The 230,686-nt window shown below is 70.3% G+C and carries 188 protein-coding genes, 4 tRNA genes, 3 rRNA genes and 3 pseudogenes (2 of these 198 running past the window's edge); 62 read left to right on the top strand and 136 right to left on the bottom strand.

All coding sequences use genetic code 11. The features are described from left to right. The 7 genes and pseudogenes from OG589_RS02435 to OG589_RS02405 form a co-directional block, all read right to left on the bottom strand. Nucleotides 1–1,014, bottom strand: the 5' portion of a protein-coding gene (locus OG589_RS02435; RefSeq protein ID WP_405145736.1) for a beta galactosidase jelly roll domain-containing protein. 252 nt of this gene lie to the left of the window's left edge; 1,014 of the gene's 1,266 nt are visible here — the first part of the coding sequence; the start codon lies at nt 1,012–1,014; its stop codon lies off the left edge, out of view. Nucleotides 1,015–1,052: 38 nt separating this feature from the next. Then, nucleotides 1,053–1,319: pseudogene (locus OG589_RS02430) on the bottom strand (beta-galactosidase); the annotation flags it as partial. Between the two features lie 278 nt (nt 1,320–1,597). Continuing rightward, complete coding sequence (locus OG589_RS02425; RefSeq protein ID WP_405145735.1) at nt 1,598–4,558, bottom strand: glycoside hydrolase family 3 C-terminal domain-containing protein; 2,961 nt, start codon at nt 4,556–4,558, stop codon at nt 1,598–1,600. 56 nt (nt 4,559–4,614) lie between these two features. Next, nucleotides 4,615–5,520 carry a carbohydrate ABC transporter permease gene (locus OG589_RS02420; RefSeq protein WP_405145733.1) on the bottom strand — a complete coding sequence of 302 codons (906 nt, stop codon included), beginning with the start codon at nt 5,518–5,520 and terminating at the stop codon, nt 4,615–4,617. Further along, nucleotides 5,517–6,440: a carbohydrate ABC transporter permease gene (locus OG589_RS02415; RefSeq protein ID WP_405145732.1), complete on the bottom strand. Its 924-nt coding sequence runs from the start codon at nt 6,438–6,440 to the stop codon at nt 5,517–5,519. The genes OG589_RS02420 and OG589_RS02415 overlap by 4 nt, the downstream gene beginning before the upstream one ends. Continuing rightward, entirely contained in the window at nt 6,440–7,750 is a 1,311-nt protein-coding gene (locus OG589_RS02410; protein WP_405145730.1) for an ABC transporter substrate-binding protein, read from the bottom strand. The genes OG589_RS02415 and OG589_RS02410 overlap by 1 nt, the downstream gene beginning before the upstream one ends. Nucleotides 7,751–7,770: 20 nt before the next feature. Further along, nucleotides 7,771–10,056, bottom strand: a complete 2,286-nt coding sequence (locus OG589_RS02405) for a TIM-barrel domain-containing protein (RefSeq protein ID WP_405145728.1) — start codon at nt 10,054–10,056, stop codon at nt 7,771–7,773. 192 nt (nt 10,057–10,248) lie between these two features. Here OG589_RS02405 and OG589_RS02400 point away from each other — a divergent pair, with 192 nt between their 5' ends. Together OG589_RS02400 and OG589_RS02395 are read left to right on the top strand one after the other, a co-directional pair. Further along, the gene (locus tag OG589_RS02400; protein WP_405151939.1) at nt 10,249–12,225 is read left to right on the top strand and encodes a beta-galactosidase; all 1,977 of its coding nucleotides are present in this window, start codon (nt 10,249–10,251) and stop codon (nt 12,223–12,225) included. A gap of 407 nt (nt 12,226–12,632) precedes the next feature. Then, nucleotides 12,633–12,812, top strand: coding sequence for a hypothetical protein (locus OG589_RS02395; protein WP_405145726.1), 180 nt, complete (start codon nt 12,633–12,635; stop codon nt 12,810–12,812). Between the two features lie 16 nt (nt 12,813–12,828). Here OG589_RS02395 and OG589_RS02390 read toward each other — a convergent pair whose 3' ends face one another. Next, entirely contained in the window at nt 12,829–14,130 is a 1,302-nt protein-coding gene (locus OG589_RS02390) for an MFS transporter (protein WP_405145724.1), read from the bottom strand. 115 nt (nt 14,131–14,245) lie between these two features. On the opposite strand from OG589_RS02390, the gene OG589_RS02385 reads away from it, so the two are divergent. Beyond that, nucleotides 14,246–15,073, top strand: a complete 828-nt coding sequence (locus tag OG589_RS02385; RefSeq protein WP_405145722.1) for a LysR family transcriptional regulator — start codon at nt 14,246–14,248, stop codon at nt 15,071–15,073. Between the two features lie 4 nt (nt 15,074–15,077). On the opposite strand, the gene OG589_RS02380 is transcribed toward OG589_RS02385, so the two are convergent. The 3 genes from OG589_RS02380 to OG589_RS02370 form a co-directional block, all read right to left on the bottom strand. Continuing rightward, the gene (locus OG589_RS02380; RefSeq protein ID WP_405145720.1) at nt 15,078–15,884 is read right to left on the bottom strand and encodes an MBL fold metallo-hydrolase; all 807 of its coding nucleotides are present in this window, start codon (nt 15,882–15,884) and stop codon (nt 15,078–15,080) included. Nucleotides 15,885–16,335: 451 nt separating this feature from the next. Next, entirely contained in the window at nt 16,336–17,526 is a 1,191-nt protein-coding gene (locus tag OG589_RS02375) for a Cmx/CmrA family chloramphenicol efflux MFS transporter (RefSeq protein ID WP_405145718.1), read from the bottom strand. 49 nt (nt 17,527–17,575) lie between these two features. After that, nucleotides 17,576–18,148, bottom strand: a complete 573-nt coding sequence (locus OG589_RS02370; RefSeq protein ID WP_405145717.1) for a TetR/AcrR family transcriptional regulator — start codon at nt 18,146–18,148, stop codon at nt 17,576–17,578. Between the two features lie 84 nt (nt 18,149–18,232). On the opposite strand from OG589_RS02370, the gene OG589_RS02365 reads away from it, so the two are divergent. Next, nucleotides 18,233–19,189 (top strand): NAD-dependent epimerase/dehydratase family protein, encoded by a 957-nt coding sequence (locus OG589_RS02365; protein WP_405145715.1) that lies wholly within the window; start codon nt 18,233–18,235, stop codon nt 19,187–19,189. A 148-nt stretch (nt 19,190–19,337) separates the two neighbouring features. Here the strand turns inward: OG589_RS02365 and OG589_RS02360 are convergent, their stop codons facing one another. Together OG589_RS02360 and nrdR are read right to left on the bottom strand one after the other, a co-directional pair. Next, complete coding sequence (locus OG589_RS02360) at nt 19,338–23,495, bottom strand: vitamin B12-dependent ribonucleotide reductase (protein WP_405145713.1); 4,158 nt, start codon at nt 23,493–23,495, stop codon at nt 19,338–19,340. A gap of 149 nt (nt 23,496–23,644) precedes the next feature. Next, nucleotides 23,645–24,106 carry a transcriptional regulator NrdR gene (gene nrdR, locus OG589_RS02355; protein ID WP_405145711.1) on the bottom strand — a complete coding sequence of 154 codons (462 nt, stop codon included), beginning with the start codon at nt 24,104–24,106 and terminating at the stop codon, nt 23,645–23,647. A gap of 654 nt (nt 24,107–24,760) precedes the next feature. Between nrdR and lexA the strand changes: the two genes are divergently transcribed. Next, nucleotides 24,761–25,474: a transcriptional repressor LexA gene (gene lexA, locus OG589_RS02350; RefSeq protein WP_405145709.1), complete on the top strand. Its 714-nt coding sequence runs from the start codon at nt 24,761–24,763 to the stop codon at nt 25,472–25,474. Between the two features lie 181 nt (nt 25,475–25,655). On the opposite strand, the gene leuS is transcribed toward lexA, so the two are convergent. Beyond that, nucleotides 25,656–28,118: a leucine--tRNA ligase gene (leuS, locus tag OG589_RS02345; RefSeq protein ID WP_405145708.1), complete on the bottom strand. Its 2,463-nt coding sequence runs from the start codon at nt 28,116–28,118 to the stop codon at nt 25,656–25,658. A gap of 550 nt (nt 28,119–28,668) precedes the next feature. On the opposite strand from leuS, the gene OG589_RS02340 reads away from it, so the two are divergent. After that, entirely contained in the window at nt 28,669–30,207 is a 1,539-nt protein-coding gene (locus tag OG589_RS02340; protein ID WP_405145706.1) for a hypothetical protein, read from the top strand. 33 nt (nt 30,208–30,240) lie between these two features. Here OG589_RS02340 and OG589_RS02335 read toward each other — a convergent pair whose 3' ends face one another. Genes OG589_RS02335 through OG589_RS02325 form a run of 3 tightly spaced genes read right to left on the bottom strand, consistent with a single transcriptional unit; the run spans nt 30,241 to nt 34,424 of the window. Then, nucleotides 30,241–31,521: a cytochrome P450 gene (locus tag OG589_RS02335; protein ID WP_405145705.1), complete on the bottom strand. Its 1,281-nt coding sequence runs from the start codon at nt 31,519–31,521 to the stop codon at nt 30,241–30,243. Nucleotides 31,522–31,571: 50 nt separating this feature from the next. Next, complete coding sequence (locus OG589_RS02330) at nt 31,572–32,831, bottom strand: cytochrome P450 (RefSeq protein ID WP_405145703.1); 1,260 nt, start codon at nt 32,829–32,831, stop codon at nt 31,572–31,574. A gap of 48 nt (nt 32,832–32,879) precedes the next feature. Continuing rightward, complete coding sequence (locus tag OG589_RS02325) at nt 32,880–34,424, bottom strand: GMC family oxidoreductase (RefSeq protein ID WP_405145701.1); 1,545 nt, start codon at nt 34,422–34,424, stop codon at nt 32,880–32,882. 167 nt (nt 34,425–34,591) lie between these two features. Here OG589_RS02325 and OG589_RS02320 point away from each other — a divergent pair, with 167 nt between their 5' ends. Further along, nucleotides 34,592–36,145: a long-chain-fatty-acid--CoA ligase gene (locus tag OG589_RS02320; protein ID WP_405145699.1), complete on the top strand. Its 1,554-nt coding sequence runs from the start codon at nt 34,592–34,594 to the stop codon at nt 36,143–36,145. 118 nt (nt 36,146–36,263) lie between these two features. Further along, nucleotides 36,264–37,571, top strand: coding sequence for a M14 family zinc carboxypeptidase (locus OG589_RS02315; RefSeq protein WP_405145697.1), 1,308 nt, complete (start codon nt 36,264–36,266; stop codon nt 37,569–37,571). 108 nt (nt 37,572–37,679) lie between these two features. Here OG589_RS02315 and OG589_RS02310 read toward each other — a convergent pair whose 3' ends face one another. Both OG589_RS02310 and OG589_RS02305 read right to left on the bottom strand, forming a co-directional pair. Further along, complete coding sequence (locus OG589_RS02310; RefSeq protein ID WP_405145695.1) at nt 37,680–38,939, bottom strand: class I SAM-dependent methyltransferase; 1,260 nt, start codon at nt 38,937–38,939, stop codon at nt 37,680–37,682. Nucleotides 38,940–38,952: 13 nt separating this feature from the next. Continuing rightward, complete coding sequence (locus OG589_RS02305; protein WP_405145694.1) at nt 38,953–40,335, bottom strand: FAD-binding oxidoreductase; 1,383 nt, start codon at nt 40,333–40,335, stop codon at nt 38,953–38,955. 244 nt (nt 40,336–40,579) lie between these two features. On the opposite strand from OG589_RS02305, the gene OG589_RS02300 reads away from it, so the two are divergent. Further along, nucleotides 40,580–41,758 (top strand): CaiB/BaiF CoA transferase family protein, encoded by a 1,179-nt coding sequence (locus OG589_RS02300; protein WP_405145693.1) that lies wholly within the window; start codon nt 40,580–40,582, stop codon nt 41,756–41,758. Between the two features lie 73 nt (nt 41,759–41,831). On the opposite strand, the gene OG589_RS02295 is transcribed toward OG589_RS02300, so the two are convergent. Then, a complete protein-coding gene (locus OG589_RS02295) occupies nt 41,832–42,338 on the bottom strand; it encodes a GyrI-like domain-containing protein (RefSeq protein WP_405145692.1) in 507 nt (168 codons plus the stop codon). Between the two features lie 196 nt (nt 42,339–42,534). On the opposite strand from OG589_RS02295, the gene OG589_RS02290 reads away from it, so the two are divergent. The 5 genes from OG589_RS02290 (at nt 42,535) to OG589_RS02270 (ending at nt 50,162) form a co-directional block, all read left to right on the top strand. After that, complete coding sequence (locus tag OG589_RS02290; protein WP_405145691.1) at nt 42,535–43,974, top strand: GuaB1 family IMP dehydrogenase-related protein; 1,440 nt, start codon at nt 42,535–42,537, stop codon at nt 43,972–43,974. A 511-nt stretch (nt 43,975–44,485) separates the two neighbouring features. Beyond that, on the top strand, nt 44,486–46,396 hold the full coding sequence (locus OG589_RS02285) for a general stress protein (RefSeq protein WP_405145689.1): 1,911 nt from the start codon (nt 44,486–44,488) through the stop codon (nt 46,394–46,396). 336 nt (nt 46,397–46,732) lie between these two features. Beyond that, a complete protein-coding gene (locus OG589_RS02280) occupies nt 46,733–47,107 on the top strand; it encodes an FKBP-type peptidyl-prolyl cis-trans isomerase (RefSeq protein ID WP_358556935.1) in 375 nt (124 codons plus the stop codon). Nucleotides 47,108–47,305: 198 nt separating this feature from the next. Then, a complete protein-coding gene (locus tag OG589_RS02275; RefSeq protein WP_405145687.1) occupies nt 47,306–48,844 on the top strand; it encodes an ATP-dependent DNA ligase in 1,539 nt (512 codons plus the stop codon). Nucleotides 48,845–49,370: 526 nt separating this feature from the next. Next, nucleotides 49,371–50,162 carry a septal ring lytic transglycosylase RlpA family protein gene (locus OG589_RS02270; RefSeq protein ID WP_405145685.1) on the top strand — a complete coding sequence of 264 codons (792 nt, stop codon included), beginning with the start codon at nt 49,371–49,373 and terminating at the stop codon, nt 50,160–50,162. A 197-nt stretch (nt 50,163–50,359) separates the two neighbouring features. Here OG589_RS02270 and OG589_RS02265 read toward each other — a convergent pair whose 3' ends face one another. After that, nucleotides 50,360–50,893 (bottom strand): DUF1707 and DUF4870 domain-containing protein, encoded by a 534-nt coding sequence (locus OG589_RS02265; protein ID WP_405145684.1) that lies wholly within the window; start codon nt 50,891–50,893, stop codon nt 50,360–50,362. A gap of 220 nt (nt 50,894–51,113) precedes the next feature. Between OG589_RS02265 and OG589_RS02260 the strand changes: the two genes are divergently transcribed. Continuing rightward, a complete protein-coding gene (locus tag OG589_RS02260) occupies nt 51,114–51,458 on the top strand; it encodes a hypothetical protein (RefSeq protein ID WP_405145682.1) in 345 nt (114 codons plus the stop codon). 293 nt (nt 51,459–51,751) lie between these two features. Here OG589_RS02260 and OG589_RS02255 read toward each other — a convergent pair whose 3' ends face one another. From OG589_RS02255 to OG589_RS02225, 7 genes are all read right to left on the bottom strand, one after another. Then, nucleotides 51,752–52,834: a DUF4192 domain-containing protein gene (locus OG589_RS02255; RefSeq protein ID WP_405145680.1), complete on the bottom strand. Its 1,083-nt coding sequence runs from the start codon at nt 52,832–52,834 to the stop codon at nt 51,752–51,754. Nucleotides 52,835–53,062: 228 nt separating this feature from the next. Continuing rightward, complete coding sequence (locus OG589_RS02250) at nt 53,063–53,863, bottom strand: EI24 domain-containing protein (protein ID WP_405145678.1); 801 nt, start codon at nt 53,861–53,863, stop codon at nt 53,063–53,065. A 40-nt stretch (nt 53,864–53,903) separates the two neighbouring features. Beyond that, nucleotides 53,904–54,506 (bottom strand): Maf family protein, encoded by a 603-nt coding sequence (locus tag OG589_RS02245; protein WP_405145677.1) that lies wholly within the window; start codon nt 54,504–54,506, stop codon nt 53,904–53,906. Nucleotides 54,507–54,656: 150 nt separating this feature from the next. Continuing rightward, complete coding sequence (locus tag OG589_RS02240) at nt 54,657–55,301, bottom strand: hypothetical protein (protein ID WP_405145676.1); 645 nt, start codon at nt 55,299–55,301, stop codon at nt 54,657–54,659. A gap of 127 nt (nt 55,302–55,428) precedes the next feature. Then, complete coding sequence (locus OG589_RS02235) at nt 55,429–56,460, bottom strand: hypothetical protein (protein WP_405145674.1); 1,032 nt, start codon at nt 56,458–56,460, stop codon at nt 55,429–55,431. Between the two features lie 117 nt (nt 56,461–56,577). After that, nucleotides 56,578–57,300, bottom strand: a complete 723-nt coding sequence (locus OG589_RS02230; RefSeq protein ID WP_405145673.1) for a peptidyl-tRNA hydrolase — start codon at nt 57,298–57,300, stop codon at nt 56,578–56,580. Next, entirely contained in the window at nt 57,297–58,616 is a 1,320-nt protein-coding gene (locus tag OG589_RS02225) for an MFS transporter (RefSeq protein ID WP_405145671.1), read from the bottom strand. Before OG589_RS02225 ends, OG589_RS02230 begins: the two co-directional genes overlap by 4 nt. Nucleotides 58,617–58,688: 72 nt before the next feature. Between OG589_RS02225 and OG589_RS02220 the strand changes: the two genes are divergently transcribed. Next, on the top strand, nt 58,689–59,645 hold the full coding sequence (locus OG589_RS02220) for a GlxA family transcriptional regulator (protein WP_405145669.1): 957 nt from the start codon (nt 58,689–58,691) through the stop codon (nt 59,643–59,645). Here OG589_RS02220 and OG589_RS02215 read toward each other — a convergent pair. From OG589_RS02215 to OG589_RS02150, 14 genes are all read right to left on the bottom strand, one after another. Further along, nucleotides 59,642–60,832, bottom strand: a complete 1,191-nt coding sequence (locus tag OG589_RS02215) for an IS701 family transposase (RefSeq protein ID WP_405145667.1) — start codon at nt 60,830–60,832, stop codon at nt 59,642–59,644. The two genes, OG589_RS02220 and OG589_RS02215, sit on opposite strands and share 4 nt — an antisense overlap. A gap of 97 nt (nt 60,833–60,929) precedes the next feature. After that, entirely contained in the window at nt 60,930–62,783 is a 1,854-nt protein-coding gene (gene glgB, locus OG589_RS02210; protein ID WP_405145663.1) for a 1,4-alpha-glucan branching enzyme, read from the bottom strand. Nucleotides 62,784–62,902: 119 nt separating this feature from the next. Then, nucleotides 62,903–64,348, bottom strand: a complete 1,446-nt coding sequence (locus OG589_RS02205) for a sugar phosphate nucleotidyltransferase (RefSeq protein WP_405145661.1) — start codon at nt 64,346–64,348, stop codon at nt 62,903–62,905. Continuing rightward, the gene (locus tag OG589_RS02200) at nt 64,345–65,088 is read right to left on the bottom strand and encodes an AAA family ATPase (RefSeq protein WP_405145659.1); all 744 of its coding nucleotides are present in this window, start codon (nt 65,086–65,088) and stop codon (nt 64,345–64,347) included. Before OG589_RS02200 ends, OG589_RS02205 begins: the two co-directional genes overlap by 4 nt. Further along, nucleotides 65,088–66,302, bottom strand: coding sequence for a PP2C family protein-serine/threonine phosphatase (locus tag OG589_RS02195; RefSeq protein WP_405145657.1), 1,215 nt, complete (start codon nt 66,300–66,302; stop codon nt 65,088–65,090). Before OG589_RS02195 ends, OG589_RS02200 begins: the two co-directional genes overlap by 1 nt. After that, nucleotides 66,299–66,709, bottom strand: a complete 411-nt coding sequence (locus OG589_RS02190) for an ATP-binding protein (protein WP_405145655.1) — start codon at nt 66,707–66,709, stop codon at nt 66,299–66,301. The genes OG589_RS02195 and OG589_RS02190 overlap by 4 nt, the downstream gene beginning before the upstream one ends. 7 nt (nt 66,710–66,716) lie before the next feature. Then, entirely contained in the window at nt 66,717–67,028 is a 312-nt protein-coding gene (locus OG589_RS02185) for an STAS domain-containing protein (RefSeq protein ID WP_405145653.1), read from the bottom strand. A 91-nt stretch (nt 67,029–67,119) separates the two neighbouring features. Then, entirely contained in the window at nt 67,120–69,234 is a 2,115-nt protein-coding gene (gene glgX, locus OG589_RS02180; RefSeq protein WP_405145651.1) for a glycogen debranching protein GlgX, read from the bottom strand. Next, nucleotides 69,231–69,572 (bottom strand): STAS domain-containing protein, encoded by a 342-nt coding sequence (locus OG589_RS02175; RefSeq protein ID WP_405145649.1) that lies wholly within the window; start codon nt 69,570–69,572, stop codon nt 69,231–69,233. The genes glgX and OG589_RS02175 overlap by 4 nt, the downstream gene beginning before the upstream one ends. Next, a complete protein-coding gene (locus OG589_RS02170) occupies nt 69,569–71,377 on the bottom strand; it encodes an AGE family epimerase/isomerase (RefSeq protein ID WP_405145648.1) in 1,809 nt (602 codons plus the stop codon). The genes OG589_RS02175 and OG589_RS02170 overlap by 4 nt, the downstream gene beginning before the upstream one ends. After that, the gene (locus OG589_RS02165; protein WP_405145646.1) at nt 71,374–71,994 is read right to left on the bottom strand and encodes a DJ-1/PfpI family protein; all 621 of its coding nucleotides are present in this window, start codon (nt 71,992–71,994) and stop codon (nt 71,374–71,376) included. The genes OG589_RS02170 and OG589_RS02165 overlap by 4 nt, the downstream gene beginning before the upstream one ends. A gap of 2 nt (nt 71,995–71,996) precedes the next feature. Continuing rightward, complete coding sequence (locus OG589_RS02160) at nt 71,997–73,622, bottom strand: thiamine pyrophosphate-binding protein (RefSeq protein ID WP_405145644.1); 1,626 nt, start codon at nt 73,620–73,622, stop codon at nt 71,997–71,999. 7 nt (nt 73,623–73,629) lie between these two features. Then, nucleotides 73,630–74,454: a type 1 glutamine amidotransferase domain-containing protein gene (locus OG589_RS02155; protein WP_405145642.1), complete on the bottom strand. Its 825-nt coding sequence runs from the start codon at nt 74,452–74,454 to the stop codon at nt 73,630–73,632. Further along, a complete protein-coding gene (locus tag OG589_RS02150; RefSeq protein WP_405145640.1) occupies nt 74,451–75,161 on the bottom strand; it encodes an EthD domain-containing protein in 711 nt (236 codons plus the stop codon). The genes OG589_RS02155 and OG589_RS02150 overlap by 4 nt, the downstream gene beginning before the upstream one ends. A 276-nt stretch (nt 75,162–75,437) precedes the next feature. Here OG589_RS02150 and OG589_RS02145 point away from each other — a divergent pair, with 276 nt between their 5' ends. The 4 genes and pseudogenes from OG589_RS02145 to OG589_RS02130 all read left to right on the top strand — a co-directional run. Continuing rightward, nucleotides 75,438–76,478 (top strand): ankyrin repeat domain-containing protein, encoded by a 1,041-nt coding sequence (locus tag OG589_RS02145; protein WP_405145638.1) that lies wholly within the window; start codon nt 75,438–75,440, stop codon nt 76,476–76,478. After that, nucleotides 76,465–77,922 (top strand): GMC family oxidoreductase N-terminal domain-containing protein, encoded by a 1,458-nt coding sequence (locus OG589_RS02140; protein WP_405145636.1) that lies wholly within the window; start codon nt 76,465–76,467, stop codon nt 77,920–77,922. Before OG589_RS02145 ends, OG589_RS02140 begins: the two co-directional genes overlap by 14 nt. 6 nt (nt 77,923–77,928) lie before the next feature. After that, nucleotides 77,929–78,657 (top strand): SDR family oxidoreductase, encoded by a 729-nt coding sequence (locus OG589_RS02135; RefSeq protein ID WP_405145634.1) that lies wholly within the window; start codon nt 77,929–77,931, stop codon nt 78,655–78,657. 10 nt (nt 78,658–78,667) lie between these two features. Continuing rightward, a pseudogene (locus tag OG589_RS02130) lies at nt 78,668–79,930 on the top strand (low temperature requirement protein A); the annotation flags it as partial. Nucleotides 79,931–79,946: 16 nt separating this feature from the next. Here the strand turns inward: OG589_RS02130 and OG589_RS02125 are convergent. Beyond that, the gene (locus OG589_RS02125) at nt 79,947–81,446 is read right to left on the bottom strand and encodes a sensor histidine kinase (RefSeq protein WP_405145632.1); all 1,500 of its coding nucleotides are present in this window, start codon (nt 81,444–81,446) and stop codon (nt 79,947–79,949) included. A gap of 200 nt (nt 81,447–81,646) precedes the next feature. Here OG589_RS02125 and OG589_RS02120 point away from each other — a divergent pair, with 200 nt between their 5' ends. The 3 genes from OG589_RS02120 (at nt 81,647) to OG589_RS02110 (ending at nt 84,433) form a co-directional block, all read left to right on the top strand. After that, a complete protein-coding gene (locus OG589_RS02120) occupies nt 81,647–81,919 on the top strand; it encodes a UBP-type zinc finger domain-containing protein (RefSeq protein WP_405145630.1) in 273 nt (90 codons plus the stop codon). Beyond that, nucleotides 81,916–83,565, top strand: a complete 1,650-nt coding sequence (locus tag OG589_RS02115; RefSeq protein ID WP_405145628.1) for an FAD-dependent oxidoreductase — start codon at nt 81,916–81,918, stop codon at nt 83,563–83,565. Before OG589_RS02120 ends, OG589_RS02115 begins: the two co-directional genes overlap by 4 nt. 106 nt (nt 83,566–83,671) lie before the next feature. Further along, entirely contained in the window at nt 83,672–84,433 is a 762-nt protein-coding gene (locus OG589_RS02110; RefSeq protein ID WP_405145626.1) for a glucose 1-dehydrogenase, read from the top strand. Here the strand turns inward: OG589_RS02110 and OG589_RS02105 are convergent. Further along, nucleotides 84,418–85,038: a ScbR family autoregulator-binding transcription factor gene (locus OG589_RS02105; protein ID WP_405145624.1), complete on the bottom strand. Its 621-nt coding sequence runs from the start codon at nt 85,036–85,038 to the stop codon at nt 84,418–84,420. The two genes, OG589_RS02110 and OG589_RS02105, sit on opposite strands and share 16 nt — an antisense overlap. Nucleotides 85,039–85,131: 93 nt before the next feature. On the opposite strand from OG589_RS02105, the gene OG589_RS02100 reads away from it, so the two are divergent. From OG589_RS02100 to nhaA, 6 genes are all read left to right on the top strand, one after another. Continuing rightward, the gene (locus OG589_RS02100; RefSeq protein WP_405145622.1) at nt 85,132–86,061 is read left to right on the top strand and encodes a ScbA/BarX family gamma-butyrolactone biosynthesis protein; all 930 of its coding nucleotides are present in this window, start codon (nt 85,132–85,134) and stop codon (nt 86,059–86,061) included. An 81-nt stretch (nt 86,062–86,142) separates the two neighbouring features. Continuing rightward, the gene (locus OG589_RS02095) at nt 86,143–88,035 is read left to right on the top strand and encodes a propionyl-CoA synthetase (protein WP_405145620.1); all 1,893 of its coding nucleotides are present in this window, start codon (nt 86,143–86,145) and stop codon (nt 88,033–88,035) included. A 424-nt stretch (nt 88,036–88,459) separates the two neighbouring features. Then, nucleotides 88,460–89,203 (top strand): SDR family NAD(P)-dependent oxidoreductase, encoded by a 744-nt coding sequence (locus OG589_RS02090; protein ID WP_405145618.1) that lies wholly within the window; start codon nt 88,460–88,462, stop codon nt 89,201–89,203. Continuing rightward, nucleotides 89,200–90,030 carry an SDR family NAD(P)-dependent oxidoreductase gene (locus OG589_RS02085; RefSeq protein ID WP_405145617.1) on the top strand — a complete coding sequence of 277 codons (831 nt, stop codon included), beginning with the start codon at nt 89,200–89,202 and terminating at the stop codon, nt 90,028–90,030. The genes OG589_RS02090 and OG589_RS02085 overlap by 4 nt, the downstream gene beginning before the upstream one ends. Then, nucleotides 90,030–90,788, top strand: a complete 759-nt coding sequence (locus OG589_RS02080) for an SDR family oxidoreductase (RefSeq protein WP_405145615.1) — start codon at nt 90,030–90,032, stop codon at nt 90,786–90,788. Before OG589_RS02085 ends, OG589_RS02080 begins: the two co-directional genes overlap by 1 nt. A gap of 3 nt (nt 90,789–90,791) precedes the next feature. Then, nucleotides 90,792–92,651: a Na+/H+ antiporter NhaA gene (gene nhaA / locus OG589_RS02075; RefSeq protein WP_405145614.1), complete on the top strand. Its 1,860-nt coding sequence runs from the start codon at nt 90,792–90,794 to the stop codon at nt 92,649–92,651. Between the two features lie 200 nt (nt 92,652–92,851). On the opposite strand, the gene OG589_RS02070 is transcribed toward nhaA, so the two are convergent. After that, a tRNA-Ala gene (locus OG589_RS02070) sits at nt 92,852–92,924 on the bottom strand. Between the two features lie 164 nt (nt 92,925–93,088). Between OG589_RS02070 and OG589_RS02065 the strand changes: the two genes are divergently transcribed. Further along, nucleotides 93,089–93,637: an EF-hand domain-containing protein gene (locus tag OG589_RS02065; protein ID WP_405145612.1), complete on the top strand. Its 549-nt coding sequence runs from the start codon at nt 93,089–93,091 to the stop codon at nt 93,635–93,637. 25 nt (nt 93,638–93,662) lie between these two features. On the opposite strand, the gene OG589_RS02060 is transcribed toward OG589_RS02065, so the two are convergent. Next, the gene (locus OG589_RS02060) at nt 93,663–95,159 is read right to left on the bottom strand and encodes a von Willebrand factor type A domain-containing protein (protein WP_405145610.1); all 1,497 of its coding nucleotides are present in this window, start codon (nt 95,157–95,159) and stop codon (nt 93,663–93,665) included. A gap of 223 nt (nt 95,160–95,382) precedes the next feature. On the opposite strand from OG589_RS02060, the gene OG589_RS02055 reads away from it, so the two are divergent. From OG589_RS02055 to OG589_RS02045, 3 genes are all read left to right on the top strand, one after another. Then, on the top strand, nt 95,383–96,780 hold the full coding sequence (locus OG589_RS02055; RefSeq protein WP_405145608.1) for a selenium-binding protein SBP56-related protein: 1,398 nt from the start codon (nt 95,383–95,385) through the stop codon (nt 96,778–96,780). Continuing rightward, nucleotides 96,780–97,382 (top strand): hypothetical protein, encoded by a 603-nt coding sequence (locus OG589_RS02050; RefSeq protein WP_405145606.1) that lies wholly within the window; start codon nt 96,780–96,782, stop codon nt 97,380–97,382. Before OG589_RS02055 ends, OG589_RS02050 begins: the two co-directional genes overlap by 1 nt. 163 nt (nt 97,383–97,545) lie before the next feature. Further along, the gene (locus tag OG589_RS02045; RefSeq protein ID WP_405145604.1) at nt 97,546–98,607 is read left to right on the top strand and encodes a questin oxidase family protein; all 1,062 of its coding nucleotides are present in this window, start codon (nt 97,546–97,548) and stop codon (nt 98,605–98,607) included. 54 nt (nt 98,608–98,661) lie between these two features. Here OG589_RS02045 and OG589_RS02040 read toward each other — a convergent pair whose 3' ends face one another. The 3 genes from OG589_RS02040 to OG589_RS02030 all read right to left on the bottom strand — a co-directional run bounded on the left by OG589_RS02040 (nt 98,662) and on the right by OG589_RS02030 (nt 100,935). Beyond that, a complete protein-coding gene (locus OG589_RS02040; protein WP_405145602.1) occupies nt 98,662–99,453 on the bottom strand; it encodes an SDR family oxidoreductase in 792 nt (263 codons plus the stop codon). 126 nt (nt 99,454–99,579) lie between these two features. Continuing rightward, entirely contained in the window at nt 99,580–100,233 is a 654-nt protein-coding gene (locus tag OG589_RS02035; protein WP_405145600.1) for a class I SAM-dependent DNA methyltransferase, read from the bottom strand. 216 nt (nt 100,234–100,449) lie between these two features. Continuing rightward, nucleotides 100,450–100,935, bottom strand: coding sequence for a GNAT family N-acetyltransferase (locus OG589_RS02030; protein ID WP_405145599.1), 486 nt, complete (start codon nt 100,933–100,935; stop codon nt 100,450–100,452). A gap of 284 nt (nt 100,936–101,219) precedes the next feature. Between OG589_RS02030 and OG589_RS02025 the strand changes: the two genes are divergently transcribed. Further along, nucleotides 101,220–102,596 carry a cellulose binding domain-containing protein gene (locus OG589_RS02025; RefSeq protein WP_405145598.1) on the top strand — a complete coding sequence of 459 codons (1,377 nt, stop codon included), beginning with the start codon at nt 101,220–101,222 and terminating at the stop codon, nt 102,594–102,596. Nucleotides 102,597–102,612: 16 nt separating this feature from the next. Here OG589_RS02025 and OG589_RS02020 read toward each other — a convergent pair whose 3' ends face one another. The 3 genes from OG589_RS02020 to OG589_RS02010 all read right to left on the bottom strand — a co-directional run bounded on the left by OG589_RS02020 (nt 102,613) and on the right by OG589_RS02010 (nt 104,275). Next, nucleotides 102,613–103,434: a GNAT family N-acetyltransferase gene (locus OG589_RS02020; RefSeq protein ID WP_405145597.1), complete on the bottom strand. Its 822-nt coding sequence runs from the start codon at nt 103,432–103,434 to the stop codon at nt 102,613–102,615. 50 nt (nt 103,435–103,484) lie between these two features. Next, nucleotides 103,485–104,108 carry a GntR family transcriptional regulator gene (locus OG589_RS02015; protein ID WP_405145596.1) on the bottom strand — a complete coding sequence of 208 codons (624 nt, stop codon included), beginning with the start codon at nt 104,106–104,108 and terminating at the stop codon, nt 103,485–103,487. A 94-nt stretch (nt 104,109–104,202) separates the two neighbouring features. Beyond that, nucleotides 104,203–104,275, bottom strand: a tRNA-Ala gene (locus OG589_RS02010). A 132-nt stretch (nt 104,276–104,407) separates the two neighbouring features. Here OG589_RS02010 and sigJ point away from each other — a divergent pair. Continuing rightward, nucleotides 104,408–105,319, top strand: a complete 912-nt coding sequence (gene sigJ / locus OG589_RS02005; RefSeq protein WP_405145594.1) for an RNA polymerase sigma factor SigJ — start codon at nt 104,408–104,410, stop codon at nt 105,317–105,319. A gap of 1 nt (nt 105,320) precedes the next feature. Here sigJ and OG589_RS02000 read toward each other — a convergent pair whose 3' ends face one another. The 6 genes from OG589_RS02000 to OG589_RS01975 all read right to left on the bottom strand — a co-directional run bounded on the left by OG589_RS02000 (nt 105,321) and on the right by OG589_RS01975 (nt 110,309). Then, the gene (locus OG589_RS02000; RefSeq protein WP_405145592.1) at nt 105,321–106,556 is read right to left on the bottom strand and encodes a CynX/NimT family MFS transporter; all 1,236 of its coding nucleotides are present in this window, start codon (nt 106,554–106,556) and stop codon (nt 105,321–105,323) included. 176 nt (nt 106,557–106,732) lie between these two features. Beyond that, complete coding sequence (locus OG589_RS01995) at nt 106,733–107,482, bottom strand: SRPBCC family protein (protein WP_405145590.1); 750 nt, start codon at nt 107,480–107,482, stop codon at nt 106,733–106,735. A 56-nt stretch (nt 107,483–107,538) separates the two neighbouring features. Then, nucleotides 107,539–107,928 carry a hypothetical protein gene (locus OG589_RS01990; RefSeq protein ID WP_405145588.1) on the bottom strand — a complete coding sequence of 130 codons (390 nt, stop codon included), beginning with the start codon at nt 107,926–107,928 and terminating at the stop codon, nt 107,539–107,541. Continuing rightward, complete coding sequence (locus OG589_RS01985; RefSeq protein ID WP_405145586.1) at nt 107,925–108,287, bottom strand: hypothetical protein; 363 nt, start codon at nt 108,285–108,287, stop codon at nt 107,925–107,927. Before OG589_RS01985 ends, OG589_RS01990 begins: the two co-directional genes overlap by 4 nt. Nucleotides 108,288–108,462: 175 nt before the next feature. Beyond that, nucleotides 108,463–109,329 carry a hypothetical protein gene (locus OG589_RS01980; protein ID WP_405145584.1) on the bottom strand — a complete coding sequence of 289 codons (867 nt, stop codon included), beginning with the start codon at nt 109,327–109,329 and terminating at the stop codon, nt 108,463–108,465. Between the two features lie 266 nt (nt 109,330–109,595). Next, nucleotides 109,596–110,309 (bottom strand): TetR/AcrR family transcriptional regulator, encoded by a 714-nt coding sequence (locus OG589_RS01975; protein ID WP_405145582.1) that lies wholly within the window; start codon nt 110,307–110,309, stop codon nt 109,596–109,598. A gap of 115 nt (nt 110,310–110,424) precedes the next feature. Here OG589_RS01975 and OG589_RS01970 point away from each other — a divergent pair, with 115 nt between their 5' ends. The 3 genes from OG589_RS01970 (at nt 110,425) to OG589_RS01960 (ending at nt 112,949) form a co-directional block, all read left to right on the top strand. Continuing rightward, the gene (locus OG589_RS01970; RefSeq protein ID WP_405145580.1) at nt 110,425–111,879 is read left to right on the top strand and encodes an MDR family MFS transporter; all 1,455 of its coding nucleotides are present in this window, start codon (nt 110,425–110,427) and stop codon (nt 111,877–111,879) included. A gap of 90 nt (nt 111,880–111,969) precedes the next feature. Next, nucleotides 111,970–112,095, top strand: coding sequence for a hypothetical protein (locus OG589_RS01965; RefSeq protein WP_405145579.1), 126 nt, complete (start codon nt 111,970–111,972; stop codon nt 112,093–112,095). Between the two features lie 110 nt (nt 112,096–112,205). Next, on the top strand, nt 112,206–112,949 hold the full coding sequence (locus tag OG589_RS01960; protein ID WP_405145577.1) for a GntR family transcriptional regulator: 744 nt from the start codon (nt 112,206–112,208) through the stop codon (nt 112,947–112,949). A 286-nt stretch (nt 112,950–113,235) separates the two neighbouring features. On the opposite strand, the gene frc is transcribed toward OG589_RS01960, so the two are convergent. Continuing rightward, on the bottom strand, nt 113,236–114,462 hold the full coding sequence (gene frc / locus OG589_RS01955; RefSeq protein ID WP_405145575.1) for a formyl-CoA transferase: 1,227 nt from the start codon (nt 114,460–114,462) through the stop codon (nt 113,236–113,238). Nucleotides 114,463–114,473: 11 nt separating this feature from the next. Then, nucleotides 114,474–116,177 (bottom strand): thiamine pyrophosphate-binding protein, encoded by a 1,704-nt coding sequence (locus OG589_RS01950; protein ID WP_405145573.1) that lies wholly within the window; start codon nt 116,175–116,177, stop codon nt 114,474–114,476. A gap of 173 nt (nt 116,178–116,350) precedes the next feature. Between OG589_RS01950 and OG589_RS01945 the strand changes: the two are divergent. Further along, nucleotides 116,351–116,572, top strand: a pseudogene (locus tag OG589_RS01945) (oxidoreductase); the annotation flags it as partial. Between the two features lie 37 nt (nt 116,573–116,609). On the opposite strand, the gene OG589_RS01940 reads toward OG589_RS01945, so the two are convergent. Beyond that, nucleotides 116,610–117,926: an FAD-binding protein gene (locus tag OG589_RS01940; protein ID WP_405145571.1), complete on the bottom strand. Its 1,317-nt coding sequence runs from the start codon at nt 117,924–117,926 to the stop codon at nt 116,610–116,612. 22 nt (nt 117,927–117,948) lie between these two features. Then, on the bottom strand, nt 117,949–119,355 hold the full coding sequence (locus OG589_RS01935; protein WP_405145570.1) for an MFS transporter: 1,407 nt from the start codon (nt 119,353–119,355) through the stop codon (nt 117,949–117,951). 124 nt (nt 119,356–119,479) lie between these two features. Here OG589_RS01935 and OG589_RS01930 point away from each other — a divergent pair, with 124 nt between their 5' ends. Beyond that, entirely contained in the window at nt 119,480–119,947 is a 468-nt protein-coding gene (locus OG589_RS01930) for a MarR family winged helix-turn-helix transcriptional regulator (protein ID WP_405145568.1), read from the top strand. 83 nt (nt 119,948–120,030) lie between these two features. On the opposite strand, the gene OG589_RS01925 is transcribed toward OG589_RS01930, so the two are convergent. From OG589_RS01925 to nadD, 4 genes are all read right to left on the bottom strand, one after another. Then, nucleotides 120,031–120,103 (bottom strand) — tRNA-Ala (locus tag OG589_RS01925). 182 nt (nt 120,104–120,285) lie between these two features. Next, nucleotides 120,286–120,942, bottom strand: a complete 657-nt coding sequence (locus tag OG589_RS01920; RefSeq protein ID WP_405145566.1) for a histidine phosphatase family protein — start codon at nt 120,940–120,942, stop codon at nt 120,286–120,288. Then, entirely contained in the window at nt 120,935–121,342 is a 408-nt protein-coding gene (rsfS, locus tag OG589_RS01915) for a ribosome silencing factor (protein ID WP_405145564.1), read from the bottom strand. The genes OG589_RS01920 and rsfS overlap by 8 nt, the downstream gene beginning before the upstream one ends. Before the next feature lie 189 nt (nt 121,343–121,531). Continuing rightward, nucleotides 121,532–122,137 (bottom strand): nicotinate-nucleotide adenylyltransferase, encoded by a 606-nt coding sequence (gene nadD / locus OG589_RS01910; RefSeq protein ID WP_405145563.1) that lies wholly within the window; start codon nt 122,135–122,137, stop codon nt 121,532–121,534. Between the two features lie 122 nt (nt 122,138–122,259). Here nadD and OG589_RS01905 point away from each other — a divergent pair, with 122 nt between their 5' ends. Continuing rightward, nucleotides 122,260–123,273 (top strand): M48 family metallopeptidase, encoded by a 1,014-nt coding sequence (locus OG589_RS01905; RefSeq protein WP_405145562.1) that lies wholly within the window; start codon nt 122,260–122,262, stop codon nt 123,271–123,273. Between the two features lie 452 nt (nt 123,274–123,725). Here the strand turns inward: OG589_RS01905 and OG589_RS01900 are convergent, their stop codons facing one another. The 22 genes from OG589_RS01900 to OG589_RS01795 form a co-directional block, all read right to left on the bottom strand. Further along, nucleotides 123,726–125,516: a protein kinase domain-containing protein gene (locus OG589_RS01900; RefSeq protein WP_405145560.1), complete on the bottom strand. Its 1,791-nt coding sequence runs from the start codon at nt 125,514–125,516 to the stop codon at nt 123,726–123,728. Nucleotides 125,517–125,630: 114 nt separating this feature from the next. Beyond that, the gene (locus OG589_RS01895) at nt 125,631–125,810 is read right to left on the bottom strand and encodes a hypothetical protein (RefSeq protein WP_405145558.1); all 180 of its coding nucleotides are present in this window, start codon (nt 125,808–125,810) and stop codon (nt 125,631–125,633) included. 170 nt (nt 125,811–125,980) lie between these two features. Next, the gene (locus OG589_RS01890) at nt 125,981–127,279 is read right to left on the bottom strand and encodes a glutamate-5-semialdehyde dehydrogenase (protein WP_405145556.1); all 1,299 of its coding nucleotides are present in this window, start codon (nt 127,277–127,279) and stop codon (nt 125,981–125,983) included. Next, entirely contained in the window at nt 127,272–128,423 is a 1,152-nt protein-coding gene (gene proB / locus OG589_RS01885) for a glutamate 5-kinase (RefSeq protein ID WP_405145554.1), read from the bottom strand. Before proB ends, OG589_RS01890 begins: the two co-directional genes overlap by 8 nt. Before the next feature lie 100 nt (nt 128,424–128,523). Then, complete coding sequence (gene obgE / locus OG589_RS01880) at nt 128,524–129,873, bottom strand: GTPase ObgE (RefSeq protein ID WP_405145552.1); 1,350 nt, start codon at nt 129,871–129,873, stop codon at nt 128,524–128,526. A 189-nt stretch (nt 129,874–130,062) separates the two neighbouring features. After that, complete coding sequence (gene rpmA, locus OG589_RS01875) at nt 130,063–130,320, bottom strand: 50S ribosomal protein L27 (RefSeq protein ID WP_114032604.1); 258 nt, start codon at nt 130,318–130,320, stop codon at nt 130,063–130,065. A 12-nt stretch (nt 130,321–130,332) separates the two neighbouring features. Continuing rightward, nucleotides 130,333–130,647, bottom strand: a complete 315-nt coding sequence (rplU, locus tag OG589_RS01870; protein WP_344939118.1) for a 50S ribosomal protein L21 — start codon at nt 130,645–130,647, stop codon at nt 130,333–130,335. A gap of 188 nt (nt 130,648–130,835) precedes the next feature. Continuing rightward, the gene (locus OG589_RS01865) at nt 130,836–133,667 is read right to left on the bottom strand and encodes an Rne/Rng family ribonuclease (protein WP_405145550.1); all 2,832 of its coding nucleotides are present in this window, start codon (nt 133,665–133,667) and stop codon (nt 130,836–130,838) included. A gap of 104 nt (nt 133,668–133,771) precedes the next feature. After that, a complete protein-coding gene (locus OG589_RS01860) occupies nt 133,772–134,527 on the bottom strand; it encodes a TIGR03936 family radical SAM-associated protein (protein ID WP_405145548.1) in 756 nt (251 codons plus the stop codon). Nucleotides 134,528–134,743: 216 nt separating this feature from the next. After that, complete coding sequence (locus tag OG589_RS01855; RefSeq protein WP_405145546.1) at nt 134,744–136,666, bottom strand: TIGR03960 family B12-binding radical SAM protein; 1,923 nt, start codon at nt 136,664–136,666, stop codon at nt 134,744–134,746. 69 nt (nt 136,667–136,735) lie between these two features. Next, nucleotides 136,736–137,899, bottom strand: a complete 1,164-nt coding sequence (gene rodA, locus OG589_RS01850; protein ID WP_405145544.1) for a rod shape-determining protein RodA — start codon at nt 137,897–137,899, stop codon at nt 136,736–136,738. Next, the gene (gene mrdA, locus OG589_RS01845; protein ID WP_405145543.1) at nt 137,896–139,944 is read right to left on the bottom strand and encodes a penicillin-binding protein 2; all 2,049 of its coding nucleotides are present in this window, start codon (nt 139,942–139,944) and stop codon (nt 137,896–137,898) included. Before mrdA ends, rodA begins: the two co-directional genes overlap by 4 nt. After that, nucleotides 139,941–140,477: a rod shape-determining protein MreD gene (gene mreD / locus OG589_RS01840; RefSeq protein ID WP_405145541.1), complete on the bottom strand. Its 537-nt coding sequence runs from the start codon at nt 140,475–140,477 to the stop codon at nt 139,941–139,943. Before mreD ends, mrdA begins: the two co-directional genes overlap by 4 nt. 4 nt (nt 140,478–140,481) lie before the next feature. After that, nucleotides 140,482–141,738 carry a rod shape-determining protein MreC gene (gene mreC / locus OG589_RS01835; RefSeq protein WP_405145539.1) on the bottom strand — a complete coding sequence of 419 codons (1,257 nt, stop codon included), beginning with the start codon at nt 141,736–141,738 and terminating at the stop codon, nt 140,482–140,484. Nucleotides 141,739–141,754: 16 nt separating this feature from the next. After that, nucleotides 141,755–142,786: a rod shape-determining protein gene (locus OG589_RS01830; protein ID WP_405145537.1), complete on the bottom strand. Its 1,032-nt coding sequence runs from the start codon at nt 142,784–142,786 to the stop codon at nt 141,755–141,757. A gap of 347 nt (nt 142,787–143,133) precedes the next feature. Continuing rightward, nucleotides 143,134–143,559: a nucleoside-diphosphate kinase gene (ndk, locus tag OG589_RS01825; protein WP_405145536.1), complete on the bottom strand. Its 426-nt coding sequence runs from the start codon at nt 143,557–143,559 to the stop codon at nt 143,134–143,136. A 56-nt stretch (nt 143,560–143,615) separates the two neighbouring features. Then, nucleotides 143,616–145,235, bottom strand: coding sequence for a hypothetical protein (locus OG589_RS01820; RefSeq protein ID WP_405145534.1), 1,620 nt, complete (start codon nt 145,233–145,235; stop codon nt 143,616–143,618). 17 nt (nt 145,236–145,252) lie between these two features. Beyond that, nucleotides 145,253–145,588, bottom strand: a complete 336-nt coding sequence (locus OG589_RS01815) for a DUF4233 domain-containing protein (RefSeq protein WP_405145532.1) — start codon at nt 145,586–145,588, stop codon at nt 145,253–145,255. Nucleotides 145,589–145,622: 34 nt separating this feature from the next. Then, complete coding sequence (locus OG589_RS01810; RefSeq protein WP_405145530.1) at nt 145,623–146,942, bottom strand: bifunctional folylpolyglutamate synthase/dihydrofolate synthase; 1,320 nt, start codon at nt 146,940–146,942, stop codon at nt 145,623–145,625. Nucleotides 146,943–147,088: 146 nt separating this feature from the next. Then, nucleotides 147,089–147,205: ribosomal RNA gene (rrf, locus tag OG589_RS01805) — 5S ribosomal RNA — on the bottom strand. A gap of 77 nt (nt 147,206–147,282) precedes the next feature. Then, nucleotides 147,283–150,419, bottom strand: a 23S ribosomal RNA gene (locus OG589_RS01800). Nucleotides 150,420–150,921: 502 nt separating this feature from the next. Further along, nucleotides 150,922–152,443, bottom strand: a 16S ribosomal RNA gene (locus OG589_RS01795). Together the 16S, 23S and 5S rRNA genes form the textbook arrangement of a ribosomal RNA operon. A 605-nt stretch (nt 152,444–153,048) precedes the next feature. Between OG589_RS01795 and OG589_RS01790 the strand changes: the two genes are divergently transcribed. Then, the gene (locus tag OG589_RS01790; RefSeq protein ID WP_405145528.1) at nt 153,049–154,098 is read left to right on the top strand and encodes an AI-2E family transporter; all 1,050 of its coding nucleotides are present in this window, start codon (nt 153,049–153,051) and stop codon (nt 154,096–154,098) included. 9 nt (nt 154,099–154,107) lie between these two features. After that, nucleotides 154,108–154,806 carry a DUF6597 domain-containing transcriptional factor gene (locus OG589_RS01785; RefSeq protein ID WP_405145527.1) on the top strand — a complete coding sequence of 233 codons (699 nt, stop codon included), beginning with the start codon at nt 154,108–154,110 and terminating at the stop codon, nt 154,804–154,806. A gap of 22 nt (nt 154,807–154,828) precedes the next feature. Here OG589_RS01785 and OG589_RS01780 read toward each other — a convergent pair whose 3' ends face one another. From OG589_RS01780 to OG589_RS01760, 5 genes are all read right to left on the bottom strand, one after another. Then, a complete protein-coding gene (locus OG589_RS01780) occupies nt 154,829–156,448 on the bottom strand; it encodes an AMP-binding protein (RefSeq protein ID WP_405145525.1) in 1,620 nt (539 codons plus the stop codon). Between the two features lie 52 nt (nt 156,449–156,500). Beyond that, nucleotides 156,501–157,748, bottom strand: a complete 1,248-nt coding sequence (locus tag OG589_RS01775; protein ID WP_405145523.1) for a hypothetical protein — start codon at nt 157,746–157,748, stop codon at nt 156,501–156,503. Between the two features lie 133 nt (nt 157,749–157,881). Beyond that, on the bottom strand, nt 157,882–159,702 hold the full coding sequence (locus tag OG589_RS01770; protein WP_405145521.1) for a chitinase: 1,821 nt from the start codon (nt 159,700–159,702) through the stop codon (nt 157,882–157,884). 23 nt (nt 159,703–159,725) lie between these two features. After that, nucleotides 159,726–161,069, bottom strand: a complete 1,344-nt coding sequence (locus tag OG589_RS01765; RefSeq protein WP_405145520.1) for a cellulose binding domain-containing protein — start codon at nt 161,067–161,069, stop codon at nt 159,726–159,728. A gap of 138 nt (nt 161,070–161,207) precedes the next feature. Beyond that, complete coding sequence (locus tag OG589_RS01760) at nt 161,208–162,767, bottom strand: cellulose binding domain-containing protein (RefSeq protein ID WP_405145518.1); 1,560 nt, start codon at nt 162,765–162,767, stop codon at nt 161,208–161,210. 733 nt (nt 162,768–163,500) lie between these two features. On the opposite strand from OG589_RS01760, the gene leuE reads away from it, so the two are divergent. After that, the gene (gene leuE, locus OG589_RS01755; RefSeq protein WP_405145516.1) at nt 163,501–164,175 is read left to right on the top strand and encodes a leucine efflux protein LeuE; all 675 of its coding nucleotides are present in this window, start codon (nt 163,501–163,503) and stop codon (nt 164,173–164,175) included. 30 nt (nt 164,176–164,205) lie between these two features. On the opposite strand, the gene OG589_RS01750 is transcribed toward leuE, so the two are convergent. Continuing rightward, complete coding sequence (locus OG589_RS01750; RefSeq protein WP_405145514.1) at nt 164,206–164,544, bottom strand: luciferase family protein; 339 nt, start codon at nt 164,542–164,544, stop codon at nt 164,206–164,208. A gap of 278 nt (nt 164,545–164,822) precedes the next feature. Between OG589_RS01750 and OG589_RS01745 the strand changes: the two genes are divergently transcribed. The 3 genes from OG589_RS01745 (at nt 164,823) to OG589_RS01735 (ending at nt 169,088) form a co-directional block, all read left to right on the top strand. Then, nucleotides 164,823–165,479: a VC0807 family protein gene (locus OG589_RS01745; RefSeq protein WP_405145512.1), complete on the top strand. Its 657-nt coding sequence runs from the start codon at nt 164,823–164,825 to the stop codon at nt 165,477–165,479. Between the two features lie 86 nt (nt 165,480–165,565). Beyond that, entirely contained in the window at nt 165,566–166,270 is a 705-nt protein-coding gene (locus tag OG589_RS01740; protein ID WP_405145510.1) for an SDR family oxidoreductase, read from the top strand. Between the two features lie 139 nt (nt 166,271–166,409). Continuing rightward, nucleotides 166,410–169,088, top strand: coding sequence for a PEP/pyruvate-binding domain-containing protein (locus tag OG589_RS01735; RefSeq protein WP_405145508.1), 2,679 nt, complete (start codon nt 166,410–166,412; stop codon nt 169,086–169,088). On the opposite strand, the gene OG589_RS01730 is transcribed toward OG589_RS01735, so the two are convergent. The 3 genes from OG589_RS01730 to OG589_RS01720 form a co-directional block, all read right to left on the bottom strand. Next, nucleotides 169,048–170,274 (bottom strand): cation:proton antiporter, encoded by a 1,227-nt coding sequence (locus OG589_RS01730; protein WP_405145507.1) that lies wholly within the window; start codon nt 170,272–170,274, stop codon nt 169,048–169,050. The two genes, OG589_RS01735 and OG589_RS01730, sit on opposite strands and share 41 nt — an antisense overlap. A gap of 241 nt (nt 170,275–170,515) precedes the next feature. Next, nucleotides 170,516–170,881, bottom strand: a complete 366-nt coding sequence (locus tag OG589_RS01725) for a hypothetical protein (protein WP_405145505.1) — start codon at nt 170,879–170,881, stop codon at nt 170,516–170,518. A 112-nt stretch (nt 170,882–170,993) separates the two neighbouring features. Beyond that, nucleotides 170,994–171,902 (bottom strand): LLM class F420-dependent oxidoreductase, encoded by a 909-nt coding sequence (locus tag OG589_RS01720; RefSeq protein ID WP_405145503.1) that lies wholly within the window; start codon nt 171,900–171,902, stop codon nt 170,994–170,996. Between the two features lie 164 nt (nt 171,903–172,066). Here OG589_RS01720 and OG589_RS01715 point away from each other — a divergent pair, with 164 nt between their 5' ends. Continuing rightward, nucleotides 172,067–174,199, top strand: coding sequence for a hypothetical protein (locus tag OG589_RS01715; protein WP_405145501.1), 2,133 nt, complete (start codon nt 172,067–172,069; stop codon nt 174,197–174,199). 41 nt (nt 174,200–174,240) lie between these two features. After that, entirely contained in the window at nt 174,241–174,678 is a 438-nt protein-coding gene (locus tag OG589_RS01710; RefSeq protein WP_405145500.1) for a hypothetical protein, read from the top strand. 27 nt (nt 174,679–174,705) lie between these two features. Here the strand turns inward: OG589_RS01710 and OG589_RS01705 are convergent, their stop codons facing one another. Then, complete coding sequence (locus OG589_RS01705) at nt 174,706–174,897, bottom strand: hypothetical protein (protein ID WP_405145498.1); 192 nt, start codon at nt 174,895–174,897, stop codon at nt 174,706–174,708. Between OG589_RS01705 and OG589_RS01700 the strand changes: the two genes are divergently transcribed. Then, nucleotides 174,896–175,441 (top strand): GNAT family N-acetyltransferase, encoded by a 546-nt coding sequence (locus OG589_RS01700; RefSeq protein ID WP_405145496.1) that lies wholly within the window; start codon nt 174,896–174,898, stop codon nt 175,439–175,441. The genes OG589_RS01705 and OG589_RS01700 overlap by 2 nt on opposite strands. Nucleotides 175,442–175,460: 19 nt before the next feature. On the opposite strand, the gene OG589_RS01695 is transcribed toward OG589_RS01700, so the two are convergent. The 7 genes from OG589_RS01695 to OG589_RS01665 all read right to left on the bottom strand — a co-directional run bounded on the left by OG589_RS01695 (nt 175,461) and on the right by OG589_RS01665 (nt 181,846). Continuing rightward, on the bottom strand, nt 175,461–176,372 hold the full coding sequence (locus tag OG589_RS01695) for a sugar phosphate isomerase/epimerase family protein (protein ID WP_405145494.1): 912 nt from the start codon (nt 176,370–176,372) through the stop codon (nt 175,461–175,463). Next, complete coding sequence (locus OG589_RS01690) at nt 176,369–177,517, bottom strand: dihydrodipicolinate synthase family protein (protein ID WP_405145492.1); 1,149 nt, start codon at nt 177,515–177,517, stop codon at nt 176,369–176,371. The genes OG589_RS01695 and OG589_RS01690 overlap by 4 nt, the downstream gene beginning before the upstream one ends. A gap of 69 nt (nt 177,518–177,586) precedes the next feature. Beyond that, nucleotides 177,587–178,738, bottom strand: a complete 1,152-nt coding sequence (locus OG589_RS01685; protein ID WP_405145490.1) for a Gfo/Idh/MocA family protein — start codon at nt 178,736–178,738, stop codon at nt 177,587–177,589. A gap of 144 nt (nt 178,739–178,882) precedes the next feature. Next, nucleotides 178,883–179,083, bottom strand: a complete 201-nt coding sequence (locus tag OG589_RS01680; protein ID WP_405145489.1) for an FIMAH domain-containing protein — start codon at nt 179,081–179,083, stop codon at nt 178,883–178,885. Between the two features lie 12 nt (nt 179,084–179,095). Further along, complete coding sequence (locus tag OG589_RS01675; protein WP_405145487.1) at nt 179,096–179,932, bottom strand: ABC transporter ATP-binding protein; 837 nt, start codon at nt 179,930–179,932, stop codon at nt 179,096–179,098. A 62-nt stretch (nt 179,933–179,994) separates the two neighbouring features. Further along, entirely contained in the window at nt 179,995–181,011 is a 1,017-nt protein-coding gene (locus OG589_RS01670; protein WP_405145486.1) for an ABC transporter substrate-binding protein, read from the bottom strand. A 22-nt stretch (nt 181,012–181,033) separates the two neighbouring features. After that, a complete protein-coding gene (locus OG589_RS01665) occupies nt 181,034–181,846 on the bottom strand; it encodes an ABC transporter permease (RefSeq protein ID WP_405145484.1) in 813 nt (270 codons plus the stop codon). 142 nt (nt 181,847–181,988) lie between these two features. Between OG589_RS01665 and OG589_RS01660 the strand changes: the two genes are divergently transcribed. The 3 genes from OG589_RS01660 to OG589_RS01650 all read left to right on the top strand — a co-directional run bounded on the left by OG589_RS01660 (nt 181,989) and on the right by OG589_RS01650 (nt 184,473). Next, complete coding sequence (locus OG589_RS01660) at nt 181,989–183,137, top strand: LacI family DNA-binding transcriptional regulator (RefSeq protein WP_405145482.1); 1,149 nt, start codon at nt 181,989–181,991, stop codon at nt 183,135–183,137. Further along, nucleotides 183,134–184,291, top strand: coding sequence for a mandelate racemase/muconate lactonizing enzyme family protein (locus OG589_RS01655; protein WP_405145480.1), 1,158 nt, complete (start codon nt 183,134–183,136; stop codon nt 184,289–184,291). Before OG589_RS01660 ends, OG589_RS01655 begins: the two co-directional genes overlap by 4 nt. 108 nt (nt 184,292–184,399) lie before the next feature. Beyond that, nucleotides 184,400–184,473 (top strand) — tRNA-Met (locus OG589_RS01650). Nucleotides 184,474–184,540: 67 nt separating this feature from the next. On the opposite strand, the gene OG589_RS01645 is transcribed toward OG589_RS01650, so the two are convergent. After that, the gene (locus OG589_RS01645; RefSeq protein WP_405145478.1) at nt 184,541–188,086 is read right to left on the bottom strand and encodes a helix-turn-helix domain-containing protein; all 3,546 of its coding nucleotides are present in this window, start codon (nt 188,084–188,086) and stop codon (nt 184,541–184,543) included. A 259-nt stretch (nt 188,087–188,345) separates the two neighbouring features. Here OG589_RS01645 and OG589_RS01640 point away from each other — a divergent pair, with 259 nt between their 5' ends. Further along, on the top strand, nt 188,346–188,708 hold the full coding sequence (locus OG589_RS01640) for a hypothetical protein (protein ID WP_405145476.1): 363 nt from the start codon (nt 188,346–188,348) through the stop codon (nt 188,706–188,708). 93 nt (nt 188,709–188,801) lie between these two features. On the opposite strand, the gene OG589_RS01635 is transcribed toward OG589_RS01640, so the two are convergent. Genes OG589_RS01635 through OG589_RS01615 form a run of 5 tightly spaced genes read right to left on the bottom strand, consistent with a single transcriptional unit; the run spans nt 188,802 to nt 196,898 of the window. Continuing rightward, complete coding sequence (locus OG589_RS01635; RefSeq protein WP_405145474.1) at nt 188,802–189,746, bottom strand: ribonuclease Z; 945 nt, start codon at nt 189,744–189,746, stop codon at nt 188,802–188,804. Nucleotides 189,747–189,773: 27 nt separating this feature from the next. Beyond that, entirely contained in the window at nt 189,774–190,673 is a 900-nt protein-coding gene (locus OG589_RS01630) for an alpha/beta hydrolase (RefSeq protein ID WP_405145473.1), read from the bottom strand. Nucleotides 190,674–190,681: 8 nt separating this feature from the next. Then, on the bottom strand, nt 190,682–192,532 hold the full coding sequence (locus tag OG589_RS01625; protein ID WP_405145472.1) for a S9 family peptidase: 1,851 nt from the start codon (nt 192,530–192,532) through the stop codon (nt 190,682–190,684). After that, a complete protein-coding gene (locus tag OG589_RS01620) occupies nt 192,508–194,340 on the bottom strand; it encodes an N-acetylglutaminylglutamine amidotransferase (RefSeq protein WP_405145470.1) in 1,833 nt (610 codons plus the stop codon). The genes OG589_RS01625 and OG589_RS01620 overlap by 25 nt, the downstream gene beginning before the upstream one ends. After that, entirely contained in the window at nt 194,340–196,898 is a 2,559-nt protein-coding gene (locus OG589_RS01615; RefSeq protein ID WP_405145468.1) for a glutamate--cysteine ligase, read from the bottom strand. The genes OG589_RS01620 and OG589_RS01615 overlap by 1 nt, the downstream gene beginning before the upstream one ends. A 332-nt stretch (nt 196,899–197,230) precedes the next feature. Between OG589_RS01615 and OG589_RS01610 the strand changes: the two genes are divergently transcribed. After that, complete coding sequence (locus OG589_RS01610; protein ID WP_405145466.1) at nt 197,231–199,672, top strand: N-acetylmuramoyl-L-alanine amidase; 2,442 nt, start codon at nt 197,231–197,233, stop codon at nt 199,670–199,672. 118 nt (nt 199,673–199,790) lie between these two features. Here the strand turns inward: OG589_RS01610 and OG589_RS01605 are convergent, their stop codons facing one another. From OG589_RS01605 to OG589_RS01580, 6 genes are all read right to left on the bottom strand, one after another. Continuing rightward, nucleotides 199,791–201,185 (bottom strand): NAD(P)/FAD-dependent oxidoreductase, encoded by a 1,395-nt coding sequence (locus OG589_RS01605; RefSeq protein ID WP_405145464.1) that lies wholly within the window; start codon nt 201,183–201,185, stop codon nt 199,791–199,793. An 82-nt stretch (nt 201,186–201,267) separates the two neighbouring features. Then, nucleotides 201,268–202,083 carry an ABC transporter permease gene (locus OG589_RS01600; protein WP_405151938.1) on the bottom strand — a complete coding sequence of 272 codons (816 nt, stop codon included), beginning with the start codon at nt 202,081–202,083 and terminating at the stop codon, nt 201,268–201,270. Nucleotides 202,084–202,127: 44 nt separating this feature from the next. Further along, complete coding sequence (locus OG589_RS01595) at nt 202,128–202,982, bottom strand: ABC transporter permease (protein ID WP_405145462.1); 855 nt, start codon at nt 202,980–202,982, stop codon at nt 202,128–202,130. A gap of 5 nt (nt 202,983–202,987) precedes the next feature. Further along, nucleotides 202,988–204,250 (bottom strand): PotD/PotF family extracellular solute-binding protein, encoded by a 1,263-nt coding sequence (locus OG589_RS01590; RefSeq protein WP_405145461.1) that lies wholly within the window; start codon nt 204,248–204,250, stop codon nt 202,988–202,990. An 8-nt stretch (nt 204,251–204,258) separates the two neighbouring features. Beyond that, entirely contained in the window at nt 204,259–205,410 is a 1,152-nt protein-coding gene (locus OG589_RS01585) for an ABC transporter ATP-binding protein (RefSeq protein ID WP_405145459.1), read from the bottom strand. 67 nt (nt 205,411–205,477) lie between these two features. Then, nucleotides 205,478–206,911: an aminobutyraldehyde dehydrogenase gene (locus tag OG589_RS01580; RefSeq protein WP_405145457.1), complete on the bottom strand. Its 1,434-nt coding sequence runs from the start codon at nt 206,909–206,911 to the stop codon at nt 205,478–205,480. 265 nt (nt 206,912–207,176) lie between these two features. On the opposite strand from OG589_RS01580, the gene OG589_RS01575 reads away from it, so the two are divergent. Beyond that, nucleotides 207,177–207,677 (top strand): Lrp/AsnC family transcriptional regulator, encoded by a 501-nt coding sequence (locus OG589_RS01575; RefSeq protein ID WP_405145455.1) that lies wholly within the window; start codon nt 207,177–207,179, stop codon nt 207,675–207,677. 87 nt (nt 207,678–207,764) lie between these two features. Here the strand turns inward: OG589_RS01575 and OG589_RS01570 are convergent, their stop codons facing one another. Beyond that, on the bottom strand, nt 207,765–208,610 hold the full coding sequence (locus OG589_RS01570; protein WP_405145453.1) for a DivIVA domain-containing protein: 846 nt from the start codon (nt 208,608–208,610) through the stop codon (nt 207,765–207,767). Nucleotides 208,611–208,722: 112 nt separating this feature from the next. Here OG589_RS01570 and OG589_RS01565 point away from each other — a divergent pair, with 112 nt between their 5' ends. Both OG589_RS01565 and OG589_RS01560 read left to right on the top strand, forming a co-directional pair. Then, nucleotides 208,723–209,481 carry an ATP-binding cassette domain-containing protein gene (locus OG589_RS01565; protein WP_405145451.1) on the top strand — a complete coding sequence of 253 codons (759 nt, stop codon included), beginning with the start codon at nt 208,723–208,725 and terminating at the stop codon, nt 209,479–209,481. Beyond that, entirely contained in the window at nt 209,478–210,161 is a 684-nt protein-coding gene (locus OG589_RS01560) for a hypothetical protein (RefSeq protein WP_405145449.1), read from the top strand. Before OG589_RS01565 ends, OG589_RS01560 begins: the two co-directional genes overlap by 4 nt. Nucleotides 210,162–210,185: 24 nt before the next feature. On the opposite strand, the gene rnhA is transcribed toward OG589_RS01560, so the two are convergent. Continuing rightward, entirely contained in the window at nt 210,186–210,659 is a 474-nt protein-coding gene (gene rnhA, locus OG589_RS01555) for a ribonuclease HI (RefSeq protein WP_405145447.1), read from the bottom strand. A gap of 289 nt (nt 210,660–210,948) precedes the next feature. On the opposite strand from rnhA, the gene OG589_RS01550 reads away from it, so the two are divergent. Then, nucleotides 210,949–211,203: a hypothetical protein gene (locus tag OG589_RS01550; RefSeq protein WP_405145445.1), complete on the top strand. Its 255-nt coding sequence runs from the start codon at nt 210,949–210,951 to the stop codon at nt 211,201–211,203. An 82-nt stretch (nt 211,204–211,285) separates the two neighbouring features. Here the strand turns inward: OG589_RS01550 and rlmN are convergent, their stop codons facing one another. Then, entirely contained in the window at nt 211,286–212,386 is a 1,101-nt protein-coding gene (gene rlmN / locus OG589_RS01545; protein ID WP_405145444.1) for a 23S rRNA (adenine(2503)-C(2))-methyltransferase RlmN, read from the bottom strand. A 108-nt stretch (nt 212,387–212,494) separates the two neighbouring features. Here rlmN and OG589_RS01540 point away from each other — a divergent pair, with 108 nt between their 5' ends. Continuing rightward, on the top strand, nt 212,495–213,526 hold the full coding sequence (locus OG589_RS01540) for a suppressor of fused domain protein (RefSeq protein WP_405145442.1): 1,032 nt from the start codon (nt 212,495–212,497) through the stop codon (nt 213,524–213,526). 6 nt (nt 213,527–213,532) lie between these two features. Here the strand turns inward: OG589_RS01540 and OG589_RS01535 are convergent, their stop codons facing one another. The 6 genes from OG589_RS01535 to OG589_RS01510 all read right to left on the bottom strand — a co-directional run bounded on the left by OG589_RS01535 (nt 213,533) and on the right by OG589_RS01510 (nt 218,927). Then, nucleotides 213,533–214,537, bottom strand: a complete 1,005-nt coding sequence (locus OG589_RS01535; RefSeq protein WP_405145440.1) for a phosphatidate cytidylyltransferase — start codon at nt 214,535–214,537, stop codon at nt 213,533–213,535. 167 nt (nt 214,538–214,704) lie between these two features. Continuing rightward, complete coding sequence (frr, locus tag OG589_RS01530) at nt 214,705–215,262, bottom strand: ribosome recycling factor (RefSeq protein ID WP_405145438.1); 558 nt, start codon at nt 215,260–215,262, stop codon at nt 214,705–214,707. A gap of 9 nt (nt 215,263–215,271) precedes the next feature. Continuing rightward, the gene (pyrH, locus tag OG589_RS01525; protein WP_358547549.1) at nt 215,272–215,970 is read right to left on the bottom strand and encodes a UMP kinase; all 699 of its coding nucleotides are present in this window, start codon (nt 215,968–215,970) and stop codon (nt 215,272–215,274) included. Between the two features lie 131 nt (nt 215,971–216,101). After that, nucleotides 216,102–216,935 (bottom strand): translation elongation factor Ts, encoded by an 834-nt coding sequence (gene tsf, locus OG589_RS01520; protein ID WP_405145436.1) that lies wholly within the window; start codon nt 216,933–216,935, stop codon nt 216,102–216,104. A 114-nt stretch (nt 216,936–217,049) separates the two neighbouring features. After that, on the bottom strand, nt 217,050–217,997 hold the full coding sequence (gene rpsB, locus OG589_RS01515) for a 30S ribosomal protein S2 (protein WP_405145434.1): 948 nt from the start codon (nt 217,995–217,997) through the stop codon (nt 217,050–217,052). Between the two features lie 354 nt (nt 217,998–218,351). Then, nucleotides 218,352–218,927: an ArsR/SmtB family transcription factor gene (locus tag OG589_RS01510; protein ID WP_405145432.1), complete on the bottom strand. Its 576-nt coding sequence runs from the start codon at nt 218,925–218,927 to the stop codon at nt 218,352–218,354. A gap of 233 nt (nt 218,928–219,160) precedes the next feature. Between OG589_RS01510 and OG589_RS01505 the strand changes: the two genes are divergently transcribed. Further along, nucleotides 219,161–220,393, top strand: a complete 1,233-nt coding sequence (locus tag OG589_RS01505) for an MFS transporter (RefSeq protein WP_405145430.1) — start codon at nt 219,161–219,163, stop codon at nt 220,391–220,393. A gap of 48 nt (nt 220,394–220,441) precedes the next feature. Here the strand turns inward: OG589_RS01505 and OG589_RS01500 are convergent, their stop codons facing one another. Further along, entirely contained in the window at nt 220,442–222,175 is a 1,734-nt protein-coding gene (locus OG589_RS01500) for a CoA transferase (protein ID WP_405145428.1), read from the bottom strand. Nucleotides 222,176–222,823: 648 nt separating this feature from the next. On the opposite strand from OG589_RS01500, the gene OG589_RS01495 reads away from it, so the two are divergent. Further along, the gene (locus tag OG589_RS01495) at nt 222,824–223,198 is read left to right on the top strand and encodes a murein hydrolase activator EnvC family protein (protein WP_405145427.1); all 375 of its coding nucleotides are present in this window, start codon (nt 222,824–222,826) and stop codon (nt 223,196–223,198) included. Between the two features lie 3 nt (nt 223,199–223,201). On the opposite strand, the gene dprA is transcribed toward OG589_RS01495, so the two are convergent. The 9 genes from dprA to trmD form a co-directional block, all read right to left on the bottom strand. After that, nucleotides 223,202–224,500 carry a DNA-processing protein DprA gene (gene dprA / locus OG589_RS01490; RefSeq protein ID WP_405145426.1) on the bottom strand — a complete coding sequence of 433 codons (1,299 nt, stop codon included), beginning with the start codon at nt 224,498–224,500 and terminating at the stop codon, nt 223,202–223,204. 87 nt (nt 224,501–224,587) lie between these two features. Beyond that, nucleotides 224,588–226,129, bottom strand: coding sequence for a YifB family Mg chelatase-like AAA ATPase (locus OG589_RS01485; protein ID WP_405145425.1), 1,542 nt, complete (start codon nt 226,127–226,129; stop codon nt 224,588–224,590). Next, the gene (locus OG589_RS01480; protein ID WP_405145424.1) at nt 226,130–226,483 is read right to left on the bottom strand and encodes a YraN family protein; all 354 of its coding nucleotides are present in this window, start codon (nt 226,481–226,483) and stop codon (nt 226,130–226,132) included. A gap of 394 nt (nt 226,484–226,877) precedes the next feature. Beyond that, entirely contained in the window at nt 226,878–227,201 is a 324-nt protein-coding gene (locus OG589_RS01475; protein ID WP_030511723.1) for a DUF2469 domain-containing protein, read from the bottom strand. Nucleotides 227,202–227,240: 39 nt separating this feature from the next. Then, nucleotides 227,241–227,936 carry a ribonuclease HII gene (locus OG589_RS01470; RefSeq protein ID WP_405145421.1) on the bottom strand — a complete coding sequence of 232 codons (696 nt, stop codon included), beginning with the start codon at nt 227,934–227,936 and terminating at the stop codon, nt 227,241–227,243. 130 nt (nt 227,937–228,066) lie between these two features. Beyond that, nucleotides 228,067–228,696 carry a signal peptidase I gene (gene lepB, locus OG589_RS01465; RefSeq protein ID WP_405145420.1) on the bottom strand — a complete coding sequence of 210 codons (630 nt, stop codon included), beginning with the start codon at nt 228,694–228,696 and terminating at the stop codon, nt 228,067–228,069. 145 nt (nt 228,697–228,841) lie between these two features. Next, nucleotides 228,842–229,720: a signal peptidase I gene (gene lepB, locus OG589_RS01460; RefSeq protein ID WP_405145419.1), complete on the bottom strand. Its 879-nt coding sequence runs from the start codon at nt 229,718–229,720 to the stop codon at nt 228,842–228,844. Nucleotides 229,721–229,873: 153 nt separating this feature from the next. Then, complete coding sequence (gene rplS, locus OG589_RS01455) at nt 229,874–230,239, bottom strand: 50S ribosomal protein L19 (RefSeq protein ID WP_344949337.1); 366 nt, start codon at nt 230,237–230,239, stop codon at nt 229,874–229,876. 162 nt (nt 230,240–230,401) lie between these two features. After that, on the bottom strand, nt 230,402–230,686 hold the final stretch of the coding sequence (gene trmD / locus OG589_RS01450; protein WP_405151937.1) for a tRNA (guanosine(37)-N1)-methyltransferase TrmD. It continues 501 nt past the right edge of the window; 285 of the gene's 786 nt are visible here — the last part of the coding sequence; its start codon lies beyond the right edge, outside the window; the stop codon is at nt 230,402–230,404.

The following is a 230,686-nucleotide window of genomic DNA, read 5'->3' as shown; positions in this document are numbered from 1 at the left end:
CCCGGTGCCGTCGGGAGCGCCGAAGCGCAGCGCCACCGAGGTGTCCTGGTCCTTCGGGAGGTCCAGGCGGAAGGTCGTGCGGAGCCAGGTGACCCCGGGAGCGACCGCTCCAGCCGCCCTCTGCCACGAGCCGTCCGGGTATCCCGGCAGGTGCCAGCCGGAGCGCTCGCCGTACAGGCCACCGGTGTTGAGCGGCCCGCGAGCCGGATCGGCGAGGTTCTCGCCGCCCCGGGCGCCCTGGATCTTCCATGTGATGGGCGCGGCCGAGCCGGTGATCGAGGCGCCGAACAGGCCGCGCGACTGCTTGAACCGATTGTCGTCGGCGGTCCAGTCGTCGTTGTTCCCCATGTTCTCCACCAGGACGGACAGCACGGCCTTCTCCCCCGGCTTGAGCAGCCCGGACGGGATCGCGAACTCCCCCGGGCCCGGACGTGGGGTGTGGGCGTCGGTGTCGGCCTCGGTGCCGCCGGCGGCCGATCCGAGGTAGTGGCCGTTCAGCCAGGCGAGATAGATGCCCCGCTTGCCGGTGATCGCGCTCGTCGACACGGCGGTCTCGGTGCCCGTGGCGGTGAAGTGTCCCCGGTACCAGACGTTGCCGTAGTCGAAGCCGTACTCCTCGGCGAACAGGACGGGAGCGGCCCCCGACTGGTCGGTGGGAGGCTCGTACGGGATGGTCGTGGTGGTGCGGTCGGCGGCCGTCCAGCCGGAGTCGTCGAAGCCGGGCCGAGCCTCGGGCGCCTCCGCACGCGTACGCCATCCGGTCAGCGCGGGCAGCTTCACCGGAGCGGGGCCGGGGAGCGAGCCGAGCAACGAGCCGCCGGCCGTCGTACGGACCCGGACCGGCTCGCCGTTGACGGCGAGCTTCCGTGCCGGGCCGAACACCTCGATCTCGCCCGCCTTGTCGGTGTCCGCGCGCAGGTCGACGGTGTTCCCCCGTACGGCGGCGGAGCGGACGAGCGAGGTGCCGCGCACCAGCACCGGCCCGTCGCCCGTGTCGGCGCGCCGGAGGCCCACGTCGAGCTCCAGTTCCCGGCGTCGCAGCAGTCGTTGGTCGTGATCGGCACGTCGATGCCGTCGGCCCGGGCCTTCGCCTGGATGGCCTGCATGTACTGCGCATCGGTGTTGACCGCGTACTCATTCTCGGCGTTGTAGAGGATCACCGAGCCCCCGCGGGTGAGCTGGTGTGGTGCGATGAGCCGGTCGATGTGGCCGAGCCAGTCCTGGTACGCCTGCGTGTACCCGGGCGCGCTGGTGCGGGCACGGCCGGGCACCCTCTTCAGCCATCCGGGGAACCCGCCGCCGCTGGTCTCGGCGTTGATGTACCCGGCCGTTCATGCTGATGGACCTCCGTTGCTTCGGACGGTGGCGTGAGCGACCTTCGGAACGGTCGAGAGGATGCCCACTGATGATCCGCCGGTGAGGCGTCCTGAGACCTCCGCCGGGTCGCGCACCGTGAACGGCGCCGGACACGCCCTCCCACGTCCCGCCGCGACGGCGCCGGAAGAAAGGCGCGGCAGCGGCGGGAAGTGGGTGGCCGGTCCGGCGAAGGCGACCCCTCGGCCAGGCGGACGGCAACCCGGCGAAGGTATCGGTGGGCCTACTTGGTCAGGGCGAAGTCCTTGACGCGGAGGTCGCCGGTGAAGACGAGGTAGAGGTCGTGGAGGCCGGCGGTCTTCGACAGGGGGGCCGTGGTCTCGGTGTAGGAGTAGACGCCGCCTGTGGCCGGCACCTGCGCGGTGCCGAGCAGCCTGCCGGTGGGCGAGCCGAGGCGGACCTCGATCTTCCCGGCGGCCGTGGCGGCGACCCCGGCCGTGAACGCCGTCGCCCCCTTGCCGAGGTCCGCGTCCTTGAACGAGATCCAGTCACCCGTACCTGTGCCACCCACGGCGTCGCCCGACGCCTTCGTCTCGTCGACGAGCTCGACGCCCGCGTAGTCGTCGAAGTCGGCGGCCCGGGTGACCTTGAACAGGTCCCGGTGCGGGATCCGCTCGCCGTTCACGCTGAGCGTCGTGCGCTGGCGGACGCTGTCGGAGGAGCCGCCGACCAGCACGTCGTGCTCGGCCTTCTCGACAGCCCAGGTGTTCCGGGTGACGTCCCACAGGGCCAGGTCGGCGGCCTTGAACGAGAGCGTCACCGTCTTGGTCTGCCCGGCGGCCAGGTGCACGCGCTGGAAGGCGCGCAGTTGCTTCACCGGCTGCTTCACTCGCGAGGACCGCTGGTGGGTGTAGAGCTGGACCACCTCGTCTCCCGCCACCTTGCCGGTGTTGGTCACCTTGACGGTGGCCTCGACGGTCCCGTCCGGCTTCACGGAGTTCGAGGCCAGCTTGAGCCCCTGATACCCGAACGTCGTGTAGCTCAGCCCGTGCCCGAAGGGGTAGAGCGGCTTGGCCGCGGAGTACAGGTAGGTGGCGCCGGTCTTCACGATGTCGTAGTCGAGGATGTCCGGCAGGTCGGCGGATGATTTGTACCAGGTCTGCGTCAGGCGCCCGGCCGGGTTGGCGTCGCCGAAGAGCACGTCGGCCAGGGCGTGCCCGGTCTCGGCGCCGGCGTGCGTCGTCCACAGGATCGCCGGGACGTTCGCCTGCTCCCAGCCGATCGTCGTCGGGTAGCTGTTCTCCAGCACCACGACGGTGTTCGGGTTGGCCTTCTGGACCGCCTTGACCAGGGCTTCCTGCCCCTCGGCGAGGTTCATGTCCATGCGGTCGTGGTCCTCGCGGCCGTTGATGAACGGCATGCTGCCGACCACGACGACCGCCGCGTCCGCGCCCTTGGCCGCGGCGACGGCGGCGTCCACCCCGCTGCTCACGGTCTCCTTGGCGAACCTCGCCGCCTGGTCGGCGGTGGTGAGCGCCAGGGTGCCGTCGGCGTTCGCCCTGAGGTACTTGTTCGGGCCGAACCAGTCGTAGGCGGTCTCATACCCGGCGTACCTCAGCAGGTATGCGCCGTCGGCCTGCCGTTCGAGCTTGAACTGCTGCTGGACGAACCACCCGTTCGGCTGGTCCTGGTCGTTGACGAAGCTCGACCAGTTGTAGCCGACGTACTTGCCGTTGGCGACGCTGCGCAACGTCAGGATGCCCTGGCCCCAGTCGAAGACGTCGAACTTCTCGGTGTCGCCGGCCGTGGTCGCGCCCTCCTTGAGGACGGCCCCGGCCGCGCCGGTCCCGGCGGTGACGTACTTGCCGGTCGCGAGGTCCTTGAGGGCGATGCGGTCTGCGCCCTCGGTGCCGGTGACCGTGCCGCCGCCGCCGAGGCGCTCCTTGATGCCGTCGAGCGGGGTGACGCGGTACGGCAGGCTGCCCGAGTACCAGTCGGTGTACAGCGTCTTGGACAGCGGGCCGACCACGGCGACCTTCTTGGTCGTGGCGGGAAGGGGCAGGGTCCTGCCGGAGTTCTTCAGCAGCACCATGGCCTCGGCCGCGGTCCTGCGGTTCAGCGCCTGGTGCTCGGGGCTGTTGACCACCTCCTTGCCGATCTTCCCGTACGGCCCGCCGTCCGGGTCGAACTCGCCGAGCCGGAACCGGATGCTCAGGATGTGCCGGACGGCGGTGTTCACGTCCGATTCCTTGATCAGCCCCTGGGAGAGGGCGTTGGTGATGGCCGTGGTGGTCGGGCCCGCGTTGGTGTCGTCGACGGTGTAGCTGTCGATGCCCGCCTTGAGCGCGGCGGCGTCCGCCTCGGTGAGGTTCGGGTAGTACGCCTCGGAGCCGACGAGGTTGTTCGGCGCGCCCGCGTCGGTGACGTTGAGCAGGTCCCTGGTGGTCCAGGAGCGCACGGCGGTGTTCAGGGCGGGGTTCACCGTGTTGGGACGGCCGTTGACCAGGTTGTACGAGGCCATGACGCCGGTGGCGGCGTCGGCCGCGATGGCCGGCTTGAACGCGGCCTGGTCGTACTCCCGCTCCACCCGTGGCCGCAGGCTGGAGGAGGTCGTGTCGCGGTGCACCTCGTTGTTGTTGGCGAGGTAGTGCTTGAGCGTGGGGGCGGCCCTGAGGTGGTCGGGGTCGTCGCCCTGGATGCCCGAGCCGTACGCGGTGGAGATCGCGCCGGTCAGGAGCGGGTCCTCGGAGTAGCCCTCCTCGTTGCGCCCCCAGCGCGGGTCGCGCAGCAGGTTGACGACGGGGGCCCACAGGTTCAGCCCCCAGACCCTGGGGTTCTGAGCGTTGAAGCCGCGCGCCTCGTCGCCGACGGCTGCGCCGACCTTCTTGATCAGCTCGGTGTCCCAGGTGCTCGCCAGGCCGACGGCCTGCGGGAAGACCGTGCCGTTCGCCGTGACGACGGCGCCGCCGTGGTCGATGTCGGTGGACCAGGCGACTCCGTGCAGCGCCTCGGTGCCGGTCTTGAACAGGCCGATGCCGAGGCGCGGGATGGCGGGCTGGTACTGGTGGAGCAGGGAGATCTTCTCGGTGAGCGTGAGCCTGCCGAGCAGGTCGTCGATCCTCGCGCTCAGCGGGAGGGACGGATCTCGGAAGGGGAGGTCCTCGGCCGCTCTGGCGGGTGCCACGAGCAGGGTCATCAGCAGGCCGAGGACGGCCGCGATCCATAAGGGTCGTCGAAGGGACATGGCGCCTCCAGGTCAGGTGGTTGACGCGGGTTTTCGAAGGGGGTGCGGGCGGCCGCCTACTTGACGGCGCCCACCGTGACGCCGCGGGTCAGCGTCCGCTGGAAGATCAGGAAGAATGCGACGGCGGGCACGATGCCGAGCAGGGCGGAGGCGCTCGACATGGTGGCGTCCATCATCTTGTCGCCCTGCAGCACCCCGAGCGCCACCGGCACGGTCTGGTTGTCGTTGGAGATCAGGAAGATCAGCGGCAGGAAGAACTCGTTCCAGGTCCAGATGAAGAAGAAGATCATCAGGACGCTCAGCGTGGGGCGGCTGATCGGCACGACGATCCGCCAGAGCACCCTCCACCGGCCGGCCCCGTCCATGGCCGCCGCCTCCATGATCTCCCTCGGGAAGTCACCGAGGACGGCCGACAGCAGGTACGTCCCGAAGGCGCTCTGGACGACGGTGAAGATGAGGATCACCGCCAGCCGGCTGTCGTACAGGCCCACCTCCTTGGACAGGTAGTAGAGCGGGTAGGCGAGGGCCTCCTGCGGCAGCGTGTTGGCCACCAGGAAGAGCACGAGGATCCACAGCCGGCCGCGCACCCGGCCGATGCCGAGGGCGTAGGCGTTGAGCACCGACAGGACCACGGCGAGCACCGCGACCGCCGCGCTGATCAGCGTGCTGTTGAGCAGCTTGCGGCCGAAGTCGACGCGGTTCCAGAAGTCGATGATGCCGTCGAGGTAGATGCCGTGCGGCAGGCTCAGCGGCCCGTTGGAGGAGTACTCCGCCGGGGTCTTGACGGCGTTGAGCGTGACGACGGCGAAGGGCAGGAGCATCACCACGGCCAGCACGGCGAGCGCGGCGAGGATCGCCCACCCGCCGGGGCCCGCGCCGGCGGCACGGCCGCGCGCGTGGCCGGGCCGTACGAGATCTGCCCGTCGCCCGGCGCTCGTCCGACGTACCTGCAGGGAGGTCATGGCTTGCGCTCCTGGACCCGCAGGAAGAGGAAGGTCACGATCACGATGATGATCGCGAGCACGGTGGCGATGGCCGAGCCGTAGCCCACGTTGGCCTTCTCGAAGAAGTTCTGGTAGCTGAAGTACGACGGCACCATCGTGGCCTTGCCCGGGCCGCCCCGGGTGAGCACGAAGATCGGGCCGAAGACCTTGAGCGCGGCGATGGTGCAGGTCAGCAGGACCACGTATATCTCCGGTCTGATCTGCGGCAACGTGATGTGCCAGAACCGCCGCCACCAGGAGGCGCCGTCGATCTCCGCGGCCTCGTGCAGCGCCGGGTCGGCTCGCTGCAGCCCGGCCATGAAGATCACGACCGGGTAGCCGAGCTGGAACCACACCATGATCCCCATGACGGAGGCCAGGGCGATGTCGGGGTCGCCGAGCCAGTTCTGCGCCAGCGAGCCGAGCCCGACGGCCTTCAGCACCTCATTGAGCGCGCCGTAGGACGGGTGCAGCATCCAGCCCCACACGACCCCGGCGACCGCCACAGGCAGCACCTGCGGCAGGTAGTACGCGGCGCGCAGCGCGCTCGCCGTCCGGGCCCCGAACCTCTTGCCGATGTAGTCGAACAGCGCGGCGGCGAGCAGCAGGCCGAAGATGGTGGGCAGGACCGCCATGGCGACGATCAGCGCGACGTTGTGCTGGAACGAGGCCCAGAAGGTCTCGTCGGCGAGCAGCCGCCGGTAGTTGTCGAGCCCGGTCCACCTGGGCGTGCCGACACCGCTCCACCTGGTGAAGCTCGCCCCGACGTTCATCAGGAACGGCACGATGACGACCGCGAGGAAGAGCACCGCGCTGGGCACCAGGTATACCCAGTACCCCGTGCCCCCGCGCGGGCGCCGGACCGGCTCGGGCGCCCGCGCCGTTGCGTGCACGGCCATCAGTTGCCGATGTCGGCGAGGTTGTCGTTGTACGGCTGCGCGATCTCGTCCAGGACCTTGTCCGGGGCCTTGCTGCCGTTGATCAGCTCCTGGACGCCGGCCACCAGGGTGTCGTAGTAGCCGGGGGCGGGCCAGTCGGGGTAGAACGCGAGGCCGTCCTGTGCCGAGAGCTTGTTGAAGTTCTCGATCAGTTCCTTGTTCTTGTCGTCGGTGATGGCCGTGGGGTCGGCCGCGACGGGGACGCCGCCCGCGTTGCCGAGCTCGTTCTGGATGTCCTTCTTCATCGTCAGGTCGATGAAGTCATAGGCCAGGTCCTTGTTCCCGGACTTCTCCGGCACCACCCACAGGTTGCCACTGGAGCCCGCGCTCATCTGGTTGCCCGGCCACAGGAACGTGCCCCACTTGAAGTCCTTGATGTCGGAGCTCATGCGGCCGTACCACCAGCTTCCCGAGACCATCATCGGGAACTTGCCGGAGATGAACGAGGTGCCCATGTCCTCGGCCTTGATGCCGGCCGAGTCCTTGCTGATGTAGCCCTTCTTCACCCAGTCGGCGAAGGTGGTCGCGGCGTAGGTCAGCTCGGGGCCGTGGAAGTCGACCTTGCCCTTGTAGAGCTGGAAGGCGTCCACCCAGGGACGCTGCGCCTTGCTGAGCGCGAGCTGGTACATGATCTGCTGGGCGGGGTACTCGGCGCCGCCGACGGCGAGCGGCGTGATGCCCGCCTTGGCGAACTTGTCGAGGGCCGCCGTGAACTCCTCGAAGGTGGCGGGCACCTCGACGCCCTGCTTCTCGAAGGCGTCCTTGTTGTAGTAGACCATGACGTACTCGGCGTAGTTCGGGATGCCGAACCACTTGCCCGAGCCCATGACGCCCCTGTCGTCATAGCGGGCCGTGGTCTGCAGGCTGGGGCTGAGCAGCTTGTCCCAGCCGCGCTTGGCCGCCTGCTCGCTGAGGTCGGTGAGCAACCCCTGCTTGGACAGCAGGCCGGCCGTGGCGTTGCCCTTGTTGTACTCCATGAGGTCCGGGGCCTGGTCGGACCCGAGGACCATCCCGGCCGTCTTCTGGATCTGCTCGAAGCTCTTCTCCTCGAACTTGACCTTGACGTTCGGGTGGCTCGCCTCGAACCGCTTGATGGCGTCGGCCCAGGCGACGCCCATCGCGCTGGCCGCCCCCTCGTAGTGCCAGAGCGTCAGCGTCTTCGCCTCGCCGGAGCCGCCCCCGCCGCTCGTGTCCGTTGAACCTCCGGAGCCGCAGGCGGCGAGTGTCACCGCCGCCGCGGCGAGCGCGGCGACGATCCCTATCTTGGACATGGTGTTTCTCCAGGGGGTTGCTAGCCGGCGGCGACCGTGGCAGGGGCGCCGGCGACGGGAGCGATCTCGACGTTGGTGATGTGCTTGGGGCCGGAGGCGCGGACGTGGAGCACGTCGCCCTCCCTGGTGGCGGTGACCGTCGTGTCCCCGTCGACGTCCCTGATGGTGGTGCTGCCTCCGTCGCCGTAGCTGACGACGGTGACCTCGGCGAACGGCTCGCCGCCGACCGTGTCGCGCACCTCGGTCACCGGGATCAGCGCGCCGTGCCGTACGAACAGGGGGATCTGGCCGAGCGGCTTGGTGACCGGGATGTACCGGCCGCCGGTGTGCACCTCGTGGGTCCAGTAGTCGACCCACTCCCCCGCGGGCAGGTAGACCTGCCGGGTGCCCTCGGGGGAGGTCATCGGGGCCACGAGCAGGTCCCGCCCGAGCAGGTACTCCAGGTCCGCCTGCCAGGCCACCGGATCGTCGGGGTGGTCCACGCACAGGGCGCGCATCATCGGGGCGCCGGTCCGCGCGGCCTCGACCGCCGCCGAGTAGATGTACGGCATGAGCCGGTAGCGGAGCCGGATCGCCTCGACGGCGAGGTGCTCGACCTCGGGGAACTCCCACGGCTCGCGGCTGGTGGTGCCGTGGAAGCGGACCAGCGGTGACAGCACGCCGAACTGCGCCCACCGGATGTACAGGTCGTCGGCCGGGGTGCCGGTGAAGCCGCCCGCGTCGTGGCTCCAGAACGGGATGCCGGACAGCCCGTGCGACAGGCCGCCCCTGATCGTGCTGCCCATCGCGGGGAAGGAGGTGTAGGTGTCGCCGCCCCACTGGGCCGCGTGCCGCTGGCCGCCGAGGAACGACGAGCGGGCCCAGACCATGCCGTGCCCGTTCACTTCGCGGGTCACCTCGGAGACCGCGTCGTTGAACAGCAGCGCGTAGACGTTGTGCAGCTCGGTGCCGGTCATGCCGTTCGACGCCACCGAATCGGCCGGGACGCCCTCGGCGAAGTCGGTCTTGAAGACCGAGACGCCCTGCCGGAGCAGGGGGCGCAGCAGGCCCTTGAACCACTCGACGGCCGCGGGGCTGGTGAGGTCGACGATGCCGCAGGGCGGGTACGAGCCGTGCCAGGAGTCCGCGACGTACACCTCACCATCCTGATTTTTCAGGAAGTATCCATTTGCCGAGGCCTCGGCGAAGACCGGGCTGAGGTGAGAGATGTACGGGTTCATCCACAGACAGGTCTCGAAGCCCTGCTCCTTGAGCGTGGCCAGCATCCCCTCGGGGTCGGGAAAGCTCTCCGGGTCCCACCTGAGGTCCGACCAGTGCCCCTTGACCTGCCAGTAGCAGTCCAGGTGCAGGACGTCGCAGGGGATGCCCCGCTCGCGGATCCTCCTCGCCCGCGCCAGCACCCGCTCCTGGGTGTCCTTGAAGAAGCCCGAGGAGATCCAGCTCCCGAAGGCCCACTTGGGCGGCAGCGCCGGGGCCCCCGTGAGCAGGTCGTACCTCGCCAGGATCTCGGGGACGCCCGGCCCGCCGATCACGTAGTAGTCGATCAGGTCGTCCGGCACGACGATCTCGACGCAGCTGTGCGTCGAGCGGCAGACGTCGAACTCCACCGGCATGCCGCTGTCCACCAGGAGACCGTAACCCCGGCTGGACACATAGAACGGAACATTCTTATACGAACGATCAGACTCAGCGCCGAACGCGTCAAAGTTCCACATCAGCGGGCGCTGGCCGCGCTTGTCGAGCGGGGTGAACTTCTCGCCGAACCCGCCGAAGTGCTCGTCGGGCTGGGCGGCCAGGCTCTCCTGGTAGGCCACGGTCACGCCGCCGGCCAGGGAACGCCCGAACGGCAGCGTGCGCAGCCGGCCGCTGATGTCCACGTGGCCGGGGTCCTGCTCGGTCAGCAGGCGGCCCTCCGCGTCGGTGAAGCGCAGGTGCCAGGGATCGAGGGTGATCTCCGCCCGTACGGCGCCCGCGTCCACGACGACCCCGGCCTCGCCGGTCTCCACCCGCGCGCCCGCGAACGTCCCCGGGCGCACCATCTGGATGACCCGCGCGGAGCGGGTGCGGGCCTCCGTGTCCTCGCCCAGCCTCACGCGGATCACCCCCTCCCCCGCGACCGCCACCTGGACGACGAGCACCTCCTCCGCCGAGGTCGAGGCCTTGAAGGTCGCGCCCCGCCCGTCCGCGGCCGTCAGCTCGGCCCGGGTGAGCGCGGAAAGGCCCTGCTCTCCCCGCACGCGCACCGGGAGCTCCGGCGGGTCCGCGCTGAAGTACTCGTGCGCGATCAGAGGGGGACGGTACGGCATCGCTGCGCTCCTGTACGACACGAGGGAAGGACTCGCGAATTAGTTTGCCGACTATACGAACAAACGTCAACGCCGCCGAGGCCACGTTGACATGGCGCACCCGGGAAATTAGTTTGCCTACCGTACGAACTCCGAGCCCGTACGGCGGGCGGGGACGACGGGCGGGAACGCGGCGTGAAGTGGCCGAGGGGGATGGACGGGCTCTGCTACGGGGGCGACTACAACCCCGAGCAGTGGCCTGAGGAGGTGTGGCACGAGGACGTCGCGCTCATGCGCGAGGCCGGGGTCAACCTGGTCACCGTGGGCGTCTTCTCCTGGGCCTCGCTGGAGCCCTCACCCGGCCGCTTCGCCTTCGACCGGCTCGACCGAGTGCTCGGCCTGCTCGACGCGGGCGAGGTGAAGGTGAACCTGGCCACCCCCACCGCCTCTCCCCCGCCGTGGTTCGGTCTGGCCCATCCCGACGCGCTGCCCGTGACCGCCGACGGCACCCGGCTGACCCACGGCAGCCGCGACACCTACTGCGTGTGCGCCCCGCCGTACCTCGAGGCGTCGGTGCGCGTCGCCCGCGCGCTCGCCGAGCGCTACCGCGGCCACCCGGCGCTGGCCATGTGGCACGTGCACAACGAGTACGGCACGTGGTGCCACTGCGACCACGTGGCGGCGGCGTTCCGCGACTGGCTGCGCACCCGGCACGGCTCGCTGGACGCCCTCAACGACGCCTGGACCACCGCGTTCTGGAGCCAGGCCTACGGGGACTGGGACCAGATCATGCCGCCGCGCGCCACGCAGTACCTTCCGAACCCCGCGCAGGCGCTCGACTTCCGCCGCTTCCTGTCGGACGCCATGCTCGGCCACTACCGCGCCCAGAAGGCCGTGCTGCGCGAGCTGACCCCCGACGTGCCGGTGACCACGAACTTCGTGTTCGGGAGCTGGGTGCCGGTGAACAACTGGGAGTGGGCGCGCGAGGTCGACCTCGTCGCGATCGACCACTATCCGGACGACCGCGAGCGCGCGGCGGAGCAGACCGCGTTCGCCGCCGACCTCGCGCGCGCGTGGGCGGGCGGGCGGCCGTGGCTGCTGATGGAGCAGGCCGCCGGCATCGTCTACTCCGGCGCGCGCATGCGGGCCAAGCGGCCGGGCGAGACCGCCCTGCACAGCCTCCAGCACGTCGCCCGGGGGTCCCGGGGGGCGATGTTCTTCCAGTGGCGGGCCTCACGGGGCGGGGCCGAGCTGTGGCACGGCGGGATGGTGCCGCACGCCGGACCCGGCAGCCGGGTCTTCCGCGAGATCCGCGACCTCGGCCGCCTGCTCCCCCGACTGGCCGAGGTCCCCGGCGACGCCGCCGTTCTCGCGGACGCGGCCATCCTGTGGGACCCGGAGTCGTGGTGGGCGCTGGAGTCGCCGGGCCTCCCCTCGCGGGAGGCGGGCTACCTGGACGCGCTCCACCAGGCCCACCGGGTGCTGTGGCGCGGTGGCGTCACCGCCGACTTCGCCCACCCGTCCAGCGACCTGCGGGCCTACCCCGTGGTGCTGGTGCCGAGCCTCTACCTGGTCTCCGACGCCACCGCCCGCAACCTCGCGCGGTACGTCGAGCACGGCGGCACGCTGGTCGTCTCGTTCCTCAGCGGCGTGGCGGACGAGCACGCCCGGGTGCGGCTCGGCGGGCATCCCGGCGCGCTGCGCGACCTCCTCGGCGTCCGGGTGGACGAGTTCCTCCCCCTGGAGGAGCCCGTGGCGATCCTCCTGCACGGCGACGACGAGCCTCTTACGGTGAGCGGCTCGGTCTGGAGCGAGCGCGTCGAGCCGCGCGGCGCCACGGCGCTGGGGTGGTACGAGGGCGGCGACCTGGACGGCCTGCCCGCGATCACCCGGCACCGCCACGGCGCCGGCCAGGCGTTCTATGTGTCGACCCGCCTGGACGACGACGCCTACGCGGCCGTGCTGGCCGCCGCCGGAGTCCCCTCCGCGCCCGTTCCCCCTGGTGTGGAGCTGGTGCGCAGGAGCGGCGGCGGGGCGGGCTGGCTGTTCGCCCTCAACCACACGGCCGCCGGGCACGAGGTCGCGGTGGCCGGCACCGACCTCGTCACAGGCAGGGAGACCCGCGGCGTACTCCGCCTTCCACCGCGCGGCGTCGCCGTCGTCCGGACCCTCGGGATCGCCCCAGGCTAGATCGCTGAAGAGCACCTGGGGATCGCCGGTGGCCAGGCCGTCGCCGAGGACCGCGGTGAGGCCGAGGGCGAGCAGCACGACACCGGGCGCCACCGCCGCGAAGAGGGTGTGGCTTTTGGCCTTCTACGCGTCCGGCGCGCCAGGAAGTGCAACCGCTTAACAAGAGGACGTCAAGCGGCGGGAGCAATAGTCTGCTCAGGCACTCGGTGCCATGACGGAGGGAGAACAGCGATGAGACGCATCACGATCGCCAGGCCCCGCGCGGGACGCCGTACGAACAAGGCGTTCTGCCTGGATCTGCGATCGCCCTCCGGGCGCGCCCTGCCGTACTAAAGATCTTTACAATAGTCTTACGCCATCCTCTGTAGACATCTCATATAACGGAATCATCACGCCGGGGGGCTGGGATGAAAAGGCTTTCGGTGGTGCCCGCGTACGTGCCACGGCACAAGGTGCGCGACATCCGGTCGGCACACGGCCGGAGGTCTTCCAGCGAGTCCAAGGTGGTCCACCTGCAGGCGTACACCGGGCGCAACATCATCCGCTTCCCCCGCACGGGCGGCCCCACCCCCACCCCCGCCGCCTGACCGGCGCCTGATCCGCTCAACCGGAGGCCCGGCCGCGTCTGACCACGGGCCCGGCGAGGGCGACCAGGGCCGCGGCGAGGAACAGCGCCGCGAACGTGCCGCTCCCGGTGCCCTGGGCGACGACCCCCATGACCGCGACCCCCAGGGTGGCGCCGACCTGCCTGACCGCGTTGAGCAGGCCACCTGCCGTGCCCGCGAGGCCGGCAGGCGCCGCCGAGACCACATCCGCCACCAGCGCGGGAAGGCAGCACGACAGGCCGAACCCCATGAGGGCGAGGCCGCAGAACAGCAGCGCTTCGTTCCCCGCGCCGCTCCGTACGGCGAGGCCCGAGGCCGACAGGCCGGCGACCAGCAGCGCCAGCCCGGCCATCACCGGGGGACGCGGCCCGTACCTCGCGACGAGCCGCCCGGTGACCAGCGCGTTGAAGGTCATCGGCACCGTCAGCGGAAGGAAGGCGAGCCCCGTCTCCAGCGGGGTGAGATGCCGCTCGCCCTGGAGCAGAAGCGTGATCGCGAACAGGGCCCCCGAGAACGCGAAGTTCACCACCGCTCCCGTGCCGAGACCCCACCAGGCCGCCCTGAGCAGGCCTGCGGGCAGGGCGGGGGCGTCGCTACGCCGCTCGCGCCACACCAGTACGGCCAGCACGGCGAGCGCGGCGGCCAGGGGGAGGAGCGCGACCTCGGTGGCGGCGTCGGCGAGCAGCGCGAGGAACGCGCACGCGGCGAGCTGCACCGGCCAGTCGACGCGGCTCCGCCCTGCGGGCGAGGTCAGGCCCCTGATGAGGACCAGGGCGGCGACGGCGAGGACGGGATTGATCAGGAACACCGCGCGCCAGCCGTAGAGGCCGACGAGCAGGCCCCCGGCGAGCGGGCCCGCGGCGAGGGCGGTGCCGCTGACCGCGGCCCACACCCCCATGGCACGGGCGCGACCGGCCGGGTCGGGGTAGAGCTGGGCGATCAGCCCGAGCGAGCTGGACAGGCAGAGGGCTCCCGCGAGACCGAGCAGCGCCCGCAGCCCGACGAGGGCCCACAGGCCGGGGGCGAGAGCGCAGAGCAGGGACACGCCGCCGAAGGCCACGACCCCGGCGCGGAAGACGCGGGCCGCGCCGTACCGGTCGGACACGGCCCCGCCGGTCAGCAGCGACGCGGCGAAGGCGACGGTGTAGCCGTTGACCGCCCACTGCTGGCCCGCGAAGGACCCGCCGAGTGACGCTCGCAGGCCGGGTAGCGCGACCACCAGCACGGTGGTGTCGAGGAGGACGAGGAAGTACGCGAGCGAGAGCCCGAGGAGTGACCTGGGTGTAGTCCGTGTGAGCACGCCGGACACTCTGCGCCGTCCGGCCCCGCCGCTCAACAGGCCGAACCGCACGGGTCGTTCGGGAAAACCGAATGCCGTGGCCCGCCGGATCGGGGGGAAACGTAGGCTCGACGCCGTGGAGCTTCGGCAGTTGCAAGGGTTCGTCGCCGTCGCCGCGTGCGGCACCGTCACCGAGGGCGCCCACCTGCTCGGCCTGGCACCCGCCTCCGTCTCCGAGCAGATCCGCAGGCTGGAGGGCTCACTCGGTGTGAGGCTGTTCGACCGTACCCCCGCGGGGATGCGGCTCACCGAGCGGGGCCGCGCCCTGCTCCCGGAGGCACGCGGCCTGCTCGACCACGCGGAGTCGGTCCGTAGGTCCGTGACGGGCGGCTCGCACCGGGTTCGCGTCGGCGCGCTGGAAACGCTGGTGGCGACCCATGTGCCCGCCATCGTGAAGCGGCTCGCGGTGCGGCGTCCCGACATCGAGCTCGACGTCCGCGCCCTGACCCGGCGGCGGCTGCTGGCCGAGGTCGCGCGGGGCGGCCTGGACGCCGGGCTCCTGCTCGACACCGGCTCCGAGATCGGCGCCCTGGGGTTCGATCACCCGCCGGACCTGGAGTTCCTCGACGTGGACGAGGTCGGGCTGGCGCTGGTCGCCGCGCCCGGCGGCTCGACCGAGACGCTGCTTGTGACCGAGAGCGCGTGCTCGTTCCGGATGGCGGCCGACCGGGCGCTCGGCGGCCATGCCCCGCGCAGGGAGTTCTCGGGCGTGGGCACCGTACGGGCGTGGGCCCGGCAGGGTCTCGGCATGGCACTGCTGCCGGAGTTCGCCGTGGCGGAGGACCTCGCCTCCGGCGCCCTGGTCGAGCTGGGGCTCGCGGCCCCCGCGCTGTCCCTGCGCCTGGTCTGGCAGCCCGGCCGTGAGGACCACCTGCGCGACGTGCTGTACGCCATGAGCGCCTGACCCGCTACCCCGGAATGGCGGCGGTCCTGGCGAGGGCGTCGGTGGTGAAAGTCTCGGGGTACGGCGAGCGGGCGAGGGCCTCGGGCACCAGGATCTCCCCGGCCCCGACCGCCCGGCACAGCTCGGCCACCTCGGCGAGCTCGTCGCGCTGGCGGGCGACGAACGCGGCGTCCACCGGCTCGCCGTGCCCCGGCACGACCGTACGGGGCCCGAGGCCGAGCACCCGGTCGAGGGCGGACGGCCACGCCAGCGGGAAGGCGTCGCCGAACGACGGGGGCGCGCCCTGCTCCACCAGGTCTCCGGCGAAGACCAGGGCGCTGTCGGGCACGTGGACCACCAGGTCATGGCCGGTGTGCCCGCGCCCGGGGTGGGCCAGCCGCACCAGACGGCCGCCGAGATCGATCTCGGTGACGCACTCGACCAGGCGGTCGGGCGGCACGAGCCGCGCGGCCTCCAGGCGGGCGGCGGCCTCGGGAGCGCCCTGCTCGCGGTAGTGCTCCGCCCAGACCGCCCGCTGCGTCTCGCCGGTCTCCGCGAGGTCGGTCGCGCAGGCGGGATGCGCCCACACCGGGCACCCGCCGAACGCCGCCGTGCCGAAGGCGTGGTCGAAGTGCGCGTGGGTGAGCGCCACCGACCACGGCAGATCGGTGAGCTCGCGCACGGCCGCCGCGAACTCGGCGCCCAGCACCTCGTCGGGGCCGGTGTCGACGACGAGGCAGGCGCGGTCGCCCGCCACCAGGCCGAGCGAGAGGTCGAGCTCGGCGTGGCGCCGCACCCAGACCCGGTCACCGACCTCGATCCACCTGCCCACCAGCGACCTCCACGCCCCGACGACCGCCCAGTGTACTGAGTGCCCGCCCGGCCCTCAGCGGGTCGCCTCCAGCAGGAACCGCCCCCATGTGCGGCCCCCGGCGGCGTGGCCGGGGACCAGCTCCTCCCCGTCCCGGGTGGAAGCCGGTAGCGATCGTCGGGCACACCTTCCCCAGCGGGCCCGAGCGCGTGCGCGCCACCGGGCTCTACGGGGCCATGCTCGGCCTCGGAATGGCACTCGGCCCCCTGGTGTCCGGCGCGCTCGCCTCCGTGGCGAGCCGGCGCGGCGTCTACTGCTCGACATGGGCCTGTTCCGCCGCCCGCCGTTCCTCGTGGCCACCGGAGGCTCGCTGGTCACCGGGGTCGCGGTGATCGGGGTCGCGGTGATCGGGGTCGCGGTGATCGGGGTCGCGGTGATCGGGGTCGGCCGGCGGATACCGGCGCGCGGCGGGCTAGGCCGCCGGGAGCGACGACGGGGCGGGGTCGGCCTTTCGCGAGAGACCGTTCAGGGCGGAGCCGAGGGCCACGGAGGCGATGGTCACCACTCCCAGCGCGGCACCGGTCCAGGCGACCGACGGGTACCCGAACCCCGCCCCGATGGCCAGCCCGCCGAGCCACGGGGCCACGACGATTCCGATGTTGAACGCCGAGGTGACCGTGGCGCCCGCGAGCGTGCGGGCCTCTCCGGCGATCGCGTAGATGCGGACGTTCAGCGCGGGGTTGACGAAGAACCCGAAGAACCCGAGGAAGAAGACCAGCACCACGACGGCGGCCACGACGTCCATGGTCAGCGCGAGCAGCACGGAGACGACCACGATGCCCGCGCACCCCGCGTAGAGCGTGCCGAAGGGCCGCGCGTCGCCGATCCGGCCGCCGATGGTGATGCCGATCAGCGACCCCACGCCGTACAGCGCCAGCACCGCCGGAACCCAGGCCTCGTCCAGGCCCGTCGTGTCGGTCAGCAGCGCGCCGAGATAGCTGAAGGTGACGACCACGCTGCCCGCCGAGAGCCCGGTCGAGCTGTACGCGAGCCAGAGGCGGGGGTTGGCCATGGTGCGCAGCTCGCGGCGCAGGTCGGGCGCCTTGTCGCCGGTGAGCCGGCCTCCGGGGACGGTGGCGGGCAGCCCGATCGCGGTGAGCGCCGTCACCGCGGCCACGGCCCAGAAGGCCGCGCGCCAGCCGAGGTGCTGGCCGACGAACGTGCCTGCGGGGACGCCGAGGATGGTGGCGATGGTGAGGCCGCCCGTGACGATCGCCAGGGCCCTGCCGCGCGCGTTGGCGGGCACCATGCCGACGGCCGCGACCGCCGCGACCGCCCAGAACCCCGCGTACGCGAACGCGGCCACGATCCTGGTCGTCAGCAGCACCCCATAGCTGGCCGTCAGCCCTCCGGCGACGTGCGCGGCCACGAAGACGGCGACGAAGGCGAGCAACGACAGGCGGCGTGGCCACCGGAGGGTGACGACCGCGAGCAGGGGCCCGCCCACCAGCATGCCGAGGGCGAACGCAGAGATCAGCAACCCGGCGTCAGGGATGGACACCCCGAGATCTGTGGCTATCTCCGGGAGCAGCCCGGCGAGCATGAACTCGGAGGTCCCCTGGGCGAAGATCGCCAGGCCGAGGATGTAGACAGCGAAAGGCACAGGGGCTCCATCATTTGGATTGATCAGTGAAACGAGGGCGGGCAAACCGCTATAAAGCATCGAGGGCGGTGGCGACGACGGCCTCCAGGGCCGCGCGGTCGGCACCCGCGCGGGCGGCGACCCTGAGCCCACCGGCGATGGCGTTGACGAAGTGCGCCAAAGCCAGGGCGTCACGGCCGGGCGCGATGTCGCCGGCGCTCTTGCCCGCCTCGATCGCCTCCCTCATCGCCCCGACGCGCCGGTCGCAGTCGCGCTTGAGCAGGCCGGCCACCTCGGGGTCGTGCGAGGCCAGCTCGATGCCGGCGTTGACCACCAGGCAGCCCATGCGGTCGCCGCACTCGTCGTCGACCACCTGGTGGAGCAGGATGCGGAACTTCTCCCGCACGGGGGCGTCACCGTTCAGCAGCTCGACCTGCCGGCCGGAGACCGCCTCGATGTAGTGGCGAAGCGCCCTGCCGAACAGGTCGTGCTTGCTCTTGAAGGTGTTGTAGATGCTGCTGCGCCCGAGGCCCGTGGCGTCGCACAGATCCTGGGTCGAGGTCGCCTCGTACCCACCGGCCCAGAACGCCCGCATCGCCGCGTCGACCGCCTGACCCTCGTCGAAGTTCCTCGGCCTCGCCATACCCAGAACGTAGCACTTTTTGGAACGGTCAGTGCAATATCGGCAAATGGAGTACACCCAGACCAGGTGGGTCAGGATGAGGGGATGCGGACACTTGTTCTGGGTGGTACGAGGTTCCTGTCCAGGGAGATCGCACGGCAGGCGCGCGATCGCGGGCACGAGGTGGTGTGCGCGGCGCGCGGGCTCGCGGGCGATCCGCCGCCGGATGTTGAATTCGTCCGGGTCGATCGGAGTGAGGACGGCGGGCTGGCGGCGGTGGAGGGCCCCTTCGACCTCGTCATCGACGTCGCCAGGCATCCGAGCCTGGTGCGGCGGGCCGTCATGGAGCTCGCAGGTCGCGCCGGGCACTGGACGTTCGTGTCGTCGTGCAGCGTCTACTCCGACTTCGGTGAGGCCAACCAGGTACTGCACGAGCCGCTGGCCGCCGATGCCGACGAGACCGACCCGGAGAACTACGGGCCGGCCAAGGTGGCGTGCGAGCGGATCGTCGGTGATGGGGCGCTCGTCGTGCGTGCCGGACTGATCGTGGGCCCGGAGGACGGATCCGACCGGTTCACCTACTGGGTCGACCGGCTGGCGCGTGGCGGGCCCGTGCTGGCTCCTGGGTCACCCAACGAGCTCGTGCAACTCGTCGATGTGCGCGATCTGGCCGCCTGGACGCTCGACTCGGCAGAGAAAGGGCTCGCCGGTCCGTATGATGCGATCTCCATGCCGTTCAGCAGGGGCAAGCTGCTGGCGGAGATCGCCAAGAGCGTGGCAGTGGAGCCCGAGCTGGTCTGGGCCGGTCAGGAGTTCCTCATCGAGCAGAAGGTGGAGCCGTGGATGGGGCCGCGGTCGCTGCCGATGTGGCTGCCGTTGCCCGAGTACGCCGGCTTCATGACCCGCGACACCTCCGCCACGCTGGCCGCCGGGCTGCGCATCCGCCCGGTCGCCGATACAGCCCGCGACACGCTCGCCTGGCAGCGCGAGTCCGGCCACACGGTGGGCCGCTCCGGCCTCACGACCGCCGAAGAAGCCGAGCTTCTTCGAATGCTTGGTTGACACAGCGGGGTGGCGCCGGAGCTCATCGACATCGACTCGCGATGGATCAAGCCGGCGCCCACGTTCGCCATAAGCAAGCGGGGAACCGGTGACTCACCGGTTCCCCACTCTGCTGAACCGCTATTTCGTGCCCGAGGACACGTCGAAATCAGCTGCAGCCGCTGGTGCTGCCGCAGCCCTCGCAGACGTAGCAGCTGCCGGCCGGGCGCATCTTCGTGCCGCAGGTCATGCAGAGCGGCGCGTCGGCGGTGCGGCCCTGGTGGCTTTCGAGCGCGGCCGCCGAGCCGTTCCCCCGCGAGGGGGACTCGACGGGGGTGGCCGTCCCACCGGTGGCGGGGCCGTCCTCCGCCTTGTCCTCCGCCTTCTCCTCGTGCCGCTCCTCTATGGGGGCGGACTGCGCGAGGGCGGCGGTGTCGATGACCTCCTGGGGCGCGCCGGGGTCCTCACCGCGCTGCTGTGCCGCCCGCTCGGCCGCCGAGAAGACGCCGAGGGCAGCCCGCTCGTCGTACGGCAGGTGGTCGAGGGCAAGGCGGCGGAAGATGTAGTCGACCACCGAGGCCGCCATGCGCACGTCCGGGTCGTCGGTCATGCCCGCCGGCTCGAACCGCATGTTGATGAACTTGCTGACGTAGGTGTCCAGCGGGACGCCGTACTGCAGGCCGACGGAGATGGCCACCGAGAAGGCGTCCATGACACCGGCGAGGGTCGAGCCCTGCTTGGACATCTTGAGGAAGACCTCGCCGAGGCCGTCCTCGGGGTAGGACGACGCCGTCATGTAGCCCTTGGCACCGCCGACGGTGAACCGGGTCGTGGTGCTCGGCCGCTGGTTCGGCAGGCGGCGCCGCTTGGGCTTGGGCACCTCGACGACCTGGACGACCGGCTCCGCGGCCTTCTCCTCGGTCTTCTTGGCGATCGACAGCGGCTGGCCGACCTTGCAGTTGTCGCGGTAGACCGCGAGCGCCTTCAGGCCGAGCTTCCAGCCCTCCAGGTACACCTGCTCGATGTCCTCGACGGTGGCCGACTCGGGCAGGTTTACGGTCTTGGAGATCGCGCCCGAGAGGAACGGCTGGGTCGCCGCCATCATGCGCACGTGGCCCATCGGGGCGATCGCCCGCTCGCCCATGGCGCAGTCGAACACCTCGTAGTGCTCGTGCTTGAGGCCGGGGGCGTTCATCACGTGGCCGTGCTCGCCGATGTACTCGACGATGGCCTCGACCTGCTCGGGCTGGTAGCCGAGCTGCCGGAGCGCCCTCGGGATCGTCTGGTTGACGATCTGCATCGACCCGCCGCCGACGAGCTTCTTGAACTTCACCAGCGCGAGGTCGGGCTCGATGCCGGTGGTGTCGCAGTCCATCATCAGGCCGATGGTGTTGTGGCTGACCATGCCGTTGGCGACGTAGGTGACGTTCTCGGGAACCGAAAGGTCATACGTCGGCTGGACGCCGCCGTCCTCGTTGGCCGCCACCCGCTCGAACAGGTAGCCGAGGGCGTGGCCGAGTCTGTCATCCCACTTCTCCTGCAGCAGCGTCTTGGCCAGCATCCGAGCCACGCCGCCTGTCCTGCCGATCGACTGGGTCACGGCGCTACGCGCAGCGTGGCCCTGCGGGACCAACTCGTCCCAGACTGCGCGAGGAAGGAAGACGTAGTCCTTCTTCGCCGACCGCTCCGGCTCGAGTTCGACCATCAGCTTGTTCTTGCGATCCCCCATGAACCCGACGATCTCGTCGAAGTTCAGCGCGTGGTCGACATTGCGCAGCCGCACCTGGAAGATCCGGCTGCCGAGGCCGCTCACGGTCTCTCGGGTGGTGGTGGCCATGCCCAGAGCGAGCAGAAGAGTACGCACCTCACCGGCGAACGTCTCCGATGACGTGGACAAGCTCGGCACGCCGGCGAGAGCGGTCCCGTCGGCCTCGAACAGGCCGCGAGCGAAGGCGGCGTAGATCTCGCCATCGTTGGCCTCAAGGATGGCCGAGGGGATGCGCGGCGTCCACCCCTTGCCGGAGTGGTCGGTGCCGGGAAGCTCCTTGGCGAATCCGCTCGCCTGCCACCAACGCGCCAGCCGGACGGACTGGAGAACGACTTCCCGGTAACCCTCGCGTTCCGTGACCGCCGGCTCCAGGTTGAACAGGCCCTTGGCGAGGATGCGGATGCGCTCGATCACATCCGGGTCGGTGTCGGCCACGGAAAGACGGATGCCCTTGGCATGGAGGCTGCCGTCTCCCATGAAGTAGCCGACCAGTTCGGCGAGCTCCGGCGTGACCGCGTTCGGCACGGTGATGTTCCGGTCGCCCGCGTAGTAGGCCTGGTCCAGCACCGGTAGCGCAACCTGGCGAGGCTTACCGACAAGCGTCTGCATCTGCATCGGAACGATGTCGCCGGGTTCGATATCGGCCATCCGCTTCCACTGCCACCCGCCCGTGCCCGTGTCGACGACCTTGACTCGGTGGGTGAGGGTGCCTTGGATCCGGTATCCGCCTTCGGTCAGGATCAACCGCGTCGGTTCCTCGCCGTTGACGAAGAATTTCGTCGCCTGTCGCGGGCCCTCATCAGTGGAGACCGTCATGTCGAGGTCCTGCCAACGATCTCCGTACACGTCACCGATCTCGGACAGGCGGACCAATCCGCGATCTGTGGTGATCAGGGTGTCTCCGGTCAGGCAACCGGTCGGAGCCAGCAATGAGGCCTGGGCGTTGCGGTAGCCGTTCTTCTCGCCGAGGCGCAGGCACTCCTGCCACTGCTTGGTCGCCTCGTTGAGGATCGGCCGGTCCAGGGCGCCGCCGGCGCGCAGGTCGTCGTTGGCGGCGGCGTGCTTGCGCATCACCCGCTTGTGCGGCTCGGCGTTGCGCTTGTAGCCGTCGTACGGCCCGACGATCGCGGCGAGCTCCGCGCTGCGGCGGTAGGAGACGCCGGTCATCAGGCTGGTGATCGCCGCGGCGACCGAGCGCCCGCCGTCGGAGTCGTACGCGTGGCCGGTGGCCATCAGCAGCGCGCCGAGGTTGGCGTAGCCGATGCCGAGCTGGCGGTACGCCCGGGTGGTCTGGGCGATCTTCTCGGTCGGGAAGTCGGCGAAGGTGATCGAGATGTCCATCGCCGTGATGATCAGCTCGGTCAGCTTGACGAAGCTCTCGACGTCGAAGGTGTCGTCCTCGCGCAGGAACTTCAGCAGGTTGATGCTGGCGAGGTTGCAGGACGAGTTGTCCAGGTGGACGTACTCGGAGCAGGGGTTGGACGCGGTGATGCGGCCGGTCTCGGGGCAGGTGTGCCAGTCGTTGATGGTGTCGTCGTACTGGACGCCGGGGTCGGCGCACTCCCAGGCGGCCTGGCCCATCTTGCGGAACAGCGACCTGGCGTCGATCTCCTCGATGACCTCGCCGGTGAGCCGGGCGCGCAGGCCGAACTTGCCGCCCGCCTCGACGGTGCGCATGAACTCGTCGGAGACCCGGACGGAGTTGTTGGCGTTCTGGTACTGGACGGAGACGATGTCCTTGCCGCCGAGGTCCATGTCGAACCCGGCGTCGCGGAGGGCGCGGATCTTGTCCTCCTCGCGCGCCTTGGTCTCGATGAACTCCTCGATGTCGGGGTGGTCGACGTCGAGCACGACCATCTTGGCGGCCCGGCGGGTCGCCCCGCCCGACTTGATGGTGCCCGCGGACGCGTCGGCCCCGCGCATGAACGACACCGGGCCGCTGGCCGTGCCGCCGCTCGACAGCAGCTCCTTGCTGGAACGGATGCGGGAGAGGTTGACCCCGGAGCCGGAACCGCCCTTGAAGATCACACCCTCTTCCTTGTACCACTCGAGGATGGACTCCATCTCGTCGTCCACCGCGAGGATGAAGCAAGCGCTCACTTGCTGAGGCGAGGCGGTGCCGACGTTGAACCAGACCGGGGAGTTGAAGCTGAAGATCTGGTGGATCAGGGCGTGCTTCAGCTCGTGGTCGAAGATCTCGGCGTCCTCCTCGGACGCGAAATAGCCGTGCTCGCGGCCCGTGCGGGTGTAGACACCGACGACACGGTCGACGAGCTGCCGCAGGCTCACTTCGCGCTGCGGGGTGCCGACGGCGCCGCGGAAGTACTTCGTGGTCACGATGTTCGCCGCGTTGACCGACCAGAAGTCGGGGAACTCGACGCCACGCTGCTCGAAGTTGATCGAGCCGTCCCGCCAGTTCGTCATGACGACGTCACGGTGCTCCCAGCGCACCTGGTCGTACGGGTGCACACCGGGCGTGGTGTGGATACGCTTGATCTTCAAGCCCTTGTGGGACCGCTTGCCCCCACGACCCACTGAGCCACTCACCGTCTCCGTCATGATCTCCCCCTTCCGGGGCTCCAAGGAGCCCTCGTGTCGGAAACACTTCGTCGCGCCGTTCGCATCCCCCGGCGCAGGGGTCCAGCGGGAATGCCCGGCCTTACGGCGTCGCGGCCCGCTGGGAGGTGTCCAAAAGTGGTCTGGCCTGTTCAGCTGTGTTTCGCGGCTCGCGCCGCCCGGAGCTGCTCGATCTCTTCCTCGAAGTCGGCGAGCGTCTCGAAGCTCCGGTAGACGGAGGCGAACCGAAGGTAGGCCACCTCGTCGAGCTCGCGGAGCGGGCCGAGGATCGCCAGGCCCACCTCGTGTGCCGGGATCTCGGCCGAGCCGGTCGCCCGGATGCTCTCCTCGACGCGCTGGCCGAGCTGCGCCAGCGAGTCCTCGCTGACGGGCCGCCCCTGGCAGGCGCGGCGCACGCCGGCTATCACCTTGTCCCGCGAGAAGGCCTCGGTGACCCCGCTGCGTTTGCTCACCATCAGGAGCACCGTCTCCTGGGTGGTGAACCGGCGCCCGCACTCAGGGCAGGTGCGCCGGCGGCGGATCGCCGCGCCGTCCTCGGTAGAGCGGCTGTCGATGACCCGCGTGTCCGGATGACGACAGAACGGACAATGCATGTCGCCTCCCTTTTCTCGCGGCCCCCACGAGTTACGCCGGCACGACCTCGGATGAGGAGGTTCCCGAGGCGTCGGCCTCAGGGATAAGCCGCCATATGTTTCCGCATTCCACCATGCTTTCGGGCCCTTCCCGCCTAAACGGGAATACGCTCACGCACGCACTTCGGCTACTCGGAGTGCGTTGACGGAAACACAACTTATGGTGAACCACATCGGTGTAACTACTAGATGTTGTGGTCTAACCGTAGGAGTGACGCACCATGAACGCAAGTCGGCCGGGCCGACGAGCGGGAAATCGGCCGCCCATCAGGGCGAACGAGCGGGCCACGGCGTGTCGCGACCACCGGGGACGGTGATGCGGCTGGGGCGCGAGCCTCCTCGACCCCGCACCCCCGGACACGGATCGCTCGCGTGATCGACTTTCGGCGCTCCACGGGCATAAGATCGCAAAGTCGAACACGATATCGATCGAACTCCCGTACGATGGCGTTCACCAGATTGTCGTCGAATTCGGCGACTCTCGAACAACTGTTTGAAGACGATCTTGAACAGAGTTATTGTCGCTGTGTGCGACATCGGGAACACACACCGGGAGCCGGCCGGGGCGGGCACGGCGTGACGGAGCGTCCCCCAGGCGCCCGGCGAGGAGGAGCTATGAGCGAGCAGGACGAGATCGGCACGGTTGCCAGCGATCTGGCGGTGCGCAGGCGTGACTCCCTCGGTCTCACCCCACGGCAACGCAAGATTCTCGAGGTGATCCGCGATTCGGTGCAGCAGCGCGGCTACCCGCCCTCCATGCGAGAGATCGGCGAGGCGGTCCAGCTGACCAGCACCTCCAGCGTGTCCCACCAGTTGACCGCACTGCAGCGCAAGGGCTATCTCCGCCGTGACCCGCACCGCCCCCGCGCGCTGGAGGTCCGCCTGCCCGGCGAGCCGGCGCTCTGGGTCGACCCCGTCGCCCCGGGCGGCGAGGAGTCCCTGGTGAGCCGGCCGACGGCCACGTTCGTCCCCCTTGTCGGGCGCATCGCCGCCGGTGGTCCCATCCTTGCCGAGGAGCGGGTCGAAGACGTCTTCGCCCTTCCCAAGCAGCTCGTGGGCGAGGGCACGCTCTTCCTCCTCCAGGTCGCCGGTGACTCGATGATCGACGTGGCGATCGCCGACGGCGACTGGGTCGTCGTGCGCCAGCAGCCGGTGGCCGACAACGGCGACATCGTCGCGGCGATGATCGACGGCGAGGCCACGGTCAAGACCTTCAAGCGCAAGGACGGCCACGTCTGGCTGGTGCCGCACAACGCCAACTACGACCCGATCCCTGGTGACGAGGCCACCGTCCTCGGCAAGGTCGTGGCGGTCCTCCGCAAGCTCTGACCTCTCCCGCCCGGCACAAGCCCGCCCCCCGCCTGAGCGCCCACCCCGGGTGAGCGCTCAGGCGGTCTCGCTTTCAGGCCCCGGCCGGGCACGAAACACCAGCCCGGGTACGAATCACCGGCCCGGGTATGCACCACCGGCCGGGCCACGGCCTCCCGTGACCCGGTTGTCGTCCCGGGTCTCAGGGGACGATGTTGACGAGCTTGGGCGCCCGCACGATCACCTTGCGGGGTGCTCCGTCCAGGTGGGCGCGCACCTTGTCGGAGGCCAGCGCCAGCGCCTCCAGCTCCGCCTGCGAGATCGACGGTGAGACCTCCAGGCGGTCCCTGACCTTGCCTGCCACCTGGACGACGCAGGTCACCGAATCCTGCACCAGCAGCGCCGGGTCGGCCGCCGGCCAGCCGCCGTGCGAGACCGTGGGCCCGTGCCCGAGCCGCTCCCAGCCCTCCTCGGCGACGTACGGCGCGACCAGCGACAGCATGACCGCCAGGGACTCGGCGGCCTCGCGCACGGCCGGGTCGGCCGCCCCCGGGCCGGTGTCGATGGCCTTGCGGGTCGCGGAGGTCAGCTCCATCATGCGGGCGACCGCCACGTTGAAGCGGTGGGACTCGACCAGCCGGGTGATCTCGTCGATGGCCCGGTGGGTGACCTTGCGCAGCTCGGTGTCACCGGCCGCGAAGTCGGCCCCTGCGGGAGAGGCCGCGCCCGCCTCGGCCATGACGCGGAACGCCCTGGCCAGGAACTTCTGGGAGGCGGCGGGCGACAGGTCGGCCCAGTCGATGTCGTCCTCGGGCGGCCCGGCGAAGATCATCGTCAGGCGGACGGCGTCCACGCCGAACGCGTCGATCTGCTCGCCCAGGTCGACGCCGTTGCCCAGCGACTTGGACATCGCCTTGCCCTGGTTGATCACCTGGCCCTGGTTCAGCAGGCGCAGGAACGGCTCGGTGAAGTCGACCATGCCCATGTCGTGCAGGACCTTGGTGAAGAACCGCGAGTACAGCAGGTGCAGCACGGCGTGCTCGACGCCGCCGACGTACTGGTCGACGGGGCCCCAGCGCCTGACCTGCTCGACGTCGAACGCCCCCTCCTCGAAGTCCGGCGAGCAGTAGCGCAGGAAGTACCACGAGGAGTCGACGAAGGTGTCCATCGTGTCGGTGTCACGCTGGGCGGGACCCCCGCACTTCGGGCACGAGACGTTGACCCACTCGGTGGCGCTCGCCAGGGGCGAGACGCCCTTGGGGGCCAGCGCCTCGCCGCGCAGGTCGGGCAGCGTCACCGGCAGCTGGTCGTCCGGGACGGGGACCTCGCCGCAGTCGACGCAGTGGATGATCGGGATCGGGGTGCCCCAGAAGCGCTGGCGGGACAGCAGCCAGTCGCGCAGCCGGTAGTTGACCGAGGCGGTACCCGTGCCGCGATCCTGCAGCACCTGGATGATGCGGGAGATCGCCTCGGTCTTCGACAGGCCGTCCAGCGGGCCGGAGTTGACCAGCTTGCCCTCGCCGGGGGTGGCGACGCCGGTCTCGCCCGGGTCGGCCAGCCCGGTGTGCACGACCACCCGCACGGGCAGGTCGAACTTCAGCGCGAAGTCGAGGTCGCGCTGGTCGTGCGCGGGCACCGCCATGATCGCGCCGTGGCCGTAGTCGGACAGGACGTAGTCGGCCGCCCAGACCGGGATGCGCTCGCCGTTGACCGGGTTGACGGCATAGCGCCCCAGGAAGACGCCGGTCTTCTCCTTGTCGGTGGACAGCCGCTCGATGTCGCTCAGCTTGGCGACCTCGGCGCGGTAGGACTTCAGCGCGGGCAGCTGCTCGGGGGCGCAGATCTCCTCGGCCAGCGGCGCGTCCACGGCGACCACGAAGAACGTCGCGCCGTACAGGGTGTCGGGGCGGGTCGTGTAGACCGTGACCGGCTCGTCGCGGCCCTCGATCTCGAACCGGACGTCGGCGCCCTCGGAACGGCCGATCCAGTTGCGCTGCATGGTCAGCACGCGGTCGGGCCAGCCGCCCTCCAGCTGGGCCATGTCGTCGACGAGCCGGTCGGCGTAGTCAGTGATCTTGAAGTACCACTGGGTCAGCTCGCGGCGGACGACCTCGGCCCCGCAGCGCTCGCATCGGCCGGCGACGACCTGCTCGTTGGCCAGCACCGTCTGGTCCGTCGGGCACCAGTTGACCAGGCCGCCCTTGCGGTAGGCCAGGCCGCGCTCGAAGAAGCGGTTGAACAGCCATTGGTCCCAGCGGTAGTACTCGGGGTCGCTGGTGTGCAGGCGCCGTGACCAGTCGAAGGAGACGCCGTACCTCTTGAACGAGGTGGCCTGGGTCTCGATGTTGGCGTAGGTCCACTCGGCGGGGTGCGCGTCGCGCTTGATCGCGGCGTTCTCCGCGGGCAGCCCGAAGGAGTCCCACCCGATGGGGTGCAGCACGTTGTACCCGCGCTGGAACCAGTAGCGGGCGACGACGTCGCCGATCGCGAAGACCTCGCCGTGGCCCATGTGAAGGTCGCCGGAGGGGTAGGGGAACATGTCGAGCATGTACTTGCGGGGACGCTCGTCAGCGGCGTCCTCACCTGCCCGGAAGGGGTTCAGTTCCTCCCACCGCGGCTGCCACTTAGCCTGCAGCGCCTGCGGATCGTACTGCTCGTCACTCACGGCCCATGTCCCTCGGTCGGCTCAACGCGGATGGCTTGACCAATAAAGAAACCCCCCGTGACCACGAGGGGCAGCCGCATCGACCGGTGTCTCAGCTCAGTCGACGCGGCCCGCTAAGAAGCAGGGTCCTGCCACGCATAGTCCAAGGGTAGCGCAGCGAGCAATCGGACTTCGTATCGTTTCCACGCCGCCGCTGGTGGCCGGGGGATTTCGGGCACACCGCTACTCGATGGTAATAGATCCGTTGTGACCTCATATGTCCCTTTAGTTTACGCTTTTCGCCGTGGTGAACTCGTACGAGGCGGAGCGCAGACCTGATCCAGCGGAGGAGGGGCTGCCGATGCAGGACCCGCCGACCGATCCGACAGGCCTGGGGTTCCGGGGGGCTTTCTCCGATTCTCCTGCGGACACCCCCGCTTCGCATGAGATCATGCCGAGCACCCCCAATCCGGGCATGATGTCGGGAGGTCCGCCAGCAATGGCTCCTGAGCACACCAGCCGGCCCACGCGGCCTCCGGCATGGCCGGAGAACCCCCCGGCATGGCCGGAGATGCCTCCGCCTCCCCCTCCGCCGCCCTCGGCGTCGGTCTTCGACCCGCTCCCGTACGGCAGCCGCACCACGCCCGACCCCCAGTCGTCCTGGGAGTCCACCCAGCAGTACGCGCCGCAGTCCTCCCGCGAGGGGTCCCAGCAGGCTCCGGTCCAGACGTCGTTCCCCCCGCCGCCGCCGCCCACCGACTCCCCCTTCGCGCCGCCGCCCACCGGCCCGCAGCAGTACGCCGCGCAGCCCACCGGCTCCCAGCAGTACGCTCCCCAGCCTTCCGGGCCGCAGCAGTACGCTCCCTCGTCCACCGGGCAGCAGCAGTACGCCCCGCGGCCCACAGGACCGCAGCAGTACGCCGCCCAGCCTTCGGGGCCGCAGCAGTACGCGCCGCCCGCCACCGGGCCGCAGCAGTTCCCCCCGCAGGGCGCGGCGCGGCAGGAGTACGCCCCGGAGGCGCCCGCGCAGCCGTTCCGGCTCCCCGACGACGCCCCGCCCGCGCCCGCCTACGTCCCGGCCGGCACCGAGACCACCATCCGCGTGTCAGAAGCGACCGGCGTGATGGGCACGATGGCCCCTGAGCAGCGTCCGGCCGGCCCCGAGCAGCGCGGGCAGCGGCACGCGGCCCCCCCGCAGGAGCACGACCCCTACAAGCCGTTCGTCACCGCCGGGCAGATCAGCGGCCCGAAGACCCCGCCCCCCGAGCGCCAGCAGGAGCTCTGGAACACCGTCTTCGGCGACAACTACGAGGCGATGGGCGAGGACTCCGAGGACACCGAGGGCGGCAGGCGGGTGTGGCTGCTCGCGCTCGTCGCCTCCGTCGCGGTGGCCCTGGTGGCGGCGCTGCTGTGGGCGTTCCTCGCCGGCCCGCTGCGCTCGTCGCCCGACGACAGCGAGGCGAGCAAGCCGGGCTCGGGCAAGAGCACGCCCAAGGCGTCCTCCTCGTCCCCGGGCAAGCAGGCCACCACCAAGCCGCAGTCCATCGGCAGGCTGCCGAAGTACCCCGGCGAGGCCTCGCCGCGCGCCGGCATCCTCACCGACAAGGCGTCGGCCATCAGCGTGGCCAGGCTGGGCGGCCCCTGGCGGCTCGACCTGCGCTCGCAGCACGTGCAGGCGACCTACGGCTTCGTGACCCGCCAGTACGTGGCCGCGGGCACCGACTCGGCGGGCACCCCGCAGTTCGCCCAGGTGATGACCGGCCCGCTCGCCAAGAGCCTGGCGGGCAAGTACTCCGCGGCCTCCCCGGAGGACCTCACCCCGGTGATCAGCTCGGTGGCGTTCGCGGCGCGCAACAAGTTCTTCCCCGAGGGCAACAAGGTGGCGAAGACCGCCGAGCAGCGCCTGGCCGTCGGCGGCCGCCCCGCGCGCGTCGTCGCGTACCAGATCCTCGCGGGCGGGGCCAAGACCACACTGGTGGTCGGCGCGGTGAGCACCGGCGCCGAGGTGCCGGTGATCGTCTACATGTCGGTGCCGGACAGCAAGAAGGAGTTGCTGCCCGACATCAACACGGTCTTCTCCTCGATCCGGCCCACCACGCCGGCCTCCTGACGGTCCGGCGGGAGGCGGGGCGGCGGGCGGGGGTCAGAACTCGCAGGGCAGGTGCTTGACGCCGTTGATGAAGCTGGAGAACAGCCTCTTCGGACGCCCCGCCTCGATCTGCGGCACCCGCTGGAGCAGCTCGCGGAACATCACGGTGATCTCCCGCCTGGCCAGGTGGGCGCCCAGGCAGAAGTGCGGCCCCGGCCCGCCGAATCCCACGTGCGGGTTCGGGTCGCGGGTGATGTCGAAGCGGTAAGGGTCGGCGAAGACCGCGCGGTCGCGGTTGGCCGACCAGTAGTACAGCACGGCCTTCTCCCCCTTCCTGTAGTGGGCGCCGTTCAGCTCGAAGTCCCTGGTGACCTTGCGGCGCATGTAGTTGACCGGCGAGGCCAGCCGGACGATCTCCTCGACCGCCTTGGGCGCGTGGCCGTCCACGTCGGTCAGCCACCTGGCCTTCTCGCCGGGGTTGCGCGTGAGCAGGAGCAGGCCCTGCGAGATGGCGTTGCGGGTGGTCTCGTTGCCCGCGATCACCAGCAGGATGAAGAACGAGCCGAGCTCCTGCAGGGTCAGCCGCTCGCCATCGATGTTGGCGTTGACCAGGGATGACGTCAGGTCGCCCGTGGGGTTCTCCGCGCGGTGGGCGGCGAGGTCCTGGACGAGCTGCTGGAGCTCCAGCCCGGCGTTGAGCATGGCGGCCACCACGCTGTCCATGTCGCCCTCGGGGACATACTCGGAGTCCGAGGCGCCGATGATGATGTTCGAGCGGTCGAAGATGAAGCGGTAGTCCTTCTCCGGGATGCCCATCATGTCGCAAATGATCTTGAGCGGCAGCCGGGCCGCCACCTCGGTGACGAAGTCGCAGCCCGGCCCGGTCTCCAGCAGGTCGTCGACGATCCGGACGGCCGCGGTCTGCACGTCCTCCTCGAACTTCTGGATCATCTTCGGCGTGAAGGCCCGGGACACGATGCGCCTCAGGCGCGCGTGCCGGGGGTCGTCCATGTTGATCATCGAGCCGAAGTACTCGGCGAACTCCGCGGGCATGTCGGCGATGTTGGTCGCGCCGCCGTCCCCCGAGCAGAAGACGTCGGGGTTGCGGCTGATCTCGATGATGTCCGCGTGCCTGACTATCGCGTGGTAGCCGTCGCCCCTCGGCGCGAAGGACAGCTCCGGCTCCTCGAAGAAGACGGGGGTCTCACGTTCGCGGAGCAACTCGAAGGCGTGCTCACGCTCGGCCATGGGCCGCGCCCAGAATTCCCAGTCGGACAGGTTGATCTGGTCGTACGAGGTGATCGGCTTGCGCTCCGGAGGCGTCCCCACAGTCATGATTCCATGATTGATAAAAGCGGTTACTTACGTCAAACCTGGCATAACGGCTAGCTCGTGCGGTAGCCCATGTGCTTGATGCCGTTGATGAAGTTCGACAGCAGGTAGTCGGGCTCACCGGTCGAGCGGATCTCCGGCAGTCGGGTGAACAGCTCGCGGAACATGACCGTGATCTCGCGTCTCGCCAGGTGAGCCCCGAGGCAGTAGTGCGGTCCCGGCCCGCCGAACCCGACGTGCGGATTCGGGCTGCGGGTGATGTCGAAGACGTCGGGGTCGGCGAACACCGCCTCGTCCCGGTTGGCGGAGTTGTAGAACAGCAGGACCTTGTCGCCCTTCTTGTACTCCTGCCCGTTCATCTCGTGGTCCTGTGTGAGCGTGCGGCGGAACTGGATCACCGGGGTGGAGTACCTGATGATCTCCTCGACCGCGCCGGGGATGTGGGTCTCGAAGTCGCCCAGCAGCAGCTCGCGCTGCCCGGGGTTGTCGGTGAAGAGCTTCAGGCCGTGCGAGATGGCGTTGCGGGTGGTCTCGCTGCCCGCGACGACCAGCAGGATGAAGAACGACCCGAGCTCCTGGGAGGTCAGGTGCTCCTCGCCGTTGACCAGCATGCTGGTGAGGTCGCCGGTGGGGTTCCCGCGCCGCTCGCGGCCGAGCCGCCGGGCCAGGCCGCTGAGCTCGTGCCCCGCGCGGAGCAGCCTCACCAGGCCCTTGGCGACGTTCCACCGCGTGATGTCGGGCCGGATGCCGGTGTACTCGGCGTCGGCGTTGCCCAGGATGACGTTCGTGCTGCGCAGCACCATGTCGTGGTGGGCCGGAGGGATGCCCATCATGTCGCAGATGACCTGCACCGGCAGCCGGGCGGCGATCTGGGGGACGAAGTCGCCCGGCCCCTCGGCGACGGCCCTGTCGACGATCTCGCGCGCCGCCCTGGCGACGTCCTCCTCCATCTTCTTGAGGATCTTCGGAGTGAACGCGCGCGAGACGATGCGCCTGAGCCTGGCGTGCCGGGGGTCGTCCATGTTGATCATCGAGCCGAAGTAGACCGCCAGCCACCTCGGCATGTCGGGGATGCTGTTGGAGGTGGGCTCGCTGCTGAAGACGCCGGCGTTGCGGCTGGCCTCGCTCACATCCGCGTGCCGCACCAGCGCGTAGAACCCGGCCCCCGCGCCGATGAACGGGGTGTGGTTCTCCTTGGTGAAGACCGGCCGGTCGAGCTGCCTGAGCCTGCGGAAGGCCTCGTGCCGCCGCCCCTGGGGCAGCCCCCAGAAGGGGATGTCAGAAAGATCGATGTCAGTCACGCCTGCCGTCATCCCTGACGCACCTCCGGGCTCCATGGTTCGAGAAAGCGAGCGCTTACGTCAAGAGGCCTTGATGAGGTCCGCCGCCCTCTCCGCGATCATGATCGTAGGGGCGTGGGTGTGCCCGCGGTTGAGCATCGGCATGACCGAGGTGTCCACCACGCGCAGCCCAGGCACCCCGATGACCCGCAGCGACGGGTCGACCACCGCGTCGTCGTCGACGCCCATCTTGCAGGTGCCCGCCGGGTGGTAGAGCGTCTCGCTGTGCTCGCGCACGAACCTGGCCAGCTCCTCGTCGGTCTCCTCGCCGCCGTACGGCCGCATGGGCTTGCCCGCGTACGGCCGGAGCGCCGTGGTCGCGAACACCTCCCTGGCCCTCTTCAGCCCGGCCACCATCCGCCGCACGTCGCCCTCCGCGGTCAGGTAGCAGGGGTCGATCACCACCTCACCGTCGTTCAGCGTGATCCGGCCGCGGCTCTCCGGCTGGAGCAGGATGACGCCGATGGTGACGCCGTGCCCGGGAGGCGGGGTGATCCCGTGATCGGAGAACGGCACCGGCGCGAAGAGCAGCTCGATGTCGGGGGCGGGCTCCTCCGGGGTGGTCCTGAGGAAGGCGACGGCCTCGCCGACGTTGGACGTCAGCATCCCGCTGCGGCTCAGCAGGTAGCGCGCGAGGTTGCCGACCGACTCCGCCGAGGCGAGCGTGACGGGCTCGGGGCACTCCAGCATGACCGCCGAGGCCAGGTGGTCCATGAGGTTGCGCCCGACCCCGGGCAGCTCGTGCCTGGGCTCGACGCCCGCGGCCCTCAGGGCGTCCGGGTCGCCGATCCCCGAGAGCATGAGCAGGTGCGGCGACCCGATGGCCCCGGCCGAGAGGATCACCTCCCTGGCCGCCGTCACGCGCCTGCCCTCGTCGTACTCCACGCCGGTGGCCCGGCCGTCCTCGTCGAGCAGCACCCGGCTCACCTGCGCGGCGGTGAGCACGGTCAGGTTGGGGCGGCCCATCGCCGGGCGCAGGTACGCGTCGGCCGCGCTCCACCGCCGCCCCCGGTCCTGGGTGACCGGCGTCTGGGAGAACCCCTCGTTGGAGTCGCCGTTCAGCTCCGCAAGCGGGGTGAGCCCGACCTCCTCGCAGGCACGCAGGAACGCCAGGGTCGTCACGTTCGGGCTGCGCAGCTCGGAGACGTAGACGGGGCCGTCCGTCCCGTACACCCCGCCCCGGTTGGACCCGACCCGCCGCTCCGAGCGCCTGAAGTACGGCAGGACCTCGTCGTAGGACCAGCCGGGCAGGTTCCAGCCGTCGTAGTCGGCGCGGACGCCGCGTATCCACATCTGGGCGTTGATGGACGAGGAGCCGCCGAGGGTCCTGCCGCGCGGCCAGTACAGCTCGCGTCCGAACATCTCCGCCTGCTTGGCGGTGCTGAAGTTCCAGTCGTACCGCGTCTTGAAGAGCTTGGAGAAGCCCGCGGGCACGCGGATCTCCAGCTTGCGGTCCGCGCCACCGGCCTCCAGCAGGGCCACCCGCACCGAGGGGTCCGCGGAGAGCCGGTTGGCGAGCACGCAGCCCGCCGAACCCGCTCCCACGATGACGTAGTCGTATTGCATTGATGCCTCCGGGGGATGCTGAGCAACCTTTCACGTACTTACGCCCGTTGCGACCCCACGTCCACGCTCGTTACCGATTAGTAGCTATCGGCTGCCAAGATGTCGCAGACACCGGCGGCGCCGTTCGCCCCGACGCAAGCGGCCGGCCCCAGCGAGGAGGAACGCCCATGCTCAACCTGTCGGTCGTCCTGGAGGACAGCGCCCGCGAGCACCCCGACCGCACCGCCGTGGTACTCGGGGACATGCGGATGTCGTACTCCCTGGTGAACACTTTGGCGAACCAGGTGGCGAACCTCCTGGCTTCGCGGGGCATCGGCAAGGGCGACAAGGTGGCGCTGGCGTGCCCCAACCTGCCGTACTTCCCGTTCGTCTACTTCGGCATCCTGAAGTCGGGCGCCACGGTGGTCCCGCTGAACGTGCTGCTGCGGTCGCGGGAGATCGCCTACCACCTGCGCGACTCCGAGGCCAAGGCGCTGTTCTGCTTCGAGGGCACCCCCGAACTGCCGCTCGGCGAGCGCGGCCACGCCGGGTTCCGCGAGGCCCTTCCGGCCGGTGACCCGCACGCGGACGACTTCTTCCTGCTGCCCGCCACGCCCTTCGCGACCGACTCGGGCATCGAGGGCGTACGGACGCTGTGGAGCGCGCTCGACGGCCTGCCCGGCGAGTTCGAGACCGCGGCGACGGCCCCCGACGACACGGCGGTGATCCTCTACACCAGCGGCACCACGGGGCAGCCCAAGGGCGCCGAGCTCAGCCACCAGAACATGCTGATGAACGCCATCGTCTCCGACGAGATGTTCGACCTCGCGGGCGACGACGTCTTCCTCGCGACGCTGCCGCTGTTCCACTCGTTCGGCCAGACCGTCATCATGAACGCCGGCTTCCGCCGCAGGGCGACCCTGGTGCTGGTGCCGCGCTTCGAGCCGGCCGCCGCGCTGGCGCTGATGCGGGCGGAGGGGGTCACGCTGTTCGCGGGCGTCCCGACGATGTACTGGGCGATGCTCACCTCGGTCCACGCCGACGGCGCGGAGGTTCCGGCGACCTTGCAGACCGCCGTCGCGGGCGGCGCGTCGCTGCCCGTCGAGGTGCTGAAGGACTTCGAGAAGACCTTCGGCCGGCCGGTGCTCGAGGGGTACGGCCTGTCGGAGACCTCGCCGGTGGCCAGCTTCAACCAGCCGGGCAGGCCGACCAAGGCCGGGTCGATCGGCACCCCGGTCTGGGGCGTGGAGATGAAGCTCGTCGGCGCGGGCTGGGAGACCATCGAGGGCGAGGGCCCCGGCGAGATCGCGATCCGCGGCCACAACGTGATGAAGGGCTACTACAACCGGCCCGAGGCCACCGCCGAGGTCATGAAGGACGGATGGTTCCGCACCGGCGACATCGCCACCAGGGACGCCGACGGCTACTACTCGATCGTCGACCGCGCCAAGGACATGATCATCCGTGGCGGGTTCAACGTCTACCCGCGCGAGCTGGAGGAGGTGCTGATGACGCACGAGGCGGTCTCGCTGGCCGCCGTCGTCGGCGTCCCGCACCCCTCGCACGGCGAGGAGATCAAGGCGTACGTGATCCTCAAGGCGGGCGCGGCGGTCACCGAGGACGAGCTGGCCGGCTGGTGCAAGGAGAACATGGCGGCCTACAAGTACCCCCGCCTGGTGGAGTTCCGTGAGTCGTTCCCGATGACGGCGAGCGGCAAGATCCTCAAGCGCGAGCTGCGCTGACGCCGGGCTTCCCGGTTCACGCCGACGGCTTACTCGCCATCGAACTCCCCCAAATTGGGGCAAACCTACGAGGAGGCCGGGGCGAGGGATCTCGGGGCGAGCAACTGGAGGCGATGCCATGGACGTGCGCGAGCTGATGCGACGGGTCCCGGACTTCGACAGGTTCCCCAGCGTGGACGAGATGCACGCCGAGCTGGACGAGTTCGCCAGGCTCCACCCCGGCCTCGTGAGCCTGCGCCGGATCGGCACCTCCCGCCTGGGGGAGCCGCTCCGGGCGCTCACCGTGGGCACCGGCGACCGCGACGCCGTGATCATCGGCGGGCCCCACCCCAACGAGCCGATCGGCGCGCTCACGGTCAGCCGGCTCATCCGGCTGCTGTGCGAGGACGCCGGGCTGCGGGACGGGCTGGGGTACCGCTGGCACCTGATCCCCTGCGTGGATCCCGACGGGGCGCGGCTGAACGAGGGCTGGTACGCCCGCCCGGGCGACCGCCGCCACTACGCCCGCCACTTCTACCGCCCGGCCTGGAACGACCAGGTCGAGTGGACGTTCCCGCTCAGCGGCGACGGCTACACCTTCGACCGCGCCCTGCCGGAGACCGAGGCGCTGATGCGGCTCATGGACGAGGCGCGGCCCGCCTTCGTGTACTCCCTGCACAACGGGGAGTACAGCGGCGCCTACTACTACCTCAACCGCCACGACCCCGTCCTCGCGGCCCGGCTCACCGAGCTGCCGGCCTTGGCGGGCATCCCGCTGCACCACGGCGAGCCCGAGCTGCCCGGCGCCACTACGCTCGCCCCGGCCGTGTACCTCACCCCGGGCGGCACGCGGCAGGCGAAGGTCTTCGGCGCCGGCGGCGGCAGCGCGGACTACGCGGCGAGGTTCGGCTCCCTCCACCTGATCACCGAGCTGCCCTACTGGGCCGACGAGCGGATCTCCGACGCGACCCCGACCACCACCTCGTACGGCGATGTGGTCAAGACGGGGCTGGCCGCCCAGCGCGAGCTGATCGACCTACTGCTGGCGGCCATGGAGGGGGTGCGGCGCGATTTGACCGTCCACTCGCCGTTCCGCCGCTCGGCCGAGGACATGTTCGTCACGTACCGGAAGTTCGCCGACGAGTGGGAGGACCACCCCGGAGCGGACCGTCCCGCGACCGTGGCGGAGCAGTTCGGCAACCGGCAGACGCTCCACATGCGCCGGCTGCGCTTCGCGGGCACCTTCTGCCGCATGCTGGACGCCGAGTGCGCCGCGGGGAACCTCACTCCCGCCATCCGCGCGCAGCGGGCCCGGCTGGGCGAGCTGTTCGAGGGGTGGTGCGACGAGGCGGCGGCCGAGTCCCCCGGCCGGCCGCTCGCCATCCGCACGCTGGTCGCCGTCCAGCTCGCCGCCGCCCTGGTCGCCGCCGAGCACGCGCGCGGCTGAGCGCCCGTAACGAGGCCGGCGCCCCGCCTGGTGGAGGCGGGGCGCCGGATCGTTCGTACGGCGTGCGGGGTGCCGGTCAGCGGCCGCGCCGGCCGGTCGAGCGCTCGGTCACGGCCAGTCGAGCGAGGGGCGCAGCGGGACGCCCGACTCGCCTCCCTCGCCGAGCTTGACGCCGAGCACCTGGTGGAGCTGGACCTTGTTGCGCTCGAAGCCGACGACGCAGCCGGCCATGTAGAGCCGCCAGACCCGCGCCGTGCCCTGGCCGACCTCGGCGACCGCCTCGTCCCAGTGGGCGTCGAGGTTGGCGCACCACTTCTCCAGGGTCCTGGCGTAGTGCTCCCGGAGGTTCTCCTCGTGCCGGATCTCGTACCCGATGTCCTCCATCTGGCGGACGAGGTGGCCCACGGACTCCAGCTCGCCGTCGGGGAACACGTAGCGGTTGATGAAGCCGCCCTTGTTGATCGTGCGCTCCGTGCCGGTGGGCCGGGTGATGCAGTGGTTGAGCAGGCGCCCGCCCGGCTTGAGCTTGTCGTACAGGAACTTGAAGTAGCCGGGGAGCTGGTCCTTGCCGATGTGCTCGGTGAGGCCGATCGAGCTGACCGCGTCGAAGTCGCCCTCGGCGACGTCGCGGTAGTCGAGGTGGCGGACCTCCGCCAGCTCGGACAGCCCGGCCTCGGCGATGGCCTTCTGGGCCCACTCGGCCTGCTGGCGCGACAGCGTGACTCCGAGGACCTTCACGCCGTAGTGCTCGGCCGCGTGCATGACCATGCCGCCCCACCCGCAGCCGACGTCGAGCAGGCGCATGCCCGGCTTGAGGTCGAGCTTCCTGGCGACGAGGTCGAACTTGGCGTACTGCGCCTCCTCCAGTGACGAGCCGTCCTCCGGGAACACGGCGCAGGTGTAGGCCATCGAAGGCCCGAGCACCCACTCGTAGAACCGGTTGGAGACGTCGTAGTGATGGTGGATCGCCTCGGCGTCACGCTGCTTGGCATGACGGCTGCCGAGCCGTGCCAGGGCGCTCTGTCGCACCTCCTGCGGCGGCAGGGGCACCCGCATCAGCAGCGGCTTCATCCCGAGCGACCGCGCGACGGAGATCTTCTCCTTCATCGGCATGTCGTTCAGGGTGATCTGCGCCATCTCGGAGAGCAGGGTGTACATGTCACCGTGCACGTCGATATGGCCTGCGATGTAGGCGCGCGCGAGCCCCATCTCCCCCGGAGACTGTGCCAGGTATGCCACCGCTATCGGGGACTTCACCTCGATGCGGACGGCGGCGTCCGACGGTCCGGCCTTGCTCCCGTCGTACGCGGCGAACTCGACGTTCGCGTCCGACCCAACGATCTTCTCGAAGATCTGGGCGAGTCTCATCGAACCAACCTCCTCAACGCCCCCGTACGCACTTGTCATAGAGGTCGAGCAGCCGCCCTCCGGGGTCGTACGCCCGTTTGACCGGCCAGTAAGCGTCACCGTTGTAGAGACGCCAGAACTCCTCACGGGGGTAAAAAGATGTCGAATACAGGGACTTGTGGCCGCCGAGCTCGTGCACGGAGTTCTCGATGAGGCGGTTGTGGTAACCGTCGAACTGTCCGCGCGGCAGGGCGACCATGCCCCAGAATCCGAAGTTCACGTAGAGCTTTCCCGGCTCAAGCGGGTAGACCGGCCACTCCCCCGTGGCCTTCAGCGGGCACATCCAGACGGGCGTCATGCCGACCTTGTCGTGGAAGAACTCCAGGAAGTCGGCACCCCTCTCGACGGGCACCTCGACGTCCTGGATGACCGACTCGTGCACGGGGTTGTCGCGCCAGCGGTCGATGCGGGCCGTCACGCCGTACTTCTGGTCGAGCCCGACCAGCCTGCGATAGACGTCGGACCGCAGCCAGCGCCTCGGCATCAGCGAGCGGACCAGCGGCTGCTGCACCCCGAAGGCGCGCGAGCACCAGAACCAGTCGGTGTCCCAGCGCCAGAGGTAGTCGCGGACGGTCAGCCAGTCGCGGGTGCGGGTGCGGATCGACTGGTAGTAGATGCGCATGCCGGTGTAGTCGGAGGCGTACGGCGCGCGCTCGGCGAACTGCCCCACGGTGATGTACATCTCGCCCGGCTCGAAGAACGTGCCGTCGATGAAATCGACCTTCTCCCCGTCGTACTCCCCGCTCTCGCAGATCTCCTGCATCGCCAGCATGCACTTGTGGGCGTCGGAGAAAGGGATGTGCGTCAGCCGCACGAAGGGCTGGACCGGCAGCAGCTTGATGCGCAGCCGCAGGGCGTAGCCGAGCGTGCCGTAGGAGTTCGGGAAGGCCTTGAACAGATCGCTGTGCTCGTTGTCCGCCCTGGCGACCACGATGCGGCCGTCGCCGGTCAGGATCTCCATCTCCTCGACCGACTCGTGCGGCAGCCCGTGCTTGAAGCTCGTCGACTCGATGCCGAGCCCGGTCACGGCCCCGCCCAGAGTGATCGTCTTCAGCTGCGGCACGACATACGGCATGAGACCGGACGGCAGCGTGGCGTCCACGAGGCGCTCGTAGGTCGTCATACCCTGGACCTCGGCGGTCCTGGTCTCCGGGTCGACCTGGATGACCTTGTCGAGATCGCGCGCGGAAAGCTTGGCCGCCTTGCCTGGCTCGCGGAAGCGGAACAGGTTCGTGGTCGGCTTCGACAGCCGCGGGGAGGCCCCCTCCGGGAGGGCGGTGTAGGACTCCCTGATCTGCTCGACGGCCCTGCGGTGGGCTGTCATCTGGGCGGTTGTCCTCACCGTGCGATCTGGCATGCCACCACCCCCTAGAACTAAGTGTGTGGAGATCGTCGCTAGAACGCTATCTCCTGAGATGACCACCGACCAGAGTAGACACGTTAAACCCGCGCAAACTCAGGACCCCCCTCCGAAGCGCGGCCACACAGGGGTTAGCGTCGTGCCGCGGATGATCGGGAGCCACCTCGACCGCACGATACCAAGCGTTTGCTTCAGCCGCACGGCGCCGTCTATCGTCGGCATCGCACCTGAGGAGTCAGCAATGAGCCAGAACGGCGACTCGCACCCGAAAGAGCACGTCAGGCCGCGCGAAGGCGGCGCGAGCCCAGGTCCGCTGGCCGGGGTGCGCGTGCTGGAGCTGGCCGGCCTCGCGCCGGGGCCCTTCGCCGGCATGATGCTCGCCGACCACGGCGCCGAGGTCCTGCGGGTCGACCGGGTCGCCACCGTGGCCAGATCGGGCGACCGTCCCCGCACGGACGTCATGGACCGCGGCAAGCGCACCATCGGCCTCGACCTGAAGTCGCCCGAGGGCGTCGCGGCGTTCAAGGAGCTGGCCGCGGGCGCCGACGTGGTCATCGAGGTGTTCCGCCCCGGGGTCGCCGAGCGGCTCGGCATCGGGCCCGAAGACCTGCTGGCCGTCAACGAGCGGCTCGTCTACGGCCGGATGACCGGCTGGGGCCAGGACGGCCCGCTCGCGACGACCGCCGGGCACGACATCGACTACATCGCGATCGCCGGCACCCTGTCGATGCTCGGGCGCGAAGGCGGCAAGCCCACTCCCCCGATCAACATCCTCGGGGACTTCGCGGGCGGCGGGCTGATGCTGGCCTACGGAGTGCTGCTCGCCCTGTTCGAGCGCGAGCGCACCGGCCGGGGCCAGGTGATCGACGCCGCGATGGTCGACGGCGCGGCCATCCTGTTCGCGATGTTCTACCACAGCGCCCAGGCGGGCCTGTGGGGCCCGCGCGGCACCAACCTGCTCGACACGGGCGCGCCGATGTACGACACGTACGAGACCGCCGACGGGCGGCATGTGGCGGTCGGCTCGCTGGAGCCCGCGTTCTGGGACGAGCTGGTGAGCAGGACGGGCCTCGGCGACCTGCCGAGCCGCGACGACCGCGCCAACTGGCCGGAGATCCGCGAGCGGCTCGCGGCGGCGTTCAAGTCCAGGACGCGCGCCGAGTGGGAGGAGATCTTCGACGGCTCGGACGCGTGTGTCTCGCCCGTTCTCGACATGGACGAGGCGGCCCGGCACCCGCACAACACCGCGAGGGGCACGTTCGTCGAGGTCGGCGGCGTCACCCAGCCCGTGCCCGCGCCACGGCTGCTCGGCAGCGGCCGGGGCGACCTCGCCCAGGCGACCCGTCTGCACCACCTGTCGGCGTGGGGTCTGCCGGACGAGCGTGCCAAGGCACTGCGCGAGGCCGGAGTCCTTGCCTGACGCTGTTCGCCCCCCGGCGACCCGCTGCGGTCCTGGAATCGACCCCGGTGGCCCCGGGGCCGCGGCGGTACGCCTATGCCTGGGCACGCTCCCTGCCGTGACCGGCCGGGATGGAGTTGTGGCCGGGGAGGACGGCGAGGTAGAGATCGACTCCCGCCCGGTGGTGGACCTCCAGGTCGGTGGTGAAGGCCCGCGCCGGGAGCCCGCCCCCCTCGGTGTGCCGCCACACCTGCTGCCACGCCTCGATCAACGCCTGCGGCATCGGGCCGTGCGCCTCGACCTTGAGCGACTGCACCGCGGGAACGCGCACCGCCACCATGCCCTCGGGCAGCCCCGCCGCCGTGCGGATCGCCACTCCGACGATCTGCGTGTAGGCCCCCTGCTGACCGCTCTCGTAGTCGATCAGGACGGCGTAGAGGTTCTCGTCGACGCGCCCGGGCACGTGCGCGAAGGCGCCCGGCGCTCCTGCCCGCGCCCAGAGGCCCGGCAGCTGCGCCCGCGACGGATCGGCCTCGTCGGCGTTGTTGGTGCGCACGGCGTAGCCGACGACGAGCACCTCGGGCCGTGCAACGATGATCATAGCGCCTCCAACTCCAGGGCCACCCGTCCGCTTGACTCGATCGCGCCGTCAATGTATCCGGACCGGACGATCGCCGTCTCGATCATCGCGCACAGAGGTATCGGAAGGGGTGGCCGATGAGCTCAACCAAGGACATATCACCCAGCTGAGCTGGGGAATCCCATTGTTCCCCATGAATCGCATAGGCTGAACCAACGTGCGATTCCTCAACGATCAGGCGCCGATCTTCGACCTGACCTACAGCGACGTGTTCATGGTCCCGACGCGGTCGGCCGTCGGGTCACGACTCACCGTGGACCTCTCGACCGGCGACGGCACGGGCACCACCATCCCCATCGTGGTCGCGAACATGACCGCGGTGGCCGGCCGCCGCATGGCCGAGACGATCTCCAGGCGCGGGGGCATCACCGTCATCCCGCAGGACATTCCCTTCGACGTCGTCGCCGAGGTGGTCGACTGGGTCAAGAAGCGCGACCTCGTCCACGACACCCCGATCACGCTCACCCCGCACGAGACCGTCGGAGAGGCGCTGAACCTCCTGCCCAAGCGGGCGCACGGGGCCGTCATCGTGGTCGACTGGGAGAACCGCCCGATCGGCGTCGTCACCGATGCCGACTGCCACGGGGTCGACATGTTCACCCAGCTCTCCCAGGTGATGTCGGTCTCGCCCATGACCATCCCCGCGGGCACCGATCCTCGCGCGGCGTTCGACATGCTGCACACTGGGCGGCACCGCCTCGCCCCCGTCGTGGACGGCGACGGGCGGCTGGTCGGGGTCCTCACCCGCACCGGCGCGCTGCGCGCCACGCTGTACGACCCCGCCGTGGACGCCGGGGGCCGGCTGCGGATCGCCGCCGCCGTCGGCATCAACGGTGACGTCGCCGCCAAGGCCAAGGAGCTCCTGGACGCCGGAGTCGACTGCCTGGTCGTCGACACCGCGCACGGCCACCAGGAGAAGATGCTCTCCGTGCTGTCGGCCGTGCGGGCCCTTTCGCCGGGCGTCCCCGTGGCCGCCGGGAACGTCGTGACCGCCGCCGGGGTGCGCGACCTGGTCGAGGCGGGCGCCGACATCGTCAAGGTCGGGGTCGGGCCGGGCGCCATGTGCACCACCAGGATGATGACCGGCGTCGGACGGCCGCAGTTCTCCGCCGTCCTCGAATGCGCGGCCGAGGCCCGGGGCCTCGGCAGGCACGTGTGGGCCGACGGCGGCGTGCGCCACCCCCGCGACGTGGCCCTGGCCCTGGCGGCGGGCGCGTCCAACGTCATGATCGGGTCCTGGTTCGCCGGCACGTACGAGTCGCCGGGCGACGCACACACCGACGCCAACGGGCGCCGGTACAAGGAGAACTTCGGCATGGCCTCCGCGAGGGCCGTACGGCTGCGCACCGCCGAGGACACACCCTTCGAGCGGGCTCGCAAGGCGCTGTTCGAGGAGGGCATCTCGACCTCGCGCATGTACCTCGACCCGGCCAGGCCGAGCGTCGAGGACCAGATCGACGCCATCGTCGCGGGTCTCCGCTCGTCGCTCACCTACTCCGGCGCCACCACCCTGGAGGAGTTCCACGAGCGCGCGGTCGTCGGCATCCAGAGCTCCTCCGGCTACTCCGAAGGCATGCCCCTCCACCAAAGCTGGTGACCCTCCCCACCCCCGACACACCTGACCTACCGACAACCCCCGACGCCGGCGGCAGCCCAGCTCAGGGCCACCACACCAGACCTGGTGACTGCCGCCGCGCCCCCGACCAGGTGTCGCCTCCCAGGTCAGTCCGACTCCATCGGAACGGACTGCGCCAACGTCAGCGACGAGCCCCATCGTCGCGGCCCTTGATCGGAACCCACTACCGAAGTAACGACCGTACGAACCGCCGACGGCCCAGTTCAGTGACTGGGCCGTCCTCAAGGGAGGTCGCGCTCCAGGCCGGTGGCGCGTCGTATGTCACTGTGAATTCACGGGAAGCCGTCTGCGCAGGGCATGCCGTTGCACTAGAACTGCTGACAAGTCACCTCAAGGGGTGTCACTACCCCAGAATTGGCGACAACCCGGCTTCTTGCGGCATGTCGCCGCAGCGGAGCTGGTGACAACCCGCCTCCTTCGGGTAGTGCGGAGCCGCAAATGAACCCCCTGACCGCGAAGGCGGAATCCCCCCATGATCGGTTCGTCCCCCGGACTGGCCTCACCTCTCGCCGCTGATCGGCGAATCCTGGTCAGCTATGACAATTACCCGGCCGCTCAGCGTGCCGTCGACTCTCTTTCCGACTCCGGATACCCGGTACAGAACGTCGCCATCGTCGGGAGCGACCTGCGCCTTGAGGAGACGGTCACCGGACGGCTGACCAACGCCCGCGCAGCCATCTCCGGGGCCGTCAGCGGCGCGGTGTTCGGGCTCGTCGTGGGCCTGTTCCTCGGGCTGTTCACCACGACCACCGCCTCGTTCTTCGCGCTCGCCGTCTGGGCGGTGCTGTGGGGCGCGGTGATGGGCGCGGCGTTCGGGTTCGCCAGCCACGCGTTCAAGGGCGGCACCCGCGACTTCACCTCGCGTAGCGTGATCGTGGCCGGCCGGTACGACGTCCTGGTGCCCTCCGCCGCGCTGGAGGAGGCCCTGGCCGTGCTCGAAGGCGGCACCCGTCCCGCCGACACGGTCGTGGTCGAACGCCCCCGGTCAAGCACCCCTCCCCCCACCCTCCGTGGCCAAGCCTCTCCCTCCAGGTCCGCCTCCTCGGCTTCCCCGTCCACGCCCGCTTCCCCCGCTACTTCCGTTTCCCCTTCCAGCCCCGCCTCCTCGGCTTCCCCCTCCGGTTCCTCCGCCTCCCCCTCCAGCTCTGCCTTCTCCGCTTCCCCCTCGCCGTCCACCTCGGCCTCCGGCTCCGGCGACACCCAGGGCACGTCCGGAGACATCCACGCCGCCGGCGCCTCGTCCGCCGGCGCGTCCGCGACCGGGTCCACCAGTGAGACGCCTTCGCCGGACGAGCACGCCGTGACCATGCCGACCTCGGCCGAGCACGCCGCCAGGACGCCGTCCTCCGCCGAAGAGGCCGTCACCATGCCCTCCTCGGCCGGCGAGCACGCCGTCACCATGCCTTCGCCCGCCGGCTCCGCCCGTCCGGCGTCCACGCGGGCCGAGGCGATGGAGGAGGCCACCATCGCCATCCCGCTGTCGACCGTACGAGCCGCCACGGCACCCTCCGCACCCGACTTCCTCACCCCCGAGCCCTCCGCACCTTCGTCCGTGGAGTCCTCCGCCTCCGGTCCCTCGGCAGCGGAAAGCGAGTCGCCGCTCTCCATCCCGGACGGGGCGACGGCCCGCCTCAAGCCCGTGGAGTCCGACCCGGTGAGCCCGCCGGTCGAGAGCGAGCCCGCACCTTCCACTCCCGACGGTGCGACCGCCAGCACCACTTCCACGCCCGACGGCGCGACCGCCAACACCACTTCCACGCCCGACGACGCGACCGCCAGCACCACTTCCACGCCCGACGACGCGAGTGCCGGCGCCACCCCCGCGGACCCGAGTCTGGACCCGGACCCCGCCCCCGCGAGCCCGCGAACCAGGGCGAAGCCCAAGGCGGCCACGTCCAGGGCGGCCAAGCCTTCGACCACCCCGCGCAAGACCACGCGTTCGACCAAGCCAAAGGTCGTGCCTTCAGAGTCGCCGGAGAGCGCGCCCTCTGACGCCCCACTGACCGAACCGGCGGCCTCCGGAGCCGATTCGACCGCGACCGGGGCCGGTGCGGCGGTAGCCCCCGAAGCCAACGCGGCAGGAGCGTCCGAAGCCAGCGCGGCAGGAGCGTCCGAAGCAGCCGTTCCGGCTGGAGAGACTCCCAAGACCGCGCCGGCCAAGCCCGCCCGTGCGAGGCGCACGACGACGACCCGGTCCGCCAAGGCCAAGCCCGCCACACCGGGGGCACCCACCGCCGGAACCGTCACCCCGGAACCGCCCACGGCCGAACCCGCCACGCCTGAGACGTCCACGGGCGGAAGCGCCACCCAGGGAGCATCCACGGTCGAGCCCGCCGGTTCGGCTCCGGCGGCCGGCGGCGACGACCTGTCTCCCAAATCCTGACCCCACGAACAGCGGCCCCCGCGTCTGACCCCGTAGCGCGCGTCTGACCCGGTGCCGTGAGGCCGGTCGTACGGCCCGGCCTGGAACAATGGGGATGGCTCACAGGGACGGCTCGCGGGGATGGGACCGTGCGGGAATCCACCGGGACGCGATGGTCCCAGGGGCGGAAGGGCCCTTCCGGCACTCGCTTCCTTGAGTGATCGCAGAATGGGCCCTCGCCGCCCGTTCGCCGCCGGGACCCCGTAGAGTCGTTCGGTCGGCCGGAAGGCGGTCGACGCCTAGTCCAGGCGCGCTCCATGCCACATCGGGGGCGCGCATTCTAATCAAGGAGAACACGTGGCACTCGAGAAGCCCGAGATCGACTTTCCGGAGGGCGACGCGCCGGCGGATCTCGAGATCGTTGACATCACCGTGGGAGACGGTGAGGAGGCCAAGGCGGGGCACATGGTGAACGTGCACTACGTCGGCGTCGCGTTCTCCACCGGTGAGGAGTTCGACGCGTCCTGGAACCGCGGAGACTCCTTCCAGTTCCCGCTCGGCGCCGGTCGCGTCATCGCCGGCTGGGACCAGGGTGTCGCGGGGATGCGCGTCGGCGGGCGTCGCCGGCTCACGATCCCGCCCCACCTCGGCTATGGCAACCGCGGGGCGGGCAACGCCATCAAGCCGGGTGAGACGCTGATCTTCGTGGTCGACCTCCTCGGCGTGAGCTGACCGCTCGCCCGCCAACCGGGGTCCCACCAGCCCTGACTCACGCCGTGGAAGCCTTCGGTCCCACCGGCTCGCACCGCACCGCGAGCCCTCCGGCCCGGCGGCTCCCACGGCGTCCCTCTGCGGGGGTTCGGCAAGGTTCGTGGCTTATCTCGGCTATATCGCGACCTGCGGGAGCGTCCCCTCGGCTGAACTGGCACGATGAGACCTGTGTTGCTCATCGACCTCGCGCGCACCTCGGCTGCCGTCGCGGCGGACTCCGCCCGGCTCGCCAAGATCCGGCATCTGGCCGAGTTGCTGAGCAGGGTCCAGCCGGAGGAAGCCGAGATCGCCGTCGCGTATCTCTCCGGTGAGCTTCCACAACGGCAGATCGGCGTCGGCTGGCGCGGCCTCCAAGATCTTCCCGACCCCCGCCAGATCGCCAGCGCCAGCCTCAGCGAGGTCGACGATCTCCTCAGCCGCATAAAGTCCCAGGTCGGGACGGGTTCCCAAGCAGCCAGGAAGCAACTGGTGGACCAGCTGTTCCGGTCGGTGACCCGCCAGGAGCAGTCGTTCCTTCTCCGCCTGCTAGGCGGCGAGCTTCGCCAGGGCGCGTTGAACGGGGTCATGATCGAGGCGGTCGCCAAGGCGGCGGGCACTCCCGCCGCCGAGGTGCGGCGTGCGCTTACGCTGCGCGGCTGGCTGCCCGCGGTGGGCGCCGCGGCTCTGACCGGCGGCGTCGAAGCCCTGCGCTCGTTCCACCTGGAGGTCGGCCGGCCCGTCTCCCCCATGCTCGCCCAGAGTGCCCCGAACGTGACGGCGGCCCTCGCGAAGCTGGGCGGCGGCCCCGCGGCCCTCGAGTGGAAGCTCGACGGCGTCCGCGTGCAGGCGCACCGCTCCGGCTCCGAGGTCAGGGTGTTCACGCGGACCCTGGACGACATCACGGCCCAGGTCCCGGAACTCGTCGAGGCCGTGCTCGCCCTACCCGGCGACGACCTGGTGCTCGACGGCGAGGTGATCGCTCTGCGGCCCGACGGCAGGCCCGAGCCCTTCCAGGTGACCGCGAGCCGGGTGGCCAGCAAGACCGATATCGCCCGGCTGCGCGAGACGACACCGTTGAGCGTGTTCTTCTTCGACGCGCTGCGCGCCGGCGGTGAGGACCTGCTCGACCTTCCCGACTACGAGCGGCACGCGGCGCTGGCGCGCGCCGTGCCGAGCGAGCTGCTGACACCACGCCTGGTCACCGCCGACCCCGAGGAGGGCATGTCCTTCTTCGCCGACGTCCTCAGGCAGGGGCACGAGGGCGTGGTGGTGAAGTCCCCCGCCACTCCGTACGCCGCCGGACGGCGAGGAGCGGGCTGGATCAAGGTGAAGCCCCGTCACACCCTCGATCTCGTCGTACTGGCCGCCGAGTGGGGGCACGGACGGCGCCAGGGCAAGCTGTCGAACCTGCACCTCGGCGCGAGGGACCCGCGGTCGGGCGACTTCGTGATGCTGGGCAAGACGTTCAAGGGCCTCACCGACGAGCTTCTGGCCTGGCAGACCGAGCGGTTCCTCGCGCTGGCCGAGGGCCCGAGCGACGAGTGGGTGGTCACGGTACGGCCCGAGATGGTGGTCGAGGTGGCCTTCGACGGGGTTCAGCGGTCCCCGCGCTACCCGGGCGGCGTGGCACTGAGGTTCGCCCGCGTACTGCGCTACCGCCCCGACAAGCGCCCCGAAGAGGCCGACACCGTGGACTCCGTCCGCGAACTCCTCTTCTGACCGACCCACCGTCGATCACCACCGCACCACCCTGCCTCACCCACGAACCGACCGGCCATCCTGACCCGGCCGTCGGCACTCGCCTCCGACCGTTCCCAGCACCGGCGAACCTGTCGGCCGCTCCCTCAGGCCTATCGATGCTCGCCCTTCCGCCATTTCGCCCTTTCGCACCGGTGGAGCGGCCGGCCACTCCCACCCGCCCAGGACCGGGCGAACGGCCTCACGGCCAACGGGCTTGACCACGTGTTCCGCGTCCAGATGGAAGTCGCCGGAGTCCTCCGCTCGCCGACCGAGGGACCGCTGCCGGGCAGCTGATCACGCAGGATGTGACTTGCGTCACTTTGCGTGGCCTTTGACTGCCTTTACTTGCTGTTTGTCCGTTATGGTGCTGGACATTGCGCAATGGGCGATTTGGCACCTAATGCGTAGATGGGACGACCAGCGGGCAGCCGGCTTGGTGACTCCCCCAAGCTCGTCCGCTCGCGCCGTCCCGTGTCCTTGCCCCCTATCTAGGACCGTGGTTCCCTTGGGCCTGCACGCCTCCCCCACCCGTTGGTACGAGAAGACAGCTCCCCTGCTCAAGGCCGGTGCCAGGCGGCACCTGCTCTCCGCCGTCGCCGTCACCGCCGTGGTCGCCGCCGCTTCCGCGAGCGCCTGGATCGTCGTGGACGACGGCGATGACGCCCTGGTGACCGCCGCCGCCGGTCTCGGCACGGCCCGTCGTACGATCACCACCGCACCTGTCGCGAACACCCCGAGCGACACCACAAGGGTCGTCGCGACCGACAGCACGACCGACACCGCGAGTGACGCGGTCAGCCCATGGGACCCCTTCGCTCCGGCGAACTCCTCGGGCTCCTCGGGTCCTGCTTCCCCCGCGACCCCGCCGGCCCCGCAGAGCGCGCCAGGACCGCTGTCCAGCCCGTCGGCCGACTCCCCCCGCGCGAAATCCTCGGAAGATCCCGCCGAGCCCCCGAAGGCGGCCAAACCGGCGAAGGCCGCGAAGAAGGCCACGGCCAAGACCAAGGTGATCTCGTCGGGCCGTTGCGGAGCCTCGTACTACGACGAGGGCCAGATGACGGCCAGCGGTGAGCGCTTCAACCCGAACGCGATGACGGCGGCCCACAAGACCCTCGCCATGGGCAGCAAGGTGCGCGTGACCAACCCCCGGAACGGCAGGACCGTGACCGTCCGCATCAACGACCGTGGCCCCTTCATCAGTGGCCGCTGCCTGGACCTGTCACGAGCCGCCTTCGACGCCATCGGCAGCCTCTCCACCGGCGCCATGACCGTGAAGTACGACGTACTGGCTCGCTAGAAGCCGCCTCCCCGGCGCACCAACGCACCCCAACTCACGACGTCGCGGACCAGCGGGGACCGGCGCACGTTGGAGTGGACCACCGCGGCCCGAGGCGGACCGGCGCACATCGGAATGGACCTGCGCGGCCCGAGGCGCACCGGCGCATCGGAATGGAGCTGCGCGGCCCGAGGGGGACCTGCGCGGACCGCGGTGGGTTACTTGATCGGGCGGAGGGTCAGCGGGTAGCGGAAGTGGGTGTCGCTGATCGCGGACACCGCGCCGGCGATGCCGAGCACGAACGCGGCGATCCACATGAACGGGATGAGGACGACGCCGATGACGGTGAAGGGCAACGCTATGGTGGCCCCCAGCAGGGTCAGGTGGAAGTTCAGCGACTCCACCGCATGCTGACGGATGTACGAGGAGGTTCTTCCGCCGGTCAGCAGCATGATCAGGGGGCCGACGAAGAACAGGCCGAAGAGCGGGAGCAGGTGCGCGGCGGCGGCGCCGAGCCGGTCGCCCCCCGTGAGCGGCGCCAGGTGGTGCGGCCCCATCTGGGGAAGCGGCTGCGGCGCGCGCGGCATGGGCCGCACCGGGTACAGATCGTGCATGATCGGCGCGAGATCGGCGTGGGTGCGCGCCGTCATCGCCAGGTGCACCCGCTCGTCGAACTCGTCCTTGTCGAGGCGGCCTTCCGTGTAGGCGACGGTGACGTGCTCGACCACCTGATCGCGATCTTGGTTGGTCACTCGAAGCTGGGGGTGAGGCGCTGGCCCCCACCCTCCGGTGGATGGTGTCGCCGAAGGTCTCACTGCCCCTGCCATCAGTGGCCGTACCTTTCCCTCGTAACCGGTCGTCCACCTCATTCTTGGAGTTACGGCGAGTCTGGTCTATCCGGAACAACCCCGACACGACCCCGATCTCGCCCCGAGGCGCCCATTTGTCGGCCGGTCCAGGTATACAAGGGATATGGGATGGCGGGATCGCTATGGAATTCGCCGGCTACGTGGCCGGAGTATCGTCAGGTTCGACCGTGAAGCCAACGACGGCGACATCGAGGCGTTGATCGCCTTCGCGAAGTCCCGCCGGGGAGTGGAGTTCTACGTCGAGCCGGAGACCTTCGCCACCGACACGACCGCCGTCGCCATCGCCCATGACGGCGAATGGACCCGCAGGAGGGTCGGCTCCCCCGCCGTCATCCTCAAGGTGGCGAGGAACCTCGCCCTTCCTGTCTATGACGTGCAGCTCACCGGCTATCCGGGCAGGATGCGCGCCTACAACGAGCGCCGCAAGAACAGCCCGGCGCAGGAGTAAGCCACTCCTTACCGCGCCCCGGCCATTCCCCGACACCGATTCAAGGGTTTCACCGCGCGCGCGACCCGGCATTCACCTTCACCGCATTCGGGCCTTCCCCGCGACCGAGCCTTTCCGGGAACGAGCCTCCCCTACGACGGAGCTCCCCTCGGACCGAACCTTCGGGCGGGAGACGGTGCTCCCCTCGGACCGAACCTTCCCCGGGACGGCGCTCCACACGGGCCGAACCTTCGGCGGGACGGAGTTTCCTTGGGGCCGCACCTTCGCCGCGGCCGAGCCGGGGATGGGCTCGGCTAGCGGCTGAGGACGGTGTGGTCGTCGAGGAGGCCGAGCATCGGATGGAGCCATTCCATCCGGGGCGGGCCCATGCTCGCGTCCAGCTCCTCCGGGCTCGGCATGCGGTGGCGGAGGATCTCGGGGCTGACGAGCTGCTGGAGACCCTGTGCCAGAAGGTTCGCCATGGAGTACGAGGGGTCGGCCGCGAGCGCCCGCTCGACGGCGATGCCCGCGAGCGCGCAGTCGCCGCGACGCCAGGCCGCGGCGCTCAGCAGCGACGCCACGGGCGGCACGAACGGCGGCTCCAGCCTGCGGGTGAGGTCGGCCCACAAGGCGACGTGGGTGTCCTGCGTGTCGTCTGCCATCAGGGTCCACGCCTCGTCGCGGATGCGGATCACCGCGAGGTCGACCCCGAGCCGGGCGGCCTCGTGGTCGGGCAACGGCCCCCGCGTGCCGAAGCCCTCGACCGATCGGCGCACCCGGGCCAGCCCCTCGGCGACGAACTCCCCGGGAACCTCCTCGGGCTTCGGCGTGCCGATGAGCCGCGAGCGCACGTCGGCGGCCACGAGCCGGGTCGCCTCGCGCATCCTCACCCGCGCCGCTCCCCTGGCCGGGGCCACCGACCGCTCCAGGCTCTCGCGGTCGGGCAGGGCCACCAGGCCTCCGAGCGTGGCCTGCGCCGCGACCTGGCCGGCCACCGGGTCGTACGGCCGGCCCTCGGGCGGGCAGCACCGGATCTGCTTGCAGACATATGACCAGTAACGCGCACCCTCGGCGCGGAGAGCCTCTATGACCTCGATGCCGGCGTCGCCGAGCAGCCGCACGGCCTCGTCGACCGCCGGAGTCACGAGCGCACCCTCGCCGAACCCGGCCAGGATCGTGTGGGTGACCTCCTCGCGCCTGAGCAGTGGCACCAGCCTTTCGATCGCTCCGGAGGGGAAGGGCAGATCCCACCGCGTGGTGACGCGCAGCCTGCCACGCGCGCCTCTGCCCGCGAAGGCGATGACGACGAGGCTGTCAGCGGGATGGAAGCCCAGGAGATAGGGCACGGCCCCGAGGATGTCGCCGGGGGAGGTGAGGAGAATCGGTGAGGACGTCATGAGCGCCAAGCCTCACGAATTCGCACCCGGCCGAAGGCGCCGAACGCGCTTCTGTGGAGACCGCGTCCAAGGACGTCCTATCGAATCGGAGCGCGCCGGCCGAGCCGTCCACCGCTTGAAAAGGAAGAACACGCCCGAGGACGCCCGTCAGCGCGGCACGAGGATATCCACAGGGCAGGCCCGCGCGTGACACGGTTCCCCTCGTCGATGAGGCGCCGCAGGCAGGCGTCAGTGGTCGGACGGGGCGGGGGCCGGGTGGTGGGGGGCGAGCCGCACGCGGACCATGATGGTGGCCCCGGCGACCGCGGCGGGCATGGCGAAGACGGCCCCGAAGGGGATCAGGAAGACGAGGAAGACCAGCACGCCGAACCCCAGGGCCGGTGACTTGTCCCCGCGGAGCAGGGCGAAGCGCTGCTTGCGCGAGAGGCCCCGGCGCTCCATGGCCAGCGTGGTCAGCTCCACGGTGAGGAAGAACCCCGAGACGGCGGCGCCCAGCACCGGCACCACGGTCTGCCCGACCACCGGCACGAACCCCAGGATGAACAGCGGGATGGTGAACATCAGCACGTACGCGAGGGTGATGAGGCTGTCGCGCACGGAGCGGACGATCGACCGCCAGATCGGGACGTCAGGGCCCGTGTGCGCCCCGCCCATGCTCTCCTCGACGCGCTCGGAGAGCTTCTCGTAGAAGGGATCGCCGATCACGAGAGTGGCTGCCGTGAAGGTGATGACGGCCAGCACGAGCCCGAGCCCGAAGACGACGACACCCAGCAGGATGCGCACGGTGTCGCGGACGCCCGCGCTCCAGCCGTCCGCGAACGGGGTGGCCCAGGCCGCGAGGTCGCCGGCGTAGGTGCCGAGCAGCACCAGCGCGACGATGTAGAGGGCCAGCGCGATGAGCGCGGGGATGAGCCCGAAGAGCCACTGACGCGGATGCCTGGCGACCCAGCCGAGCCCCTGGAAGAAGTATTTGATCCCGTCGGCGAAGCCACCGATCCCGCGGCGGATGGGCTGGCCCATGCTGTTCATGCCCGGCAGGCTAACGCCTTCCGTGAGGATCGTCGCAAGATCAGTGGAAAGATGCTTGTTTCCAGAGGGATGTCACGGGAACGCCCAGGTCGGCGAACAGGCGGCGGACCAGGGGCAACGAGATGCCGAGCACGTTGCCGTGGTCGCCCTCGATGCCGTCGACGAACCAGCCGCCGAGGCCGTCGAGCGTGAAGGCGCCCGCCACGCGCAGCGGCTCGCCGCTGGCGACGTAGGCGGCGATCTCCTCGTCGCTCGGCTCGCCGAAGCGCACCACCGTCGCCGCGACCTCCGCGGCCTCGGCGCCCGTGCCCGCGTCGATCACGCAGTGCCCGGTGAGGAGCCTGCCCGTACGGCCGCGCATCGACCGCCAGCGCTCCACGGCCTCCTCGGGAGAGCGGGGCTTGCCGTACGCCTGGCCGTCGAGCTCCAGGACCGAGTCGCAGCCGATGACGAGGCCCTCGGTGAGGACCTCCGCCACGACCGACGCCTTGGCGCGGGCCAGGACGAGGCAGAGCTCCGCGGGCGACTCGGCGGTCACGGCGTCCTCGTCGACACCGCTGACGACGACGGTGGGGTCGAGGCCCGCGCTGCGCAGGAGCGCGAGCCGGGCGGGCGAGGAGGAGGCGAGGACGATCTCGGTCATGTCATCCGAGCCTAGAGTAACCCGGCGACCGGTACGCCCCAGGGAGGGCTTCACGAATCTCGTCGAAGCGACCTGAGCACGGCCCGAAGCCTATGACCCGGGCACCATAGGAGGTCTACGGCCGACGCGCACCGTACAGCGCCCGGAGGTCTATGACCGGGGTTCTCCGTACCAGCGCCAGGTGGTCAGACGCGCGTGCCCGGAGAGCTCGGAGCGTCCCGTGGCCCACAGCAGGGTGGGCCAGGGGTCGGTCGTCAGCGGGGCGTCGGGGAACAGCCGGGCCAGCACCCGCGAGCACATGCCGGCCGGCGGGGCCCAGGCGAGCCCGAGCCCCTCGGCCAGGTCGTGGGTGTGCACGAGGGTCTCCACGATGCCCATCGCGGCGAAGCCCTCGGGGTCGGACGCTCCGTGGACGTGGTGGGCGCGGACCGCAGGCGGGGTCGTGCGCACCATGGCGACCAGGAGCGCGCCACTGGCCTCCAGCACCCGCAGCAGCCCGGCGGGCCCAGCCGCGCGGTCGGCGTGGATGGCGTTCGCGGGGCCTCCGGGCCTGCGAGCCTCCCACGCGAAGGGCACGAGGCCGTCCAGGGGCGGTGTCCTCGGGCCCAGCTGGGCGGCGTACGAGAAGAGGTCGTCGCTGAGGTGCTCGACGGTCTCCCAGCAGTCCCACTCCAGGGAGCCGGCCTTGCCGTCCCAGGCCGCGGGCGGTGCCTGCCGCAGGAGCCCGACGGCGAGCTGGACGGCCCGGTCGAGGTCGTCGGCGGTTACAGGAGACCGGGAGGCTGATGGAGGCATGGCAGGAACCATATCGCCGCCAATGGAACCCCGGTCCCGCCGATCCCGGCACGTGCACGGCCTCACCGGCCACCCGGGAAGACCGCCCTGAAGAGCGCGACCTCACCGGCTACCGGGGAAGACCGCCCTAGAGGGCGCGCACGCTGGACATCAGGGTGTTGATGTCGGCCCAGCGCTTCTTCTGGGCGTCGGGGATCGTGATGAACACCAGCGCCGGCTTGGCGGAGGGCACCTCGACCAGCGCGACCGCCGCGTTGGACACGTGCTTCCTCCCACCGGCCTCGTAGCTCACGCGGTACCCGAGCAGCCAGCCCTTCTGCTCGCCCGCCTTGATCGGCTGTGAGGCCGTCCAGGTGATCTCGGATCCCGCCGGGTGGTAGTTCAGGGTCCAGCGCGCCGCGAGGAAGGCGGTGTCCTTGAGGTCCTCCTGGACCGCGATCGGCACCGGGCAGGACGCCAGCAGGGCCCGGTGCCCGGCCCCCTTGGCCGCGGGAAGCGTGCGCCGGGTGGCGAACGGCGAGGACTTGGTGAGCTTCCACTCCTTGACGAAGCGCGCGAACGTGATGCCGGACCGCTTGTCCTTCACCCGCCCCTTCGTGGCGGCGCCGTGCCCGCGGAAGTCGGCGAGCTTCCGGTCGGCGGGCAGCGCGGGGACGCGCGGATCCGCCTGGGCCGTGACCAGCGCGCTGTTGCCGGACGTCGGCGTGGGCACAGGTGTGGGCACCGGCGACGCCGAGCCCTGCGCGGAGACCTCGGACGGCTCCGACGCCGACCCCGGAACCGACGGGACGGACAGCGCCGACCCGGAAGCGGACGGCTCCTCGGAGACCGACGGCACCGCGCCGGACGAGGAGGCGGGCAGCGTGGCCCGGGGCTCCGCCGCGGCCGGTCTCGCGGCCGTCGGCTCGCCCTTGCCCCAGCCGGTCACGAAGAAGACGACGGCCACCGCCACGACGGCGAGGCCGCCGGCGACTCCCCGGTAGATGACGCGCATCGGCAGGTCGCCCAGCCTTGCGAGCAAGGAGCGCTTGACGGGCGGTGGCGGTGGCGGAGGAGGCTCCTCGATCGTGATCTTCGGCAGCGGTGCGGTCTCCGCATCCGCTGTTACGTACGTTGGGACGGCCTTGGTCCCGTAGTTCCCACCCACCCCATTTGGCACGATCGGAGCGTACGGCAAAACCCCCATGCGCGTCTGAGTTCCCGATCACACTTCGGGAACGAGTGCCTACCGCATAGAGGTTTTGCGTACGCTCTGACCTCCGCTTTCGCCCGCCGGTCAAACGCCGTCACCCTGGCGGGACGGATTGCGCAGAGGCCCCCAACCGGCCGGGCGGTGGCCGCCCGCGCGCAGCCACGGCGCGTCGGCGACGACCGTGCGGGAGCCCGGTTCGATCTCGGTGAACCCGGCGTCGCGGACGACCGGAAGGCCGCTGTCCACCAGCGCCGCCCACCGGCGCGGCCCGGCCGTACGCACGGCGACCGGCAGCCCCTCGGCGTGCCACCCGGCACGGGTGGGCTCGTCGGTGCCCCACCAGGCGAGCTGGACCGCGTGACCGGCCTGGGCCATGGCCTTGCCCGCGGACATCTCGAGCGACGGGTTGAACCACAGCACCGCCGCGCCCGGCGGGGGCGGCTCCGGCGGCGCGGTGTCGGTCAGGTCGGTGCCCGAGACCTGGAGCCGCGACAGCTCCTTCGGCCAGGCGTCGAGCGGGATCGGCGGGTGCACGCGCACCTCGGCCGACCGCACCGCGACCGTGATGCCGGGCAGCTCCTGCACCCGGCGCCACTCGACGCCTCTCGCCCGGCGCACCACCTTCCTGATGCCGATGGTCTCCCATGCCTGCACGGGCTCGGTCCACTCACCGCCCGTGGTGCGCTCGTCGGTCAGCAGGGTGAGTACGGCGAGCGCCGCCGCCTCCAGGGCGTCGGTGCGCTCGGGCGGGGTGGCGCGCTCGATGCGGACGACGAGGGGAAGCACTCTCTGGTCTGGCTGGCTCACGCCCCAAGGATCTCAGCCTCGTCCTGGCGCCGGTCCGGCACGTCCGGCCTTCGGGACGCGCGGCCCACCCGCAGCGACATGACCGCGGCGAGGGCGCAGAGCAGACCGGCCCCGTACCAGGCCGCGTCGTAGTGGCCGAGGTGGTCGCGGGTGACCCCGGCCGCCACCGCCGCGACGGCCGCGCCGACCTGGTGGGAGGCGAACACCCAGCCGAACACCACCGCGCCGTCCCGGCCGTAGATCGTGCGGCACAGGGCCACGGTCGGCGGCACGGTGGCCACCCAGTCCAGGCCGTAGAAGATGATGAAGATCAGCATGCTGGGCTCGGCCGTCGCGGAGAACAGCACGGGCAGGATCAGCAGCGAGGCGCCGCGCAGCGCGTAGTAGGCGCCCAGCAGGATCCTCGGGTCGACCCGGTCGCTGAGCCAGCCGGAGAAGATGGTCCCGGCCACGTCGAAGACGCCGATGAGCGCCAGAAGGCCCGCCGCGGTGGTCTGTGGCATGCCGTGGTCGTGGGCCGCGGGGATGAAGTGGGTGCCCACCAGGCCGTTGGTGCTCGCGCCGCAGATGGCGAAGCCACCCGCGAGGAACCAGAACGACCGGGTGCGCGCCGCCGACCTCAGCACGGTCAGCGCCCGCGCGGCCGCCCCTCCCGTGCGCACGACGGGCGCCGCGCGGACCGCGCCCGGCTCGGCCCCGAGGGCGGTGAGGCCGACGTCCTCGGGGCGGTCGCGCAGCAGGAACCAGACCAGCGGCACGACCGTCAGCGCCGCCCCGGCGACCACCAGCGCGGCCACCCGCCATCCCGGCCCTTCGGCCATCCATGCCAGCAGGGGCAGGAATACGAGCTGGCCCGCCGCTCCACCGGCCGTCAGCACTCCGGTGACCACGCCCCGGTGCCGTACGAACCACCGGTCGGTGACCGTGGCGACGAAGACCAGCGCCATCGAGCCCGTGCCGAGGCCGACCAGCACGCCCCAGCACGCGACGAGCTGCCAGCTCGCGGTCATGAACACCGTCAGCCCACTTCCGAGGGCGACGAGCAGCAGCGCGGAGGCGACGACGCGGCGCATGCCGAGACGGTCCATCAGGGCCGCCGCGAACGGCGCGGTGAGGCCGTACAGCATGAGGTTCACCGAGACGGCGAGCGAGATGGTGCCCCGCGTCCAGCCGAACTCCTGCTCCAGCGGGGTGATGAGGACCCCCGGCGTGGCCCGGAACCCGGCCGCCCCCACAATCGCCACGAAAGCGACTCCCGCCACCACCCAGGCCCGGTGCGGTCGCCGCCTCCGCCTCACATCCATCGTCAACGCCATGCCGACAATGATGGATTTCGCACCTCAGACCGGGCGAGTGGCTTGATAGCCAATATGTGCAAGAATCCGGCCATGGTGCATCGCATCGCGGTCCTCGTGCTGGACGACTTCGCCACCCTCGACCTCGGGATCCCGGGACAGGTCTTCTGGATCGCCGAGGACGCCGCGGGCCGGCGGCTGTACGAGGTCGTGACCTGCACCCCCGGCGGGCGGCCCGTGCGCGGCTCGGCGGGGTTCAGCGTGGTCCCCGACCATGACCTGTCGATCCTCCGCACGGCCGACACCGTGGTGGTGCCGGGCATCCACGGCGGATCGCCGCTCACCGACGGCACGGTGGACGGTGAGGTCCGCGACGCGCTGCTTTCCGCGGCGTCGCGCTCCCGGCTGATGTCGATCTGCACGGGGGCGTTCGTGCTGGCTGCGGCGGGCCTTCTGGACGGCCGGCCGGCGACCACCCACTGGAGGAACGCCGCCCGGTTCCGGTCGCTGTTCCCCCGGGTGCTTCTCGACCCCGACGTGCTGTTCATCGACGACGGCGACCTGCTGACCTCGGCGGGGGTGGCCGCGGGCATCGACCTGTGCCTGCACGTCATCCGGCGCGACCACGGCAGCGAGGTGGCCAACCGGGTGGCGCGGCGCTGCGTCACCCCGCCCTGGCGCGAGGGCGGGCAGGCGCAGTTCATCGAGCGCCCCCTGCCCGAGCCCGGAGGCGCGACCACCGCCCCCACCAGGGCCTGGATGCTCGAACGGCTCGGGGATCGGCTCGACCTCGCCACCCAGGCCAGGCACGCGCGCATGAGCGTGCGCACGTTCACCCGGCGGTTCAGGGAGGAGACCGGGCTGAGCCCGGCCCGATGGCTCAGCCGCCAGCGCGTGGAGCGCGCGCGCCACCTGCTGGAGTCCACCGACCTGCCGGTGGACCAGGTGGCCGCCCTGTCGGGCTTCGGCACGGCCGTGTCGCTGCGCCAGCACCTTCACGCGACGGTGGGCGTGGCGCCGCTGACCTACCGCCACACCTTCAAGTCCTAGAGGAACTGCGAGAGCTGGCTTCCGGTGTTCGACAGCATCATCCAGAAGGCGTGGGCGGCCGACACCAGCGTCACGTGGTGGTGCCATCCCCTGAACGACCTTCCCTCGAAGTCGCGGAGCCCGAGATGGTGGGTCACCCCCGCGCGCTCCCTGGCCACCCGCTCGGCGGTCTGGGCGACGCGCAGCAGCGCCCCCGGCGGAAGCTGGGTGATGTTCGACAGCCAGACCGAGGCCGAGCGCTGTTCGGGCACGGTCCACGCGCCCAGCAGGGTGAGGGTCGGCTCCCCCGCCTCGGCCGTGGACGAGCGGAAAGGGGTGTGCACCCGGGCGCTCACGGCGAACGCGGGGCGGGAGGCCGAGACGGCGCCGTTCACGGCCCGGGGCGCCTCGACGATGCGGCTGACGTCGCGCAGCGCGTCGATCAGCTGGCCGGCCTGGATGCGGCGTCCCATGCCGAGCGGGATCCTCGGGTCGGACGGGCTCACGGGGATCGAGTCGTGCACCCGGAGCACGAACGGAATGCCCCGCTCGGAGAACTCGAAGATCATGCGTCCGATGTCGATCTCCCTGGCGTCCATCACCACCGGGCGCTGCCTGAGCCCCCAGGCACTGGCGATGCCGGCCACCACCTCGGCGGCGCACTCCTCGACGCTGAGGCTCACCTCGTCGTCGGGGATGCCGGCGCGCCGGCGCCGGCCGGGGTCGCCGGTCCAGCTCTCGGGCAGGATGAGCCGCCAGTCGATCGGGCAGGCCTCCTGCTCGGACGCGAGCCAGACGCCCACGACCTGCTGGCAGTTGGCCAGGCGGCCGAGCTTCCTGACGAACCTGCGCTCGACGCCGACCGAGTGGTCCCCCGACTTGGGGATCACCAGCGGCTCCACGACCAGCGCGATCGGCCGGATGACCTGCTCCAGGTAGCCGGCCAGAGTGCGCCTGACCGTCATCCATCCCCAGGGCGACTGGCTGATGAACTGCTGCAGGCTCTGCTCGACGGCCGGCCCGCTCTCCAGCGACGCGATCCCCCGCATCGTCTTGCGCCCCTCGATCGACAGGAGCCCACGGAGATACAGTCGTGCCCAGCGACGCTGGTCGCGCCGCTTCAGCGACGAGAACATCATGCCGCAGAACCGGGCGAAGAACTCCGATGAGACTTTCTCCTGCTCGGAGGAGACTGAGCTGACGCCCACGGGCGACCCCCTCCAGTCCGCGCCCCGAGAGTTCCGGTGAGGCGCACACCCCGCTGGGTGCCAAGAAAAACCATACCGCCCGTGCGGTTTTTTTGCGTCAGTCCTGGATTACTTTGTCAGATGAATGCGGCGGGAGATCTCCGCGAGGGACGGGACGGAGCCAGAGGGTCGCGAGGGGCGGCAGGACGAGGGACGCGCTCGCTTCGCAGCAGTGCCAGGGGGTGCCCGTCGCCTCGACCACGCCGAGGTTCCCGACCCCGCTGCCGCCGTACGGCTCGGCGTCGGTGTTGAGCACCTCGGCCCACCTGCCGGCGAACGGCAGGCCGATGCGGAAGTCCGGCCTGATGACCGGCGAGAAGTTGCAGACGCAGGCCATCAGCGTGCCGTCGGCGTCGTACCGCAGGAAGGCCAGGACGTTCTCCTCTGCGGCGTCCGGGGCGATCCACCTGAACCCCTCGGGCGATGAGTCGAGCCGCCACAGGGCCGGAAGGCCGAGGTAGGCGGTGTTGAGGTCGCGGACCAGGTCGCGGACCCCGCCGTCGGCCGCGTCCCAGCGCAGGCCCCGCGCGGGGCACCACTCCTCCTCCTGCGCGAACTCCTGCCCCATGAACAGCAGCTGCTTGCCGGGGTGGGCCCACATGAAGCCGAGGAAGGCCCTGACGTTGGCCAGGCGCTGCCAGTGGTCGCCCGGCATCCGGGCGGGCAGCGGCCCGGTGTCGTGGGAGACCGGCAGGATGTAGTGCTCGGAGTAGGCGTAGACCATGGGGAAGGTGATCTCCCCGTGGTGGTACTTGCGGTAGATCGGATCCCTCGCCAGGTAGCCCAAGGTGTCGTGCGTCCAGCCGGTGTTCCACTTGAAGTGGAAGCCGAAGCTGCCGGGGTCGGTGAGCGCCGTCATGCCGTCCCACGCGCTCGACTCCTCGGCGACGGTGACCACCCCCGCGCCGGCACGGGCCACTGCGGAGCTCACCTCGCGCAGGAACGAGGCGGCGTCGGGATCGCTCCCGAGACCCTCGCCCGGCCGGTGGAGCATCGAGGCGACCCCGGCGATCCTGAGCCCGTCGATGTGGAACTCGGTGCACCAGAAGACCGCGTTGGCCAGCAGGAAGGCGCGCACCTCCGGCCTGCCGTAGTCGAAGGCCGAGGACTCCCCCGCCTCGTACAGCGGCCCGCCGTCGAAGCGGGTGAGGCCCCACTCCTCGCCGGCGAAGCGCTGCGGGGTCCAGCCGAGGATCACACCCACGCCCGCCTGGTGCAGGCTGTCGACCAGGTGCCGGAAGTCGTCGGGCCCGCCGTACCGCGCGGTGGGCGCGTAGAAGGCGGTGCTCAGGTGTTCGTCGGACGCGTGCTCGGCGAGGGGCAGCAGCTCGACGTGGGTGAAGCCGAGGCCCGCCACGTACGCGGGCAGCACCTCGGCGAGCTCGCGGTAGGTCAGGCCGGGCCGCCAGGAGCCGAGATGGACCTCGTAGAGGCTCATCGGCTCCTCGTGGGGCACCCCGGACCCCCTGCGTGCCAGCCACCGGGAGTCGCCCCACTCGTGAGCGGGGGTGAACACCACAGAGGCGGTGGCGGGCGGGCACTCGGACGCCGAGGCGAGCGGGTCGGCCTTCTGCCGCCACTCGCCGTCGTGCCCGAGGATCTCGTACTTGTAGCGGCAGCCGTCGCCGACTCCGGGGACGAGCAGCTCCCAGACGCCGGAGGCGCCGGTCCAGCTCATGCGGTGCCCCGCGCCCCGCCAGCCGTTGAAGTCGCCGACCACCCGGACCTCGCGGGCGTTGGGCGCCCACACCGCGAAGGCGGTGCCCACGGCCGTGGTGTGCGCCCCGAGTGCCTGCCAGAGCCGTTCGTGGCGGCCCTTACCGTTGCGGCCCAGTTGGAAGTCGCCTGTCTTACGAGAAGGGAAACCCGGATCGCCGAAGAGTGAACCACGACTCCTGAGAATGAAATTCACGATTTCATCTCTCCCGCGTTCCAGATCAGAGTGTTAACCCCAGCGATTGGTGCTCGTTAGATTACTCGGGGAGATGTCCGACCCCTACCCATTCGTGGCTACTCAGTCAAGTCCGGCAGTCAAGCCACCCTGTGCGACCATCGGAGCACGTCACCGGGGTTCACCAGGCAGGCGCCCCTCGGCACGCGCGCGTCGCTCCAGATCTCGAGCCGGGGGAAGACGCTCACCCCGTGCAGCCGCACTCCGGCGTGCACGCTCACCTCGTCCCCGAGCGCGCAGAACCCTTCGAGCACCGCCGCCTCCCTGATCTCCACCGCGGCCCCGAGCACGGTGTCGGCGAGGCGGGCGCGGGGCCCGATGATGCCGTGCTCCCCGCAGGCCACGCCGTGCAGCGTGGCGCCCTCCCCGATGTCCACACCGTCTGCCACGTCGGAGTCGGCCAGCACGACCCCCGGCCCGATCTCCACGTCCCTTCCGACGCGGACGTTCGGCCCGATCAGCACGTCGCCGTCCCGTATCTTCTCGGCCAGCGAGCGGCCCGAGACCTCGTCCTTGAGGTTGAGGCTGCTGTCGTGGATGCGCACACCGCGCGCGTGGCTGCGGAACGGGCGCATCCGCGCGCTGAGGGCCGGGTACTCGTCACGCAGGACCTCCCGCATGGTGCGCAGGAAGTCCTCGGGACTGCCGAGGTCACCGAACCGCGCGATCGGGTGGGAGGCCACGCGGCTCCCGGAGGAGATGAGGTAGGGCAGCAGGTCCCGGCCCCAGTCGAGGCGCCGGCGGCTCAGCTCGGCCAGGGCGGGCCGGCGGGCGGCCATCCGCAGCGCGTCGCAGTCGACGAGGTACATCCCGGCGTTGGTCTCCAGCTCGCCCCCGTGCGCCAGGCGCTCGGCCAGCTCCCTGCCGGGCTTCTCGGCGAACCTGGTGACCATGCCGTCGCCGCCGCCGCTGACCAGCACGCCGTACTTGCCCGCCGCCTCGGCCGGGGAGCGTGGCACGGTCGCGACGGTGACGGCGGCGCCGGAGGCCCGGTGCCGCCTGACCATCGCGGCCAGGTCGAAGTCGAAGATGGAGTCGGTCGGGAAGATCAGCGCGAGGCCGTTCAGATCCCAGTGGTCGAGGCAGCGCAGCGTCGCCTGCCCCGAGCCGGTGTTGTCGTGGTCGAACCGCGGCCTCGAATAGCGCACCGAGACGCCGAGACGCGCGCCGTCGCCGAGGATGTCCTTGGTCTGGCACCGGTTCTCGCTGCCGTTGGCCGCCACCCGGAAGTCGGTGACGCCCTGGGCGCGCAGCAGTTCGACCGCCCACTCGACAAGGCTGCGCCCCGCCAGCCGCATGGCGGCCTTGCTCCGCACGTGGTCGGGAGTGGTGAGGGTGAGCGGGCGGGCCCTGATGCCCTTGCCGCCGGCGAGCGCGATGCCGCGCACGCTCTCCGCGGGCACGCCCGCTCCCCTGGCCACCACGGGCACTCTCGTCGCGGCGTCTTCCCGGGGCGCGCCCTCGCCACCCGCCCCGGCGCCCGTCATGGGCGCCTTCCTCGCGCCGTCCTCGACCGGTGCTCTCATGCGGCACCGTCGAGCACAGCGTCGTTTATCTTCTGGTAGCCGCTGACCAGCGAGTGCGCGGGATGGGCGGTGACGAAGATCTGCTCTCCCGCGAGCTGCGCCATCTCCGGCACGTACGGAAGGACCGCGGTGACCGGGGAGCCGTAGGCCGTCTCCGCCTTCAGCACCAGGCCGTCCCCGAGCGTCACGTCCGGCACCATGTTCACCACCACGGCGCGCCGCGTGCAGCCGAGCCTGTCGGCCAGCGCGACGCTCTCGGCGGCGCCCGCGAGGTCGAGCCGGTCCGCCCTGGTGACGAGGACCAGCGCGTCCGAGCAGGCCACCGCCATGACGGTCTCGGTGTTGATGCCCGTGTGGGTGTCCAGGATCAGCACGTCCAGGTCGAAGGCGCCGACGAGCCGGGTGAACCCCTCGTTCAGCAGCCCCACGTCGTAGCCGTTGGCCGTGATCTCGTTGATGGCCGAGACGCTGGTCCTGGCCGGCACGATGAACGGCCCGTCCTCCGGCGCCCGCATGACCGCGTCCTCGATCTCGCAGCGGCCCACCAGGTAGTCGGCGAGCGAGCACTTGGCGGGGCTGCGCAGGAACCCGAACATCGTGTCCACGGCCGGCGACTGGATGTCGGCGTCCACGAGCGCCACCCGGCGGCCCTCGGCCGCGAGGAGCAGCGCCATGTTCGCCGCCATGCTGGACTTGCCGGTGCCTCCCCGGTAGGAGTGCATCGTGATGACCCGTGCCATCAGATCCCCATCCGGTGGACGGCCATCATCGTGATGTCGTCCGACTGTTCCGCCGCGCCGACGAACCCGTTCAGCGCGTCGTCCACCCGTTGCAGCAGGTCGGCCCCGGAACCGGTGCCGTCGCAAACCAGGTCGAGCATTCGTTCCTCCCCGAAGAACTTCCGGTCAGGCGCGCGTGCCTCGGTCACGCCGTCGGTGTAGATGAAGAGCACGTCACCGGGATCCAGGTGGGTGTGGCCGAGCGAGAACGTCGAGTCGCACAGGACGCCGACCGCCGGGCCCGTCGGTTCGAGGATGACCGGATCGCCGCCGCCGGCCCGGACCAGCACGGGCGGGTTGTGCCCCCCGTTGACGTACACGAGGCTGCCCGTCGCCGGGTCCAGCACCGCGAAGAACATGGTCGCGAAGTAGCCCTGCCTGAGGTGGTTGCGCGTGAGGTAGTCGTTGGTCCCGACGACGGCGTTCAGCAGCGGGGTCGCGCCGACGACGGGCACCGCGCGCACCTCGTCCCCCGCCATCAGGTCGACGGCGCTCAGGCCCTGGCTCCCGCTCTGCTCGGCGGTGTGCCTGAGCAGGCTGCGGATCAGGGCCATGAACAGCGCGGCTCCGACCCCCTTGTCGCACACGTCCGCCACCACCAGGCCGATGCGGCGGCGGTTGACCAGCTCGAACACGTCGTAGAAGTCTCCCGCGACCGTACGGGCCGGGCGGTACCGCACGTCGATGCCCCATCCCTCGGGCGTCGGCAGCGACTCCGGCAGGAAGCCCAGCTGGATCTCCCTGCCGATCTCCAGCTCGCGCTCGTAGCGGTGCAGGTCGGCCTGGGTCTCGATCTGCCGGAGCGTGCGCCCGAGCTCGGCCCGCACGTAGCAGCTGTGCAGCCGCGTGCGGACCAGCGAGGTCAGGAAGGGCGGCACCAGGTAGTCCAGCCCGCCGCGGATGTGGCGTTCGAGCGCCCCGAAGTCGTTCTCGGTGAACGCCAGCATCACCGGGTGCCGCCCCTCGTCGTCCAGCCGCCTCGCGACGGCCCTGACGATGTTCGGCGGCACCTCGGCCGAGACCAGCAGGACATCCAGGGGCGGCACCCGCTCGCCGGCGAGCACGTCCGCGGGCGAGCGGATCTGGACGTGGGTCCCGGCCTCCTCCAGCGCCTGCCGCAGTCGCGGCGGCAGCTCAAGGCTGTCGTCCAGGACCATTACACCGGTCTGCGTCATGTCGCTCCATCCCTACGGATCCGCAGCGTGCTGATGTTGCGTCCGGCCACCCGTTCGTAGGTGAAGCCGTCCAGGGCGGTCAGCGCCAGGTAGACCCCGAGGCCGCCTATCCGGCGCTGCGCGACCGGCACGTCCTGCTCGGGGGTCTGGAGCCCGTCCCGGGGATCGAAGGGCTGGGCGTCGTCCTCGAACCTGAGCCAGACCGACTCCTCCTCGACGCCCCCTTCGACCCCGAGCTCACCCTTGGTGTCCCGGTAGCCGTGGACGACGATGTTGGTCGCCAGCTCGTCCGCCGCCAGCCTCAGCCGGTGGGCGCGGGTGGCGGGCAGTCCCGCGCGCTCGGCGAGCGCGTGGACGTAACCCGCCACCTCGTCGAGTGCTTCGAGCGACGCGGGGATCCGGGGCACCGGAACCTCACGAACTGGTCATCTCGAAGCTACGGTCGAGCCCGGCCATCCGGATGACCCGGAGGACGGGCTCGGTCGCGCCGGTTATGACGATCACGATGTCGTCGCCCAGCTTCTGCCGCGCGAACACCAGGGCGCGCAGCCCCGCGCTCGCGATGTAGGTCAGGTCCGCCGCCTGGATGACCAGGCGTCCGGCGCCCGTGGCGGCGGCGTCGTCGATCGCTTCGTGGAAGTCGGGCGCGGTCGAGGCGTCGAGCTCGCCGGCGAGGTGGATGGTCGCGATGTCCGCGTCCGTGCTGAGGGTTGCGGTGAAAGCCACTGCGGTCCTCCTGGTCGTCGAAGCCGGGTCCGTGCGCCGGAGCCGGTCTGTCGTTCGAGCCGGTCTGTTGGTTCGAGCGGTTCTGGGAGCTCTAGGCGTTGGTGCCGGTCAGGATGACGACCGAGCGCGGCCCTATGTAGTGGCGCCGGGGCCGCTCCAGCACCGGCTCGGACCCCGGCTCGTGCGCGTCGTGCGGAGCCGTCGCCCCGGTGTCGGCGAAGACGCGCCAGACGCCCCCGCCGGCCAGCTCGGGCAGCTCCAGGTCGTGCCCCTCCCAGTGGGAGTTCATCGCCACGTAGACGTGGTCCTTGGCCCCGGCGGCGTCGCGCCCGCAGCGCATCACCGCGAGCAGCCTGCTGCCGGGCGACCAGTCGGGCTCCCACGGCCGTACGCCGTGCCAGCTCACGTCCGGCAGGCCGACGCCCAGGAAGTCCACGCCGAGCGGATGCGTCGCCTCCCGCAGGACCGAGTGGGCCCGCCGGAACGCGATCAGCCTGCTCGTGAACCGCAGCAGCTCGGCGTTCGAGGAGACCAGGTCCCAGTCGAACCAGGACAGCTCGTTGTCCTGGCAGTAGGTGTTGTTGTTGCCGAGCTGGGTGCGGCCCACCTCGTCGCCGGCGAGCAGCATGGGCACGCCCTGGCTCGTCAGCAGGATCGCCAGGGCGTTCTTCATCTGGCGGGTGCGTAGCGCGTTGATCCCGGGGTCGTCCGTCGGGCCCTCGGCCCCGCAGTTCCAGCTGTTGTTGTCGTTGGCGCCGTCGGCGTTGCCCTCGCCGTTGGCCTCGTTCCGCTTGTCGTTGTACGAGACGAGGTCGTTGAGGGTGAAGCCGTCGTGCGCGGTGATGAAGTTGACCGACGCCGTGGGGCCGCGCCCGCCGTACAGGTCCGGGGAGCCCACGATCCTGGCGGCCAGCTCGCCCACTGTGCCCTCGTCGCCCTTGACGAACCTGCGCAGGATGTCGCGGTACTTGCCGTTCCACTCGGCCCAGCGGCCGTAGTTCGGGAAGTGGCCGACCTGGTACAGGCCGCCGGCGTCCCAGGCCTCGGCGATGAGCTTGCTGTGCCGCAGGATCGGGTCGTAGGCGAGCTGCTCCAGCAGCGGGGGGTTGGGCAGCGGGCTGCCGTCGGGCCCCCGGTCGAGGATCGCGGCCAGGTCGAAGCGGAACCCGTCGACGTGGTACTCGGCCACCCAGTAGCGCAGGCAGTCGAGCACGAACTCGCGCACCACCGGGTGGTTGCAGTTGACGGTGTTCCCCGTGCCGCTGAAGTTGTAGTAGTACCCCTCGGGGGTGAGCATGTAGTAGGTGGCGTTGTCCAGGCCCTTGAACGAGATCGTCGGCCCCTGCTCGTTGCCCTCGGCGGTGTGGTTGAACACCACGTCGAGGATGACCTCGATGCCGGCCTTGTGCAGGTCCTTGACCAGGGTCTTGAACTCGTCCGCCTGCATGCCGTACCTGCCGGTGGCGGCGTAGCCGGCCTTGGGCGCCATGAAGCCGACGGTGTTGTAGCCCCAGTAGTTGTACAGGCGCTCGCCGGTCACCGGGTTGCTGCGCGAGTTGTCGAACTCGTCGAACTCGAAGATCGGCATGAGCTCGACGCAGTTGACCCCGAGCTCCCGCAGGTAGGGGATCTTCTCCCGAAGGCCGGCGTACGTCCCGGGCGCCGACACTCCCGAGGAGGGGTGCCGGGTGAAGCCGCGGACGTGCGTCTCGTAGATGACGAGTTCCTCGGTGGGAGTGCGCAGCGGCGCGTCGTCCTCCCAGTCGAAGTCCTCCAGGGCGATCACGGCCCGGTACTGGTACTGGTTGCTCCAGTCCGGCGCCACCCCCCAGGTCTCGCGCCCGGACAGCAGGCGCGCGTGCGGGTCGGTGAGCACGGTCCCCGCGTCGAACCTGTCGCCCCTGGCGGGGTCGAACGGGCCGTCGGCGCGGAAGCCGTACTCCAGGTCCTCGGGGTCGAGCCCGAAGACGGTCATGGCGAAGACGCTCCCGATGCGGTACTCGGGCGGGAACGGCAGCTCCTCCATCGGCCTGTCGGCGCCGCGCTTGAACAGCACCAGCGTCATGGAGGTGGCGCGGTCGGAGAACACCGAGAAGGTGACCCCGCCGGGCACCACGCGGGCGCCGTAGGGGAACGGCCGGCCGTGGCCGACCCGGTACCCCGCGATCTGTCTCGTCGGGAACGAGTCGATGCGTTCGGCTGTCATGGCCGCACGCGCCCCATCTCGGTCTCGGCGTCCTCGCCGATCTCGAAGAAGTCCAGGAACCCCGTGGCCGACATCACGAACCTGACCTCGTCGGTCAGGCCGACCAGGACGATGCCCGTCGTGGCCTGCTGGGCCCGCCGGTAGAGCAGCAGCAGCATCCGCAGGCCCGCGCTCGACACGTACGGCACGTCGGTGAAGTCGACCAGGAGCCTGCCGGTCTGCCCGACCAGCGGCAGGAGCCGGTCCTGCACTCCCGGCGCGGTCGTGCTGGTGATCTCGCCGTCGAGGCGGGCCACCGTGAAGCCGTCGACGACCCGGGTGGTGACGTTGACGCTCATCGGATGGCCTCCACCCTGACCTTGACCTTCACCCTGCCCGTCGCCTCCGGGAGGTGGACGGTGAGGGCCTCGGCGTCGTAGTCCTCGTACGGCTCGCCGTCGATCTCGACCGCGCCGATCCTGACCGAGCCGGGGGGCAGCAGGTCGGGCGAGACGCGCAGGGTGCGGTCGGCGAAGCCGTCGGGGTCCGGCTTGAAGTGCAGGTCCAGGTGCTTGCCGTTGATGAGCAGGTTGTTGTACACCGCCGACAGGAAGCACAGCTCGGACGAGTGGTACATGCTCATCGAGTGGCTGCCCTTGAACCGCTCGGTGCCGAGCAGGTACGGCAGGCCGCTGGCGAGCACGTTGAAGTAGACCGCTCCCTCGTCGTGGTCGAGGAAGAACGCGTTGTAGAACGACTCCGCGCCGCGGGCCTCGTCCCTGAAGCGGTCCTGCCCGGTGATCCCGAAGAGGATGAGGTAGGCCAGGATGGCCTGCTCCTGCTGCCACCAGGCCTTGCGGTCGTGCCAGACGAACCGGTAGCGGTCCTCGCCCTCCCTGCGCGCCCGCTCCACGACGTCGTACCAGCCGCCGCGCTGCCGGTCGCTGCCGATCGCCGGCATGATGTCGCCTATGTGCGCGGCGAGCTCCGCGTACTCCGCCTTGGGCCTGAGCGAGTGCATCCGCATGAGGTTCCATGCGATCTTCAGGTTGTGGCCGACCACGGCGCGGTTCTGCTGCCAGCCGTGGGTGGTGTCGTGCGACCAGTCGCGGTGGAAGCGCTCCTGGACGAACGGGCTGTTCTTGTCGTCCGGGAAGTGCTCCACGATGGTGTCGAAGGTGTATTCCAGGAACTTGGCGTAGGCGGGGTCGCCGGTGGCCAGGTACAGGTTGATCAGGTAGGCGGGGGCGTGGTCGCCGACCGAGTTCCAGTTCTTCCTGGCGCGGTTCTCGCCGAGGGACTCGTGGTCGGGGCTCAGCAGGATCGGGTCGATGTGCGAGAAGTAGCCGCCGCCCTCGCGGTCCAGGAAGAACCGGTCGAACAGGCGCAGCGTCGCGTCCGCGTCGCTCTTGATCCGCGGGTCGCCCGTCACCCGGTAGGTCTGGATGGGGCCGGCGAGCGCGTAGATCTGCTCGTACATCGGGATGGCGTCGTAGTCGTCGGAGAACTCCGAGGTGAACAGCTTGCGCTCGACGTCGCCGTCGACCTTGAGGCCGTGGTACCAGTAGACGATGTCCTCGTCGGCGTCGACGAAGCGCAGGTGCGTCCGCAGGTACTCGGTGCCCCGCTCGGCGACCTCCAGGTAGGTGTCGTCGCCGGTGAGCATGTACGCCGAGGCCATGCCGTAGACCAGCCGGGAGATCGTGTCGGTCTCCTGCACGTGGCTGCTGGTCTTCTCGCCGCCGAGCCTGATCAGCGTGCGGTACTCGGTGAAGTCCACCGGTCCCTCGCCGAACTGCGCCTTGCGGTAGAAGGCGGCGATCTCCTCGAGCTGGTGGATCCACCAGTTCGACTCCTCGAAGCGGAAGTCGCCCGGCCGGCGGCCGAGGAAGATGATCCGCTTGGCGTCGAAGATCTGGTCGTCGCCGTGCGGGTAGAAGACCCCGTAGGCGAACAGGAAGCGGCCGGGCTCGAGCATCGCGTCGAGCTGCCCGGACGCGTCGGTGTACGGCTCGCCGAGGTTGCGCATCAGCTCGGCGCTGGGCTCGCCGTCGACCGAGACGTCGAAGCGGCGGCCGTCGGCGGTGGCGACGGTGGCGGTCCTGGCCTGCCTGTCGTAGGCGGTGACCTGACCGGCGATGGTGTCGGAGAAGGTGAAGTTCACGGGGTTCCACCCTTCTGTGCGACCAGGTCCTTCTGCGAGGACGGGTCCGTCCGTGCGAGCAGCTCCTTCTCTGTGAGCAGCTCGATGAGGGTCTTCGCGAACAGGTGGCAGTGCTGGCCGGACCGTCCGGTCACGAGGTCGCCGTCGACCACCACGTCCCTGTCGACGTACTCGGCGCCCATGTTCCGCACGTCGCCGACGAGGTTGTTGTGGCAGACGACCTTCCGGCCGCGCACGACGTACGGGATGGAGGACGCGAGCCACATGCCGTGGCAGATGATCCCCTTGATGACCTCGGGACGCTCGAAGGCGCGGCGCAGGAAGTCGGTCGCGGGGGCGAGCCGGTCCACGTCCTCGGTGTAGCGCAGCCGGTCCGACACCATGCCAGAGGGCACGATGACGGCCGAGTAGTCCGCCGGGTCGACGTGCTCCAGGCTGAGCGAGACGTCGAAGGGCGCGCGGTACTCGTGGCCCTTGAAGGTGATGGACCGCTGGCCCCACAGCCGGGTGAGGAAGTCGGCCGGGATGCCCTGCTCGGCGAACCTGCGCTGGTAGTAGAAGATCTCGGGCTCGTAGAAGTCGCTCTCCATGAGGATCGCGACGCGCGTGTTGGCCACGGTCACTCCGTGATGAGGTCGATGAGGAAGGGCCTGTCGTCCAGCAGCAGCCGCTCGACCGCCTCTTCCACCTGGCTGTGCTTCTCCACGCGCAGGGCCTCGACGCCGAGCCCGCGGGCGATGTCGACGAAGCCGAGGTCGGGGTAAGCGAGGTCGAAGGAGCGGGGGAAGGAGTGGGCGGGGATCTCCCGCTCGCGCCAGTACTGCTCGATGTTGAGGTCGAGCAGCCGGTAGCCGCGGTTGTTGCAGACGACGAACTTGGCGCCGACGCCCTCGCGGACCGCGGTGGCCAGCGCCTGGATGGTGTACATGCTTCCCCCGTCACCGGTGAAGCCGATGACGGTCTTCTCGGGATGGGCGAGCTTGATCCCGATCGCGCCGGGGATCCCGACGCCGAGCGAGCCGCCGCGGGTCTGGAACCAGTGGCCCGGCAGCCTCGGCGGCAGGTAGGTGCCGAGCACGCCGGCGGCGGTCAGCCCCTCGTCGAAGATCATCACGTCCTCGGGGGCCCGCAAGGCGATCTGCCGGGCGAAGGCGGCGAGCAGGGACTCGTCCTCCGGCTCCTGGCGCGGCCGCTCGGCGCTCCGCCGGAGCCGCAGGGCCCCCGCCTCGCGTTCTCCCGGGGTCATCGACCGGCGCAGCTCGCCTTCGAGCGCGGCCAGCGTGGCCTTCGGGTCGGCGACCAGGCCGAGCGTCACCGGGTGGTTCTTGGCGATCTCGTAGGCGTTCAGGTCGACGTGGACGATCCTGGCGTCCGGCCTGAAGGGCGAGACGAGGTCGGGGAAGACCTCGGGGAACAGGTAGGTGCCGACGACCAGGACCGCGTCGGCCTTCGCCACCACGGCCCTGCTGACCTCGCCGAACATGTGGCCGAGCTGGCCCCTGAACAGCGGGTGGCGGCCGTCGAAGCACATCTCGGACAGCTCCACCCCCCACACGTCGGCGCCCAGCAGCTCGGCCACGCGGGTGAGCTCCTCCTGGGCGCCGGAGGCGGCGACGCCGTCGCCCATCAGCACGAGCGGCGCCTCGGCGCCCCCGAGCAGCGACGCCGCCGAGCTGATCAGCTCGTGGACCGGCGTCACCGCCGTGTGCGGCAGCGTGGACGGCAGGACCGGCTCGTCGTTGGGCTGGTCGAGCACGTCTAGCGGGAGGGAGACGAAGACCGGGCCGCGCGGCGGCGTCATGGCGATCTTGACGGCGCGGCGGAGCACGCGCAGCACCGACGAGGGGTCGGTCACCCGGGTGGCGTACTTGGTGACGGGACGGGCCATGGCTACCAGGTCGGCCGCCATCTGGCCGTCCATCGCCTCGTAGCGGACGCCGGACTCGCCGGCGACCACGACGAGCGGCGTGTGACCGCGCTTGGCCTGGTACAGCATGCCGATCCCGTTGCCGAGGCCGACGCCGCTGTGCAGCTGGACGAGCGCGGGGCCGCCGGTGGCGCGGGCGTACCCGTCGGCGATGCCGACGGCGACCGTCTCCTGCAGGGTCAGGATGTAGCGGAAGGCGTCGTACTTCTCCAGCGCGTCGAGGAAGCCCTGCTCGACGGTGCCGGGGTTGCCGAACATGTGCGTCATGCCGTCGGCGAGGAACTGCTCGATGATCGCCTCGTTGCCTCGTCTGGTCACGTCCGTCTCACCAGCCGAACCGGCGCAGGCCGTCTTCGAGGGTCTCCACGATCTTCTGCCCGGTGAGGAACGAGTCGGGGGTCGAGCGGCCCGTGATGAACGGGTAGTCGACGATGACCGAGGTCTCCTTGCCGAAGTTGCCGTGGTAGCGGCCCTCGGGCCCGGTGGCGTCGCGCAGGATGTACTCCAGCGGGTACGGCGGCGGCCCCATCACGAAGTCCGTGCCGAGGAAGCCCGTGCCGTCCTTGTAGTCGTACTCCTTGCAGTGGCCGGTGACGTGCTTGCCCCAGATGATGCTCTTGCGGTCCTCCCACTCGCGCGCGAACGCCAGGCAGGCCACGCCATAGCACTCGGCGGCCACCGGCTTGCCGGCGCGCAGGAACGACAGGATCAGCGCGTGGACCCGCTCGTTGTTGGCCAGGTCGACGATGGGGCCGCTGCCGCCGACGATCAGGATCGCGTCGTAGTCCGCGATCTCGGCCTCCACCGCCGCCACCGCCCGGTGGTAGGCCTCAAGGCCGCGCAGGTAGCCGGGGTCGGCGGTGTACGGGCGCTCGGGCAGCCACCTGGAGATGTCCAGGGGGTTGTCCAGCCGGTCGGACTCGTCCAGCTCACGGGTCAGCTTGGCGACCTCGGGAGAGGTGACCGAGCGGCCGAGCGGCGGGTCGACGTAGTCGGGGGCCATGCTGGGCGGCAGCGCGTGCGCCCGCCGCCCGGTGGGGGTCGCGAAGACCACCTCGTAGCCTCGCTGGTCGAATTGGGTGAGCGGGCCGAGCAGTTCCTCGCCCCAGTAGCCGTGCTCGGACAGAACGACCAGAATCTTCCTGCTCATGGCTTCTCCTGCGGGCCGATGATCCAGTCCTCCCTGGAAGCCAGCGAGAACACGTGCGCGGGGTCGGCGACGGCGTCCAGCGCCGGCTTGACCCGTTCGGCGTAGTACGGCGAGGCCAGCGCCTCGCCAAGGGCGTCGACGTCGTCGAACCAGATCTGCTCGACGCTGTCGAAGCCCGCCTCGCCGAAGGTGTAGAACCCATCCCTGGTGTGGGCGTGCAGGTGGCGGCGGAGCCCCGGCAGGCCGCTGACCGCGGGGGCGTAGTTGCCGAGGGTCTGCTTGCGGTAGTCGTCTAGCGAGAGCCCGGGCCTGCGCTTGATCAGGGTCGTCAGCTTGACCCAGGAGGGGCGCGCCTCGGTGAGCGGCGGGCCGGGCACGATCTCGTGCGCGTCGGTGTCGAGCACGATGGTCATCCAGAAGGCGGCCCAGTTGGGCTCGTCGAGCCTGGCGCCCTGGAGGAACTCCTCGGTCTGCAGCGAGGCGAGCTGCTCCTCCTCGTTGGCCAGCCAGATCTCCGCCATCCCCTGGTGCGGGAGCGCCGGGGTGCCGCGGTCGCCGTCGAACGGCACCCGCGAGTCGATCAGGTAGCGCCGGATCTGCGGGATCTTGGCGGCGAACTTCACCGCGTGCACGTGCACCCAGTAGTCCTGGAACTCCTCAGCGGTCATGCCCGGCTTCGGGGCGGCCAGGATGAACTGATGGATCATGGAATCTCCCTTTTTCCGGAGGGGATCTTGGAATTGAGCATCGCAGCGGAATTCGGAGACCGTCAAAGGAGATGCGGCTACTTCTCGACTTCGGCTCTTTAATCCGGCATTTAAGTCAAGTCGCATGGCATTCCGGAAATATCCGCTTATCCTCGGGCGGTTCGCGGCGCCCCGCGCCATCTGACAAAGTGCCTGGGGAATAAGCCGGGATCATGGCCAGCGGCACCGTCGCGTCCTACTGTCCACCTCAACGGATGCCTGACCGAAAGGTGGCACATGAAAGGCGAGCTGACCGCCGCGGTGCGCCGCGGTGCCATCGACGAGATCCGCGACCTGCTTCGGGCGGGCGCCGATCCCAGCGAGCGCGACCCGGACACCGGGCTGACCGTTCTCATGATCGCTTCAGGCCGCGCCGACGCGCCCGCCGTACGAGCACTGCTCGCCGCGGGGGCCGACGTCTTCACGACCGACGCCAAGGCCGGCGCGACCGCCCTGCACAAGGCCTGCCAGGGCGGAAGCGCCGAAGTGATCCGCGACCTGCTGGACGCCGGGGCCTTCGTGGACTCGGTCGCCGCGACGACCGGCCACACCCCGCTGATGGACGCTCTCTGGTTCAAGTTCCCCGAGATCGTCGAGGTGCTCCTCGACAGGGGCGCCGGCCTGAACCTCTCCACCCACTACGGCTTCTCGCTGAAGGAGCACTTCGAGTACGAGCTGAACGTCAACACCTTCGGCAAGGAGCGGCTCGTCGAGTCCGACAAGCTGCTGCGGGCCCGGCAGGAGTCCGACGACGCGACGGCGAGCGGCCACGCCCTCATGAACGCCGTCACCGCGGGCGACGCGGCGGCCGTGCGCGAGCTGGTCGCCGACGGGTTCCCCGTCGACATGCGCTGGCCCGTCGTCAACGGGTTCAACGACGCGCACACCGCGCTGCTGGTGGCGTGCCGCGACGGGCACACCGAGATCGTCGGGACCCTGCTCGCGGCCGGCGCCGACGTCAACGCGATCGAGCCGACGTTCGGCGCCGTTCCGCTGCACAAGGCCGTCTACAACGGGCACGTCGAGATCACCCGGATGCTCGTCGAGCGGCCGGGCATCGACCTCGGGTTCCAGGGCGCCACCAACGGCTACAGCCCCCTGCACGACTCCCTCTGGCACGGCTACGCCGACTGCGCCCGCGTCCTGGTCGAGGCCGGGGCACCGCTGGACCTGGTCGGGCACGACGGCAAGACCCCCCGGGACCTCGCGGAAGAGGTGCTGGGCGGCGACCACGAAGTGACCCTGCTCATCGCGGGAGGCGGCCATGAAGGAAACTGACGCACTCGTCGTCGGCAGCGGGTTCGGCGGCGCGATCGCCGCGCTGCGGCTCGGGGAGGCGGGCGTCCAGACGCTCGTGATGGAGCGCGGGCGGCGCTGGCCCGTCACCGACGCCCACGACACCTTCGCCACCTACGACGCCCCGGACGGACGGGCCGCCTGGCTCAGCCCGGTCACCGTGGCCCCGGCGCAGGAGGGGCTGCCCATCGACGTGTACGCGGGCGTGCTCGAACGCGTCAAGGGCGACGGCATCGACGTCCTCGCGGGCGCGGGCGTCGGCGGCGGCTCCCTGGTGTACAACACGGTGCTCTACCAGCCGCGGCGCGACCTGTTCGCCCGCGTGTTCCCCTCCTGGCTCGACTACGACGAGCTGGACGACGTGTGGTACCCCAAGGTCCGCGAGGCCGTCGGGGTGTCCCAGATGCCGGCCGACGTGCTCGCCCACGAGCACTACCGTGGCCAGCGGGTGCTGCTGGACGAGGCCGCCGCCGCCGCCGGCATCCCTGCGCGGCTGTTCGACCTCGGGCTCGACTGGGACGTCATCCGCGCCGAGCTCGACGGCACCATTCCCCCGTCGCTGATCGCCGGCCAGGTCTGGTACGGCTCCAGCAGCGGCGCCAAGCGCAGCCTCGACCGCACCTACCTGGCGCGGGCCGAGGCCACGGGCAACGTCGAGGTGCTGCCGCTGCACGTCGTCACCGACGTGCGCGAGAACGGCACGGGCTACGTGGTGGCCTTCAACGAGATCGACGACAACGGCCGCGTGCTGGCGCGCCGGGAGATCCACACCCGGCACCTCTTCCTGGCCGCCGGATCGGTCGCCACCACGCGGCTGCTGGTCCGCGCCCGCGAGACCGGCGTGCTCCCCAAGCTGTCCGACGCCGTCGGCACCCAGTGGGGCGCCAACGGCGACCTGGTGATCATCAGGAGCGGCCTGCCGCCAACCGGCCCCAGCGAGGGCGGCCCGGCCGGCGCCGTCCTTGAGGACCTCGACAACCCCGTGGCCCCCATCGCCATGGCCGCCATGCCCGTGCCGCAGGCCGGGATGCCCGAGGGCTTCATGGGCCTCATCGGCATGGGCCTCGGCCCGCCCAAGGGCACGTTCGGCTACGACGGCCGCACCGACTCGGTGAAGCTCTCCTGGCCCGCCGACGACCCCGAGGTCACGGCCATCGCCGACGGGGCGCGCTCGACGTTCGAGAGGCTCGGCACCGGAAAGATAGAGGCCATCGACGCCGGCACCACGGGCCACCCGTGCGGCGGCGTGCCCATCGGCGTCGCGACCGACGAGTACGGCCGGGTGAACGGCTACCCGGGGCTCTACGTCGTCGACGGCGCGCTCGTCCCCGGCGGCAGCGCCGCCTGCACCAACCCCGCGCTCACCATCGGCGCGCTCGCAGAACGGGCGATGGCGGCCATCGTCCCCGACATCGTGGAGGGATAGTCACCGATGACGTCTCCAAGGCAGGCGGCCCTGGTCACCGGGGGTTCCAGCGGCATCGGCCTGGCGGTGGCCACGGCCCTGGTCGCGCGCGGGTCCGAGGTCACCGTGCTCGGACGTGACGCGGGCAGGCTGGGCAAGGCCGTGGACCGGCTCGGCGGCGGGGCCGCCGGGCGCGGTTCCGGCGGCCCGGCCGTCCACGGCGTGGTGGCCGACGTCGCGAAGCCGGGGTCCGCGCAGGCGGCCGTGGCCGCCCACATCGAGCGATGGGGGCGGCTGGACGTGCTGGTCAACAGCGCCGGCGTGCTGGCGGCCGGCCCCCTGGACTCCTACACCGAGGCCACCGTGGCCGAGGTGCTGGACATCGACCTCCGCGCCACCATCATGTTCTGCCAGGCGGCCCTGCCCTACCTGCGCAAGGCCGCGCGCGACGGCGGGCGGCCCCTGATCGCCAACATCGCCTCGGTCTCCGGCAAGCGGGCGGACCCGGGGTTCTCCCTCTACTGCGCGGCCAAGTTCGGGGTGGTCGGTTTCACCGCGGCCCTGCACCAGGAGCTGCGCGGCGAGGGTGTGGGGGCCTGTGCGGTATGTCCGGGACTTGTGGACACGCCGATGGCAGACTGGGCGCGCTCCTGGGCGCCGAGGTCCTCGATGCTCCGCCCCGAGGACGTCGCCGGCGCCGTGCTCCGCGTGATCGACATGCCCACGGGCCACGTACCCGCAGAACTCAGCGTCTAGTAGGAGGTCCGTGAGCACCGCACACTCACCCAGGCTGCGCCACCTGGCGGGCTCCACCAAGGAGACCCACGCGTCCTGGCTGGAGCTCTTCTTCGACCTGGTCTTCGTCGTCGCGGTCTCCGAGCTGGCCCGCACGCTGCGCGGAGACCTGACCGCCCATGGGTTCCTGATCTTTCTGGCGCTGTTCGTCCCGGTCTGGTGGGTCTGGATGAGCTTCGCCTACTACGCCGACCTGTTCGAGACGGACGCGGCGCACTTCAGGATCGCCCTTCTGGCCGGCATGTTCGGCTCGCTCATGCTCGCGGGAACCATCGGCGTCGCGGTCGGCCCCTCCACCGGGGCCGGCCTCGGCGGCCCGCACGGCTTCGCGCTGGCCAACGCCGCGCTCCAGGCCATCCTGGTCGCCCTGTACGGCTACGCGCGGCGCGCGGCGTCGCAGGACGTCCCCGTCCCCGTCCCCGTCGCCGTCGCCGTCACCGGCGCCGTCACCGACCGTCCGCCTCCGCACGGCGCGGCCGGGAGCCCGAGTGCGGACGCCGGAGGCGAGCCGGCGAGCGCGGTGCAGAACGCCGCGCTCCGCCAGCTCTGCGGCATTTACGTGGCCGGGTTCGGGTGCGGCGGGGCCCTGTGGCTGATCTCGGTGCTCGTCTCGCCGCCCTGGCACATGGCCCTGTGGGCGCTGGCGCTGGTGGTCGAGATCGCCACGCCGTTCCTGGCCTATCTGATCGTGCGCTCGCCGCCCGCGCACGCCTCCCACCTGCCCGAACGGCTCGGCCTTTTCACGCTCATCGTGCTGGGCGAGTCGGTGCTCGCGGTCGCGTGGGGGGCGCGGGGCACCGGCTGGACCCCCGCCGCGTTCCCGGTGGCGTTCTTCGCCTTCGTGATCGCCGCGTGCCTGTGGTGGGTGTACTTCGAGCACGTCGACCACGGCGTCATCATCCACGCGCTGACCAGCGGGCGCTCCACTCTCGTGCGCGGGTTCGCCTACGGCTACGGCCACCTGCTCATCTTCGCCGGGCTCGCCTCCACGGCGGTCGGCTCCGAGGTCCTCATCGAGCACGCCTCCGACGACCACCTCCCGGCCGGCGCGGGGCTCGCGCTGGCCGGTGGGGCCGCCGCCTTCCTGCTCGCGACGACCGCGGCGCACCTGGTGATCCGCCGCCCGCTCAGCAGGCGGCTGGTCGCCGCCCGCGTCGCAGCCGCGGTGAGCGCCCTGGCGCTGGGCGCGGCGTCCCCGGCCCTTTCCGGGCTCGCGGTGACCGCGTCCCTGGCGGGCGTCCTCGTGCTGCTCACCTGGGCGGAGATCCGGCACCGGTCGCGACGGGAGGGGCCTGGCAGGCCTCCTGCCCTCGCGTCTCATCCGCAGCCCGGCCTGGCAGCCTCACCAGGAAGCGGGTATCCCCGGGCCGCGAGCGAACCGTGATCGACCCCCGGTGACGCCTGGTCACGATGCGGTGGGTCAGGTGCAGGCCGAGCCCGGTGCCCGCGCCGATGTCCTTGGTCGTGAAGAACGGCTCGAACACGCGCGGGAGCACCACGGGGTCGATGCCCGGGCCGGTGTCGGCGACCTCGACGACCACGCAGCTGCCCTCGCCGCGCGCGCTGATCCTGAGCTGCCCGCCGCCCGCCATCGCGCCCGCGGCGTTGTCGATGAGGTTGGTCCACACCTGGTTGAGCTCGGTGGGATACCCGGGGATGCGGGGCAGCGGCTGGGCGTAGTCGCGGACCACGGTGACGCCCGCGAGCTGCGGGCGCAGCATCGCGAGCGTCGCCTCCAGCCCCTCGCGCACGTCGACGTCCGACTCGGGGGCGCGGTCGAGGTTGGTGTACTCCTTGGTGTTCTTCACGATCGCCGAGACCCGGGTGCCGGCGTCGCGTACGTCCACGGCGGATGAGCGCACCCGCAGGCTCTCCGACAGGTAGCGCAGCGCGGCGGGCACGCGGTCGGGCCGCAGGCGCCCGGTGAGGTCCTCCAGCCAGCCGACGTCGAGGCCGCGCTCCACCAGCAGTTCGGCGAAGGAGGCCCCGTCGTCCAGGCCGTGGTCCTCCGCCCAGTCCTGGAGCCGTTCCTCCATCTGGCTCATGCCGAGCGCGTCGCCCGGCCCCGTGCCACGCGCGCGGGCCAGCCAGTCGCGCTGGGCGGCCCGTACGGCCTCACGTTCCTCCGCTGTGGCCGTCTCGCCCCAGGTCTCGGCCGCCTCCTCCAGCTCGGCCACGGCGTCGTCCAGCTCGCCGATGGCGCGGGTGACCGCGGCCACGGGGTTGTTCAGCTCGTGGGCGATGCCCGCCGCCAGGGTGCCGAGCGAGGCCAGCGTCGAGCGGCGCCCGGCGCTGACGATCATGTCCTGGGCGCGGAGCGCGAGCACGGGGATGACCAGCTCGGACACCCTCGGGGTGCGCACGAGCATTTGCAGGAAGGCGTCGCGTTCGTAGAGCGCGACGCGGCTGTCCCCGACGGAGGTGGCCGTGGCGAGGTAGGCGTCGCCCGCGAGCACGCACAGCTCGCCGGTGAAGGTGTGGGCGAGGGAGGCGCGGGTCTCGGCGTCCGGCCGGGTCGAGTGCCGGGCGAGCACCTCCTCACGGTCGTCGACCACCTTGGAGATGAGCAGCTCGCCTTCGAGGAGCACGACGAAGAATCTCGCCGGAGCCCCCTCGGTGAACAGCACCTCGCCGTCGGCCAGCTCGCGGGAGCGGGCGGCCGCCGAGAGCCAGCCGTACTGGTCGTCGGAAAGTCCGTGGAAGAGCGGATGCGCTCGCAACTCCTCCGGGAGCACGCCTGTGTCACCCATGGATGGGCTCCTCTCACGCCGGGTGAAGGGAGCGTTACACCGGCCGGGCGGGAGGTCAAAGAGTCCGGCGGCACTTTGTCGGGTGTGCGGGGACGCGAGGTGCCCGAGAGCCTTATTCGCCGTACTTAATCAGGTCCGCGTTCGCATTCGTGCTCGCGTGCTTACGCTTTGGATCACTTGGCCTGTGCAACTTCCCGGACATGGAGGCCGCTGTGGCCCAATGCTCGCACGTTGACCAGATCCGCAGGGTGTCGGCCACTTCCGACGGGTGCCAGGAGTGCCTGGCGCTCGGGCAGCGCTGGGTGCACCTCAGAGAGTGCCTCAGCTGCGGGCACGTCGGATGCTGCGACTCCTCACGCGGACGGCACGCGACCAAGCATCATCGCGCCAGCGGCCATCCGATCGCCGCCTCGGCAGAGCCCGGCGAGACCTGGGCGTGGTGCTACGTGGACGAGGAGGTCATCGAGAATTGAGTGACGAGACCGGCAGGCCGGTGATCCTCGCCGTGGACGACGATCCGCAGGTGCTGAGGGCGGTCAGGCGCGACCTGCGCTCCGCCTACTCCAGCCGCTACCGGGTGCTCGGCGCCTCGTCGGGCAAGGAGGCCCTCGGCATCCTCGACGCGCTCGACGAGCGCGGCGACGACCCCGCCCTCTTCATGGTCGACCAGCGGATGCCGGAGATGACCGGCGTGGACTTCCTGCTGGAGGCCGGGGCGAGGTTCCCCGACGCCAGACGCGTGCTCCTCACCGCGTACGCCGACACCGACGCCGCCATCACGGCGATCAACCGGGTCAGGCTCCACCACTACCTGATGAAGCCCTGGGACCCTCCCGAGGAGCGCCTGTTCCCGGTGCTCGACGACCTGCTGTCCGACTGGCTGGCCTCCTACCGGCCCGCCTACCAGGGCATCAAGGTCGTCGGGTTCCTGGTCTCCCCGGCGACCCACGCGGTCAGGGACTTCCTCACCCGCAACGAGCAGCCGTTCCAGTTCCTGGACATCGACGTGGATCCCGAGGCCGCGCGGCTGGCCGAGGGGCGTACGGACTCCCTGCCGCTGGTGCTGTTCCCCGAGGGCGACCACCTGTCGGCGCCGAGCAGCTCGCAGCTCGCCGAGCGCCTCGGGCTGTCCGGGACGGCTTCACGCCCTCACTACGAGACCGTCATCATCGGCGCGGGCCCCGCGGGGCTGGCGGCCGGGGTCTACTCGGCCTCCGAGGGGCTCTCCACCCTGCTGGTGGACTTCGACGTCCCCGGCGGGCAGGCGGGCACCTCCAGCCTCATCGAGAACTACCTGGGCTTCCCCGCGGGGCTCTCCGGGCGCGACCTCGCCCGCAGGGCCGTCTCGCAGGTGCGCAGGTTCGGCGCCGAGCTGCTGTACCCCGTCGAGGTGACGGGCCTGCGAAGGGCCGACCCGGCGCGCGTCATCACGCTGGCCGACGGCACCGAGATCAGCGCGGAGGTGGTGCTGCTGTCCATGGGGGTCTCCTACAACCGCCTGGACGTCCCCGGCGCCGACCGCTTCGCGGGCGCGGGGCTCTACTACGGCGCCGCCACGACCGAGAGCCAGTCGTGCATCTCCCAGCACGTCTACGTCATCGGGGGCGCCAACTCGGCCGGGCAGGCGGCCCTGCACTTCGCGAACTACGCGAGCAAGGTCACCATGCTGATCAGGGCCGCCTCCCTGGAGGCGGGGATGTCGCAGTACCTCGTGGACGAGATCCGCAGGACGCCCGTCATCGAGGTGCGCCTGGGCACGCGCGTCGTGGAGCTCGCCGGGGAGGAGCGCCTGGAGCGCATCAGGCTCGCCGACGTCCGCACGGGCGAGACCACCGAGGAGCCGGCCGGGTTCGTCTTCACCTTCATCGGCGCCCGGCCGCGCACGGCGTGGCTGGACGGCGCGGTGGAGCGCGACGACCACGGGTTCGTGGTGACCGGGCCGGACGTGCCGCCCGCGAGCTGGGACCTTTCGCGCGCGCCGTACCTTCTGGAGACGAGCGTGCCCGGCGTGTTCGCGGCGGGCGACGTGCGCGCCCGTTCGGTCAAGCGGGTCGCGTCGGGAGTAGGCGAGGGAGCCATGGCCGTGGCACTCATGCACCGTTATCGCGCCAGTACATAATCCCCTAAAAAGCCAAATCCCTTCGAAACGCCATTATTCAAGAATTCACATGATTTATACATTCCACGCCATTGCCATCAGCCCCGGACATGGCGACAATATAGACATGTGGGGAATATTATCAGGAAAGGTCGCCCTAATCACCGGGGCGAGCAGCGGCATCGGAGCCGCGGCGGCACGGGTATTCGCCCGTGAGGGGGCCGCGGTCATGGTCACGGCGAGACGCGAGCGGGAATTGAGCGATCTGGTCGACGAATTGACGGGAAAGGGGTTCGAGGCCGCGTACACGGTGGCCGACGTGACCCGCCCGGAAGACGTCGACCGCGCGGTCTCCGGCACCGTCCAGAGGTTCGGGCGGCTCGACGTGGCCTTCAACAACGCCGGACTCGGAGCCGAGCAGGCGCCCATGCACCTGATGGACGACGCCGTCTTCGACGCGATCGTGGACGTCAACCTGCGCGGCGTCTGGTACTGCACGCGCCGGGAGATCGCCGAGATGCTGGCCGGCGGCGGCGGCGCGATCGTGAACACCAGCAGCGTCGGCGGCCTGGTCGCGACGCCGGTGGCGGCGCCGTACGTCATCTCGAAGCACGCGGTCGTCGGGCTGACGAAGGCGGCGGCGGCGGAGTACGCCAAGCAGGGCATCCGCGTCAACGCGATCGCGCCGGGCACCACCAGGTCGGAGATGATCGAGGCCTGGTTCGCCCTGCAGCCCGGCATCGAGGACCTGCTGCACGCGGTCACCCCCCAGGGCAGGACCGCGGAGCCGGAGGAGGTCGCCGAGGCGGCGGCGTGGCTCGTGAGCGACCGGGCGTCCTTCGTGACCGGCGTGACCCTGCCCGTGGACGGCGGCTACACGTTGATATAGGTGCCCGCGGGATCGAAGCGGCCGACGCGGTCGGCCGGCACGATCCCCGGCAGCAGCAGTTTCCAGAAGTTCGTGAGCCTGTTGCGCAGATCGCGCCGGCCCGACACGGCCTGCGAGACGATCTGGGCCCCCGTGAAGGCCGCGATCACCGTCTCGGCCACCGCGTCGATCTCGATATCGGGCAGCAGGTCGCCCTGCTGCCGCGCCCTGGCCAGGAGGTCCCTGGCACCGTCCTGCCACATCACATGGGTGGTGAACTCAGCCCTTGAAAAGGTCCCGTGCTCGATCGCCAACCGCACGCTGGCCCTGGCGATGACGTTCTTCTGGAGCTCCCTCGCGAACCCGTGGCTGGCGTCGATGACCACCTGGAGGGGTGAGCGGTCGACCGACACCAGAGAGGCCAGCAGCTTCTCGTCGGCGTCGAGAATCGCCCTCGCGAGCTTCTCCTTGGAGCCGAAGTGGAAGTACAGCGCCCCCTTCGTCACCCCGCAACGTTCGAGGATCTGGGCCATCGTGGTGGCCGCGTAGCCGTGCTCCTCGAACACCTCTGCCGCGCCCTCCAGGACCCGTTGCCTGGTCGCGAGCGCTCGTGCCTGTTTAGCCATGACGAATGGTGTTCCTCCCAAAAAAAACCGCTCGGTCGGTATCCTATGCCCCGCGTTGCCTCAAAGGCAGGGAATCTGAAGAGGTAAATAGCCATGACGACGCACCAAGCATTCGACTTGTCGCTCGGCCCCGCGTTCTTCGAGCAGCCGGTCTCCCGCCACCTGGTGCACCGCGCGGCGGTGTCCGAGGTGATGATCACCGGCTGGCGGTCCCTCGACGACAAGACCTCCATCCTCGCAGCGCAGTGGCCCCGCACGCACAGCTTCTACCGGCCGGTCGCCGGGAGGCACGATCCCCTGCTGATCGCCGAGACGATCAGGCAGGCGGGTCTCGTGGTGAGCCACGCCGAGCTGGACTGCCCGATCGGCCACCAGTTCCTGCTGTGGGAGCTGTCCTACGAGGCCGACCTCGGGGACCTGACGATCGGCCCTGGCCCCACCGACCTGGTGCTCCGCTTCACGCGCAGCGAGGTGCGCCACCGGGGCAGGCACCTGGCCGGCCTGCGCGGCCACGTGGACCTCTACCGCGACGGCGAGCTGGTCGGCATGGGCGAGGGGAGCTTCGACTGCGTGTCCCGTGCGGCCTACGACCGGCTGCGCGCCGCCACCCGTCCCATACGTCCGCCCGCGCCCGCCCCGCTCCCCGAACCGGTCACCCCCGAGCTGGTCGGCCGCGACCGTCCCGAGGACGTCGTGCTGGCGCCCGCCGGGCTCGACGACACCTGGCTGCTGCGGGTGGACCCCGCCCACCCGGTGCTCTTCGACCACAAGGTCGACCACGTGCCCGGCATGGCCCTCATGGAGGCCATGCGCCAGGCGACCCGGCTGCTCGCGCAGCCCTCGCCCGTCACATCCCCGAAGCTGTACGCGTCCTTCAACCGCTACGTGGAGCTCGGGGACCCCGCCCTCGTCCACGCGCACGCCGAGGAGCCGCTGCCGTCGGGCGACGTGCCGGTGCGGGTCTCCGTCGAGCAGTACGGCACCACCGCCGCCACCGGCCTGGTCTTCGCACGACCGATCTGACCGTCCGGTCGCCTCCCCCTGTCGTTCTCCGGCCCGGCGCGTCATGATGGCGGTCGTCGACCGACTGACAGGCAGGTGACCATGTCACACCCGGAGTCGTACGCGGACGTCTTCGCGAACGCCATCACCGATCCCGACGGCTTCTGGGGGGACGCCGCCGAGGACGTGAGCTGGCACCGTGCCCCCGGCAAGGTGCTGGACTCCTCGAGCGCGCCCTTCTACCGGTGGTTCACCGGCGGTGAGCTCAACACCTGCCACAACGCGCTCGACCGGCACGTGGACGGCGGACGCGGCGACCAGGCCGCCCTGGTCTACGACAGCCCCGTCACCGGCACGGTGCGCACGTACACCTACGCGGAACTGCTGGCGGAGGTGGCGCTGTTCGCCGGGGTGCTCAGGGGGCTCGGCGTCGGCAGGGGCGACCGGGTGGTCGTCTACATGCCGATGGTGCCGGAGGCCGTGGTCGCCATGCTGGCCTGCGCCCGCCTCGGGGCCGTCCACTCGGTGGTGTTCGGCGGCTTCGCCCCTCGCGAGCTGGCCATGCGCATCGACGACGCCCGGCCGGCGGTCGTCGTGTCCGCCTCCTGCGGCATCGAGCCGTCGAGGATCGTCGAGTACAAGCCGATGCTCGACAGTGCGCTCGACCTCGCCGAGCACAAGCCGGGCAGCTGCGTGATCCTGCGGCGCGAGCAGGCGCCGGCGACGCTGGTGCCCGGCCGCGACCTCGACTGGCACGAGGCGATGGCAGCCGCGGAGCCCGCCGGGTGCGTGCCGGTCGCGGCCACCGACCCGCTCTACATCCTGTACACCAGCGGCACCACGGGGAAGCCGAAGGGCGTGGTGCGCGACAACGGCGGCCACGCGGTCGCGCTGCTGTGGAGCATGCGCAACGTCTACGACACCGCGCCGGGCGAGGTGTTCTGGGCGGCCTCTGACGTCGGCTGGGTGGTCGGGCACTCCTACATCGTGTACGGCCCGCTGCTCCTCGGCGCGACGACGATCCTCTACGAGGGCAAGCCGGTGGGCACGCCGGACGCCGGGGCCTTCTGGCGGGTGATCGCCGACCACGGCGTGAACGCGCTGTTCACCGCGCCCACGGCGTTCCGGGCGATCAAGAAGGAGGACCCGTCGGCGGCCCTGCTCGCGAAATACGATATTTCATCGCTCAGGACGTTGTTCCTGGCCGGCGAGCGGCTCGATCCGGACACCTACCACTGGGCCACGGAGAAGCTCGGCGTGCCCGTGGTGGACCACTGGTGGCAGACCGAGACCGGCTGGCCGGTGGCCGCCAACCTGCGCGGCCTCGCCCCCATGCCGATCAAGCCCGGCTCTCCCACGGTCCCTGTGCCGGGGTACGACGTGCGGGTGCTCGATCCGGACGGCGAGCCCTGCGCCCCGGGCGAGGAGGGCGCGATCTGCCTTCGCCTGCCGCTCCCGCCGGGCACGCTCCCCACGCTCTGGCAGGACGACGAGCGCTATGTCGCCTCCTACCTGTCGGCCTACCCCGGCCACTACCTGACCGGCGACGGCGGCCACGTCGACGAGGACGGCTACCTGTTCGTCATGGGCCGCACCGACGACGTCATCAACGTGGCCGGGCACCGCCTGTCCACCGGGTCGATGGAGGCCGTGCTGGCGGGCCATCCGGCCGTGGCCGAGTGCGCGGTGATCGGCGTCGCCGACGAGCTGAAGGGGCAGGTGCCACGCGGGCTGGTGGTGCTCAAGAGCGGCGTCGACGCCGACCCCGGCACGCTGCGCGACGAGCTGGTGCGTCTCGTCCGCGAGCAGGTCGGCGCGGTGGCGAGCCTGAAGCGGGTCGACATCGTGCCGGGGCTGCCCAAGACGCGGTCGGGGAAGATCCTCCGCAAGACCATGCGCGGCATCGCCGACGGCGCCGACGAACCGGTCCCCTCCACGATCGAGGACGCCGCCGTGCTCGACCTGCTGCGCCCGGTGCTCAGATCCCGCGTGTGATCGGGGGAGAAAAGCCCGATGCCGCCTGCTGGAGGCGGCATCGGGGTGGAACGTGAAGATGTGGAGCTAGCGATCTCTTACTCGAACTCCGCCTGCAAACCCTTCCAGCGCCTTGACCAGCACCAACCCGTCCCGACAACCCCTGGTAGGAGACCACCCGGGCCCGTGGAACCCCGCCACCCGACGCGACAGTCGGGCCGCGAGCATGGACACCCGCGAAAACAAGGTCGGCTCTGGTCGCTACGCGACCAGAGCCCACTCATGAAAGATCGAGGTTAGCCAGTGCGAGAGGCCTGTGGCACGGATTCTGGCAAGGATGGGTGGATTAGGCAAGGATTCGAGTGAACTGCCCTAACACCCTCGGGCGCCGTTGCGTTTGTCTGAATAGGTGAACATTCAGACAGTGAATTCAACAATATCCGTTGTGACCGGCGCTAGCGCCGGCATCGGGCGCAGCGCCGCCATCGAGATCGCTGCACGCGGTGGTGGAGTGGTTGTGACGTACAACTCCCGGCCCGAGGGGGCTGAGGAGACGGTCTCGATGGTCCGGGACAGTGGCGGCAGCGCGGTCGCTTTGCCGCTCGACATTGCACGGAGCGACTCGTTCCCTGCCTTCAAGGAAGAGTTGGTACGAGTTCTCGATGAGGAGTGGGCCACCGACAAGATCCACTCGCTCGTCAACAACGCCGGCTTCGGAGGCGGCCTCGCGTTCGAGGACATGAGCGAGGATGCGTTCGACCAGTACTACCGCGTGCTCCTGCGGGGGCCGTACTTCCTCACGCAGGCTCTCCTGCCGCTGATCCATGACGGTGGCTCGATTGTCAGCACCTCGAGCAGCTCGGTGCGACCCGGTGATACCGAGTCCGGCTATTCCGGCTACGCGGCGATGAAGGGTGGACTGGTGATTGCGACTCGGTTCCTCGCGAAGGAACTTAGTCCTCGGGGCATTCGGGTGAATTCGATCGCTCCCGGGCCGACTCGCACCCGCATCGGCGACGACGCGTTCGAGAAGTACCCGGAGATCATCGATGGGATCGCCGCCAAGACCGCCCTCGGACGCTTGGGTGAGCCGGCGGACATTGGCAAGGTCATCGCGTTCCTTGTCTCGGATGATTCCGCATGGATCACGGGACAGGACATCCAGGTCGCAGGAGGATACGCGCTGTGAGAACCGTCATGCCGCGGTTCGGGACCGTTGTGCTTACCGGGGCTACGAGCGGGATCGGCGAAGCTACCGCCCAACGGCTGGCAGCGATCTCCGGAACGCTGATCGTTCTCGGCCCTGAGCCGGAAGAAGCTGTCGGCGAAGTTCTCGCGCGCATTCGTGGTCACGGTCCAGCCGATGTCCACTACATCTCTGCCGACTTCACTTATCTCTCCGAGGTCGTCGACGCGGCACGCTCGATCAAGACCCTCGCTCCCGCCATCGACCTGCTGATCAACGACGCGGGTGTCCCCGGCGCGCTGCAACGGATCCTGACCCAGGACGGGTTCGAGCGGACGCTGCAGGTCAACGCGCTCGCTCCCGCACTCCTGACCCGCCTGCTCGTCCCGTCCCTCGCCAAGAACGCGCGAATCGTCAATGTGGGATCGTCCGCGCACCGTGTTGAGCAGTTCGATTTCGATGACATCGATCTTGGGCACGGCTATTCGCCGGTCGCCGCGTATGCACGGGCAAAACTTGCGATGGTGACATGGTCTGCGCTACTTGCGGAGGAGCTCGGGTCGATGCCGGTCAGCGTGGTGGCGCTCTGCCCGGGTTTGAACGACACGCCGCTCAGCGCTGCAATGATGGGTCGGATCGGCGGTCCGCCCACCCAGGGTGCTGCGAGGGTCCTCTTCGCTGCGGCTGCCGATGTGCCCTCTGGCTCATACCTTGAGGGCGATCAAGTGATCCCACCAAGCGCGGACGCAACCGACCCCGCAAACCAGGAGCAGCTGGCTGCTCTCTACTGGGACCGGCTCCTGCCGTTCGCGGCTCTGGGGCGTGTCTGATGGGCGAGCAGAGTGCGACCAGCAACATCCTCGGTGGTCGGGTTGCCGTCGTCTTCGGGGCGACCGGGTGGATCGGGCGAGCCATCTGCCGCGACCTGCTTAAGGCGGGCGCGAGCGTGGTCATGGTCGGCCGGGGTGCCGACCGGTTGGATGCCCTCCAGCGTGAGCTCGGCGGGGGAGACCGACTGCTCTGGACGATCGCTGATGTCACCTCCCAGCTCGAGGTCGACGACGCCCGGGCCGCCGCGATCACCCGCTTCGGCCACATCGACCTGCTGGTCGTGTCGTCCGGAGTGATCACTGGCTCAGCGTTCAGCGACGGTGTTCCGGCCGACTGGGCCGAGATGATCGACGTGAACCTCCGGGGGCTGCTTCACGCTTCCCAGACCTTCGCTGCACCGCTGCTCGAGAGCGCTGACCGCGGGCTCTCCGCCGATATCGTACTTATCGGCGCCGTCAGCACCGATGTCCGCGCTCCCCGGTTCGCGGTGTTCAATGCCCTGTCGGCGGCGATCAAACAGCTTGCACGGGCGCTGCGTCACGAATACGGGCCGCACGGGATGCGCGTGCACATTGTCGAGCCCGGTTTCGCTGTCGACAAGACCGACCAACACCAACCGGGACACGATGAGCAGAACGCCCGAGCTGTTTCCGCGGTGACACCTGACGCGATCGCCGCAGTCGTGACGCTCGCGGCCGCACTCCCCGCAACAGCGAATCTGGCTGAAGTCCTCCTCCTACCGACCGAAACGGCATGACGGATGACCACCACCGCTATGGCAACCGAATCGCCGGCGCGGATTCGCGGCTTCATCTCGCGCCTGGCGCGCAGCCCCGAGGCGCTGCGCGGCGCGTCCGTCCTGATCACGGCCACTATCGCCGCCCTCGTGTGGGCGAACCTTCCGGGGTACAGCTACCAGACGTTCTGGCATCTGCCACTCGGTTTCGAGCTCGGCGGCTTCAGGTTTGAGCTGAGCCTGCAGCACTGGATCAACGACGCCGTGATGGCCGTCTTCTTTGCGCACGTCACGCTCGAGGTGCGCCGCGAGATCGAGCTGGGTGAGCTGCGCGACTGGCGACGGGCGAGCGTGCCTGTCATCGCCGCCGTCGCCGGTCTTGTCATCCCGGCACTGGTCTATGTCGGGGTGACCTGGGGCAGCGATGCGGTTGGAGGATGGGGCGTCGTCGTCTCCACCGACACGGCCTTCGTGCTCGGCATGCTCGCCCTCGTCGGGCGGGGAATGCCGCCCCAACTGCGGATCTTCCTGGTGACCCTCGCGGTCGCCGATGACGTCGGCGCGCTCGGCGTCATCGCATTCGCATACACCGACCACTTCAACCCCCTGCCGCTGCTCCTCGCGGCCGCGGGTCTCGCGGTGATTGCGGTGATGCGGTTCCTCGGGGTGTGGCGGGGTGCGTTGTACCTGCTGCCCTCGATCATGGTCTGGGTGGGGCTTTACCTGTCAGGCGTGCACGCCACGCTGGCCGGAGTCGCGATCGCCCTGCTGCTGCCGATTTTCGCCACGGGATTCGACGACCTGCGCAGGGCCCGAGACCACATGCGTGCCTTCCAGATGTCGCCGACGGCAGGCTACGCACGCACGGCCGAGAACTCGCTCGCGAGGGCGATCTCGATCAACGAACGCGCACATCGCGCACTTATCCCGTATATCACCTGGCTCATACTGCCGATGTTCGCCCTCGCCAACGCAGGCGTAAGAATCACAGGTGAATCCCTGGCCGACGCGTTCACCTCAACCCTTACCTGGGGAATCCTCATCGGCCTGGTCGTTGGCAAGATCGTCGCCATCATGGTCTCCACCTGGATCGTCACCCGGGTTAGGCCCGGCTCGCTCGGCCCAGCGGTGCACATGTCCCACATCCTCGGTGTCAGCATGCTCGCCGGCATGGGGTTCACTATCTCCCTCTTCGTCACCGAGCTAGCCTTCGACGACCCCGTGGACGTCAGCCGCGCGCAGATCGGAGTGATCGCAGCCACCGTCATTGCCGCCGCTCTTGGCGCGATCACCTTCAGCATCGTGAGCGCCCGCGAACGCAGACGCTCCCCACACCGGGATCGCCTCGTCAGAGCACTCGACCCGGCACGCGACCCCGTTCTGGGTGACTCGACCAGCGCAGTGATCGCCGTCGTCGAGTACGGCAACTACGCCACCCCGTACTCCCCAGGCTCAGGCGAGATGCGCCAGGAGATGGAGGGCCGGTTCGGCGGCGACGTCGTCTACTCCTTCCGTCACCTGCCGCTCGAGCAACCTCTGGGGCGCTCGGCCGCGATCGCCAACGAGGCGGCCGCGCTTCAGGGACGATTCTGGGAGATGCGCGACGAACTCCTCCGCGAAGCACCCATCGAGACCGAACGGCAGATTCGCCGCGCCGCCGCCGCGGCGGGCCTGAACCTGCGGAGGTTCGAGGAGGACTCGGGTGATGCTGCCACCGCGCAGCGTGTCGAGGAAGACCTCCAGGACGCCGAGATGATGCATCTCAACGAAGCGCCAACCTACTTCATCGACAACGTTCGCTATGAAGGATCAATCGATGCCAGCTCGGTGAACGCGGCGGTCGCCAACGCCAGGGATGCTGCTGTACAGAAAGTCGCCGGTTGATGGTGCCGCAGGTCCTAGTTGTTCTTCCCCGGGACGTTGTGAACAGCTGAGACCTCCGGGACGATGTGGGTACCACCAGTGAGGGGGCGAAAGCCCCTTCGCATCCGAGGGTTCGGGGGGCGTCCCCCGTGTACGCAAACGCGAAATGGCCCGTGGCAGGTGCCCCAAAGGGGCAACAACCACGAGCCATCAAATTCGCGTGGAGCTATGGGGATTCGAACCCCAGACCTCCTCCATGCCATGGAGGCGCGCTACCAGCTGCGCCATAGCCCCAGGTCACACCGCGGCCAAGCATCTGCCGCTTTTTGTTGCCACGCCAGTGTATCGGACATCGCCGGGCGGGCCGAACCGCCCGGGGTTCCCGGTCACGCGTTGACACCGGCGCTCACGCTCGGTAACGATTAGTCACCCCAAGTCACCGCCTGCGAGGAGCCGAGATGCATCCGAGCCCCCAGGAGCTCAACGCCGGATCCGCGTTCGACACGAGCGACGTCAACCAGGACGGCTACATCGACAAGGAGGACATGCACCTCGTCGGCCCCATGCTGGCCGACCGCCTCGGCCTCTCCCCTGACGCCCCGGCCCGCGCCCACCTCCGCGAGGCCTACACCCAGGTCTGGGAGAACATCGTGGCCGAGGTGGGCACCGACGACCAGGGCCGCGTCAGCCGCCAGCGGTACGTCGAGTACGCCGTCTCCCCCAGGCTCGACAGGACGGCGTTCATCGTGGCCATCGTCTGGCCCATCACCGACGCCCTCTGGGACGCCCTCGACGCCGACGGCGACGAGAAGCTCAGCCTGGGCGAGTACCTCCACCTGTGGTCGGCGTACGACGTCGAGACCGCAGAGGCGCGCGAGGCGTTCATCCTCCTGGACACCGACGGCGACGGCCATCTCGCGAAGGACGAGTTCGCCCAGGCCATGTACGACTTCTACTTCAGCGACGATCCGAGGAAGGCCGCCATCCCGATCCTCGGACGGTCCTGACACCCACGGCCGGTGTCCGCGAGGTTCACTCCAGCGAACGCGCCGCCCTGATCAGCTCCGCCAGCTCGGCCACCATGGGGTCCTCGGTCGCCGACGCCAGCCGCGACGCGTGGCCGGCCAGCCCGGCGAGGTCCTCGGTGAACAGCTCGTCGTCGGCGTGCCTCAGCCGCTGGGCGAAGGCGGCGACCACCGCGTCCACCTGCAGCCGAGGCGACGGCGCCTCCCACAGCGCACCGGACAGTTCCGACACCTCCACCGCGCGGCTCGTCTCGGCCGGTTCCCGGGTGTCGGGATCCTGCCAGCGGGCCGTCGCCATGGCCACCTGCCCCGAGGTCCCCGGCCGCAGCCGCACCGCGTACAACGCGGTGACCGCCTGTCCCGGCCCCACCTCGCCGCCGTCCTTGGCGTCGTCGCGGAAGTCCCGCTGGGCGAGCGCGCGGTTCTCGTACCCGAGGAGCCGGTAGGACTCGACCGTGGCCGGGTTGAACGCGACCTGCGCCTTGGCGTCGCGCGCCCGCAGGTCGAGGCTGGCGGGCAGCCGCTCCACGAAGATCTTGCGCGCCTCCTCCCGCGAGCTGACGTAGACCGCCGCGCCGTCGCCGTTGTCGGCGAGCTGCTCCATCAGCGCGTCGCCGTACTCCCGCCCGACGCCGACGCACAGCAGCGTGATCTGATGCCCCGCCTGCTCCTTGACCCGGTCGAGGATGCCCTGCCAGGAGGTGTTCCCGGTGTTGGCCAGCCCGTCGGAGAGCAGGATGACCCGGTTGGTCGCCACCGGCCGGAAGGCCCTGGACGCCTCGCCGTACCCGGTGACGAGCCCGGCTTCGAGGTTGGTGGAGCCCTCGGTCTCGAGCGAGTCGACCGCCGCGTGCAGCTCGGCCCGCTCGCTCGCCGGCGTCATGGAGATGCGCGGCCTCGCCTGGTCGCTGAAGGACACGATCGACACCTGGTCGCCCGGCCCGAGCTGGTCCACCAGCGTGTGCAGCGCCTCGCGCACGAGGTCGAGCCGTCCCGGGTCGGCCATCGAGCCGGACACGTCCACCACGAAGGTGAGGTTGGCGGGCCTGCGGGCGGCGGCCTCGGCGGTCCTGGTCTGCAGCCCGACCCTCAGCAGCGCGGTCCCCTCCCGCGCGCCTCTGGCCCCGTCGAGCTGGATGGCGAAGCCGTCACCGGACGGCTCGGCGTACCCCTGCTGGAAGGCGTTCACGAACTCCTCCGGCCTGACCTGCGCGGGGTCGGGGAGCCGCCCCTCCTTGAGGCCGCTCCGCGCGTAGCCGTACGAGGCGGTGTCGACGTCGAGCGCGAACGTGGAGATCTTGTCGGCGGGCTCGCTGCGGGCGGGCTCCGGCACCGCGCGGGAGGTGCCGGAGCCGGCCGCCTCGCCCGGTGCGCTCGTGGCGCGTTCCGCGCCGGGCGGGTAGGCGGGTTCGGGTGCCCTGGACGTCTCGTTGGACGTGGCGCCGCACGCCGAGACGAGCAGGACGAGCGCCACCAGGACGCAGGCGAGGATTCGTGACTTCATCGGAGGCCTCCCTCGTTGTCACCCCCTATGACGGACTTCGCAGTGCTTCAGCCTGAGCCGTCACCCAAGCGACTGCTAACCGTTCCCGGCGCGTGACCGCCCCGGATCGCCGCCAGCCACGGAACTTTTCGGACGTACCACGCGAAACGGCACCCACCTCTGGACAAGACCGAGTTTCCCTACAAGATTGATGGGTTATTGGTCTCGTCCGAAGGGGGTCACCTTGCTCATCCAGCCCGATCCCACGTTCTACCCTTCCGCCAGGGAAGCCATGGCCGCGCCGCGGGAGCTCCTCGCGTACGTCGCGCTCCTCGACACCGAGGGCGAGGGCAGGCCCGACGGGCTCGCGACGGTCGACCTCGACCCCGGCTCGCCCGGCTACGGCACGGTGGTCGACGTCCACGACATGTCGGTGCCCGGCGACGAGCTCCACCATTTCGGGTGGAACGTCTGCAGCGCGGCGCTGTGCCCGTACGCGCCGCACCCGCACGTCGAGCGGCGCTACCTCGTCATCCCCGGGCTACGTTCGTCCCGCATCTACATCTTCGACGTCAAGGACGACCCCGCGCACCCCAAGCTCGTCAAGACCATCGAGCCGGAGACCGTGTTCGAGCGCACCGGGTACAGCCGCCCGCACACCGTGCACTGCGGGACCGACGCCATCTACGTCAGCGCCCTCGGCAACGTCGACGGCGACGCGCCGGGCGGCGTGTTCATGCTCGACCACGACACCTTCGAGCCGCTCGGCCAGTGGGAGGCCGACCGGGGACCGCAGCGGCTGCACTACGACTTCTGGTGGCACCTCGGGCGCGACACCATGATCAGCAGTGAGTGGGGAACGCCGAACATGATCGAGGCGGGCCCCGACCTCGACCTGCTGGTCAACCGGAAGTACGGCCACAGGCTGCACGTCTGGGACCTGCGCAAGCGCACCCACCTGCAGGAGATCGACCTCGGCGACCAGCACCAGATGGCCCTGGAGCTCCGCCCCGCGCACGACCCGACCAAGACGTACGGGTTCGTCAACACCGTGATCAGCGTCGAGGACCTCTCGGCGAACATCTTCACCTGGTACCTGGAGGACGGTGTCTGGAAGGCCAGGAAGACGATCACCATCCCGGCCGAGCCCGCCGACCCGGCCCTGCTCCCCGAGCCGCTCAAGCAGTTCGGCGCCGTCCCGCCGCTGGTCAGCGACATCTCGCTGACGCTGGACGACCGCATCCTGCTCGTCTCCGCGTGGGGCACCGGCGAGCTGCTGGCGTACGACGTCTCCGACCCGCTGAACCCCCGCCAGACCGGGTCGGTCCGCATCGGCGGCATCGTACGGCGCGACGCGCACCCGAGCGCGCCCGGCAAGGCCCTGAACGGCGGCCCGCAGATGGTCGAGGTGAGCAGGGACGGCAGGCGGGTCTACTTCACGAACTCCCTCTACCGCTCGTGGGACGAGGTGTTCTATCCCGACGGCATCTCCGGCTGGCTGGCCAAGGTGGACATCGCGGACGACGGCTCGATCGCCGTGGATCCCGGCTTCCTCGTCGACTTCGCCGAGGACGGGCGCAGGCCCCACCAGGTGCGGCTCCAGGGCGGCGACTCCTCCTCCGACTCCTTCTGCTACCCCTGATGGAACCGGCCCAGTGGCTCGCCCTGGCCGGGTTCGGCGCCTTCCACGGCCTGAACCCGGCCATGGGGTGGCTGTTCGCGGTCGCGCTCGGCCTCCAGGAGCGCTCACGCGCGGCCGTGCTCAGGGCGCTGCCGCCCATCGTGGCCGGCCACGCGGCGTCGGTGCTCGTCACGCTGGCGCTCGTGGCCGCCGCCAGGGTCGCCACGCCGCCGAGGTTCGTCTCGTACGGCGTGGCGGCGCTGGTCTGCGGCTTCGGCGTCTGGAAGCTCCTGCGGCGGCGCCACCCCCGCTGGGTCGGCATGCGGGTCACCGGGTGGCAGCTCGCCGGCTGGTCGTTCCTGATGGCCACCGCCCACGGCGCGGGGCTGATGCTGCTCCCGATAACGCTGTCCGGCCACCAGGAGGCCGCGCTCACGCTGACCGAGCAGGCGCTGCTGTTCACCGCGGTGCACACGCTGGCCATGCTCACGGTCATGGCCTCGCTCGCGGTGGTCGTCTACGAGCGGCTCGGCGTCTCGGTGCTGCGCCGGGCGTGGTTCAACCTGGACCTCGCCTGGGCGGTCGCCCTGATCGGAGCCGGAGCCTTCGCCGTGCTGACCTGAGCCTCTGCCGCAGGGGCCGCTGAAGACCCGCCAGAGGACGTCGGTCAGGCCGTGTCATTTGGATCAAGGAACTGGGGTTCCGTAGCCAGATCCTTGATCCAAGGGCCTAGGTCCGATGGAGCAGGCCTGTCGGTCCTTGGACCGAAGCGCGCACGATCCTGGCATGGCTAACGTCAGCGTCATGAATACCGATGGCACTTTGGACGAGGCGTATGAGCGGCTGCACCGAACAGGACCGGAGTTCGAGGGCTGGCTGACCAACCACGGTCCGATGGCGGCGGAATCAATGGTCAGGCGCGGGCACGCACGCGAGGTCCACCGATGGCTCGACGGCTATATTCGCCGTCTGGAGGAGCTGCCGCGCGGCACTTGGCCGATCGCCGCCGATGACTGGCATGTGGCGCTGGGAGATCCGCGTCGCCTCGGCGACTGGCTGACCTTCTTCGAGCGTGAGGTGAAGGAACAGCCCTGGCGTTCCGTACTGGAGACCTGGTGGCCGCGTCTGCTGCCCGGGATCGCGGCCGGTGCCACGCACGGAGTGATTCGTACCGGGCACGCGGTCCATGCCCTGCTGAGCCACGAAGACGGACCGCGACTGGCCGAATTCGGGCAGGCCCTCGGCTACTGGGCGACTCGCTGGCAACCGGTCCCGGCAACCGCCGCGCCATCCGGCACCGCCGGCTCCCCGCACGCCCTCGCCGCTATCCCGCGCGTGCCCGACCAGCGCGATGGCATCAACCACCGCCTCGATCAACTCGCCGACGTCCCCGGTTGGACATCCGCGCTCGCCGCGCTCAAACCGGCCGCCGACGCCGAACAGGCTCGTGACCGAATCTCCCAATTGGCGGACGCGGCCACCTTGCGCTATCTCCCCAACGCGCATGGCTCGGCCATCATGCTGGTGCACTCCGCGACCGCGCCGACAGCCGTACTACGCACCCTGCCCGCACTGCCCACCACTCTCTGGGGCGCGAGCCTGGCCGCCGCGTGGGCGGCCGGCGCCGCGGTCACCGCCGCCTACGCCCCCGCCGAACCCATGCCCAGGCAGAGCCTGCCCACCGCACCCGACTCGGCGGCGGAGGTGTTCGCCCGCGCCGTCCGTCACCAGGACGAGCACGTCATCAAACTCGCCGACACCTGCCTCGACGTCTACCAGCGCACCAACGATCCCGACGCCCTCGCCGCGGTGATCCGCGCCATCGACCTCATCGAACCAGGTAGCTGACTGAGCGGCACCGGCGCCATGCCCGCCTGGCGGTATGCGGGCTGACCATGGGGCTCAGCCTTCCAGCGAGTCGACGAACCTGGCCATGCCGGAGAGCCAGCGGTCCGGGTCCTCGTACTTGCGGCGGACGAACTCGGCGACCTCGGGGTGCGGCAGGATGTGGAACCGCTCGGCGTCGAGCCCTTCGACGACGACCTGCGCCACCGCGTCGGGTTCGAGGATCTCACCGGAGGCGATGACCGCGCGGGCCGTGAGGTGGTGCTCATCCATGCCCTGGCCGAGCAGCCCCGTGCGCACGCCCTGCGGGCACAGCACGCTCACCCCGAGGCCCTTGGTCCGGTAGTGGATCGAGAGCCACTCGGCGAAGGCGATCGCGGCCGACTTCGTCACCGCGTACGGCGCGTCCCCCGGGCAGCTGACCAGCCCGGCGGCCGAGCAGGTGTTGAGCAGGTAGCCCCCGCCCCGCTCGACCATCCTCGGCACCATCGCGCGGGCGGCGTACACGTGGGCGAGCACGTTCACCGAGATGGTCCTGGTCCAGTCGAGGTCGTCGGCGTCCAGCCCGTGGCCGGTGATGACGCCGGCGTTGGAGCAGAACAGCCCGACGGGCCCGAACGCCTCCTCCGCGGCGTCGGCCAGGGCGCTGACCTCCTCCTGCACGGAGACGTCCGTCCGGACGGCGATCGCCCGCTCGCCGATGTCCCTGGCGACCCGGTGGGCGCCCGCCTCGTCCAGGTCGGCGACGACCACGCCCGCGGCGCCCTCGGCCGCGAACCGGTGGGCCATCGCCCGCCCGATGCCGCCGGCCGCCCCGGTCACGACGACGACTCTGTCTCGCACCCGCATACGCGCTCTCCGTTCAAACCGACCAGTCGGTATCCGGAACTTAAGCGCTCTGTACGCGCGCGTCAAACATCTGCCCGGCGCCCGCCGCGCCTGCGTGCCGCACGCGCGGTGGAGTGAAGGCGTCGGTCAGAAGGTGTTCCTCCGGCAGTTGAGGAAGAGCTGCATCTCGAGCGGCTCGTCGTCGGTCGCCGGGACATAGGCCAGGTCCATCTGCTCGCGCACGCTGAACCCGGCCTCCTGGACGACCGCCCGCAGCGCGTACCTGGCGTATCCGGTCATGCGGACGGGCGTGCCGAGGACGCGGACCGGCGCGTCGTCCACGTCGATCTCGACCATGCCGAGGGCCAGCCAGCCGCCGGGGACGAGCAGCTCGTGGAGCGTGAGCAGCGTCGTCATGATCTCGTCGCGGCGGAGCATCGACAGCGAGAAGTAGGCCACGACCGCGTCGAACCGCCCGAGGCCGACGTCCAGGTCGACGATGTCCATCTGGCGCAGGTCGGCCTCCGGCACGTGCTTCGCGGCCAGGGAAAGCATGACGGGCGAGATGTCGATGCCCGTCACGTCGCAGCCGGCGTCCACGAACTGGCGTGCCGTCGGCAGGCCCGTGCCACAGCCGACGTCGAGCACCCGCGCGCCCGGGCGCAGCTTGCGCAGGACCCACTCGGCGGACGCGATCTGCCCGCCCTTGTAGGGGAAGGCCTCGTCATATCGCTCGCCGATGCGGTCGAACGCGCCGGCCTGCGCGGCCCGGTGCCCCGAGCGCGAGCCTCTCGCTGTCATTCCGTCCACCCAACACTGAGCCGATTCCCGACTCTCCTTAGATAGAGGGATATCACACGTCAAGTCAAGACCAGTCAGGATCAGAGTTGACAATATAGGGGGTCAACGACGGATCTTGCGATTTTCGGCGGCAATTGCGGCTGGCAGCGCACGGACGGTCGTGCAATTGCCGCCAGGCCATGACCAGAGGCCGTGCCGGTCCGGCGGCAAGCGTGCTCAGGCGTCAGGCAGGGCGTCCCACTCGTCCCAGGAGAGGTCCCGGCCCGGCCAGCGCACGGACTCGTACGGCCACGCCTCGGCGATCCACTCGCGCACGACGCGCTCGACCTCCGACTCCAGTCCTGACTCGTCCTGGTCGGCCCTGACCCAGAACGACACGTCGGCGTCCGCGCCGGCCTTCTCCGGCGGGTCGACATAGACGCAGCCCAGCAGGCGCGACTCGTCCGGCGTCATGACCGCGTAGTTGAACGACCTTCGCAGCAGCGCCTCCTTCTGGTGCCAGGCGAGGTCGATGAGATCGTCCTGGATCGTCATCCCGTCCTGGGGCCAGCCCCACAGCGGGAAGCTCCTGCGCAACCGGTCGACGTTGGCCATCACGGCGTCGTAGTCCTTCACCACGTCGTGCACGGTGATGGGCCTGATGCGGAACAACGCGTGCTCCACCCCGGGCGGGATCTCGTGCGGGCGGGGCAGGAACGGCATGGCACACCTCCATAGCGGGGACCGCGGCGCGCGGCCCTCGACCAGGCTGGCGTGCCCGGCTTGCCCACCGCTGAGTCCGCACTTGGCCCCTGCGTCCCCGCACCGCGCTCCCCGATGGAAGTTTCAGATTCGATCTTCACCCATGCCCCCGCGACCTGCGGCGCCGTCCGCAGGAGCACGCGGGCGTTGTCCGCCGATTCCGCGCCGACTTAGGGTGACCCCGCCCTGCGAGGGAGCCTGGGTCAGGCTCCCGGGGCCGGGCCACGACGTGGACGGAGACGGCGATGACAGACCTGCACCGCGCTCGACCGGCGGGCTCGGCACCCGGCGCCCGCAGGCACGGAGCGCTTCCGGCCCTGCTCGTCGCTCTCGTGCTCTGCGCTCTGGTCGTGTCCCAGCTCTCCGCGAGAGCCCTGGCGCTGGCCGACCCGCCCGCGCCCGTGACGGGCAACGCGACCTACTTCGACGCGCTCGGCTCCCCGTACGGGGGATGCGGCCTGCCGCAGGCGGTGCTGGAGAGCCAGGACTTCGTCGCGCTCAATGTGTTCAACACGCCGGGAGACTACGGGAACTACACCCGGCCGCTGCCGCCTTCGATGGCCGCCAAGATCGGCATGTGGAACAACGGGCTCAACTGCGGGCGGTGGGTGCGGGTGTCGGTGGCCGACTACTGCACCGGCGTCAACGACGGAGCGCCCGGCCAGGCGTTCTGCCGCAACGGCTCATGGGCCGCCGACGCCTACAACGGGGCCACGCTGACCATGCTCGTCGCGGACAGCTGCGGCGACGCCAACGCCTGGTGCCGCGACGACCCCTACCACCTGGACCTCGCCAAGGACTCGCTCAACAGGTTCGCGAGGAACGGTGCCCCCGTCGGCGACATGTACCCGAACCACTGGAACAACCGCCACGTCACCTGGTCGTTCGTTCCGGCGCCCGGCTACACCGGCGACATCCAGATCGGCTTCATGCAGGGCGCGCAGCAGTACTGGCCTGCCATCGCCGTGTCACACCTGCGCGACGGCATCCACGGCGTGGAGTACTACTCCGGAGGCACCTGGCAGAAGGCCCAGATGAACGGTGACATGGGCCAGTCGTACATCATCGCGCCCACCGAGACCGCCGGCACGCGCTACCAGATCCGGGTGCGCGACGTCTCCGACACGCTCGCCAACAACGGCCGCGTCTACAGCTTCGCCCTTCCGGCCGGATGCTCCCCGTGCGGCGCGGCGTACACCAAGGCGGCCTACACCATCGACGGCCCGTCCCCGACGCCCACGCCGACCGTCACCCCCACGGTCTCGCCCACGCCGACGGTAACCCCGACGCCGACGCCCACTCCCACTGCGGGAACCTGCTCGGTGTCGTACGCGAAGCAGAGCGAGTGGCCGGGCGGGTTCACCGGCCAGGTCAACGTGACCAACAAGGGCGCGGCGCTGACGAGCTGGACGGTCACCTTCACCCTCCCGCCGGGCGTGACCGTGACCCAGGGCTGGAACGGCACCTGGACGCAGTCGGGCACCGCGGTGACGGTGCGGAACGCCTCATGGAACGGAAGCGTCGCCACCGGAGGCGTGATCAACCTCGGCTTCAACGGGTCCGCCACGGGCACCGCCGCCGCCCCGTCGAGGTTCGCCCTGAACGGCGCCGCCTGCGCCTGACCGGACGCGGACGCGTTCAGCTCCGGGGCGCCAGGGAGATGGACGCGTAGTCGGCGACCGGGCGGTATCCCAGGGCCTGGTAGATGGAGTTCGACGTCGGGTTGGCGAGGTCGGTGAAGAGCAGGAGCAGGCCCGCCCCCGCCTCCTCGGCCACGCGCGTCGCGGCGTGCGTCACCGCCGAGCCGTACCCGCGCCCGCGGAGCCCCGGCGGGGTGTAGACCGGGCCGATGCGCGACATCCCGGTGATCGGGCGCGAGAACCCGGCCATCGCGACCGGCTGTCCGCCGTCCTCCCACAGCACGAGCTCACCCCGCTCGACGCGGAGCTTCGCCTGCGGCAGCGGGTCGTCGTGCGAGGCCCCGGGCTCGGCCTCTTCGCTGAAGGCCCGCATCCATCGCGCGACCAGCTCGACATCGCCGTCCTTCGCGGTCCGCGCGGTGCCGGTGGACGACGGGGGCCGCAGGGTCTCCAGCCGGTAGAGGCGCTGCGACGCGCGCCCCGTCTCCCGCAGGCCGCTCGCCGAGGCGAAGGCCGAGGACTGCGCCAGTGGCCCGCTCACGCCGGGGAAGTCGCGGTCACGCACCGCCTCCGCGAGGGACGGCACAGAGCCGAGGGGGATGTCACCGAGAAGGAGCGCGTGGGGCGGTGTGTGCATGACGGCCCCGCGTACCTCGCCGCCGTCCGTGAGCCAGCCGAGCATCCGGTCGTCCCCCCACAGGCCGTGGCGCAGGCGGTCGAGCACGGTCAGGGGGACGGTGTTGCGCACGGGGTCACGGCGCAGCCACGCCTCGGCGGCGTCGGAGAACACACCGAGGTCATCGGTGAACGTCCAGATCATGCCGCCAGTGTGCCAACCGGCACGACCCCGGGCGACCCGTTTTCCGATCGCTAGAACTCGTCGGCGCCGGTGACCTGGGTGACGGGGAAGACGTGGCGCGAGGCGGCGCAGATGGTCTCCAGGGTGTGGATCGGGGTGCCGTCCGTCGCGTAGGCCGCGCGCAGGATCTCGACGACCCACTCCCCCGGGTCGAGCAGCAGCGTCTCGGCCTCGAACGCGGTCGGCCGGCGGGCGAGCAGCCGCTCGTCGGCGTGGCCGAAGCGGTGGCCGAGGGCCTCGATGCCGGCCTGGAGGCTGGGACGGACGAAGCCCGGGTCGCAGATCGGGGTGCCGCCGAAGACGTCGAGCCGGAAGTAGCTGGTGGCGATGCGCACGGGCACATCGCCGGCCAGCAGCAGCTTGCGCCGCGCCAGCACGTGCGTCCCCGGCTCGACGCGCAGGGCGGCGGCGACGTGCTCGCCCGCGGGCTCGGGACCGACGTGGAGCATGCGCCGGCCGGCGCGGATGCCCTGCCGCTCGGCCTCGGCGACGAACAGCGACGCCGAGCCCCGGATGGCCGGCTCGGTCGGCAGGCTCCGCCGCACCACCACCCTCGGCATGCCCGGCGGGTCGTGCGAGGCGGCAGTGCCGTTCACCGGCTCACCCGTGCCGCCGTGCGACGTCGGTCGTTCCACCTGCTACCCGGCCTCCCCGCAGATCGGACCGCGCTCGGGCCCCGAAACAGCGATACCGCCCTGGTGTGGGGCGGTATCGGGTCGAACGCGAGGGTGGAGCTATGGGGATTCGAACCCCAGACCTCCTCCATGCCATGGAGGCGCGCTACCAGCTGCGCCATAGCCCCTTGCGATGCGCGGTAAGTCTATAGGAACCCGGCCACCGCTTGGAAACCGAATCCGGCGGCCCGACCGTGATCGTGCGCGCGGGACGGACGCCGCGTGTCACGCTGGAGGGGTGCCCAGCCGTCTGGTGTGTCATGTCCGTTGAAATCTTCGAGGAGAACCGCCGGGTCCTCGCCGGAGTGGCGTACAGGATCCTCGGCAGCGCCACGGACGCCGAGGACGTCGTGCAGGAGGCGTGGCTGCGCTGGTCCGACGTCGACGCCGCGAAGGTCGCCGACCCGAGGGCCTACCTGGTCCGGGTGACCAGCAGGCTGGCGATCGACCGGCTGAGAAGGGTGAAGGCACGCCGCGAGGCGTACGTCGGCCCGTGGCTCCCCGAGCCGATCAGCACCGAGCCCGGCCTGTCCGAGCACGTCGAGCTGGCCGACTCCGTGGACCTCGCGCTGCTGGTCGTCCTTGAGACCCTGTCACCCCTTGAGCGGGCGGTGTTCGTGCTCAGGGAGGCGTTCGGCATGTCGTACCTGGAGATCGGCGAGGTGATCGGCCGCGCGGAGCCCACGACGCGGCAGCTCGCCCGGCGGGCGCGCGACCACGTGCGCGACGGCAGGCCGCGCTTCGACGTGGACCGGGCCGAGCGGCGGCGGGTGACCGAGCGGTTCATCACCGCCTGCGTGGACGGTGACCTTGCCGGCCTGCTCGACCTGCTCTCCAAGGACGTCACGCTCGTGGGGGACGGCGGAGGCAAGGCCAGGGCGCCGATCAACGTCATCGAGGGCGTGAGCAGGGTGGCGCGGTTCCTCGCGGGCATCGCCTCGGGCGAGGGTGTCCGGCGCTTCCTGGCCTCGGTCGGCCTCCCGGAGTCGGGGACGTTCGGCGTCGGTCCCGCAGAGGTGAACGGCGGCCCCGCGGCGGTCGTGACCCTCGAAGGGCGGCCGATCACGGTGATCTCGCTCGGGGTGGCGGACGGCGCCGTCCAGACCATCTACCTCATCGCCAACCCCGAGAAGATGTCGCGGCTCGGAAGCTTCCGAACCGAGGGCCCCTGAGCTAGGCGAGCTCGTCCTCCAGGTAGCGGTCACCGGCCGCGTACCAGCCGGTGACGACCTGGGCCGCGATCACGGCGAACAGGAGCACGAAGGGCACCGTCCAGCCTCCGGTGGCCGAGTAGAGCACGCCCACCACGATCGGCCCCGCCCCGGCGATGAGGTATCCGGCGCTCTGCCCGAAGGCCGACAGGGCCGCGGTGACCTCCGCCGTGCGGGTGCGGAGCGCGAGGAGCGTGAGCGCCAGCGGGAACGATCCCATGCCGACGCCGACCACCAGGACCCAGATCCACAGCGACGAGGCGGGGCCGGCCAGCATGCCGGTGAACCCCACGACGTACAGCGCGGCGAAGCCGACGATCATCGGGCGCTGGCTGGTGACGCGGGCCGCGATGGCGGGCACGGCCAGCGCGACCGGGATGCCGAGCGCCGAGAACACCGCCAGGCTGACGCCGGCCTGGCCGCTGGTGTACCCCCTGTCCTGCAGCAGTTGCGGCAGCCAGCCGAACATCACGTAGGCGACCAGCGACTGTGTGCCGAAATATCCGGCGATCGCCCAGGCCAGCCGGGTGCGCACCAGTGCTCGGGGCCCGGCGGCGTCCCGCCCGCTGAACCGCTCCGGCTCACTGCGCAGGAGCGCAAGCCACGGAATGGCGGCCACAGCGGCGAGTGCCGCCCACACACCGAGGGCGACGTGCCAGTTGCCGTCGGCGGCCCGCTGGATCGGGACCGTCGCGGCTGCGGCGAGCATGGTGCCGACGGCCAGGGCCGTCGCGTAGAGGGTCGTCATGGGCCCGGTGCGGCTGGGGAAGTGGCGCTTGATCAGGGTCGGGATCAGCACGTTGCCGATCGCGCCACCGGAGAGCGCCACCACGCTGGCCGCCAGGAAGACGAAGGTGGAGTCGATCATGACCCGCGCGAGCAGCCCGACGCCCAGCACCACGAGCGCGCCGAGAAGCAGTCGGTGCTCGCCGACGCGCCTGGCGAGTGCGGGGGTCGCCGCGCCGAACACCGCGAAGGAGAGCACGGGCAGGGTCGTGAGGAGCCCCGTGACCACGGCCGACATGCCGAGTGCCTGGCTCACCTGGTCGAGCACGGGGCCGACGCTGGTGACGGCGGTGCGCAGGTTGAGCGAGGCGAGCACGATGCCGAGCACGACGAGCCATGCGAGCGATCGCGTGCGGCCCGGCCTCCGTTCCGGTGCGGTCGTCGCGAGCCTGTCCGGGGCGAGCACAGTCATGCCGGGGTCTATCCTCTGTCTGTCTAGGGTTTCATCGAATCATGGGATGATTGGATGACCTAAAGCGTAACAGACGTTTCAGGCGATCTCTTCCCGCCTGGCCGGCGGCCCGGGACGTGCCCGGGGGGACAGGCCTCGACCTGTCCCCCCGGTTCCTTGCCGCCTCAGGTGGCTCGTCAGGCGAGGCGCTCCGGGGTCAGCGGCGGCTCGTCGTCCCAGCGCGGGGTGCCCTGCGGGGAGACCGGGCCGCTGCCCGGCGCCGGGAGCGGGGTCTCCGGCGGATACTCACGCTGTACGGGCTGCGGCGGCATCGGGTCGCCGGCGGCGTAGGCGGGCCCGGAGCCGGGTGCCGTCTCCGGGACGGTGCCCGCCGGGGTGGCCGCGGGGACGCCGGGGCCCGAGGTGGTGCCAGTCCCCCTCAGCACGTCGCCGTCCGGGGCCGTACGGGCGGCGGCGGAGTGGTCGCCGTCGAGGGGCGCGGGCACCTCGCCGCGCCAGCCGCCGGTCTCGTGCCCCTTGGACTCGATGAACTTCTTGAACCGCTCCAGGTCGCCGTGCACCCGCATCCGGACGAGCTGCAGCTTGTCCCCGACGGTCTCGACGATGCCCTCGGGGTCGAACTCCATCTGGAGCATGACCCGGGTGGTGTCGTCGGTGATGCGGTGGAACGTCACCACGCCGCCCTGGCGGGGCTCCTCCAGTGAGCGCCACGCGACGCGCTCGTCCGGGCGCTGCTCGGTGATCTCGGCCTCGAACTCACGGTGCACGCCGGCGACCTGGACGCTCCACGCCAGGCGCGTGTCGTCGAGCTGCTTGACCGACTCCACGCCTTCCATGAACTCGGGGAAGCTCTCGAACTGGGTCCACTGGTTGTAGGCCGTCCGCACGGGCACGGCCACGTCGACCGAGTGCTCGATGGTGCTCATCAGGCTTCCTCCCTCTTTGTGGCTACGGAAACCTGCCCTGCCCCTGGGATCGCGGCCTAGTCGGACTTTCGCGTGCGAAAAATCCAGTAGAGGCCGATCACCGGCAGCACCAGCGGGACGAAGCCGTAACCGCTGCCGTAACCGGACCAGACGGTGGCGTGCGGGAACGCGGCCGGGTCGAACATGCTGAGCGTGCCCACGACGAGCACCCCGGCGAGCTCGATCGCGCACGCCGTGAGAGCCGTGCGGCGGGCGCCGCGCGCGAGCGCCACCGTGAGCACGATGTAGACCGCCGCCGCGAACGCGGACAGCACGTAGGCGAGCGGCGCCTCGTGGTACTTGGTGGCGATCTGCACCGCGGCCCTGGCTCCGGCCGCGAGCGCGAAGACGCCGTACACGGCGACGAGGAGGCGGCCCGGCCCGGTGTTCACCGCCGCGCCGGTCACGGGGCTCCCTGCCAGAGCTGCAGCAGCCTGCCGACCATGACGGGGATGGCGAAGCAGGCGACGGCGGCGACCGCGGGCCCCCACCTGGTGCGCTCGCCGAGCGCCCAGAAGGCCGCGACCGGCGGGATCAGGATGGTGCCCGCGAGGTAGCCGATGAACGTCGCGGTCTCGGCGGGCCGCTCCCCGCCGATCACCTTGGCGATGCCGATGCCCGCCTGCGCGAGCAGCGCGAGCTCCAGCACCCCGAGCCCGATGAGCAGCACCATGCCCATCGGCCGGTTCCTGACGGCCACGACCACGCACATCGCCGCCAGGAGCAGCGAGCCGATGATCAGTGCGGTGGCCAGGGCGCCGATCATCGCACGGCACGGAGACTCGGGAGCATGGAGGTAGATTATCGGGCCCCCACCTCGGCCTTCCGCGCGAGGAGCCCCCTCCCCTTCCGCGTGAGGAGCCCCCCTCCCCTTCCGCGAGGAGCCCCGCGTGAGGAGCCCTCTCCCCGGCGTGACCGGGGAGAGGGCCGTGTGGCCGGGGTCAGTGGCAGTTCACCAGGACGATCGACACGACGGTGCACTGGACCTGGTCCACGTCGTTGGAGCTCACGGGGTCGACGGGGTCGGACGCCGTGCGCGTGGCCGTGAAGGTGTACGGCACGCCGATGCTCAGCAGCCCGATCGGGACGGTGAACTTCCTGGTCACCGAACCGCCGAAGGGGACCTGCCCGGTCGTGCACGTGACGGCGCCCGAGCCGGTGGCGCAGTCGCCGGAGACCCCGGAGAGCCCGCCGGGGAGCGGGGTGGTGACGGTCGCCGAGCGCAGCACGCCCGGCCCGTTGTCGGTGACCCGCACCGTGAACTCGATCTTCGGGACGAGCAGGGCCAGCTTGGGCGAGGCGGTGAGGCGTACGGCCGCGTCGGCCTGGCTGATGACGGTCAGCGCGGGCCCGGTGACGATCTCCGAGGCGTAGTTCGATCCACGCAGCTCACCCTGGAAGGTCCGCTCCCCGGGCTGGGCGTTCTGCGCGATCGCCAGCGTGAACACGACGGTCGCCGAGGCGCCGCCCGACAGTGCTCCGACGGGCGCCTCGAAGCCGATGGGCCCGCTCGCGTCCGAGACGGTGGTGCAGGGCCCGATCGCCCCGGTGCATCCGGTAAGGGTGGCGTAAGAGGGAAGCGCGGCGGGGGTGCTGAACACCCGGGCGGCGGCGTTGAGCACCGTGAAGCCGTGGATGTTGGTGACCTGGACGGTGACGGTGACCGAGTCACCGGTGTTGACCTGGGAGGACGACAGCGACAGCGTCACCTCGGGCGGGTCGGCGGACGCGGGGGTGGCGAGGAGCGGGGACATGACCATCGCGACGGCCATGGCCACCAGGGCGAGGGGGTGCCGGAGGGATCTCATCGCAGCCTTTCGATCTCGAAGACCTGAACCCTCCGACTATGGCCGCTGATATCCACATCAGCAGCTAATCGCGGTTATTTGGTCACGCTACGCAGTGACCAATTGTGGACATTAGCCACCGGACAACGAGCCAGCCTCCCCGGGCGTCCGGCAGCCGCGCGGAACGATCTGCCCTCTCCGGGCATGCGGTGGCCAGGCACGACGATCGGCCGTGTCCAGGCGTCCGGCGGGCCGCGGACGACGAGCGGCCTCTCCAGGCCTACGGCTCAGGGCAGGGACAGCTCGGCGGAGATGCCGTCGAGCAGCCACTTCAGGCCGCGCTCGAAATTGTCGTCCGCCCCGGCGACGCCGGTTCGCAGCAGAGGAGCGAGGTTCGGGAACTCGCCGCTCTCCATGAGGCGTGCGATGTAGGGCTGCAGGACCGTGTCCCGCTCGGCCTGGGTGAACCCGTCGCGCCGGGGCGCGCCACGGTCGAGGACCTCGCGGATCACGTGGCCCAGGGTGTAATCGTCGGCCGCGGTGAGGATGCGCCACTTCGACTCCGCGTCGAGGTCCAACTCGGCGAGCGCCACCAGCGACTGCTCCCCGTGGCGCATGCCATTGGGCCCGATGCGCGGACGCTGCCCAGCGAGGTCGACCATCCAGGGGTGTCGCAGCATCGTCTCGCGCGTGCTCCTGGAGATCGCGAGGACGCCCTCCCGCCACCCGGACGGCAGCTCCCCCACCAGGTACATCTCCCCCGCGACGTGGTCGTACATCAGGTCGAGCAGGTCCTCCTTGCGCTCGATGTGGCTGTAGAGGCTCATGGCCCGGGCGCCCAGCTCGGCGGCCACCCTGCGGATGGAGACCGCCGCGAGCCCTTCGGCGTCCGCGAGGCCGAGGGCGGCGTCCAGGATCGCCTCGCGCGTCAGCGCCGACCGCCTTTTGGTCGTCTCGCGTGCCCACACCGGGCCGCGCACGCGTTCCGAAGCCTCTTCCACGGGCCCGATTATACGGCGTAGCGCAAATCGAGACGGTGTACGGCAAAAGCGATACAGCGTACGATTAGCGCTACGGTGTACGGAAACCGATGCGGCGTACGAGAGGTGGATCCCCATGACGACGACCACCGAGACCCCCACGGGTTTCGATCCCGCGCTTCGGCGGCTGGCACTGGTGGTGGCGCTCGGCGCGATCATGACGATCCTCGACAGCACGATCGTCAACGTCGCGATCAACACACTGGGCAGGGACTTCCACACGTCACTGTCCACGATCCAGTGGGTGATCACCGCCTACACCCTCGCCCTGTCCATGACCATCCCGATCACCGGCTGGGCGGTGGAGCGATTCGGGGCCAAGACGATGTGGCTGACCTCGCTCGCGCTCTTCATCGGCGGCTCGGTGCTCTGCGGCGCGGCCTGGTCGGCCCCCAGCCTCATCGCGTTCCGCGTCCTGCAGGGCATCGGCGGCGGGCTGCTCATGCCCGTCGGCCAGAGCATGCTCGCCCGCGCGGCGGGCCCTCACCGCATGGGCAGGGCGATGGCCGTCATCGCCATCCCCGGGATGCTCGCGCCGGTGCTCGGGCCGGTGCTGGGCGGCGTGATCGTCGACCAGCTGGCCTGGCGCTGGCTGTTCTACGTCAACGTGCCGTTCTGCGTGGTCGCGCTGGTGCTCGCCGTACGGCTGCTGCCGCGCGACGAGGACCGGCGGGCGGACAGCAGGCTGGACGCGGTGGGCCTCGCCCTCCTGTCCCCCGGCCTCGCCGCCCTGGTGTACGGCCTGTCCCAGGTCGGCGAGGGGCCGGGCCTGGCCGGTGCCGGCGCCCTCGCCGGGCTCACGGCGGGCGCGGTGCTGACGGCGGCGTTCGTGGTGCGGTCGCTACGCAGGGGCGAGCGGGCGCTCGTGGACCTGCGCGTGTTCGGGAACCGGTCCTTCACCGCGGCCGTGGCGGCGCTGTTCTTCTACTCGGCCGCGGTCTTCGGCCTGCTGGTCCTCGCTCCGCTGTACTTCCAGATCATGCGGGGGCAGAGCGTCCTGGACGCCGGCCTGCTGATCGCCCCGCTGGGGATCGGCGCCATCGTCACCATGCCGCTGGCCGGGCGGCTCACCGACCGCCTCGGTCCCCGTGGCCTCGGGCTCACCGGCATCGCCGTGGCCATGGCGGGCACGCTCGCCTACACCCGGATCGACGCGACCACCGCGCTGCCCGTGCTCGCCGCCGCCCTGTTCGTCGTGGGCCTCGGGCACGGGCTCGTCGTCCCGTCGATGTCGGCCGCGTTCTACCAGGGGATGCCGCGGACCTCCATCCCGGCGGCGACGACCGCGAGCAACATCACCATCCGGGTGGCGAGCTCGCTGGGCGTCGCCGTGCTGGCCGTCGTCCTGCAGGCCCGCCTCAGGGCCGGGATCCCCGGAGCGGACGGCACGCTCGCCGACGCGGCCGCGCACGGCGGAAGGGCGGCGGGGGCCGTGGCGCACGCCTTCTCGGGGAGCTTCTTGTGGGCGCTCGTCATCGGCGCGGTGGCGCTCGTCCCGGCCTTCCTCGTCCCCCGCAGGCCCGCCGCCTGACCGCCACCCGCCGGGGAGTCCGCGACTGGCGCGGACGCCTCTACCTGGATCGTCTGCCAGGCCACCGCGGCCGTCCCCGCGATCCGCCTGGTGCGGCGCGGCGCGCTCGGCGTCCGTCCCGCGCTCTGGGCGGGCGCGGCGCTGAGCGCCACGGCGCTGGTCAGCCTGGGCCTGCGCGTGCCGGGCCGCCCCGCGACCATCCCCACGCATGGGTGATCGGACTCACCGTAAGGCAAAGAGCATAAGACTGTATGCTGTAGGCAGTTGACGAAAAACATTTGACGGGCACGCCGAGAGCGGCCCTGGCACCTTCCGGAGTTGAAGAAATGACGCGGTCGGATCCCGCGGGCAGGGCAGCCGCATCCAAGATCGCGCGTCCCGTTCCGCTCAGAGAGAGCGTTTTCGATGCGCTCCTCGAGCTCATCATCAGCGGCCACCTCCGTCCTGGCCAGCATCTCGCCGAGAGCGAGCTCGCCGAGATGCTCGGGGTCTCCAGGCAGCCGATCAGGGAGGCACTCCAGCTGCTCAGCGGCGAGGGCTGGGTCGACCTGCACCCCGGGCACGGAGCCTTCGTGCACGCCCCCACCGCCGAGGAGGCCGACCAGCTGCTGGCCGTGCGCGCCCTCCTCGAGACCGAGGCCGCGCGGCTGGCGGCCCGCAACCACACCGACGAGGGGGTGGCCCGGCTGCGCGCGCTCTGCTCGCGCGGCCTGGCCGCCGTCGAGGCCGACGACATCGACGGCGCGGTGGCCGTCAACTCCGAGCTGCACGCCACCGTCATGGAGCTTTCCGGCAACGCCGTGCTCAGCGACCTCGCCGCCCAGGTCTCCCGCCGCGTCCGCTGGTACCACACGCCGGTGGCCCGCCAGCGCGGCCGGGCCTCCTGGGAGGAGCACACCGCGCTGATCGACGCCATCGCCGAGGGCGACGCCGACCGGGCAAGCGAGATCATGAAGGCCCACACCGAGCACACCCGTCACCTCTACCTGAGCCAGCTTGAGGAGGAGGAGCCCGCGGAGCCGCTGCCGAGCCGGCGCAGGAAACGGCGGGCCCCCGCCTTCGGCAATTGACCTGAATGTCACCCGCGGCTCGCTCCGGCGAAACATCCAGGGAAGAGATTGGAATCGAAAGCACTTCTCACCCACGTCGGGGAGACGTGTGGCGACGCGCCGCCACCCGAGGACTGGGGACGCCCTCGTGAGGCTCGACGCGTCGCCGTACGTCTGAACCAGTAGCCGGAGTGGCGATGCCGTACGCGTGGCAGATCTTCCTGCTCTCGGGGGCCGTCAGCGCCGTGCGGCCCTCCGCGCGGGCCTTCTCCAGTACCTCCCGGACCCCGTCACCGCCGGATGCCCGTCAGACCACTCCGTTCCGGCGCAGCTCCGCCAGGTCGCCCGCGGACAGGCCGAGACCCGCGTAGATCTCGTCGTTGTGCTCGCCCAGCAGGGGCGGGGTGGTGACCGCGACCGGGGAGTCGGAGAGCTGGATGGGGCTGCCGACCGTCGTGAAGGTGCCGCGCTCTGGATGCTCCACATCGACGATCACGCCCTGGTCCCTGAGCGTGTCGTCCTGGATGAGCTCCAGGGTCGACAGGATCGGGCCGCAGGGGATGTTCTCGGCGTTGAGCGCGTCGAGCACCGCCCACTTGCCGTGCAGGCTCGTCCACTCCTCGATGAGCTGGAACATCTTGTCCAGCTTGGGCAGGCGGGCCTCCGGGGTCGCCCACTCTGGGTCTTCGGCCAGCTCGGGCCTGCCGATGATCCGGGCGATCGGCCGCCAGCCCGGCGGCTGCACGATCAGGTAGATGTAGTCGTTCGGGCCGCCGGGGGCGCACTTGACCGCCCACCCCGGCTGGCCGCCTCCCGAGGCGTTGCCCGACCGGGGGACCTCCTCGCCGAAGGTCCGGTTGGGGTACTCCGCGAGCGAGCCGTGCGCGAGCCGCTGCTGGTCGCGCAGCTTGACCCGGCACAGGTTCAGCACGGCGTGCTGCATGGCCACCTGCACCCGCTGCCCCCTGCCGGTGTGCTCGCGCTGGTAGAGGGCGGCGAGGATGCCCGCCACGGTGTGGACGCCGGTGCCCGAGTCGCCGATCTGGGCTCCGGTCGCGAGCGGCGGGCCGTCCTCGAAGCCGGTGGTGCTCATGGAGCCGCCCATCGCCTGGGCGACCACCTCGTAGGCCTTGAAGTCGGCGTACCTGCCGGGGCCGAACCCCTTGATCGACGCGTAGACCAGGCGGGGGTTGAGCTCCCGGAGGCGCTCCCAGGTGAAGCCCATGCGGTCCACGGCTCCTGGCCCGAAGTTCTCCACCAGGACGTCGGCGTCGCGGACCAGCTCGGTGAAGATCTCCTTGCCCCGCTCGCTCTTCATGTTGAGCGTGATGCTCTTCTTGTTGCAGTTGAGCATCGTGAAGTACAGGCTGTCCACGCCCGGCAGGTCGCGCAGCTGCCGGCGGGTGATGTCGCCGGTGGGCGACTCCAGCTTGACGACGTCGGCCCCGAGCCAGCCGAGGATCTGGGTGCAGGAAGGGCCCGACTGCACGTGGGTCATGTCGAGGACCCGGACACCTTCGAGTGCTCTGCTCATCGCGTGCTTCCCTACTTGTACATCGTCTGGTTCATGGTCCCCGGGGCGTAGACGTCCGGGTCGATCCATACGTTGATCAGCGATGGCCTGCCCGACTCGCGGGCGCGCTCCAGCGCGGGACGGATGCCGGACGGGTCGCGGACCTCCTCGCCGTAGCCGCCGAGCATGCGGGCGAACTCGTCGTACCTGACGTCGCCGAGGGTGTTGCCGATCCTGCCCCTGGCCTCGCCGTACTTGGCGGCCTGGCCGTAGCGGATCTGGTTCATGGAGGAGTTGTTGCCGATGACCCCGATGAACGGCAGGCCGAAGCGGACCATCGTCTCGAAGTCCCAGCCGGTGAGGCTGAAGGCGCCGTCGCCGAACAGGCAGACCACGTCCTTGCCCGGCTCGGCGTACTTCGCCGCCATCGCGAAGGCGACGCCGACGCCGAGCGTGCCGAGCGGCCCGGGGTCCATCCAGTGGCCCGGCGACTTCGGCTGCACCACCTGGCCGGAGAAGGTGACGATGTCGCCGCCGTCGCCGATGTAGATGGTGTCCTCGGTGAGGAACTCGTTGATCTCGTGCACGAGCCGGTAGGGGTCGATGGGCGCCGAGTCCGAGAGCCGACGCGGCAGCCGCTTCTCGTACGCCTTGGTCTCGACCTCGCGCAGCTCCTCCATCCACCTCTTGCGGCGGGCGCTGCCGTTGTCCTCCCTGCCGGTGGCCGCGGCCGCGGCGGCCGAGAGCACGAGCCCGGCGTCGCCGACGATGCCGAGGTCGATGTCGCGGTTCTTGCCCACGGTGCGGTAGTCGAGGTCGATCTGCACGACGGTCGCCTCGGGCGACAGTCGCTTGCCGTACCCCATGCGGAAGTCGAACGGCGTGCCGACGATGATGATCAGGTCGGCGTTGGTGAACGCGTACCGCCGCGAGAGCTGGTAGTGGTGGGGGTCGCCGGGCGGCAGCGTGCCCCGGCCGGCGCCGTTCATGTACGCCGGCACGTTCAGGGCGCGGACGAAGTCGACGGCGTCGGCGGTGCCCCTGCAGGTCCAGACCTGGCTGCCCAGCAGGACGCACGGCTTCTCGGCGTGCGCGATGAGGTCGCCGAGCCGCTCGATCGCGGCGGGGTCGCCGGCCTGCCGGGTGGAGGCGCGGTAGTGCCCCGCCTTCGGGATGCGGGCCTTCTCCAGCGGCACCGTGGCGTCGAGCACGTCGCGCGGGATCTCCAGGAACGACGGGCCGGGGGCGCCGTTGTAGCACTCGCGGAAGGCCATGGAGACGATGTCGGCCACCCGCTCGGTGGAGGGCACCGTGGCCGCGAACTTGGTGATCGGCGTCATCATGTCGACGTGCGGCAGGTCCTGTAGTGAGCCCATCTTGTGCTGGCTCAGCGCTCCCTGGCCGCCGATGAGGAGCATGGGGCTCTCGGCCCTGAAGGCGTTGGCGACCCCGGTGACCGCGTCGGTGGTGCCCGGGCCCGCCGTCACGACCGCGCAGCCGGGCTTGCCGGTGATCCGCGCGTAGCCGTCGGCGGCGTGCGCGGCGACCTGCTCGTGGCGCACGTCGATCACGTCGATGCCCTCGTCGACGCAGCCGTCGTAGATGTCGATGATGTGGCCGCCGCAGAGCGTGAAGATCACATCCACGCCCTCCGCCTTCAGGGCCTTGGCCACCAGGTGACCGCCCGAAATGCGCTCCGGGGCAGGTAGGGCGGGCTGGGTCGCTGACTCGGACATCGGGGCCGCCCTCTCAAAGTGCATACTGCATACCGTATGAGTGTAATCGTCATCCTGGCGATCGTGTGTTGTCCAGACCCATTCGCGACCGGCGCCCATGACCGCGCCGAGGCGCCACGGGTCTATTGACCAGGCTTTCTCTATACTGTATACCGAATACAACCCGGCTGCCCGGCTCGTACGAGGGCCATCGCATCGAGAGCGTGGACCCTGGCGGGCGCGTCACCGAGGCGCTGCCGCTGGAGCGCGCGATCGGGTGTGTGATCTACGCGGCCACCGAGATCGAGGCGCCCGGGGTGGTGCGCCACCTGGAGGGCACGCGGTTCTCGATCGGCGAGCCCGACGGCTCGGCGTCCGGCCGGTGCGCCGCCTTCAGCGAGGCCATGGCCGAGGGTGTACGGCGCAACCTTGTCCCGTCGACCTAGAGATCGCTCAGGCGTCGTCGAGCACGTACGTGGCGACGAACTCGTTGGCGAACTTGGCCGACGGGTCGTACCGCCGCGCGAGATCGCGGAAGTCCGGCAGCCGCTCGTACCGGGAGCGCAGGACCTCGGGCGGCACGGTGAACAGCTTGCCCCAGTGGGGCCTGGCCTCGAAGGGCGCGAGCCGCTCCTCGATCAGGCCGAGGACGGGAAGCACCGCGGCGGAGTCCTTGATCCAGGTGAAGTGGAAGGCCACGGTGTCCCGGCCGTAGCAGGGGCTCAGCCACAGCCCGTCCGAGGCGACCGTCCGGATCTCGGAGATCTGCAGGACCGGGGCGATGCGGTCGCGCAGGCCCTCCAGCGCGTGCAGGGCCTCGACGGCGTGCCGCCTGGGCACCATGTACTCCGACTGCAGCTCCTCCCCGCTGCTCGGCGTGAAGTCGGGCCGGAAGTGCGGCAGGCGCTCGAACCAGGGACCGGGGACACCCATCTGCCGGGTGCAGTGAACGGCGGACACCCCGGGGACGGGATGGCGGGGGCCGTCCGCCGCCGTGGCCCCGAACAGATCCGGCCCGGCCGGGGAGCCGCCGGACTCGTCGAGGCGCTGCTTCACCCAGACCTGGTTGATCCGCGAGGTCCGCCAGTCGGTGAACAGGCTCACGCTGTAGGCGCTGGAGACGATGCCGGCGAAGTGGTCGTCCAGAACCTCGACCGGGAGCCCCTCGTAGACGTACTGCCGCACGTCGAACGCCGGCACGACGTCCAGCGTCAGGCTGACGACGGCTCCGAGGGCCCCGAGCGCGACGACGGCCCCGTCGAACCGGTCTCCGTCCCGGTCGCGGCCGAGGACCACCACCTCACCGTCGGCGGTGACCATCTCGACCTCGGACACGGACGTCGCGAGGTTGCCGTTGGCGTCGCCCGAGCCGTGGGTCGCCGTGGCGCACGAGCCGGCGACCGAGATGTGCGGCAGGGACGCCAGGTTGGGCACCGCGTACCCCTTGTCGTGCAACCGGCGGCCAAGCTCGGCGTACCGGACGCTGGCGGTGACCTTGACCCTGGCGGAGTCGCCGTCGAGCTCCACGCCCTGCGGCAGGCCGTCGAGCGAGACCAGGGCGCCGGGCGAGTCCGCGATGTGGTTGAACGAGTGCCCGCTGCCGAGGACGCGCACCTTGGCGCTCCGCGCGATCAGGCTCTGTAACTGCTGGAGGGAGGAGGGCCGGTCGACACGCTCCGCCTGGAAGGCGACGTTCCCTGCCCAGTTCTTCGGCCGCTGGGTCAACTGCGAGATCCCCTGTTTCAGCGTGAAGTGACCGGTTCCGGCCACTGCTTGCACCCTAAGGGCACGGCTAGGTCCTCGGCGCCGCGAGTGCCACGAGCGTGGCCAGGCCCATGGCGATCGCCGACATGACGAACGCGGCGGTGTAGCCGGACTCGGCCGGGGTGGAGGTGCCCGGGAGGTGGTCGGAGGCGACGACGGTCGCGGCGATCTGCGCTCCGATGGCGCCGCCGACGGTCCGCATGATCGTGTTGATGCCGGTCGCCTCGCCGGTCTGCCGAGGCTCGACCGCGGCCACGACGAGGTTGGCCAGGGAGGAGAAGGCGAAGCCGATGCCGACGCCGAGCACGGCCGCGCCCGCGTAGATCGCCCCGGCCACGTCGTGGGCGAGGGCGAACAGCGCGAAGCCCGCCGCGCCCACCACGCACGCCAGCGCGAGCGTGAGCCTGAAGCCCGCCCGCGCCCCGAGCCTGCCCGCCAGCGGGCCGGCGAACAGCATGGTCACCGCCATGGGCACCATGAACAGCCCCGCCTCGGTGACCGACGCGCCGAAGCCGTACCCCACCTCTGAGGGGGTCTCCACGTACAGGGGCACCAGGGTGAAAGCCCCGTACATGCCGAAGCCGATGATCAACGCGGCGACGTTCGCGGTGGCGACCGCCCGGAGCCGCAACATGCCGATGTTGATCATCGGCTGCGCGATGCGCGATTCCGCGACCACGAACACGACCAGCAGGACCGCCGCGGCGGCGAACAGCCCGATGATGGGCGCCGAGCCCCAGCCCAGGCTCCGGCCCTCGCTGATCGCCAGCAGGAGCGCGACCAGCCCGGCGCTGAGCAGCACGGCCCCGATCCAGTCGACGCGGCCGGGTGACAGCACGGGCGACTCCCGCACGAAGACCCACACCAGGGCGATGGCGAGGAGGATCATCACGAGCGAGAGCCAGAAGATCCACTGCCATCCCAGCGTGTCGACGATCGGCCCAGGGACCACCAGGCCGACCCCGAAACCGATGCCGAACATCGCGCTGATCACGCCGATCGCGACCGGCACGCGGTCGCGCGGGAACACCTCCCGCACGAGCCCGAAGGCGAGCGGGAAGGTCGCCGCGCCCAGCCCCTGGACGGCACGGGCGGCGATCAGCGTTCCGATGGTGCCCGACAGGGCGGCCAGCAGGGTGCCGGCCGCGAGCACGGCCAGGCTGAGGAGCAGGAGCCGCCGCTTGCCGAACATGTCGCCGAGCCGGCCGATCAGGACCGTCCCGACCGAGGAGGTGAGCAGGAACGCGCTCAGCACCCACGAGATGGCGGTGGTGGTCGTGCCGAACTCGCTCCGCAGGTCGGGCAGGGCGGGCACGACCATCGTCTGCATGAGTGAGAACGAGAGCACGGCGGACAGCAGCGCGGCGAACGGGCCCGCGACGCCGCGCCGCACGACGGGACCCGCGACATCGCGCTGCGGGACGGAAGAGGTCATGGACGGTCCTTCGTGATTGGGGGCCGCAAAGGAGCACGGCCCGGGCAATGCACCCGAGCCGGATAGTTGCACAGCGACATCATTACATGCCGACACTATTACGTCGATGGGTACACTCGTCCACGTGGAAGATCGAGCGACCCGGCCCCCGACCCTGCTGGTCCTGCCGTCGTACCTGGCGGGTCACGTCTCCCGCATCGGTCACCGCCGGCTGGCCGCGGCGCTCGGCGAGCACGGGCTGCGGCTGCCCCATTTCGCCGTGCTCGCGGCGCTGGCCGACTACGGGCCGCTCGCCCAGCACAGGCTGGCCGACTCCCTCGGGCTCAACCGGAGCCACCTGGTGGGCTATCTCGACGACATCGAGAAGCGCGGGTACGTCCAGCGGGAGCGCGACCCCGACGACCGCCGGCGGCAGCGCGTCGCCCTCACTCCCCCGGGGCTGGACCTGCTCGACCGGCTGCGCGAGATCGCGCGGCGGTCCCAGGATGAGTACCTTCACGTGCTGTCAGAGGAGGAGCGCCGGACTTTGGTCGACCTGCTCCGCCGGGTGGTCGTCGCCGACGACGAGGCGCACCTGGCCACGGACGCCTGACCACCGGGGGTCAGCGGGGCGGAAATGAGAAAACCCTGCCCCGCGAGAAGCGGGACAGGGTCGCGATATCCACCCAAAAGGGGTGGAGCTATGGGGATTCGAACCCCAGACCTCCTCCATGCCATGGAGGCGCGCTACCAGCTGCGCCATAGCCCCTGGTCACCGCTCCGGGTCTTCCCGTCACGGCGCTCGGAGAGCATATAGCGACACCCGGCCGTTGACCTAATCGACACCTGAGCGACCCCATCGGGTCTCTTGATCAGCGCCGATCGTGCCGGCTCGCGCCATGGCACGGGTCGCGCCCCCGCGCGCCCGGCGCAAGCCGTACGAAGGCCCGTCTAGGTCGCCGCGGAGGCGGATTCGGGCCGGTCGTCGCTGTTCACGGGCTCGGGAAGCGTGCCCGCGTTGTGCTCCAGGAGGCGCCAGCCCTTGCGGCCCTCCTGCAGGACCGACCAGGAGCAGTTGCCGAGGCCCCCGAGGGCCGGCCACAGCTCCTCGGGAAGGCCGAGCAGGCGTGCCACACCCAGCCGGATCGCCGCGCCGTGCGAGGCGATCACGAGGAGCCCCTTGTCCTCCAGCCGGGCGACCCAGCGGCGGGTGGCGGCGGCCACGCGGTCGGCGACGTCGGTCACGGCCTCGCCGCCCGGTGCCTCCCACTCGGCGTACTGCACCGGCCAGCCGGCGGCGATCTCGGCGCGGGTCAGGCCCTCCCACTCGCCTCCCCCGCGCTCGCGCAGGTCCTTGTCGACCATGACGTCGAGCCCCACGACGCCCCCGAGCGCGGCGGCCGTGTCCTGGGCGCGCCGCAGGTGGGAGGAAACGATCATCGAGGGGCGCAGGGACGCCAGCAGCGAGGCGGCCCGGCCGGCCTGGGCGACGCCCGTCTCGTCGAGCGGGATGTCGGTGTGGCCCTGGAACCGCTGCTCGACGTTCCACAGCGTCTGGCCGTGGCGCCAGAACACGACGCGACGGCCACCGGGCTTCCCCTCACTCACCTGCCGTCCCGTTGCCCCGCTGGGCCCGGACCTGCGTGACGCTGTCCGGGAGCGAGATCGCGGGGCAGTCCTTCCACAGGCGCTCCAGGGCGTAGAAGGTGCGGTCCTCCTCGTGCTGGACGTGGACCACGATGTCCAGGAAGTCGAGCAGCACCCAGCGGCCCTCGCGCTCCCCCTCGCGGCGGACCGGCTTGGCGTGGGCATCGATCCGCAGGCGCTCCTCGATCTCGTCGACGATGGCGCGCACCTGGCGGTCGTTGGAGGCGGAGCAGAGCAGGAAGGCGTCCGTGATGACGAGCTGCTCGCTCACGTCATAGGCGATGATGTCATCCGCCAGCTTCTCGGCCGCGGCCTCGGCGGCGAGCCGGACGAGCTGGAGCGATCTTTCCGATGCGGTCACGATGTGGGTTGTTCCTCCTGTGCGGCGTACGAAGACTCAGCGTTTCCAACGAATCTAGCGATTGTCCTGCCCGGTTCGCCCGGCAGGCAAATATGATTTCCGCGCTAGAACGGTCAGGGCTTGGCCGTCGACCATCCCCGTGAAGGCGGCGAGCGGCCGTTCTCCCCGGGCGGGTGGCGGCCGCCACTCTCAGGATGCCTGGTAGAGGCCCCGCTTGTTGATGTACTGAACGATCCCGTCGGGCACGAGATACCAGATCGGCTCCCCGGCGGCCACGCGCTGCCGGCACTCCGACGACGAGATCGCGAGCGCCGGAATCTCTATGAGGCTGACCTTCCCCTCCGGGAGCCCCGGGTCGTGCAGCACATGACCGGGACGAGTACAGCCTACGAAATGCGCCATGGTGAAAAGTTCGTCGACGTCACGCCAGCTGAGGATCTGGGCGAGGGCGTCGGCGCCGGTGATGAAGTACAGCTCCACGTCGGGCTCGTACATCGCGGCGATCTCGCGCAGCGTGTCGATCGTGAACGTCGGCCCCGGGCGGTCGACGTCGACCCGGCTCACCGAGAACCTCGGGTTGGACGCGGTGGCGATGACCGTCATCAGGTAGCGGTCCTCCACGGCGGAGACGTTCTTGTCCGCCTTCTGCCACGGCTGTCCCGTCGGGACGAACACCACCTCGTCCAGGTCGAAGTGGTGGGCGACCTCGCTGGCCGCCACGAGGTGGCCGTGGTGGATCGGGTCGAAGGTCCCGCCCATGATGCCAAGCCGCCTGGTGGGGGCCCCATTCCTCATGCGAGGGACCCTAACGTGCGGCGCCGCGGCGCCGGGGGACCACCCCCCTGCCAGCGCTCGAACCCCAGGAAACGGGCGCTTGTGCCGCGCGCGGGCATCCGCCCCGACGTAGCATGCCGACCATGACCACCACCACCCCGGATCGCAACCGTGTACAGCTGCCCGGCATCAGCTCCCGGGCCTACGAGCATCCAGCCGACCGCTCGGCCCTGGTCGCGATGCGCTCCCTGTCGGGCTTCGACTCGGTGCTCAAGCGCACGTCCGGCCTGTTCAGCGAGCGCCGCCTGCGGCTGATGTTCCTCGCCTCCTCCGTGCGCGCGAGCGAGACCCAGTTCCGGGCCCTGTACGACATGGGCCGCGACAGCGCGTACCTCCTCGATCTCCACCGCATCCCGGAGATCTACGTCCAGCAGGACCCTCAGCCGAACGCCATGGCCATCGGCTTCGACGATCCCTTCATCGTGATCAACACCGGCCTGCTCGACCTGATGGACGAGGAGGAGCTGCGCTTCGTCGTCGGGCACGAGACCTCCCACATCCTGTCCGGGCACGCCGTCTACGGCACGATGCTCGCGATCCTCACGCGGCTCGCCACCCGCGTGGCGTGGATCCCGCTCGGCTACATCGGGCTGCGGATCATCGTCACGGCGCTGGAGGAGTGGCACCGCAAGGCCGAGCTCTCCGCCGACCGGGGCGGCCTGCTCTGCGGCCAGGACCCCGATGCCGCCATGCGGGCCCTGATGAAGCTCGCCGGGGGCTCCCGCCTCCATGAGATGAACATCGAGGCCTTCCTCGACCAGGCCCGCGAGTACGACACCGCCGGTGACGTGCGCGACGGCCTGCTCAAGGTGCTCAACCTGCTCGGCACCACCCACCCCTTCGCGGTGATGCGGGTGGCCGAGCTCGACCGGTGGCGGCGCGAAGGCGAGTACGAGTCCATCCTCGCCGGCGACTACCCCCGCCGCGAGGACGACGCCGACGCCAAGCTCTCCGAGGAGGTCAAGGCCGCCGCGCGCTCCTACCGCGAGTCGTGGGCGCAGTCCCAGGACCCGTTCATCGGCGTGCTCCGCGACGTCGCCGAGGGCGCGGTCAACGCCGGCGAGCGCATCTTCAACCGGTTCGCCCGCAGGGACTGAGCACTGGACCCAGCACGGACTGAGCATGGACTGAGCACGGACTCCGTGGTCCACGGCCGACGAGCCCTGGGCCCCGGCCGGACCGCCACCTCACCGATCCGCTCGTCACGAGACCGCCCCGCACGCGGCTCGTGAGGCGAGCGCGAAAGGCGGTCCTCCCCGTACGACGTTCCGCCCCGACCAGGGCGAACCGTGCACTCAACGGTGCGCGACCAGGGGGCGCGTACCACTTACGCGGATCGGCACGCTGGACGGTCACAGCACGCGAGGGCTCGCCCGCGCACTGTGCTGGCCGCCCGCCCGATCACGCCGGACGCGCATATCCCTGGACACCCATCTCCGCGGACGCGGAGGCCGGGCACGCCGAGACGGCTCGCCCCGGCACCCCGCTCCTTTCCGAGGCCGCCCACCCCCAGGCCCTGCCGTGCCTGGGGGATTCCTCCTCAGGCGCCTCACAGCGCGTGGGGAAGCACCCAGGCCAGGACGCGGACGGCCGCCGCGCACAGGGCGACGAAGCCGCCCAGCACCGAAAGCGCCCGCAGCCCCTCCCTGCGGAGGTCGGGCACGTGAACGCCGATGCGCTCGACCTCGCGGCCCACGATGCCGCCGCACACGACGCCGAAGACCACCCCGGCGACCGTCATGGGGCCCGGATTGCTCCACCACGCGCCGCCCATGTCGCCTCCCGCCGCCACCCAGAACGCCGAGGCGGCGACGGCCGCGGCGGGCACCCCCGGCCACACGGCCGCGCTGAGCGCCGACCCGGCCAGCGCGATCGGGAACGACACCACCCGCAACGTCCCGCGCACCCGCGTGGACCTGCGCTTCCTGACGAGCCAGTGCCCGCTCCACCACGCGCGGGCCAGCACGCAGAAGGTCGCCGTGATCGCGAACGTCGCGAGCGGCCAGATCACCGACGCCACGACGCAGGGCACCGCGACCATGGCCAGCATGATCAGCACGGCGCTTCCCGGGGGTGAGGACGCCTGCGCGGCCTGGGCGCCGAGCAGCGACTCCTTCACGTCCGTCGCGGCACGCCGGGTCCTGCCCTCGCCGCCCGTACGGCGGTCCGTGCCCTCCGCCTTCGACCGGCGCTCCACGCCGTCCGCCTTCGTACGCGCCGCCTCGGCGCCGGAGCGGGCGCCCTCCTTCGCACGGCGGTCAGGGCCGTCGGCGCCGGGGCGGCGCTCCGGGCCCTCGGGTTTGGCGCGGCGGGCGCGTGCGCGTTCCTCGGGGGTCGCTGCGGGCCGCGCGGAGCGTCCTGCGGGAGCCTTCTTCCGGGGCGGGGGCGTGGCCTCCGCGGCGGACTCGGCCGCCTCCCTGGCGCGCGTCCTGACCGGCTCGGCGGACGCCTCCTCGCCGGGCACGTCCTCGGCACGGCCCCGGCCGCCCGAGGGCTCGTCACCCCGTGCGCGCGCCGCCGGCGGCGCGGCGGGCGCCGTGGCCCTGGCGAGGCGGGACAGCCGGTCGGCCAGCAGCGCCGCTGTGGGCCGCTTGGCGGGCTCCCTGTTGAGCGCCGCCCTGATCAACGGCAGCAGCGAGCCCGGAACCCCGGCGAGGTCCGCGCGCCCGTTCAGGACGGCGTACATCTGCGCCTCGACGCTGCCCCTCCCGAACGTCGGGCGCCCGGTGGCGGCGAACGCCACCGTGGCCGCCCACGAATGGACGTCGGAGGGCTCGCCGACGACCTCCTCGGCGAACACCTCGGGCGCGGAGTAGCCCGGGGTGCCGAGGAACGTGCCGGTCATCGTGAGCCGGGTGGCGTCGGACACCTGGGCGATGCCGAAGTCGATCAGGACCGGGCCGTCGGGCCCCAGCACCACGTTGGCGGGCTTCACGTCGCGGTGGATCACCCCGGCCGCGTGGATGATGGTGATCGCGGTGGCCAGTCCCCTGGCGAGGTCGATCAGGTTGGGCCCGGGCAGGGGCCCCTGCCGCCGCACCGCGTCGAGGAGGGTCTCCCCCTCGATGTGCTCCATCACCAGGTAGGGCCGGTCACCGGACAGGTCGGCGTCGAGGACGCGGGCGACGTAGGGGCTCTCCACCCTCCGCAGCGCCTGCACCTCGCGGTCGAGCCGTAATCGCGCCTCGGGGTCGTCCCCGATCGGATCGCGGAGCATCTTGACGGCGACCTTCACCCCGCGCCGGCCGACGGCGAGGTAGACCTCGCCCATGCCGCCGCGGCCGAGGCGCTCCATCATGGTGTACGGGCCGACTCGCCCGCCCACTCGCCGTCCGCCCATAGGAGACGCCACCATAGCGCCGATCCACCCGTTAACCGTGGCGGCGCGCCGGAAACTACCGGGTTTTAGCGGACACACCAGGACACGAACCCCCAGCCGCAGCGGCCGTGAGGGCTAGCGCGAGCGCGAGGAGTCCTCGAAGAGGCTGTCCAGCCGGGCGCTCGGGCTCGCGGACAGGGCCTTCCTGCCGGTGCGCCGCCAGTTCACATGACCTCGGCTCTCCAGCCACAGCATCAGCCGATCGGCCGCGACCACCACCGCGATGGCGTAGCCGCAGGCGAAGACAATCCCCATGGGTGACAGTCAACCGCCCCCGGCCGCCACTCACGTGGAGCGACACTCCGATCACACCAAGTCGTTGACCGGGACGCGTGCGATCGGACAAGACCCCAGGCCGGACGTGGCCCGCCCAGGGTCGGAGGGGGCCAGAGGGGGCCCGCTTCGGGCTCGGCGGGAGAGGGTGGCTAGCCTCCGGCTATGACGGTGCCCGTGGAGGTGCGCAGGTGGCCCTCGCCGGTGTAGACCCACTTGGTGGAGGTCAGCTCCGGAAGCCCCATCGGCCCGCGAGCGTGCAGCTTCTGGGTGGAGATGCCGATCTCGGCCCCGAAGCCGAACTCCCCGCCGTCGGTGAACCTGGTCGAGGCGTTGACCGCCACCGCCGCCGAGTCGACCCTGGCGACGAAGCGCCTGGCCGCGCCCTGCGACCGCGTCACGATCGCGTCGGTGTGGCCCGAGCCGTACCGCCTGATGTGCGCGACCGCGTCCTCCAGCGAGTCGACCACGGCGGCGGCGATGTCCAGCGAGAGGTACTCGTTCCCAAAGTCCTCCTCGGTGGCGGGCACCACGACGCCCTCGTGCCCTCCCGCGCCGTACGACGCGATGCGCTCGTCGCCGTGCACGGTCACGCCCTCCTTGGCCAGCCGGGCCAGCGCGGCGGGCACGAAGGCGTCGGCCACCGCCGCGTGGACCAGGAACGTCTCGGCCGCGTTGCACACCGAGGGACGCTGGGTCTTGGCGTTGACGAGGATCTCCAGAGCCAGGTCGAGGTCGGCGTCCGCGTCCACGTACACGTGGCAGTTGCCGACACCGGTCTCGATCACCGGCACCGTGGACTCCTCCACCACGGAGTTGATCAGAGACGCGCCACCGCGCGGGATCAGCACGTCGACCAGCCCCCTGGCCCGCATCAGGTGCTTCACCGAGTCACGCGTGATGCCCGGCACGAGCTGCACGGCCCCCGAGGGCACCTCGGTGCCGCCGAGCGCGTCCTGCATGATCTCCACCAGGACGGTGTTGGACCGGTAGGCGCTGGAGGACCCGCGCAGCAGCACGGCGTTGCCGCTCTTGAGGCAGAGGGCGGCGGCGTCGACCGTGACGTTGGGGCGGCCCTCGTAGATGATGCCGACGACGCCGAGCGGCACACGGACCTGACGGAGCTCCAGGCCGTTCGGCAGGGTGCTCCCCCGGACGACCTCGCCGACCGGGTCGGGCAGCTCCGCCACCTCGCGCACCGCGCCGGCGATGGCCTCCACGCGCTTCTCGTCCAGCCGGAGCCTGTCGATCATCGTCTCGGCGGTGCCGCTCTCGCGCGCGGCGGCGACGTCCAGGGCGTTGGCCTCGACGATCTCCTTGGCCCGGGACACCAGGGCGTCGGCGACGGCGCGCAGCGCGGCGTCCTTGGCGGAGCGCGGCAGCGGCGCCAGCTCGGCGGCGGCCTCCCTGGCGGCGTGGGCGACCCTCAGAAACTCCTCGGCCTCAGACATGCCTCGCGCTCCTGCTCTCGGTGGTGGGATCCAGTATGACGATGTCGTCGCGGTGGATCAGCTCTCGCTCGTACTCGGGGCCGAGGTTCGCGGCCAGCTCGCGCGTGGAACGGCCGAGCAGCTCGGGGATCTCGGCGGCGTCGAAGTTCACCAGACCCCGGGCCACGGGCGTGCCGTGCGGGCTGTAAAGGTCGACGGGATCCCCCGCGGCGAAGTCGCCCTCCACGAGCGTCACCCCGGCGGGGAGCAGCGACTTGCGCCGCATCACCACGGCCTCCACCGCCCCGGCGTCCAGGTGCAGGCGGCCCCTGCCGGTGGTCGCGTGGGCGAGCCAGAGCAGGCGGGTGCCTGGATGGCGGCCGTCCGGCTGGAAGTAGGTGCCGACGTCCCGCCCCGCGAGGGCCTGCGCGGCGCGGGCGGCGGAGGTGAGCACGACGGGGACCCCGGCCCCCGTGGCGATGCGCGCCGCCTCGACCTTGGTGATCATGCCGCCGGTGCCGACCCGGCCCGACCTGCCGAGCTCGACGCCTTCGAGGTCCCCCGGCCCGTTGACCTGGGGGATCCGCTGGGCGCCCGCCAGCCGGGGGTCGCCGTCGTACAGGGCGTCCACGTCGGACAGCAGCACCAGCGCGTCGGCGTGGATCAGATGGGCCACCAGGGCCGCCAGGCGGTCGTTGTCGCCGAAGCGGATCTCGTCGGTGGCCACCGTGTCGTTCTCGTTCACCACGGGGACGATGCCGAGCTCCAGCAGCCGCGCCAGGGTGCGCTGCGCGTTGCGGTGGTGGGACCGGCGCATCATGTCGTCCGCGGTGAGCAGCACCTGGCCCACGCGCAGGCCGTACCTGGCGAAGGAGGAGGTGTAGCGGGCGACCAGCACACCCTGCCCGACCGAGGCGGCGGCCTGCTGGGTCGCGAGGTCACGCGGCCGGGCGCTCAGGCCGAGCGGCCCGAGACCGGCCGCGATCGCGCCCGAGGACACCAGCACGATCTGCGTGCCGTTCCCGCTGCGGGCGGCGAGGACGTCGACCAAGGCGTCCACCCGGTCGACGTCGATGGTGCCCTGCGGCGTGGTCAGCGACGACGACCCCACCTTCACGACCAGGCGTGAAGCAGCGGCCACCCGCTCCCGACCGGCGTTGTCCACGCTGCGCACCCTTCGCTCGCTTGCCTGCTACCGCATGATCGTCGCGGCCGGCGGACCCGTCCACCGTGCCGCGCTGGTACGTCCCTGACCGGTCACCGGGCTAGCCGAGCCGGTTGTCCGAGCCGCGCGGGCCCTGGTGGGCCTCGGCGTCGAGCGTCGGCTGCCAGTCGAAGATGTAGCCGCCCTCCATCGAGCCGATGACCACCTCGGCGCCGGCCTTGGCCCCCGCCTCGCTGAGCGCCTTCTCGATGCCCAGCCGTTCGAGGCGGTCGGCCAGGTAGCCGACGGCCTCGTCGTTGGTGAAGTCGGTCTGCTTGATCCAGCGCTCGGGCTTCTCGCCGGTGACCTGGAAGGTGTCGTCGTTGATCCGCTTGACCGTGAACCCGGCGTCGCCGAGCTGCTTGGGCCGGATGACCAGCCTGGTGGGCTCCTCGACGGGCTTGGCGGCCCTGTCCGCCGACACCATCTCGGCCACGGCGAACGACAGCTCGCGCAGCCCCTCGTGGGTGGCCGCCGAGATCGTGAAGACCGTCAGGCCCTTCTCCTCCAGCATCGGGCGCACCATGTCGGCGAGCTCGCGCGCCTCGGGGACGTCGGCCTTGTTGAGGACGGCCAGACGCGGGCGGTCGTCCAGCTCGCCGTACGCCGCCAGCTCGGCCTCGATCACCTGGAAGTCGGTGAGCGGGTCGCGTCCCGGCTCGATCGTGGCGCAGTCGAGGACGTGGACGATCGTCGAGCAGCGCTCCACGTGGCGCAGGAACTCATGGCCGAGCCCCCGCCCCTCAGAGGCGCCGGGGATCAGCCCGGGCACGTCGGCGACGGTGAACACCGTCTCCCCCGCCGTGACGACGCCGAGGTTCGGCACCAGCGTGGTGAACGGGTAGTCGGCGATCTTGGGCCGGGCGGCGCTGAGGGCCGCGATCAGCGACGACTTGCCGGCGTTAGGGAAGCCCACGAGCGCCACGTCGGCGACCGTCTTGAGCTCCAGCACGGCCTCCAGCTCGTCGCCCTGCTCACCGAGCAGCGCGAACCCGGGGGCCTTACGCTTGGCCGAGGCGAGCGCGGCGTTGCCGAGGCCCCCGTGACCGCCCTGGGCCACGACGTACCGCGTGCCGGCGCCGATGAGGTCGACCAGCACCTCGCCGGTCTTGGCGTGCTTCACGACCGTGCCGTTGGGCACCGGGAGGACGACGTCCTCGCCCCAGGCGCCGTCGCGGTTGGCGCCCGTGCCCTGCTTGCCGTTGGCGGCCTTGCGGTGGGGCCGGTGGTGGTACTCGAGAAGGGTCGAGGTGTTGGGGTCGACCTCCAGGATGACGTCACCCCCGCGCCCGCCGTTCCCCCCGTCGGGGCCGCCGAGCGGCTTGAACTTCTCACGGTGGATGGACGCGCAGCCGTTTCCCCCGTCACCGGCCTTGATGTACAGGACCACCTGGTCGACGAACTCAGCCACGTTACTCCCTCTCACAAGCGTGTCCATCTGGTCCACGCCGTGCCACCGCCACGCTCCCCGCGCCGGTGGTACCCCCTTCACGACGATGAGGCGGATCGACAGGTCGATCCGCCTCATCAACGTTCTGGCCGGGCCTCCGCCCACCGCGCTCTTCGCGCGGGGCGGCGGCCCCTGTCCCGATCGGCGGATCTACTCCGCGGCCGGGACGATGCTCACGGCGCGACGGCCGCGCTTGTTGCCGAACTGCACGTGGCCCGCGATCAGCGCGAACAGCGTGTCGTCGCCGCCACGGCCGACGTTGTCACCCGGGTGGAAGTGGGTGCCGCGCTGGCGGACGATGATCTCGCCGGCGTTCACGAGCTGGCCACCGAAACGCTTGACACCAAGCCGCTGGGCGTTGGAGTCACGGCCGTTCCGGGTGGACGAGGCGCCCTTCTTGTGTGCCATGGTTCGCTACCACTACTTCCCGGGGTTGATGCCGGTTACCTTCACCTGGGTGTACCGCTGGCGGTGACCCTGGCGCTTCTTGTAACCAGACTTGTTCTTGTACTTGAGAATACGAATCTTGGGGCCCTTGGTCTCGCCGAGAATCTCGGCGGTCACCTCGAACTTGCCAAGCGTGGCAGCGTCTGTGGTGACATCGCCGTCGTTGACGACGAGCACCGGCGCCAGCGACACCGTGGAGCCGACCTCACCGGCGACCTTGTCTACCTCGAGGACGTCACCGACGGAGACCTTCTGCTGCCTGCCGCCGCAACGAACGATCGCGTACACCGCGGAACCCTTCTTCTGGCTAATTGCTCGCTGAACGCTGCGCCTCTTGCATCCAGCTACCGTCGATACACACGACCGGCGAACCGGGTAGGCGCGCGAAGCTAGGCGCGCCACCGGACGCACCGATTGACTAGGATACCGGATTGCGGGTGCCCTGGTCGAACCGGACGGATCGCCGGGTTGCCGGCCTACTCGGCCGGCCCAGCCGGTCTGGTGGCCTTTCGGGAGCGTCGCCGCCCCCGGGCGGAAGGCTGTGCGGCTTGCGCGTCCTCCTCGGAAGAGCCGTCAAGCGCATCCGTCACGCTATCACGACCTCCCTCGCCGTTCGCCGCGACCGCGACGCCGCCGTCCTTGAGAAGCCGGTCGGCACCGACCTTCTCGAGCTTCTCGGCGACCGCCTTCTCCACCGCCATCTTGCCCTGCGTGCCCCTCGGCTCGGGCTTGGACTCGACCGGCTCGGTCGAGACGATCAGCCCGCGCCCGTTGCAGCAGTCGCACGGCGTCGAGAACGCCTCCAGGAGGCCCTGGCCGACCCGCTTGCGGGTCATCTGGACCAGCCCCAGAGAGGTGACCTCCGCCACCTGGTGCTTGGTGCGGTCGCGGGCCAGGCACTCCAGCATGCGCCGGAGCACCAGGTCGCGGTTGCTCTCCAGCACCATGTCGATGAAGTCGACGACGATGATGCCGCCGATGTCCCGCAGCCGGAGCTGGCGGACGATCTCCTCCGCCGCCTCCAGGTTGTTCCTGGTGACGGTCTCCTCAAGGTTGCCGCCCTGGCCGGTGAACTTGCCGGTGTTGACGTCGACGACGGTCATGGCCTCGGTGCGGTCGATCACCAGGGAGCCGCCGCTCGGCAGCCACACCTTGCGCTCCATCGCCTTGGAGATCTGCTCGTCGATGCGGTAGGCCGCGAAGACGTCGCCGTCCTCCCACTTGGTCAGGCGGTCGGCCAGGTGCGGCGCGACGTACCTGACGTACTCGTCGACCGTGCCCCACGCCTCGTCGCCGGCCACGACCAGCGAGGAGAAGTCCTCGTTGAAGACGTCGCGGACCACGCGGATGGTCAGGTCGGGCTCGGAGGAGAGCAGCTCGGGCGGGCTCGCGCCCTTGGCCTTGCGCTGGATGTTCTCCCACTGCGCCGACAGGCGGGCCACGTCGCGGCTGAGCTCCTCCTCGGACGCGCCCTCGGCCGCCGTGCGGACGATCACGCCGGCGTTCTCGGGCATGACCTTCTTGAGGATGGCCTTCAGCCGGCTGCGCTCCTTGTCGGGCAGCTTGCGGCTGATGCCGGTCATGGAGCCGTCGGGCACGTAGACCAGGTAGCGGCCGGGGAGGCTGATCTGGCTCGTGAGCCGGGCGCCCTTGTGACCCATGGGGTCCTTGGTCACCTGAACGAGCACCGACTGCCCGGACTTCAGGGCCGCCTCGATGCGCTTGGGCTGCCCTTCGAGCCCGGCGGTGTCGAAGTTGACCTCGCCGGCGTAAAGGACGGCGTTGCGCCCCTTGCCGACGTCGATGAACGCGGCCTCCATCGACGGCAGGACGTTCTGGACCTTGCCCAGATAGACGTTGCCGACGTACGACTGGCTGGCCTCGCGGTCGACGTAGTGCTCGACGAGCACGCCGTCCTCCAGCACCGCGATCTGGGTGCGGCCGCCCTGGCGGCGGACCACCATCACGCGCTCGACGGACTCGCGCCGGGCCAGGAACTCGGACTCGGTGATCACCGGGGGCCGGCGCCTGCCCTGCTCGCGGCCCTCGCGGCGGCGCTGCTTCTTGGCCTCCAGACGCGTGGAACCGCGGAAGCCCTGGACCTCGTCCACCGAGGTCGGGCGCCCGGCCCGGGGCGCGCGGATGCGCACGACCGTGTTGGGCGGGTCGTCGGCGGGCATCTCGGCGTCGTCCCCGCCCCTGCGGCGGCGACGGCGGCGGCGGCGCGACGAACCGGCGTCCTCGTCGTCCTGGTCGCTCTCGCGGGGCTCCCGCGCCTGCTCGGCCTCGGCCGGCTCGTCCTGGTCGGCGCCCGCGGCGCGCGGCTCCTCGTCGCCGTCCTCGGTCTCGTCGGCCTCGTCCAGCTCGCGCGCCTTGCCCCGGCCGCGGCCTCCACGGCGACGGCGGCGGCGACGGCCGCCCGCGTCATCCTGGTCGTCGTCCTCGTCCTGCGCGGCCTCGGCGGTGTCCTCGGCCTCTTCGGGCTGCTCGTCCGCCGGCTCGGCCTGCTGCTGGGGGTGGGGCTGGGGCACGACCGGCTGTACGGCCGGGCGGGGCTCGGGCGCCTGGAAGATCGGCTGGAACACCGCGGCGGGCGCCTGGAAGGTGACGGTGGGCGCGGCCGCGCGCACGTCGGCCATCGCGGTCAGGCCGAACGGGTCGGCGAACACCGGGGTCTGGGACGGCGCCTCCTCGGCGATGTCCTCGCCCGCGGGCTCGTCGTCCAGCGGCTCCTCGGCGGGCAGCGACTCGATGATCGCCTCGGCGACCTCGGCCTCGGCGGGGCTCTCGACACCGGGGCGCACGGTCTGGGCCTCGGAGACCTCGGGGATCTCCGTGACCGCGACGGCCTCGGCTACCTCGGCGGCCTTCCTGGTGCGCCTGCGCTTCACCGGGGCGGCCTCCGCCTCGGGGGCCTCCTCGGCCGGGACGGCGTCCTTCTTGGCCGTGCGCGAGCGGCGCGGGGTGACCGGCGCGTCGGGGTCCTTGACCGCGGCGCGGCGCGTCCGGGTGGCGCGCTTCGGAGGCGCCTCGGCCTCCGGGGCGGATACGGTCTCAGCGCTCGGGGCGCTTTGCGGGGCTTCCACGACACCCGGTGCGGCCTCGGCCACCGGCGTCGCGCCCACGGCGGCGGTCGTGACCGTCCCCGCGGGGTCGCTCACCAGGCCCGCGGCGCGCTCGGCCTCCTCGGGCGGCGGGCCCGCCGGACGGCTCGCCGCGCGGCGACGCCTGACCGGCTTCGATGCTTGCTGTGCTGTTGTATCCCCATCAGGGCCGGAGGCTCCGACGATGGGCTCGTTGTCGAGCATGCGGGCGTTCTCCCGTCAGGCTCCCGGGCGCGTCTCCGCGCCGCGCGGGAGCTCTCGTCTCTCGCTGTGCGCCAGGCCACCTGTCGGGGGCCCGGCGCCAAGTCCTATTTGTGGTCACTGACGTGCTGCACAGCCGGTCCCGGCTCGCCGCCGCGAATGTCGCGGTCCAGGTCGAGCGGGTCGGCGGTCCCACCGGTGTGCGCGTCGAGCGGACCCTGCGCCAGCCTGGTCACCGCGGGGGGTGACGGCGGCGCGAAATCAGCCACAAGACGCAGACCCGTGAGCACGTCGTCGGGTCGAACGGCGGGCGTAACGTGCCGGACAACCATACGAAGTATCGCACATGGCTGGCCCGGCTCCCGGCCCGCTGTTCCTTGGGTCTCCTCATGTGCCGTCAACGTGATGACGGCCTCCCGCGCGTCGAACCGGCGCAGGCCCTTCTTGGTCAGGCGCTCGACCTCTACGCGCTCGGCGGCCAGAAAACGGCCGATCGCCGCCTCCGCCTCTCGCGGCTCCGATCCGGGCAGGCGGACCTCCCAGACCGAGCACTCCAGCCTGTCGGCCAGGCTTCCGGCACGCGCCTCGACGACGTCGAGCACGTCGAGCCCCGGTGGCAGCGACGCGTCGAGATCGGCACGGAGCCGATCGGGCTCGCACGCCGAGACGACACCGATCTCGAGATATTCGGCCTCGCTGGCCACTCCGGTGGGAGCGGCTCCCGCGTAGGAGATCTTCGGATGGGGGGAGAATCCCGCGCTGAAGCCAACCGGGATGCCGGCCCGGCGCACCGCTCGTTCGATGGCGCGCGAGATGTCTCGGTGGCTGGTGAACCGCAGGCGGCCACGCTTGGCATAGCGCACACGAAGGCGCTGCACCACCGGCGCGGGCGGGGGCCCATCAGGAACAGGGTTCTTCAGCTAAGTCATCCTTCCTGTGTCAAGGCGCTGGTCATCTTCCCAGGATAAAGGCCACTCCGGCCTACCTGGTCTCACGTCGTACGGAAGAGGCTAAACCACCGCGACCGGATGGCCTACCTCGTGAACGGTTACCACGGGTGTTTGCTTCCATCCGGCGGGTCAGACGACCGTCAGAGGGAGGAGTTTCCTTCCCGTCGGGCCGATCTGGATCTCGGTGCCCATGGTCGGGCAGACCCCGCAGTCGTAGCAGGGAGTCCACCGGCAGTCCTCGACCTCGGTCTCGGAGGTGGCGTCCTGCCAGTCCTGCCAGAGCCACTCGCGGTCGAGCCCGGCGTCCAGGTGGTCCCAGGGGAGCACCTCGACCTCCTCGCGCTCGCGCGTGGTGTACCAGTCGACGTCGACCGGCTCGTCCGCCAGCGCCCGCTCGGCGCAGGACATCCAGCGGGCGTAGGAGAAGTGCTCGCTCCAGCCGTCGAAACGGCCGCCTTCCTCCCACACGGCCCTGATCACGGCGCCGACCCGGCGGTCTCCCCGCGACAGCAGGCCCTCGACGATCGAGGGCTGCCCGTCGTGGTAGCGGAAGCCGATGGACTTGCCGTACTGCTTGTCGGTGCGGAGGGAGTCTCTGAGCTGCTTGAGCCTGCGGTCGACGGTCTCGTGGTCGCACTGGGCGGCCCACTGGAACGGGGTGTGCGGCTTGGGCACGAACCCGCCGATGGACACGGTGCAGCGGATGTCACGGGAACCGGTGACCTCGCGGCCCGCCTTGATGACCTTCTTGGCGAGATCGGCGATGCCGAGCACGTCCTCGTCCATCTCGGTGGGCAGCCCGCACATGAAGTAGAGCTTCACCTGCCGCCAGCCCTGGCTGTACGCCGTGGTGACGGTGCGGATCAGATCTTCCTCGGTGACCATCTTGTTGATCACCTTGCGCATGCGCTCGGAACCGCCCTCGGGCGCGAACGTCAGGCCCGACCGACGGCCGTTGCGCGAGAACTCGTTGGCCAGGTCGATGTTGAACGCGTCGACCCGGGTGGACGGAAGCGACAGGCTGGTGTTGGTGCCCTCGTAACGGTCGGCCAGGCCCTTGGCGACCGCCGCGATCTCGGAGTGGTCGGCGCTGGACAGCGACAGCAGGCCGACCTCGTTGAAGCCGGACTCCTTGACGCCGGCCTCCACCATGTCGCCGATCGTCGTGATCGACCGCTCCCGGACAGGACGGGTGATCATGCCCGCCTGGCAGAACCGGCAGCCGCGGGTGCAGCCGCGGAAGATCTCGACGCTGAAGCGCTCGTGCACGGTCTCGGCCAGCGGGACCAGCGGCTTCTTGGGATAGGGCCACTCGTCGAGGTCCATGACCGTGTGCTTCTGCACCCGCCACGGCACGCCCGACCTGTTCGGAGCGACCCGCTTGATCCGCCCGTCGGGGTGGTACTCCACGTCGTAGAACTTCGGGACGTAGACACCGCCGGTCGAGGCGAGACGCATGAGAAGCTCGTCGCGCCCGCCGGGGCCGCCCTCATCCTTCCACTCGCGGATCACCTCGGAGATGGCGATGGCGATCTGCTCGCCGTCGCCGAGCACCGCGGCGTCGAGGAAGTCGGCGACCGGCTCGGGGTTGAAGGCCGCGTGGCCGCCCGCCAGCACGATCGGGTCGTCCTCGCCGCGGTCGACCGCGTGCAGCGGGATGCCGGCCAGGTCGAGGGCGGTGAGCAGGTTGGTGTAGCCCAGCTCGGTCGAGAACGACACGCCGAGCACGTCGAACGCCCGCACCGGCCGGTGCGCGTCGACCGTGAACTGCGGCACGCCGTGCTCCCGCATGAGCGCCTCGAGATCGGGCCAGACCGCGTACGTGCGCTCGGCCAGCGTCTCGGGCAGCTCGTTCAGGATCTCGTAGAGGATCTGGACACCCTGGTTGGGCAGGCCGACCTCATAGGCGTCGGGATACATGAGCGCCCAGCGGACCGTCGCCTCGTCCCAGTCCTTGACGGTCGAATTGAGCTCACCCCCTACGTACTGGATCGGCTTCTGCACGTTGGGCAGGAGCGGTTCCAGCCGGGGAAACAGCGACTCGACAGACATGCTCCCAAGGGTAGTTGCTGCTCGCCGCGCATCGTGCCAGGCCGCCCCCGGCCGGAGCCGGGGGCATGGCTAGAACGTGCGTTCGCGTATGTGCACGGCCTGGAGTAATCCAAGGGCGATCATGTTGGCGAACGTCGCGGTGCCCCCGTACGACACGAAGGGCAGGGGCACCCCGGTGATCGGCATGATGCCGATGGTCATGCCGACGTTGACGAAGGACTGGAAGGCGAACCAGCACACGACGCCGCCCACGACCAGCGCGCCGAAGCGGTCCTCGCACTGCCTGGCGATGCGCAGCCCCCGCAGCAGCACCACCCCGAGCAGCAGGACCACGGTGACCGAGCCGAGGAACCCGAACTCCTCTCCCACCACGGTGAAGATGAAGTCGGTGTGCTGCTCGGGGACGAACCGCCCGGTGGTCTGCCCCCCGTGGAACAGCCCCTTGCCGAACAGCTCCCCCGAGCCGATCGCGATCAACGCCTGCGTGCTGTTGTACCCCGCCCCGCGCGGGTCGTTCGCCGGGTTGATGAACGCCGTGAACCGCGCCACCTGGTACGGCTTGAGCAGCCCGAAGAGCCACACGGCCAGGGCCCCGGCCATCGCCAGCACGGCGAGCCCGATGATGTAGCGCTTCCGCAGGCCGGCGAAGATCAGCAACCCGCCGGTGATGACGGCGAGCACCATCGTGGTGCCGAAGTCGGGCTGGAGCATGATCAGGCCCGCCGCGATGCCCGAGGCCGCGACGCAGAGCAGCAGGTCGAGCGTGCGGGGCCGGTCGGTGCCCGGCGCCGGCTCGGCGAGCAACGCCCCCATCATGAGGATCAGCGCGGGCTTGGCGAGCTCGGACGGCTGGACCGCGAACCCCCCGCCCAGCAGGATCCACGAGTGGGACCCGTTGATCGTCGAACCGAGCGGGGTGACCACGGCCAGCAGCCCGAGAAGGGACACCCCGTACACGGCGGGCGCGTAGACCCGCAGCCTCCGCTGGTCGGCCATCGCGACGATGCCGCAGAGGATCCACCCGATGACGAGGTTGAGCACGTGCTTCTTGGCCATGCCCGTCGGCGCGCCCGCCGCCCACGTACGCGTCGACGACCACACCAGCAGCGTGCCGATGACCGACAGGGCCATGACCGCGACCAGCAGGACGCCGTCCACCCGCCACACCGCCGACTGCGCGCCCATGGCCCTGCGGACGAAGGAGCGGCTCTGCGGGGCGAGGGCCTGGTTCACTGCACCACCGTCCCGTCTTTCCTGATCGACGGGAGCTTCTCGACGGGCTTGCCGTCAGGCAGCGCCGCCTTGCCCTTGATGCCGTAGATGCCCTCGTAGATCTCGCGCGCCGCGGGGGCCGCCGCCATGGCGCCCTGACCGCCCTGCGAGATCGTGACGACGACCACGAACCTCGGGTCGGCCGCCGGGGCGAAGGAGGCGAACCACGAGGTGTCCTCCTTGCCGTAGACCTCGGCGGTACCGGTCTTGCCGCCGATCTTCACCACGTTCATCGGGAACCCGCTGAAAGCGCCCGCCGCGGTGCCGTCGGAGGTCACCTCGCTGAGCGCGGCGCGGATGTAGTCGCGGGTCTCCTTGCTGATCGGAAGCCGCCCGGTGACCGGCGCCTTGATCTCCTGCACGTGGGTGCCGTCCGGCCGCACGATCGCCTTGGCGATGCGGGGGCTGCGCAGCTTGCCGTCGCCCACGATCGCGGCGTACGCGGCGGCCAGCTGCAGGGGCGTCACCAGCACGTCGCCCTGGCCGATGGAGAGGTTGGCCGCCTCGCTGACGTGCCACTCGAACCCCTCGACGCAGTTCTCGTGGGCCAGCGTCTTGAGATAGGCGGCGCGGGCGGGGTCCTTCTTCTCCACCTCGGGATAACCGGTCTTGGCCCGCGTGCAGCTGTTGTTCTTGGTCGCCGTCCACTGCCGCTTCTTCCAGGTGCGGCCGGGGATGCGCCCGGACACCTCGCCGGGCAAGTCGATGCCGGTCTTCCTGCCGAATCCGAACATCTTGGCCGTGTTGGTCATCGGCTCCTTGGGGTGCGGCACCGGCTTGTTCCCGCCGTCCCGCGTCCACATCTCGCTCGCGGCCTTGTAGAAGATCGTGTCACACGACTTCACCAGGGCCGTGTGAAGGTCGATGACCCCCATGCCGATGCCGTGGAAGTTGTGGAACGCCCGGCCTCCGATGTCGTAGGCCCCCGGGCAGTCGTACTTGCCGCGCAGGGGGTACCCGTCCCTGATCATCGCGGACAGGGAGGAGACCTTGAACGTCGAACCGGGCGCGAACTCACCGTGGGTCGCCCGGGAGATCAGCGGCAGGCCCGCCTTCTCCGACAGCAGCCGCTGGTAGTCCTTCTCGGAGATGCCGCCCGCCCAGACCGCGGGGTCGTAGGTCGGCGTGCTGCCGAGCGCGATGACCCCGCCGGTCTTCACGTCCAGGACGACCGCGGCCGCGCCGTCGGCCCTGGGGGCGTTCTTCATGGCGTTCGCGAGCGCCTGGTCGACGACCTTCTGCACGTTGGCGTCCATGTTGGTGATCAGGATGTCGCCCGGCGTCGGGGAGGTCTGCCGCTCGATGCCGAGGACCTTGCCCATGCGGTCGACCTGGACCCTCCGGAGCCCCGGCGACCCGCGCAGCGCGTCGTCGTAGATGTATTCGAGCCCGTCCCTGCCGACGAGGTCGACGCCGGAGAAGTTGGCCTTGAGCGTCGACCGCTTCTTCAGCTCGGCCTCGGTGACCGGTTGCAGGTAGCCGAGGGTCTGCGACGCCCCGGAGCCGAGGGGATACTCCCGCACGGCCTGCACCTCGGCGATGACCCCGGGGAAGTCCTCCTGACGCTCCAGGATCTGCAGCGCCTCCCGGGGGGTGACGTTGTCGTCGATGGGGATCGGCGAGTAGAGCGAGCCCGGCCAGCACGGACGGGTCACGTGGGGCCCGCACGGGCGGATGCGCTGGCGCAGCTCCTTGACCGGGCGGTCGAGCACCGCCGCGAGCCGCTTCAGCACGGCCACGCCGCCGTCGCGCATGCGCTCGACCTCGGCGCGGTCGACCGAGACGACCAGCGAGGTGCGGTTGCGCACCAGAGGGCGCCCGCTGGCGTCCAGGATCTGCCCGCGCACGGCCGGGACGATCACGTCGCGGGTGCGGGTCTCGGTCGCCGCCGCCACGAACTGGCCGCCGCGCACGACCTGCACCTGCCACAGCCGTACGGTCAGGACCGCCAGCAGGGTCAGCACGAGGAACTGCAGCACCACCAGCCGGGCGCGGACCCTGATCACACGTGCCTCCGCACCGGGTAGGCCCCGGTGGGCACGGCCGCCCGCCTCCGGTGGCGGCGGTCGCCTGAGTAGCGGGACACCACCCAGAAGATCAGCGCGGCCAGGGCCAGGTTGTACATCACCAGCGACGGCCACAGGCCGGCCAGCGCCTGCCAGTCGACCCGGGGATCACCGAGCAGGCCGCCCACCCCGGCCGACATGAGCGGCGCCAGCATCAGCGCGACGATGACCGTGACCGCCGAGGAGCCGGGCGCCCGCTCGGTGGCGCGGCCCACCATGAAGCCCACCAGGCAGAAGACCAGGGCGTACTGCCCCATGACGTGGGCCGCGGGCGGCAGCAGGTCGGTGGCGAGGCCGGCGGCGAAGCCGGTGAGGGCCCCGGCGACCGCCCCGTGCGCCAGCGCGACCACCACGACCGTGAGGAGCACCAGGTCGGGGCCGCCGCCGCCCGGCAGCGGCAGGCGGTTCACGACGGTCACCTGAACGATCATGATGAGGCCGGCGAGCAGCACCGCCGCCATCGCTCGGATCACGCTTTCATGTCCTCTCGCCGGCCTGGCCGTGCTTGGTGCCAGGCCGCTCGTGTGCCTTCTCGCCGGGCCGCTCCCGCGTGCCCCCGTGTGCCCGCCCTCGCGTGCCTTCCGCCGGCCGCTCGCGGGCCCTCGTGCCCGGCCCTTCGCGTATGGCGCCGGCCCGCCTGCGCGGGCCGGCCGGGCGCCCGGGCCCATGGGCGGAACGCGGGCGCGTGCGGGCCGACTGCTCGCGGGTCTGGACCGGGCTCTGGCGCGTACCCCGAGGATGCTCGCCGTCGGCGTCATCCTGGCCCCGTGCCGTCGAGGAGGGTGAGGGCGAGGCGGGCGGCGAGGCCGAAGGGGACGGCGTCTGGGGCGGGGGCGCGGTGGCGCGAGCCTTCGCCGCGGGAGGAGGCGGCGGCAGCATCGCGTCCCTGGGATCGCGCTGCGGCGCCCGTATGACCACTCCGACGACGTCCAGCGCCGTGAAGTCGACGAAGGGCTTGGCGTACGCGACCCGGGTGAGCTCCCCTGGCGTGGCCTCGACCCGCTGGATGGTGCCCACCGGCAGGCCCGGCGCGTACGGCATGCCCCGCTGCGAGCCGAAGCTCACGATGCGGCGACCGGCGGCCAGCGGCGCCGCCGAGTCGAGGAGACGGAAGCGGATGAGCCGGCCCTCGGCGACCGGCCCGAGGCCCGTCACCAGGCCGATCTCGTTGCTTCCCTCCACCCGGGCCCCCGCCGAGGACGCCGAGTCGGTGAGCAGGACCACTGTGGAGGTGCTCGGGCTGGTGTGGACGACCCTGCCGACCAGGCCGTCTCCGTTGAGCACGGTCATCTCGGACCGCACGCCGTCGCCGGTGCCCGCGTCGATCTCCACGGCGTCCTCGAAGCCGGGGACACCGCGCCGGGCGATCACCTGGGCCGCCACCACGCGGTAGCCGCCGAGGCCTGAGAGCCCGAGCATGCGGGTCAGCTCGGCCGACCTGTGGCGGTCGAGGCTGTGAGCGGTCAGCTCCTGTCGCAGCCGGGCGTTCTCCGCCCGCAGCAGCGTGATCTGACGCTTGGAGTCGGAGGCGGAGGTGTAGGTGCCGATGAAGTCGCCCACGGGCCGCACGACGCCCGTGCCCGCCTGCTCGACCGCGCCGAACAGCGACGCGGCGACGGAGCGGACGGGCTCGAACAGGGAATCCTCGCGCTGCCGGTGGTCGATGGTGATCAGGACGAGCGCCACGGCCAGCAGCAGCCCAAGGATCAACCGCGCGCGGCGGGTATCCCTCATCGGTGCCCCTGCTCCATCAGTGTCTCGGCTCCGGCACCAGCACCTGCTGCAGGACCTCGAACTCCTCGACGCACTTGCCCGAGCCGAGCGCCACGGAGTCGAGGGCGTTCTCCACGAGATGGATGGGCATGCCGGTCTCGTCGCGCAGGCGGTCGTCCATGCCCTTCAGGAGGGCTCCGCCGCCCGTGAGGGCGACACCCCGGTCCATCAGGTCGCCGGAGAGCTCGGGAGGGCACTTGTCCAGGGTGGACTTCACCGCGTCGACGATGGACTTGAGCGGCTCCTCGGTGGCCTTGCGGATCTCGTCGGCCGACACCACGATCGTCTTGGGCAGGCCGGTGACCAGGTCGCGGCCACGGATCTCGGCGTGGCAGTCGTCCCCGACGGGGCAGGCCGAGCCGATCGCGATCTTGATCTCCTCCGCGGTGCGCTCCCCGAGCATCAGGGAGTACTCCTTCTTCGCGAAGGCGATGATCGCCTGGTCGAGCTCGTCGCCCCCGACGCGGATCGACTGGCTGGTCACGATGCCGCCCATCGAGATGATCGCCACCTCGGTGGTGCCACCTCCTATGTCGACCACCATGTTGCCGGTCGGCTCGTGGACGGGCAGCCGGGCGCCGATCGCGGCGGCCATCGGCTCCTCGATGATGTAGACCCGGCGGGCCCCCGCCTGGTAGCCCGCCTCCTTGACCGCCCGCTGCTCGACACCGGTGATGCCGCTCGGAACGGCCACGATGATGCGAGGCTTGGCGAACTGCCGCCGTTTGTGCACCCGCTGGATGAAATAGCGCAACATGCGCTCGGTCACGTCGAAGTCGGCGATCACGCCGTCCTTCAGCGGGCGTATCGCCACGATGTTGCCGGGCGTTCGGCCAATCATCCTCTTGGCCTCGATGCCCACTGCCACGATCTTGCCGGTGGTGGTGTTGATCGCGACCACCGACGGCTCGTTGAGCACGATGCCGCGCCCGCGCACGTAGACCAACGTGTTGGCCGTGCCCAGGTCGACGGCCATGTCACGGCCGAGGAATGCCAGCTTGCTGCCCATGGGGAAGGAAACCTTCCTTCAGGTCGTTCGCGAGAGATTACGATTCGCATTCGAATCGTAACGTGACGTACCCACTCGCGAGGGCAACGAGCCGTCCGGCTCAGAAAAAACTTGTCGTGGTTCCGGGACGATAGGGCACCGACCTGCGCTTATACCCCTCCCGACCCGCTTCGACCATGGACACGCCGGGCTCGGCCGATTGCGTCCCCGCGCGTGTCGGGAGAGCTCGAACCGCTCCCTTGCACGCGTCAGGCCCCGGCGCGTTGGTCACACGCCAGGGCCTTCGCCGGTCTCATGTCTCCCGGCTCGTCGCACGCGGAGCCGTCAGCCGGGCTGGCGGCCGGCGCTCAGAAACGGTCGGGGAAGAAAATCTTGACCTCGCGGGCCGCGGACTCGGGCGAGTCGGACCCGTGGACGATGTTCTCGCCGATCTCCAGGGCGTGGTCGCCGCGGATCGTGCCGGGGGCCGACTTCACCGGGTCGGTGGCGCCCGCGAGGGCGCGGAAGGCCTCGACGGCGCGCGGGCCCTCGAGCACCATCGCGACCAGCGGACCGGAGGTGATGAACTCGACCAGCTCGCCGAAGAACGGCTTCTCGGCGTGCTCGGCGTAGTGGGCCTTGGCGGTCTCGGCGTCCAGCGTGCGGAGGTCCATGGCTATGACCTTGAGGCCCTTGCGCTCCACGCGGGCGATCACGTCACCGATGAGGCCACGGCGGACACCGTCGGGCTTGATCAGGACAAGCGTGCGCTCGGACACGGGTATCTCCTTCATAGTGATCGTCGGCCGCCGCGCGCGGCGGCCGGCAAGAGGGGAAGCGTGTGCGCAGCTTACCGGGCTGAGGGCCCCTCGCCGTCCTCGCCGGTGGTGCCCTCGGGGGACCGGGTCGGCGGCGGAACGACCGGGATCATGGCGGTTTCGGGGTCTGCGGCAGACCGTTCGCCGCCGATCGACTCCATCATCGGCTCCGTCACCGTGCCCGCCGGAGCGGAGGCCGAGGCCTCAGGGGGCGACGGCGTGGTGCGGGATGGAACCGGGCTCTCCTCGGGCAGCCGGCGGGCGAGCACGGCGCCCACCACGAGCACGATGACGACCACGAAGCCGGCGACGAGCGCCCAGATGTGCAGGGCCCCGACGAAGCCGTCGACCATGGCCTGCGAGGTGACCGTCCCGGACGAGCTGACCGCGCGCAGCCAGCCGACCTGGATGCCCGTGCCCAGCAGGAATCCGCTGAGGACGGCGGGAAAGCACAGGGACAGCCCGAACAGCGCGGCACGGAGCCCCACCCCCCGCAGGGCCGAGGTGACCGCGACGGCGGCACCCGCCGTCAGCAGCACGAACGGCAGCAGGAGAGGCATGCCCCAGGCCGCCGGGACGAACAGGCGCACCGCGCACAGCCCCACGACCATGGTCACCAGCCCGCCGCCGACGAGCTTCGGCACCAACGCGTCGCTCACCCGTCCCGCGACGAGCGCGGCGGCGAACGCGATCACGGCGGCGAGCCCGAAGGGAGCCCACAGGCCCGACAGCCCAGGGCCTCCGAGGCCGCCCAGCTCGACGTAGGTCACCTGGGCCGAGGTCGGAAGGACCACCAGCCCGACGGCGACCATCACGAACGCGAGCACGCGGCCACCGGGCCCTTCGATGCGACCGGCGCACGCCATGGCCAGCAGCATCACCACCGCCAGCCCGGCCGCGGCGACGATCAGCCCTGACGGCCAGTTGAACGTGGTGCCGAAGGCGAGGACGGCGATGCCGACGGACGGCCCGGCGGCGAGCACCAGGTGCCCGCGCCGCGCGCTCTCGGCACGCGCGTCGGCGCTCTCGCCGGTCAGGCGAGAGAGCACGAAGTAGACGGCGGCCAGCGCGAGCGCCAGGCCGGTCAGCAGGGGATACGGCTGGAGGGTCACCCGCCAGGACGTCACGGCGTCGAGCGGCCACAGAGCCAGCGCCTGAGCGGCCAGCAGGCTGACGGCCAGCGCTCCGGCCCAGATGGGCATCAGGACGCCGCGAGCCGGGCTCGGACGCTCCCAGCTCGCGGCGAATGTCGCCGGGACCAGCATGCCCGCGCCGACGCCGTGCAGGACCCGCAGCGCGCCGACGCCGAACGTCGAGCCGGCGAAGCCTCCTGCCACATCGGCCACGGCGAGGAGCGCCAGCCCGGCCACGAGGATCGGCGCCGCCGGGAACCGTCTCAGCGCGGCCCCGGCGAGCGGGACGGTGCACAGCATGACGGGCAGGGCGAGCCCATGGGCCCTCAGGATGCCGACCCCGGCGATCTCTGGAGGGAGCAGGGCGGACACCACGGAGATGGTGTTGGGGATGGCGACGATCGCCAGCGGAAGGGCGACCGCGGTCAGAAGCCCGACGATCACGTCGAGCACGAACGGCAGACGGTGGACCCGGCCAAGACTCCTGAAGCCCGCGGCCTGGATTGGGGGGACGGCCATACTGACCGACTTTAGCGTTAAGTCACGCCCTCGACACGGCGAGCGACAAATATCGCCGTCACCCAGAGCGCTGCGAAGACGACGCCGAGGAAGAACATCATCGGCACCAGGAAACCCGTGGCGATGGCGAGCACCTGCACCACGCTGCCCGCGATGTACGCGGAGGGCCGCTTGAGCATGCCCGCCACGACCACGCACGCCAGCGCGAGGCCCACGCACACGGGAACGGCCACGCCTGGCACCACATCGTTCACCACGATGGCCACGGGCGTGACCAGCGCCAGCACGATGGACTCCATACCGAGCACGCTGGCGCACAGGCGCCGCATCCCGGGAGTGACGGTGAAGCTCACGCCGGCCCTCCTTCGACCCCGACCGCCGGCATCATCAGCCCCGGCCCGCCTTGAGCAGGGTGCGGGCGTCGCCGACGGTGACGACCGAGCCGGTGATCAGAACCCCCGCGCCGCCGAACTCGCCGGTCTCCTCGGCCAGGCCGATGGCGATGTCGATGGCGTCGTCGATGCGCGCCACCTCGTGCACGCGCTCGCTGCCGAAGATGTCCTCGGCCAGCGACGCCAGCTCCTCGGGATCCATGGAGCGCGGCGAGGAGTTGCGCGTGACGACGATCTCCTCCACCACGGGCTCCAGAAGCTCCAGGACGCCGGCGACGTCCTTGTCGGCCATGACCGCCACCACGGCGACGAGCCTGCTGAACCCGAAGGACTCCTCCAGGGCCTGGACGACCGACTCCATCGCCCCCGGATTGTGCCCGGCGTCCACGACGACGGTGGGACCGCGCCGGATGACCTCCAGCCGTCCCGGCGAGGTCACCTGTGCGAACGCCCGCCGCACGAGATCTCCGTCGAGAGGGTCGTCGCCCCCGGTGAGCGCCTCGACCGCCGCCAGCGCGCAGGCGGCGTTGCTCGCCTGGTGCTCTCCGAACAGCGGGAGGAAGACCTCGTCGTAGACGCCCTTGAGCCCCTGGAGGCGAAGGAGCTGGCCGCCCATGGCGATCTCTCTGTGGGCCACGCCGAACTCCAGCCCCTCACGGGCGACCGTGGCCCCCGTCTCGGCGGCACGCCGCATCAGGACCTCGGCGGCCGCGAGAGGCTGCTGCGCCAGAATGGCCGTCGCACCCGGCTTGATGATGCCGGACTTCTCGCGGGCGATGGCCTCGATGTCGGGCCCGAGGTAGCCGACGTGGTCGAGGGAGATGGGAGTGACGACGGCGATGGCGCCGTCGGTGACGTTCGTGGAGTCCCAGGTGCCTCCCATGCCGACCTCGATGACCGCGACGTCGACGGGCGCGTCCGCGAAGGCCGCGTACGCCATGGCGGTGAGCGTCTCGAAGAACGAGAGCCTGCCCTGCTGCTGGTCGACGAGCTCGAGATAGGGCTGGACGTCCTCGTACACCTCGGCGAACCGCTCTTCGCTGAGCGGCTCGCCGTCGAGGCTGATGCGCTCGCGCATCGAGGTGAGGTGCGGGCTGGTGAACCGGCCGACCCGGAGATTCCGCTCACGGAGCAGGGAATCGATCATGCGGGCAGTGCTCGACTTGCCGTTGGTGCCGGTGATGTGGACGACCGGATAGGCCCGCTGGGGCTGGCCCAGCAGATCCATCAGGACGTTGATCCGGTCCAGGGTGGGATCGATGTCCCACTCCACACCTCGCTGCAAGATCGCCTTTTCGACCGCCTGATATTCCACACCTGAAGCCTACTTACCAGGGCGCGCGGTCCGTGCCGCGCCCGTGGCCCCTGTGGACAACCCTCGGCCGGCTTGGAACGTGAAAGGGTCCATAACGCAGGATAGCCATCCACAAAGTGGATGGCTATCCTACCAACACAATATTTGTCCGGCGGTGTCCTACTCTCCCACACCGTCCCCGGTGCAGTACCATCGGCGCTGGAAAGCTTAACTTCCGGGTTCGGAATGTAACCGGGTGTTTCCCTTCCGCTATGACCGCCGTAACCCCTTGAAACACACAACCCGGGTCACCCCAGCTTGTTGTTTCTGAGTTACATAGTGGACGCGAGCAAAACGCTTTGTGGTCAAGTCCTCGGCCTATTAGTACCGGTCAGCTCCACACCTCACGATGCTTCCACCTCCGGCCTATCAACCCAGTCGTCTCCTGGGAGCCTTACCCTGTTTCCAGGTGGGAGACCTCATCTCAAGGCAGGCTTCCCGCTTAGATGCTTTCAGCGGTTATCCCTCCCGAACGTAGCCAACCAGCCGTGCTCTTGGCAGAACAACTGGCACACCAGAGGTTCGTCCGTCCCGGTCCTCTCGTACTAGGGACAGCCCCTTTCAAGTCTCCTGCGCGCGCAGCGGATAGGGACCGAACTGTCTCGCGACGTTCTAAACCCAGCTCGCGTACCGCTTTAATGGGCGAACAGCCCAACCCTTGGGACCTACTCCAGCCCCAGGATGCGACGAGCCGACATCGAGGTGCCAAACCATCCCGTCGATATGGACTCTTGGGGAAGATCAGCCTGTTATCCCCGGGGTACCTTTTAGCCGTTGAGCGACGGCGCTTCCACATGCCACCGCCGGATCACTAGTCCCAGCTTTCGCTCCTGCTCGACCTGTCGGTCTCACAGTCAAGCCCCCTTGTGCACTTACACTCAACACCTGATTGCCAACCAGGCTGAGGGAACCTTTGGGCGCCTCCGTTACCCTTTAGGAGGCAACCGCCCCAGTTAAACTACCCACCAGACACTGTCCCCCACCCGGATACACGGGCGCGGGTTAGACATCCAAAACGACCAGAGTGGTATTTCACCAATGACTCCACCCGAACTAGCGTCCGAGCTTCACCGTCTCCCACCTATCCTACACAAGCCGTCCCAAACACCAATGTCAAGCTGTAGTGAAGGTCCCGGGGTCTTTCCGTCCTGCTGCGCGTAACGAGCATCTTTACTCGTAGTGCAATTTCGCCGGGTCTGTGGTTGAGACAGCGGGGAAGTCGTTACGCCATTCGTGCAGGTCGGAACTTACCCGACAAGGAATTTCGCTACCTTAGGATGGTTATAGTTACCACCGCCGTTTACCGGCGCTTAAGTTCTCAGCTTCGCACGCCCGAAAGCGCACTAACCGGTCCCCTTAACGTTCCGGCACCGGGCAGGCGTCAGTCCGTATACATCGTCTTACGACTTCGCACGGACCTGTGTTTTTAGTAAACAGTCGCTTCCCCCTGGCCACTGCGACCCCCACCAGCTCCGAGTGCAAGACTCATCACCAGCAAGGGTCCCCCTTCTCCCGAAGTTACGGGGGCAATTTGCCGAGTTCCTTAACCACAGTTCACCCGATCGCCTTGGTATTCTCTACCTGACCACCTGAGTCGGTTTAGGGTACGGGCCGCCGGCACACTCACTAGAGGCTTTTCTCGGCAGCATGGGATCACCCACTTCACCACAATCGGCTCGGCATCACATCTCACCCTACGTGTGGCACGGATTTACCTATGCCACGGGCTACATGCTTACCCCAGGAACAACCATCGCCTGGGATGGGCTACCCTCCTGCGTCACCCCATCGCTTACCTACTACCAGATCAGGCCAGGCGTTCAGCCTCACCAAGTCCCGAAGGACAACAGGGGCTTAAGGACCCTTAGTATCACTGGATTCGATATGGGCGCGTGCTAGCGGGTACGGGAATATCAACCCGTTGTCCATCGACTACGCCTGTCGGCCTCGCCTTAGGTCCCGACTTACCCTGGGCGGATTAGCCTAGCCCAGGAACCCTTGGTCATCCGGCGCAGAAGTTTCTCACTTCTGATTCGCTACTCATGCCTGCATTCTCACTCGCACGGCCTCCACAACTCGATCACTCGGCTGCTTCGCCGGCCGCACGACGCTCCCCTACCCATCCACACACCTAGATGCGACTCACATCACACCGGGCTTAACGCGTGAATGCCACGACTTCGGCGGTGTACTTGAGCCCCGCTACATTGTCGGCGCGGAATCACTTGACCAGTGAGCTATTACGCACTCTTTCAAGGATGGCTGCTTCTAAGCCAACCTCCTGGTTGTCACTGCGACTCCACATCCTTTCCCACTTAGCACACGCTTAGGGGCCTTAGTCGGTGGTCTGGGCTGTTTCCCTCTCGACTACGGAGCTTATCCCCCGCAGTCTCACTGCCACGCTCTCACTTACCGGCATTCGGAGTTTGGCTGACGTCAGTAACCCGGTAAGGCCCATCAGCCATCCAGTGCTCTACCTCCGGCAAGAAACACGTGACGCTGCACCTAAATGCATTTCGGGGAGAACCAGCTATCACGGAGTTTGATTGGCCTTTCACCCCTACACACAGGTCATCCCCCAGGTTTTCAACCCTGGTGGGTTCGGTCCTCCACACGGTCTTACCCGCGCTTCAACCTGCCCATGCGTAGATCACTCCGCTTCGGGTCTACAGCATGCGACTCAAACGCCCTATTCAGACTCGCTTTCGCTACGGCTCCCCCACACGGGTTAACCTCGCCACACACCATAACTCGCAGGCTCATTCTTCAAAAGGCACGCAGTCACATCACGGACAAGGCAAGCCTCGTCCAAGCTCCTACGGCTTGTAGGCACACGGTTTCAGGTACTATTTCACGACCCCTCACCGGGGCGCTTTTCACCTTTCCCTCACGGTACTTGTTCACTATCGGTCATCAGGGAGTATTTAGGCTTACCAGGTGGTCCTGGCAGATTCACACAGGATTCCTCGAGCCCCGTGCTACTTGGGATCCCCTCAAACAGTCCAACCAGTTTCGCCTACCCGACTCTCACGGTCTACGGCGCAACTTCCCAGAAGCTTCGACTACCAGCTGGATTTATCACTGTTCGTGGCCTCGGCAGAAACCACAAGAGGGTCCCACAACCCCACACACGCAACACCTGCCGGCTATCACACGCGCATGGTTTAGCCTCATCCGCTTTCGCTCACCACTACTCACGGAATCACTATTGTTTTCTCTTCCTACGGGTACTGAGATGTTTCACTTCCCCGCGTTACCACCAACCGCCCTATACATTCAGACGGCGGCAACACCACATGACTGGTGCTAGGTTTCCCCATTCGGACATCCCCGGATCAACGTCTGGTTGGCGACTCCCCGAGGCTTAACGCAGCCTCCCACGTCCTTCATCGGCTCCTGATGCCAAGGCATCCACCGTGTGCCCTAAAAAACTTGGCCACAAAGATGCTCGCGTCCACTATGCAATTCACAAACAACAAACAGGCCACCAACCCCACCCACCACCAGACACCCACACCACCAACCCGAAAGACACAACATCTCTCAAGCCACGATGCGAACCGGTATGACGGAAGGCTGGCCCCGCAAACAAGGAACACGACCCAACAAGCAACGAGACCGCCACCACGACCCGACCATGGCAACAGCCTGTCGACAGCGGCCCCGCGCGTTCGGCCCGTTTCCTCAGGACCCAACAGTGTGTCCGAACCCCGCCGCAGACCCCCGCGACCCGCGTTCCACTCGCAACCCACCCCACAGACCCGAAGACCCGCGAAGCAAGCAGTACTGACAGGCCGGCGACCTCGGCCGGACTGAATAGCCAGTGCTCCACTAATGAGCAGGTCGCGCACAAGACGAACGCTTGCGAACACGACCATGGACCAAACCCCGATGCGACGACCTTGCGACGCACCCGCGAGCTCAGCCAGATGCTCCTTAGAAAGGAGGTGATCCAGCCGCACCTTCCGGTACGGCTACCTTGTTACGACTTCGTCCCAATCGCCAGCCCCACCTTCGACCGCTCCCCCCAGCAAGCTGGTTGGGCCACGGGCTTCGGGTGTTGCCGACTTTCGTGACGTGACGGGCGGTGTGTACAAGGCCCGGGAACGTATTCACCGCAGCGTTGCTGATCTGCGATTACTAGCGACTCCGACTTCATGGGGTCGAGTTGCAGACCCCAATCCGAACTGAGACCGGCTTTTAGGGATTCGCTCCACCTCACGGCATCGCAACCCTCTGTACCGGCCATTGTAGCATGTTTGCAGCCCAAGACATAAGGGGCATGATGACTTGACGTCATCCCCACCTTCCTCCGAGTTGACCCCGGCAGTCTCCCATGAGTCCCCACCACCCCAAAGGGCGTGCTGGCAACATGGAACAAGGGTTGCGCTCGTTGCGGGACTTAACCCAACATCTCACGACACGAGCTGACGACAGCCATGCACCACCTGTCACCCAGTCCGAAGAGGGCTCTGTCTCCAGAGCTTTCCGGGCGATGTCAAGCCTTGGTAAGGTTCTTCGCGTTGCGTCGAATTAAGCAACATGCTCCGCCGCTTGTGCGGGCCCCCGTCAATTCCTTTGAGTTTTAGCCTTGCGGCCGTACTCCCCAGGCGGGGCGCTTAATGCGTTAGCTACGGCACGGAATCCGTGGAAGGACCCCACACCTAGCGCCCAACGTTTACAGCGTGGACTACCAGGGTATCTAATCCTGTTCGCTCCCCACGCTTTCGCTCCTCAGCGTCAGGTAAGGCCCAGCAAGCCGCCTTCGCCACCGGTGTTCCTCCTGATATCTGCGCATTTCACCGCTACACCAGGAATTCCGCTTGCCCCTACCTACCTCTAGCCAGCCCGTATCCACCGCAGACCCACAGTTAAGCCATGGGCTTTCACGGCAGACGCGACAAGCCACCTACGAGCTCTTTACGCCCAATAATTCCGGACAACGCTTGCGCCCTACGTATTACCGCGGCTGCTGGCACGTAGTTAGCCGGCGCTTCTTCTGCAGGTACACGTCAACTTCGTCCCTGCTGAAAGAGGTTTACAACCCGAAGGCCGTCATCCCCCACGCGGCGTCGCTGCGTCAGGCTTTCGCCCATTGCGCAATATTCCCCACTGCTGCCTCCCGTAGGAGTCTGGGCCGTGTCTCAGTCCCAGTGTGGCCGGTCGCCCTCTCAGGCCGGCTACCCGTCGTCGCCTTGGTAGGCCACTACCCCACCAACAAGCTGATAGGCCGCGAGTCCATCCCCAACCGAAAAAACTTTCCACCAGCACCCGATGCCAAGGCTGGTCGTATCCGGTATTAGACCCAGTTTCCCGGGCTTATCCCAAAGTCAGGGGCAGGTTACTCACGTGTTACTCACCCGTTCGCCGCTCGAGTACCCCGAAGGGCCTTTCCGCTCGACTTGCATGTGTTAAGCACGCCGCCAGCGTTCGTCCTGAGCCAGGATCAAACTCTCCAAACAATGTCTGAAGAAATCCCGGCGAACACCACACACACATGTGCGATGTCAACCAAAGGAAACCATCCCCACACACCCACAAGGGCGCATGAAAGACGGAGGTATGCATATTCATGCACTGGCTTTTAACACACTGTTGAGTTCTCAAGAAACGGACGCGTACACCATCACCCGAACCCACCACGTGGACCCGAACTCCGGGGCTTCCATCTCGTATGTCTTCATCTTACAAGGCCGTTTGACCGGGAGCAAACCGCGCCTTTGCAGGCACTTGACTTCCAGCCACCCGAACCCACTAGGATTCAGACCGCCCCGTCTCCAGGGCAACCCCTCTAATTTACCCGATCTGGCCTGGCGGCGCAAACGCTGCCCGGTAGATCTTTTAGAGGAATACCGGCACCGCACCCAACCAGCGCCCACGCGGCATCCACCAGAAGTGGAGAGCGGGGATGTTGGCCGGGCGATGCCGACGACAAAAGATTAGCAGTCCCCGGCCAGCTCTCGATCCATAACGGGCAACGATCGCGTAGAACCTTTCGCCCCTCGCGCCAACACACGTACAACAAGCGGTAGAAACAGAGGATTCCCCGAGCGGATCGAGGCAGGCCGTGAGCGACAGAACGGTACCGCGGGCACTGATCATGCTGCTCGTCCTGGCGACGGCCGTCATCGCCCTGGCCGGCATCAAGGCGATCGACACGATCGCCGGCCCCGTCGTGCTCGCGCTCGTCCTCACGATCGCCGTGTCCCCGATCAGGGGCTGGCTCACGCGCAGGCGGGCGCCCGGCTGGGTGGTCGTCGCGGTCCCGTTCGCGGTGGTCATCGTCGTCCTGCTCGGCATGGTCGCCATCCTCACCACCGCCGTCGTGCAGATGGCCGTGCTCGTCCCCAGCTACGCGAACCAGTTCAACAAGCTCGTGGCCGACGCGCAGAAATGGGCGGCCGAGCACGGCATCGCGCCCCAGGTGAACAAGGCGATCCAGTCGCTGGACCCCGGCAAGATCTTCGAGTTCGCCCAGGGCTTGTTGTCGAGCGTGCTGGGCGTGGTCTCCAGCCTGCTGCTGATCGTCATCCTCCTGCTGGCGATGAGCCTGGACGCGCCGATCATCTCCCGCATCATGTCGGCCGCGTCGGCCGAGCGACCCGCCATCACCAACGCGCTGACGACGTTCGCCCAGAAGACCCGCCGCTACCTGCTCGTCTCCACGATCTTCGGCCTGATCTGCGCGGCGCTGGACGTCGTCGCGCTGTACATCCTGCACGTGCCGCTCCCTCTCCTGTGGGGGGTGCTGGCGCTGATCACGAACTACATCCCGAACATCGGCTTCGTCATCGGGCTGGTGCCCCCCGCCCTGCTCGGGCTGCTCACCGGGGGCCTCAGGACGATGATCCTGACCATCGTCGCCTACATGGTGATCAACATCGTGGTGCAGTCGTTCATCCAGCCGAAGTTCCTCGGCGACGCCGTGGGGCTGACCACGACGGTGACCTTCCTGTCGCTGATCATCTGGGCCACGGTGCTCGGGCCGATCGGGGCGCTCCTCGCCATCCCGCTCACGCTGCTCACCCGCGCCCTGCTGATCGACAGCGACCCGAGCGCCAAGTGGTCGGGCGCGCTCGTCTCCGGTGAGATACCGAACGACCAGCCACGCTCGTAGGCTGCTCGTATGTACGAGGAGACGGCGCCCGGCCCTTCGCTGGCCGGCCGGGTGGCCTGCCTGTGGGTGCAGGAGACCGCCGCCCCCCTGGTGCAGCGGGTCGTTCCCGATGGTTGCGTCGACCTCATCTGGGGCCCGGACGGGCCGCACGTCGCGGGCCCGGACACAGGGCACTTCCTGGCCACACTCCGGCCGGGCGAGCGGTTCACCGGCATCCGCTTCCGCCCGGGGGCGGTGGGCGAGGTGTTCGGGGTGCCCCCCGAGGAGTTCAGGGACCGGCGGGTGCCGCTGGCCGACCTGCCCGCCTTCGAGCTCCGCGGGCCGGACGACCTGGGGCGCGCGGTGGCCGTCAGGCTGCGCGAGACGCCAGGGCCGGACGAGTCCGTCCCCGCGGTCACGCGGGCGCTCCGGCACGGCTCGACGGTCGCCGAGGTGGCATGGGATCTCGGTCTCAGCGAGCGGCAGCTCAACAGGCGGTGCGTGCGCGCGTTCGGGTACGGGCCCAAGGTCCTCCAGCGTGTCGTGCGATTCCAGAGGGCGCTCGCCCTGGCCAGAGCGGGAGCGCGGCTGGCCGACGTGGCGGCGGGGAGCGGTTACAGCGACCAGGCGCACATGGCGAACGACGTGAGGCGCCTGGCGGGAGTGCCGCTCGGCCGGCTGCTGGCGGGCCAAACGGGCGACGCAAGCGACACGGGCGCCACCGCCTGATCCGGGGGTCACAGCAGGGAGGTCACAGCAGGAACCGCTCCCGGCCCGACTCGCTGAAGCGCTTCCTGAGCTCGGCACGGTCGGCGCCGGCCATCGGCAGGTAACGCGGCTCCCGGCCGGGCCGCCAGAAGACCGGGTCGGCGCACTCCCACCTTTCGCGCCGCAGTCCGGTCTTGGCCACCTTGTTCGTGGGCGTGAGCGGCATCGCCCGCGTGATCCGTACGAACCGGGGCGCCCACTTGGTACCAAGGTCGGGCTGCTCCGCGAGGAACCGGGCGAAGCCGTCGGGGTCGAAGGAGCCGGAGAGTTCGAGCGTGGCCATCACCTGGTCGCCGGTCCGCGCGTCCGGCACGGCGTACACCGCGCACATGATCACCGGTGCGTACCTGGCGAGGATGCGTTCGACGGGCGCGGCGGCGAAGTTCTCGCCGTCGACGCGCAGCCAGTCCGCGTCGCGCCCGGCGAAGTAGAAGTACCCGTCCTGGTCGCGGTAGCCGAGGTCGCCGCTCCAGTACCAGCCGTCGCGCAGCCGCCGTGCGTCGGCCTCCGGATTGTTGTAGTACCCCTCGAAGGCCGCGCCCCGCCGGACGATCTCGCCGATGGCCTCGTGGGCGTTGACCAGCCTCCGTGCCTCGTCGAAGACGGCGCGCGGGCATTCGAGGCCGGTCTCGGGGTCGTGTACGGCGAGGTCCACGCCCTCGCCCGCGAGCCCTAGGGCGTCCGGCGGTGTGCCCGGCGTCTTGCTGATCGCGATCACGCCCTCGCTGGAGCCGTACCCCTCGATGATGTGGCAGCCGAACCGGCGGCCGAACTCGGCCATGTCGCGGGCCGACGCCTCGGTGCCGAACGCGGCGGCCAGCGGGTTGTCCGCGTCGTCCTGGCGCTCCGGCGTGGCGAGGATGTAGGCGAGCGCCCGTCCCACGTAGTTGAAGTACGTAACCCCAAATTTCCGGATATCGGGGAGGAAGCCGGACGCGCTGAAGCGCCGGCGCAGCGCCACGGTCGCTCCCCCGTGCGTCGCCATGGCGAGGTTGGCCATCACGGCGTTGCCGTGGAACAACGGCATGGCGATGTAGGTGACCGCGTCGCGGCCGATGCCGAACACCACTCCGTGCGCCGCGATCTCCGCCAGGCGTTCTTGGGAGCAGATGACCGCCTTCGGCGCGCCCGTGGATCCGGAGGTGAACAGCAGGAGCAGCGGTTCCGATCCCGGCACCGTACGGCTCGCGCCCTCACGCGAGGCCAGGGACGTCCGGTAGTCCGGCGAGTCCGCGAGCAGCAACGGGACGCCCAAGTCCATGCCGTCGAGCAGGCCCGCCCGCGTGGAGTCGGTGACCAGGAACAGGCTGTCGGTGTGCCGGATGTCGGCGGCGAGCTCGGCGCCGCGCCGGGTGGGGTTGACCCCCACGACCGCGGCCCCGGCCAGGGCCGCGCCGAAGATCCAGAAGACGTACTCGGGGACGTTGTCGAGCAGAACCCCGACGTGGAACGGGCGCCCGGGATCACGGAGGGCGAGCGCGAGCGCCGCCCGCTTTCGCGCCTCTAGGACGACCCGCGCCCACGAGTAGGTCTCGTCCTCGAACCGGAGACCGGCGTGCTCGTCGTGGGCACGCGCCTCCACCAGCTCCGCGAAGGTCGGCACTCCCTGATTTTGAGCAAGCGCTTGGTGCTAGTCAACCGTCCCGCGCGAGATGTCAGGCCGAGGCGACGACCGGCGATCGGGGAACCTCGGTGGCAGGTACGACGGGCGAGCCCCCGGTGCGGCGGGCGCCCCACGGCATGGCGGCGACCAGCACGGGCAGCAGGAGCGCGGAGCTCATCGCCCATGGCTCGTGCAGGATCCACCAGCGCTCGTTGTCGAACTGCGTCAGGTAGAGATATCCGACCGCGGCCCAGGTGGAGGTGCCGATGATGGCGGGCCAGGCGAACCGCGTCGGCCTGGCCACCAGGAACGGCATGAACCACATGAGGTACTGCGCTCCGAGGCGCGGGGTCACCACCATGAACGCCAGCAGCAGGGCCGTGGTCAGGTCGATCGGATCGGCCTTCCGCCACAGGAACCCGACGAGGAGCAGCGTGCCGTAGATCATCCACTGGCCGTAGCGGGCGAGGCCGGCGTCGAGGGTCCAGTCGCCGCCCACCACGAGCGCCGTCCACCCCCATTCGCCGACGATCGGGCGCACGTCGCCGATCGTGCGGATGACCGTGGGCAGCTGGGCCAGGGACGTGCCGGCGCCGATGGGCAGGGTGACGAGGAAGAAGATGGGCGCGACCCCGGTCGCGAAGAAGGCATAGGCGCGGGACCGCAGGTCGGGCAGGAACAGCAGCATGCCGGGAACCAGCCAGATCGGCCAGCTCTTGGCGCAGAGCGCGAGGCCCATCAGCAGGCCGGCGACGATCGCGTTGCGCACCGGCCGCGAGGTTCTGGCGTTCCTCGCCACGATGAAGGCGGCCACGCCGAAGACCAGGGAGACCGGCTCCACCTGGCCGTGCACCGACGCGACCAGCAGCGCGAGCGGGTTGCAGGCGTACTGGAAGGCGCGGAGGTTGGCGTCCCTGCCGCCGGCCAGCTTGCCGACGAGCGGGATCAGGATGATGTCGGAGACCACGGTGACCAGGCGGCCGGCGACCTCCCACGGGATGTGCATCCACAGCAGTAAGCCATAGACGTAGGGGATCGTCGGGAGGAAGTGCCAGCCGCCGTTGCTCTCCAGCACCGGATCCTTGTGGGCGAGGATCGCCTCGCCCGCAGGTTTGAAGCTGTTCACGAAGTCGACCGGTTGCCAGGTGTCGGTCGCCGACAGGATCATGATCAGGACACGGACGCCGATGCCGACCGCGAGAGCGACGGCGAGAGACGGCTTCCAGCCCTTCCACTGTGCGACGACCGCGAGCACGACACCTGATACGAGGACGAACCCCGTGAGAATTGCGTAGTCCATGACGGTCACTAGCCTGCCGGACGACAGGCCAAACCGACCACTCGGGGATGAAAATTGCCACCATCTATCCAGAATTGTTCACACAAAGAAGTGTTTTGACTCCAATGGGTGACGATGGCATGGTCGGTGTGCATCATGGGAGGGCGTTGAGGTAGGCGCGGTGGTTCAGGGAGAACTCCGAGCCGTTGTACTTGTCCCAATTGATCGACCAGGTCATGAGGCCGCGCAGGCTCGGGTAGACCCCGCGCGGCCGGTAGGAACCGCAGTTGGTCCCCTTCGCCAGGCAGTCGAAGGCCTTCTGGACCTCTCCCACCGTGGTGAAGCCGTTCCCCGCGTACGGCGCGGCCGGCAGGCCGATGGCGACCTGGTCGGGGCGCAGCGCGGGGAAGACGTCGGCGGTGTTCCCCCGCACGGGGAAGCCGGTGAGCAGCATGTCGGTCATGGCGACGTGGAAGTCCGCCGCGCCCATGGTGTGGTACTGGTTGTCGAGGCCCATGATCGGGCCCGAGTTGTAGTCCTGCACGTGAAGCAGGGTGAGGTCGTTGCGCAGGGCATGGATCACCGGCAGGTACGCGCCCGAGCGCGGGTCGGCGCCGCCCGTCCCCGAACCGTAGAACTGGTAGCCGAGCTGGACGAAGAAGGTCTCCGGGGCCATGGTCAGCACGAACTTCGTGCCGTACTTGGCCTTGAGGGTCCTGATCGCCGAGATCAGGTTCACCACGACCGGCGTCGTCGGGTTCCTGAAGTCGGTGTCACCCGCGTTGAGCGACAGGGAGTGGCCCTCGAAGTCGATGTCGAGCCCGTCGAGGCCGTACTTGTCGATGATCGCGCCCACTGAGCTGACGAACTTGTCGCGGGCGGCGGCGGTGGTGAGCTGTACCTGGCCGTTCTGGCCGCCGATCGAGATGAGCACCTTCTTGCCGGCCGCCTGCTTGGCGCGGATGGCGGCGGTGAAGTCGGCGTCGCTCTCGACGTTCGGGCACTCGCCGGACGGGCACCGGTTGAAGCGGATGTCGCCCGAGGTGACGGAGGTGGGCTCGCCGAAGGCCAGGTCGATGACGTCCCAGGCGTTCGGGACCTCGCTCATCCTGATATATCCGGATCCGTTGGCGAACGAGGCGTGGAGGTACCCCACCAGCACCCGCTTCGGCAGGGTGCCGGGCGGCGGCGGCGTGCTCGTCGGCGTGCCCGTCACCTCCGCCGACCTCGCCGACTCCCCCGCCGAGTTCGAGGCGCTCACCGCGAACCGGTAGGTGGTTCCCGAGGTCAGCCCCGAGGCGGTGTAGGTCGTGCCGGTGGGGGTGCCGACCTTGGTCCCGTCCCTGTAGACGTTGTACGCGGTCGCGCCCGTGGACGCCGACCAGCTCAGCGAGACGCTGGAGGCCGTGGTGCCGGTGACCGCGAGCCCCGCCGGCACGGCCGGCACCTGGGTGCCGCCGCCGTCACCGGCGGGCCCGTCCAGCACGATGTCGTCGGCGTTGTAGGCGCCCGTGCCGTACCAGCCGTTGACGTACACGGTGACCGAGGTCGTGGCGGATCCGGTGGTGAACGACGTGGTGAGCTGGGCGTAGGACGAGCCGGGGGTGCCCCAGGTGCTGACGTCGGTGGTGCCGGTGCCAAGCGCGCCGAGGAAGACGTAGCTTCCCCTGACCCACGCCGACAGGGAGTACGAGGAGGACGGCTTGACCCTCACCGTCTGGGAGCAGCGGGCGTAGTCGCTGCCCGCGGGGGTGGCCTCCAGCGCGGAGGCGCCCCCGTGGACCGGGCTGGTCACGGTTCTCGCAGTGGAGGCGCAGGTCCAGCCGCTGAGCCCGCTCTCGAACCCGGGGTTGACGGCGATGTTGGCCGCCAGGGCGGCCGTGACCGGGAGCACCGCGACGCCGAGCGCGAGTACGGCCGTGACGGCGGCCGCCCTGAGACGGGAGACGGAGCCGGCCGCCCTGGGACGTGACACGGCTTTGAGACGTTGGAGGAAGGTCATCCGTTGTACTCCGCGAAGATCTTGGAGAAGTCGTACGGCGACTGGGCGATGTTCGTGCACATGTAGAGGGCTCCGGTGCAGGCGTTGCGGTCGCGGGTCATCTCCCAGAAGGCCAGCTCGCCCAGGTGCTTGCTCTTGGCGAACGTCACGAGCTGCCGGGCGTCGGCCTGGTCGTAGATCCGGCCGTCGTCGTTCTGGCCGACCATCGGGGTGACGCCGACCATGCTCCAGACCTGGGCGTCGGTCCTGCCGGGATAGAGGGACTTGAGCTGGGTGAAGGTGCTCTGCGCCGCCTGGACCGCCGCGTCGCCGTAGTCGGCGGACCGGTAGTAGTCCATCGCCATGACGTTGACGACATCCAGGGCCACGCCGGCGTCGCGCGCCGACTTCACGACGTTCAGGCCGTCGGCGGTGAGCCCTTCGGGCAGGACGGGCAGGGTCAGCGAGATCTTGAGGCCGGGGTTCGCCTGCTGGAGGCGGGCCAGCGCCTGCGACCTGCGGTTCACCGACACCGGGTCGGCCGAGGCAGCACCCTCGATGTCCAAGTCGACGTACTTCAGCGCGTACGCCTTGACGACAGCGTCGTACTCGGTGAACAGCGCGTTCACGTCAGAGCACGCCTGCGCCAGCTCGATGCCGCTCGCGCCGCCGAAGGAGATCTTCACGTCGCCGCCGCCCGCGCGGATCGCGTCGATCTGGTCCTTCGCCCAGCCCTGGCGGGGGTCGTAGGCGTTGAACCACATCGCCTTGCAGGCGGAGGCGGTGATGAAGGCCAGGGTGAAGTTCTTCAGCCCGGACGCCGACTTCATCGCGGGGATGCTGGGAGTCGGCCAGGCGCCCATGTCGACGTAGGGCGCGTGGAAGAGCGATCCCGGGGTGCCCGGCGGGGGCGTCGTGGTCGGGGTCGGCGTTGGGGTGGGAGTGGGGGTCGGTGTGGGGCCCGTCCCGCCGGAGCAGGAGGCCCCGTTCAGCGTGCACGCGGCGGGTGAGCCCGTGCCGCTCGCCACCCAGCCGAAGGTGGCGGACGCCCCTGGGGCCAGCGTCCCGTTGTACTCGCGGTTCTTGAACGTGTAGCGGGCGCCGGAACGGGTCATGAGCGCGTCCCAGTAGGTCCCCGCGGTGGTTCCCGATGGCAGGTCGAAGGCGACGGTCCAGCCGTTCAGCGTCGTGGAACCCGTGTTGGTGATCGTGAACTGGCCGTTGTACCCGGCGTCCCAGCTCGACGTCTTGGCGAAGACGGCGGTGTCGGCGTACGCGGGACCGGGGACGGCGAGCGCGGCGGCGACGGCGAGGAGCACCGTGGCGGCGGCGATGGGCCAGGAAGCGGGGCGCGATCTCAAGACGCAACCTCCCGAGGGTGAGGAGTGAGGTCACAGCCCCCGCACCCCGGGGCGGGCCGGGGTGCGGGGGGATCGGTGTACGGCCCGCGCATCCCCTTGGGGGGACGGAGCTGCGCGGACCGTACGGTCATCGGGGGGCTAGAAGCCCGCTGTGATGGAGGTGAACTGCCAGTCGCTCTGGCTGGTGCCGCTGCAGGACTCGTTCACGCCGCCGCCGGGGCAGGGACGGTCGCGGTTGACCGACCAGAAGGCCAGGCGGGCCAGGCCCTTGGACTTGCCCCAGTCGCGGATCTGGGTCCAGATCGCCGGGGTGGTGAGCTCCTGCTGGTCGGACAGGCCGTTCATGCCCGAGATCCCCATGTGGGAGTAGGCGGTGGCGTCGGACCAGCCGAAGGCGGTCTTCAGCGCGTTCTTCAGGCCCTCGGAGGCGTTGACCGTGTTCTGGTACATGTTGGCGCCGCCGCCGAAGTCGAACGGCATGATCGTGAACACGTCGATGTTCGCGCCGAGCGCCGCGGCCTGGTTGATCAGGCGGGTGCCGTAGTACGTCGGACCGGTCGTGCTGGTGCCGAACGTGATGATCGTCTTGAGCCCGGCGTTGTTCTGCTTGACGATCTTCAGCGCGTTGAGGATGCGGTCCTGGACGGCCTCGTTCTCGAACTCGTCGCTGTTCTCGATGTCAATGTCGATGGACTTCAGGTTGTAGGCGCTGATGACCTGCTGGTAGGCGGCCGCCAGTGCCTGCGGGGTCGAGCAGTTCGGGCCGAGCTTGTTGCCGCTCCACCCGCCGAACGACGGGATGATCTCGCCGCCGGCGGCCTTGATCTGGGAGATCGTGGTGGCGTCGACGCCGCCCTGGAGCGGGCGCTGGCCGTCCCACGCGGGGTTGCAGCCGCCGCTCGACAGGATGAAGGCCATCGTGAACGCCTTGATCCCGGTCGCGTTCATCACGGTCGTCGCGCTGGGCGGGTTGCCCCAGCCCATGTAGAGGTAGGGCTGGCCCTTCCCACCGCTGGGCGGCGGGTTGGTGCACCCGGTCGTCGTGCCGGTGACCGAGCCGTTGGCCGCCGACTCGCCGACCGAGTTGTACGCCTTGACGCTGTAGGTGTGGGTCGTGCAGGTGCCGAGCGAGCCGATGGTGGCGGAGGTGCCGGTGACCGTGGCCTTGACCGTCGTCCCCTCGTACACCCGGTAGCCGGTGACGGTGCCGGTCGACGCCGCCCAGGACAGGGAGATCGACGTGTTGGCGGTGCCGGTGATGGTGGGGGTGCCCGGTGCGCCTGGAGCGCCGGGGTTGGTGGTGCCGCCCGAGCAGGAGGCGCCGTTGAGCGTGCAGTTCAGCGGCGCGCCGAAGTTGCCGGGGCTGCCGTTGAAGCCGAAGCTGGTGCTCGCCCCGGCTGCCAGGGTGGGGGCCCAGCTCGGGTTGCTGAAGGTGTAGTGCTGACCGCTCCTGGTCATCACCGCGTCCCACGAGGTGGTGACCGAGTAGCCCGCGGGCAGGTCGAAGGCGACCGTCCAGCCGTTGAGGGCGCTGGAGGTGCCGTTGGTGACCGTGTACTTGCCTTCGAACCCGCTGCCCCAGTCCTGGGGCTTGGTGAAGGTGGCGGTCGCCGAGGCCGCGGAGGCGGACCCGGTCGTCATGACCAGTACGGCTGCCGCGGCGACCAGAGCCGCGACACATAGACGGATAAATCGCATTAAAGCTCCTCTTTGAGCCGGTACGGCCGGTGCGAGCCGTACCGGCTGGGGGGTGCGGCGTCAGCCGGTGAAGGTCTTGAAGCTGGACGTGAACTCGCAGACCGGCCGGCCGGCGCCACCGCGGGTGGGAGAGAGCGTGCCGTTGGGGCGGCCGTCGGCGCCGCCGGCCGCGACGATCACGTCTTGACGAACCTCGCGCCGACCGAGGCGGCCTGCGCACCCGGCGGCGGCACGGACACCGTGGTGAGGAGAAGCAGGGGCAAGGTGCGGCGCATGATCGCTCCCATGCGGGCGGAAAGCGGGGCGTACACGTCCTGGGAGGGCAGGACGGCGAGAGGACGAGGGGTGAGCGGGGCGGCTCACGCCGTTGTGTTTCCGCAGCTCAATGCCAGTTCGGCTCGGGAGGGGGGCGAGGCACGGACGGCTCCGTTGGTCATTTCTTTTAGGAAAGTTTCCTAAGAGTTGTCGCGATCGTAGCCCCGCGCCAGCGCGCCCACAAGACCCAAACTCCACGGTTTTCCCGCAGGCAGAGGGCATCTGACAAGGCGGGACGGCTGGTCTACCCGTCTGCCTGGAGACGTATGGTCCGCGCCGCGCGAGGGCATCCCGGAACCCGGCCCCGCGGACGCCGCCGGCGTACCGTCACAGGACCGCCCAGGGACGGTCGGCCAGGCGGCCCGCCCCGCAGCTGCGACCGGTAAGTCCAGGTATAACGTGATGTATCCCTCGGACTATGGAGCTTGGCGGCATGTTCTTCGGCATCACGAATATCTGGGCGTACGTGGTCGGGGCGTTCCTGATCATCCTTCTTCCCGGCCCGAACTCCCTGTACGTCCTGTCGGTCGGGGCACGGCGCGGCGTGCGGACCGGCTACCGGGCGGCGACCGGGGTGTTCGTCGGCGACACGGTGCTGATGGTGCTGTCGGCGGCCGGGGTCGCCTCACTGCTCCAGTCCACGCCGCTGCTGTTCAACGTCGTGAAGTACGCCGGCGCGGGGTATCTCGCGTGGATCGGGATCGGCATGATCCGCTCCGCGCGGAAGTCCTGGCGGAGCCAGCGGGAGGAGAAGGGGACGCAGGAGCCGGTCGCGGCCGTCGAGGACCTCTCGGACCCGTTCAGGAAGGCCCTCACGGTCAGCCTGCTCAACCCGAAGGCGATCCTTTTCTTCATCTCGTTCTTCGTGCAGTTCGTCGACCCGCACTATGGCGCCCCGGCGCTGTCATTCCTGATTCTCGGCGCGATCTGTCAGCTTTTCAGCGCGATGTATCTGTCTACATTGATCTTCGGCGGCGTCTACCTGGCGAGCCAGTTCCGGCGGCGCAGGAAGCTCTCGGCGGGCCTGACGTCCGGGGTGGGCGCGGTCTTCCTCGGCTTCGGCGCCAAGCTGGCCACCACCAGCCTCAGCTGACCCCGGCCGGGCCGCTCGCGGCCCCGGCCGCTAATCCTGGTTGACCTTCAGCGCCACGCTCACCAGGGAGAGGAACATCTCGGCACCGGCGCGGTCCTCGATCTGAACCCGGATCCACTCGGAGTTGTGACCGGGTGTGACGCGGTTCGAGTCGGCCAGCACTCTGGCCCATCGGTCGATGACCGGGGCCGTGAGCAGCAGCTCGGCGGTGTGATCGCCGGACATGCGGATGATTTCACGGCCTCGGGTGCGGAACTTTATGGCCCGGCGGGTACGACTGACGGCGAGGTCGGGCCAGCGTGTGAGCTGGACGGCGACATCGGCCACGCAGCCAGCGGACCGAACATGAGTGCGTGTGAGCACTGCCATAACTTCATGCTCGCGGGCCGCTCGCCCGGAGGAAACCCTCTGTTCCCGAACCGTTATCCGATGTTCAATCGCCACGGGCGCGGCCAACATATCAGCAGCTCGGGTAGTTGATCCATTTAAACGATCTTTTTCGCCATATGTACTGTTTAATCAGACATTGGGTACGGTGGGCAACCAATGACCGCAATCCGGTGTTTCAGGCGAGTTTCGTCGTTCCCATCTTCGGGTAGTCGCGGAAGCCTTAACGTCGGTCTTCCGCCTTCCTCCCTGGGAGAAGCATGAACGCCCCGTCCTTCACGCTCCCGAGGATCACCGCACTGCTCAGGCAGGCCGTGCCCAGGCTCCTCGAAGGCGTCGTGGCCCCGCTCGCGGTCTTCTACAGCGCGCTCGCCGTGCTCGGCCTGGACGGTGCGCTGATCGCCGCCGTCACGTGGGTGTACGCCGGAGTGCTCTGGCGGGTGGTCCGCCGGCGGCCGGTGCCGGGCACGATGGTGCTCGCCGCGATCGCCATCACCGCCCGGGCGGCGCTCGGCTGGTGGACGGGCAGCGCCGTCGTCTACTTCCTGCAACCCGAACTCGGCACGATCTGCATCAGCATGGCCTTCCTCGCCTCGGTGCGGCTGAACCGGCCGCTGGTCCAGAAGCTCACCCTCGACTACATCCACCTGCCCTCGACCGTGCTCAGGCACGAGCGGGTCAGGCGGTTCTTCGCGCGCATCACCCTGCTGTGGGCGTTCGTGCTGCTGGCCAACTCCACGGTCAGCATCTGGCTGCTGCTGCACCAGTCGATCGGCACCTACCTGCTGGTGCGCACCTCGGTGGTCGCGGCCATCAGCGGCGTCGCGGTCGGGGTCTCGATCTACGCCTTCCGCCGGCTGCTCCACCGTCTCCACGCCGACACCCCGGCCCCCGCCCTGGCCATCACCGCCGCCTAGGGCCCCCACGCCGGCCCCCGCCCCGCGCGCGCGAGGATGGGGGGCGTTTCCGGCGTGGAGAGGACAGGTATATGGGGTGCGCACTGGTGACCGGGGCTTCGCGGGGACTCGGCGCGGTCATCGCCGAGCGGCTGGCGGCCGACGGGTGGAAGGTCGTCGTCAACTACGCCAACGACACCGCCGGGGCGACCGCTGTGGCCGAGCGCATCGGCGTGGCGGCCCACGTCTCGCGGTTCGACGTGACCGACGAGGAGTCGGTGCGGCGGGGCGTCGAAGAGATCCGCGAGAGCGTCGGCCCGATCGGGGTCGTGGTGAACAACGCGACCGGGCCCCAGCCGATGATGCCGATCGAGAAGCAGACCTGGGACGACCACCTCGACCAGCTCCGGTTCTTCGTGAAGGCGCCGCTGCTGCTCCTGCACGCCGTCCTGCCCGACCTGCGGGCCGCCGGAGGGGGCCGCGTCATCAACATCGGCAGCGAGGTCGCCGACCTGGGCAACGCCGACTTCGGGCACTATGTGTCGGCCAAGGCGGCCATGCACGGCCTCACCCGCTCCTGGGCGCGCGAACTGGGGCCGCTCGGCATCACGGTCAACACCGTCGAGCCCGGCTGGATCCCGGTGGAGCGCCATGAGGGCTCCGATGTGAGCGACTACCGCGACGCGCTGCCGCTCCGCCACATGGGGGTGCCCGCCGACGTCGCCGAGGCCGTCGCGTTCCTGGCGTCCCCGGGCGCCCGGTTCATCACCGGCCAGCGCCTGGCCGTCAACGGCGGCAACACCATGAGCTAGGACGCCCGGCGAGCGGTGACGTACTGTTATTCATCATCTGTTGATTTCATCAGGTGATGAGTTATGGTGGTGTTCACATCGAATGCGGAAGCCGCGCCGAGTGCTGCCAGCCCTCGGCGCCACGCCGCGGGAGGGCATCATGCTCCAATCCCCGAGTGACCGCCGCGCCGACCTCGACCCCGTCGGCGACCCCCTCATCCTGAAATTTCAGGACATCACGGCTGAGATGCTTCCCCTGGTCGGCGGCAAGGCGGCCAACCTGGGCGTGCTCACGCGGGCCGGGCTCCCGGTTCCCCCAGGGGTCTGCCTGGCGACGGAGGCGTACCGCCGCGTCACCGAGGACGCCGGCCTCGACGACGTGCTCGGCGGCCTCGCGCGCACGTCCCCCGGTGACACCGCCGCTCTCGCCGAGCTGGCCGGTCGCGCCCGCGCTCTCGTGCTCGCCGCCCCCGTGCCCGCCGACATCGCGCGAGCCGTACGGCAGAACGCCGAGGGGGCCGTGGCCGTACGGTCGTCCGCCACCGCCGAGGACCTCCCGGACGCCAGCTTCGCGGGCCAGCAGGACACCTTCCTCAACGTGGTGGGGCCCGGCGCGGTGCTCGACGCCGTCCGCCGGTGCTGGGCCTCGCTGTGGACCGACCGCGCCGTCGCCTACCGGGCCGCCAACGGCGTGGACCACGGCGCCGTCCACCTGGCCGTGGTCATCCAGCGGATGGTGCCGGCCGAGGTGGCCGGGGTGATGTTCACGGCCAACCCCGTCACCGGCCGCCGCCGCGAGATCGTGATCGACGCCGCGCCCGGGCTGGGCGAGGCCGTGGTCTCCGGAGCCGTCAACCCCGACCACTTCGTGGTGAGCCCGTCCATGGAGATCACCGAGCGACGCGTCGGCGACAAGCTGACGGCCGTCCGCCCGATTCCCGGCGGCGGCACGGAGCAGGTCAGGCGGGGTGAGCCACCGGCGGAGGCCGCACCGGAGGCGTGCCTCAGCGATCGGCAGATCGTCGCGCTGGCCCGGCTCGGCGCGCGGGTCGAGACCCATTACGGCTCCCCGCAGGACACCGAGTGGGCGATCGACCCCTCCGGAACGCTCTGGCTGACCCAGGCGCGGCCGATCACCACCCTGTATCCCCTGCCCGAGGGCCAGGAAGGCTTCCGGGTGTACATCTGCCTCAGCCTGGCCCAGGGCCTGCACCGGCCGATCACCCCGATGGGCTCCTCCGCCTTCCGGATGCTGGCCTCCTCCATCACCACGCTCTACGGCGTGCCACCCGGCGGCGCCGCCCCCGTGGCCGAGCCGGGCATGCGGCTCTTCGCGGACGTGACCGGCCTCCTGCGCAGCCGTGTCGGCCGGGCCGTCTTCCCGAGGGTGCTCGACATCATGGAGGCCCGGTCGGCGGTCGTGCTCCGGGGGCTGTTCGGCGATCCCCGGCTGAGTGTGACCCGGCGCTCACCCCTGCCCGCCGTCCGCCGGGTGCTGCGCATCGCCACGAGATACCGCATACCGGTGTGGATCGTGCGGGCGCTCGTACGGCCCGGCACCTGGCACCGGCGTGTCGCCCAGATCGGCGACCAGTTCCGCGCGCGGCCGAAGCCGCCCTCGGGGGCGACCGCCGAGCAACGACTGGACCACGTCGAGCGCGTCCTGGGCTCGCGTACCTTCCCCATGCTGCCCCACATCGTCCCTGGGCCGATCGCCGGCTTCCTGATGCTCGGGCTCGCCGCCCGCCTCCTGCGAGGCCGTACGAGGCCGGGCGAACTGCAGACCGTGCTCCGCGGGCTGCCCCACAACGTCACCACGGAGATGGACCTGGCCCTGTGGGACGCCGCCACCCGCGTCCGCGCCGACGAGGCCTCCGCCCGGGCGCTGAGCGGCACGACCCCGCCCGAAGGCCCGCTCCCGCCCGTGCTCCAGCGGGAGCTCACCGGCTTCCTCGCCCGGTACGGCCACCGGGCGGTGGCCGAGATCGATCTCGGCATGCCCCGGTGGTCGGACGACCCGTCCCACGTGCTCGGGGTGCTCGCCAACTACCTCCGGCCGGACGATCCGGCGCGGGCGCCGGACGCGCAGTTCGCGCGCGGGGCCCGCGAGGCGGAGGCCATGGCGGGCGAACTGGCCCGCCGGGCCGGCGGGTGGCGCGGCCCGATCGTCCGCTTCGCCCTCCGGCGCACCCGGGAGCTGGCGGGCTACCGCGAGATGCCCAAGTACTACCTGATCCTCACCCTGGCCGAGATGCGGGAACAGCTTTCCGCGGTGGGGGACGAGCTCGTGGCGCGAAGGGTGCTGGACGCCGCCGAGGACATCTTCATGCTGAGCCTCGCCGAGGCCCGGGAAGCGCTCGGCGGGAGCGACATGCGCGCCCTCGTCGAGCGCCGGCGCGCGGCCTACGCCCGGGAGCTACGGCGCGGGCACGTGCCCAGGGTGCTGCTGTCCGACGGCACCGAGCCCGAGGCCGTCGGGGCGGCGCCCCCGGCCGAGGGCGCCCTGACCGGCACGCCCGCCTCTCCGGGCACCGTCACCGGGACGGCGCGGGTCGTGCTCGACCCGGTGGGAGCGCATCTGGAGCCCGGAGAGATCCTGGTCGCGCCGTCCACCGACCCCGGCTGGACGCCGCTGTTCCTCACGGCCGGTGGCCTGGTCATGGAGATGGGCGGCGCGAACTCCCACGGCGCGGTGGTGGCCCGCGAGTACGGCATCCCGTCCGTGGTCGGCGTCGCCCACGCCACCTCGCGGATCACCACCGGTCAGACGATCACGGTGGACGGCACGGCGGGGGCCGTCATCCTCGATGAACCGTCCCGGGAACGTCGCTCACCGTGACCTCGTCGTCCCGTGAGCGGAACAGCGAAGCGGGGAGCAGGCGGAGCAGCGCGGCCGAGCGTCCCGCGAGCAGCGGGCCGAGGATCGCAAGGATGAACACGTAGCCGGCGATGAAGGGCGCCAGCCTGCCGTCCAGCCCCGCGGCGATCGCGAGCGTGGCGAGGATCAGCGCGAACTCCCCCCGCGACAACACGGTCAGCCCGATGTTCACCGCCGCCTGCCTGCCGTACGAGTGCAGGCGGGCCGCGATCGCCCCGGCGGCGATGTTCAGCACGAACGTCACGGCCACGGCGATGACGATGGGGATCAGGACGGGCCCGAAGTCGCCGGGGGCGATCGACAGGCCGAACGAGAAGAAGAACAGCGCCGCGAACGCGTCGCGCAGCGGGTGGACCAGCGCGCGGATGCGCCCCGCCGCCTTCGTGGTCGCGAGGATGAGACCGATCATGAAGGCGCCGATGGCGTCGGACACGCCGAGCTCCTCGGCGAGCCCCGCCGTCAGCACGGCGAGGCCGGTGAACATCACCACGAGCAGCTCGTCGTCCTTGGTCTCCACCAGCTTGCCGACCACGCGGCTGCCCCACCGGGCCACGGCGGTCAGCACGATCAGGAACCCGAACGCCTTGCCGAACGCCACCGCCGCTTCCCCGAAGTCGTGCGCGCCGGCCAGCACCGGCTGGAGCAGGGCGAGGTAGAGCGCGAGGAAGACGTCCTCCACGACGATGATGCCGAGGATCAGTCGGCTCTCGGGGTTGCCCAGGCGCTTCAGGTCGACCAGCAGCTTGGTGACGATGGCCGACGACGAGATGCCGATGACCCCGGCGAGGACCAGCGCCTCCCTGCCGCCCCAGCCCACCGCGAACCCGAAGGCCAGGCCGCCTCCGACGTTCAGGAGCAGGTAGATCCCCCCGGCCACGAGGAGGCGCCCGCCGCCCTGGACGATGTCGTCGAGTGAGAACTCCAGTCCGAGGTAGAACAGCAGGAAGATCAGCCCGAGGGCCGCGACGACCTTGAGGTCGGCCGGGTTGTCGACCAGGGCGAGCCCGGGGGTGTGCGGGCCGAAGATGATGCCCGCCAGCATGAAGAGCGGGATGGTCGGCAGCCCGATCTTGGCTCCGAGCCGTGCGACGACCCCCGCGGCCAGAAAGGAGCCGCCGAGGGCGACGAGCTCGTCAGCCAGTGCCATGGTGTCTCCCCTCGCGGGTGAAGACGGACAGGGCGGGGACGTGTTCGTGGGTCATCGGAAACCTCCGGCAGGTCGTCGTCGTCAGGGTTTCGAGTTCGCGGTCCCGGATGGCGCGTGGCGGTCGCGGCGGTTCAGGCCGTACGCGCGGATGAAAGGCCGCGCCGTCGCGTGGACGGCTCGCGGCCCGCACGCGGCATCGCCGCGGCTCCCCTGTCCGCGGGGAGCGCGTGACGGCGAGGCGTCAGGGACCCTCGGCCGGAGGAGCGCGGGGGCGGGACGGCCGGTGCGTCGCGGGCACCGGCACGCGGGTGCCTCGGTCGCCCGCCGCGAGCCCGCGCGCCGCCACCTCAGGGGTGAAGGCGTCCGGAGGCGGCGCGTCCGCCCAGCCGATCTGCGGCGAGGCGATCCGGTGAGCCGTACTCGGCAGCACTTTGACAAGAAACGGGCCGTCGGCTGCCGTGATGTCGGGCGAACGGTCGTGGACCCCCGCCGGCAGGGCGCCGCGGAGGCCGTAGGCGGCAACGGCGGCGAGCAGCAGCGCGAGGGCCGCCAGCACGAGAACGGGAACCGCTCTGGGAACGGCGATCGCGACCGATCGTCTCCTCAAGCGCCCGGTCCCCTCTCGTCGGCGTGCCTCAATTTTAGCATTTCGCCCCAAAGCCACCATCTCCGGCGATCTTCCCCCCTGCCGGGGACGGTGGCTCCGGAGCGATCCGCCTCTAGGCGACCAGGGACTTGAGGAACTTCCGGGTGCGCACCGCGTCGTCGCCGGAGGCGAACGTCGCGGCGGCGAAGTCGGTCACTCCGATCTTGGCGAGGGCCTCGATCTGACCGGCCACCTCGTCCTCGTCGCCCACGATCGCGACGCCGGACGGGCCTGCCGCGCCCTCGCGGTCCAGCATCGCGCGGTAGGACGGGAGCTGGCCGTAGATGGCGAGCACCTCGTCGGCGTGGGCCCTCGCGGCGTCCTTGTCGGCGGTCACGGCCACCGGAAGCGCGCACACGATGCGGGGGTCGGGGCGCCCCGCCGCCCGCGCGGCCTCGGTGATCGCGGGGACGACGTGGTCGGCGACGGTCTTCGGCCCGGTCATCCAGAGCACGGTGCCGTCGGCCAGCTCGCCCGCCAGGCGGAGCATCCGGGGCGCCAGCGCGGCCATCAGCACCGGGACGCCGCCCGCTCCCGGGGTGCTCAGGCCCATGTGCGCCTTGAGGGTCTCGCCGTCGAAGTCGGCCTGCTCCCCCCGCAGCAGGGGAAGCAGCACAGAGAGGTACTCCCGCATGTGCCGCGCCGGCCGGTCGAAGCTGTATCCGTACATGTTCTCGATGACGATCTGGTGGGACAGGCCGATGCCGAGCGCGAGCCGCCCGCCGAGGGCCGTGCTCGCGGTGAGCGCCTGCTGGGCGAGGACGGCCGGGTGACGCGGGTACGTCGGCACCACGGCCGTACCGAGCTCGATGCCCGGCACCCGGCTCCCGGCGACCGCCAGCGCGGTCAGCGCGTCGAGCCCGAAGATGTTGGAGGCCCAGGCCGAGGCGAAGCCGTCGTCGGCGGCCCTGGCGATGCGCTCGCCCAGCTTGGTGATCGCGTCCGGCCCGGAGGGTTCGTTGAGATAAAGCCCGATGCGCATGTCCTACCCATCTAAACCGAATGAAGTTCTAGTGTGGCCGTGGTCATCGTACGCCGCGGGTCGCGTGGCCGTGGGGCGGGTGAGCGCGAGCGTGGAGATTATTTTGAGGCAAGCTCATATACTGGCCGACTGGTCCCGCTGCGGTGTGGAGGCAAGCACCGATCATGACGGCACAGAAGACGACGACGGGCCGTTCCCGGGCGGGTGGTCAGGAGCGAAACGAATCGGCCGTCTCGCTCGCGTGGCTGGCCGGCGCCCTCGGCGGCGGTTCGGCGCCGATCCTCGACCGGTGGGCGGAGGCCCGCGACGGGATGCGGCGGTCGCGGCACCGGCATCTCCCCGCCTCCCCGGACTCCGTGTCCGATCCGTGGCTCGCCAGAGGCGTGCGGGGCACCGGAACAGGCGGGATCGCCCCCTGCTGGAACCCCCCGGACGAGATCGGCGCGTGGCCGGAACACGACGTGACCCGGCTGGTGAAGGCCGTGCCGTCCATCGCGTGGTCCACCCGGCACGTGTCGCGGTGGCCGGATCTTCCCGCGGAAGCGGGCGAACAGGACGCCACCGTCACCCGCTTCCTCCGGCGGGAAACCGAGCCGGCGGCCCGCGGAGACGTCGTGCGGGGGCAGGTTCGCACCTGGCTGAGCTGCGCCGTGGGGCCGCTGCTGCGCGATGTCATGCTCACCCCGGAGAGCGGGCAGGGCGCCCTCACCGAGGACGCCGCCGCCCGGCTCGCGATACCGCGCCAGATCAAGCTCCCCGCTCCGTGGGCGGCGGCGAACGAGTTCGCGGAACGCCCTCTGGACCTGCTCTACAACCTGGAGATCTCGCCTGACGGGCGGCTGTCCTTCCTCGACGCGGCCGACGTCAGAGCGGGCCAGGGGGAGGCCTGGCGCGGGTACTGGGCGTGGCTGAGCGCCGACGCCGGCTTCGGGGAGACGGCGGAGGCGCTGCGGCTGGCGGCACGCCTCATGCGCAGCCGTCCCGTGGTCGAGGGCCTGCTCCAGACGGCGCGCTCGGACGACCCGGAGCTACGGATGATCGCTCCCGCGGTCGCGCGGCGGTGGCTCCTCACCTTGAAGGCGATGGCCTGGCTGGAGGACGCCGCCCGCGAGAGCTGGGAACATGTGCGGCCGAAGGATCTCGCCTGCTTCGCCTTCAACGCGGTACGACCCGCCTGGCCGCGCCGCGCCGTCGGGATCAGCCACCGGTCGAGCGACGCCAAGCGGGCGCTGCGCCGCCTTGCGCTCTGGTCGTCGAGCCGGTGCGCGATCGACGCCGGGTACGTCCCCTCCTGGGAGACCAACACCGGGATGGCCTGGGCACTGTACGGCGCGACCCCCGCGATCGTGCGGCTGCGCTCCCCCGGCTACGAGGAGTCGCCGTGGTGCCTGCGGGAGGCCGAGCTGACGCGCCATCTCGTCGAGAGGGCCGACTTCCTGCCCGGGCGATGGGTGCTTGACGTCGACCTGGCCGACCTCGGCGCCCTCGACGCGGCCTACTCCACATGGGACCGCGAGACCAGGGGCTCCGGGGCCGCCCCGGTGGTGCTGCCCGAGTCCCCGCCCCCGTGCCAGGTGTGGACGCCCAGCCCGACGCCGGCCTGGGAGGCGGCGATGCTGCGGGCGAGCGCGGCCCTGCGCGTGATCAACACCATGCTGGCAGGCGCGGACCTGACGAACCGCTTCGTCGCCGAGTTCCTGCTCGGAGACGTGGAGTTCCCCGGCCCCGCGCCGACCGCCGGCCCGGGAGGCTGGCAGGCCTACCGGGCGATATTCCGGCGGTTCCAGACGCTGTGCGACGCCCCTCCGGGCGAGCTGGGACTGCGGCTGCCGCAGGGATACCCGGCCGAGCAGATGGCCATGGACCTCGACATGCTGCAAAGGATGCCCGACCTGAGCACGGGAACGGCCGACCTCGGTGACCTGCTGGTCGCCTTCGAGTTCCTCCGCACCGAATGGCCGCTCATGCCCGGCGACGACATGGCGCGCTTCCTCGCCGTCGACTGCCGCGGCCTGACCCGCACGCGCTGGGCGCGGGACGAGCGGCTGTCGCTCCAGCGCGGGCTCCTGGCCATCCGCACGCCCGTACCCGTCTGGATCATCCAGCTCGCCGGGCAGGGGGTCGAAGGCTGGGGCATCCCCGGAGACCACCCGATCTTCACCGAGCACTTTCCCGGGCAGTTCTCGTGGATGCTGGAGGGCTCCCTGGACCGCCGCGGAGCCCAGTCGCTGTTCCCCGCCAGCTCGGGGCTCGAACTCTCGGCGGACGTACGGCACCGCTGCCGCGAGGGCGGGTGAGCACCCCCACGCGCGGCCGGATGATCGGTAGAGTGGCGGGGATGCGACGTGTCGGGGTAGGTGCCCTCGTTCTGGTGCTGGGCACCGCGTGCGGGGGCGGGCTGACGATCGAGGAGACGACCGGCATCCTGCGCGAGGACGCCGCGGTGCTGAGCCGCATACAGCTCGACCACAAGGCCACCGCCCTCACCGACGACCGTTCCGGCTGTGGCGCGGGCACCAGGCGGAGCGTCTTCACGATGACGGGCGACCTGCCGCCGGGAGCCGACCCGGCGCAGGCCTCGGCGGCGCTGGCCTCCACTCTGGCCACGGAGTTCCACACCATGGGCTACCAGGAGGCCGAGGGCCCACACGCGCAGTTCGGGGTGAACATCAGCGTGCTGGAGAAGCAGTCCCTCGGCATCGTCTTCACGGTGGCGATGCGCAACCGCCCACCGAATATCGATATATCCGGTAAGACGGGCTGCCTCCCGGAGTGACCACGCGAGGCGCCCGGTGCCGATGACCTAGAGAACCTCGGTGACGTAGCGCCGGATCAGGGTGGCGATCACGTCATGGCCGTCGGCGGCCCACACGTCGGCGTTGAAGATCTCCGTACCCGCCGCGATGCGAAAGCACAGGGGTTCGGCAGGTGGAAACGCCCCTATAAGCTGCGACAGCCACGCGATCTCGTCACCGTCGAGAAGGATCATCCGCATGGACAGCACCACCGGCGTCAGGCAGCCGACGTTTCGCATCGCCACCACCGCGGACATCCCCGAGCTGGTGGCGTTGATCGAGTCGGCGTACCGTGGGGAGCCGAGCCGAGCCGGCTGGACCACTGAGGCTGATCTGCTGCACGGGCAGCGGACCGACGCCGATGGCGTCGCCGCCGCGATCTACGGGGCCGACAGCCGGATGGTGGCCATGGAAGCGGGCGAGGAGCTCGTGGCCTGCTGCCAGATACAGAAGCGGGACGGGCACGCGTACTTCGGAATGTTCGCGGTACGTCCCACGCTGCAGGGTGATGGCCTCGGGAAGGCGCTCCTGGCCGAGGCCGAGCGCGTCGCCCGCGACGATTGGAGCGTAGGCGAGATGCACATGACGGTGATCTCAGTCCGCGAGGAGCTCCTCGCCTGGTACGTGCGCCGCGGCTACACCCGAACCGGCGAGGTTGCCCCGTTCCCGTACGGCGACGAGAGCTTCGGCATTCCGACCCGCGACGACCTGCGGTTCGAGTTGCTGATCAAGAAGCTCGGCTGACGCCGCTCAGGGGTGAGTCTCAGAGGACCTCGGTGACGTAGCGCCGGATCAGGGTGGCGATCACGTCATGGCCGTCGGCGGCCCACACGTCGGCGTTGAAGATCTCCACCTCGATCGGCCCGGCGTACCCCGCGGCGTCGACGGCGGACCGCAGCGGCCGAAAGTCGATCACGCCGTCGCCCATCATGCCCCGCCCGAGCAGCACGTCCGCCGGAAGCGGCACGAGGAAGTCGCACACCTGGAAGCTCGTGATGCGCTCCCCCGCCCGCGCGATCTGGTCCAGCACCTCGGGGTCCCACCACACGTGGAAGGTGTCGACCACCACCCCGACCGCCTCGACCGGCCAGCGGGACGCGAGGTCCACGGCCTGGCCGAGCGTGGAGAGCACGGCCCGGTCGGCGCAGTACATCGGGTGCAGGGGTTCCAGCGCCAGCCGTACCCCGGACTCCAGGGCGTACGGGACGAGCTCGTCCAGCGCCTCCCCGACGCGCGCCCGTGCACCGGCCAGGTCGCGCGAGTCACCGGGCAGGCCGCCGACGACCAGGACCAGGCAGTCCGCGTCCAGCGTGGCGGCCTCGTCGATCGCCCGGCGGTTGTCGTCGAGCGCCGAGGCGGCGCCGGCCGGGTCGCCGGCGGTCAGGAAGCCGCCCCTGCAGAGCGACGACACGCGCAGGCCCGCGTCCCGGACGAGCTTGGCGCTCGCCGCGAGGCCCTGCTCGGCGACCTGCTGGCGCCACAGCCCGATCGCGGGGATCCCGAACCTGGCGCACCCGTCCACGGCCTCCGCCACCCCGAACCGGCGGGTCGTCCACTGGTTCAGGGAGAGCCTGCTGAGGCGCGGATCACCTGGCGCGGGCGTCTCGATCGAGGCGGGACGGCCGCTCGGCACATCGACGGCCGGACGGCCGCCCTCGTGGCCCGTCCCGCTCACGCGGCCACCCCCGCCGTGGCGAGCAGGGCGCGCATGCGCGACTCCGCCAGATCGGGATCGGGGAACAGGCCTGCCCGGTCGGCCAGGCGGTACACCTCGGCGAGGTGGACGATGGAACGGGCCGACTGCGCCCCGGCGACCATGGCGAACGCGTCCTGGTGCCCGGCGAGCCACGCCAGGAACACGATGCCGGTCTTGTAGTTGTAGGTCGGGGCCTCAAAGATCTTCCGGGACAGCGGCACGGTGGGCTCCAGCAGCTCCCTGTAGCGCCCGGTGTCCTCCGCGTCCAGGGCCTGGAGCGCGGCGGAGGCGGCGGGAGCGATGGCGTCGAAGATGCCGAGCAGCGCGTCACTGCCCGACTCGATGAGCGGTGTGTAGTTGAAGTCGTCCCCGGTGTAGAGCCTGACGCCCGGCGGAAGTGCCGCGCGCAGCCGTACCTCGTGGTCGGCGTCCAGGAGCGAGACCTTGACCCCGTCGATCCGGCCGGCGTTGTCGCGGATCAGCGCGAGCAGCGACTCGGTGGCGGCCGTGACGTCGCGCGAGCCCCAGTAGCCCGCCAGCGACGGGTCGAACATCTCGCCCAGCCAGTGCAGGATCACCGGCCGGTCCACCTCGGCGAGGAGCCTGCCGTAGACCGCGTGGTAGTCCTCCGGCGTACGGGCCAGCGCGGCGAGCTGCCGGCTGGCCATGAGGATCACCCCGGCCCCGGCCGTCTGCACGAGGTCGATCTGCTCGGCGTAGGCGCGCAGCACGTCGTCCCGCGTACGGGCGTCCGGCGCGTGGTCGGTGCCCGCTCCGCAGGCCACCAGCTCGGCCGGGTCGCCGAACCCCGCGGCCTCCTTGGCCGTACGCCTGATCAGCTCGCGCGTCGCGGCCCAGTCGAGGCCCATGTTGCGCTGGGCGGTGTCCATGGCGTCGGCCACGCGGAAGCCGTACGACCACAGGTGCCGCCGGAACCTGAGCGTGGCCTCCCAGTCGACCTCGGCGGGCGAGCCCGGCGTGTTGTCGCCGAGCGGGTCGGCGACAACGTGGGCGGCCGCGTACGCGACGCGGGAGCGGGGCGGCCCCGACGGCCTGGGCCAGTCGACGGGCTCGCGCGGTTCGTGGGCCGAGAGGCTTCCCCCGGCGGAGGGCAGGACGATCACAGAGGGGTTCCCGAATGCTCGCGGGCCGAGGTGTGCGCCTCGGCGGTGGACAGGGCGGTCATAGAACGGTCACAGAGTGATCTTCGGGAGCTCGACGCGGCGGCCCTCGGCGGACGACCGGAGCCCCGACTCGGCGAGCTGCACGCCCCGCGCCCCGGCGAGGAAGTCGTGCGGGAACGGCGTGCCCTCGACCACGGCCCGGATGAACATCTCCCACTGGGTCTTGAACCCGTTGTCGAAGTCCTGGTTGTCGGGGACCTCCTGCCAGTCGTCCCTGAAGGAGTGGGTGACGGGGAGGTCTGGGTTCCAGACGGGCATGGGGGTGGTCCCGCGGTGCTGGATCCGGCAGCCGCGCAGGCCGGCGACCGCGCTGCCGTGCGTGCCGTCCACCTGGAACTCCACCAGCTCGTCGCGGTTGACCCGGACGCACCAGGAGGAGTTGATCTGGGCGATCGCGCCGCCGGCCAGCTCGAAGATGCCGTACGCGGCGTCGTCGGCGGTCGCCTCGTAGGCCCGCCCGGCCTCGTCCACGCGCTCAGGGATGTGGGTGACCGCGCGCGCGGTGACCGCCTCGACCCGGCCGAAGAGGTTCTCCAGCACGTACGACCAGTGGCAGAACATGTCGAGCGCGATGCCGCCGCCGTCCTCGGCGCGGTAGTTCCACGACGGCCGCTGGGCGGGCTGCCAGTCGCCTTCGAACACCCAGTAGCCGAACTCGCCGCGCACCGAAAGCACGCGGCCGAAGAAGCCGCCGTCGAGCAGGCGCTTGAGCTTGAGCAGGCCCGGCAGGAAGAGCTTGTCCTGCACGACGCCGTTCCTGACGCCGGCGCTCTCGGCGAGGCGCGCGAGGGCCACGGCCTCCTCCAGCGTCTCCGCCAGCGGCTTCTCGGTGTAGACGTGCTTGCCGGCCTCGATAGCCTGCGTGATCGCGCCCACGCGCGCCGGGGTGACCTGCGCGTCGAAGTACAGCGCGTTGTCCGGGTCGCGCAGCGCGCCCGCGAGGTCGGTCGTCCAGTTCTTGAGGTTGTGCCGCTCGCAGAGCTCGCGAAGCTTGTACTCGCTGCGGCCGACCAGGACCGGCTCAAGCAGCACCCGCTCGCCGCCGCCGAGGTCGATGCCGCCCTGCTCGTTGATGGCCAGGACCGACCGAACCAGGTGCTGGCGGTAGCCCATGCGGCCGGTGACACCGTTCATCACAACGCCTAGGGTCCGAGTGGTCACCCAGGGCCTCCTTTGCTGGAAAGCGTTTTCTATCTGGCATCGTGCGCCGCCGGTGGGCCGGTGTTGCCGGTCCCACCGGGCGGACGTGGATTTCCCGCTCTGCCGGGGTGCGGGACGCGGTGGGCGCCCGCCGCGGGTCAGAGATCACACCTCGGGGAAGACATCGGTGAAGGACTGGAGCAGGGCGTCCATCTGAGGCTCCAGGGTCGATCTAGCGTTGTCGGATATATCGCGCTTTGATGCTGCCTTGTGGACCTTGTCCAGGAAGTCGTGCATCTGCTGCATGGACTGGCCGGTATGGCCCTTCGCGAAGTGATGCTCCGCCTGGCGAACGGCATTGGTCAACCGCGCGCTCGGCTAGTCGGCGGAGGAGCCGGCGCCGAGCAGCTCCCTGATGCGCGTGGTCGCCGAGGCGAACGGCGGCAGCGCCATCGTCGCGGCGTAGTCGCGCTCGGCCGGAAGGTCCACCTCGATGAGCTCGGCGATGGTGCCCGGCCGGGCGCTCATCACCACGACGCGGTTGGCGAGGTAGACGGACTCGGCGATCGAGTGGGTGACGAGGAGCACCGTCGTGCCGGTCTCCCGCCAGATGCGGTGCAGCTCGACGTTCATCTGCTCGCGGGTGAGCGCGTCGAGCGCGCCGAACGGCTCGTCCATCAGCAGGACGGGCGGCCTGTGCAGCAGGGCGCGGCACAGCGCCACCCGCTGCTGCATGCCTCCGGACAGCTCGTGCGGCAGCGCGTCCTCGAAGCCGTTCAGGCCGGTCAGCTCGATGAGCTCGTCCGCCCTGCGCCGGGCCTCGCCGGACGGCATGCCGCGCATCTCCGCCTGGAGCAGGATGTTGCGCCGCGCCGACCGCCACTCGAGCAGGGCGGCCCGCTGGAAGACGTAGCCGATGTCGCTCCTCGGCCCGTTCACCGGGTCACCCTGCAGGCGCACGGACCCGGCCGAGGGCTTGAGCAGCCCGGAGACCAGCTTCAGCAGGGTGGACTTGCCGCAGCCCGACGGGCCGACGATGGAGACGAACTCGCCCGCGGCGACGTCGAGCGAGACGTCCCTGAGCGCGGTCACCTCTCGCTTCTTTGCCCGGAACCGCACCGCGACGTCGCGGATCTCCACCACCGCCGCCGTGCCGCGCGCGCCGGCCCCAAGGGCCGTCCCTGCTTTCACAGTGCCTGTCACGCTGTCGTTCATGGTCGCCTCCTCTCCTGCGTCCGCCGGCGGACGCCCCGTCCGCGGGTTGCCGGTCATCGGGCTCATCCCTTCGGGGCGACGCTCTGGTCCCAGTAGGTGGCCGGGGCCTCGGCCTTGGGGATCACGCCGGTCCTGACGAACGTGTCGATCGTCGTCTTCCAGTCGGCCTCGGTGTTGACCCCGGGTGCCATGCCCTTGGTGGCGTCGGTGTGCAGGAGCGTGAGCGTGGTCTTGAGCTGGTCGAGCAGGACGGTCTTGTCCGGCAGCTGCTCGGAGGCGCCCTGCATGGCGTCGACCGCCGCGTCGGGCTGGGTCTCGGCCGCGGCCCAGGCCTCGCTGGTGGCGGCGACCATGCGCTTGACCAGGTCGGGCTTGTCCTGCGGCAGCTTGGTCGAGCTCAGGAGGCCGTTGCTGAAGAAGTTCAGGCCGAGCTCGGAGAAGCGCAGGTAGGACACCGGCTTGCCGGACTTGCTCTGCATCGTCGGGCCCTGGTCGGAGGCGTAGCCGAGCAGGGCGTCGGCCTGCCCGGACATCACCGCGGCGATCTTGCCGGCCGGGTCGGTGTTCTGCAGCACGACATCGCCGTCGCTCATGCCGTTCTGCTTCAGGAAGGCGGGGAAGGTCTTGGAGAGCGCGTCACCGGCCGTGGAGGCGATCTTCAGGCCCTTGAGGTCGGCGGGCTTGGTGATGTTCTTCGCCGTGAAGAACTGCACGGACGCGGGCGTGGTCTGCAGGTAGACCCCGAGGCTCTTCACCGGGACGCCCTGGCCCACGGCCGCCAGCAGCGCAGGGGTGTCGGCCCAGCCGAAGTCCGTCTGGCCCGCGCCGGTGGCCTGGATGGTCTTCACCGACCCCTGGCCCGCCTGGATCTTCAGGTCGATGCCGTGCTTGCTGAAGACGCCCTGCTTCAGCCCGAGGTAGAACGGCGCGTGCTCACCGTACGGGTACCAGTTGAGCGTGAGCGTCACCGGCTCGGGACCGCCGGGGCTCGCGGCGGTCTCGCCGGAGGAGCCGCCCCCACAGCCCGCGGTGAGCGCGATCAGCGGCAGGAGTGCGGCGGCGAGAGTACGGAATCTCATGGTCTTCCTTCTTCGAGGATCTTCAAAGAGTGGTGGTGACGGCTTCGCCCCGCCTGCTGGCGTGCCAGGGCAGCATGAGGCGTTCGGCGATCTCCACCAGGGTGAACAGGACGACCCCGATCAGTGACATCAGCAGGAGCCCGGCGAAGAGCATGGGGGTGTCGAGGTTGCCGTTGGCCTGGAGGATCACGAATCCGAGACCCTCGTTGGCGCCGACGAACTCCCCGACGACGGCACCGGTGACCGCCAGGGTGACGGCGACCTTCAGCCCCGAGAACAGGTGCGGAAGCGCCGTGGGGAAACGGATCTTCATGAAGGTCTTCAGCGGGCTCGCGTTCATCGTCGCGGCGAGCTGCAGCATCTCCGGATCGACCGACTTCAGGCCGGTCACCATCGAGATCACGACGGGGAAGAACGCGATCAGCACGGCGACCACGACCTTGGGCGCGAGCCCGAAGCCCAGCCAGACCACGAACAGCGGCGCGATCGCGATCTTGGGGATGACCTGGGCGAACAGGAGGATCGGGTAGAGCGTCTTCTCCACCGAGGGCGAGTAGACCATCACCACGGCCGCGAGCACGCCGACGATCACCGCGATCACGAAGCCCAGCACGGTCTCGTACGTGGTCACCCAGGTGTGCTGCCACATGTACGGCCACTTGTCGGCGAGCAGCCGCAGTGTCATGCCGGGCGACGGCACCAGGTAGGCCTGGACGAAGCCGGCCGCGGTGATCACCCACCAGGCCGCGAAGCAGGCCACCAGGAGTGCCACTGGCCGCCACGATCGTTCCACGGCCCGCAGCACCCGGTCCGGCCCGCGGCCGACGAGGCTCACGATGATCCGCCTCCTTCTCCTCGCGTGGCCGCCGCGGGAGCGGTGGCCGTGCAAGCGCTTTCTCGATGATCGGAAAGCGCTATCGGAAAGCGCTTTCTCGGCGTACCATAAATTCCGTCTCACATCACGGTCAAGGGGGTTGGTGAACAACGTGTCCGAACAGCCGCAGGTGACCCTCGACGACGTGGCCCGGGCCGCCCAGGTCTCACCCGCCACGGCCTCCCGCGTGCTCAACGGCGCCACCAAGGTCCGGCCGGACCTTCGTGAGCGCGTCCTCGCCGCCGCCGCGGAGCTGGCGTACACGCCGAACGCCCACGCGCAGGCCCTCGCCCGGGCGTCCAGCCAGACCGTGGGCGTGATCTGCCACGACATCGGCGACCCCTACTTCGCCGGCGTCGCCAGGGGCGTCATGCGCGCCGCCGCCGACGAGGGCCTGAACGTCATCCTGGGCAGCACGTTCCGCGACCCCGATCGCGAGGTCGCCTACGTCTCCATGATGCGCGGCCAGCGGGTTCGGGCGATCCTGCTCATCGGCTCCGGCTTCGAGGACCGCGCCTGGCGGCAGGCCATGCGGCGTGAGATCGCCCCCTACACCACCGCGGGCGGCCGGGTCGCGGCGGTCAGCCGCCACCAGGACCTCCGCGTCGACACGGTCCTCCCCGAGAACCGCGCGGGCGGCGCCGCGCTCGCCGAGGCGCTGCTGGCACTCGGCCACCGCGACTTCGCCGTGCTGACCGGGCCTCCCAGCCTCACCACCGTGGTCGATCGCCTGGGCGGCTTCCGGGACGCGCTCGCCAAGGCCGGCATCGCCCTGGACCCCGGCCAGGTCGTGGAGGGCGCCTTCACCAGGGACGGCGGGTTCGAGGCCGCCACCGAGCTGCTCCGCAGAGGGCTCCGGGCCACCTGCGTCTTCGCCCTGACCGATGTGATGGCGGTCGGCGCCCTCACCGCCCTGCGCGGGCACGGGCTCGCCGTGCCCGCGGACGTGTCCCTGGCGGGCTTCGACGACATCCCGATCATCGCCGACCTGACGCCACCCCTCACCACGGTCCGCCTCCCGCTGGAAGAGCTGGGCAAGCGCGTCATGGCCATGGCGCTCCGGCCCGCCAGGCCGCGCAGCCGCATCGAGCGGGTCTCCGGCGAGGTCATCCTGCGCGAGAGCACCGCGCCGCCCGCCCCCAGGCTCCACGACGGCCTCGTGCGGAGCGTACGGGCCGTGCCGCTTCACGAGACGCACACCCCGGCACTCCCCGCCGGTCTTCACGAGAACGTTGAAAGGATCTTCGAGTGACCCTGGCCACCCTGTCCATCGACCAGGTCGAGACCTTCGCCGTCGCCCTTCCGACCCTGCGCTCCTTCGGCGTCTCCGGCGGCTCGGTCGCCGTCGCGGGACGTCCGAGCATCCGCGTCCTGGTGAAGGTCAGCGCGGGCGGCGTCCACGGCTGGGGCGAGGCCACGCCGATCCCCGCCTGGACGTACGAGACGGCCGAGTCCATCGTCACGACCATCGACAGGTACCTGGCGCCCGCCATCCTCGGCCGCCCGGCCTTCGACCTCGACGGCGTCACCACGGCGTTCGACCGGGCGATCAACCGGGGTTTCTCCATCGGCGCGCCCCTCGCCAAGTCCGCCGTCGACATCGCCCTCAACGATCTGCTGGGCAGGGCCGCCGGGGTGCCCGTCGGCGTGCTGTGGGGGCAGCGCCGCGCCGAGGAGGTCCAGCTCGCCTGGATCGTGTCCGGGCAGACCGCCGAGGAGGTCGCCGACTGCGTGGCCGAGGGCCGGGAGGCGGGCTACCGCGCGTTCAAGGTCAAGATCGGGCTGCACGCCGAGGAGACCGACCTCGCCATCGTGGCGGCCGTCCGCGACGCGGCCCCGGAGGCGCCCCTGTGGGTGGACGCCAACCAGGCCTACACGTGCGACACCGCCCTCCGCCTGGCCGGGCGGCTGCTCGACCTCGGGGTCACCGCCTTCGAGCAGCCGCTGCCCGCCAACGACGTCGCGGGACTGCGGCGCCTGCGCGACTCCTCGCCCCTGCCCGTCGCGCTCGACGAGAGCCTGCGGCACCCGACCGACCTGGCCACCTTCGTGAAGCTCGGCGCGGTCGACGTGGCGATCGCCAAGGTCCAGCGCAGTGGTGGTCTCACGCTCTCACGGCGGCTCTGCCAGCTCGCGGAGGACTCAGGGGTCAGGCTCATGGGGTCCGGCCTCACCGACGGGGACATCGGCCTCGCCGCGTCCCTGCACCTCTTCTCCGCGTACGGCATCACCGGGCCGGTGGACCTCAACGGCAGGCAGTTCATCGACTCCGCCTACGCCACCGGCGCGACCGTCAAGGTCACGGACGGGGTCGCGCACGTCCCCACCGGGCCCGGCCTCGGCGTGGAGGTCGACGAGACGGTGGTGCGCAGCCTGGCGGTGGACGTCCTCACGGCGAGGCCCTGACCGCACGGCCACCGGCCGCCCCGCCGGGTACGGACGCGACCGTACGGCGGCCTTGGAGTGATCCGGTTTGCGTCCTCCGCGATCGGCGGTATGGTTGTGGAACACCGACGCGGGGTGGAGCAGCTCGGTAGCTCGCTGGGCTCATAACCCAGAGGTCGCAGGTTCAAATCCTGCCCCCGCTACAAAGAAAGGCCCCGGTCACGGCGTTCACCGTGACCGGGGCCTTTGTCATTAGGGCGCCCGGTCGCCTCACCCGGGGCAGGTCTCCTCGTAGTCCTGGCCCGGCACGTAGCGCCGCCATTCCTCCGGGGTCAGGGAGCGCCCCGCCATCGCGCAGATCGCCGTGAACGGGTCGGAAGGCAGGCCGGCGGACCACAGGTGGACGCCGCCGTTCTCACCGATGGAGGCCAGCGTCGCGCCGTCGTCGAAATAGGCGAGCGCCGCCACGGAGCCGGCGTCGTTGACCAGCGGTGCGCCGATCGCCCGGTGGGTGGCCATGTCCCATAATCGGATGCTGTTGTCCTCACCGGCGGTGGCCAGCACCGTGCCGTCCGGGCTGAACGCGACCGCGGCGACCGGCCCGGAGTGGCCGGTCAGCGGCCCGCCGCCCGGACGTCGCCCAGCGAGGTCCCACAGCCGCGCCGCGCCGTCGCTGTCGGCCGTGGCGACCAGCGCGCCGTCCGGGCTGAACGCCAGCCCTTCGACGGTGCCGATGTGGCCGGCCAGCGGGGCGCCGATCGGGCCCCGGCCGGCGACGTCCCACAGCTGGACGGTGCGGTCCCGCGCGACGGCCAGCGTCCTGCCGTCCGGGCTGAACTGGAGCGCGGCGACGGGCCCGGCGCCGGGCGGGAGCGGCACGTCGATCGGGCGGCCAGTGGCCGTGTCGAGGAGCCGGATGGTCCCGTCCTCGCCTCCGGTGGCCAGCGTCCCGCCGTCCCGGCTCATCGCCAGCGCGGAGACCCCCTCCGGCAGGCTCGTGAGAGGGGTGGCGATCGGGCGGCGGGTGGCGGTGTCCCACAGCCGGACGGTCCGGTCCTGTCCCCTGACGGCCAGCGCCTTTCCGCCCGGGCTGAACGCGGCCATGGCGACGGGACCGGCCAGGCCCGGCAGGGGCAGGCGTCCTGGCCGGCGATCACTGGTGTCCCAGAGCCGTGCGCTGCCGTCGGCCCCGGCCGTGGCCATGGTCGTGCCGTCGGGACCGAACGCCAGCGCCGTCACGCCGGCGCCGTGGCACTTGAGCGCGGCACCGAGCGGACCACCGCCGCCCCCGTCCCAGAACCGGACGGTGCCGTCGACCGCGGCCGTGGCGAGCACCGTGCCGCCCGCGCCGAACGCCACCGCCGTGAGCGGGCCGGACTGCGCCATGATCGGGCGGCCGATCGGACGGCGGGTCACGATGTCCCACAGGCGGGCGGTGCCGTCGTCTTCGGCGATGGCCAGCGTCCTGTGGTCGGGGGCGAACGCCACCGCGGTCACCGCGACGGTGTGGCCGCCCAGGGGCTCGCCCCGCGGGCGGCGGGTGCGGGCGTCCCAGAGGCGGACGGTGCCGTCCATCGCGGCGCTGGCCAGCGCCGCGCCGTCCGTGCTGAACACCACCGTGTTCACCCAGTCGGTGTGACCGGTCATCGGCGCCCCGATCGGACGGCCGGTGGCGGCGTCCCACAGCCGGACGGTCCGGTCCTCACCGCCGCTCGCCAGCATCGTCCCGTCCCGGTTGAACGCCACCGTCTTGATCCACCGGCCCTGACCGGTGAGGGGCGCGCCGCGCGGGCGGCCGGTGCGCGTGTCCCACAGGCGGATGGTGCCGACCCCGCCATCACCGCCGCCGCTGGCGAGCGTCCTGCCGTCCGGGCTGAACACCACCGTGTTCACCCAGTCGGTGTGACCGGTGAGCGGGGCGCCGAGCGGCCGGCGGGTGGCGGCGTCCCACAGCCGGACGGTCCGGTCCTGGCCCGCGGTCGCCAGCAGCGTGCCGTCCCGGCTGAACGCCACCGCGGTGACCGGCCCGGCGTGGCCGTTGAGAACGCCCCCAACGGAGGTGGACAACGCGTCGAGCATCGCGTGGCGGGCCTCGTCCGTGGGATGGAAACGCCACCCGGTCGCGGCAAGCAGGCCCGACATGACGGGATCGACGGCGGCGAGCCCGTCGCTGTGCGTGGTCAGCAGGCGGGACAACGCCTCCTTGCCGCGCGCGTCGGCCTGGCGGGCCGCGCCGACGGCGGTCATGGCGGCAGCCGAGGCGACGACCGCGAGGACGGCCAGCGCCGCGACCGCGACGACCGCGAGCCTCCTGCGCCGCGCCCCGGCACGCCCCGCCTTGGCCGACGCCTCAAGGGAGGCGGTGAGGAAGGCCCGCTCGGCCGGGGTGAGGTCCTCCCGCCGGTCCAGCAGCCCTTCGGCCGCGGCCAGGCGCGTTCCCCGGTAGAGGGCGCCCTGGTCGCGGCCGATCTCCTCCCACGCGCGCGCGGCGTCGGTGAGGCGCCGTTGCACGCGCATCGTCTCGCGCTCGTCGTCGACCCAGGCGCGCAGCCGCGGCCAGGATTCGATGAGCGCCTCGTGCGCGATCACGGCGGTGTCCTCGTCCAGCGTGAGCAGCCGGGCGCGGGCCAGCGACTCCAGCACCAGCGCGGCGACGGCCGACCCCGCGGGGACCAGTTCGGCGCGGTCCGCGGGGCGGCGGGTGTCGGCGGCGTCCTCGCCGGGGTTGACCAGCCGCATCAGGATGCGCCTGGTGTGGGCGGCCTGGGCGGGCGACAGCCGTGTGTAGAGGTCTTCAGCGGTCCGGGCGATCGCGCCGCTGACGCCGCCCGCGGCCTCGTACGCCGCCAGGGTCAGGGCCCTGGCGCGGCGGCGCCGCCAGGTCTCGAGCAGGGCGTGCGACATCAGCGGCAGCGCCCCGGGCTCGCCGGCGACCTCCTCGACGATCCTCGCGCTCAGTTCGCGCTCGACGATGAGGCCCTGGGCCATCGCCGGCCTGATGATGGCCTCCCGCAGTTCGCGCCGGTCCATCGGGCTGATGAGCAGGCCGGCCTCGCGCAGGGCCTCGGCCAGCTCGCGGTGCTCGGCGCACCGGCCGTAGAAGTCGGCCCGGACGCCGATGACCGCCCGCAGGCGGGAGCCCGGGCGGCGAGCGGCCATGAGCAGGTCGATGAACCCCGCCCGCTCGGCGGAGTCGCGGCACAGCGTGAACAGTTCCTCGAACTGGTCCACCACCACGACCAGGTCGCCCCCGTCCTCCCGGGGGCGCAGGCGGGCGGCGTGGGTCCGCAGCGGGCGATCGCCCGGGGTGAGCACCACGACCTCGCCGGCCTCACCGCCCTCGCGCGGCCGCCGGGCGGCGGGGACCAGGCCCGCGCGCAGCAGGGATGACTTCCCGCTGCCGGAGGGGCCGAACACGGCCGAGAACCGGCGTCTCTCGAGCAGGTCCAGCAACTCGGCCACGAGCCGGTCCCGTCCGAAGAACCGGTCGCCGTCGCCGGTGTCGTAGGCGGCCAGACCGAGGTACGGCGCGTCGGCGTCGTCGTCGGTCAGGGGCGCCTCGGCGACCTCCCTCCAGCGCCGCTCCCACTCGGCCGGGTCGGCGCCGCAGGCCCTCGCGTATGCCATGACGACGGGCAGCGAGGGCAGGCGCCCGCCGGCGGCGGCCTGCGAGAGGGTCGTGAGGGAGTACCCCGCGCCCCGGGCCATGTCGCGGTAGGTGAGGTCACCGGCCTCCTGGCGCAGTTTCCGTAGTTCGTATGCGAAACGTTGGACAGGTCCGGCATTGGGATCCACGGGGATCTCACGACGGCTCACTGCACTCCTTACTCCGCCTTACCGCAACGGATAACACCCTACGACGGCGAATCCGACACAGCCTGCCAAGTGATTGACGCTGAGTCGCATCGGCCATCGAGCCCGCCCGCCGCTTTTGCGCCGTTCCGCGTGTCGCGTTCGCGCCTGTTTTGTTTTCCCTGGTGAAACGGGGTGCCGAACAATGCCATCACGCCTAGAACTGGGCAACAGACGCCCCGTGCGAGGAAGCGGGGCGGAAATTCCGAAAGGACGGGAAACCATGTTCACACCCTCCAAGCTCCTCACCACGGGGGCGGCCGTCGCCGCCGTCACCGCGCTGACGCTGACGCTGACCCAGGCGCCCGCGTCCGCCGCACCGGCGTCCACGACGGCGAAGGAGTCGGTCGCCGAGACGGCCGCCCGTCCCCTGGGGAACGCGCCGCGCTGTGTCTCGGTCTGGAGCAAGACCGGCAGGATCACCAAGACCGGCTACGCCAAGAACAACTGCGGCCGCACCTTGCGACTCAAGATCATCTGGGCGCACGGCGCCGACGGCCCCTGCAGCAGCGTGCGCGCGGGGTGGACCCTGAGCCACAAGATCCCGCGGGGGCCGCGGACCTTCGACGGCGCGCACACGTGCTGACCTGACGGTCGCGAGGCGCGGTGATCGCGGGGGGCTGCGCTCCGGCGCTCGATCGGCGGCCTTCCCCCAGGGGGCGGGCCGGTAGGGGGCGGGTCAGCGACGGGACGGCGGGGCGTCGACGGTGCGGCGGCGGGGCGGCACGGGGACGCGCAGCAGGTCCTCGGCGACCACGATCTCCCCGTCGAAGTGCCGGCGGGCCTGGGCGCCGAAGTCCGCGGGACCGGTGTAGCGCTGGGAGAAGTGCGTCAGCACCAGCCGGCGCACACCGCACTCGCGGGCCACCCGCCCGGCCTCCCCCGCGGTCAGGTGCCCGAAGTCGTGGGCCAGGCGGGCGTCCTCGTCCAGGAACGTCGACTCGATGACCAGCAGGTCGGCGCCGGCCGCGAGGGTGAAGACCCCATCGCACAGCCGGGTGTCCATGACGAAGGCGAACCGCTGACCCGGGCGCGGCTCGCTGACCTCCTCGACCGAGACCGTGCGTCCGCCCACGCGGACGCTCCCCTTGCTCCGCAACTCCCCGACGCGCGGGCCGGTGAGGCCGTGGGCGGCGAGCAGGTCCGGGCGCATGCGCCGCCCGTCCGGCTCGACCAGCCGGTAGCCGTAGGCCTGCACCGGATGGTCGAGCGGGTGGGCCTCGATCCGGCCGAAGCCGCCCTCGGCGATCACTCCAGGCTCGCGCACCGGCTGGGCGATCACCGTGCCCGTCTCGTGGTAGGAGCTGGCGTGCCTCAGCCGGGCGAAGTACTCGGCGCCGGAGGCCGGGAAGTGGGCGTAGACCGGGTGGGGCACGCGGTCCAGCGAGATCCGCTGGATCACGCCGGGCACTCCGAGGCAGTGGTCGCCGTGGAAGTGGCTGATCAGGATGTGGTTCACGTCGGCCACCGCCACCCCGGCCATGGTCATCTGCCTCTGGGTGCCCTCGCCGGGGTCGAACAGCAGCCCGGCGCCGTCCCACCGCAGCAGGTACCCGTTGTGATTGCGGTGCCGGGTGGGCGTCTGGCTGGCGGTACCGAGGACGACGAGCTCACGCGTGGACACCTGCGCCAGGATAGGCCCCCGCAGCGGTCAGAGGTGCTCGGCAAGGAAGGCGGCGGTGGCCTCGACGGCCTGGGTGACGTAGGGCTCGGTGTCGTAGAGGTCGATGTGGAGCCTGGCGTCGAGCCAGACGAGCTTCTTCGGCTCGTCCATGCGCTTGTAGGCCTCCTCGGCGCCCTCCGGGGAGCAGAAGCCGTCCACGACGCCGTGCACGATCAGGCCGGGCTTGGGCGACAGGAAGTCGGCGCCCATCATGTTGTCCACGGTGATCAGCTCGCGGATGGACGTGCGGGTGATCGTGTTCTTCCACGACGGGGAGGCCGAGCGCTCGGTGCCGTAGTAGGCGAACGGCTCCTCCCCCTGCATCGCCGCCTCGCCGAAGACCGCCACCGCCGGGAAGTACTCCGCGTCGCCGCCGCGGTCCTGCCGCTCGAGCACCTCGGTGAAGGAGGCCAGCGCCTCCTGGTAGCCCTCCTCGGTCATGCCGGACCGCATGGCGTACGGATTGTTGTACGCGCCGGCGATGCCCACGAAGGCCTTCACCCTCGGGTCGAAGGCCGCGAACCGCAGTGCGTAACCGGCGCCCAGGCAGACGCCGACGGCGCCCACGCGCTCGCCGTCCACCTCGGGAAGGCCGCGCAGGTAGGACACGGCGGCCCGCAGGTCGCCGAGCTTGCCCTGCGGGTCCTCGTGGTGGCGCGGCGTGCCGCCCGACCGCCCGAAGTTGCGGTGGTCGAACGCCAGCGTGACGTACCCCGCCTCGGCGAGGCGAGCCGCGTACAGGCCCGCGACCTGCTCCTTCACCCCGGTGAGCGGGCCGGTGAACACCAGCGCCGGATGGGGGCCCTCACCCTCCGGCACCCTGAGGTCGCCGGCGAGCGTGATGCCGTCGGCGGTGAACTCCACTTGATCAACCAGTCGGTCAGCCATGCCGGAAGTCAACCGCGGGAACGGCCCGGCTGTTCCTCGAACCACCGCCCGAGCCACCCGACGACGGCCTCCACGAAGGCGATCTTGTTGGCCGTCCGCACGGTCTCGTGGCCCTCGTCGTGGAAGAGCAGGTAGCGGCACGGGATGCCGCGCGCGGTGGCCTCGGCGACGACCTGCTCGGCCTCGTACACCGGCACATTGGTGTCCTGCGCGCCGTGGACGACGAGCAGCGGCGCGGCCAGCCTGTCGAAGGAGTGGATGGGCGACAGGGCCCGCAGCAGATCGCGGTCGGCCACGGGGTCGCCGTACTCGGATACGGCCGCGGCGGCGATCCACGGCTCGGTGCGGGCGTAGAAGGTCGCGAAGTCGGCCATGCCGCACACGTCCACCCCCGCGCGGAACAGCTCGGGGTAGGTCACCAGGGCCGCGAGCGTGAGGTAGCCCCCGTACGAGCGGCCCATGCAGGCCACCCTGCCGGCGTCGGCGACCTCCGTGCGCACGAGGTGCTCGACGCAGTCGGCCACGTCGTCGATGGCGTGGAAGCGCAGCGCGTGGTTGTCGGCGTCGAGGAACGCGCGCCCGAAGCCCGAGGAGCCCCGGACGTTCGGCGCGAACACACTGATGCCGGCCGCCAGCAGCCGCTGGAAGAGCGGGTTGAACGTCGGCCGCTGCTGGCTCTCGGGACCGCCGTGCAGGTAGATCACGCACGGCGTGCGGGACGGCCCGGCGCGGTACAGCCAGCCGCTCAGCTCCAGGCCGTCCCTGGCGTGGAACCGGACCAGCTCGGCCTCGACGGGGTCGGGGAGGGGGTCGTCACCGGCCACCCGGCTGTAGGCGCCGGTCGCGAGGTCGCACAGCAGGACGTGCGAGGGCGTGGCGGGGCCTTCCCCCGCCAGGACGGCCAGCGCGCCGTCCAGGGACAGCCGCGCGGAGCTGATCACGTCGACCGGGGGCGGCGGGAGCGGCCGGGTGCCGCCCTCCACCAGGTCGGCCACCTCCAGCTCGGAGCGGCCCGCGACGTTCCAGACCAGCAGGGCCACCGTGCCGTCCACGCTGACGGAGAACCGGTCGAGCTCGGCGTCGGGGCGCTCGGCGATCACCTGGGGAGCCCCGCCCATCGGCATCGCGATCAGCGCCATGCGGTCGCGGCCGGCGTTGGAGCGGATGTAGGCCACCTCGCCGTCGGGGGACAGCGTGCCGAGGTCGGTGGTGGGCGGCAGGAGCGGGCGTTCCTTCCCGAAGGGCAGGTCGGCGACCGACATCTCGCGCATGCCGCGGGGCCCGTGGCGCAGCAGCACCCGGCTGTGGTCGCGGCTCACCGCGCTCGGCCACATCAGCGGGCCGACCGCGATGGTGTCGCGGTGGCCGAGGCCCGCGTCGATGAGCACGGCCTCCGTGGAGCCGGAGGCGGCCAGCTCGGCGACGAGAAGCGTGGACCCCTGCCCGGTCCACCGCACGAAAACGGCGGAGCCCTGGGCCGGGGTGTCCGTCGGCCCGGCGAGCAGGCGGCGGTCGGTGCCGTCGGGCCGTACGGCCCACACCTGGGTGTGCTCTCCCCCGCCCGGCGAGACCAGGACGGCCAGCCACTCGCCGTCGGGCGACCAGAGCACGTTGCCGACCGGCTCGGGGCCGGTGTCGATCACCCGTGCCTCCGGCACGCGCGCAGAGGGCACGGAGTAACGGCCCGTCAGCGGCGCCTCATGCCCCCCGGCCACGTGCTCGGGCAGGGGCTGGACCCAGGCGCGTGGCGAGCCGTCGCGGTCGCTGACGAACGCGACGGCCCGGTTGTCTGGCGACAGGGCGGGGAAACGGCAGATCCACGAGACGTCGACGGTCAGACTCCTTGTGCTTGAAGCCACAACTCAAGGAGTCCAAGTTGCCACAACGCGTTGGCTCCCAGGGTGGTTCTGTGGTCATCGGGCGCGGCGAGCAGCCGGTCCACCATCGCGGGACGGAACAGGCCTCGCGAACGGGCGGCCGGGCCGGTGAGCGCGTCGCGCACCATCGCGAGGAACGGCCCGTGGATGTGGCGGATCGCCGGCACGGGGAAGTAGCCCTTCGGGCGGTCGATGACCTCGTCGGGGACGATCCCCCTGGCCGCGGCCTTGAGCACGCCCTTGCCGCCCCCGGCCAGCTTGAGCTCGGGAGGGCACATGGCGGCCAGCTCGACCAGGTCGTGGTCGAGGAACGGGGTGCGCGCCTCCAGCCCGAAGGCCATCGTCATGTTGTCGACCCGCTTGACCGGGTCGTCGACGAGCATGACGTTGGTGTCCAGGCGCAGCACGGCGTCGAGCGCGGTGTCGGCGCCGGGCATGGCGAGGTGCTCGCGGGCGAAGGCGCCGCTGACGTCCTCACCGAGCAGGTAGTCCGGCCCGAGGACCTCGGCCAGGCCCTCGTGGGCGCGGTCGAAGAAGACCTTCGCGTACACGTCGGCCGCGTCGCCGCGCGGGACGTTCTCCAGGGGCGGGTACCAGTCGTAGCCGGCGAAGACCTCGTCGGCGCCCTGGCCGGACTGCACGACCTTGACGTGCCGCGACACCTCCTCCGACAGCAGGTGGAAGGCGACGCAGTCATGGCTGACCATGGGCTCGCTCATCGCCGCGACGGCGTCGCCCAGGGAGGGCAGCAGCCGCCGGTCGTCGACGAGGATGCGGTGGTGGTCGGTGCCGAAGCGCCGGGCGACCAGGTCGGAGTAGGCGAACTCGTCCCCCGACTCCCCGCCCGCCGCCTGGAAGCCGACGCTGAACGTCGCGATGTCCCGCTGCCCCTCCTCGGCCAGCAGGGCGACGATCAGGCTGGAGTCCAGTCCGCCCGACAGCAGCACGCCCACCGGCACGTCCGCCACCGTGCGGCGGCGCACGGCCACCCTGAGCGCCTCCAGCACGGCCTCACGCCACTCGCCGGCGCCCATCTCGCCCCTGCCGGTCTGGAGCACGTCGAGCTGTACCGCGCCGGGCTGGAGCACCCCCGGCTCCCGGGGACGCTCGAAGGCGGGGTTCCAGTAGTGGTCGTCGTGCGCCGTGCCGTCGGGCTCGATGGTGCGCACGGTGGCGGGCGGCAGCTTCTCCACACCGGCCAGGATCGTGCGGGGCGAGGGCACCACGGAGTGGAAGGTCATGTAGTGGTGGAGTGCCACGCGGTCGATGTCGGTGCGCACCCCGCCGCCGGCGAGCAGCGCGGGCAGGGTGGAGGCGAACCGCAGCCGCGCGGCGTCCCTGGTGATGTACAGCGGCTTGATGCCGAGCCGGTCGCGGCCCAGCACCAGGCGCCCGGTGTCCCGCTCGGCGACGGCGAACGCGAACATGCCCTTGAAGTGGTCCACGCACCGCGCGCCCCAGTGGCGGTAGGCCTTCAGCAGCACCTCGGTGTCGGAGGTGGAGAAGAACCGGTGGCCCTCCCGCAGCAGCACCTCGCGCAGTTCGCGGTAGTTGTACAGGCAGCCGTTGAACACCCCGGCCAGCCCGGCCTCGGCGTCGACCATGGGCTGCGCTCCGCGGTCGGACAGGTCGATGATCTTCAACCGCCGGTGGCCGAGCGCCACGGGGCCGAGCGCCCACAGGCCCGTGCCGTCGGGCCCGCGCGCGGCCATGGCCGCCGTCATGCGCTCGACGGCCCCCACGTCGGCCGCGCGGCCGTCGAAACGGATCTCACCGCTGAGGCCGCACATCAGACGACCTCCCTCAGCAGCCAGGTGTCCTTCGCCCCGCCGCCCTGCGAGGAGTTGACGATCATGCTGTCGGGCGGAGCCACGCGGGTCAGCGCCGCCTGCGGGACGACCGGCTCCCTGCCCGTGAACACGAACGCGCGCAGGTCGATCACGTGCGGGCGCAGGCGCTCGCCGTCGAAGGTCGGGTGCGTGGACAGGGCCACCGTCTCCTGCGCCACCCAGCGCTCCGGAGCGGCGAGGATCTCATCCCGGATCGCCTTCAGCTCGCCCGCCGAGGCGTCCTGGCCGATCATCACCCCCTGTCCGCCGAAGCCGTCGACCGGTTTGACCACCAGCTCCTCCAGCCGGTCGAGCACGTGCTCACGGTCTTCGGGGTCGCGGCAGAGATAGGTCGTGACGTTGGCAAGCAGGGGACGTTCTCCCAGGTAGTAGTCGATGAGCCGCGGCACGTAACGGTACAGGCTCTTGTCGTCGGCGACGCCGTTGCCGGGCGCGTTGGCGAGCGTGAGCGTCCCCCGCTCGATCACGTCGAGGAGCGCGGCCCCGATCGGGCTCGCCAGCAGGGCGTCCTCCTCGATCCTGCGGTACAGCACGTCCACGCGCCGCCCCGAGGCGTACACCACACCGTCCCTGACCTCCAGGCCGGCGGGCTCGGCGAGGACCGCGTCCATCTGCTCGGCGAGCGTGCGGTGCTCGTAGTACGCCGGGTCCTCCGGCCCCGAGGTGATCACCCCGATCGCGGGGTCGCTCATGGGCGAGGCCGCGAGCAGCGCCTCGCGCAGCAGCGACGCGGTGCCCTCGGGGTCGAGGACGGCCGAGCGGTCGAGCTCGGGAAGCACGTGGGCCGCCATCCGCCGGTTGCCCACCGCGTAGCCGATGCCGGAGGGCACCCGCAGGTTGTCCTCCAGCACGACCCACCGCCCGGCGCCGTCGCGGGCCACGTCGAGCCCGGCGACCGAGCACCTGATGGACTCGGCGTGCACCCGCCAGCCCGCGGGCCGGTAGCCGGGCGACTCGTCCACGGCCCACGCGGGAAGCACCCGGTCCTTGATCACCTCACGCCTGCCGTACACGTCGCGCAGGAAGGCCTCGAGCGCGCGGACCCGCTGGGGCATCCCCTCGCGGATCTTCGCCCAGTCGTCGGCGGCGATGAGCCTCGGCACGAGGTCGACGGGCATCTTGCGGGACAGGTCGGTCGCCTCCTGGTCCGCGGCCTCGCCCTCCAGGCCTTCGGCGCCCTTGACCTGGAAGGTCATGCCGGACTCGCGCATGTAGCGGTTGCGCGCGGTCTCCCGCTCGCGCAGTTCCACCGGGCCGAGCCGGTCGAGCATCTTGAGCACCGGCTGGTACGGCTCGCGGACGGTGCCCTCGATCACGGCCTCGTCCTGCACCGCGTCGTAGCCCTTGAGCAGGGTGGTCTCCAGGCCGGGGTTGGGGCCGCCGAACTCGGTCTGCCAGCCATCCGAGCGGGTCTCGGCCACCAGGAGGTCGACGACGTCCGACAGCGTCCCGCCGCGCTCCAGCACCCGCCGCTGGCGGGCGGCCGAGCTGCCCCTGCCCAGGGTGTCCTCGGCGAGCGTCGTCACCAGGTCCCAGTCGCCGGTGGCCTCAAGCTGGGGGCGCAGCCCGTCCAGCATGCGCCTGATCACCTCGGCGGCCGGCATGGCCGTGCCCTCGACCGGGTCCACGAGCGTGCCTTCGAGCCCGGAGCGCGCCGAGCGCCAGGTCGCCGCCCGGACGATCTCCATGCGGATCGGCGACCTTGGCCCGTCGTTCTCGATGGCGTGCAGCTCGCGCAGGACCACGGCGCGGAAGATGCCGGCCAGCAGGACGACCTTGCCCACGCCCGGGCAGGCGTCGCACATGCGCAGCTCGACCGTGGAGACGTGCGCGGAGGGGCGCACGTCGAAGTAGATCATGCCCGGGTCCATGATCACGCCGGAGCGCACGAGGTCCGCGACCATCTGGTCGTACTCGGCGGCGGACGCGAAGTGGCGCACCGGGCCCGTGGTGGGCCAGCGGTTCCACACCAGGGTGCGGTAGCTGGCGTACCCGCTGTCGGCTCCGAGCCAGTAAGGCGAGCTCGCGCTGAGCGCCAGCAGTGGCGGCAGCCAGGGGGACACGCGGTGGGCCACCTCGACGGCGAGGTCGCGGTTGGCGACGTCCACGTGCACCTGCGCGCCGCAGATCAGCTGCTCACGGGTGAGTAACTGATAGTCCTCCAGCATCTGCTCGTACCGGGCGTCCGGTGAGATCTTCAAGGCCGCCGGGTCCACCAGGGGCACCGCGCCCGCCGCCACGATCCCGAGCCCGAGGCCGTCCGCCGCCTCGATCACCGTGCGGCGCAGGGCGGTCAGGTCGTGCCCGAGATCCTCCAGCCGCACGTACGGGCGGCTGTTCGACTCGACCACCGAACGCTGCAGCTCCTGCGTGAAACGCTCGCCAGGCAGCCGCTCAAGGAGATGACCGGCGCGTGGAACGAGGTGGCGAGTCTCGAGGTCCACTACGTGGAACTCCTCCTCAACGCCAACGGCGACCGACTCCGCGAGACCCGTCATTCCACCATCCTTCATACGCCCATCAAGCAGGGGTGTTTGATGGGCTTCTGCCCACAAACCACCTAAATGCACGTCACGATGGAACTCTTCGGTTTGTGATTTCCCCTTCATGCGCGAACACCCGGGGCGGGCACATCACCGTCTGCGGACGGCCTCTCGCGCCATGTAACTTTCTTTCACGTTCGCCCGGATCTTAATAAATTCTTTACATCCTGCCCTGGCGCCGGGCCTCGGCGCGGAGGTGTGATTACTCCGGCCTGAGCCCCCACTCAGGCACTCGAGAAGGAGTCACATCGGTGATATCTTCACTACGGCGCGCGACCGTATCGGGTGTGTCCGCGGCGCTTCTGCTGTCCGTCGCACCCGCCGCCCTCGCGGCGGGCGCCACGCTCCAGCAGTCGGCCGACACCCCTGTGTCCTGCGCGGCCACGCTCTCCACATCGACGCGCGAGGCGGCGTTCTCCGAAGCCTCCAAGGCCACGGGCGTGCCCGAAGCCCTGCTGAAGGCGGTGTCGTACATGGAGTCCCGCTGGGACGACCACCACGGCCGGCCCAGCGGTGGCGGCGGCTACGGCGTGTTCGACCTGAGCGCCGAGACACCCGAAGCCTGGGACGGTTCCGGCAAGGGCCGCACGACCAGCACCCGGAGCCAGATCGAGACGGCGGCCGGACTGACCGGCCTCTCGGTGGCCGCCCTCAAGGAGGACCCGAACGCCAACGTCTGCGGCGGCGCGGCGCTGCTGGCGTCCTACCACAAGGGCGGCGGCGGGCTGTCCGGCTGGCGGAGCGCGGTGGCGCGCTTCGGCGACAAGAACAACTTCGTCGAGCAGGTGTACCGGACGCTGAAGAAGGGCGAGAGCCGCGTCACCGACGACGGCCAGCGGGTGACGCTGAGCGCCGACCCCTCGGTCACGGTGCCGAGCGAGCAGCCGGCCGCCGCCCACGGCACCGACTGCCCGGCGGACCTCGGCTGCGAGTGGCTCGAGGCGCCGTACGCGAAGGCGAACCCCGCCGATCCGGACAACACCGCGAACTACGGCAACCACGACATCGCCGACCGGGCCGGACCGGGCGGGCCGAAGCTCCAGTACATCGTCATCCACGACACCGAGGGCAGTTACGCGTCCTCCGTGAGACTGGTCCAGGACCCCACCTACCTCGCGTGGAACTACACGATCCGCTCCTCCGACGGGCACATCGCCCAGCACCTCGACGCCAAGGACGTGGGGTGGCACGCCGGGAACTGGTACGTGAACATGCACGCGATCGGCATCGAGCACGAGGGCTTCGCCGGGACCGCCGGCTGGTACACCGAGTCGATGTACCAGACCTCGGCGGCGCTCGTGAAGCACCTCGCCGGGAAGTACGGCATCCCGCTCGACCGGGCCCACATCATCGGACATGACCAGGTGCCAGGCACTCTCCTCGGGAACACCAAGAGCGTGCACTGGGACCCGGGGCCGTACTGGGACTGGGACCACTACTTCGAACTCCTCGGCGCCCCGATCGGCGGCACGCAGCGGACCACGGCCGATGTGGCGGCCGGCGACGTCGTGGAGGTGCGGACCGGCTACCGTGACAACGCGCAGATCGTCACGGGGTGCACGCAGGCGTCACCGGGCTCGCCCGACTGCGTCCCGGGGGCGGGGACGAACTTCGTTCCGCTCTACCAGTCGCCGTCCGAGAGCGCGCCTCTCGCCAAGGACCCGGGGTGGAAGCCGAACGGCGCCGACGGCACGACCTACGCGAGCGACGTCAGCGCGCGTGTCAATTCCGGTCACAAGCTCGTCGTCGCACAGGTCCAGGGCGAATGGCTGGGCGTGTGGTGGGCGGGCTCCCTCGCCTGGCTGCACAACCCGGCCGGCGCGCCCGTCGTGGTCCGCACCACGGCCAAGACGGTCACGGTGAAGTCCGCGACGACACCGGCCAACATATACGGCCGCGCGTACCCCGAGGCGTCCGCGTACGCGGGCACCGGCGTCCCCGTGCAGTCGCTCTCGGCGCTGGAGTACAAGATCCCGGCCGGGCAGACCTACGCCGTCAGCGACGACGCCGTGGTCACCGACTACTACCGCGCGGTCAGCTTCGACGGGTCGGCTTCCGGTGACCGCACCGACGTCATCGGCCAGGACGGGTACTACCAGCTGTGGTACGCGCACCGCCAGGTGTTCGTCCGCGCGGCCGAAGTGGACCGGCACGACCCGCGGAAGCCGGCGGTGACCAACACCGCGCTCCCGGCCATCAGCGGGAACGCCAAGGTCGGAGAGGACCTCACCGCCTCGAGCGGCTCGTGGTCGCGGCAGGTGGCGGGCTTCGGCTACCAGTGGTACGTCGACGGCGCGGCCGTCGGCGGCGCTACCGGAACGACGTACCGGCCGCGTCCGGCCGACCTGGGCAAGAGCGTGACCGTCGAGGTCACCGTCGACGACCCCTACTTCGCCGACGCGTCGGCGCGGTCCGAACCCGCAGGACCGGTCGCCCGCGGGACGTTCACGTCCGTCGAGGCGCCGGCAGTCACGGGCGTCGCCAAGATCGGCCGGTGGCTGAAGGCGTCACCCGGGACGTGGGCACCCTCACCGGAGACGGTGGCCTACCAGTGGCTGCGCGACGGCGTCCCGATCAGAGGGGCGACGGCGAACACCTACCACATCAAGGCGCTGGACTGGGGGGCGCGCCTCTCGGTCCGGGTGACGGTGTCGGGCACCGCCTATGACACGGGGAACGCGACCTCGCAAGCGACCGCCAAGGTGACTCTGTTGGGCCACGCGGGGTGACGGAAGGCACGGTGACGACAAGCGCGAGATGAGCGCCTGAGCACCTCGGGGGACGCGTCCGGCCTATGGTCCGGAGCGTCCCCCGGGAAGCGCTCAGCGCGTCGCGACGGCCATGCCCTCAGGAGTCGAAGCCCAGCCCGAGCCTGTCGAGGGTGCGGAGCCAGAGGTTGCGGCGGCCCTGGTGGGCGTCCGCCCGGGCGATCGACCACCGGGTGAGCTGGATGACCCCCGACCTGATCGGCTCGGGCGGGAACGGCACGGGCTTCTCGCGCACCATCCGCAGCTCGGTGCGCTCGGTCTGTTCCCCCGACAGCAGGTCCAGCATCACGTTGGCGCCGAACCGCGTGGCCCCGACGCCGAGCCCGGTGTACCCGACGGCGTACGCGAGCCGTCCCCGGTGTGCCTTCCCGAAGAACGCGCTGAAGCGGCTGCACGTGTCGATCACCCCGCCCCAGCGATGGGTGAACCTCAGATCGGCCAGCTGCGGGAACGTCGTGGCGAAGTGGCCCGCCAGGGTCGCGAAGGTCGCGTCGCGCTGCTCGTACTCCTGCCTGACCATGCCGCCGTTGTAGTACACGGCGTCGTACCCGCCCCACAGGATGCGGTTCTCCCCGGTGAGCCGGTAGTAGTGGAACTGGTTGGCGCCGTCGCCGATGCCCTGCCGGTTGTGCCAGCCGACCGACTCGAGCTGGGACGGGGTGAGCGGCTCGGTCATCAGCGCGTAGTCGTACACCGGCACCAGGAAGTTCCTCAGCCGTCCGAGCAGCGGGGGGAACACGCCCGTCCCGAGGGCCACCTTGGCCGCGCGCACCCTGCCGTGCGGGGTCATGAGCTCGATGGCGACGCCGTCGTCCTTGAGCGAGCGCACCGGGCTGTGCTCGTAGATGCGCACGCCCAGCGACAGGCACGCCTCCCGCAGGCCCCACGCGAGCCGCGCCGGGTCGACCATCGCGCAGCCGTCGCGGTCCCACTGCCCGCCCACGTAGGTCGGGGAGCTCACCTCGGCCCGCACCTGGTCGGCGTCGAGGAGCCTGACGTCCATGCCCAGCTCCCGGGCGATGCCGGTGTCCTCGGCCAGGCCGTCGAGCTGCCACGGCTCGGTGGCCACGTGCAGCTCGCCGGTCCGCTCGAAGGAGCAGTCGATGCCGTACCTGGCGACGGTCCGCTCGATCTCGTCGAGGTTCTCCCTGCCCAGCCGTACGAGCGTGGAGATCTCCTGTGGCCAGCGGGCGAGGCCGTTGCCCAGCCCGTGGGTGAGGCTGGCGACGCAGAAGCCGCCGTTGCGCCCCGAGGCGGCCCAGCCGACGCGCCTGCCTTCGAGCAGGACGACGTCGAGCGTGGGGTCGCGTTCCTTGGCCATGAGGGCGGTCCACAGACCGGAGAACCCGCCGCCGACCACTGCCAGGTCGGCGGCCGTGTCCTCGAAGAGCCGCCGCAACGGCTCGGGTTTGTCCGGACTGTCCAACCAGTACGGCTTACGCTCCGCGTCAGCCAGTGCTTTCAGCGGATCCACGATTCCACGTCCTAACGAACCACGTCGATCTTGCCGGCCCGGCGGGACCGGTGTCCCGTACCGGGGGGTCGTCTCCCGCGCGTCAGCTCCGACGCCGGGAGGTCACCGTGTTGACCACGGCGATCGCCACGCCGACCGCGAAGATCAGCGTGCCGAGGATGTTGACCTGCGGAGGCACGCCGATGCGGACGGCTCCGTAGATCCACAGCGGGAACGTGATGGTCGCCCCGCTGGTGAACTGGGTGATGACGAAGTCGTCGATCGACAGTGCAAAGGCGAGGAGCGCGCCGGAGACCACGCCCGGCAGGATCATCGGGAACGTGACCCGCCAGAACGTGACCCACGTCGAGGCGCCGAGGTCGCGCGCCGCCTCCTCGATCGACCCGTCCAGGCCCACCACGCGCGCCCGTACGGTCACCGCGACGAACGACACCGAGAACAGCACGTGCGCGAGCACGATCGTCATGTACCCGGTCTGCACGCCGAGGGCGACGAACAGCGACAGCAGCGAGGCTCCCATGACCAGCTCGGGCGAGGAGATCGCGGCGAACATGACCAGGTTGGTCGGGCCCTGACCGCGGAAGCGGTACCGGCCGAGGGCGATGCCGAGCAGCGTGCCGAGCACGGTGGTGATCAGGGTTGCGACCAGGGCGATGCTCAGGGAGTTCACCACGGCTGTGGTGAGGTCGGGGTAGTCCCCGAGCCGCCCCCACCACTTGAAGGTGAAGCCCTGCCAGCTGACGTTGGACTTGCTCTTGGTGTCGTTGAAGCCGAAAGCGATCATCACCGCGATCGGGGCGAACAACCACAGGAGGATGAGCCACGTGTAGCCGAAGAGCAGGCGGTCGCCCCACCGGGGGCGCCGGCGGCGCCGTACCCCGATCGAGGGCTCCGGCATGCCGTTCATGGCCTGCGTAGGGAGCGCTGGGCTGACTGGACCGCTCATCGCGCCGCCGCCTCCAGGACGTTCTCGGTGCCGAGTGCCTTGGCGTAGACGAAGATGCCGACGAGCATCGCCGCCATCAGCGTGAACGACAGCGCCGCACCGACCGGATAGTCGTTGTTCACCAGGTACTGCGTTTGGATGACGTTGCCGATCATCGTGTTGGCCGGCCCGCCGAGGATGGACGCGTTGACGTAGTCCGAGGTCATCGGGACGAACGTCATCAGGACGCCGGCGAACACGCCCGGGAGGGAAAGCGGGAGCACGATCTTGGTGAACGACGTGCGCCACGTGGAGTAGAGGTCCTGCGACGCCTCCACGATCCGCGGGTCGACCCGCTCCAGGGCCACGTAGATCGGCAGCACCATGAAGGGCAGGTAGTTGTAGGTCAGGCCGCCGATGACGGCCGCGGTCGTCGCCAGCACATGGAAGTCCTGGGGCAGCAGGCCGATGTTCTTGAGCGGCTCCAGCAGGATGCCGTCGTCGGCGAGCAGGAACTTCCACGACACGGTGCGGAGCACGAACGACACGAAGAACGGCAGCAACACCAGCAGCAGGTACGTCGACTTGCGGGCGCCACCCTTGAAGGCGATCCAGTACGCCATGGGGTACGCGATCACGATCGCGAGGATCGTCCCGACGGCCCCGTAGGCCACCGAGCGCACGAACTGTGTCTTGTACTCCACTAGGGCGTTACTGAAGTTGGCGAAGTGGAAGGTCTGCAGGAAACCGTTGACGACGTCGCCCTCCATCGTGGAGACCGAGGCCATGAAGACCAGCGGCACCACCAGGAAGATGACCAGCCACAGTCCGCCCGGAAGGACGAGCAGGTAGGGAGCGATCTTGCGTCTCATGGGTCCTAGCCCTGGGTGATCGGCTGGAAGATGCCTTGGAAGACCTTTTCCTCGGCGTCGGTGAGGGTCTTGTACGACCGGACCCTGGCCAGGTCGGACTCCGAGGGGTAGATCAACGGGCTGTCGGCCATGACTTCGAGCGACTTCTTGTCGTCGCCCTTGGCCGAGGCCGCCTTCGCCCTCACGAGGTCCTGCGTAGAGGGAACCGGGGTGATGTAGGTGATGTACTCCGCCAACGCGACCGCGACCTTGGGCTGGTAGACGTAGTCCATTATCGCCAGCGCGTCGACCGGGTTCTGGGCGGTCTTCGGGATGCACATGTTGTCGGTCCAGATGTTGCCGCCCTCTTGGGGGACGACGAACTTCAGGTTCTGGCCTTCGAGATTCTGCTGGTAGATGTCGCCCGACCACGCCATGGTCACCCAGATATCCCCGCGGGCCAGCGCGTCGACCCAATCCTGTTCATAGTATTTCCGGACAAGTCCGGCATCGCGCTGCTCCTGGAGCTTCTTCCCGGCCTTCTCCCAGTCGGCCTGGACCGACTTGTCCGGGTCGATGCCGAGCGCGAACAACCCGAAGTTCGCGACCTCCTGCGTGTCGACGAACATGCCGACCTTGCCCTTGTACTTCGGGTTCCAGAGCTCCTGGATGCTGGTGATCTCGCCGTCGACGTACTTCGGGTTGTACGCGATGCCCGTCAGGCCCGACTGCCACGGAATGGTGTAGGTGTTGCCCGGGTCGTAGCTCGGGTTCTTGAACCTCGCCCCCGCGTTGGCCGCGAAGTTCGGCAGCTTGGCGTGGTCGAGCGGGACCAGGTAACCGAGATCCATGGCCTTGCCGAGCTGCAGGCCGTTGGTCATGACCATCAGGTCGAAGCCGATGTCCTGCCCGGCGGCGAGCTGCGGCTGGATCTTGCCGAACCAGGTGGAGTTGTCCTGGATGGCCTCCTGGTAGGTCACCTGGATGCCGGTGTCCTTGGTGAACGCCTCCAGAGTGGGATACCGCTTGCCCTCCTTGTCGATGTACAGGGGCCAGTTGGCGAAGCGCACCAAGCCGTTCTTCTTCTTGTCCGCCCAGTAGCTCGCCACGGCGTCCTGCTTGGGCGCGGCGACCTTCCGGCCGGGAATGCTGCAGGCCGTGAGCGCGAGGGCGGCGGCGGACACGCCGGCCATTCGCAGTGCTTCTCGCCGGGTGAGACGCGAGCCGTCGCGGTGACGGCTCTGCGTCAGCCCACGCAGGAACGCGGGATCACGCGATGGGTCGTTCATGGGGACTTTCAACTTCCAATCGCGTACGAGTGCTGCGGCTGCCACGACAGCCAGACGGAGTCACCGCGCTCCGCCGTGATACTGCTGTCCCTGGCGTTCTGCTCGAAGACCGTGAACTCGGCACCACCCGCGAGGTTCACGGCGTAGCTGTTGTAGGTGCCGAGGTAGACGACCTCCGCCACGGTGCCGCGTACGGCGCTGAGGTCCGCGCCGGGCTCGTCGTGCGAGATCCGGATCTTCTCCGGCCGCACGGTCACCTCGACCGCGCCGCCCTCCCGCGTGCCGTGCGCCACCGGTACGAGCACCCGGTCGCGGTCGCCGACCCTGATCGTGGCCGTGCCGCCGCTGACCGCCTCGGCCGTGCCGCTCAGCAGGTTGGAGGTGCCGATGAACCCCGCCACGAACTTGGTCGCGGGACGCTCGTAGATCTCCCTCGGCCCGGCGAGCTGCTCGACCAGGCCGTCGTTCATGACGGCGATGCGGTCGCTCATGGTGAGCGCCTCGTTCTGGTCGTGGGTGACGTAGACGAACGTGATGCCGACCTCGCGCTGGATCCGCTTGAGCTCGATCTGCATCGCCTGGCGGAGCTTGAGGTCGAGCGCGCCGAGCGGCTCGTCCAGGAGCAGCGCCCGGGGGTTGTTGACCAGGGCTCGCGCGAGCGCGACCCGCTGCTGCTGGCCGCCCGACATCTCACGCGGGCGCCGCTTCTCACGGCCGACGAGATCGACGATCTCCAGCATCTCGCCCACCCGCCGCTTGATCTCCTGGTCGGGTACGCGCCTGCGCCGGAGGCCGAACGCCACGTTCTCCCAGACGTTCATGTGCGGGAAGAGCGCGTAGGACTGGAAGACCATGTTCACGTCGCGCTTGTTCGGCGGTACGTCGGTGACGTCCTGCCCTTGCAGCCGTACGGTGCCCCGCGAGGGGTCCTCGAACCCGGCGATCATCCGCATGGTGGTGGTCTTGCCGCAGCCTGACGGGCCCAGCATGGAGAAGAATTCGCCCTCGGCGATCGACAGGCTGACGCCCTTGACCGCCTGCACGACCTCACCATGCGCTAGGTATTCCTTGACGACTCCGTCGAGTTCGATGGCGGGCACCGGGGAGATGTCGGAGGCGGCCGCGGAGGCCGCCTCCTTGCCCGCCTGGATTTCGGTCATTCCAGGCTATCCCTCTTCTATGTCGGCAGCCGTGCGCCGTTGTAGTGCATGTGTGCTGCCGCGATGATCATTCACCGATGTAGTGCATGACGTGCTTGACCCGGGTGTAGTCGTGCAGGCCGAAGACCGACAGGTCCTTTCCGTAGCCCGAGTGCTTGAACCCGCCGTGCGGCATCTCGGAGACGAACGGGATGTGGGTGTTCACCCACACCACGCCGAAGTCGAGCCGCCTGGACATGCGCATCGCACGCCCGTGGTCGGAGGTCCACACCGAGGCGGACAGGCCGTACTTGACGTCGTTGGCCTTGGTGACGGCCTCGGCCTCGCCGGAGAAGGTCTGGACCGTGATGACCGGGCCGAACACCTCGGTCTGGATCATCTCGTCGTCCTGCTGGAGGCCGTCCACGACGGTCGGCTCGAACAGGTAGCCCTTCTCGCCGATGCGCTTGCCGCCGGTGACGACCTTCGCGTGGCCGGGGACCCTTTCGAGGAAGCCCTCGACGCGGGCGAGCTGGTTCTCGTTGTTGAGCGGGCCGTAGTAGGCGTCCTCGGTGTCCAGGCCGCCGGTCTTGGTGGCCGCGGCCGCCGCGGCCAGCGCCGCCACGAAGGGCTCGTGGATGCTCTCGTGCACGAGGACGCGGCAGGCCGCGGTGCAGTCCTGCCCGGCGTTGTAGAGGCCGGCCCCCGCGATCGCCTCGGCGACGGCGCCGATGTCCTTGACGTCGTCGAACACGACGACCGGCGCCTTGCCGCCGAGCTCCAGGTGGACCCGCTTGAGGTCCTCGGCCGCGGACTTCGCGACCTGCACGCCCGCGCCCACCGAGCCGGTGATCGCGACCATCGACGCGGCCGGGTGGCCGACGACCCTGGCGCCGGTCTCGCGGTCGCCGACGACGACGTTGAACACGCCCGCCGGGAGGATCTCACCCATGATCTCGGCCAGCTTGACGGTGGAGACCGGGGTGGTGTCCGACGGCTTGAGCACGACCGTGTTGCCCGCGGCCAGCGCCGGGGCGATCTTCCAGACGGCCATCATCATCGGGTAGTTCCACGGCGTGACCTGGCCCACGACGCCGATCGGCTCGTGGCGGATCACCGAGGTGTGGTCGGCGAGGAACTCACCGGAGGTCGGCCCCTCCAGCGTGCGCGCGGCGCCCGCGAAGAAGCGGAAGTGGTCGGCCGCGGGCGGGATCTCGTCCTCCGCCATGCGCGCGCGGGGCTTGCCCGTGTTGAGGCACTCCGCCTCGACAAGCTCCTCGCCGCGTGCTTCGATGGCATCGGCGATCTTCAACAGGTAACCGGCACGCTCGCCCGGCGTCGTCTGCCCCCACGACTCGAACGCGGCGACCGCCGCGGCGTAGGCTGCGTCGACGTCCTCCTGGCCGGAGACCGGCGCCTGGAGGTAGACCTCCCCGGTGCTCGGATCGATCACATCGGAGAACTGGCCGCTCTTGGCGTCCGCGAGCTCACCGTTGATGAAGTTCTGCAGACGGGTGGTCAACGTTGACCTCCTCGTGAGGTGGCTGAGTTGTCGCGACTCTGACAGAGGTCAGACGGAACGACAAGGGATTTCGTCGCGAATATATCAAATTGCTACGAAATCGCTTGACAGGGCACGATGAACTGACAACATGTCGCACCAGGACGGCAACACGGCGGGAACGGCCCCGTAATCAGTTTGCGGTAGGCGACGGAGTGCCTGGTCCGCCGGCCCGGAGGGGGTGCCCCCGCCGGGGCCGGCAGGGTGTTAGGGAGGACGCACGGAGATGACGACGCCGCCGAAGGCCCGACGGGACAACAACCACGACGCCAGGCCGGGTCCGGTGGTTCTGGACGAGATCTCCAAGCAGATCATCGAGGAGCTGCAGGCGGACGGGCGCAAGCCGTACGCCGCCATAGGTAAAGCCGTGGGACTGTCGGAGGCGGCGGTGCGCCAGCGCGTGCAGCGCCTGCTCGACGCCGGCGTGATGCAGATCGTCGCCGTCACCGACCCGCTCACCCTGGGCTTCCCCCGGCAGGCGATGATCGGCATCAAGTGCGAGGGCGATCTCGAGACCGTCGCCGACAAGCTGGCCTCCATCGACGAGATCGACTACGTCGTCCTGACCGCGGGGTCGCTCGACATCATGGTGGAGGTCGTCTGCGAGGGCGACAACCACCTCCTGGAGATCCTCGGCAAGATCCGGGCCATCCCGACCGTCCGGGCGACCGAGACGTTCGTCTACCTCAAGCTGCGCAAGCAGACCTACTCGTGGGGCACCCGCTGACCGGCCGCCCTGCGCGGCGCCCGGGCGTCCACACCTCGCCATGGACGGCGCCGTCCCGCTTCTCGCCGTACTAGAGCGGTCACCACGTCAGACGGGCTGCTCCTGCCCTCCGACCAGGGCGCCTCTGCGGTCCAGGACGTCGGCGATCTCCGCGAGGAAGGCGTCCACCTGGGCCACGGCGTAGCCCGTCTTGAACACCACCGTCGAGAAGGTCGCCTTCCTGACCTGCTCGGCGGTGAGCGGGTGGTCGGTCGTCCCGCGCAGGGTGGCGACGATCCGGTCGAGGAACACGTCGACCTCGTCCTCGTTGTAGCCGGCCCCGAGCCGCCCGGGGCGGAACAGGACGCGTTCGACCCGCACCGCCTGCGTCTCCAGCCAGGCCGCCATCAGGGCCTCGGCGACCGGCTGCTGCCCGTTCGGGGCCTCCGGCGACTTCGGCGTCTCACCGAGCCCCGGCAGGGTGGGCGCCTCGTCGTCCTCCTCCACCGGCTCCGCCGCGGAGTCCTGGTGCGCCTGGTGGAATCCGTCCCTCGCGGGCTCGCTCCAGGCGTCCCGCCGCCTGCCCGCCACCCACTCCCCCGGGGCGTCCACCGGCTCCGCCGAGTGCCCCGCGGCGCCGCTGAACCGCTCCGCGGAGATCCCGGGCGCATCGCCGGAGCGCTCCATCACCGGTGCGGCCTGGGGGAACTCGGGGGCGGGCGTGCCCCGGGTCTCCACCGCGACCACGAAGGCGTCCAGCGCGTAGTCCACCGCCAGCTCGTTGTAGCCGCCCAGCTTCGTGTCGAAGCGTGCCATGCGGATCTCGTCGGCCGTGACCGGGGCGCCCTCCAGCAACCCTCGCCCCAGTGTCGCCTCGATGCGCACGATCAGCGCATCGACCTGGTCGGGGTCATATCCGGTCCGCACCCCCAGTACTCGTGGAAAGCGGTTCACGCCTTGTCCTCCCGGTTCACACCCCCGCATTTATTTCTCTTCTTTACCATTCTGCGGGGATGACATGGGGAAATCCAGAAAGTTAGCGATTGGCCGGTAGGCTGCCGAACCTATGCGGCTCGCGAACCTCTCCTATCGCTACGCCCGCCGCGCCCCCTGGGTCCTGCACGAAGTGGACCTCGACCTGCCCGCGGGCACGGTCGCCGAGGTGACGGGGCGCAATGGCGCGGGCAAGTCCACGTTGCTCAGGCTGCTGGCCGGCACCGCGCGTCCGAGCCGAGGTTCGGTCTCCGGCCGTCCCCCGGTCGTCGGGTACGCGCCCGAGATCTTCCCGGTGCAGCAGCCGTTCACGGTCACCGCGTACCTCGCGCACATGGCCGCCGTCCGAGGGGTCACGGCGACGTCCATGGATCCGTGGGTCGAGCGCCTGGGCATGGCCACGCTCCTCGACGTGCCGCTCGGCGACCTGTCCAAGGGCAGCGCCCACAAGGTCGGGCTGGCGCAGGCTCTGCTGGTCCCACCGGGCCTGCTGATCCTCGACGAGCCGTTCTCCGGGCTGGACGAGCAGACCCGCGCCGAGCTTCCCCGCGTCATCGACGAGGTGGCGGCCGCCGGAGGCATCGTCGTGGTCAGCGACCACCAGAACGGCCTCACGGGGCGCCCCGGCGTCACCCACCTGAGAGTCGAGAACGGCATGGTCCGCGCGGTGGCCCCGGCGGAGGTACAGGACATGGCGCGGGACCGGTCCCCCGGTGACGCCCCGGCACGATCGATCATCGAGGTGCTGGTGGACGCCGGTGACGCCGAGGCGGTCGCGCGGAAGCTCCAGGCCGATGGTTACGAGGCCAGGATCCGAGGAGAGGCGCGATGAGGCCCACGGCGTTGCTCACACGGTTCAAGATCTCGGCGTACCTGAGGTCCCACCGCGTCGTCCAGCCGTTCGTCGGGCTGCTGGCCGTCATGATCATCCTGTACTCCTCCCGCGTGGCCCTGGGCCAGGAGCTTCCCTCGTACGGCGACTCGGCGGCGCTGCTCGTCCCCGTCTTCGCGTGGGCGACCAGAGGGCTGCTCGACACCGAGCCCGACGTGCAGCGGCTGATCTCGGTCACGGCGGCGGGGCGGCCCGGCCGCGAGGTGGCGGCCGGGCTCGCCGCCTCGGCGCTCGTCAGCGCGGGCCTGGCCGTCCTCGCCCTCGTGCTGCCGCTGGCCATCGGCTTTCGCGCGCTGCCCGGGACGGCGGTGCTGCTCGGCGGTCTGGCCCTGCACGTGCTCTCGGTGCTCACCGGCATCGCCCTGGGTGCGCTCTCCAGCCGCCCCATCCTGCCGGACGCGGCGACCTCGGCGCTGACGATGCTCGGCGGCTACGTCGCCGTCCTGCTGCTCAGCCTCGCGCCCGTCACCTGGCTCACGGTCCCGATCATCAGCTGGATGCGCGCGGCCGGACAGGACGCCTTCCTGAGCCGGTCACTACCGGGCCTCGCGACCGTGACCGTCTTCTGGTGCGCCCTCGCCCTCTTCGCCTACATCCGGCTCCGCCGCACGCGGCCATAGCCGGTCCTGTCACCCCCGTACGGGCTACTCACCTCGCAAGCTTTCGGCGCCGCGCCGGGCGAGGGCGTCGGCGCGCTCGTTCTCGGGGTGCCCGGCGTGGCCCTTGACCCAGATCCACTCCACGTCGTGACCCACGGTGGCCGTGTCCAGCCGCTGCCACAGGTCCACGTTCTTGACCGGCTGCTTGCCCGCGGTCATCCAGCCGTTGCGCTTCCAGCCGTGCACCCATTTGGTGATGCCGTTGCGGACGTACTGGCTGTCGGTGTGCAGGCGTACGGTGACCGGCCGCGTGAGGCTCTCGAGCGCCATGATGGCGGCCATCAACTCCATACGATTGTTGGTCGTCTGCGCCTCGCCACCGTAGATCTCTTTCTCGGTGGCGCCATAACGCAGCACGGCACCCCAGCCGCCCGGGCCCGGATTACCACTGCACGCGCCGTCGGTATAGATGTCCACGGCCTTTCCCGCCGCCTTCTCCTCGTACCCCACAACCAGCATGCACTCCTGCCCATTGATCTCACCCTCGCCACCAGTCCTACCACTCCACCCATCCAGGGCACGAGTCGCTCCAGGTCGGGGGCAGCTCAGAATCGTTACCAGCGACATTTGGGCGGAGATGGACAAAAGCCTCCACAGTTACTGCCGCCATTCACGGAAATATTAACCAATATCCGCATTCAGGGTACAGCCCGGCTTGGATTCTCGGACGCCTTTTCCTGTCGTGCCCACAGGCGGTGGAATAAATTCGGAGGCGCGAATCCCCTATCCACCAGGCAGGAGTGCGCCCATGGAGAGCTCGGACGGCCGGGTTCTGGTCATTGTTGTCATCGCGACGGTTCTGTTCGTCGTGGGGCGGCGCTTTCAGCGGACGGTGGACACGTGGGCGGGGTGGGGGAAGGCGGTGAAGACCGCCGCGGAGGCGTCGGCGAAGATCCCGGACGCGAAGTCCGCGGCGTGGGCGGCATTACGGCGCATGGTCGTGATCGGCGCCGGGACCCTGGCCCTGCTGGCGTTGATCGCGAACGCGTTCCGTTACATCTGAGGCCGTCGCCCGACCACATCCGCGACCGTCGCTCAACGCGAACACCGCCGGTACGGAAGTCGTGGCGGCGGCGTCCGGTCGGCTATGCCTCGGGGGCGGCGGCGAGCTGGCCGCAGGCGCCGTCGATCTCACGGCCTCGGGTGTCGCGTACGGTGACGGCCACGCCGTGGGACTCCAGGCGGCGGACGAAGGCACGCTCGTCCTCGGGCCGGGAGGCCGTCCACTTGGAGCCGGGAGTCGGGTTGAGCGGGATCAGGTTGACGTGCACCAGCTTGCCCTTGATCAGCCGGCCCAGCAGGTCGGCCCGCCACTCCTGGTCGTTGATGTCCTTGATCAGGGCGTACTCGATCGAGACGCGCCGCTTGGTCTTGGCCGAGTAGTTCCAGGCCGCGTCCAGCACCTCGCCGACCTTCCAGCGGGTGTTGACGGGCACCAGCGTGTCGCGCAGCTCGTCGTCGGGGGCGTGCAGGGAGACGGCCAGCGTCACCGGCAGACCTTCGTTGGAGAGCTTCTCGATCGCCGGCACCAGGCCGACCGTGGAGACCGTGACGCCTCTGGCGGAGATGCCCAGCCCCTCGGGAGCGGGGTCGACGATGCGGCGAACGGCGCCGATCACGGCCTTGTAGTTGGCCAGCGGCTCGCCCATGCCCATGAAGACGATGTTGCTCACCCGGCCGGGGCCGCCGGGCACCTCGTCGCGGGCCAGCGCGCGGGCGCCCGCCACGACCTGCTCGACGATCTCGGCCGTCGACATGTTGCGGGTCAGCCCGGCCTGTCCGGTGGCGCAGAAGGGGCAGTTCATGCCGCAGCCGGCCTGGGAGGACACGCACATGGTCACGCGGTCGGGGTAGCGCATCAGCACCGACTCGACCAGCGCGCCGTCGAAGAGCCGCCACAGGGTCTTACGGGTGGTGCCTTCGTCGCAGGTGATCTCGCGGACCGAGGTCAGCAGGCTGGGCATCAGCTGTGTCACCAGCTGGTCGCGCGACGCGGCCGGAAGATCGGTCATGTGCTCGGGCTCGGTGGTCAGCCGCTCGAAGTAGTGCCGGGACAGCTGGTCGGCGCGGAAGGGCTTCTCGCCCAGCTCGGCGACGGCCGTACGGCGCTCCGCCATCGACAGGTCGGCCAGGTGACGCGACGGCTTTGCCCGTCGGGGGGCGACAAAAGTTAGCTCGGCGGACATGTCCTTCTCTTAACGGTTTGCCGGAAGCTGCACTGGACAGCCATTCCGTGTGATCTATTGCGATCCTCGGCCGAACGGGGAGACGTCCACCGGAAAGGCGGATGAGCGTTGGGCACCACCGATGTCGTTCTCACCGACACCAGCCCCTACGGCAGTCGCGCGGTGACCGTCGAATGCGACGGGGTGTCTTCGGTAGCTTACCTGCGGGATGCCGAAGGCGGGATCCACGGGGCCGTGTGGCTGGCCAACCATGTGCAGGCGCCCTCTTCCGTCGATCTGGGCCGGGTCGGCACCGGCCAGGCTCCCGTGATGCCCGTCGCGAACACCCGCTACCCCGAGGGCACGCCGCCGTTCACGGCCGGCGAGCTGGAGGTGCTGTGGTTCGAGGAGGGCGACGGAGCCGCCCTGTACCGCAACGGCGAGCTCCTGGCGGTCATTCCCGGCTGGTCCGATCTTGAGCGCGGGATGCCCGGCTACGCCAGAGACGCCGTCGGGGAGTCCCCGTTCGCCTGGTCCCTGCAGGAGGCGCTCGAAGGGCTCGCGCCGAGGATCGCCAAGGCCCGCTCCTACTGGGAATGGCGGGACGGCGACGGCGCCTGGCCGTCGTTCCAGCAGTTCGTGATGAGCCACCTGGACGCCAGGGTCGGCCCGGCCGCGAGGTACTGGGACATCGGCGGCGACCGGCTGCCGACCGTGGGCATCACCGAACGCCCGCGGAACGGCTACACGATGCTCTCGACGGTCGGCATGAGCTGCCAGCGCATGCCCACGGTGGAGCAGTACATCGAACGGCCGGACACCTACGCCCGCATAGAGCTCGCGATCGCCACGCGCGGGGAGGCGACGGAGGCGGCGCAGCTGTTCCTCTGGCTGGCACGCTACCCCTGGCACTCGGTCACCTGGCTGGGGCACGGCCACACCGCCCGGTGGTACCGCGAGCCGGCGTCCTTCCCGCTGGGCCCGGGCTACCACGGGGTGCTGATGCTCGACACGGTGCCGGGCTTACCCGACCTGTCCGGCTTCGCCTTGGGGGGCGACGAGGTCCGCTGGCTCTGGCTGGTGCCCGTCACCGACCAGGAGCTCCAGATCGCCGCCGAGCAAGGCCACCAGGCGCTTTCGCTCTCCGGGCGCATCCCCTGACAAGGCTCACATCGGTACGAAGACCGCCAGGAGCAGCCAGACCGGCACCAGAGTGGCCAGCAGGGAGTCGAGGCGGTCCATCAGGCCGCCGTGGCCCGGGAGCAGGTTGCCCATGTCCTTGATGCCGAGATCGCGCTTGATGACCGACTCGACCAGGTCACCGAGGGTGGCGCACACGGCCACCACCGCGCCCACCACGGCGCCCTGCCAGAACTGGCCCTCCAGCAGGAACCGCACGAGCAGCGCGCCGCAGACGACGCAGGCCAGCACCGACCCGGCGAACCCCTCCCAGGTCTTCTTCGGACTGATGACCGACATCTTGTGCCTGCCGAACAGGATGCCCGCGAAGTAACCGCCGATGTCGCTGCACACGGTGACGGCGATGAAGATGACCACCCGGTCGGCCCCGTCGGACTTGGACAGCATCAGCGGGACGAACCCGGCGATCAACGCGGGATACACCGACGTCAGGACGCTCGCGGCGGCGTCACGGACGTACCCCTCCTGGCCCTGGAACATCCTCCAGCTGAGCAGAGTGAGCACGGTGAGCGTGAAGGCGCCCAGCAGCCAGATCGGGCCGCCCCAGTAAGCGCCGGCGACCATGGCGACGAAGCCCGCCAGCACCAGCCGCACCGGCACGTGCATGTCACGGACGGCGAACGCGCGGACCATCTCGACGATGCCGATGCCGACCGCCGCCACGAGCACCAGGAGGAACAGGGCCTTGACGGTGTAGAGCGACCCGATGACGGCGGCTCCGAGGGCGACGCCCACGCCGATCGCCGCGGGGAGGTTGCGGCCCGTACGGATGCGGCCCGGCCTGGCGGCGGCCCCCGGAAGATCGCCCGGTGAGCCCGCGGGGTCGGGAGGATCTTCGGAGCCCTGGGGGCCGGCGGCATGCGGAAGGCCCCCGCCGGCGCCTCCGGGACGGCCGCCGGGAACCTCGGGCGGACGCTCGTCAGACCAATGGCCTCGGCCCGGCCCGGTTCCGTCCGCCGCCGTACCTTCCACAGTGATCTCACTCTCGTACCCGTCAACCACGCTCGGCGGCCCACTCTGCCAGTACCGCCGGGCGGCGGGGAGGGAGCGCGGTGGGCCCGAACGCGGCGAAGGCGCTCCCACCCGCGGCTAACACCGGAGTGGAAGCGCCTCGACCTGACCTGCGACTGCTACCGCGCTCAGACTTCGAGCAGCTCGGATTCCTTGTGCTTCAGCAGCTCGTCGATCTTGGCGACGTGCTTCTGGGTGAGGTCGTCGAGCTCCTTCTCGGCCCGGCGGACCTCGTCCTCACCGGCTTCGCCATCCTTGATCATCTTGTCAAGGGTCTCCTTGGCATGGCGGCGGATGTTGCGCACCGAGACCTTGCTGCTCTCGGCCTTGTTCCTCGCGACCTTGATGTACTCCCTGCGGCGCTCCTCCGACAGCTCGGGGAACACCACGCGGATCACCGCGCCGTCGTTGCCGGGGTTCACCCCGAGGTCGCTGTCGCGGATCGCCTTCTCGATGGCGGTCATCGAGCCCTTGTCGTAGGGCTGGAGGATGACCATGCGGGCCTCGGGAACATGGAACGAGGCAAGCTGCTGCACCGGTGTCGGCGACCCGTAGTAGTCGACATTGATCTTGTTGAACATGGAGGGACTGACCCTGCCGGTGCGGATCGCCGCGAAGTCCTCCTTGGCGACTCCGACCGCCTTGTCCATCTTCTCCTCGGCTTCGAAGAGGGTTTCCTCGATCACAGCGGCTCCCTATTTCCCTGCCGGACTCACCAGCGTGCCGATCTTTTCACCGCGGACCGCCCGCAGAATGTTCCCCTCGCCCATCAGGTCGAAGACGACGATGGGCAGGCCGTTGTCCATGCACAGACTGATCGCCGTGGCGTCCATGACCCCGAGGCCCCGCGTGAGGACCTCGCTGTAGTCAAGTTGGTCGAAGCGTACGGCATCGGGGTTCTTGCGGGGGTCTGAGTCATAGACCCCGTCGACCTGGGTGCCCTTGAGCAGCGCCTCCGCGCCGATCTCCAGAGCGCGCTGGGCGGCGCAGGTGTCGGTGGAGAAGAACGGCGAGCCGAGCCCGGCGCCGAAGATGACCACGCGGCCCTTCTCCAGATGGCGGATGGCCCGCCGGGGCAGGAACGGCTCGGCGACCTGCTGCATCGTGATGGACGTCTGCACGCGCGTCTCGATGCCGCGCTTCTCCAGGAAGTCCTGGAGTGCGAGGCAGTTGATGACGGTGCCGAGCATGCCCATGTAGTCGGCCCGGGCGCGGTCCATGCCGCGCTCGGAGAGCGCGGCGCCGCGGAACATGTTGCCGCCGCCGACGACGACCGCGACCTGGACTCCCTCGCGCACGGCCTCGGCGACCGAGTCGGCGAGCTTGGCGACCACCACGGGGTCGATGCCCAGCGGCTCGGCGCCCGCGAACGCCTCGCCGGACAGCTTCAACATGACGCGCTTCCACCGGAGCGGCCAGTTGTACGACGAAGCCGCCGACGCAGCGGGTTGTTGGTTCTCCTGCACGACGGCGGCCTCCTCGGCGATGTTTACGAAGCTGGTCAGATCCCTCTTTGGGGCTAAGCCTATGCCTGACCGACCTTGTAGCGGGCGAAGCCCAGGACCTTGACGCCCGCCTCGGACGCGACCTTGGCGATCGTCTTCTTGGGGTCCTTGACGAAGGACTGCTCAAGAAGGGTGAAGTCCTTGTACCAGCCGTTGATGCGGCCATCGACGATCTTGCCGATCGCGGCCTCCGGCTTGCCCTCCTCGCGGGTCATCTGCTCGAAGACCGTGCGCTCCTTCTCGACCACGTCGGCCGGGACGGAGTTGGGGCTGAGGTACTTCGGGGCCATCGCGGCGGTGTGCTGGGCGATGTCCTTCGCGACCTCGGGGTTCGGGGTGTCGAGCTGGACCAGCACGCCGACGGTCGGGGGAAGCTGCGGGTCGGTCTTGTGCATGTAGGAGGCGACGAAGCCACCCTCGAGCACGACGAAACGGCGGACCTCGATCTTCTCGCCGAGCGCGGCGTTGGCCTCGTCGAGGTGCTCCTTGACGGTCTTGCCGTCGAGGTCGGACTCGAGCAGGCTCGGCACGTCGGACGGCCGGGCCGCGAGGACGTGGTCGACGACCCGGGCGGCCAACTCCTGGAAGCGCTCACCCTTCGCGACGAAGTCGGTCTCGCAGTTGAGCTCGAGCAGGGCGCCGAGCGCCTCGCCCTCGTGCTTGACGGCGATCAGGCCGTTGGAGGCGGTGCGCGCCTCGCGCTTGCCGACGTCCTTGGCGCCCTTGACGCGCAGGATGTCGATGGCCTTGTCGAAGTCACCCTCGGACTGCTCAAGCGCCTTCTTGCAGTCCATCATGCCGGCGGCGGTCGCCTCACGAAGCCGCTTGACGTCGGCCATGTTCACGGAAGCCATTGTCTTTTCCTCGTCGAGTCGTCGTGGATCGGGTGGGTGCGCCCTGACTGGCGCACCCACCCGGAAGAGCCTTGCTTGCCGTACGAATGGTGCCCGTACGGTCTGGCGCGGGTCTCAGGCCTGCTGCTCGGTGCCCTCGGCGGCCTCGGCCTCGGGGGCGGCGGCCTCAGGAGCCTCGGCGGCCTCGGCGGCCTCGGCGGCGGGGGCGGCCTCCTCCGCGGGGGCCTCCTCGGCGGCCGGAGCCTCAGCGGCGACAGCGGCCTCGGCGGGGGCGGCTTCCTCGTCACGGGCGAGCAGCTCGCGCTCCCACTCGGCCAGCGGCTCGGCGACGGCGGCACCGGACGGCTTGTCGTCGCCGCGGTTCGCACCGGCGCGGGACATCAGGCCGTCGGCGACCGCGTCGGCGACCACCCGGGTGAGCAGGCTGACGGCGCGGATGGCGTCGTCGTTGCCCGGAATCGGGTAGTCGACCTCGTCGGGGTCGCAGTTGGTGTCGAGGATCGCGACGACCGGGATGTTGAGCTTGCGGGCCTCGCTGATCCCGATGTGCTCCTTCTTGGTGTCCACGATCCAGACCGCGCTGGGAACGCGGGCCATGTCACGGATGCCGCCGAGGGTGCGCTCGAGCTTGTCCTTCTCGCGGCGGCGCATCAGGAGCTCCTTCTTGGTGAGCCCGGAGCCTGCCACGTTGTCGAAGTCGAGCTCCTCGAGCTCCTTCAGGCGCTGAAGCCTCTTGTGCACGGTGGAGAAGTTGGTGAGCATGCCACCCAGCCAGCGCTGGTTGACGTACGGCATGCCGACCCGCGCGGCCTGCTCGGCGATGGCCTCCTGGGCCTGCTTCTTGGTGCCGATGAACAGGATGGTGCCGCCGTGGGCGACGGTCTCCTTGATGAAGTCGTAGGCGCGGTCGATGAACGCCAGCGACTTCTGCAGGTCGATGATGTAGATGCCGTTGCGCTCGGTGAGGATGAAGCGCTTCATCTTCGGGTTCCAGCGACGGGTCTGGTGCCCGAAGTGAACACCGCTTTCAAGCATCTGTCGCATGGTGACGACGGGGGCCATGAGTATGGTCCTCCTGGGTAGAGCGCCGTGAAGGCGCATGCCTCGGTTGTATGCGGGAGCCTGCGGCTTCCGCCCTGACGCCCTGAGTCGTCCCATCCGGATCAGGACCCGGACCGAGAGGACGATTCGCCTGTGGGCGTGCGAAGTCGGCCCGTCTGACGAGCCACCAAAAAGTGTACCCGGAACCCGGCAACGCCCAGCCCACCGGGCAAGCTTCCTTCCCGTGACCACACCCCGCCACCCCGCCCCGGACGCGATAGGCCCCGGTAGCCGGAGACGAACCGAATCCCAGCGGCTTCAGGGGCCGGCTGGAGATCGACCCGGGCCCCGGCGGCCGCGCGTGCTCGCCGGAGACTAACCCGGGTGGCGGGGGAAGAGCTGGATGATCCCTTGGACGAGGCGGGCGTCCGGCGGCGCCTCCTCCGACGATCGCGACTTGGCCAGGTACGGCAGCAGGATCTCGGTCACCTGCCGGCCCAGGTCCGCCAGCTCGTCGGCGTTCGCCCGCAGGAGCATGTGGTTGAGTGTCGCGGCCTGCCGCCATTCCCTGGACTCGCGCACGCTGCCCGCGAGGTAGCGCAGCAGGTCGTCCGTCAGCCCGCCCACGACCGTCCTGGTGAGCACGTTCTTGGCCTCGGCGAGTTCGGGGGTGAGCTCGTCGGGCTCGGCGACGGTGAACCCCCGGTGCGGCGCCCGCCACATCCGTTCCCTGCCGTCCCCGCGTGGCGGCGCGTCCTCCACGAACCCGTACTTGGCGAGCATGCGCAGGTGGTAGCTGCACGCGCTCGGAGAGAGCCCGACGATCTCGGCGCACTCGGTCGCCGTCGCGGGGCCCTCCAGCTGTAACCGCTTGAGGATGGCCAGCCTGGCCGGATGCGCCAGCGCCCGCATGGCACGCGGGTCCTCGACCAGCTGATTCTGCTGACTCATAAGACGAACGCTAACCCGTCATCCCACCCGATCCTCCCCACCGGCCACCCGAAGTCCCACTTCCCCCAGGCTCCCGTCACGGACGAGCCGGCCCTCGATCGACAAGCGGCCCCCACCCCCAGCAGCCGAGCACCTCTCCTACCGCCGATCAAGCTCGGTCAGCTGCTCGACGCCCCAAATGCGGAAGGCATGAAAGGTAGCTTTCATAATTGTGAAGCGTTACCTTCATATTCATGGCCGAATGTATCCCCCTGCGGCGACAGCGCGACTACCGGTTGCTGTGGTCCGCGCGTGCGGTCTCCGAGACCGGCACCGAGATCTCCCGCCTCGCCGTCCCCCTGACGGCCGCCGCCCTGCTGGACGCCACGCCCGTGCAGATGGGCCTGCTCACGGCGGCCACGACGCTGCCGTACCTGCTGATCGGCCTGCCCGCCGGCGCGTACGTCGACCGTCTCGCCAGGCGCCGCCCGGTCCTGGTGGGGTGCGAGGCCGTCTCGGCGCTCGCCGTGCTGACCGCGCCGCTCGCCTGGCTGACCGGGTTGCTGACGGTGCCGTGGCTGATCACGGTCGCCCTGACGGTGGGGGTCTGCTCCGTCTTTTACCGGACGGCCTCGCTTCCCCACCTGTCCAGCGTCGTCGCCGATCATCAGCGGACGGCCGCCATCGCCGGATTCCAGAGCGTCTACTCCACCGCGAGCGTCTGCGGACCCGGTTTGGCCGGGCTCCTCGTACAAGCGCTGAGCGCCCCTCTGGCCCTGGTGGTCGACGCGGCGTCGTTCCTCGTGTCCGCCGTGTGCCTGCGTTCGATCCGGTCTCCCGAGAAGGCCGAGGCCGCCGTCCCCCGAGGAAGCCTTCTGACGGACATCCGCGAGGGCCTGCGGACGGTGATGAGCCACCACGTCCTACGGGCGCTGATCGGCACCGGGGTGATCCTCAACTTCGCGTCGGCCGGCCAGATGGCCTTGTACGTCCTGTTCGCCGTGAAGATCCTCGGGCTGCCCGCCGGGGTGGTGGGACTGCTGACGGCCTCCTTCGGTGTCGGCGGTCTCACAGGTGCGACCGTGGCGCCTCGGCTCGCCGCCCGTTTCACCGAGAACCGCGTCCTTCTGGGAGCCGTCGTCGTCTTCCCGCTCGAATTCGTGGCACTGGCCTCGGCGCACGGGGCACCCTCGGTACTGGTGCCGCTGCTCATGATCGCCTACGCGCTCAGCGGCCTCGCCACGGTGATGTTCAGCGTCTGCTACGGGGCCATCCAGCTGCGGGAGTCCCCACCCGAGCTGCTCGGCCGGGTCAACGCCGTCATGACGGTCGCGACCATGGGCGTCATGACACTCGGCGGAGTCGTGGGCGGGGTGCTCGGCGAGGTCATCGGCCTGCGCCCCACCCTGTGGGCCTGCGCCGCGATCGTCCTGCCCGCGATCCTGATCGTCTGGTTCTCCCCCGTCCGGCGCGCGGTCACGGTCTAGAGCCACGCCGATCGTCTGGTTCTCCCCTGTCCGGTGCGCGGTCACGGTCTAGAGCCACGCCGGCGGATGCGCTCCCCGGCGCGGCGGCGGCGACGACCAGTACGGCCTGACGCCACCGACCCTGCCCGGTGCCCTGACGTAGGTCAGCCTGCCGAACGGACTGTCCATCTCCTCCAGCAGATCAGCCACTTCCTCCCCGATCAGACCGGCAACCGCCTTCACCTGGCGATCGTGGACTCCCCCGCCCGGCAGAAGGCCGGCTTCCCTGTCCAGCGCGTCGCCGACTTCTCTTTCCCGAGATGCGCCGGCCTCCCTGCCCGGAAGATCGTCGGCTTCTCCTTCCCGGGGCCTGCCGACTTCCCGATCCAGAAGATCGCCGACGCTCCCGTCCAGCGGTTCGCCGGACCTTCGCTCGGAGTGACCCGTACTGCCAACACGGCCGAGCCCGTCCAGCCAGAGTGCGGTGCGGGCCAGGGCCACCTCGACGTGCCAGGAACCCCCCTCGGCCTCCCGCCGCAGCAGCCCGGCGATCGCCCCGAGCGCGGCGAGCCAGCCGGTGGCATGATCGAGGACCTGGGCGGGCAACGGCACGGGCCTCTGGCCCGCTCCCCCTTCGTGGGCGATACCGCACGCCATCTGCACCAGGCTGTCGAACCCGCGCCGCCCCGCCCACGGGCCGCGCGAGCCGTAAGCGGAGATGTCGACGCAGACGATCCCTGGCCTGATGGCGGCCAGTTCCTCCGGACCGAAGCCCAGCGCCGCCAGCGCTCCCGGCCGGTACGACTGGACGACGACGTCCGCGCCCGCCACCAGCTCTCTGAACCTCGCGGCCCCGGCCTCGGTACGCAGGTCAAGCTCGCAGGACCGCTTCCCGAACGCCGTACTGATCACCAGCCCCGGCACCTCAGGGAGATGAGCGGCTCCAACGCGCAGCACCTCGGCCCCGTAGGCCGCCAGTGTCCGGGTCGCCACCGGGCCCGCGATCACCCGAGTGAGGTCGACCACCCGAACCCCCTCCAGCCACCGCCCCTCCCTGACGGCAGCACCGTCACGCCCACCAGAGCCGCACGCGGCCCCGGCGGAAACAAGGCCACCGGCGCCAACCCCGGCCGCCGCACCGCCGAGTGGATCGAGGCCAACCCCGGCCCCGGCACGAGCAAGATCTCCCGAACCCACCTCAGCCCCGACACGACCGAGACGGTCGAGACCGATGAGGGGCAGCTCCGCGACGGCCCGGCCCTGCGGATGGGCCTGCCATTCCGACCGGCTTCGCATCGCGGCCGCGCATCCACCCGCCTCCGTCACGGCCTGCTCGATGTCCTGCGCTGTACGGCGGGCACAAGCCTCGGCGACGTCGGCTTCGTCGGCACCGGAAGAGAGACCGAGGACGTGAAGCGCGGCGTCCCGATGATGGTCGAAGTTGCAGTGCAGCCGGACCCATCCGTCGGCCGTGCGATAGTCGCCGGACAGCGGCGCCCACCCGACGGCCGTCTTCCCGTCGACGCGGAAGTAACGCTCATCCCGGAACGCGACAGCCGACTCGCGAACTTCCGTGGCAACCTCAACTTCGTCTCCGTCGCCACGCTCAGCGCCACCGCCATCCGGCCCGGCACGCAGCAGCGCGACGGCGGCGGCTACCGCGCCCACGCAAGCCGCAGCCGCCGTTCCGACCTTGAAGGTGGACGGCAGGACCGGATCCTGCCCTGTCACGTGGACCGGAGGCAGCTCAACGCCTACCTCGACACCCAGTTCCTCGATGACCTTGCCGACACCGCAGACCATCCGGGCACCCTCTCCCAGCGCGCCACACGTACCCCGTATCACCAACCTGGCGAGGCCCTCCACGCTATGCACAGGCATACGCACAACCCGAACACAGGACCTGGTGCACTGAACCCTGTGCTCAGGGCCTCGTGCTCAGGGCCTCGTGCACACGACCTCGCGCACACGACCTCGTGCACTGAATCCTGTACTCAGAATCTCGTGCCCAAAGGCTTATGCACAGAACGACGCTCGGCCGCTCGGGGCCCAGTCGCTCCAGACCAGTGTGCTCCTGTGCGACTTTTCGAGATCCGGCTGCTGGTGGTGTTTCTCCTCACGCTTGCCTCCACATCGGCGGCTCCCCCAGCACGTGGCGCAGCCGCAGCCGCCACCACCCCCAGCCCCGGTCCTCCAGCTTCCCTGCCGCCCGTCCCCCTCACACGCGTCGCCCCCACACCGGCCCCCCTCACCCCCAGCGGCCAGCACTCCGTACACCCGAGAACGGTCGATCAGAGCATCTCGGCCACCGACTCCGGTTTTCCGACCAGCCCGTTAAGGTCGACTGGCCCGGGCATGCCTGGCACCCCGGACAACGGCCTCAAGGGCTCCGGCCTGCCTGGTCCAACACGGCCTCGGTGGCGACTGCCGCTTGATGGGGCTCCAGAGATCATGCGCCGCTTCGCTCCACCCGCGCAGGTGTGGCTCCCGGGTCATCGGGGAGTGGACCTCGCGGCCCGGCCGGGTCAGGCGGTCAGGGCGGCCGGTGCGGGCGTCGTGGGGTACGCCGGACCGCTCGCCGGACGAGGTGTGGTGATGATCGTCCACCCCGGAGGACTCCGCACCACGTACCTGCCCGTTCACGCGTCGGTCCGGCGCGGGCAGACGGTCGAGTTCGGGGATGTGATCGGCCACGTCGAGACGAGTGCCGGCCACTGCCCCGCATCCTGCCTGCACTGGGGCCTGATCGACGAGGGCCGCTACCTCGACGCCCTCCTCCTGATCGGCCTCGGCCAGGTACGCCTCCTCCCCCGATGGCCCCGCTAAGTGCTACTTGCCTCGGCGGAGGCGCCAGCCTCGGTCTACGCGTTCTACGTATCCGGCGGCGGCGAGGGCTCCGAGGCAGCGCAGCACCGTCAGGAGGTCGACGCCGGCCGTGACCGCGATCGTCGCGGGTCCGGTGCCGAGCCGCGCGGGCACCGCCTCCAGGACGCTGCGGGTCTCGCCGTCAAGCGCGTCCCGTGGCAGCACGGGCCCCCTCGGCTCCGGAGCGAGATCTTCGCCGATCGCTCCGACCAGCTCGATCAGCTCGCGAGCCGACGTCACGCACACGGCCTCCGCCCTTCGGATCAGCCGGTGGCACCCGGCGGAGTTCTCCGAGGTCACCGGGCCGGGCACGGCCGCGAGGTGGCGTCTCAGGCTGATGGCATGGCCGGCGGTGTTGAGTGCTCCGCTGCGCAGGGCCGCCTCGACGACCACAGTGCCTCGGGACAGCGCTGCGATGACCCGGTTGCGAACGAGAAAGCGCAGCCGCGTGGGCCGGACACCCAGAGGGCACTCGCTGACGACCACGCCTCTCCCCCGGATCGCACTGAACAGATCTTGGTTGGCGGCGGGGTACGCGATGTCGGTGCCACAGGCCAGCACCGCGACGGTCCGCGCGGCACCTGCCAGAGCGCCTCGGTGCGCCGCCGCGTCCACTCCGTAGGCGCCACCTGAGATGACCGTCCAGCCCGCCTCGCTCAGGCCGGCACCCAGCTCCGCGGCGACGTGGGTGCCATAGGGCGTGGCCGCCCTGGACCCCACCACGGCCACGGAGCGAAGGCAGGAGAAGCGGAGATCGGCGTTTCCATGGAGCCAGAGGCCCAACGGCCGTTCAGCTCCGAGATCGTCGAGCTGAGTGGGCCACTCCAGATCACCTGGAACGATCAGGCGGGCACCCAGGTGTTCGCCCTCGGTGAGGTCCGCGATCGGATCGGCCGCCGGAAGGCGTGCCCGCCACGCTCCCAGGATGCGATCGATGTCGGGTGGCCGCCCCTTCCTGGCCGTCAACTTCTCGACGAACCCGGGATCGAGCCGCCCCGACCGCACCTGCCCAAGGGCTCCCTCGGGACCGTAGGCGGCGACGAGCCTGCCCATCACGCCGTCTCCCGCGTCCGCCACCCGCATGAGGGTCACCCTGGCCAGCCGCCCGGCATCCCACCGAAGGCCGCCGCCCCTCCCGGCCTCCCCAGGGGTGCCGCCCCTCCCGGTGGCCTCGCCAGGAGTGCCGGGACGGAGGCCGGTGCCGGCGTGGAGGTTGGGGGCGTGATCGCGGACGGCGGTGGGTTCACGGTCGGTGCTGGGCATGGGGGTCGGGGTGGTGCCGGGGGTTCCGTTAGCGAGGGGGGGTTTGGTGAGAGCTGGAATCTTCGTGTGGGTTTGGGGAGGTGGTGTTCATTCGGCGCCCAGCCACAGGCTCAGGGCGGTGTTGGTCTCGGCTACGTCGGGTTTGACCTTGCCGATGAGGTCGGCGAGGGTCCAGGAAACTCGTATGACACGGTCGAGGCCGCGGGCACTCAGCTCTCCGGTGTCCAGACACCGGTAGAGGGGTGACATCGCGGACGGGGACAGCCGGTATTCGCCGTGCAGGACCGCAGTGGGGATCTCGGCGTTGGACCTCCACGGCGTGCCCGCCAACCGCTTGAGCGTGCGCTCACGGGCCATCGAGACACGCTCGGCCACGACCGCGCTGGGCTCGATGAACTGGCGGTCGGACAGCAGCTCGCGCCGGGTCGAGCGTGCGAGCCGCACCTTGACGTCGATGCGATCGATCAGCGGCCCCGAGAGGCGGGCGAGGTAGCGTCTGCGCTGGTGGGGCGTGCACTGGCAAGGGCTCTCTGGCGTGGACGGCTGGGCGCACGGGCAGGGGTTCGCGGCCAGGACCAGCATGAATCGGGCGGGAAACGACACCGTGCCCGCAGCCCGCGCCACGGTGACCTGTCCGGACTCCAGCGGCTGGCGGAGCGAGTCGAGAACGCGGGACGGGAATTCGGGCGCCTCGTCGAGGAACAGGACCCCTCTGTGGGCGAGGGAGACGGCTCCTGGCCGGATCACGCCGCTGCCCCCGCCCACGATGGCGGCGATCGTCGCCGTGTGATGTGGCGCCATGAACGGCGGGTGCCTCAGCAGCGGGCGCCCCGGCGGCAGGACTCCCGCGACCGAATGGATGGCGGTGACCTCCAGCGCCTGGTCGCGGCCGAGCGCCGGGAGCAGGGTGGGCAGCCGCTCGGCGAGCATGGTCTTGCCGGTGCCGGGCTGCCCCATCATCCAGAGGTTGTGACCGCCCGCGGCGCACACTTCGAGGGCACGGCGTGCCATGGCCTGCCCGGCGACGTCCGACAGGTCGGGTGAAGGGCCCATGTGCGGATCGGCCGGCGGCGAGGGCTCGGGGGTGTCGGGCAGCGTGGGCATGTGGGCCGGATCGCCACTGCGCAGCCACTCGACCAGCTCGGCGAGGGTGAGCACCGGCACCACGGTCACACCCGGCACGAGCCCGGCCTCCGCGGCGTTCGCCACAGGGACCACCACGCAGGCGGCCCCCGCCTCGGCCGCCGCCACCACCGCGGGCAGGACACCGCGCACGGGTTTGACGGTGCCGTCGAGCCCCAGCTCCCCGAGGAAGAACGGGAGGGAGACGCGCTCCCTCGGGACCAGGCCCGCCGCCCCGAGCAACGCGATCGCGATCGCGAGATCGAACAGGCTCCCGCGTTTGGGCAGGCTGGCGGGGAAGAGGCTGATGGTGACCCGTGCGTCCGGCCAGGCGTACCTGCTGTTGATCACTGCTGAGCGGACGCGGTCACGGGCCTCGCTCAGGGCGGTGTCGAGCATGCCGATCAGGGTGACCCCCGCGATGCCGTGGCCCACGTCGGCTTCCACCTCGACCACGTGGCCGCTCACCCCGACCAGCGCCACGCAGCGCGTGCGGGCGACGGCCATCTAGGACACTCCCCGGTCGTGCCGGATGGAGAACTCTCCGGCGAACCGCTCCAGTGCGATCACGTCGATGCGGACCGAGGCGAACCACTCGGGCTGGCCGCTCAGCCACCTGGCCGCCAGCGTGCGGAGCCGCGCGAGCTTCGCCTGTGTCACGGCCTCGAACGCGGTGCCGTGACTGCGGCCCGAGCGGGTCTTGACCTCCACGACCGCGAGAACGGGCCCGTCACGGGCCAGAATGTCGATCTCACCCTCGGGGCAACACCAGTTGCGCTCCAGGATCTGCAGACCTGCTGCCCGCAGGTAATCGACGGCGAGCTGCTCGCCGTGCCTTCCAAGCTCGTGCGTCGCGGCCATGGGACCACCTCCGGCCCCGACGTTCGCGCACGCCACGCGGTCGCCCGGCTACAGAACCGGGCTCTGTGGACAAGAAGGCCCGGCCGAACGGCCTGTGGACGACCGCCCAAGGGTCGGCGCCCTGTGGACGGCCCCAGAGCTCAGGCGCATCCAGCCAGGTGAAAGGGGGTTTCCAAGATCACCGGCTCCGCTGCCCGAAGAAGGCGAGCCGGACGCGTCGGCCGCTCCCTGTGGAAAAGGCCTCGCGACCCGACCTGAGGCAGAGCGCGGCACCCGGCCCCGGTCAGCGTGTTCTTCGAAGACCGGCCGAGAACGTCTGTGGACCGACCCCGGGCGCGAACCAGCACTTCACCATGGCCCTACGGAGTCGACCCCAGTGGCTCATCACCTGAGATCAGCTGGAGAAACCCTCCTTGGGCATCTCCAGGTCGGGCTTGGCCAGTTCTTCGACGTTGACGTCCTTGAACGTGACGACACGGACGTTCTTGACGAACCTCGCAGGACGGTACATGTCCCACACCCAGGCGTCCTGCATCTTTACATCGAAGAAGACATCGCCGTTCTCGGCGGTGCGCACGTCGAGATCGACGGAGTTGGTCAGGTAGAAGCGCCGCTCGGTCTCAACGACATAGGTGAACAAGCCGACCACATCGCGGTACTCCCGGTAGAGCTGCAACTCCATCTCGGTCTCGTATTTCTCGAGATCCTCTGCGCTCATCCCGGTCCTCCACTTCCCTTCCTCCCCCGGCGCGACCAATCAGGCGACACCGGCCCCCACCCCATTCTCGCCTATCTCCGTGCCAGGTCCTGACCGCACCACCGAGTTCACTGTTACAAAGGAGAACCGATGATGCGGACTGGGGCCGTGAGCGGCGAGTGCTCGCCGGTGCCCGAGCGTGACGTACCCCTTGTGCTCGGCGAAGCCGTACTGGGGAGACAGGTCGTCCAGCGAGATCATCATGCGGTCCCTGGTCACCTTGGCGACGATGGACGCCGCCGCCACGCACGCCGAGACCTGGTCACCCTTCCACACGGCCAGAGACGGCGCGGGCAGGCCGGGCACCGGGAACCCGTCGATCAGAACGTACCCGAGATCGCAGCCGAGACCGGCGACGGCCCGCCGCATCCCGGCGATGTTGCACTTGTGCAGGCCGCGCGCGTCGATCTCCTCGGGCGGGATCACCACGACCTTGACCGCCCGCGCGGTCGCGAGGATGCGGTCGTGGAGCACCTCGCGCCGGGCGGGAGTGAGCAGCTTGGAGTCCGCCAGTCCGTCGATCTCGGATCCGAGGACGACCGCGGCCACCACCAGCGGACCGGCGCATGCTCCGCGGCCCGCCTCGTCGACCCCGGCGACCGGGGACAGGCCACGTCGTGCGAGCGCGCGCTCGTACCCGTAGAGCCCTGAGTCCCGCCGTACGACGCTGGGGCGCGGGCGAAAAAGAACAGTCATAAGACAGGCGGCTCGGCGCCCCGCCGCGAGGGAACGGACCTGCGCGAGAGTCGAGCCCCCTGGCCGATCAACGGCGATACGAGCGCGACCATGCGCCCAAGCCTACGCCCCAATCGGCCGGAGGGGTACGCTATCGCACCTTTGAGAACGTCTCGGGAACCGGCAATGTGCCCATCCGCGACAGCGGCCAGTAGAGCGCGAAGGCCCTGCCGATCACGTCGCCGGTGGAGATCGTGCCGTGGAACCCGTCGTCCATGAAGGCGCGGGAGTCCTCCGAGGCCGCGCGATGGTCTCCCATCATCCACAGCCGGCCCTTGGGAACGGTGATGTCGAACTTCTTCTGCGAGGGGAAGTCCTGCGGGTTGAGATAGGACTCCTCGTCGAGCGGCACCCCGTTGACCGTGATGCGCCCCTTGGCGTCACAGCACTTCACGTGGTCACCGCCGATGCCGATGACTCGTTTGATCGTGGTGGTGCCGTCCCAGCCCTTGAAGACGACCACCTCGCCACGCCCGAGGTCACCGGACAGCCGGTTGACGATCACCCTGTCGTTGATCAGCAGGGTGTCCTCCATGGACTCCGACGGGATCCAGAAGGAGTCCAGAACGAACAGGCGCACCAGGACCGCGACGGCCACCCCGCCGAGCACCAGCAGGACCGACTCCCGCCAGCCGGACTTCTTGGCACCCTTGGACTCGTCCTCCGGGGCGGACGTGCCCTGCACGTCCTCGGGCTCCGGCTTCTCCTCGATGACGCTCATAGAACCGCGGGGCACACCACTGGGGGGAGGAAGCCCCTTCTCCTTCGTTCTGGTGGGGGGATGACCACGACGCCGCGCGACGGCCGGGCGGCCGTCAGGGGGCCGGGAAGGGCCCTTCCCTGACAGCGCCGGCCGGAGGCGAAGGTCAGTAGGAACGACCGCCGGCCCTGTCGAGCACGCGCCGGCGCAGCCGTATGAGGGGGAACGCTCCGGCGAAGCCCAGCAGCAGCGGCGAGGCGCCGCCGACCATGGCGGCGGTCTTCAGCGCGGCCTGGTTGAAGGTGTCGGGGATCGGCAGCGTCGTCGCGCGGGAGAACGGCCACACGATGACGAAGGCCCGCCCGACCACCTTGTCCGCGGGGATCGCCCCGCCGCCGGGATCGCCCTGGTGGGAACGGGAGTCGTAGGAGACCGAGCGGTGGTCGCCCATCACCCACAGACGGCCCTTCTCCACCTTGATCTCGAAGAACTTCTGCGACGGCTGGTCGTCCGGGTAGAGATAGGCCTTCTCTTCGAGGGGAACGCCGTTCACGGTCACGCGGCCCTGGGTGTCGCAGCACTTGACCGTGTCTCCGGGAACGCCGATGACGCGCTTGATGTAGTCCTTCTCGCCCGGGACCACGCCGAAGGCCGTGCCGACCCAGCGGAAGAAGCCCGCCACGGGGTTGGACGGCTCTGGCACCTGGATCTCGCTGGCCCAGGAGTCGACGCCCGAGAACACGACGACGTCACCGCGCTCGATGTCACGGGTGTGGTACACGAGTTTGTTGACAAGCACCCTGTCGTTGACCAGCAGGGTGTTCTCCATGGACTCGGATGGGATGTAGAAGGCCTGGATCACGAAGCTCTTGATGATGAGCGCCAGGACCAGCGCGACCACCACCAGAACAGGTAGCTCGCGCCAGAAGGAACCCTTTTTCCCCTTGCCGTCTTTGGCTGTCGACTTGGTGTCTTCCGCGACCACGTCTACCTCGTCCTCGACGGGGCGGCGCGGACCGCCGGCCCCCTGGCCATCGCTAGTCATCGCTGTCGAGCCTAAATGATGCATGCTCCCCGGCGGGTCGCCGACTCGGCATGGCATCCAAAGAAACTCGGCGATCCGGCCGGATGGAGCGGTCATCCGGCTCAGCAAAATGGCCCGCATCCCTCGCGGGTGCGGGCCACATGTGGTGCGGGCCTACTTGCCGGTGGGCAGCGCGTCGCGCTTCTCGCGGATGCGGGCCGCCTTGCCGCGCAGGTCGCGCATGTAGTAGAGCTTCGCCCGGCGGACGTCACCGCGGGTCACGACCTCGATCTTCTCGATGACCGGGCTGTGCACCGGGAACGTGCGCTCGACGCCCACGCCGTAGCTCACCTTGCGGACGGTGAACGTCTCGCGGGCCCCGCCGCCCTGGCGGCGAAGCACGAATCCCTTGAAGACCTGGATACGGGACCGGTTGCCTTCAACGACGCGGACGTGGACCTCGAGCGTGTCGCCCGGGCGGAAGCTCGGAACGTCGCTACGTACGGAGGCCTTCTCAAGCTCCTGGATCAGCGTGTGCATGACAGCGGTTCCTCATTTGAAGCGAGCGCTCGGAGGTCCGCCCGGCCATGCCTGAAGCACGACTACGAGGAAGACACGAGCACTGGGCTGAATACGTCTCGGATGCCGGGCCCGTCGGCCCGGAGCGGCCACGCCAACCGCAGGGCAGTTGGCAGCAGCGATTCAGTTTGCCATATCTTCCGGCGGGACGCGAAACGAAGCGTCGTCGAGCACCTCACGATCACGCTTGTCAAGGCTCCCGGGGTCGAGCCTCGCGGCCAGTTCGGGCCTCTTGGCGACCGTACGGCGCAGCGCCTCGTCCCGCCGCCACCGGGCGATCGCCCCGTGGTTGCCCGAGAGGAGGATCGGCGGCACCTCGTGGCCGCGCCAGACCGGAGGCTTGGTGTAGACGGGGCCCTCCAGCAGCCCGGCCATGCTGCCGGGGGCGAAGGAGTCGTCGGCGACCGA

It is taken from the genome of Sphaerisporangium sp. NBC_01403 (assembly GCF_045040145.1).
GTDB lineage: Bacteria > Actinomycetota > Actinomycetes > Streptosporangiales > Streptosporangiaceae > Sphaerisporangium > Sphaerisporangium viridialbum.
The sequence above is the reverse complement of the archived record's forward strand: the minus strand, read 5'-3'. Positions and strand labels throughout refer to the sequence as shown.

Excerpts from the sequence above, each read along its gene's own strand:
- OG589_RS01510 (WP_405145432.1), bottom strand. The coding sequence starts at position 218,927 with ATGAGTCAGCAGAATCAGCTGGTCGAGGACCCGCGTGCCATGCGGGCG.
- OG589_RS02400 (WP_405151939.1), top strand. The coding sequence starts at position 10,249 with ATGGACGGGCTCTGCTACGGGGGCGACTACAACCCCGAGCAGTGGCCT.
- dprA (WP_405145426.1), bottom strand. The coding sequence starts at position 224,500 with ATGCCCAGCACCGACCGTGAACCCACCGCCGTCCGCGATCACGCCCCC.
- OG589_RS02325 (WP_405145701.1), bottom strand. The coding sequence starts at position 34,424 with ATGCAATACGACTACGTCATCGTGGGAGCGGGTTCGGCGGGCTGCGTG.
- OG589_RS02365 (WP_405145715.1), top strand. The coding sequence starts at position 18,233 with ATGCGGACACTTGTTCTGGGTGGTACGAGGTTCCTGTCCAGGGAGATC.
- OG589_RS01600 (WP_405151938.1), bottom strand. The coding sequence starts at position 202,083 with ATGCCGGAGCCCTCGATCGGGGTACGGCGCCGCCGGCGCCCCCGGTGG.
- OG589_RS01675 (WP_405145487.1), bottom strand. The coding sequence starts at position 179,932 with ATGAACGACAGCGTGACAGGCACTGTGAAAGCAGGGACGGCCCTTGGG.
- OG589_RS01730 (WP_405145507.1), bottom strand. The coding sequence starts at position 170,274 with ATGGCACTGGCTGACGAGCTCGTCGCCCTCGGCGGCTCCTTTCTGGCC.
- OG589_RS01705 (WP_405145498.1), bottom strand. The coding sequence starts at position 174,897 with ATGCGGATGATCCTTCTCGACGGTGACGAGATCGCGTGGCTGTCGCAG.
- OG589_RS02025 (WP_405145598.1), top strand. The coding sequence starts at position 101,220 with ATGACAGACCTGCACCGCGCTCGACCGGCGGGCTCGGCACCCGGCGCC.
- OG589_RS02195 (WP_405145657.1), bottom strand. The coding sequence starts at position 66,302 with ATGACGCAGACCGGTGTAATGGTCCTGGACGACAGCCTTGAGCTGCCG.
- OG589_RS02260 (WP_405145682.1), top strand. The coding sequence starts at position 51,114 with ATGGGATGGCGGGATCGCTATGGAATTCGCCGGCTACGTGGCCGGAGT.
- OG589_RS02125 (WP_405145632.1), bottom strand. The coding sequence starts at position 81,446 with ATGGGTGACACAGGCGTGCTCCCGGAGGAGTTGCGAGCGCATCCGCTC.
- OG589_RS01550 (WP_405145445.1), top strand. The coding sequence starts at position 210,949 with ATGGAGAGCTCGGACGGCCGGGTTCTGGTCATTGTTGTCATCGCGACG.
- OG589_RS02100 (WP_405145622.1), top strand. The coding sequence starts at position 85,132 with ATGACGACGCACCAAGCATTCGACTTGTCGCTCGGCCCCGCGTTCTTC.
- OG589_RS02080 (WP_405145615.1), top strand. The coding sequence starts at position 90,030 with ATGGGCGAGCAGAGTGCGACCAGCAACATCCTCGGTGGTCGGGTTGCC.
- OG589_RS02155 (WP_405145642.1), bottom strand. The coding sequence starts at position 74,454 with ATGAGCAGGAAGATTCTGGTCGTTCTGTCCGAGCACGGCTACTGGGGC.
- sigJ (WP_405145594.1), top strand. The coding sequence starts at position 104,408 with ATGTCCGTTGAAATCTTCGAGGAGAACCGCCGGGTCCTCGCCGGAGTG.
- OG589_RS02135 (WP_405145634.1), top strand. The coding sequence starts at position 77,929 with ATGACGTCTCCAAGGCAGGCGGCCCTGGTCACCGGGGGTTCCAGCGGC.
- OG589_RS02050 (WP_405145606.1), top strand. The coding sequence starts at position 96,780 with ATGGAACCGGCCCAGTGGCTCGCCCTGGCCGGGTTCGGCGCCTTCCAC.
- rpmA (WP_114032604.1), bottom strand. The coding sequence starts at position 130,320 with ATGGCACACAAGAAGGGCGCCTCGTCCACCCGGAACGGCCGTGACTCC.
- OG589_RS02110 (WP_405145626.1), top strand. The coding sequence starts at position 83,672 with ATGTGGGGAATATTATCAGGAAAGGTCGCCCTAATCACCGGGGCGAGC.
- OG589_RS01775 (WP_405145523.1), bottom strand. The coding sequence starts at position 157,748 with ATGGACTACGCAATTCTCACGGGGTTCGTCCTCGTATCAGGTGTCGTG.
- OG589_RS01865 (WP_405145550.1), bottom strand. The coding sequence starts at position 133,667 with ATGCTCGACAACGAGCCCATCGTCGGAGCCTCCGGCCCTGATGGGGAT.
- OG589_RS02320 (WP_405145699.1), top strand. The coding sequence starts at position 34,592 with ATGCTCAACCTGTCGGTCGTCCTGGAGGACAGCGCCCGCGAGCACCCC.
- OG589_RS01895 (WP_405145558.1), bottom strand. The coding sequence starts at position 125,810 with ATGGGGATTGTCTTCGCCTGCGGCTACGCCATCGCGGTGGTGGTCGCG.
- OG589_RS01560 (WP_405145449.1), top strand. The coding sequence starts at position 209,478 with ATGAGGCCCACGGCGTTGCTCACACGGTTCAAGATCTCGGCGTACCTG.
- OG589_RS02200 (WP_405145659.1), bottom strand. The coding sequence starts at position 65,088 with ATGGCACGGGTCATCACGATGCACTCCTACCGGGGAGGCACCGGCAAG.
- OG589_RS02120 (WP_405145630.1), top strand. The coding sequence starts at position 81,647 with ATGGAGGCCGCTGTGGCCCAATGCTCGCACGTTGACCAGATCCGCAGG.
- OG589_RS01640 (WP_405145476.1), top strand. The coding sequence starts at position 188,346 with ATGTTCACACCCTCCAAGCTCCTCACCACGGGGGCGGCCGTCGCCGCC.
- rpsB (WP_405145434.1), bottom strand. The coding sequence starts at position 217,997 with ATGGCCCCCGTCGTCACCATGCGACAGATGCTTGAAAGCGGTGTTCAC.
- OG589_RS01480 (WP_405145424.1), bottom strand. The coding sequence starts at position 226,483 with ATGGCCGCGACGCACGAGCTTGGAAGGCACGGCGAGCAGCTCGCCGTC.
- OG589_RS02335 (WP_405145705.1), bottom strand. The coding sequence starts at position 31,521 with ATGACTGTGGGGACGCCTCCGGAGCGCAAGCCGATCACCTCGTACGAC.
- OG589_RS02370 (WP_405145717.1), bottom strand. The coding sequence starts at position 18,148 with ATGGCGAGGCCGAGGAACTTCGACGAGGGTCAGGCGGTCGACGCGGCG.
- OG589_RS01715 (WP_405145501.1), top strand. The coding sequence starts at position 172,067 with ATGACGGCACAGAAGACGACGACGGGCCGTTCCCGGGCGGGTGGTCAG.
- OG589_RS01590 (WP_405145461.1), bottom strand. The coding sequence starts at position 204,250 with ATGAACGACCCATCGCGTGATCCCGCGTTCCTGCGTGGGCTGACGCAG.
- OG589_RS01830 (WP_405145537.1), bottom strand. The coding sequence starts at position 142,786 with ATGGGCAGCAAGCTGGCATTCCTCGGCCGTGACATGGCCGTCGACCTG.
- OG589_RS01760 (WP_405145518.1), bottom strand. The coding sequence starts at position 162,767 with ATGCGATTTATCCGTCTATGTGTCGCGGCTCTGGTCGCCGCGGCAGCC.
- OG589_RS01900 (WP_405145560.1), bottom strand. The coding sequence starts at position 125,516 with ATGGGCGGACGGCGAGTGGGCGGGCGAGTCGGCCCGTACACCATGATG.
- OG589_RS01485 (WP_405145425.1), bottom strand. The coding sequence starts at position 226,129 with ATGGCCGTCGCCCGCACGCGCTGCGTGGCGCTGGTCGGGGTGAGCGGC.
- OG589_RS01595 (WP_405145462.1), bottom strand. The coding sequence starts at position 202,982 with ATGAGACGCAAGATCGCTCCCTACCTGCTCGTCCTTCCGGGCGGACTG.
- OG589_RS01970 (WP_405145580.1), top strand. The coding sequence starts at position 110,425 with ATGACGACGACCACCGAGACCCCCACGGGTTTCGATCCCGCGCTTCGG.
- nrdR (WP_405145711.1), bottom strand. The coding sequence starts at position 24,106 with ATGCATTGTCCGTTCTGTCGTCATCCGGACACGCGGGTCATCGACAGC.
- rlmN (WP_405145444.1), bottom strand. The coding sequence starts at position 212,386 with ATGTCCGCCGAGCTAACTTTTGTCGCCCCCCGACGGGCAAAGCCGTCG.
- frc (WP_405145575.1), bottom strand. The coding sequence starts at position 114,462 with ATGAGCAGAGCACTCGAAGGTGTCCGGGTCCTCGACATGACCCACGTG.
- OG589_RS02300 (WP_405145693.1), top strand. The coding sequence starts at position 40,580 with ATGAGCCAGAACGGCGACTCGCACCCGAAAGAGCACGTCAGGCCGCGC.
- OG589_RS02310 (WP_405145695.1), bottom strand. The coding sequence starts at position 38,939 with ATGAGACTCGCCCAGATCTTCGAGAAGATCGTTGGGTCGGACGCGAAC.
- OG589_RS01985 (WP_405145586.1), bottom strand. The coding sequence starts at position 108,287 with ATGATCGGCGCCCTGGCCACCGCACTGATCATCGGCTCGCTGCTCCTG.
- OG589_RS01785 (WP_405145527.1), top strand. The coding sequence starts at position 154,108 with ATGTACGAGGAGACGGCGCCCGGCCCTTCGCTGGCCGGCCGGGTGGCC.
- OG589_RS01995 (WP_405145590.1), bottom strand. The coding sequence starts at position 107,482 with ATGAGCACCATCGAGCACTCGGTCGACGTGGCCGTGCCCGTGCGGACG.
- OG589_RS01890 (WP_405145556.1), bottom strand. The coding sequence starts at position 127,279 with ATGTCTGAGGCCGAGGAGTTTCTGAGGGTCGCCCACGCCGCCAGGGAG.
- OG589_RS01615 (WP_405145468.1), bottom strand. The coding sequence starts at position 196,898 with ATGACGGGTCTCGCGGAGTCGGTCGCCGTTGGCGTTGAGGAGGAGTTC.
- lexA (WP_405145709.1), top strand. The coding sequence starts at position 24,761 with ATGAGCGAGCAGGACGAGATCGGCACGGTTGCCAGCGATCTGGCGGTG.
- OG589_RS02395 (WP_405145726.1), top strand. The coding sequence starts at position 12,633 with ATGAAAAGGCTTTCGGTGGTGCCCGCGTACGTGCCACGGCACAAGGTG.
- lepB (WP_405145419.1), bottom strand. The coding sequence starts at position 229,720 with ATGACTAGCGATGGCCAGGGGGCCGGCGGTCCGCGCCGCCCCGTCGAG.
- OG589_RS02340 (WP_405145706.1), top strand. The coding sequence starts at position 28,669 with ATGCCTCCGCCTCCCCCTCCGCCGCCCTCGGCGTCGGTCTTCGACCCG.
- OG589_RS01935 (WP_405145570.1), bottom strand. The coding sequence starts at position 119,355 with ATGACCTCTTCCGTCCCGCAGCGCGATGTCGCGGGTCCCGTCGTGCGG.
- OG589_RS02205 (WP_405145661.1), bottom strand. The coding sequence starts at position 64,348 with ATGAGAGCACCGGTCGAGGACGGCGCGAGGAAGGCGCCCATGACGGGC.
- nadD (WP_405145563.1), bottom strand. The coding sequence starts at position 122,137 with ATGAGGAATGGGGCCCCCACCAGGCGGCTTGGCATCATGGGCGGGACC.
- OG589_RS02020 (WP_405145597.1), bottom strand. The coding sequence starts at position 103,434 with ATGATCTGGACGTTCACCGATGACCTCGGTGTGTTCTCCGACGCCGCC.
- OG589_RS02240 (WP_405145676.1), bottom strand. The coding sequence starts at position 55,301 with ATGCCTCCATCAGCCTCCCGGTCTCCTGTAACCGCCGACGACCTCGAC.
- OG589_RS02245 (WP_405145677.1), bottom strand. The coding sequence starts at position 54,506 with ATGACCGAGATCGTCCTCGCCTCCTCCTCGCCCGCCCGGCTCGCGCTC.
- OG589_RS01950 (WP_405145573.1), bottom strand. The coding sequence starts at position 116,177 with ATGTCCGAGTCAGCGACCCAGCCCGCCCTACCTGCCCCGGAGCGCATT.
- OG589_RS02285 (WP_405145689.1), top strand. The coding sequence starts at position 44,486 with ATGATCGGTTCGTCCCCCGGACTGGCCTCACCTCTCGCCGCTGATCGG.
- OG589_RS02000 (WP_405145592.1), bottom strand. The coding sequence starts at position 106,556 with ATGACTGTGCTCGCCCCGGACAGGCTCGCGACGACCGCACCGGAACGG.
- OG589_RS02150 (WP_405145640.1), bottom strand. The coding sequence starts at position 75,161 with ATGATCCATCAGTTCATCCTGGCCGCCCCGAAGCCGGGCATGACCGCT.
- OG589_RS02065 (WP_405145612.1), top strand. The coding sequence starts at position 93,089 with ATGCATCCGAGCCCCCAGGAGCTCAACGCCGGATCCGCGTTCGACACG.
- OG589_RS02330 (WP_405145703.1), bottom strand. The coding sequence starts at position 32,831 with ATGACGGCAGGCGTGACTGACATCGATCTTTCTGACATCCCCTTCTGG.
- OG589_RS01495 (WP_405145427.1), top strand. The coding sequence starts at position 222,824 with ATGCGCCGCTTCGCTCCACCCGCGCAGGTGTGGCTCCCGGGTCATCGG.
- OG589_RS02040 (WP_405145602.1), bottom strand. The coding sequence starts at position 99,453 with ATGCGGGTGCGAGACAGAGTCGTCGTCGTGACCGGGGCGGCCGGCGGC.
- OG589_RS02275 (WP_405145687.1), top strand. The coding sequence starts at position 47,306 with ATGAGACCTGTGTTGCTCATCGACCTCGCGCGCACCTCGGCTGCCGTC.
- OG589_RS01475 (WP_030511723.1), bottom strand. The coding sequence starts at position 227,201 with ATGAGCGCAGAGGATCTCGAGAAATACGAGACCGAGATGGAGTTGCAG.
- OG589_RS01750 (WP_405145514.1), bottom strand. The coding sequence starts at position 164,544 with ATGGCAGTGCTCACACGCACTCATGTTCGGTCCGCTGGCTGCGTGGCC.
- OG589_RS02315 (WP_405145697.1), top strand. The coding sequence starts at position 36,264 with ATGGACGTGCGCGAGCTGATGCGACGGGTCCCGGACTTCGACAGGTTC.
- OG589_RS01745 (WP_405145512.1), top strand. The coding sequence starts at position 164,823 with ATGAACGCCCCGTCCTTCACGCTCCCGAGGATCACCGCACTGCTCAGG.
- OG589_RS02250 (WP_405145678.1), bottom strand. The coding sequence starts at position 53,863 with ATGAACAGCATGGGCCAGCCCATCCGCCGCGGGATCGGTGGCTTCGCC.
- OG589_RS01905 (WP_405145562.1), top strand. The coding sequence starts at position 122,260 with ATGACCACCACCACCCCGGATCGCAACCGTGTACAGCTGCCCGGCATC.
- OG589_RS01500 (WP_405145428.1), bottom strand. The coding sequence starts at position 222,175 with ATGGTCTGCGGTGTCGGCAAGGTCATCGAGGAACTGGGTGTCGAGGTA.
- OG589_RS02105 (WP_405145624.1), bottom strand. The coding sequence starts at position 85,038 with ATGGCTAAACAGGCACGAGCGCTCGCGACCAGGCAACGGGTCCTGGAG.
- OG589_RS01670 (WP_405145486.1), bottom strand. The coding sequence starts at position 181,011 with ATGAGATTCCGTACTCTCGCCGCCGCACTCCTGCCGCTGATCGCGCTC.
- pyrH (WP_358547549.1), bottom strand. The coding sequence starts at position 215,970 with ATGTTGAAGCTGTCCGGCGAGGCGTTCGCGGGCGCCGAGCCGCTGGGC.
- rnhA (WP_405145447.1), bottom strand. The coding sequence starts at position 210,659 with ATGCTGGTTGTGGGGTACGAGGAGAAGGCGGCGGGAAAGGCCGTGGAC.
- OG589_RS02305 (WP_405145694.1), bottom strand. The coding sequence starts at position 40,335 with ATGCCAGATCGCACGGTGAGGACAACCGCCCAGATGACAGCCCACCGC.
- nhaA (WP_405145614.1), top strand. The coding sequence starts at position 90,792 with ATGACCACCACCGCTATGGCAACCGAATCGCCGGCGCGGATTCGCGGC.
- rplS (WP_344949337.1), bottom strand. The coding sequence starts at position 230,239 with ATGCACACGCTGATCCAGGAGCTTGAGAAGGCCTCCGTACGTAGCGAC.
- OG589_RS01585 (WP_405145459.1), bottom strand. The coding sequence starts at position 205,410 with ATGACCGAAATCCAGGCGGGCAAGGAGGCGGCCTCCGCGGCCGCCTCC.
- OG589_RS01505 (WP_405145430.1), top strand. The coding sequence starts at position 219,161 with ATGGCCGAATGTATCCCCCTGCGGCGACAGCGCGACTACCGGTTGCTG.
- OG589_RS02420 (WP_405145733.1), bottom strand. The coding sequence starts at position 5,520 with ATGACCTCCCTGCAGGTACGTCGGACGAGCGCCGGGCGACGGGCAGAT.
- OG589_RS01855 (WP_405145546.1), bottom strand. The coding sequence starts at position 136,666 with ATGTCTGTCGAGTCGCTGTTTCCCCGGCTGGAACCGCTCCTGCCCAAC.
- glgX (WP_405145651.1), bottom strand. The coding sequence starts at position 69,234 with ATGACAGCCGAACGCATCGACTCGTTCCCGACGAGACAGATCGCGGGG.
- lepB (WP_405145420.1), bottom strand. The coding sequence starts at position 228,696 with ATGAGCGTCATCGAGGAGAAGCCGGAGCCCGAGGACGTGCAGGGCACG.
- OG589_RS02410 (WP_405145730.1), bottom strand. The coding sequence starts at position 7,750 with ATGTCCAAGATAGGGATCGTCGCCGCGCTCGCCGCGGCGGCGGTGACA.
- OG589_RS01620 (WP_405145470.1), bottom strand. The coding sequence starts at position 194,340 with ATGTGCGGCCTCAGCGGTGAGATCCGTTTCGACGGCCGCGCGGCCGAC.
- OG589_RS01565 (WP_405145451.1), top strand. The coding sequence starts at position 208,723 with ATGCGGCTCGCGAACCTCTCCTATCGCTACGCCCGCCGCGCCCCCTGG.
- OG589_RS01720 (WP_405145503.1), bottom strand. The coding sequence starts at position 171,902 with ATGCGCATCGGGCTTTATCTCAACGAACCCTCCGGGCCGGACGCGATC.
- OG589_RS01470 (WP_405145421.1), bottom strand. The coding sequence starts at position 227,936 with ATGACTGTTCTTTTTCGCCCGCGCCCCAGCGTCGTACGGCGGGACTCA.
- OG589_RS01575 (WP_405145455.1), top strand. The coding sequence starts at position 207,177 with ATGACGACGCCGCCGAAGGCCCGACGGGACAACAACCACGACGCCAGG.
- OG589_RS02415 (WP_405145732.1), bottom strand. The coding sequence starts at position 6,440 with ATGGCCGTGCACGCAACGGCGCGGGCGCCCGAGCCGGTCCGGCGCCCG.
- mreC (WP_405145539.1), bottom strand. The coding sequence starts at position 141,738 with ATGAGGGATACCCGCCGCGCGCGGTTGATCCTTGGGCTGCTGCTGGCC.
- tsf (WP_405145436.1), bottom strand. The coding sequence starts at position 216,935 with ATGGCTTCCGTGAACATGGCCGACGTCAAGCGGCTTCGTGAGGCGACC.
- OG589_RS01700 (WP_405145496.1), top strand. The coding sequence starts at position 174,896 with ATGGACAGCACCACCGGCGTCAGGCAGCCGACGTTTCGCATCGCCACC.
- OG589_RS02140 (WP_405145636.1), top strand. The coding sequence starts at position 76,465 with ATGAAGGAAACTGACGCACTCGTCGTCGGCAGCGGGTTCGGCGGCGCG.
- OG589_RS02095 (WP_405145620.1), top strand. The coding sequence starts at position 86,143 with ATGTCACACCCGGAGTCGTACGCGGACGTCTTCGCGAACGCCATCACC.
- OG589_RS02360 (WP_405145713.1), bottom strand. The coding sequence starts at position 23,495 with ATGACGGAGACGGTGAGTGGCTCAGTGGGTCGTGGGGGCAAGCGGTCC.
- OG589_RS01735 (WP_405145508.1), top strand. The coding sequence starts at position 166,410 with ATGCTCCAATCCCCGAGTGACCGCCGCGCCGACCTCGACCCCGTCGGC.
- ndk (WP_405145536.1), bottom strand. The coding sequence starts at position 143,559 with ATGAAGGAGATACCCGTGTCCGAGCGCACGCTTGTCCTGATCAAGCCC.
- OG589_RS02145 (WP_405145638.1), top strand. The coding sequence starts at position 75,438 with ATGAAAGGCGAGCTGACCGCCGCGGTGCGCCGCGGTGCCATCGACGAG.
- OG589_RS02035 (WP_405145600.1), bottom strand. The coding sequence starts at position 100,233 with ATGACAGCGAGAGGCTCGCGCTCGGGGCACCGGGCCGCGCAGGCCGGC.
- OG589_RS02030 (WP_405145599.1), bottom strand. The coding sequence starts at position 100,935 with ATGCCGTTCCTGCCCCGCCCGCACGAGATCCCGCCCGGGGTGGAGCAC.
- OG589_RS01710 (WP_405145500.1), top strand. The coding sequence starts at position 174,241 with ATGCGACGTGTCGGGGTAGGTGCCCTCGTTCTGGTGCTGGGCACCGCG.
- OG589_RS02405 (WP_405145728.1), bottom strand. The coding sequence starts at position 10,056 with ATGCCGTACCGTCCCCCTCTGATCGCGCACGAGTACTTCAGCGCGGAC.
- leuE (WP_405145516.1), top strand. The coding sequence starts at position 163,501 with ATGGAGCTTGGCGGCATGTTCTTCGGCATCACGAATATCTGGGCGTAC.
- OG589_RS02255 (WP_405145680.1), bottom strand. The coding sequence starts at position 52,834 with ATGACGTCCTCACCGATTCTCCTCACCTCCCCCGGCGACATCCTCGGG.
- OG589_RS01820 (WP_405145534.1), bottom strand. The coding sequence starts at position 145,235 with ATGGCCGTCCCCCCAATCCAGGCCGCGGGCTTCAGGAGTCTTGGCCGG.
- OG589_RS02295 (WP_405145692.1), bottom strand. The coding sequence starts at position 42,338 with ATGATCATCGTTGCACGGCCCGAGGTGCTCGTCGTCGGCTACGCCGTG.
- OG589_RS02220 (WP_405145669.1), top strand. The coding sequence starts at position 58,689 with ATGGTGCATCGCATCGCGGTCCTCGTGCTGGACGACTTCGCCACCCTC.
- OG589_RS02045 (WP_405145604.1), top strand. The coding sequence starts at position 97,546 with ATGGCTAACGTCAGCGTCATGAATACCGATGGCACTTTGGACGAGGCG.
- OG589_RS02175 (WP_405145649.1), bottom strand. The coding sequence starts at position 69,572 with ATGAGCGTCAACGTCACCACCCGGGTCGTCGACGGCTTCACGGTGGCC.
- OG589_RS02225 (WP_405145671.1), bottom strand. The coding sequence starts at position 58,616 with ATGGCGTTGACGATGGATGTGAGGCGGAGGCGGCGACCGCACCGGGCC.
- OG589_RS02425 (WP_405145735.1), bottom strand. The coding sequence starts at position 4,558 with ATGTCCCTTCGACGACCCTTATGGATCGCGGCCGTCCTCGGCCTGCTG.
- OG589_RS02060 (WP_405145610.1), bottom strand. The coding sequence starts at position 95,159 with ATGAAGTCACGAATCCTCGCCTGCGTCCTGGTGGCGCTCGTCCTGCTC.
- OG589_RS01960 (WP_405145577.1), top strand. The coding sequence starts at position 112,206 with ATGACGCGGTCGGATCCCGCGGGCAGGGCAGCCGCATCCAAGATCGCG.
- OG589_RS01980 (WP_405145584.1), bottom strand. The coding sequence starts at position 109,329 with ATGAGATCCCTCCGGCACCCCCTCGCCCTGGTGGCCATGGCCGTCGCG.
- OG589_RS01630 (WP_405145473.1), bottom strand. The coding sequence starts at position 190,673 with ATGGCTGACCGACTGGTTGATCAAGTGGAGTTCACCGCCGACGGCATC.